The sequence below is a fragment of the Enterobacter sp. DVT3837 genome, assembly GCF_056238685.1.
The window spans coordinates 2,581,370-2,809,893 of record NZ_JBWDLA010000001.1 but is presented as its reverse complement, the minus strand read 5'-3'; the positions used below and the strand labels follow the sequence as shown (position 1 = coordinate 2,809,893).

Below are 228,524 nucleotides of genomic sequence, written 5' to 3'. Positions count from 1 at the left end.
GGTTCACCGTGCCTTTATCACCGTTAATCACCAGCGCCAGCTTGTCGCCCTTCAGCGCTTCGTAATAGCGAACAATATTGCCATTCTCCGTTTTCATGCCGCTGCGCAGGCGGTAATCGCTGCTGAGCGCATCCTGAATAGCATTCTGGTCCAGCGCCGTTGCGGCGGTAATTTTTCCTACGCCCTGCTCGGTCACTTCCGTTGATGAGCCAAACCAGTTCCACGGATACGCAGCGGACCAGTTAATGGATGAGAGCGTTGAACACCCGGTTAACGCCAGCGGGAGAGCGCATAAAAGTAAACGCAGCGATTTCATTGAAACGTCCTTACTTGTTAAATCAACGCTTGTTGGAGTGCGACATCGGCAAAAAGTGCCGTATTAATCATCCTGATGCGTAAAACAGGCGCGAAGACGCGGGTTGGTCAGCAGCCACAGCAGCGCCACAATATCGGCAACTACCAGCGCAACGCCGATACCCGTAAGCGGTTCACCGTACCACCAGAGCACCGGTTGCCAGCAGAGCAGCACGATCTGGGCAAAGATCAATAGCCAGCGAAGCGCGCGCCACAAACGAGGGAGCGTATGCCGTCGTCCGCTGCACAAAAAAGCCACTACCGCTGGTACGCCCGGCAATAAGCCAAGCCAGAACGCATCGTGATCGGGGTAAAAAAGGTTTAGCAGCGTGTCGCCCTGCCCGCGCGACGCGCCGGCCATCACAAACAGCACCCAGGTGCGGGCCTGGAGCAGCAGAACGCACCAGAATAAAAAGGGCAGCCTGACGCGGCCCTGCGCGTCATAATCTGCCGGATGGATCTCAGTACTCTTCATCTTCGATCAGACGTTTTCCTAAACTCAAGACGTCAGAATGCTCATAGCCCAGACGCTCATACATGCCCAGTACGACGTCGTTATCTTCCCGCACCATGATCTGAATTTTCGGGCAACCGCGGGCAATGAGCTTTTTCTCAAGACGATTAAGCAATGCATTGGCGATGCCACGACCACGGTACTCAGGGTGCACGCCCAGATAATAGGCCGACCCGCGATGACCGTCGTAACCGCCCATTACCGTCCCCACCACCTCGCCGTTCACTTCCGCGACCAGAAACAGACTGACATCGTGATTCACCTTCCGCTCGATATCCATTTCCGGATCGTTCCACGGACGCAGCAGATCGCAGCGTTCCCAAAGGGTGATCACCTCTTCGAAATCTTCCTGGCGAAAAACGCGTATCTCCATGGTATTAACCGCCTTTTCGGGTTTAAAAACAGTGATTATGGCGTGAACCTCTCGTTTAGCCAATAACCGGGGAAAATCTCACCAAAATTTGGCATAATGTCACTTTGTCACGTATTGAAATGAAAAGTAAAACAATTGCCAATAAGGACTGTCGTAACGCTAATCACGATACGATATAACACCAGGACTCCAATTTTTACAATTCAGGCCGCATGAGCACATTCAAACCATTAAAAGCACTCACATCGCGTCGTCAGGTTCTCAAAGCGGGGCTGGCGGCCTTAACGTTAACGGGCATCGCAAAGCAGGCTCAGGCAAAAGACGAGAGCACGCTCAAAACCAGTAACGGACACAGTAAACCGAAAACCAAAAAGCCGGGCGCGAAGCGTCTGGTGATGCTTGATCCGGGCCATGGCGGGATTGATACCGGCGCCATCGGCAAAAACGGTTCGAAAGAAAAACACGTCGTGCTCGCGATTGCAAAAAATGTGCGCGCGATTTTACGCAGTAACGGCATTGACGCACGCCTGACGCGTTCCGGTGACACCTTCATTCCTCTGTATGACCGCGTGGAGATCGCCCATCAGCACGGTGCGGATCTGTTTATGTCGATTCACGCCGACGGCTTCACCAACCCTTCTGCGGCAGGTGCCTCGGTGTTTGCGCTTTCTAACCGTGGCGCCAGTAGCGCCATGGCGAAATATCTCTCCGATCGCGAAAACCGGGCAGATGAAGTCGCCGGAAAGAAAGCCACCGATAAAGACCACCTGCTACAGCAGGTGCTGTTCGACCTGGTGCAGACCGATACGATCAAAAACAGCCTGACGCTCGGCTCGCATATTCTGAAGAAGATTAAGCCGGTGCATCGTCTGCACAGTAAAGGCACCGAGCAGGCGGCGTTCGTGGTGCTGAAATCACCGTCCATCCCGTCCGTGCTGGTGGAAACCTCCTTCATTACCAACCCGGAAGAAGAGCGACTCCTCGGTACCACGGCGTTTCGTCAGAAGATCGCCAACGCCATCGCCTCCGGCATTATTAGCTACTTCAACTGGTTTGATAACCAAAAAGCGCACTCCAGGAAACGTTGATGAAACCCGATGCTCAACTGGTCAAAACCTTCCTGCTACAGCTGCAGGATGAGATTTGCCAGAAACTGGCCGCCGCAGACGGCGGTGAATTTCAGGAAGATAACTGGCAGCGCGAGGCCGGTGGCGGCGGGCGCAGTCGGGTGCTGCGTAACGGCGGCATCTTTGAACAGGCGGGCGTCAATTTCTCCCACGTTCACGGCGACGCGATGCCCGCATCTGCGACCGCGCACCGTCCTGAACTGGCAGGCCGCAGTTTTGAAGCGATGGGCGTCTCGCTGGTGGTGCATCCACACAACCCGTTTGTGCCCACCAGCCACGCCAATGTGCGCTTTTTCATTGCGGAAAAACCAGGGGCCGATCCGGTCTGGTGGTTTGGCGGCGGTTTCGACCTCACGCCCTACTACGGCTTCGAAGAGGACGCCGTGCACTGGCACACCACCGCGCGAGACCTTTGTCTGCCGTTTGGCGAAGACGTCTACCCGAAATTTAAAAAGTGGTGCGATGAGTACTTTTATCTGAAGCACCGCGACGAGCAGCGCGGCATTGGCGGGCTGTTCTTTGACGATTTAAACACACCTGATTTTGATACCGCGTTCAGCTTTATGCGCGCCGTGGGCGAAGGCTATACCGACGCCTATCTGCCGATTGTCGAGCGCCGTAAAAATACCGACTATGGCGTGCGCGAACGCGAGTTCCAGCTCTATCGTCGCGGGCGCTACGTGGAATTCAACCTGGTGTGGGATCGCGGGACGCTGTTCGGCCTGCAGACCGGCGGGCGCACGGAGTCGATTCTGATGTCGATGCCGCCGCTGGTGCGCTGGGAGTACTGCTACGAACCAAAAGAAGGCAGCCCGGAGGCTGCCTTGCGTGAGTTTATTCAGGTTCGGGACTGGGTGTAGCCCTTATCCCCTCTCCCTTTGGGAGAGGGTTAGGGTGAGGGTAAAAATTACAGAGGCTGCGTCTGCGCCTCAACCACCGCCAGCGCCACCATATTCACGATACGACGCACGGAGGCAATCGGTGTTAACACATGCACCGGTTTCGCCACCCCCATCAGTACTGGCCCTACGGTCACACCTTCAGAACTGGAGACGCGCAGCAGGTTATAGCTGATACGCGCCGCTTCCACGTTCGGCATAATCAATATGTTCGCCGATCCTTTCAGCGGACTGTCCGGCATACGTTCGTTACGGATGCTCTCCACCAGCGCGGCATCGCCGTGCATTTCCCCGTCAATCATCAGCTCCGGTGCACGCTCGCGCACCAGCTCCAGCGTCTGACGCATTTTGCAGGCCGCCGCAGATTTGGACGAACCAAAGTTAGAGTGCGACAGCAGTGCCACCTTCGGCTCAATACCAAAGCGACGCACGGTTTCCGCCGCCATCACGGTGATTTCCGCCAGTTCATCCGGGGTTGGGTCATCGTTAACGTAGGTGTCGGCAATAAAGGTGTTGCCGCTTGGCAGCAGCAGCGCATTCATCGCCCCGGCGGTATGAACGCCATCGCGATAGCCGAAGATCTCCTGCACCACGCTGAAGTGTTCGTGGTAGTCACCAATGGTACCGCAGATCAACGCATCGGCTTCACCACGATGGACCATGATCGCGCCGATCACCGTCGTGTTGCTGATCACCGCTTTCTGCGCCTGTTCCTGGGTGATCCCGCGACGTTTCATGATCGCGTAGTATTCGCTCCAGTACTCTTTGAAACGCGGATCGGATTCGTTGTTGACGATCTCGAAGTCGACGCCCGGCTTAATCTGCAGGCCCAGTTTCTGGATACGCATCTCAATCACGCTCGGACGACCAATCAGAATCGGCTTCGCCAGACCTAAGGTGATCAGTTCCTGGGTCGCGTGCAACACGCGAGCCTCTTCCCCTTCCGCCAGTACCACGCGCTTCGCGTCGGCGCGCGCCTGAGAGAAGATCGGCTTCATGAACAGGTTGGTTTTGTAGACAAACTCGGTGAGTTTATCGACGTAGGCATCGAAATCCTGAATCGGGCGCGTCGCCACGCCAGAATCCATCGCCGCTTTAGCTACCGCTGGGGCAATTTTAACAATCAGACGCGGGTCGAACGGTTTTGGAATGATGTAATCCGGGCCAAAGCTCAGATCCTGGTCGCCATAGGCGGAGGCAACCACTTCACTTTGCTCGGCGTGCGCCAGCTCCGCGATAGCGTGAACCGCGGCAAGCTTCATCTCTTCGTTAATCGCCGTCGCGCCGACGTCCAGCGCCCCACGGAAGATGAACGGGAAGCAGAGCACGTTGTTGACCTGATTAGGGTAGTCGGAACGGCCGGTACAGATGATGGCGTCTTCACGCACCGCTTTTGCCAGAGGCGGCAAAATTTCCGGTTCCGGGTTAGCCAGGGCGAGGATCATTGGCGCGCGCGCCATCTTCTTCACCATCTCCTGGGTCAGCACTTTCGGGCCTGAACAGCCGAGGAAGATATCCGCGCCATCAATGACATCCTCCAGCGTGCGTTTACCGTCGTCTTCAACCGCATACGCCGCTTTGGTTTCCGCCATGTTTGGCTCGCGGCCTTTGTAGATAACGCCTTTGGAATCACAGACCACAATGTTGTGCTTCTGCATACCCAGCGCCACCAGCAGGTTCATACAGGCGATGGCCGCAGCTCCCGCACCGGAAACCACCATGCGCACGTCAGAGAGATTTTTCTCCACCACGCGCAAACCGTTCAGAATCGCGGCGGTACTGATAATCGCAGTGCCGTGCTGGTCATCATGGAACACGGGAATGTTCATACGCTCGCGCAGCTTCTGCTCGATATAGAAACATTCCGGCGCTTTGATGTCTTCCAGGTTGATACCGCCGAAGGTCGGCTCCAGCGCAGCCACCACGTTGATGAATTTATCGGGATCGAGTTCATCCACCTCGATATCAAACACGTCGATACCGGCGAATTTCTTGAACAGAACACCCTTCCCTTCCATCACGGGTTTACCCGCCAGCGCACCAATGTTGCCAAGACCTAATACCGCCGTGCCGTTAGAGATAACGGCAACAAGGTTGCCACGCGCGGTATATTTGTAGGCCGCCAGCGGATCTTTTTCGATTTCCAGACACGGTGCAGCAACGCCCGGCGAATAGGCCAGCGCCAGATCGCGCTGCGTTGCCAGTGGCTTCGTGGGGGAAACCTGGATTTTACCCGGGACAGGGAACTCGTGAAAATCGAGGGCACTCTGTTTTAACTGCTCATCCATCTTCTTTTTCCTTTCACGTATCGGTCAAAAGGGTGACGTAAGCGATCCTGTTGCACACCCTGGTGTGCCGCCTAGTATCGCCGCAGGCCGCCACATAAACTTTGAAGGCTGCCAAACTCTCACCATCACACATTAAAAATTGTTATCAATTTATAACAGCCATGTTACCCGTCTCAAAAGCAATGCCGCCCCCGTCTGCTATGCTTTTTTGTTAAGTCCATCATGATTTTTCCAGAAGTGTGAACTAACGCACTCATCTAACTCTTTTATTTTCAAGGAGTAATTATTTATGAATCAGTTAGACGGCATCAAACAATTCACCACCGTGGTTGCAGACAGCGGCGATATCGAGTCGATTCGCCACTATCAGCCGGAGGATGCGACCACCAACCCTTCGCTACTGCTTAAAGCCGCCGGGCTTGCGCATTTTAGTCATCTGATTGATGACGCCATTGCCTACGGTAAACAGCGCGGGAAAACCCAGGAGCAGCAGGTCACCGAAGCCAGCGACAAGCTGGCCGTTAATTTTGGTGCAGAAATTCTGAAAAGCATCCCCGGACGCGTCTCGACCGAAGTCGACGCCCGCCTCTCTTTCGATAAAGAAAAGAGTATTCACAAGGCTCGCCGTCTGGTTGAACTCTACCAGGAACAGGGGATCGATAAATCTCGCATCCTGATCAAACTGGCGTCGACGTGGGAAGGCATTCGTGCGGCGGAAGTGCTGGAAAAAGAGGGTATCCACTGCAACCTGACGCTGCTGTTCTCGTTTGCTCAGGCGCGCGCCTGCGCGGAAGCGGGGGTGTTCCTCGTCTCGCCGTTTGTCGGACGCATCTACGACTGGTATCAGGCAAAACAGCCGATGGATCCGTACGTGGTCGATGAGGATCCGGGCGTGAAATCGGTTCGTAATATCTATGATTACTTTAAACTGCACCGCTACGACACTATCGTGATGGGTGCCAGCTTCCGCCGTACCGAGCAGATCCTGGCCCTGGCAGGCTGCGACCGCCTGACCATTTCCCCTAATCTGCTCAAAGAGCTGCAGGACAAAGAAGAGACGGTGATCCGCAAGCTGGTGCCCACCTCTACCGTCTTGCCAAAACCGAAAGCCATGACCGAAGCCGAGTTCCGCTGGGAACATAATCAGGACGCCATGGCCGTAGAAAAACTGGCGGAAGGTATCCGCCTGTTCGCCGTCGATCAGCGCAAACTTGAAGACCTTCTCGCCGCCAAACTTTAACCTTGCCACGGAGTGAACTATGTCCCGTAAAGAGCTAGCCAATGCCATTCGCGCCCTCAGCATGGATGCCGTGCAGAAAGCCAATTCCGGCCACCCTGGCGCGCCTATGGGCATGGCTGATATTGCCGAAGTATTGTGGAACGACTTCCTGAAGCACAACCCCAACGACCCCACCTGGTACGATCGCGACCGTTTTATTCTCTCCAACGGCCACGCCTCAATGCTGCTCTACAGCCTGCTGCACCTCTCCGGCTACGATCTGCCGCTTGAGGAGCTGAAAAACTTCCGCCAACTGCACTCCAAAACGCCGGGGCACCCGGAGATTGGCTATACGCCAGGGGTGGAGACCACCACCGGACCGCTCGGTCAGGGGCTGGCGAATGCAGTCGGGCTGGCGATTGCCGAGCGTACGCTGGGCGCGCAGTTTAATCAGCCGGGGCATGACATCGTTGACCATTACACCTACGTGTTTATGGGTGACGGCTGCCTGATGGAGGGGATTTCCCACGAGGTCTGCTCCCTTGCGGGCACGCTGGGGCTCGGCAAGCTGATTGGCTTCTACGATCACAACGGCATCTCCATCGACGGGGAAACCAAAGGCTGGTTCACCGACGACACGGCGAAACGCTTCGAAGCCTACCATTGGCACGTGGTACATGAGATCGACGGGCACGATCCTGAGGCAGTGAAAAAAGCGATTCAGGAAGCGCAGAGCGTGAAGGACAAACCGTCGCTGATTATCTGCCGCACGGTTATCGGCTTCGGCTCGCCAAACAAAGCAGGTAAAGAGGAGGCGCACGGCGCGGCGCTGGGTGAAGAGGAAGTGGCGTTAACCCGACAAAAACTGGGCTGGAAATACCCGCCGTTTGAAATCCCAAAAGAGATCTACAAAGCATGGGATGCCCGAGAAACCGGTGAAAAGGCACAGCAGTCCTGGAACGAGAAGTTCTCCGCTTACAAAAAAGCGCACCCGGATCTGGCCGCCGAGTTTTCCCGCCGCATGAGCGGCGGTCTGCCGGAAGACTGGGACGATAAAACCCAGGCGCTGATTGAAAACCTGCAGGCTAATCCGGCGAAAATCGCCACCCGTAAGGCGTCTCAAAATACGCTCAATGCCATTGGGCCTATCCTGCCCGAACTGCTCGGTGGCTCAGCGGACCTGGCGCCCAGCAACCTGACCATCTGGTCGGGCTCAAAATCGCTGAAAGAGGACATCGCCGGGAACTACATTCACTACGGCGTGCGCGAATTCGGGATGACCGCCATTGCCAACGGTATCGCCCATCACGGCGGCTTCGTGCCCTACACCGCCACCTTCCTGATGTTTGTCGAGTATGCCCGTAACGCGGCGCGCATGGCGGCCCTCATGAAGGCGCGACAGATTATGGTCTATACCCATGACTCAATTGGTCTGGGAGAAGACGGACCAACGCACCAGGCGGTGGAACAGCTAGCGAGCCTGCGCTTAACGCCGAACTTCAGCACCTGGCGTCCGTGCGATCAGGTGGAAGCGGCGGTCGGCTGGAAGCTGGCAGTGGAACGTCATACTGGCCCGACAGCGCTAATCCTTTCACGCCAGAACCTGGCGCAAATTGAGCGTACTCCGGAGCAGGTGAAAAACATCGCCCGCGGCGGCTACATCCTGAAAGACAGCGGCGGTAAACCGGACGTGATCTTGATTGCGACCGGTTCAGAGGTGGAAATCACGGTGAAAGCCGCCGAGAAGCTGACCGCCGAAGGTCATGCGGTGCGCGTGGTTTCATTGCCATCTACGGATATCTTTGACGCCCAGGATGAAGCGTACCGGGAATCGGTTCTGCCATCAAACGTTGCGGCTCGCGTAGCGGTAGAGGCGGGTATTGCCGACTACTGGTACAAATACGTGGGACTGAAGGGGGCAATTGTCGGGATGCACGGATACGGTGAATCGGCGCCTGCCGATAAGCTGTTCCCGTATTTCGGCTTTACCGTTGAGAACGTGGTTGAGAAGGCGTTGAGCGTGATCTAGTGCGGCCTGCGTGCCCGGTGGCGCTACGCTTACCGGGCCTACATGGTCCGAAACAAAGGCCGGGTAAAGCATAACCGCCACCCGGCTTTTTCACACCACTCTTACCCCTGCCGCTATCGCCCGCTCCGGTGTTAGCAGCACGCTTTCGCTGGCATCGTCAGTCTCCGCACAGAGCAACATGCATTCAGACGTCTCGCCGCGCATTTTGGCTTTTGCCAGATTACACAGCACCACCACCACTTTCCCCATCAACTCCTCTTCCCGGTAATAGGGCACCAGGCTGGTGACGGTTTGCAGCGTTCTGTCGCCCACATGAATCTGCGCGATATAGAGTTTGTCTGCGTTAGCGTGGCGTTTAACGTCCACGATCGTCCCCACGCGGATCTCCAGCTTTGCAAAGTCATCGTAAGTTATCGTGTCCATGCTCCCTCCTTAGTAAAATTTTACTAAATATTAGCACGATATTTGTGGGAGGCAACACGCAGGATATTTAGTAAAAACTGATGCATGTCCGAACGCATCCTTTACAATGGGTTATCACGTGGGGAATAAGGACAATTATGGCAACGCTCAAAGACATCGCGACGGAGGCTGGCGTCTCGCTGGCGACGGTATCCCGGGTTTTAAACGATGACCCAACGTTGAACGTAAAAGAAGAGACCAAACACCGCATTCTGGAGATTGCTGAAAAGCTGGAATATAAGAGCACCACGTCCCGTAAAATGCAGTCTGTCGCAGTGGGTCAGCAACATATTCTGGCACTCTACAGCTATCAGCAAGAGCTGGAGATTAACGACCCTTACTACCTTGCGATTCGCCACGGCATTGAGACACAGTGTGAAAAACTGGGTGTCGAACTGAGTAACTGTTACGCCAATACAACCCTGCCTGACATTAAAAAACTCACCGGGGTACTGATTGTCGGCAAACCTTCCACAGCCATTCGCCGCACTGCGATGGCGTTGACCGACAACGTCTGTTTTATTGATTTCCATGAGCCCAGCAGTGAATTCGACTCCGTCGATATCGACCTCTCCCGTATCAGCAAACAGATCATAGACTTCTTTATTCATCAGGATGTTAAACGCATCGGTTTTATCGGCGGAGAAGATGAACCTGGTAAAGCCGATATCCGTGAAGCGGCATTTGTGGAATATGGGCGCCTGAAAGGCGTTGTGTCAGAGCAGGATATCTGGCGCGGTGGCTTTTCCAGCTCATCCGGGTATGAACTGGCGAAAAAAATGCTGGCTGAGAAGAGCTGGCCTGCCGCGCTGTTTGTGGCGTCAGACTCCATCGCCATCGGAGTACTACGTGCTATCCACGAAAAGGGGCTGGCGATCCCGGAGGATATCTCGCTCATTAGCGTGAACGATATCCCAACCGCCCGCTTCACCTTCCCGCCGCTTTCCACCGTACGCATTCATTCCGAAATGATGGGCAGTCAGGGCGTTAACCTGCTGCTGGAAAAATCCCGTGATGGCCGGGCACTCCCCCTGCAGGTTTTCGTGCCAAGCGTCCTGAAACTGCGCGGCACGACACGCTGATTTCCCCTCTTCAAACACACAGCCGGGCATGCCCGGCTTTTTTTATTTCGTGATCGAGTTAAAGCAAATCAGTTTTACTGATTTTATTTAGTAAAATTTTTACTAAAATCTTCAGCAATGATGTTTTACCCCTACAGGGAGATCACATGAATCGCTGGGAAAATATTCAACTCACGCATGAAAACCGGCTTCCGCCGCGTGCGTACTTCTTCTCTTATGACACTGTCGCCCAGGCTCTCACCTTTGCCCGCGAGGCCAGCAGCCATTTTCTGTCGCTAAGCGGCCAGTGGAACTTTCATTTTTTCCCGAACCCGCTGCTGGTACCGGAAAACTTCACCACACAGTACATGGCTGACTGGGGCCAGATTACCGTACCGGGCATGTGGCAGATGGAAGGTCACGGTCAACTGCAATACACCGATGAGGGTTTCCCCTTCCCGGTAGACGTGCCGTGGGTGCCCACCGATAACCCCACCGGGGCATATCAGCGCTGGTTCACTCTGTCAGACAACTGGCAGGGCAAACAGACAATCATCAAGTTTGACGGCGTCGAAACCTACTTCGAAGTCTACGTGAATGGCCGCTACATCGGTTTCAGTAAGGGAAGTCGACTGACTGCCGAATTTGATATCAGCGACGCGGTACATAGCGGACAAAACCTGCTGTGCGTGCGTGTGATGCAGTGGGCAGACTCCACCTACATTGAAGATCAGGACATGTGGTGGACCGCAGGGATTTTCCGCGACGTTTATCTGGTCGGTAAAACGCCGACACACGTCCGCGACGTCACGATCAAAACCACGTTTGACGAGTCATACAAGGATGCGACCCTTTTCTGTCAGCTGGAACTGGAAAACCTGGCCCCTCACGCCTCTACCGTGTCGCTGGTGTACGCCCTGTATGATGGCGAGGTCGAACTTCATCAGGGTACGACCGACAGCCTGACCGTGTCCCGCAGCACTGAAACCACCTTTAGCATTGAGGTCAAACAGCCTCAGCAGTGGTCATCAGAATCGCCCTGTCTCTATCATCTTGTGTTGACGCTAAAAGATGAGAACGGGCAAACGCTGGAGGTTATCCCACAGCGCGTTGGTTTCCGCGACATCAAAGTGCGCGACGGTCTGTTCTACGTTAACAACCACTACCTGAAACTCCACGGTGTAAACCGTCACGACAACGATCACCTGAAAGGCCGTGCGGTAGGCATGGATCGCGTTGAGCGCGATCTGATCCTGATGAAGCAGCACAATATCAACTCGGTTCGCACCGCGCACTACCCCAACGATCCGCGCTTCTATGAGTTGTGCGATATCTACGGCCTGTTCGTGATGGCGGAAACGGATGTGGAATCCCACGGTTTTGCCAACGTTGGCGACCTGAGTCGAATTACCGACGATCCGACATGGGAGCACGTCTATGTTGAGCGTATTGAGCGCCACATTCACGCGCAAAAAAACCACCCGTCCATCATCATCTGGTCGCTCGGAAACGAATCCGGCTATGGCTGCAACATTCGCGCCATGGCACGTGCCGCAAAAGCGCTGGATGACACGCGACTGCTGCACTATGAAGAAGATCGCGATGCCGAGGTAGTGGATATCATCTCCACCATGTATACCCGCGTACCGCTGATGAATTTGTTCGGTGAGTACCCGCACGCCAAACCACGGATTATCTGTGAATACGCTCATGCGATGGGCAACGGTCCCGGCGGGTTAACCGAGTACCAGAACGTGTTCGATCGTCACGACTGCATTCAGGGCCACTACGTCTGGGAATGGTGCGACCACGGTATTCAGGCGGTTGATGCCAGCGGCAATACGTATTACGCCTACGGTGGAGATTTTGGTGACTACCCGAATAACTACAACTTCTGCCTTGACGGGCTGATTTACTCCGATCAAACCCCAGGCCCGGGGTTGCGTGAGTACAAGCAGGTGATTGCCCCGGTGAAACTACGCTGGCAGGACGGCAAACTCTGCGTAGAAAACCGCTTCTGGTTCACAAACCTGGATGATTACACCCTGCACGTCGAGGTACGGGCGGAAGGTGAAACCCTGCACAGCCAGCTACTGACGATGACAGGAGTAGCCCCCAACAGCGAAAGCAGCATAAGCCTGAATTTACCTGAACTGGATGAGCGGGAAGCGTTCCTGACCGTGCGCATCAGCAAAAATAGCCGTACGCGCTACAGCGAAGCCGGGCACGGTATCGCTGTGTACCAGTTCCCGTTAAAAGCACGCACAAACCACGCCACACCGCTTATCAATACCAACGCGACGCCACTTCATCTGGAAGAGGATCGCCTGAGCTGCACCGTGACCGGACACAACTTCCGCGCGAGCTTCTCTAAAGTGACGGGAAAACTCAGCGCCTGGCAGGTAAACGGCGAAGAGAACATCACTCGTGAGCCGAAGATTAACTTCTTCAAGCCGATGATTGATAACCACAAGCAAGAGTATGAAGGGCTGTGGCAACCCAACCACCTGCAGATCATGCAGGAGCACCTGCGCGGTTTCGAGGTTGAGCAACGTGACGACGCGATCATTATCACAACCCGTACGCTGATTGCCCCGCCGGTGTTTGATTTTGGCATGCGCTGCACCTACCGCTGGCGCATCGCCGCCGATGGGCAAATCAACGTTGAACTGAGCGGTGAGCGCTACGGCGAGTATCCACACATCATTCCGTGCATCGGCTTTACGCTCGGCATCAACGGCGAATTTGACCAGGTGAGCTATTACGGACGCGGACCGGGGGAAAACTATCCGGACAGCCAACAGGCCAGCACCATCGATCTGTGGCACACCACGGTAGATGAGATGTTTGAAAACTATCCGTTCCCGCAGAACAACGGCAACCGCCAGCAGGTACGTTGGGCCACGCTTGCCAACCGTCACGGCAGCGGCCTGCTGGTGGTGCCTGAGCAACCCATCCATTTCAGCGCATGGCACTACACGGCAGAAAACATCCACGCAGCACAACACTGCAACGAACTGCGTCGCTGCGATGACATCACCCTCAACCTTGACCATCAGGTACTGGGTTTAGGCTCTAACTCCTGGGGAAGCGAAGTGCTGGACTCCTGGCGCGTCCGGTTCAGACCGTTCCGCTACGGCTTCACGCTGCTCCCGCTTGAAGGTGGGCAAACTGCCGCGCAGGCGCTGGCGAACCATCAGTTTGGCACCGGTTTCTTCTCCATGAATTCACACAGCGAGGCAGACCAATGATCGTTATCGACAGTCTGGAACAGTTCCAGAAACTTTACCGTGCGGGGCGTAAATGGCAGCGCTGTTCTGAAGCGATTAACAATATCGACAACATCCAACCCGGTGTAGCCCACTCGATCGGTGATTCGCTGGCCTACCGCGTCTCCTGCGATGCCAGTACCGACGCGCTATTTGTCGGTCATCGGCGCTATTTCGAAGTGCATTACTACCTGCAGGGCACGCAGAAAATTGAATACGCCGCGAAAGCATCCCTGCAGGCTGTGGAGTGCTATCGCGATGAAACCGACCGCGAATACCTGAAAGGTGTGGGTCACACCGCTCAGGTCCACGAGGGACAAGTTGTGATTTGTGAGAATCACGAGGCGTATCGCTTCATCAGCGACATGCCGACAAAAAAAGTCGTCCTCTATGTCACCATCGAAGACGGTTATTTCCATAACAAATAAAAATGTGAGCGGTGCCAATGAAGCACCGCTATCCTCCCTGTACCCGGAGAAACGTTATGTCTGAAACCATCAAACGCAATACCATCGGCAAATTCGGCCTGCTGTCGCTGACATTTGCCGCCGTGTTTAGTTTTAACAATGTTATCAATAACAATATTGAGCTGGGGCTCGCCTCCGCGCCCATGTTCTTTTTAGCCACCCTGTTCTATTTCATTCCGTTCTGCTTAATTATCGCTGAATTTGTCTCACTGAATAAAAACTCCGAAGCCGGGGTTTACGCCTGGGTGAAAAGTTCGCTGGGCGGACGCTGGGCATTTATTACCGCCTATACCTACTGGTTCGTGAATCTGTTCTTCTTCACCTCGCTATTACCGCGCGTCATCGCCTACGCTTCATATGCTTTTTTAGGCTATGAGTACATTCTTACGCCGTTTGCTACCACGGTACTGAGTATGGTGCTGTTCGCGTTCTCAACCTGGGTCTCCACCAACGGGGCGAAAATGCTGGGGCCGATCACCTCAGTGACCTCCACACTGATGCTGCTGCTCACTCTCTCCTATATCCTGCTGGCCGGCGCTGCGCTGGTGGGTGGCGTGCAGCCAGCCGACCCGATAACCGTTGACGCAATGATCCCGAACTTCAACTGGGCCTTCCTCGGCATCACCACCTGGATATTTATGGCTGCCGGTGGCGCGGAATCCGTTGCGGTCTATGTCAACGACGTTAAAGGTGGCTCTAAATCCTTCGTGAAGGTGATTATTCTGGCGGGGATTTTCATCGGCGTGCTGTACTCCATCTCCTCGGTGTTGATTAACGTCTTTATCAGCAGTAAAGAACTGAAATTTACCGGCGGTTCGGTTCAGGTGTTCCACGGTCTGGCGGTGTGGTTTGGGCTGCCGGAAGTCCTGATGAACCGCTTTGTCGGCCTGGTTTCCTTTACTGCGATGTTCGGTTCTCTGCTGATGTGGACCGCAACGCCGGTAAAAATCTTCTTCTCTGAGATCCCAACCGGAATTTTTGGCCCAAAAACCGTGGCGCTGAACGAAAATGGCGTACCGGCCCGTGCGGCGTGGATCCAGTATCTCATTGTGATCCCGTTGATGATTATTCCCACAATGGGTTCAAATACCGCTCAGGAGCTGATGAACACCGTCATCAATATGACCGCCGCCGCCTCCATGCTGCCGCCGCTGTTCATTATGCTGGCCTACCTGAACCTGCGTCGTAAGCTCGACCACCTGCCGCGCGATTTCAAAATGGGCTCACGCACCATGGGTATGGTGGTGGTGTCGATGCTGATTGTGATTTTTGCTATCGGCTTTGTGGCCTCAACCTTCCCCACCGGTGGCAATATTCTGACGATTATTTTCTATAACGTCGGAGGGATCGTTTTATTCCTCGGATTTGCCTGGTGGAAATACAGCAAATACGTCAAAGGATTATCAAAAGAACAACAACAAATTGAAGCCTCACCTGCCTCAAATATTCATTAACACCGAAGGCATGGATTTTCTTTCTTTGGGATGAGTGCATGAAAATTAAAGAGAAAACAATTGGGGCACTCGCTGCCCTCTCTTTCTGCTGCCCCGCATTTGCCGCAGAAGAAGCCCGACCCGCTGAACACGACGATACCAAAACACCGGAACTCACCACCTCTTCATTTCGCTTTTATGGTGAACTGGGTATCGGCGGCTATATGGATCTGGAGGGTAAGAATAAACATAAATACAGTGACGGTACCTATATTGAGGGCGGTCTGGAGATGAAGCACGGGAACTGGTTCGGCCTGATTTATGGCGAAGGCTGGACCGTTCAGGCCGATAGTCAAGGTAACGCCTGGGTACCAGACCACAGTTGGGGTGGTTTCGAAGGGGGGCTTAACCGTGTTTACGGCGGCTACAAAACCGCTAACAGCACCGAAATTATGCTGAGCCTGCGCCAGGACTCTTCTCTGGATGACCTGCAGTGGTGGGGAGATTTCACCCCGGATCTGGGCTACGTGATCCCTAACACCCGCGACATAATGTATGCCCTCAAGGTGCAGAATCTCTCCGGCGATCTGCGCTATAGCATCACCGCAACGCCTGCCGGGCATCATGATGAGAGCAAGGCCTGGCTGCATTTCGGCAAATACGATCGCTACGACGACAAGTATACCTATCCGGCGATGGTGAACGGCTATCTCCAGTATGACATCGCGAAAGATGTCACCTGGATGAACGGTCTGGAAATCACCGACGGTACCGGACAACTCTTTTTAACCGGGATGTTGTCGCCGAACCTGGCCGCACGCGCCTGGCACCACACGGGACGCGCCAGGGGTAAAGATGTACCAGGGACAGAAACGGGCTATATGGTCAGCGCCATGGTGGAAGCGCTAAAAGGCGTCTACCTTTCTACCGCCTATAGCTATGCCAAACACCGTCCGGACAATGGCGGGGACGAAACGACGTCCTTTATGCAGTTCGGTATCTGGTACGAGTACGGCGGAGGGCGCTTTGCCACCGCAGCGGACAGCCGCTTCTATATGAAAAATGCCTCAGGCGACCCAAGCGATCGGGTCTTCCTGATGCAATACTTCTACTGGTAAAAGGATCTTCCCCATGAAATTCTGTCTTACGCCGCTGGCCTGCGCGCTGGTATTGAGTTTTTCAGCCCACGCCACCACGGCAAATGACTTTAAAAACGTGATTAACCGCACCGGTGCGCCGCAGTATATGCACGATTTCGACGCTGACGACCACCAGCGTTTTAACCCCTTTTTCGATTTGGGTGCCTGGCATGGGCATCTGCTGCCTGACGGACCGCAAACCCAGGGAGGATTTCCTGGCGTAGCGCTGCTCACCGAAGAGTACATCAACTTTATGGCGACGAATTTTGATCGCCTGAGCGTGTACCAAAACGGTAAAAAAGTGGATTTCACCCTTGAGGCTTTCAGTCTTCCCGGCGCGTTGGTGCAAAAGCTGAGCGCGAAAGATGTGCAAATCGAAATGACGCTACGTTTCGCAACCGCGCGCACCTCATTGCTAGAAACGCAGATTACGAGCAAGACGCCACTGGACCTGGTATGGGATGGCGAGCTGCTGGAAAAACTTGAGGCCAAAGAGGGCAAACCGCTTTCGGATAAGACCGTAGACGGCGCGTATCCCGATTATCAGCGCAAAATGGTTCCCACCCGTGACGGCCTGAAGGTGACGTTTGGTAAAGTGCGATCCACTTGGGATCTCCTCACCTCCGGCAGTTCCGAATATCAGGTGCATAAATCAATCCCGATCGATACCACCGTCGACGGTCATCGCTTTATCAGTCGGGCACACATTTCCGGCAGCACCACGCTGTACACCACCTACTCCCATCTGTTGAATGCTGACGACGTTGCGCACGAGCAGCCGAAAATTCGCGATATTCTGGCGCGGCCCGCCTGGTTCATGAGCGCCTCGCAAACACGCTGGGAGGGATATTTACAAAAGGGACTCACCAACCCGAATGCGACACCAGAGCAAACTCGTGTCGCGGTGAAGGCCATCGAGACGCTGAACGGTAACTGGCGTTCACCGGGTGGTGCAGTACGTTTTAACACGGTGACGCCCTCCGTGACCGGACGCTGGTTCTCCGGCAACCAGACCTGGCCGTGGGACACCTGGAAACAGGCCTTTGCCATGTCGCATTTCAACCCGGATATCGCCAAAGAGAATATTCGCGCGGTGTTCTCCTGGCAGATTAAACCCGGCGATCCGGTGCGCCCTCAGGATGCCGGATTTGTGCCGGATCTTATCGCCTGGAACCTGAGCCCGGAACGCGGCGGTGACGGTGGCAACTGGAACGAACGAAACACCAAACCGAGCCTGGCGGCATGGTCGGTGATGGAGGTATACAACACCACACATGACAAGGCCTGGCTGGCAGAGATGTACCCTAAACTGGTGGCCTACCATGACTGGTGGCTGCGTAACCGTGACCATAATGGTAACGGTGTGCCGGAGTACGGTGCGACGCGTGACAAAGCCCATAACACCGCCAGCGGTGACATGCTGTTTACGGTGAAAAAAGGCGATAAGGAGGAGCCGCTTTCCGGACTGAATAACTACGCCCGGGTAATCGAAAAAGGGCATTACGACAGTCTGGAGATCCCGGCGCAGGTTGCCGCCTCGTGGGAGTCCGGACGTGATGACGCCGCCGTGTTCGGATTTATAGATAAAACGCAGCTGGATAACTATGTCGCAAAAGGCGGAAAACGCAGCGACTGGATAGTAAAGTTTGCCGAAAACCGAAGTAAAGAAGGCGATCTGCTGGGTTACTCATTACTCCAGGAGTCCGTCGACCAGGCGAGTTATATGTACAGCGATAATCACTATCTGGCACAAATGGCGAGCCTGCTGGGTAAAGAGCAGGATGCCAGCCACTACCGTCAGCTGGCGGATAAACTCGCGACCTACATCAATACCTGTATGTTCGATGCGAACAGCGGTTTTTACTATGACATTCGCATTGAGGATAAACCGCTTGAGAATGGCTGTGCGGGCAAACCTATCACCGAGCGCGGTAAAGGGCCGGAAGGCTGGTCTCCTCTGTTTAACGGTGCAGCAACCCAGGAACATGCTGATGCCGTGGTGAAGGTGATGCTGGATCCGAAAGAGTTCAACACGTATGTGCCGCTCGGGACTGCCGCACTAACCAACCCGGCATTTGGTCCGGATATCTACTGGCGTGGTCGCGTCTGGGTCGACCAGTTCTGGTTTGGACTCAAAGGGATGGAACGCTACGGCTATCGGGAACAGGCACGAACGCTGGCAGATAACTTCTTTAAACACGCGAAGGGGTTAACGTCTGATGGTCCAATTCAGGAAAACTACAACCCGCTGACCGGGGCACAGCAAGGCGCACCCAACTTCTCGTGGAGCGCGGCACATCTGTACATGCTGTATAACGACTTTTTCCGGAGAAACTAACGGGTGATCCACAACGTGGGCCAGGCGTCGGGTCGATTCCAGTTATCGCAACTCGGCTCCTCGGCATAGCGCACCAGGCGAAAACGCTGGCCGTCAAAACGCCAGCGCGTCTGGACACCACAATCTCCCAAACCACGACCCAGCGCGAGCGTTGTCAGCTCGCGCGTCTTCTCATCGAAGCTGGCATTCATCAATTCCATTTCGCTGTCGTCACTTGATGGCGTAAAGGGCAGACGCAGCCTGACGCTGCGGGCGGTGAACGGTTTTTTACGTGAGACCAGCCACGCCAGATCGACGGTATTATAAGCCCCCGCCTCGCAGCTGACGATCAGCAGCGCTTTGTCATCGGTTAACGCGGTGACGCGCACTTCCCGGCGGTTAGGATCCAGAGAGCACTGGTTGCTGTTCATCCGTCCGGTACCATAGTCCAGCAGGTCGTTCAGTTCGGCGTGGGAGAGCGGCGTCGGTGTCGGGTTGACGACCGACACCTTTTTTAAAGCTGGAGCGGGTGGAACGCTTAACGGCGGGTCGTCACCTTTCTTGATCCACGCGGTTTCGCTCCCGACGCGCTTTTGCTGCGCATCAATGAACAGCAACGCCGCTTTCAGACCGCTCAGGGAAATCACCTGCTTGCCGTCGCGCATGGTCAGGGATTTCCCTTCCTGGATGTTTTTCAAAAAGGCGGTAACGGTGGCGGCATCGTCCGTTTTCAAATGCCATGGCGTGAGCTGCCAGTGCTGTTTGTCCAGCTTAAGGGGAACGTTATCCAGCAGTAATCGGGGAGCAATATCCGGCTCTTTAACAGAGGGGGCGTCAAGACCGCCGAGATCGATGCGCAGCGTTGCATCCGTTTTCGCCCCGGCGCTTCGGGTGAGCGTCATAACCAGACCACGGTGTTCACCCGTATTGCGTGCCAGACAGAAATTCTGGTTATTGCAGGTCACCTGCCAGTCAGAAAATGCCTGCTGAGCAGGCGCAGCCCGCACCAGCGGAGCGAAGAGCACGCAGAAGAGGGAGAATAAAAAAACACTGTAGCGCATGAATGACACAATCCCGGAACGAAAACGCTTAACTGGGCAGTATCTTCGGGTTACCACCGGGGTTGCTCAATCGGATTTATCAGATATACCCGAAAAATCATCTACATCCGTTCGAAAGCAGTGTCCATCAGCCCGGTTGTTTGTAAATACTGCAATAATATCACAGCCTTGCCATCCCTGATTTCGCCTGAACGCATCATCTCCAGCGCACGAGAAAAGGGGAGCTCCAGCACTTCGATATCTTCATCTTCGACACCACCGCCCCGGTGAGTCCGCTGCGCATCGCTGTATTCCGCAATGAAGAAATGCACAATTTCCGTTACGCCGCCTGGGGACATAAACAGCTCGAAGACCTTTTTGACCTCACCCACTTCGAAGCCGGTCTCTTCTACGGCCTCTTTGCGGATACACACTTCCGGCTCGTCATCATCAAGCAGGCCGGCACAGGTTTCAATCAAACGACCATCAGGGTTGCCATTAACCCATGTTGCAACCCGGAACTGACGGATCAGCACCACGCTCTGCTTTTCACGGTTATAGAGCAAAATGGTTGCCCCATTACCGCGGTCATAGACCTCGCGTTTGTGGCGGATCACTTCACCGTTGTTACGTGTAAGATCATAGGTGATGTTACGCAGGACAAAGTAGTTTTCAGAGAGAATTTTGTCTTTGATAACGTCAATTTTCAGGGTCATACGGGCTCCACGGCGCAATGAGTCGTCCTATACTACGCCGTGGCTCCCGCTTTGTCGCCCGCCGGTTAATGATGTTTGAACGCGCCAACCCCAAGCCAGTCGAGTATTCCTTGTGCCGCATGACGCCCTTCCGCCATCGCGGTCACCACCAGATCCGCCCCACGCACCGCATCGCCACCCGCGAAGATTTTCGGGTTGGTCGTCTGGTAACGATAATGACTCTCTACCGAGGCCACAATTCGCCCCCAGTCATCCATTTCGACACCCTGCGCCTGCAGCCACGGCATCGCGTGTGGATTAAAACCAAACGCCATGATCGCTGCATCAGCAGGCATCACAAACTCACTGCCCGCCACCGGAACAGGTCGACGCCGTCCCTGCGCATCCGGTTCGCCGAGTTCGGTACGCAGCATCCGGATGCCATTGACCTTGCCGTCTGGATCACGCGTCAACTCAACCGGCTGGACGTTAAATTCAAACGCCGCGCCCTCTTCTTTGGCATTCTTCACCTCTTTCTTCGAGCCGGGCATATTGGCCTCATCCCGACGATAGGCGCAGGTGACTTTCGCCGCGCCGTGGCGTAACGCAGTACGGACGCAGTCCATCGCCGTGTCTCCTCCCCCAAGCACCACGACGTTTAACCCGTGAGTATCAATAAACGGTTCACTGGCCGTCGCCTCCAGCCCCATAACATGGCGCGTGTTGCCCACAAGGAAAGGCAATGCGTCATAGACGCCTGGCGCGTCTTCATGCGGTATCCCCGCTTTCATCGAGCGATAGGTTCCCACGCCAATAAACAGCGCATCAAAGTCGTCCTGCAACTGAGACATCGACACGTCCTGGCCTACCTCGCAGTTCAGCTCGAAGCGGATCCCCATCGCGGTAAATATCTCTCTGCGTCGCGCGAGCAGTGATTTGTCGAGCTTGAATGCCGGGATACCAAAGGTCAGCAAACCGCCAATTTCCGGATGCCTGTCATAAACCGTCACGCTGACACCATTACGCACCAGCACATCGGCGCAGGCCAGCCCGGCAGGCCCTGCCCCGATAATCGCAACCCGCTTGTCCACCGGAGTAACGCCGCTCATATCCGGTCTCCAGCCCATCGCCAGCGCCTGGTCAGAAATATAGCGCTCAATATTCCCTATGGTGACTGAACCCGCGCTATCGTGCAGCGTGCAGGCCCCTTCACATAATCGGTCCTGCGGACAGACGCGACCGGTAATTTCGGGTAAACAGTTGGTCTGATGAGAAAGCTCAACGGCACCCGCAATATCCCCCGCATTGACGCGCTCAATCCACTGCGGGATGTGGTTGTGCAGCGGACAGGTCCACTCGCAGATGCTGTGCTCTCCGCACTTCAGGCATCGAGATGCCTCACGACTGGCCTGTGCAGCCCGGAACGGCAGGTAAATTTCGTTAAAATGGTTAACGCGTTCTGCGGCAGTAAGCTTGTCAGGTTCACCGCGTGGCGGGGTCGTTTGCATCCGCTGCAGTTTGGTTTGCGAAATAACCTCTCTGACAGCCTCCGCATGCCAGGGCTGCGCCTCCAGACTGGCAGTGCGCTGTCGGCGCGATTTGGCCAGATTATCCAGCACGGCAGACGTCGCCAGCGAAAGGACATCTGCCGGGCAATTTTCAATACAGGCCGGGCCTTGCGAGCGCGTCAGGCAGAGATCGCACTTATTCGCCGATGCCTTCACGCTGCCGTTTTCAAGCGGGGTGACGATAATCTCCATCGTGCCAAACGGGCAAGCCACCACGCAGGCTTTACAACCGATGCATTTTTGTTGATTCACCTGTACGCTGTCATCGCATTTGCTGATGGCGCCGTTCGGGCAACTTTGCGCGCAAGGTGCAGCTTCACAGTGATGGCAGGTAACGGGGCTTCTCGTCTCGCCAGATTTCAGGACCGTGATACGAGGATGAAAATGGCGCTCGCTCAGGACATGCTGCTCGCCGTTGTGCGCCATCACGCAGGCCACTTCGCAGGCCCGACACCCAATGCATTGCTGGCCGTTAGCCATAATAAAACGATTCATAACCACACCTGTTTTTGGTTCAATAACCTTATTCTTTGTATGAATAGGGTATTTACGCATTACGGCGCGATCGGGCAATGTTCAAATGCCCAGGACGCCAAACTATTTCAAGTGAACCTGTGGCAGATCAATTTTATTCAGAGGGCCGTTCTGTGACCGTTAAACGACCTGTTTCCGGCAGCCTTGCCTGGGCTTTCGTTTCGATTATTGCGTTATCCATTCTGACAAGCAGCGCTGCGCTGCTGACGCTGGCCAGTAGCCAGCGAGATGCCGAAGCCATCAACATCGCAGGTTCACTGCGCATGCAGAGCTACCGCCTGGGCTATGAGATGCAGGGAAACAGCCCGTCTCTGGCGGCGCACCGCGAGAACTGGCAGAAGACATTAAGCGCCCCGGCATTAGAAAAGTTGAACCGCTGGTACGTACCGGACAACGTCAAACAGCGCTATCAGCAGCTGCACGTCGCCTGGCTGGAGATGGATACGCGCATCGCGCACGGCGACATCGCGTGGTATCAAAGCCACATTGAAGATTTTGTCGGCCGTATTGATGCCTTTGTGCTCGCCCTCCAGCACTACACCGAACATAAAATCCAGACGGTCACCCTGCTCTCTCTGGCTGGCGCGCTTGGGATCCTGCTCCTGACGCTGTTTACCCTGCGACGCATCCGTCGTCAGGTAGTGCTGCCGCTTAACAATCTTGTCGCGGCAAGCGAGCGGATTGAGCGAGGGGAATTTGAGACCCCTGCCCCGGATACCGCACTGCCGAATGAACTGGGCCAACTCTCCCGCGCCTTCAACCATATGTCAGCCGAGTTACATACTCTCTATCGTTCGCTTGAAGCCTCGGTGGCGGAAAAGACGCGACATTTGCATGAAGCCCATCAGCAGCTCGAAATGCTGTTCAAATGCTCTCAGGCGTTGAACACCGGGCAGATTGACAGCCTGTGTTTCCGGCATATCCTGCAGATCGTCCATGACTATACGCAGATGAATTATCTGGAATTACGCACCAGCGATGACTGGCGGCTGTGTGAAGGAACAGAAACGAGCGGTATTCCACTGCAAAACCTGCCGGTGCTGATGCAGGATACGCTGTATGGTGAGCTGCGCTGGCAAAGTGAGACGGACAGCGTTCCTCTCCCGCTGATGAGAAGTGTGGCGACGATGCTCGGACGCGGGCTGTACTTTAACGAGGCGCAAAAACATTACCAGCAGCTGCTGCTGATGGAAGAGCGCGCAACCATCGCCCGTGAACTCCATGATTCGCTGGCGCAGGTGCTGTCGTATCTGCGGATCCAGCTCACGCTGCTGAAACATGCGGTGCCGCAGGACAATGCCCCGGCTCAGACCATCATCACCGACTTTTCCCGCGAGCTGAACAACGCCTGGCATCAACTGCGGGAGCTGCTCACCACCTTCCGCCTGACGCTCAACCACGCAAATTTACCTGCGGCACTCCAGGAGTCTCTCGACGTTCTGCAGAGCCAGACGCAGGCAAAGCTGCATCTTGACTGTCGTCTCTCCTCGCTGGCACTTGATGCGCAAAAGCAGGTGCATCTGTTACAGATCGTGCGTGAGGCGGTGCTGAATGCGATTAAACATGCACAAGCCAGTGAAATTACCGTCAGTTGCGTGACCTCCGTGGATGGCACGCACAGCGTCAGCATTCGTGACAACGGCATCGGGATTGGCGAAGCCAGCGAACCAGCGGGACACTACGGGTTGAATATTATGCGTGAACGCGCGCAACGGCTCGGAGGAATGCTGCACTTTTCGCAGCCGCAAAACGGCGGCACGCTGGTCAGCGTGACGTTCCCGGTCCCCACGCCGTTAACAGGTAAATAACGGTAAAGGGGGAAGCGCAGGAAAAAGCGCATGATAATTTACATTATCTCCTTTATTTCTCCACGTTTGGTCTTCGTCTTGCCGCTAAAGTGATGCAGGCAATAAACAATAATGACGTGCAGCAAAACGAGGTTACTTTTTCATGGCGAATTTTTTCATCGATCGCCCCATTTTTGCCTGGGTACTGGCCATTCTGTTATGTCTGACAGGTGTCCTGGCGATTACGTCACTTCCTGTTGAGCAATATCCCGATCTGGCACCACCTAACGTACGCGTCACCGCCAACTATCCAGGAGCATCCGCACAGACGCTGGAAAATACCGTGACACAGGTTATCGAACAGAACATGACGGGTCTGGATAACCTGATGTACATGTCCTCGCAAAGCAGCGCAACAGGTCAGGCGACGGTCACACTGAGCTTCACTGCCGGCACCAATCCTGATGAAGCCGTGCAGCAGGTGCAAAACCAGCTGCAGTCGGCCATGCGTAAGCTGCCTCAGGCGGTGCAAAACCAGGGTGTGACCGTGCGTAAAACCGGTGATACCAACATTTTGACCATCGCGTTTGTCTCCACTGATGGTTCCATGGATAAGCAGGATATTGCGGACTACGTCGCCAGTAATATCCAGGACCCCATCAGCCGAATTAACGGCGTAGGCGATATCGACGCTTACGGTTCACAATACTCAATGCGCATCTGGCTCGATCCCAACAAGCTCAACAGCTACCAGATGACCGCAACCGACGTAACGAATGCCATCAAAGCCCAGAACGCGCAGATTGCCGTGGGGCAGCTAGGGGGGACGCCATCCGTCGATAAACAAGCCCTGAATGCCACCATTAATTCGCAGTCACTTCTTCAAACCCCGGAGCAGTTCCGCGACATTACCCTGCGCGTGAATCAGGATGGTTCGGAGGTACGTCTGGGTGATGTCGCCACGGTGGAAATGGGTGCAGAGAAGTACGACTACCTGAGCCGCTTTAACGGCAATCAGGCCTCTGGCCTTGGGATTAAACTGGCCTCCGGCGCCAATGAAATGGCCACAGCGAAACTGGTTTTAGATCGGCTGGATGAGCTTTCACAGTATTTCCCGCACGGGCTGGAATATAAAGTTGCCTATGAAACCACCTCCTTCGTCAAAGCCTCAATTGAAGATGTGGTGAAGACCCTGCTGGAAGCGATCGCGCTGGTGTTCCTGGTCATGTACCTGTTCCTGCAAAACTTCCGCGCAACGCTAATCCCAACCATCGCCGTCCCTGTTGTCCTGCTGGGAACCTTTGCGGTGCTTTACGCGTTTGGGTACAGCATTAACACCCTGACGATGTTTGCAATGGTGCTGGCGATTGGCCTTCTGGTGGATGATGCCATCGTGGTGGTCGAAAACGTCGAGCGAATTATGAGCGAGGAAGGCCTTTCCCCGCGTCAGGCCACGCGCAAATCCATGGGACAAATTCAGGGGGCGTTAGTCGGTATTGCGATGGTGCTGTCGGCGGTCTTTATCCCGATGGCCTTCTTTGGCGGCACCACCGGGGCGATCTACCGCCAGTTCTCGATAACCATCGTCTCGGCAATGGTGCTCTCCGTGCTGGTCGCACTGATCCTCACCCCCGCGCTCTGCGCCACAATCCTGAAGCCGCTGCACAAAGGGGAGCATCACGGCCAAAAAGGGTTCTTCGGCTGGTTTAACCGGATGTTCAACCGCAATGCCGCGCGATATGAATCTGCCGTCGGGCGAGTGCTTCACCGCAGCCTGCGCTGGATGATGATTTATGTGGTGTTGCTGGGCGGCATGGTCTGGCTGTTCCTCCATCTGCCGACCTCATTCCTGCCGATGGAAGACCGGGGTATGTTCACCACCTCGGTGCAGCTCCCGAGTGGCGCAACGCAGCAGCAGACGCTAAAAGTGGTTCAGAAAGTGGAGCAGTATTTCTTCACGAAAGAGAAGGATAACGTTGTATCGGTCTTCTCCACCGTCGGTTCCGGCCCTGGCGGAAACGGGCAGAACGTCGCCCGTATGTTTGTTCGCCTGAAAGACTGGGACGAGCGTGACACGAAAACGGGAACCTCCTTTGCCATTATTGAGCGCGCGACGAAAGCCTTTGCACATATCAAAGAAGCGCGCGTCTTTGCCAGCAGTCCACCGGCGATTAGCGGTCTGGGCAGCTCCGCCGGGTTTGATATGGAGTTGCAGGATCACGCCGGAGCGGGTCACACAGCGCTGATGGCGGCACGCGATAAGCTCTTAGAGCTGGCGGGGAAGGATGCCGGTCTGACACGCGTTCGTCACAACGGTCTTGATGACAGCCCGCAGCTCCAGGTGGATATCGACCAGCGTAAGGCGCAGGCGCTGGGCGTCTCAATCAACGACATCAACGACACCCTGCAAACGGCGTGGGGATCGAGCTATGTAAATGACTTTATGGATCGCGGCCGCGTGAAAAAAGTGTATGTCCAGTCCGCCGCGCCGTTCCGCATGTTGCCGGATGACATTAATCGCTGGTTTGTGCGAAATAATACCGGCGGCATGGTGCCGTTCTCCGCCTTTGCCACCTCGCACTGGGAGAGTGGTTCACCACGTCTGGAACGCTATAACGGCTATTCTGCGGTTGAAATCGTCGGGGAAGCCGCGCCGGGCGTCAGTACCGGTACCGCCATGGATACCATGGAAAAACTGGTGCAACAGCTACCTGCAGGTTTTGGTCTGGAGTGGACAGCCATGTCATACCAGGAGCGGCTCTCAGGGGCGCAGGCCCCCGCGCTTTACGCGCTTTCATTGCTGGTCGTTTTCCTCTGTCTTGCCGCACTGTATGAAAGCTGGTCGGTCCCGTTCTCGGTCATGCTGGTGGTTCCCCTTGGGGTCATCGGCGCGCTGCTGGCAACCTGGATGCGCGGCCTGGAGAACGATGTTTACTTCCAGGTGGGGCTACTCACCGTTATCGGTTTGTCGGCGAAAAACGCCATTCTGATCGTTGAGTTCGCTAACGAGATGAATGCTAAAGGCCACGAACTGATGGCTGCCACGCTGCACGCCTGTCGCCAACGCTTACGCCCGATCCTGATGACGTCACTGGCATTTGTTTTCGGCGTACTGCCGATGGCAACCAGCACCGGCGCAGGCTCCAGCAGCCAGCATGCGGTAGGAACAGGAGTTATGGGCGGCATGATTTCAGCCACTATCCTGGCCATTTATTTCGTTCCGCTGTTCTTTGTGCTGGTGCGTCGCCGCTTCCCGCTAAAGGAACGCCCGGAGTAAGTGATTGAAATAAAAAAAGGCGGCTTTATCGGCCGCCTTTTTATTGTGTGATTAATTCACACTATGATTATTTTACTTATTTAAGTGCTCTTGCAATTCTTACTGAATGTCATTTACGAAGCATGCCTTCGATAAAATCTTTCCAGTTCCCCAGTTCACGTTCAATCATAACAACCTCTCTTATTATTATGCGCATTCTACGAAAACGTATCATCATTGTGAAGACTATTTAACCAATTGCTGTGATTATACCCCGCCACTGTCAGAGAATTATGATAAATATGAACGGAGAACCTTAAATTTTTTGTGACGGCAAGCAATATTTAGAAATAACCATACGAGCAGGTGAGTTTTATTTTACTTACTGAGTTTATTGGCAATTTAAACCTTATGGACATCTATGCTTAAATGTTGAAAGAATATTCAGCGTACAAGTGTGAGTTGAATTAAGATGATGAGTAAATTAAGACAATTCTTGAATGTGTTATATTCTGCTTAAGGATATACCTTCGAATTTATTGAACATTTTATCACCACAGGAACAAAAGGATTCACCATGGTTGTGATGTACGGCATTAAAAACTGTGACACCATCAAAAAAGCCCGCCGCTGGCTGGACGCGAACAACGTGGAGTACCGCTTCCATGATTACCGCGCCGATGGGCTTGATGCAGAATTTCTGCATAACGCCATCAAAGAACTGGGCTGGGAAGCCCTGCTGAACACGCGCGGCACCACCTGGCGTAAACTGGATGAATCTCTGCGCGCCAGCATCAATAACGCCGACAGCGCGGCAAAACTGATGCTCGAGATGCCGGCAATTATCAAACGCCCATTGCTCTGCGCGCCCGGGCAGCCTATGCTGCTGGGTTTCAGTGAAACCCTTTATTCCGACTTTTTTCGTTGAGGTGTAGTTTATGTCATGCCCGGTCATTGAGCTGACTCAGCAGCTTATTCGCCGTCCTTCCCTTAGCCCGGACGACGCAGGTTGTCAGGCATTAATGATTGAGCGCCTGCGTGCCATCGGTTTTACCGTCGAACGCATGGATTTTGGCGATACCCAGAACTTCTGGGCGTGGCGTGGTCAGGGCGAAACTCTGGCCTTTGCCGGGCATACTGATGTCGTTCCCGCAGGTGATGCGGATCGCTGGATTAACCCGCCGTTTGAACCGACCATCCGCGATGGCATGCTGTTTGGTCGCGGTGCGGCAGACATGAAAGGCTCTCTGGCGGCGATGGTCGTGGCAGCAGAGCGTTTTGTTGCCCAGCATCCGAACCATAAAAACCGTCTCGCATTTTTAATCACCTCAGATGAAGAGGCCAGTGCCCATAACGGTACCGTGAAGGTTGTTGAAGCACTGATGGCGCGAAACGAGCGTCTCGACTACTGTCTGGTCGGAGAGCCGTCCAGTACTGAAGTGGTGGGTGATGTCGTCAAAAATGGTCGCCGTGGCTCGCTGACCTGTAACCTGACCATTCACGGGGTTCAGGGGCATGTTGCATATCCGCATCTGGCCGATAACCCGGTCCATCGCGCTGCGCCGATGCTGAACGAACTGGTGGCGATTGAGTGGGACAAAGGCAATGAGTTCTTCCCACCGACCAGTATGCAGATTGCAAATGTCAAAGCCGGGACCGGCAGCAACAACGTGATCCCGGGTGATTTCTTCGTCCAGTTTAACTTCCGCTTCAGTACTGAACTGACCGATGAGATGATCAAAGCGCGTGTTGTCGCCCTGCTTGAGAAATATAACCTGCGCTACACCGTGGACTGGTGGCTTTCCGGTCAGCCGTTCCTGACGCAGCGTGGCAAACTGGTGGATGCGGTAGTGAACGCCATCGAGCACTATAATGAAATTAAGCCACAGCTGCTGACGACGGGTGGCACCTCTGACGGACGCTTTATCGCCCGCATGGGCGCCCAGGTTGTCGAACTGGGGCCAGTGAACGCGACCATTCATAAAATCAATGAGTGTGTGAATGCCGCAGATTTGCAACTGCTGGCCCGTATGTATCAACGCATTATGGAGCAACTCGTCGCCTGACGAACGCTCTGAGAGGAATAGCGAATGGATTGGCTTTCAAAATACTGGTGGATTCTGGTGTTAGTTTTTCTGGTCGGCGTGTTGCTTAACGTGATTAAAGATCTTAAGCGCGTTGACCATAAAAAATTTCTCGCTAACAAGCCGGATCTGCCACCACACCGTGATTTTAACGACAAGTGGGACGATGACGACGACTGGCCGAAGAAGGACCAGAAGAAGTAATCAGTCTGGATCCCCTCTCCTGAGGAGAGGGGATAACCTCACATAAACTCTACAATATCATTGTCATCCGGCTTACCGCCGCTGAGCGCTTCATCAAAATAGTGCTTCGGTACGGTATAGCGCAGATGGTCGAGCGCAAACTGTATACTGCGATCGTCAATGGCATGCCCCAAATCGTCAACGATATCCAGCGTCACATCCCCACCTTCGCGAATCAACGCTTCCTGGGCGGCAACTGCATGCGAGAGCTCAATCACGCGGTCTTCACCACCGTGGATCAGGTGGATCGTCGTCTGCGTGGTGGCGATCGTCGGTAACGTCGCAAAACGACCGTTAAATGCAATGACGCGTGACACCAGACCCGGTTGTGCTTTTACGCTTTCCAGCGACATGATTGATCCCTGCGAGAAGCCAATCAACGCGGTGGCGTCAGCCCCAACGCCGCTCTGCTGTTGCCAGTAGCGCACGATATCAATAAACGCTGGCATGACGGCGTCAATACGAGCCTGACGATTCTCTTCCGTCACGCCCTGCACAGAGAACCACTGCCGACCGTTCGGGCCACATGGCTCTATGCCACCGATGCTGATAATCAAGGCATCCGGGAAAACAGGTGCAAACCAGCTGCCAATCTGGCCCATGTTGACGGCATTATCACCAACACCATGAAACAGCAGCAGTAACTGTTTAGCCGGTTTGTCAGGGCTTTGAACAACAAAATGGTCGTGTTTCATGGTGATCTCCTTAATAGATGACCTGGATTCTACGCCTCCCGGCGGGAATGACCATGCCACTTTACTGAAGAAGTCATTGAAAAAATTGCCATTGCAAAATAGCGTTTTTCAGCTGCTGACAGCGCGCTTTATCCAGACTTTCAAGCGCTTGCGATGTTTCGCTGCGGAGCTTTGCCAGCAACGCTTTTCGCCCGAGGTCATCCGCTTTCCCTGCCATCTTATCGCGCAGTGCCGGGAGAGGCGTGTCCACACTCAGCAGCAGACGCGTTAACGCAGCGACGGAGGTTGAAAATGCCCGGTGCGCAAAGGCAAACCCGGCCAGCTCAAGCCAGTCGTCATTATTAAGGGTAGCTTCCCAGCCATCGTCCACCGGGATCTTTTCACCGTTCCAGGCCGATAACACCCGCGCATCGCGCTTCAGACGCAGTTGCGCCTGCTCACACAACTGATGCCCCACCTTGCTCAGCGGCAGCAGCGCCATTGCGGTAAAACAGCCACTGCTGGCTTCACGATGGCTACCCATCCGCACCAGCACAAAACCGCATTGCTGCCAGAAATGCCAAAGCTCATCGGTATAGCCAAAACTCACCGACAGATAATCCTCACCGCTGGCGTTGCGAATCAGCGCCTGACCGATGCCCTCCCGCTGACGATAAGGGTGTACAGCAATACGAGTCACCCGTCTGCCTTTGAGCGTCGCCGCCAGTGGCGATCCGCCATGGGCTGCCAGAGACTGTGCCACCAGGTTCCCACGAGGACGCCGATACCCCGCCCAGACGGCGCGGCTAAGCTCGGGTGATAACCCGCCTTCATCCACCAGCCAGAGCGCTCCGGCGATATCAGAGTCTGTCTGGGCGACGGCAAAATGCTGCCCGGGAGCGTCCATCATGCGGCGTAAATCAAGCGGTGAGGTGCGATAGTGAGCCGCACAGAGTAGCTCGTAAACGCCTGTCGCAAGTGCCGGTTGGCGTTCCCATGCCTCCGGTTCCAGAGAGGTCAAACGCACCTCGCCTTCCGGGCGGCGACCGAGAAGCGTATCGTCAAAAAGCAGTGCGCTGGCGACGACCCGCTCAAGCGGGCAGCCCGCGGCCCAGCGAATCGGTACCGATAAGCTGAAACGCTGCAATCCGGTAAACCGGGCACAGAATTTTAATAAGAACCCTCTCCCCGTCCCCTCATAACCCTGAACCGTCGTGGTCAACAGCACGCGAGGAAACCGCAATACCAACTTTTCAAGTAGCGGGCCGGGGATCGCAGCGGCTTCATCGACAATTAACCAGTCAGCCTGCAATGAGGAGGCCAGAAGCGCATCCGGGGCCATAAAATTGAAATGCTCTCCTGCAAAACGGGCAATAACATCCGTCGCCCCCTTCGCTGGGGCGGTGACCACAGCGCTGCCCGCAATGCGATTCAGCAACATTCCCGCCAGGGCTGACTTTCCGCGCCCGCGCGCGGCGGTGACGGCCACGATGCCAGGCGACATCCCCTCAAGCACATTGAGGATCTCAGCCTGCTCGCGTTGCGGTCCCCCGCTGGCAGGCAGCCAGTCGGGTGCGTCGGGAAAAGGAGGAAGCGAAAAAGGGTGCCCCTGAAGCCACACAATCGCATCGGGATCGGCGGCAACGGTCCGGCAAAAATGGCGGACAAAATGCGGAGTAGCTATCGCTTCGGCGCTGTCGCTCCAGCGCAGGGAATCCTGATCGGGATGTTCAGCCCAGTGCGCGAGCGGCGGAACACGCAGCACCAGAAGACTTCCGGCGCTCAGCGTTCCGCTCAGGGCGGCAAAAGCGGCGACATCAAACCCGGCGCTGGCGTCAAAGACAGCATGCCGGAACTCGCGTCCCAGCAGGCTACTGATGGCTTTTGATGGCTGTTCGTCCAGCCACACCCAGTCTCCAGGTAACGTCTCTCGCAGAGCCGCAGCCTGCGATAATGTCCATTGCTCATCACCGCTCAGCACCACCAGCCGACGTTGACCAGTGCGCTCAAGCTCGCCGATCAGCTGTTCAAACGACGCCATTACATCGCTTTGCCGAAGGTATTACACTGCGCCGGATCGCCGCTGTCGAAACCGCGTTTAAACCAGCTGTAACGTTGTTGCGATGTACCGTGAGTGAAACTGTCCGGCACCACGCGCCCCTGGCTCTGTTGCTGAAGACGGTCATCGCCGATAGCCTGCGCGGCGTTCAGCGCCTCTTCAAGATCGCCGGACTCCAGAACACCCTGCTGCTGCATGCTGTGGCCCCAGACGCCGGCAAAGCAGTCCGCCTGAAGCTCCATTTTTACCGAAAGGCGGTTAACTTCAGCCTGCGAAGCATTTTGCTGAAGCTGACGCACTTTTGGCTCAATCCCCAGCAGCTTTTGCACATGATGGCCGACTTCATGCGCAATCACGTAGCCCTGGGCAAAATCACCGTCAGCGCCAAGCTTGTGTTTCATGTCATCGTAAAAAGAGAGATCGATATAAACTGTGCCATCTGCCGGGCAGTAGAACGGCCCCATCACAGATTGACCGGTACCGCATCCGGTGCGGGTTGCACCGCGGTACATCACCAGCTTCGGCTGCTGGTAGGAACGCCCCATCTTCTCGAACAACTGACCCCAGGTGTCTTCTGTTGTGGCGAGGATAACGGAGGTAAATTTGGCCGCTTCATCTTCATTTGGGCTGATGGAGCGCTGGGAATGTTGCTGCTGTTGCAACGGCTGACCGGTCATCAAACCGGTGAGATCGACCCCGTAATACCCCGCGACCAGCACCACAATCAGCAGAATGATCCCACCCTTCCCGCTGGGTAACCGGAAGCCGGGGCCGCCCATGGAAGGACCGCCACCGCCATCACTGCGTCTGTCTTCTACATTGTCACTTTCACGACGCCCTTGCCAGCGCATAACCACCTCGAACTATTCCATTAATAATAGCTATGATCGTAGGCGGTTAACGGCAAGATTACCATAGGAAACAAAGGTAAGACGCCAAAGGATGCGAACATCCTTTGGCAACTGAGGGAGTTAGTCGAGCTTAACGCCTAAACGGTGAGCAACGGCTTCGTACGCTTCAATCAGGCCACCCAGGCTCTGACGGAAACGGTCTTTGTCCATTTTATCCAGGGTTTCTTTATCCCACAGGCGGCTGCCGTCTGGTGAGAATTCGTCTCCCAGCACCACTTCACCTTTGAACAGGCCAAACTCCAGCTTGAAGTCGACGAGGATCAGGCCCGCGTCATCAAACAGTTTTTTCAGCACGTCGTTGGCTTTGTAGGTCAGCTCTTTCATACGCGCCAGGTTCTCTTTATTCACCCAGCCGAAGGTTTCGCAGTAGGAATCATTGACCATCGGATCGTGCATGGCATCGTTTTTCAGGAACAGGTCGAACAGCGGTGGATTCAGCTCGATACCTTCTTCAATGCCCAGACGCTTCACCAGGGAGCCCGCGGCACGGTTACGAACGACGCACTCAACCGGAACCATATCCAGCTTTTTCACCAGACATTCCGTATCAGACAGCAACGCTTCCATCTGAGTCGGGATACCCGCTTCGGCCAGCTTGGTCATAATGAAGTGGTTGAACTTGTTGTTCACCATGCCTTTACGATCGAACTGCTCAATGCGTGCGCCATCCCCTGCTGACGTATCATTGCGGAACTCGAGCACCAACAGATCCGGGTTTTCCGTGCTGTATACGGTCTTCGCTTTGCCACGATACAACTCAGCTTGCTTCTGCATCTTCATTACTCCTGGTGTGATGATTTGTGTTCAAAACTGGGGATATTATGCCACGCACACGTTTGCGTAGCACTAAAATAAAAAGGGCTGGATTAACCAGCCCTCATATTTATTTGCTGAATGCCGCCTGGAAGACAGCGACCAGCGCATCGTTCTGCGACTGGGTCAGCGTGTGACCTTTCGGATCGATAAACTGCAGACTACTGCGGTTATCAAGGTCGCCTACCTGAATCTTGTAGTCACCGGAGGCAAGCTGAGGATCTTTAGCGCCCAGTTCCTGCCACGCGCTGTCAGACAGCGGCTTATACGTTGCCGTGATGCTGCCGGTTGAACGCGTGCTGTCGGTCACTTTCATGCCCACTTTTTCCAGCGTCGCTGGCAGGCGCTGCCAGGTCTGGTTAAACGGTGCACGAACAACCAGCATTGGCAGACCGGTATCATCCGCACCGCTCTGAACGTCGAACGTCACGCCGTTGCGGCTCTGCGCTGCGTTGGCGGCATCAGTCGCGGTCTTATCCAGACCCGCAGCAATCACGTTCAGCATTTCGGTGCTGTAACGCTGCAGGGAGGATGCATCTGCAACCGGTTTGCCCGCCTGTTCCAGGTTCAACAGCTTAACGTTAACCGCCTGCTGATAACCTTGTGGTTTAACGGAGACTTGATAGCGACCACGGTACTGCTGATCTTCATCCAGACGGTTCCATTCGATCCAGTCGGTGGTTAACGTCTGGCTGGCGTCATCACGTTTATCAATGGTGTAGTTCTTCGACTGAATGACGCTCACCACCTGCGGCCACAGGGTGCTACCGCGCGCGCTCTCAACCATCAGAGACGCCGTATCACCCGTGAACTGAGTACGCGCCCCGTTTACCAGCGCCAGAGGCTGTGCTGGTGGACGAATATCAAGCGCTTTACCGACCAGGCCGCTGCCGTTGGTCACGGGGATATTATAATCGCCGTTCTGAATCGGCAGGATCATACCAGCCGGTGCGTGAAGTTCAGCAAGCGGGGTCGCATCCAGATAGGATTCATCACCGCTCACCTGGCGCTTGTAGCGCGAGTCTGAACTACAGGCAGCGAGCAGCATAACAAGCGAAACACTCGCAACCTTCGCCAGGCGCGACTTCTGTACTGAATAAGCCATCAAATCTCCCTAAACTTTACAGCAAACCGGCATGCTTCAGCGCTGCCTTAACGATTTCACGACCGTGGTCGGTAATCGGTGTCATTGGCAGACGCAGCGTATCGGTTGCTACAAGTCCCAACTCCTTACATGCCCATTTCACAGGGATCGGATTGGGTTCGACAAATAATTTATTGTGCAACGGCATCAGACGCTGATTAATGACACGCGCTTCATCAAAGTGACCCGCTGCTGCCAGTTTGCACATTTCAGCCATATCGCGCGCCGCAACGTTTGCCGTTACGGAGATCACGCCATGACCACCGAGCTGCATAAAGTCCAGCGCGGTCGCATCATCACCACTCAACAGGATAAAGTCGTCTGAAACCAGCTCTTTGATCTGATGAACGCGGCTTAAGTTCCCTGTCGCCTCTTTAATACCGATAATATTTTTTACTTCCGCGAGACGACCGACGGTTTCCGGCAGCATATCGCAGCCAGTACGGGACGGCACATTATACAGAATTTGTGGCAAGTCAGTATGTTCAGCGATGGCTTTGAAGTGCTGGAACAAACCTTCCTGAGTAGGACGGTTGTAGTAAGGGGTTACCGTCAGACAGCCCACAATGCCGCTGTCATTAAAACGTTTGGTCAGACTGATAGCTTCTGCGGTTGCATTAGCTCCTGTCCCCGCGATGACAGGAATACGTCCGTCAGCCAGCTCCAGGGTCAGCATGACCACATCGCCGTGCTCTTCGTGGCTCAGCGTTGCAGATTCACCGGTAGTCCCTACCGAAACGATCGCCGAGGTTCCATTGGCGACATGGTAATCAATCAGCTTCTTCATGCTTGACCGGCAGACATTACCTTTTTCATCCATCGGTGTTACAAGCGCGACAATACTTCCCGTGAACATGAGCCATCCTCTGTGCGAACAAGAGTCTCAATGGTACGTTTGGAACTGTAATAAAAGCAAGCGACCTGAGGCCCTCAGGCGGTTGTATGCATGTTTTTTTTATGCTTTCCTTAGGAAGACTTAACCATGCAAAGGAAGAACAGGTTTGACAACCTCATCACAACATTACCTGGTTATCACTGCGCTGGGTGCCGACAGGCCGGGTATCGTGAACACCATCACCCGTCACGTGAGCAGCTGCGGCTGTAATATCGAAGACAGCCGTCTGGCGATGCTGGGCGAAGAGTTCACGTTTATTATGCTGCTGTCCGGAACATGGAATGCGATTACGCTTATCGAATCTACCCTGCCACTGAAAGGTGCGGAGCTGGATTTGCTGATCGTGATGAAACGTACCACCGCGCGCCCGCGTCCGGCCATGCCGGCGACTGTATGGGTGCAGGTTGAAGTCCCTGATTCCCCCCATCTGATTGAGCGCTTTACCGCGCTGTTTGACAGCCATCAGATGAACATCGCTGAGCTCGTTTCCCGTACACAACCGGGCGACGAGAGCGCCGTTCCCACGCTCTTTATTCAAATTACCGCACACAGCCCTGCCTCACAGGATGCGTCAAATATCGAGCAAGCGTTCAAAGCCCTCTGTACAGAATTAAACGCGCAGGGCAGTATAAGCGTCGTCAATTATTCGCAGCACGAACAGGATGGAGTTGAGTAATGAATCCACTGAAAGCCGGTGATATCGCACCGAAATTTAGCTTACCGGATCAAGACGGCGAGCAAGTAAATTTGACCGACTTCCAGGGACAGCGTGTTCTGGTCTATTTCTACCCGAAAGCCATGACCCCCGGCTGCACCGTACAGGCCTGCGGCTTACGCGACAACATGGACGAGTTGAAAAAAGTCGGCGTAGAAGTGCTGGGCATCAGCACCGATAAACCAGAAAAACTGTCACGATTTGCCGAGAAAGAGCTGCTGAACTTCACGCTGCTTTCTGACGAAGACCATCAGGTGTGCGAGCAGTTCGGCGTCTGGGGCGAGAAGACATTTATGGGTAAAACCTACGACGGCATTCACCGCATCAGCTTCCTGATTGACGCTGACGGTAAAGTTGAACATGTGTTTGATGACTTCAAAACCAGCAATCACCACGATGTGGTATTGAACTGGCTGAAACAAAGTGCCTGATAAACAGCAAAACGGCAACCCAGGTTGCCGTTTTTAGTGTTTACGCCCTCTCCCGTGGGAGAGGGTCGGGGTGAGGCCATCAGGCCGCACAAAAACTACTTGTCTTCTACCGCCGGCACATCCGGCCAGGCGTGAACCACGGCCTTAATCAGTGTTGCCAGCGGAATGGCAAAGAACACGCCCCAGAATCCCCACAGCCCACCAAAAATCACCACGGATAAGATAATCACCAGCGGATGCAGGTTCACCGCCTCAGAGAACAGTACCGGCACCAGCAGATTACCGTCCAGCCCCTGAATAATCAGATACACCGCGAAGCAGCTCCAGAACTCCGTCCCGAGGCCAAACTGGAACAGCGCGACGCCCACAACCGGAATGGTCACCACAAACGCACCGATATACGGAATAAGGACTGAGAGGCCCACCAGCACCGCCAGCAGCAGCGAGTAGTTCAGGCCGAAGATCAGGAAACCAATCCACGTCGCGACCCCGACCACAATCATCTCCAGCACTTTGCCGCGAATGTAGTTGGTGATCTGCTGGTTCATCTCTTCCCAGACCTGCCCTGCCAGCCCGCGATTACGCGGCAAAATGCGCCTGACGGCGTTCAGCATCTGCTCTTTATCTTTGACCAGGAAGAACACCATTAGCGGGACGAGCACGAGGTAAACCGCCAGCGTCAGCAGCCCGACCAGGGAGGCCAGCGAGTATTTCACCACCGAATCGCCCATGGTCATGATGCGGGCGCGCATATTTTCGGCCATCGCGTCGATAATCCCGGCATCCATCAGGGCTGGATAGCGACGCGGCAGCGTGGCGGCAAAATCAGAAAGTTTATTCAACATGCCCGGCATATCGCGGATCAGGTTAATTCCCTGCTGCCAGGCAACCGGCATGACAACAAACGCCATCAGCAGCAGAATGCCGACAAACAACACCAGTACGATACTGGTCGCCCAGCGACGGGAACAGCCGATATGTTCCAGCCGTGCCGTTGGCCATTCCAACAGATACGCCAGCACAATCGCCACCAGCAGGGGGGCGAGAAGACCGCTGAAGAAGAACAGAATGCCAAATCCGGCGACCAGAATAACCAACAAAGCAATGGCTTCCGGGTCGCTGAACCGACGCCGATACCACTGCATTAACATTTCGAGCATACAACCCTTCCCTGAATCGAATGGCGGGAGTGAGAATGTGAATTGTATCTAACTGTCACAAAAAAGACTTTCGCTTTTTGTCTCTCTGTCACGAATCGCAAAAGCCTGATGAATGGGATTTTCTTCATGCTGCAACACGGCTACACTCGCAAGGCAACAGAGATGAACGATATGCCGGTTCATCGGTCAAATTAGCACAACCAACATACAGGACCGTGGTTATGTTCAGGCAGTTGAAAAAAACACTGGTTGCGACACTGATTGCCGCACTGACGGTCGGTCAGGTGTTGCCCGCTTTTGCCGACTCGTCCGATTCATTGCCGGACATGGGCACCACAGCTGGAAGCACGCTCTCCATTGGGCAAGAGATGCAAATGGGCGATTACTACGTTCGCCAGTTGCGCGGTAGCGCCCCGCTCATCAATGACCCGTTACTTGTTCAGTACATCAACGGTCTGGGGATGCGTCTGGTTGCGCATGCCGACTCGGTAAAAACGCCCTTTCACTTCTATTTAATCAATAATGACGAAATCAACGCCTTCGCCTTCTTTGGCGGCAACGTGGTGCTGCATTCGGCATTATTCCGTTACTCCGATAACGAAAGTCAGCTGGCTTCCGTTATGGCGCACGAAATTTCGCACGTCACCCAGCGCCACCTGGCGCGAGCGATGGAAGACCAGAAACGTAACGCCCCGCTGACCTGGGTTGGAGCGCTGGGTTCTATTTTGCTGGCAATGGCCAGCCCGCAGGCCGGGATGGCGGCATTAACCGGTACTCTGGCGGGAACGCGGCAGGGGATGATTAGCTTTACACAACAAAACGAACAGGAAGCGGACCGCATCGGGATTCAGGTGCTGCAACGTTCTGGCTTTGACCCTCAGGCCATGCCGAGCTTCCTGGAAAAACTGCTCGATCAGGCACGTTATTCTTCCCGTCCACCAGAAATTCTGCTCACCCACCCCTTACCGGAAAGTCGCCTGTCGGATGCGCGTAACCGTGCCAACCAGATGCGCCCGGTCGTGGTCCAGTCGTCGCAAGATTTCTACATGGCGAAAGTGAGAACGCTGGGGATGTACAATTCCGGGCGCAACCAGCTCACCAGCGATCTGCTGGACTCCCTGGCGAAAGGCAACGTGCGAGAAAAGAATGCCGCGCAGTATGGTCAGGCGTTACAAGCGATGGAAGCCAGCAAATACGACGAGGCGCGTAAAGCGCTGCAACCCCTTCTGGCCGCCGACCCGAATAATCCGTGGTATCTCGATCTCTCGACGGATATTGATCTGGGGCAGAAGAAAACCACCGATGCCATTAATCGCCTGAAAGGGGCGAAGGACGTACGTACCAACCCGGTGCTGCAGCTTAACCTGGCGAACGCTTACTTACAGGGTGGTCAACCTGCTGAAGCGGCGACCATTCTGAACCGCTATACCTTTAATAATAAAGACGACCAAAACGGCTGGGATCTGCTCGCTCAGGCGGAAGCCCAACTGGGCAACCGCGATCAGGAGCTGGCGGCGCGTGCCGAAGGCTTTGCCCTGGTGGGGCGCCTCGACCAGGCTATTTCCGCGCTCAGCAGCGCCAGCGCGCAGGTCAAACTCGGCAGCCTCCAGCAGGCCCGTTACGACGCGCGTATCGATCAGCTTCGCGGCCTGCAACAGCGCTTCAAGCCGTACGAGAAGATGTAATAAAGGAGAATTCACGTCATGACAGACGCCGTAAAAATTTACCACAATCCGCGCTGCTCCAAGAGCCGCGATACCCTGAGCCTGCTGAAGTCTAACGGTATTGACCCGGAAGTGGTGCTCTATCTCGAGACACCACCGGACGCACAGACGATCCGCCAGCTGTTGCACATGCTGGGCATGGGAAGTGCAAGAGAGCTGATGCGCCAGAAAGAAGACCTCTATAAGTCACTCAATCTGGATGACACCCGTCTCACTGAGGCCGAGCTTGTGCAGGCCATGGTTGAAAATCCTAAGCTGATCGAGCGCCCGATAGTCGTGGCAAACGGCCACGCACGCATTGGACGCCCGCCGGAAGACGTACTCGATATCCTCTAATCCCCCCGCCGCAGCGCGTTCAAAAACGCCTGCGGCGTACTGTCTCCCAGCTTTTTCTGCGCTTTACCCTGGTTATAAAATTCGCACAGCTGAATGAGCAACTCTCCGGCAGGTACATTTTTCACGCGCGGGATAATGTCCTGTAAAGGTGCTGCGACCTGTACAGCGCTGTGTTTTTGCGCATGCACTTTTACGGCGATACCTTGTCCCGGCAGCGTTATGTCAAAACCAAAAGTCTCAATAGATTGTATAAGCGCCGGACACGCTTCAAGTAACGCCTGAACCCAGCGGGTCAGGAGCTGAGGTGATACGCCTGCGTAAAGCCGGGCAAAACACCAGCCGCTCACCGGCTCACGTGCCCACAGCAGGTGTTGCTCCCCACCATCGTCCATATGCAGCGACAAAGGCAGATGATGTAACTCCAGCTGATGCGGCACGATGCCAGCTTTCAGCGCCTTTTTACCCTGCAACGGTGCCCCCTTCTGTGTTGCCGAGGCGGGCTTCAGATAACGGTTCAGGGTCGCTCTGGAAACGGGGATCCCCAGAACGTCATTCACCAGAAGCAGCAACTCATCCAGCGGTGCGCCCAGTATGTCACGCAGCGTATTGACCAGAGCCACCTGCTCTTGTCTCATCGCTTTGTGTATCACTTTTGGCGTCGTATGGTTATCTGAAACCTGTTCGCGATTGCGCCAGCGCCTGACGGTGGTCACCGAGATCCCGAGCTCAACTGCAAGCTCTCTATCGCTTTTATCAGACTGCTGGAGGTAGCGACGAATACGTGGTGTCGTCGTGGCATTGGCGTGCAGTTTAATTTCCATCGCAAAGCTCCATGAAACCAATCTCATAAGACTTATATAACATCAACGAATGCTTTGTGACCGATTTCACCTTTCGTTCGCCACGCTTCACTGATAATCCACACACATAACATAAACAACACCACTCAATCTTGTACGGAGTTCACAATGAACAATGTTCTGGGATTTCTTGAAGCAAAACTGATGCCGCTGGCGGCCAAAACGGCTCAGCAGCGTCATCTGGGTGCGATTCGCGGTGCCTACGTTTCATTCATGCCATTTATCATCGTCGGCTCTATTCTGCTGGTGATCTCGTCGTTCCCGAATCAAACCTACCAGCAGTTTATGTCTCAGGCCTTTGGTGAAAGCTGGAGTGCCATTATCGAGATCCCGTTTAATGCGGTGTTCTCGACCATGTCGCTGTTCATCAGCTTCCTGGTGGCGTTTCGCCTGGCCGAGCACTACGGTGAAGATCGCATCTCCTGCGGTATTCTGGCGCTGGTCGCCTTCCTGATCCTGACGCCCTTTATCAAAGTGGCTGAAAACGGCGGCATCACCGTGATACCCATTGAGTGGATTGGCAGTAAAGGGCTGTTTGTGGCGATGATTGGTTCGCTGCTGTGGACGGAGCTGTTCTGCTGGCTGAAGCGCAAAAATCTGGTCATCAAAATGCCAGATGGCGTACCGCCAGCGGTGCAGGAGTCGTTCGCCGCGCTGATCCCGGCGCTGCTGGTGATGATTCTGGTGCTGATTATTCGCATCGTCTTTGAAAATACCCACTACAACACCATTCACCAGTTCATTTATGAAGTCGTTGCTACACCGGTGCGTCACTACGGCACCTCTTACTTTGGCGCGCTGATGACCGTCTTCAGCATCACTATTCTGTGGTCAGTGGGCATTAACTCAGGCTCGATGATCAACGGCATTATTCGCCCGCTGTGGATGGAGAACCAGACCGACAACATCGCTGCTATCCAGGCCGGCACAACCCCGCCGCACATCATCACTGAGCAATTTTTTGACATGATCTGGATGGGCGGCGCAGGGGCAACGCTGTCGCTGGTGATTGCGATGCTCATTTTTGCCCGCAGTAAAAATATGCGCGAAGTCGCACGACTGGGCGCGGGAGCATCGGTGTTCAACATCAACGAGCCAATATTGTTTGGCCTGCCGGTGATCATGAATCCCATAATGCTCATTCCCTTCAATCTTGTCCCACTGGTGCTGGTCACCGTGCAGTATGCAGCAATGAAAATTGGCGCGGTTGCCGTCACTACCGGGGTGTTTATCCCCTGGACGCTGCCTCCCGTCATCAGCGGTTTTATCGTCACCGGACACCTCAGCGGTAGCGTCATGCAGCTTATCAACCTACTGATTGGCGCCATGCTGTATCTACCTTTCATGCGTATCGTGGACAAACAGTACCGCGCGGCGGAAATTGCCACCGTTACGCAATCCGACACCACCCTTGCAAAACAGGAGTAAAGCATGTGGGGAATTATCGCAACCTGGCGAATGGCGCTTGAAGGAGTAACAGAGTCTGCGTCGGCGCTGGCTGCGGGGAAACCGGTCGCTGCGGCGGTGGTTGATGCCGTAGCGACCGTCGAAGACTTTCCGCTTTATAAATCTGTCGGTTATGGCGGGCTGCCAACGGAGAACGGTGAAGTTGAGCTGGATGCTGCTTATATGGATGGCGACACGCTGGCCTTTGGCGCAGTCGGTAACCTGGTGGATATCGCTAACCCGGTACGCGTGGCCCACGCGCTGAGTCGCCAGCGCTATAACAGCCTGCTGGTTGGCCAGGGTGCTCGGGAATGGGCGCTAAGCCAGGGTTTTGCCAACAAAACCATGCTCACCGACCGGGCAATGCAGCATTACCGCAAACGCTGCCGGGAGACGCTGGACAAGGGCCTGAGTCCCTATGATGGCCACGATACCGTCGGCATTATCGGCCTCGATAAACAGGGTTCGATGAGCGTCGCGACCTCCACCAGCGGGCTGTTTATGAAAAAGCGGGGGCGGATTGGTGATTCACCAATAATTGGCTCCGGGTTTTACTGCGACAGTGAAACCGGTGCAGCCACCGCCACGGGCGTCGGTGAAGATCTGATGAAAGGCTGTACCAGCTATGAAATCGTTCGTCGTATGGCGCAGAGAATGTCGCCGCAGCAGGCTGCCGACTCGGTCGTCTTTGAGCTGGAGGACAGACTTATGTCGCGCTTCGGTCGTGTGGGCGATCTTTCCGTCGTTTGCATGAACAACAAGGGCGAATTTGGCGCTGCGACCAACATCAAAACGTTCTCGTTCGTGGTTGCTACCGCTCGCCAGCCTCTTACTGTGTTTCGTACCGAGCGTCTGCATGAGAAGACACATTATCAGGCCGTGGATGAGGAATGGATGCAGGCTTACGCCGCGCGGATCCGCGCGCCGATTGAGGAACAATGATGATTACATATCAGCTTATTACCACGCTTTCTGATGCGAAGCCGCAGAGCCATTTAATCGCCCGTACCACCTGTAACCTGCTGCCGAAGACAGCGCTTATCGCCGAGATGCGTGACCCGGATTGCATCACGGACACCCGCTTTGGCTGCGCGCCTTTTTCCCGAATCACCCTGCTGCCGGATGCGCTCTGGCACGATAGCCTGACCGAAGAATTACTCACGGCACTGCGCCCACTCCTGGCCTCACCCGCCAGTCCTGATGTGGTACTGGACGTCACGGATATCAACGACGTTGTACTGGCGCAAGTACTACGTTTTCTCTTTAATCAGGCACACAGGCTCAGCGACTTAAAGCTAAAGAAAACCAACGAATCAGCGGTACGTCTACAGCATATAACCGCTCTTTGTTTGCCGGAGCAGCAGGACAGACTCGAGGCTATCTTCCACCAGCAGCAGGCCATTGCCCATGGCATGGTGGCGGCACGGCGTCTGGCGGATATGCCATCCGATCGCTGCACGCCTGAGTATGTAGTGGAAGAGGCACAAAAACGGTGTGCCGACTTCCCCGCCCTGCGATGTGAAGTACTCGATGAAACACAAATCATTGAACAAGGTCTGGGGCTGCTGAACGCCGTGGGCAAAGGGGCATCCTGTCCGCCACGTCTGCTGGCCATCCACTATGACGGAGTCACTGATGGCCCGGTGCGCTGCTACGTGGGTAAAGGCATTACGTTTGATACCGGTGGCTTGTGGCTGAAAGAAGGCGCGGGCATGTATACCATGAAGTATGACATGTGCGGGGCGGCAAACGTGCTGGGGCTGATGCTGACCGTCGCAGAGCTGGCGCTGCCCGTACGCATTATGGGCGTGCTGGCGCTGGCGGAAAATGCCATCGGTCCCGATGCCATGCAGCCCGGCACGGTAGCGAGGGCCTGCAACGGCACTACGGTTGAAATCAACAACACCGATGCCGAAGGTCGGCTGGTACTGGCAGATGCGATTGCCTGGGCCAGCAAGCGGCATCCGCAGGCGCGCTATATTATTGATATGGCCACACTCACTGGCGCGGTGGTAAAAGCGCTGGGGTATGAACTGAGCGGATTGATGACGCAGGATGAGCCTCTGCGTCAGGCACTGACCCGCGCGGGTAAACAGAGCGGCGATGAAGTCTGGTCGCTACCGCTGGACACGCGGCTGAAAAAGCAGACCGACAGCGCCATCGCCGATCTCTGCAATACACCAGGCAATAACGCGGCAATCAGCGCCTCCGCGGCATGGCTGCTACATCACTTTTGCCCGCCGACCATTCCGTGGGCGCATCTGGATATCAGCGGTACGGCGCTGTGGCGTGAGAGCGGGCGAAGCGTGGCATCGGGGAGACCAGTTCCGCTGCTGGTAGAGCATTTGTTGAGGGATTGCGTCTGATTGTTTTGCCCGGTAAGGCGCAGCCGCCACCGGGCAAAAAACTCAAAGCTTGAGAATATCTTTCACAAACGGAATCGTCAGCTTGCGCTGGGCGGTAATGGAGGCGCGATCGAGCTGATCGAGCGTATCAAACAGCGTACGCATTTCACGATCCAGACGCTTGAGCAGAAAACGGCCCACGTCTTCCGGCAGCTCAAACCCACGCTGCTTTGCGCGCAGCTGTAACGCCTGGAGCTTGTCTTCATCCGACAGCGGCTGGAGCTTATAGATTTGTCCCCAGTCCAGACGAGATGCCAGATCCGGCAGCCCCAGATTGAGCTGGCGTGGCGGACGATCGCCGGTGATCAGCAGCCGGGTTTTACCCGACTCCAGAATGCGGTTGTAGAGGTTAAAAATCGCCATTTCCCACGGCTCATCCCCCGCCACGCATTCGATATTATCAATGCAGACCAGTGAGAGATGTTCCATTCCCTCCATAACTTCAGGTACAAACCAGGTACGTTTATCCAGCGGCACATAACCTACCGCATCACCACGCGCAGAAAGCTCCGCACAGGCGGCATGCAGCAGGTGGCTGCGCCCCGCGCCTTCGCGTGACCAGATATAGATGTATCCGCTGTGTTCCTGACGCAGCACGTTTTGCAGTGCAGCCAGTAAAGAGGGGTTATCACCCGGCCAGAAACTCGCGAAAGTTTCGTCGTCAGGGAGATAAAGTGGCAGAGAGAGCTGTGCCGGTCCGTTCAGAAGTACCTCAACCAGATCTTACATAAAATCGGAACGGAGTTTAACACGGAACCTGCAAGGAGAGAACCGGGCGGATCGCCCGCCCGGTTTTACGATCAATGTGACGCTTTTTCGCTTTCGTCGGCGTCCAGCACCACCTCTTCCGGGCGGATCACGGAAATCAGCTTGAAAATCAAGCTCAGGCCCACGCCAACGATGGTCGCCAGCGCCATGCCTTTCAGCTCGGCCGCACCGATGTGTACCTTGGCACCGCTCACGCCGATGATCAGGATCACGGAGGTCAGGATCAGGTTCTGCGCTTTGCTGTAATCCACTTTGGATTCAATCAGCACACGAATACCAGACGCTCCGATTACCCCATAAAGCAGCAGAGAAACACCGCCCATCACCGGTACCGGGATGATCTGGATCGCAGCCGCCAGTTTGCCCACACAAGACAGCAGGATAGCAATGATGGCCGCACCGCCGATAACCCAGGTACTGTAGACACGGGTAATGGCCATCACCCCGATGTTCTCACCGTAAGTGGTGTTTGGCGTAGAGCCGAAGAAACCGGAGATAATGGTAGAGAAGCCGTTAGCAAACATAGAACGGTGCAGACCCGGGTCGCGGATCAAATCGCGTTTCACGATATTCGCCGTCACCACCAGGTGACCCACGTGCTCAGCAATCACCACCAACGCCGCAGGCAGAATGGTGAAGATAGCAAACCATTCAAAGCGTGGTGTATAGAAAGTTGGCAGGGCAAACCAGTGCGCCTGGGCAATTGGCGTGGTATCGACAACACCCATCATAAAGGAGAGCGCATAACCCGCCAGCACCCCGATCAGGATCGGGATAATCGCCATGAAACCACGGAACAGCACGGAGCCAAACACCGTTACGCCCAGCGTCACCAGAGAAATGATAATGGTTTTGGAATCCGGTGACTGACCGTCAGCAGGCAGTAAACCAGCCATATTCGCCGCCACACCGGCCAGTTCCAGACCGATAACGGCAACGATTGCGCCCATCGCCGCAGGCGGGAACATTACATCCAGCCAGCCAGTACCGGCTTTCTTCACAATGAAGGACACCACGCAGAACAGCACGCCACACATGATAAAGCCGCCCAGCGCCACTTCGTACCCAAGCGGTAGCAGCAACAGGACCGGAGAAATAAAGGCGAAGCTCGACCCCAGATACGCCGGGATTTTGCCTTTACAGATAAAGAGGTACAACAGCGTCCCGATACCGTTGAACAGCAGTACGGTAGCCGGGTTAATGTGAAACAGGATTGGCACCAGCACGGTTGCGCCAAACATAGCGAACAGGTGCTGCAAACTAAGCGGGATAGTCTGTAAAAGCGGCGGTCTTTCACTCACCCCGATAGCACGGCGCGTCATAGTGTTTTCCTCTGAGTAGTATTGTTGGTGTTTTATTCAAAAAAAAGCCGACTATCAAAGTCGGCTTATTTATCGTTATTCGATTACTTAGTACCAAAAATCTTATCGCCGGCATCGCCAAGCCCCGGGATGATGTACCCGTGCTCATTCAGCCCCTGGTCGATAGATGCGGTATACAGTTCAACGTCCGGGTGCGCTTTTTCCAGCGCCGCGATACCTTCCGGTGCCGCAACCAGCACCAGCACTTTAATGCTGCTGCAGCCCGCTTTTTTCAGCAGGTCAATGGTGGCAATCATAGAACCGCCGGTTGCCAGCATTGGGTCAACCACCAGCGCCATACGCTCGTCGATGTTAGACACCAGCTTCTGGAAGTAAGGAACCGGCTCCAGCGTCTCTTCATTACGGTAGATACCGACGACGCTGATACGCGCGCTTGGCACGTGCTCCAGCACACCTTCCATCATGCCAAGACCGGCACGCAGAATAGGCACAACGGTAATTTTCTTACCTTTGATCTGTTCAACCTGCACCGGGCCGTTCCAGCCTTCGATGGTGACTTTTTCTGTTTCCAGATCGGAGGTTGCTTCGTAGGTCAGCAGGCTGCCCACTTCAGAAGCCAGTTCGCGAAAACGCTTCGTGCTGATGTCATGCTCACGCATCAGGCCCAACTTGTGTTTAACGAGTGGGTGTTTCACTTCCACAATCTTCATTCTCTTTCTCCTCTGAGGTGGCATCCGCAAAAAAATCGCGGGATTATACCGCTTTTTTCGGATTAGGCCATACCCATCTTGCTTGACAGCGATCAAGCAAAGATAAAAAAACCGGAGGTATATCTCCGGCTTGAGTGCGAGGTTCTGCCCGGTGGCGCTACGCTCACGCGGGCCTACGGAAAGTGTAGGTCGGGTAAGCGTTAGCGCCACCCGACAATTACAGGTTATCGCCTTTGCTCGCAATCACCTGCTTATACCAGTCGAACGACTTCTTCTTGCTGCGGTTCAGCGTGCCGTTGCCTTCGTTATCTTTGTCGACAAAGATAAAGCCGTAGCGTTTTTTCATTTCGCCGGTGCCTGCAGACACCAGGTCAATACAGCCCCACGGGGTATACCCCATCAGGTCAACGCCATCTTCAACCACCGCTTTTTTCATTTCACGGATGTGTGCGGCAAGGTAGTCAATGCGGTACTGGTCGTTCACCGTACCGTCGCTCTCCTGCACGTCAATAGCACCAAAACCGTTCTCAACGATGAACAGCGGCAACTGGTAGTGATCCCAGAACCAGTTCAGGGAGTAACGCAGCCCAACCGGGTCAATCTGCCAGCCCCAGTCGGATTTCTGCACATATGGGTTGGAGACCAGGCTCTTGCTCTCGTCGTAATCCAGCTGCGGGTTGTCAGCCGTCGCTTTGGTGGCGAAGGACATGTAATAGCTGAATCCGATGTAGTCCACACATCCCTGCTTAAGTGCGGCTTTATCTTCTTCGGTAATATCCAACGCAAAGCCACGACGCTCAAAGTAGTTGAGCAGGTGCTGCGGATACTTGCCGCGTACGTGAACGTCAGTGAACCAGTAGCGACGGTGCATGGCGTTCATCGCCATCATCATATCGTCCGGGGCACAGGTCAGAGGATAAATCGGGCACATGGCAATCATGCAGCCGATTTGCAGCGACGGGTTAATCTCACGCCCCGCTTTTACCGCCAGTGCACTGGCTACAAGCTCATAGTGCGCGGCCTGGAACATCACCGGCTCACGGTCTTCGCCCAGCTCATACTTCAACCCGGAGTTGGTAAACGGCGCAAAGTCTTCGTGGAAGTTCGCCTGGTTGTTGATCTCGTTAAAGGTCATCCAGTACTTCACTTTGTGCTGATAACGCTGGAAAACCACTTTTGAGAAACGGACAAAGAAATCGATCAGTTTACGGTTACGCCAGCCGCCGTATTCGGTGACCAGATGGAAAGGCATCTCGAAGTGAGAGAGCGTGATGACCGGCTCGATGCCGTGCTTCAGGCACTCGTCGAACAGATCGTCATAGAATTTCAGGCCAGCCTCGTTAGGTTCCAGCTCATCCCCTTTCGGGAAGATCCGCGTCCAGGCTATCGAAGTGCGGAAGCATTTGAACCCCATCTCGGCAAAGAGTTTGATGTCTTCTTTATAACGATGGTAGAAGTCGATGGCTTCATGGTTAGGGTAATTTTTCCCCTGCAACACGCCGTTGGTGATTTCACGCGGCACGCCATGCGCGCCCGCGGTCATGACATCGGCAACGCTAACGCCTTTTCCACCCTCTTTCCAGCCCCCTTCCAGCTGATGCGCCGCAACCGCACCACCCCACAGAAAACCTTCTTTAAATCCTGACATTCTCTTTCCCTCATTCTGCGTTATTTTCTGCAAAAACAATTACAGAAACCGGTTTCATCTGAATGATGTGCAAAGGTGATTCCTGTTGCAAGGAGAAAACCGAAACCGGTTTCATTTTCGTGAACAGACTCAAGTTTGGACACATTGGCAGGCCGCACAGAAAAAAAAATCGTCTCACCGAGAATAGGCTCGCAAACGTTTGCCTGGACTGTTAGAATTGCGCCGATTTTTCTTACTAGCTATGCAATCGCGTGGGGACTTGAGCCGTGACCAACAAAACTTCTCTCAGCTACAAAGATGCCGGTGTTGATATTGACGCAGGTAATGCGCTGGTTGACCGAATCAAAGGTGTGGTGAAAAAAACCCGCCGCCCGGAAGTGATGGGTGGTCTGGGTGGATTCGGCGCACTGTGCGCGCTGCCGCAAAAATATCGTGAACCTGTTCTGGTCTCGGGTACTGATGGTGTAGGTACAAAACTGCGCCTGGCGATGGATTTAAAACGTCATGACACGATCGGTATCGATCTGGTCGCGATGTGTGTGAATGACCTGGTCGTTCAGGGTGCTGAACCGCTGTTCTTCCTCGATTATTACGCGACCGGTAAACTGGACGTGGATACCGCAGCCAGCGTGATTAACGGTATTGCCGAAGGGTGTCTGCAGTCAGGCTGCGCGCTGGTCGGCGGTGAAACCGCAGAAATGCCAGGCATGTATCACGGCGAAGATTATGACGTCGCTGGTTTCTGCGTCGGCGTGGTAGAAAAATCAGAAATTATCGACGGCAGCAAAGTGGCTGATGGTGATGTCCTGATCGCACTGGCATCCAGCGGCCCGCACTCTAACGGCTACTCTCTGGTACGTAAAATCATCGAAGTCAGCGGTTGCGACCCACAGACCACTGAACTGGATGGCAAACCGCTTGCCGATCACCTGCTGGCTCCAACCCGCATTTACGTGAAAAACGTGCTGGAACTGATCGAGAACGTCGACGTTCATGCGATTGCCCACCTGACCGGCGGCGGCTTCTGGGAAAACATTCCGCGCGTTCTGCCGGACAACACCCAGGCCGTGATCGACGAATCCTCCTGGCAGTGGCCGTCCGTGTTTAACTGGCTGCAAACCGCAGGCAACGTCAGTTCTCACGAAATGTACCGCACCTTTAACTGCGGTGTAGGTATGGTGATAGCCCTGCCCGCGAGCGAAGCGGATAAAGCGGTTAAACTGCTGACAGAGAAAGGTGAAAACGCGTGGAAAATCGGTACTATTAAAGCTTCCGATTCCGAACAACGTGTGGTCATTGAATGAAAAACATCGTGGTGCTCATTTCCGGTAACGGAAGCAATTTGCAGGCAATAATTGACGCCTGCAAACAGAAGAAGATCAATGGCACCATTCGGGCAGTATTCAGCAACAAGGCCGACGCGTTCGGCCTTGAGCGTGCCCGGGAAGCGAGTATTCCCGCGCACGCGCTGGAAGCCAGCCAGTTCGCAGGGCGTGAAGCCTTTGACCGCGAGCTGGTTCAGGAAATTGATGCCTACGCGCCTGATGTCGTGGTGCTGGCGGGCTATATGCGTATCCTGAGCCCGGCTTTTGTTGAGCACTATGCTGGACGCCTGCTGAATATCCACCCTTCTTTGCTGCCGAAGTATCCTGGCTTGCACACCCATCGTCAGGTTCTGGAAAACGGCGATGAAGAGCATGGTACCTCCGTGCATTTCGTTACCGACGAACTGGATGGTGGCCCGGTGATCCTGCAGGCGAAAGTGCCGGTCTTTGACGGCGATAACGAAGAAGACGTGACCGAACGCGTACAGGTCCAGGAACATGCCATTTATCCGCTGGTGGTAAGCTGGTTTGTCGACGGGCGTCTGGAGATGCGCGATGGCGCTGCCTGGCTCGACGGCGTGAAGTTACCCCCGCAGGGTTATGCGGCCGAAGAGTAGTGTGTTATGTCGGGTGGCGCTACGCTTACCCGACCTGCAAATTGCATTACCCGATATTCCCTTCTCCAACCCTCTAAAATCCCCAACAAAAAAAATAACTGTCATACTTTTCTGGCACTGTTGGACATATCGTGGAAATGCTCGCCATAATAAGGACGAGACGGATTTACCACGTCCTGTGATTGAACTGGAGTGTGAGCTGTAATGGGTCAGGAAAAGTTATATATCGAGAAAGAGCTAAGCTGGTTAGCATTCAACGAACGTGTACTCCAGGAAGCGGCTGACAAAAGTAACCCGCTGATCGAGCGCATGCGTTTTTTGGGCATTTATTCCAACAACCTGGATGAGTTCTACAAGGTTCGTTTTGCCGAGCTAAAACGGCGAATCATCATCAGCGAAGAACAGGGCTTAAACTCTCACTCGCGGCATCTGTTGGGCAAAATCCAGTCCCGCGTGTTGAAAGCCGATCAGGAATTTGACGGCCTGTATAACGAACTGCTGCTGGAAATGGCACGCAATCAAATCTTCCTGATTAACGAACGACAGCTTTCCGTTAACCAACAAAACTGGCTGCGCCATTACTTCAAACAGTATCTGCGTCAGCACATCACCCCGATTCTGATCAACCGCGAAACCGACCTGGTGCAGTTCCTGAAAGATGACTACACCTACCTGGCGGTGGAAATTATCCGCGGTGATTCGATCCGCTACGCGCTGCTTGAGATCCCGTCCGACAAGGTGCCGCGCTTTGTGAACCTGCCGCCGGAAACCCCGCGCAGACGCAAACCGATGATCCTGCTGGATAACATCCTGCGCTACTGTCTGGACGACATCTTCAAAGGCTTCTTCGATTACGATGCGTTAAACGCCTATTCCATGAAGATGACCCGTGACGCCGAATATGACCTGGTGCACGAGATGGAAGCCAGCCTGATGGAGCTGATGTCGTCCAGCCTGAAACAGCGCCTGACGGCCGAGCCGGTGCGCTTCGTTTATCAGCGCGATATGCCGGACGCCATGGTGGAGATGCTGCGCGAGAAGCTGACCATCTCGCGCTATGACTCCATTGTACCGGGCGGTCGCTACCACAACTTCAAAGACTTTATTGGTTTCCCGAACGTCGGCAAAGCCAATCTGGTGAACAAGCCGCTGCCGCGCCTGCGCCATCTGTGGTTCGACAAATTCCGCAACGGATTCGACGCGATTCGCGAACGTGACGTCCTGCTCTACTATCCGTATCACACGTTTGAACACGTGCTGGAACTGCTGCGTCAGGCCTCCTTCGACCCGAGCGTGCTGGCAATCAAAATCAACATCTACCGCGTGGCAAAAGATTCCCGCATCATCGACGCGATGATCCATGCGGCGCATAACGCCAAGAAAGTCACGGTGGTGGTTGAGCTGCAGGCGCGCTTCGACGAAGAGGCGAACATTCACTGGGCGCGCCGTCTGACGGAAGCCGGTGTGCACGTCATCTTCTCCGCGCCGGGGCTGAAAATTCACGCCAAGCTGTTCCTGATCTCCCGTAAAGAGGGCGACGAGGTGGTGCGTTATGCCCACATCGGTACCGGGAACTTCAACGAGAAAACCGCACGAATTTATACGGACTACTCGCTGTTGACCGCTGATGCCCGCATCACTAACGAGGTACGCCGGGTATTTAACTTTATTGAAAACCCGTACCGCCCGGTGAATTTCGATTATCTGCTGGTGTCACCGCAGAACTCGCGCCGTCTGCTGTACGATATGATCGATAAAGAGATCGCTAATGCGCAGAAAGGGTTGTCATCCGGCATCACGCTGAAGCTCAACAATCTGGTCGACAAAGGGCTGGTTGACCGCCTGTACGCGGCGTCCAGTTCCGGCGTGCCGGTTAACCTGCTGATCCGCGGCATGTGCTCGCTGATCCCTGAACTGGAAGGCATCAGCGACAATATTCGCGTCATCAGCATTGTTGACCGTTACCTGGAACACGATCGCGTCTATATTTTCGATAATGCGGGTGACAAACAGGTTTACCTCTCTTCTGCAGACTGGATGACACGCAATATTGACTATCGAATTGAAGTCGCAGCACCGCTGCTGGATCCGCGACTGAAGCAGCAGATCCTCGACATCATCGAGATTCTGTTCAGCGATACGGTGAAAGCACGCTATATCGACAAAGAACTCAGTAACCGCTATGTACCGCGCGGCAACCGCCGTAAAGTGCGGTCGCAACTGGCGATTTACGACTATATCAAATCACTCGAGCAACCCGATTAACCTATGCCGATAAATGATAAGACCCCACGCCCGCAGGAATTCGCCGCGGTCGATCTTGGCTCTAACAGTTTCCACATGGTCATCGCCCGTGAGGTGGATGGCGCGCTGCAGATCATCGGTCGTCTGAAGCAGCGTGTACACCTGGCGGACGGTCTTGATGAACGCAGCATGCTTAGCGAAGAGGCAATTGAGCGCGGCCTGAACTGCCTGTCGCTGTTTGCCGAACGTCTGCAGGGCTTCTCGCCTTCCAGCGTCTGCATCGTGGGCACCCACACCCTGCGCCAGGCGCTGAACGCGCCTGAATTTCTCAAGCGGGCTGAAAAAGTGATCCCCTACCCGATTGAGATCATCTCTGGTAACGAGGAAGCGCGTCTGATTTTCATGGGGGTTGAGCACACCCAACCGGAAAAAGGGCGCAAGCTGGTGATCGACATTGGCGGCGGTTCAACTGAGCTGGTGATCGGCGAAGACTTTGAGCCGCGTCTGGTGGAAAGTCGTCGTATGGGCTGCGTCAGCTTCGCGCAGATGTATTTCCCGGGTGGCACCATCACCCGTGAAAACTTCCAGCGGGCGCGTATGGCCGCCATCCAGAAACTGGAAAACCTCGCCTGGCAGTACCGTATTCAGGGCTGGAATGTGGCGCTGGGCGCATCGGGTACCATCAAAGCGGCCCATGAAGTGCTGCTGGCGATGGGCGAGAAAGACGGGTTTATCACGCCTGAACGCCTGATATTGCTGACTGAAGAAGTGCTAAAGCATAAAAGTTTTGACGCCTTGAGCCTGCCGGGTCTTTCCGATGAGCGTAAAGCGGTGTTTGTGCCGGGTCTGGCTATCCTCTGCGGTGTGTTTGATGCGCTGGCCATCAAGGAGCTGCGTCTTTCTGACGGCGCCCTGCGTGAAGGTGTGCTGTATGAGATGGAAGGCCGTTTCCGCCATCAGGATATTCGCAGCCGCACTGCACAAAGTCTGGCAAACCAGTACAACATCGATCGTGAGCAGGCAAAGCGCGTGCTGGATACGACCGTTCAGATGTACGACCAATGGCAGGAGCAAAATCCTAAGCTGGCGCATCCGCAGCTTGCCGCCCTGCTGAAATGGGCAGCAATGCTGCATGAAGTGGGACTGAACATTAACCACAGCGGGATGCATCGCCACTCGGCGTATATTCTGCAAAACAGCGATTTGCCTGGCTTCAACCAGGAGCAGCAGACCATGATGGCCACGCTGGTGCGTTATCACCGCAAAGCCATCAAGCTCGACGATCTGCCTCGCTTCACGCTGTTCAAGAAAAAGCAGTTCCTGCCGCTCATTCAGCTGCTGCGCCTTGGCGTGCTGCTCAATAATCAGCGTCAGGCCACCACCACGCCGCCCACGCTGAAGCTGAAAACCGACGACCACCACTGGACGCTGAGCTTCCCGCACGACTGGTTTAGCCAGAACGCGCTGGTTCTTCTGGATCTGGAAAAAGAGCAGCAGTACTGGGAAGCGGTCACCGGCTGGCTACTCAAAATCGAAGAAGAGAGTGCCGACGTCGCCGCGTAACGGCTCAGGCGTCCGCACAGGACGCCTCTGCCTCCAGCAGTGATTCCAGTGCAACCGGTCTGCCAATCAGGTATCCCTGCACATAATCAATACCTAGCGCGTGAACCGCGCTACGTATCTCTTCAGTTTCGACATATTCTGCCACCACCAGCATTTTCTTCATTCGCGCCAGATGGCAGATTGACGCCACTATCTGATAATCCAGACTGTTGTTAACGATGTTCTGCACAAAACTGCCGTCGATTTTGAGAATATCAGCGTCCACGCTTTTCAGCCGGGCATAGCTCGCATAGCCGGTACCAAAATCATCAATGGCAATGCGTACCCCCATCTTCTGCAACTGACCGAGGATCTGCTGTGCCTGCTCAGCACTGCCGAACGTGCTGCACTCCGTCACCTCAAAGATCAGTTGCCACGGTTCGATGGCGTATTTCGTCAGCAAACGACTTACCTCAAGCGGGAACTGCACTCTGCAAACGGTTGAAGGGGCCAGATTAATGGCAAACCGCTGGCCGGGCAGCCTTTCGCGATGTGTTGCCAGAAAGCGTAACGTGTGGTCCAGTACCCATAAATCCACCCGCGACGACAGCCCAAACTCCTGTGCAACAGGCAGGAATTGGTCGGGGGAGATTAATACCCCATTTGCATCCTGCATCCGCAGCAAGACTTCGTGGTAGCGATCGCCACGCTGGCCGCAAACAGGCTGAACGAACAGCGTAAATGCGTTGTTATCGAGAGCCCTTTGCAAACGGCTCATCATTGCGACTTTATCCTTCAGGCTACGCTGCAAATGGACAGCACCACGCTGCTGAAGATTTTCGGGATGGTTGGAGGAGAGCGACAAGTCCGCAACCATACCCAGCTCACCCAGGACCAGATAGAGATGGTTCACTGGTGACCGCACATAACAGTAGCTCACACCCACCTGAGGCTGCAGCGGCATGCCATCCCAGACAAAGCGGAACTGTTTGATATGCTCATCCAGGGTTTCAATCCGCTGCTGGTGGGATTCCGCGTTGAGTCGAATCGCCAGATCGCACCCGGTCAGGTGGTAGACCTTCTCATTAGGCTGGAGTGTGTCATTAATCCATTGCGCCAGCTGCTGTTTGTACAAAATGCGCAGCAACACGCCGTAATTTCGCCCCAAAATTTCAAGCTCAGGAATACGCAGTAAACAAAGCGCCGACCACGGGTTTTTAGCCAGATCGTGTAATAACGAGCGCAGATTAGGCATATGTACGACAGGGTCGAGTAGCGCCAGTCTGCGGGAGCGTTGATTCACGGTTCGCTGGTGAGTCGCCAGCATCGACATGTAAATCACCACGAACGAGAAGACCAGATAGCTGGAAGAGGTGATCGCCAGTTGAATGTCATAACCCTGATGCAACGGGATATAGCGGTAAAAATAGTGAATGGACACCAGCAAGACTGGCGTCCAGATCAGCGACACCAGCTTATAGCCAAAGCGCATCGCGGCCCAGAGCATCACCGGCATCAATAACGACAGGGTGTAGTTGGTAGAAAAAATTGAGCTGTTTTCATTCATGGGGAGCAACAGCAGCGAAAGCAGTCCGCCGAGGGCAAACACCCAAATCAAAAACTCAGTGACCGTCACCTTTTTCTCTATCTGCATACGGATCTGTGAGATGAGGCTTTTGATGTAACGTGGATGGCGAATCAGGCGGATCAGCAGATAGCTCAGAGGTACCCCCGTCAGCCCGCTGACCAGCAGTGTCTGATAATTAATGAGCGTACGAATATTCAGGGGGGATAATCCCGCAAGGCTCTGGCGACTCTCGTACACACCCAGATAAACCGCAAACTGAAACAGCACCAGAAATAGCGTCGCGGGGCAGAAAACCTGCCAGAAAATGCGCTGCGCCATCAGCCGTGTGTCCCCGTACGCCGTCATATTGCGTCCGGGAGCAAACACCCGGTACCCCCCCCCAACTGAGCACTATCGGGACGATAAAATGGAGCATAGTGGCGACGGTTTCAAACATCCCACCCGACGGGTAATAGCGGATAAACAGCGACAACGCGATCCCGGGAAGCGCTTCCAGGCCAAAGAACATCATCAGCGAGAGCAAAAATGAGAGGGGTAAATAATAGAGCGCGACAATACCTTCGCCCAGTTGCGTGAACGTATTCGCGACGCTCAGCAGGGGAAGTAAAACCACAGGTAAAATAAGCGGCAATGCCCACCAGCGGTCTTCATTGTTTTTCAGGAAAGCAATAATGTTCATAGATGCCCGGTTAAACCCCTTTCTCTCCAGAGGGAAAATAAAGACAGGCATCCGACCTGACGTGCGCGCCGCCCGGCAATGTTTAGGGCGAACAGTGTGGAGGGAGGATTTTAAATATCAGGACAGGGAATCCGTTGACTTAAATCAAACTACTTTATGCAAATAATCTTTTTGACCGACTTTTTTGCAAAAACTTCCTTCATATTATCAATATGGTAAATGCATTAATTATTTTCAATAACATTAATTAATGTAACTGTTGACAGTTATTTACACATTGCAGAATTGACCCCCTCTTCCCGCTGTGCCTTAATATCCATATCGCCCAGAAGGGCATGTCCAGGAAAAACACAGTGAGTCAGGCCACGCGTATGCGCAAACGACATCGATTTAACACCCGAATGACCCGCATCATACTGTTAATCAGCTTCCTGTTTTTCTTTGGCCGCTTCGTTTACTCTTCGATTGGCGCCTGGTATCACCATCAGGATAAAACCCAGTCACAGCAATCCAGCCTGACCGTCGACACCGCTGACCGCTAGGCCGCCGGAGGGTTTTGCACTCTTTGAATAATGCCTGCAATCCCTTTGCTAAGGATCTTATCCTGCAGCCCGGCAAACTGTATCGCACTGTATCCACAGCGCCACGCTGACAAACGGGTACAAAACGCCGCCTCCGGCAAATATCTCTGATACATAAAAATGGTTTTCTTTCCCTGTCGTCATTCAGAACCGATGAGGAGAGACACCGATGATTCGTCGATACACACTTTTCCCCCTACTCGCCCTGGCATCCGTCGCATATGTCCAGGCCGCCCCTCTGGACAACCTCAGCGCCACTGACGTTAACGGTCCCGCCGCCGTTGCGCCGCTGGAACACCCACAACCGCCCGCTGGAAAACACAAGGTGACCATTATTCTGGCCGACCCAACGCATAAGCCTCTTGACCATAAAACTCTTGAATTCACCGTGCCAGCGCATGCGCCGGTCCACCATTTCTGAGGAGCCTGAAGATGAAAGCATTATCGTTACTGACAGCGGGTTTGCTGGCGATTTCGGCCAGTGCTTTGGCGGAGAGTAAAACCAGCGTGGTGCTGGTGCATGGCACGTTTGCCGACGGCAGCAGCTGGAATAAGGTGATTACTCTTTTGCAAAAACAACACACCGAGGTTATAGCCGTCCAGTTACCGCTTACATCGCTAAAAGATGACGTAGCGGCCACGCAGCGAGCCATCGCCCGTGCACACGGGAATGTGGTGCTGGTGGGCCACTCCTGGGGAGGCACCGTGATTAGCGAAGCAGGCAACGATGCGCGGGTTAAATCGCTGGTGTACGTGGCGGCGTTCGCGCCGGATTCCGGTCAGTCGACGGCGGATCTGGCAGGAAGCTATCCTGCCCCGCCGGGCAGTGCGGGCATTGCTAAAACGGCGGACGGCTATTTATACCTGCCGACAGAAGCCGTCAGGAAGGACTTCGCGCCTGACGTGAAGCCAGCCATTCAAGATACGATTGCAGCCACGCAGGGGCCAATTAAGGTCGAGGCGTTTGGTGAAAAGGTTGCCCACGCGGCGTGGCACGAGAAACCGAGCTGGTTTGTGGTCAGCAAGAATGACCGAATGATCAACCCCGCTCTTGAGCGCGCGATGGCGAAGACGATCCATGCGAAAACCGTCGAGGTGACGGCAAGCCACGTGTCGATGGTGAGCCAGCCGGAGGCTATCGCCCGGACGATTGAGCAGGCAAGGCGGATGCACTGAGAAAAATTCGCCCGGCGGCGCTACGCTTGCACGGGCCTACGATTTCGTAGGTCGGGTAAGCGCAGCGCCACCCGACAAGAAAGGCCGTCTCAGTCCCCCCTCTCTGCGGGATAATCCCGATTAATCCACGCGTGGTCCTCTTCCCAGGTGAACATCCATTTGCGCACCGGCCCGGCCATCACGTTGAGGTAGTAGCTGTCATACCCGGCCATTGTCGCCACCGGGTGATAGCCCTTCGGCACCATGACCACATCCCGGTTGTAGACCGCCATACACTCATCCAGCGTTCTGTCGTCGGTGTAAACACGCTGCATGCAGAACCCCTGTTCCGGGTTGAGACGATGGTAATAGGTCTCCTCCAGATAGGTCTCCTGCGGCGGGTTATCCGTGTCGTGCTTATGGCTCGGGTACGAGCTGGTACAGCCTTCGTTGGTCCAGACCTCCACCACCAGCAGGCTGTCGGCGGGTTTGTTTTCCGGCAGGATGTTATGCACGTAGCGCTGGTTGTGGCCCTTACCACGCGCTTCGCCGTCGATATCCTGCGGGGCTATCAGCCGCGTCGGGTACGTCCCTTTGCCGGGCGCGGCGCAGACCGCCAGCTCGACTTTCGTTAGCGCCTTCACCTGCACCGTCTCCTGTGAGGTGACGTACACCGCCCATGGCTTGATGCGCTCGAACGGGCTCATCCGCTCGCCGATGTCAGTAAACTGTGCAGAAGGCGTGCTGATGGAAGCGCGCCCGGCCACCAATACCAGACAGCGCTCTTCACTGACGGCGGGCAGCGTCAACTGCTGCCCTTCCTGAAGTTCATAGGCCTCAAAGCCAACATATCCCCAACCGGCGCTTTCCGGCGTGACGGACTGAGTCCGCCCCTCAACGTTCGGCTGTTGCCAGCGCGATAACAGACGTGACATGGCACCTCCTCAGATGAGCCCGGCGTCGCGCGCCAGGCGGCTCAGGTTGTTATACCCCAGGCGGGCGTAGGTCAGCGGATGGGCAATCGCCGGGTCCTGCTCGGCCTCCACCACCAGCCAGCCGTGATAATCCTGCTCTTTCAACAGTTGCATGATCGGCGGGTAGTTCACGCAGCCGTCGCCCGGCACGGTAAACACGCCGCTCAGCACCGCATCGAGGAAGCTGGTTTTGCGGTTTTTGACGTCCGCCAGCACGTCGGCACGCACGTCTTTGCAGTGAACATGATTGATGCGCGATGCCCAACGCTGCGCCACCGCCAGCGGATCGGCCCCGGCAAAGGTCAGGTGGCCGGTATCCAACAGTAACCCCACCGCATCGCCAGTGTGGATCATCAGGTTGTCCACGTCTTCAGCGGACTCAATCACCGTGCCCATATGATGATGGTAGGCAATCTGCACTCCCTGCTGCTGCGTATAGCGGGCAAATTCGGTGAGCTTCTCGCCATACTCTTTCCAGCGCTCCTGCGGGAAACGCGGGCGCAGATGCACCGGGGTCTGCTGCTCACCGTGAATGCATCCACTCACTTCTGCAAAGACCAGCACCTTCGCCCCCAGCTCGCGCAGCAGCGTCAGGTGCGACTGCACGGCGGCAATCTCGTCCTCGACGCTGCGCTCCAGCAGGCGGCCGGAATACCAGCCGGAGACCAGCTGCAGGTCGTGACGCTGCAGGATGGGGCCGAGCAGGCGCGCTTCACGTGGGAATTTATTGCCCAGTTCGAACCCCGCGAATCCGGCCTCTTTCCCTTCGCTCAGGCAGGTTTCCAGAGATGTCTCTGCGCCCAGTGAAGGCAGATCGTCGTTCGTCCACGTCAGCGGGTTGATGCCCAGTTGTACACTCATTGTCGTCTCCATTATGCGTGTCCGCGCTCGCGCCACCAGGCGATAAGCTGCAGGTAGTTGTCCCGGATGCGCGCCACCAGCTGCGCATCGTCAATATCGTGTTTCAGCCATGCGCGGGAGGCATCGCCAAACAGCGTGCGCCCCACGGCGAAGCCTTTCACCAGCGCCTGCCCCGCAGCGGCTTTGAAGTCGGCACGCAGCTGTTCTGCCGGAGCGTCCAGACCGAGGATAACCACGCCGCGACAGTGCGGGTCCCGGCGCGCGATAATCTCGCTCAGCGCCGTCCAGCCGTCGGCGGAGAGCGGCGGTAGTTTCCACCAGTCGGGGTAAATACCGAGGTTGTAGAAACGGGAGATGGCGCGCAGGTAGAGCTCGTCGCTGCGCGGCATGCTGGCGGGCAATATCACCTCCAGCAGCAGCTCATGCCCGGACTGACAGCAGGCGTGGTACACCTCAGCGATTTTCTGCTCCTGCTCCAGACGCAGGCCGTGGGCGTCTTCCGGATGGAAAAAGACCAGGCACTTCACCACGTGCTCCTGCGGCCAGCTGATAAGCTGGGTACCAATGTTGCCGTGCTCCATCTCCAGCGGACGCGAGCCCGGCAGTTCAATGGGACGACCAATCCACCACCCTTCCCCGGTGATGGCGTTCAGCGCATCCTGACCAAACGTGCCATCGCACAGCAGACCGGCTTTCCCCTCCAGTCCGGCAGAGCTTGCCGCCTCGCGGCTGGCCTGCAGGATCAGCTGCTTCAGGGCCGGAATACGTTTGAGCGACGCGCCGCACTGCAGCGCCATATCCTCAAGCTGGCTGCGGTGATCGAACGCCATCACGCACAGCTCCGGCCATTCGCGACGACGGGTGGTCACCCGGTGCAGATGGTTTAGACGCGGGTCGAGATCCGGGCGTGGAACGAGCGCGGCGCGGGAGAGGTAATCATCCAGCTCGATTTTGCTCGGCATCGCCGGCGCACAGCCGTGCCGCGAGACCACCAGCGCCCCACAGGCGTTGGCGTAGCGGCACGCCTGCTCCCAGCCCTCGTCGTTCAGATAACCGCGCAGCAGGCCGGACATAAACGCATCCCCCGCGCCGAGGACGTTCAGCACCTCCACGCGCACGCCGGTCACCGTCAGGCCGTCGTCCAGCCGAGGGGGAATGGCATCGGTATACACCGAGCATCCCAGCGCGCCGCGCTTGCACACCAGTGTCGCCTTGCTGACGTGGCGCACCTGCGCCAGCGCCTGCAACGTATCGGTGCTGCCCCCGGCAATATGAAACTCCTCTTCGGTGCCGACAATGACGTCGAAGAGGTGCAGCACTTCCTGCAGTTCGTGGGTGACCTGATCGGCGGCGATAAAACGCGTTTCGCCGTCGCCTAAGGAGGTTAGCCCCCACAGCACCGGACGGTAGTCGATGTCCAGCACCGTGCGCACGCCGTGACGGCGGGCGTAATTCAGCGCCGTCAGCACCGCCTCGCGGGTCTGCGGGTGAGAAAGGTGAGTCCCGGTGATGGCAAGACACCGTGCGGAGGCAATGTAGCTTTCGTCCACATCGCTGGCGGTAATCGCCATATCCGCGCAGTTATCGCGATAAAAAATCAGAGGAAAGGTGTCCCGGTCTTTAATGCCGAGCAGCACCAGCGCCGTGAGGCGGTCTTTATCGGTGATCAGATGGCTGGTATCGCAACCCACCTGGTTTAACTCTTCCCGCAGGAAGCGTCCCATATGCTCATCGCCGACGCGCGCCAGCATTGACGAGCGTAGGCCCTGACGCGCGGTGCCGTACGCCACGTTGCCGGACGAGCCGCCGAGATATTTGGCGAAGCTCGACACATCCTCCAGACGGGCACCAATCTGCTGGCTGTAGAGGTCTACCGCCACGCGGCCCATGCATATCACATCAAACTGCTTTTCCACGTTGAACCCTCTTCAGACAATGTCATTTACGTTCAGCCAGCGGCCCTGCTGGTGTGAGAGTGCGATGGCGTCCAGCACGCGCGATACCTTCCAGCCCTCTTCGAAGTCCGGCCACATCGGTGCGTCGGCGGCGATGCCGTCTACCAGGTCACGCACTTCCACCGTTTTTTGATCGTTAAAGCCAATACCGTGGCCTGCGCCCATGCAAAACGCGCCGTAGTCCGGGTGTGCCGGGCCGACCAGCAGCGTGCGGAACCCCTGACGGTTCACCGGATCGTCATGCAGATAGAGCTTCAGCTCCGCCATCCGCTCCTGAGTGAAACTGATGGCGCCTTTCGTCCCGGTGATCACATACGACAGCCCCATCTTGCGGCCGCAGGCGACGCGAGAAGTTTCAATGACGCCCTGCGCCCCGCCCGCGAAGCGCACCATCGCGTGGGCCTGATCTTCATTTTCCACGGCGACCATTTCCGACGATCCGGCCTTCGCCGGACGCGCCGGCACTACGATTTTCAGATCACCACAGACCTGCTCAATCTCCCCCACCAGGTACTGGGCCATATTGACGATATGCGCCGCCAGGTCACCCAGCGCGCCCAGTCCGGCGGTTTCTTTAAAACAGTGCCAGTGAATGGGGGAAAGCGGGTCGGCCATGTAGTCCTCGTTGTGGGTGCCGTAGAAGTGGATCACCTCTCCAATTTCGCCGCGCGCAATAATCTCTTTCGCCAGCTGCGCCGTCGGGTTTTTCATGTAGTTGAACCCCACCAGCGTTTTCACCCCTGCCCGCTTCGCGGCGTCGACCATCTCGCGCGCGTCGTGGGCATTCAGCGCCAGCGGCTTCTCCGAGTAAACATGCTTGCCGTGACGGATCGCCTCCAGCGCCATCTCTTTATGCAGATGGTTGGGGGAGCAAATATCCACCACATCAATGGCCGGGTCGGCCACCAGCGCCCGCCAGTCACCGGTTGAGCGATTGAAGCCAAACGCCTGCGCGCGCTCTGCCGCCAGCGTCGGGTTCACCTCCGCCACCATCTCACGCACCAGTTTGCCGCGCAGGTTGAACACCGTCGGGGCCTGGGCAAAGGCAATGGCATGCGCCTTGCCGATATACCCGGTGCCAATCAATCCAATACGAACCTCTTTCATCGTGATCCTCACAGTGCGCCGCGACGGCTCTTGGCATAAGTGTCGAATGCCACCGCCAGAACGATAATTAATCCGGTGATAATTTGCTGGTAGTAGGCCGAGACGTTCATCAGTACCAGGCCGTTAATCAGAATGCCCATGATGATGGAGCCGATAATCGTGCCACCGATGCGTCCGTAGCCGCCCATCAACGACGTGCCGCCAATGACTACTGAAGCAATAACGCGCAGCTCAAAGGAGATCCCGGCCACCGCCTCTGCGCTCCCCAGACGGGCGCTCAGGATGAAGCCCGCCAGCCCAGCCAGACAGCCAATCAGCACATAGACGCTGACCAGCACGCGCTTCACGTTCACCCCAGCCAGACGTGCCGCCTCCGGGTTGCCACCAATGGCGTAGACAAAGCGCCCCCAGCGGGTTTTATGCAGCGCCAGATAACCGCCGATGGCGACGATGGCGAAGATCCAGATCGGAATGGAGATGCCGAGCAACTCCCCGCGCCCCCACCAGCGATAGCCCTGATCGAAACCGGCTATCGGTGCGCCGTCATTAATCACCAGCGTCAGACCGCGCCAGATGGTCATCCCGCCGAGGGTGACGATGAACGGCGGCAGGCGCAGGCGGGTGACGCCCAGACCGTGCAGGAAACCAATCGCCGTGCCCATGGCCAGACAGATCCCCAGCCCAATCAGCCAGCTCATGCCGCCCCAGGCGTTCGGGTCAACGGTGGTGAAGTTATCGCCCTTGATTACGTAGGCCGCGGTCATGGCGCACACCGCCAGAATGGAGCCCACGGAGAGGTCAATCCCGGCAGTCAGGATGACAAAGGTCATCCCCACGGCCATGATCCCGTAGATGGAGACTTCGGTCAGGATGTTGAAAATATTGCGTTCAGAGAAAAAGTTGCTGTTCTGCGACTGGAAGAAGATCAGCAGCAGGATCATGAAAATCAGCACCCCGAAGCGCTCGAAGAAGGCAATGGGATCGATGCGTCCGGCGCGTTTGACCGGGGCCTGCGTTTTAGAAATCATCTGCGTCATGAGAAACTCCGTTATGCCGCGTTCAGGGCGTTGTGGTTGATGGCCATCATCGTCATCAGCCGTTCTTCGTTAGCGTCGTCACCGTGGATCTCGCCAGTCACTCGGCCTTCACTGAGCGTGATGATCCGGTCAGACACCGCCATCACTTCAGGCAGATCGGAGGAGATCACAATCACCGCCACGCCCTTTTTCGCCATATCAAACAGCACCTGGTGCACTTCCGATTTGGTCCCGACGTCGATGCCACGCGTCGGCTCATCGACAATCAGCACCCGCGGGTTGAGCGCCATGCAGCGCGCGAGGATCACTTTCTGCTGGTTGCCGCCAGAGAGCTTGCGCACCTCCTGCGCGCTGTTGACCATTTTGATCTGCAGAGCCTGGCGGTAGGACTCAATCAGGTCGTCCTCTTTGCGGGTATTCACGAACCAGCGCCACTGCAGCAACGAGGAGAGGCAGGAGAGCGACAGGTTGTCGCGAATCGACAGCCCCAGCACCGCCCCCTCTTTCTTACGGTCTTCCGGTACCAGCGCCACCCCCTGATCGAGGGCATAAAGCGGGTCGCGCGGCTGGTACGGCACGCCGTCCAGCTCAAAGCTGCCTGAAGTAAAGGCGTCAGCGCCAAACAGGCAGCGCGCCACCTCGGTACGGCCAGCCCCCACCAGCCCGGCAATCCCTAAGACTTCCCCGGCGTGGACGTGGAAACTGATGTCATGCAGAGCGATACCGTGTGGATCCAGCGGCGGTTTTTCCCGGCTTAACCCTTTCACCGACAAACGGACAGGTTTGTCTTGATGATGGGTTTCGCTGGCAGGGCGGCGGTTAAAGGCCACGTCACGCCCTACCATCAGGCGGATCAACTGCTCTACGTTGGTCTCCGCTACCGCGCCGGTGCCGGTGAAACGGCCATCCTGGAAAACGGTGAAACGATCGCAAAGCTGGAAAACTTCATGCAGGCGGTGAGTGACATAAATAATGCTCACGCCACGGTTTTTAAGCTCCCGCACCACGCGGTGCAGGCTTTCCACCTCGCTGTCACTCAGCGCGGCGGAGGGTTCATCCATGATGATCAGCCTGGCATTGAGGGTCAGCGCCCGGGCGATCTCCACCATCTGCTGCTGGGCCACGCTCAGACGGGCGACGGGCGTGGTCGGTGCGACGTTCAGTTGCAGATAATCGAGAATCACCTGCGCTTCCTGATTGACCGCTTTTTCGTCGACGATCAGGTTACGTTTGCGCGGTTCGCGTCCGAGAAACATGTTTTCCGCGACGGTCATATTGGGCAGCAGGTTGAATTCCTGATAGATGGTAATAATGCCCTTGTTCTGCCGTTCTACCGGGGAGTCGTCTACCGGCAGCGCTTCACCGTTGAACCAGATCTCCCCGCGCGTCTGCGGCTGTGCGCCCGCGAGTGCCTTCAACAGCGTGGATTTCCCGGCGCCGTTCTCACCCAGCAAAGCGTGAATTTCACCCGTGCCGACGGTGAGCTGGGCGCTGCTCAGCGCCCATACGCCGGAAAAGCTTTTTGCCAGGTCGGTTACTTTCAGTAAGGGTTGCGACATCAGCCTGCTCCTTATTTATGGGGAGCCGCCCGTACGGCGGCTCCGGACAAATCAGTTACCGGCCTCAGCAATACGCTCAGCCTGCTGCAGGTTCTCTTTGGTGATCAGCGTCGGCGGATAGTCCGCCCCGGTGATGGCTTTTTTCTCACGTACGTTAGCCACCAGCTGGCTCATCGCCGTGGTCACCGCAAAGCCCGGGCGCTGATCCGCCGTTACCGCCAGCCAGCCGTCGCGCACGCGGGCCAGCGCTTCCGGTACCGCATCAAAGCCGGTCACCAGAATTTCGCCCGGCTTCACACCCTGGCTCTGCAGCGCTTCAATCGCCCCCAGCGCCATATCATCGTTGGCGGAGAGGATCACCTGCGGACGTTTCGGCAGCGACGGCAGAACGCTTTCGACAATGCGCATCCCTTCCGAACGCATCCAGTTGCCGGTCTGATCGGCGACGATCTTGTACTTATCCCCACCCGCCTTCAGGCTGTCGCGGATCCCTTTGGTGCGTTCAATGTTGGAGGAGGAGCCCGGCTGGCCGGTCAACAGAATGATGTCTGCGCCGTTGGGGAATTTAGTTTTGACGAAGTCGCCAATCGCCTGGCCGCCCTTGTAGTTGTTGGCACCAAAGTGCGGCACTTTTTTCTGGCTATCGACGGAGCGATCAAGCGTCACAACCGGCAGCTTCGCATCCTGAATTTCATCTACCGCACTGGAGACCGCGTTCACATCGTTCGGGGAGACGATAAAGCCCTGCGCACCACGGGTGATGGCGTTTTCCAGGTCAGCCACCTGCTTCGGTGAGCTGCCCTGACCGTCCAGTACCTGAAGTTTCACGCCCATCTCTTTTGCGGCTTTCACCGCCGTGCGCTGCATGTGAACTTCAAACGGCATGGCCAGGTTTGGTGTACTGAAAACAAGTTGCTCGTTTTCGGCGAGGGCGGCCCCGGATGTCATGGCGATGAGGGCGGCTAAGATCAGTTTTTTCATTATTATGTCTCTCTGTGTAGGGTTGTTGTGTTTAGAGGACGATCTCGCGCTGGCAACGCAGTGATTCCAGCGCTTTATCCGCGAGGTACAGCGCACGTTCACCATCATCGCCGCTGCAATCAGGTACCGCTTCGCCGCGCAGAACCGCAACAAAGTGTTCCCATTCCGCGGCGTAAGCGGATTTGTAGCGTTGCAGGAAGAAGTGTTCCGGCAGCGCGCTGGTGCAACCCTGTTTGCCGTAGTGCTGCACCTGGTTTTCAAGGATATTGCCCGCGCACAGCAGCCCTTCGGAGCCGTGCAGTTCCAGGCGCTGGTCGTAGCCGTATGAAGAGCGGCGACTGTTGACGATGGTCGCCATCGCGCCGGAGGCGTACTTCAGAACGATAAACGCGGTGTCGATATCTCCCGCTTCGCCAATCGCCGGATCCACCAGATTGCTGCCCTGGGCATACACCGACACCGGCTCTTCACCCATGATGAAGCGCGCCATGTCAAAGTCGTGAATGGTCATATCGCGGAACATACCGCCGGAAACACGCACGTACTCCGCAGGCGGTGGAGACGGATCGCGGGAGATGATCAGCAGCGATTCCGGTTTGCCGATACGCCCGGCCTGAGCGTCGGTTTTCACGCGACGGAACTGCGGGTCAAAGCGGCGGTTAAAACCGATAAACAGCGGCACGTCATACTCTTTGACCACCTTCAGGCAGTCGCGTACGCGGGCAAGATCAAGGTGTACCGGTTTTTCACAGAAGATGGCTTTGCCGTGACGGGCGGCCATTTCAATCAGATCAGCGTGGGTGTCGGTCGCGGAGGCGATCAGTACGGCATGAACGTTCGGGTCGGTCATCGCCTCATCCAGGCTCTGCTGACGCGCCTGATATTGCGTGGCGAGACGCGTGGCGAATTCCTGATTCGGGTCAACCACGGACCAGAGCGTGGTCGCACTGTGGCTGGCGATGTTAGCTGCATGTACCTGGCCAATTCGGCCAGCGCCCAGTAAAGCAATGTTAAACATAACGGCTCCCGGTGTTGGTGAATGCTGTGAACTAACGACACTATAAATAAAACATTTATTTCATTTTTATAAATAGTGAAAATTATGTTTTTGAGTGCGGGTTAACACTTTTGAGATGTATGAGATAAATTTTGTTATCAATCTCACAACATGAAGGAAGGTATGTCCCTCCATTACAAAGGAGCGAGGGAGTGAAAACCGCACCGTACCGTCCCCTCTCCCTGTGGGAGAGGGTCAGGGTGAGGGGAAAAAGAAAAATGAAATGAAAATTTCGTTACGGCAGGAAAATTCAATACTGACGGGCTTTTTTCACCTGAGCCTGTGTTTGCTCGGCGGCCTGGCGCACCGCTGGCGACTCCGCCACCTGCGCGTCGCCGGTTCGCCACCATGACGCGTAATCATGGGTCATTGTTTTCGGCAGCACTTTGATGTCGAGGAGCGTCGGCCCCGGGTGGGCGCGCGAGGCTTCCAGCGCCGTCAGCAGGCTTTGCTCGTCATGAACTCGCCATGCACGACAGCCGTAGCTTTCCGCGTTTTGCGCAAAATCGACCTTCACCAGTGGCCCGTCAAGCCGACCCGTTTTCGGGTTGCGGTAGCGGTTTTCCGTGCCAAAGCTGCCCATTCCGTGCCCCATCTGCAGGTTGTTAATGCAGCCGAAGCTCGCGTTATCAAACAGCAGAATGGTGACCTTAATGCCCTCCTGTACGGCGGTTTGCAGCTCTGAATGCAGCATCATGTACGAACCATCACCCACCATGGCGTACACCGGCTGCTGAGGTTTTGCCAGCTTCGCGCCGATGGCCGCTGCGACCTCGTACCCCATACAGGAGTAGCCGTACTCCAGGTGATAGCTGTCCGGCGTTTTGACCTGCCAGAGGCGCTGTAAATCTCCCGGCAGAGAACCGGCCGCGCCCACCACGATGGCGTTATCTTCAACATGCTGGTTGATCAGCCCAAGCACCCGAGTCTGGGTCAGGCGGGTATTGAGCGTTTCACCGTATTCCATGAGCTGCGCATCCAGGTGCCCTGCCACTTCAGGCGCGTCGTCCGGACGCCACTGGCGATCCCACAGGCGACGGCATTCGTCGCGCCAGGCGGACTTCGCCTCAGCGATCGCCTCTCCCCAGCCGCTGCGGTAATCTTTCAGCGCGTGGGTCAATGCCGTCAGCCCGGTTTGGGCATCGGCAATCAGCGCGGTGGCATCCAGCTTCAGGGCGTCAAACTCGGCCACGTTCAGCAGCAGGAACTCGACGTCCGGATGGGAAAAGAGCGCCTTGGAGCCGGTGGTAAAATCGGTCAGGCGCGTGCCGATACCAATCACCAGGTCAGCCTGCGGCGCAAGCTGGTTGGCGGCCATTCCGCCCGTCACACCGACGCCCCCCAGATTAAGCGGGTGGTCACTTACCAGCGCCCCCTTTCCGGCCTGGGTTTCGGCAAACGGCAGTTGCAGCGTTTCAACAAATTCCCGTAACGCCTCATGCGCACCGGAGTAACGCACGCCGCCGCCGCATACCACCAGCGGACGGCGCTTGCGGGCAATCAATGCCTGAGCCTGCGCCAGCCGCTGCGGGTCAGGTGGACGGCGTTCAATATGATGCACACGACGCGCAAAGAAACTCAGGGGGTAATCCCAGGCTTCCCCCTGCACATCCTGAGGTAAGCAAATGGTCACCGCCCCTGTATTTGCGGGGTCAGTAAGCGTTCGCATCGCGCTTAACATCGCGCTCATGAGCTGTTCAGGACGGTTGATGCGGTCCCAGTAGCGGGAGACCGGGCGGAAACAGTCGTTGGTACTGATGCTGAGATCGTGATACTGCTCGATCTGCTGCAACACCGGGTCAGGCTGGCGACTGGCGTAGATATCGCCCGGCAACAGCAGGAGCGGAATACGGTTCGCCGTGGCCGTCGCGGCCGCCGTCACCATATTGGCAGCACCAGGCCCAACGGATGAGGTGACGGCAAAAATACGCTGGCGGCGATGCTGTTTGGCGAATCCCGTCGCCATATGGGCAATCCCCTGCTCGTTACAGCCCTGCATCACCTGCAGATGGCCGGGATCCTGCTCCAGCGCCTGGCCGATACCGAGCACGTTACCGTGCCCAAAGATCGTTGCCACGCCCTCCACAAAGGGCGTTTCGTTACCATCAACGCTAACGTATTGTTGATTAAGGAATCTGACCAGCGCCTGGGCCATGGTCATACGTTCGGTTTGCATAAAACCCCCTGTCAGCCCAGCGTCGGCATGGAGAACGCAGCGCCTGTCTCCTGCTGCATTTCCGGCCAGCGTGCAGTGATGGTTTTCATTCGGGTGTAGAAACGCACGCCATCGTTCCCGTGAACATTGAGCGCACCAAAGATGGAACGCTTCCAGCCGCCGAAGCTGTGGAATGCCATTGGCACCGGGATCGGCACGTTGACCCCCACCATGCCCGCCTGCACCTCTTCACAGAAGCGGCGCGCGCAGCCACCGTCACGGGTGAAAATAGCCGAGCCATTACCATATTCGTGGCGGTTAATCAGATCCACCGCGCTGGCGTAATCTGCTACGCGCACCACAGAAAGCACCGGGCCGAAAATTTCTTCTTTATAGATGGTCATCTCCGGGGTGACGTTATCGAACAGCGTCGGCCCAACGAAATAGCCCTGTTCGTGACCTTTCACGCTGAAGCCACGCCCGTCCACGCGCAGGTTCGCCCCCTGCGCTTCGCCACTGTCAATGTAGCCCAGCACCTTGCTGCGGTGCGCGGCGGAGATCAGCGGCCCCATCTCGTTTTCTGGCTTCTGGTCCAGCCCCGGCCCGACGCGCAGCGCGGCGATCTGTTTTTCCAGCCGGGCGCAGAGATCATCGGCGGTTTTATCGCCCACGGCCAGCACCACGGAAAGCGCCATACAGCGCTCCCCTGCCGCCCCAAAAGCCGCGCCCATGATGGCGTTCGTCGCCATATCCATGTCGGCATCCGGCATTAAAATGCAGTGGTTTTTCGCGCCGCCGAGCGCCTGACAACGCTTACCGTGGGCGGACGCGGTCTGGTAAATGTATTCGGCAATCGGCGTTGAGCCAACAAAGCTCACAGCCTGCACGCGTGGGTCGGTCAGGAGCACATCAACGGACTCTTTATCGCCCTGCACCACGTTGAAGACGCCGTCCGGCAGGCCGGCCTCTTTCAGCAGCTGCGCCAGCGCGAGCGCGAGTGAAGGGTCTTTTTCCGATGGTTTCAGCACGAAGGTGTTGCCTGTCGCCAGCGCAATCGGGAACATCCACATGGGTACCATCGCCGGGAAGTTAAACGGCGTGATCCCGGCGCAGACCCCGAGCGGCTGCATCAGCGAGTGGCTGTCGACGCCCGTGCCGACGTTCGCAGAGTGTTCACCTTTTTGCAGATGCGGGATGCCGCAGGCGAATTCCACCACTTCCAGGCCACGGGTCAGTTCGCCAACTGCGTCTGAGAAGACCTTACCGTGTTCTTCACTGATGATACGGGCCAGACGCTCCATATTCTCTTCAAGCAACGCTTTGAAGCGGAACATCACACGTGCGCGCTTAAGTGGAGCAAAACGCGCCCACGCGGGAAACGCTTGCTGTGCTGCGGCAATCGCCTGTTCGGTTTCCTGTGCCGTGCTCATCACCACCTGGCGGATTTGTTCACCAGTGGCCGGGTTGAAGATCGCCTGAACGCGCTGGCCTGAACCGGTGACACATTCGCCGTGAATAAAATTCGCTACCGTCTCCATCCTTAACCTCTCGCTGTTGATACGTGACTGTTACCTGAACGTTGTGTACTGAACACTATATATGAAACAAATATTCCATTTTAAGTTGAAATAAAATAAATGATGATTATTGTGATCAAGGATGGATTTTTATGTTAACAGCCAACATCACTGACTCAGCCTGAGCTATTAAGGGATTTCGGGCGAGGAAATGACTGAAGCTTCTGTTTCATTTTTGCTGCCAGATGGATGGCCGACATTTAAAAGACGCGGTTTTGCGTTTAGAATCATATGACTGTATTTGGGGGATAACATGACGACAGCAACCAGCCTGAACGAACTGCAGCAGCAAATCCGCGATCGCTACGATAGCCTGAGCAAGAGGCTGCAGCAGGTTTCCCGCTATGTGCTTGATAACACCAACAGCGTGGCCTTTGATACAGTTGCTGTCATTGCCGAGCGCGCCGACGTACCGCCGTCGACGCTCATCCGCTTCGCCAATGCCTTTGACTTCACCGGTTTCAACGAGATGAAACAGCTGTTTCGCATGAACCTGGTGGAGGAGACAGCCAGCTATAGCGACCGCGCCCGGCTGTTTCGCGAAATGGAGAGCGAGGCCGTGCCGGAAACGCCGCTTGATATTTTGCAGGAATTCGCTCGATCGAATGCGCAGGCGTTACAGCAACTGGCCGCCCGCGCCGAACCGGAAATGCTGGAGCGCGCCGTGCAGTTGTTGGCCGATGCCGACACCATCTACATCGCCGGTTTACGCCGTTCCTTCAGCGTCGCGGCCTATCTGACCTATGCCCTGAGCCACCTGGAGTGCCGCCCGATTCTGCTCGACGGGATGGGTGGCATGCTGCGCGAGCAAATCAGCCGCATTAAGGCGCGAGACATCGTGGTGTCGATCAGCTTCTCGCCGTACGCGGAAGAGACGGTGATGGTCAGCGAAACCGCCGCCAGCGTCGGCGCACGTCAGATTGTGATTACGGATAGCCAGATCAGCCCGCTGGCGACGTTCAGCGATCTCTGTTTTGTGGTGAAAGAGGCACAGGTGGATGCGTTCCGCTCCCAGTCAGCAACGCTGTGCCTGGTGCAGTCGCTGGTGGTGGCGCTGGCGTACAGGTTGGGAAGTGGGGACAAATAGTCTGCATTGCCCTTTTGCCGGCCGGGAACGGCACAGCCGCCCCCCGGCATTTTGGTCAGTTCTTTATTTCAGTACACTCCGGGTAGTCTACGGATGAGAGAGCACTCAGGCGTTGCCCCGTAATCTGCAAAACGCGCAGTAGAAGCATAATGCCGCGACGGGTATCTGGATCGTTCAGCACTGAGAACACCTGCCGAAGCGAAACATCCCCTTCCCGGTTAATTTGCTCTCCCCATGCCATGCGTAGCGCAGTTCCGCCTTCCCAGCCGACAGTCACAACATCTTCAAAAACGCCGGCCAGTTTTTCGACCATCGCGTTATCAGTCATTTCAAGCAGGTCCGCCACCAGGGCGAGCAAATCAACAAGATTATTCAGGCGATTGCCGGCCATAAGCGGAGCAAGATTTTTCAGCAATTGTTCCTGTTCGCTCATCAGAACATCCCCCTCACGACACCCCAATACAGTCCACGGTTAAAACCGTTTCGCAGCATGCCACCGAGTTTTGTCGCAGGCACAGGCGTCACATCATTGCGATAGTCATATACCAGCGGCATCCCCGCCCAGAGCCCCATCTGCGCGACGGCCTGAACCCGGCCATCGTAATGATTACCGCTTCCGGGTGGTCTGCCATACAGTTCCGCCACAATATTGTCGACAATGATCGGGGCCTGGTTATGGCACGACCCGCCAGCTTTACTGATAGGGAGATCGACGGTATCGCCGATCACATAAACGCCTTCTAACCCGTAGACGCCCAGCGTTTGGTGATCCGTCGGCAACCAGCCTTCTCCATTCTGAATCTCACTGAGCCCCGTATTACGCACCGCCTCTACCGCCCTGATGGGAGGCGTGGCCATCAGGATGTCGAAGTTCTGCGAATCGCCCTCGGCGGAATGCGCGATTTTGCTGTCAGGATCGACATGACTTAAGGTAAAACCGCGCTGGTGCTTTATGCCTTTGGCAGCAAAAATATCCCCCAGTGCCTCCCCAACCGGACGTTGCAGGAACAGACAGTTTCGCAGTAATTGCGCTACGGTCGGATAGGTATAAACAATCTCAACCTGATTACGTACGCCACGCTGACGCAGATAGTCGTCAACCATCAGCGTGGTCTCGATGGGGGCGATCCCACACTGGTGGGGCACATTCGGGGTTTCCGGGAAAGAGACGGTGATAAAGATTCGTCCCTTTTTAATGGTGGCAAGTTTATGGGCTAATTGTCTGGCCGCCGCGTATTGGTAAAAATGATCGCCCACTTCAGCAAGGCCAGGGATTTTTTGAGGGAAAGGTGTGCAGCCAGTAGCAATAACCAGCAGGTTCCAGTCGTAGTGTTTCTTACTGGCGCTGTATAAGCGGCGTTGTTTAAAATCGAAAGATTCTATTTTATCGGTAATAAATTGAATTTCCGGACTCAATAATTGCCGCTCAGGCCGGGCCAGCTCATGGTGATGAAAGAGGTTAAACGCGACGTACATAAACGCGGGTTTGTAGTAGTGCACCGGTGATTCGGATATCAGCATCAGTTCTACCTGACCGGCGGCAATTTCTCGTCGTAATTTCCTGGCCAGCAGGTTGGCGACAATCGTCCCTCCCGTGCCGCCACCGACAATCATTATGCGGTTTTTCATTCCGTTATTCGCTCATGGTAGTGAATGGGAATTCACGTAACCAGACCGCTTCACTGTTACGCTCAGCTAAAGCGTAGTAACAGAGCAATATTCCGCAATACAATCTTTAATGAAATATTTAATTTCGGCAATCATGTCATCATTTAAAATATACGCTGCAAAATATAATTTATATCCCTATAACGTAGCCTCTGCATGAGATCTCTTTTGCATCATTATTATTCACCAAAGAGCAGCTTTGTGTACTTTTTAGAGACCGCCCCGGAGCGCTGACCGTTGGTGCCATAATAACGATCTTCACGACACAGCCGTTCCTTCACATCGCAGAAAATGCCGTTAGCAAAGGTGAATTCGGTCAGATCGACATCGCTCGATGTGAACACCTCGTTTGCAGCAGCCTTCTTGCCGAGATACTTCTCGGTCAACTCACGGGAAATTCCCTTGTCATTGGCGCATACATATCGGTCGCAGAGCACGCCTGACACTGGCGAATGGAGTTTGGCCGGGGTCCTGGCCTGAGCGGACATGGCGGACACAGCCAGCAGCACGGCCATAGAGCATGAGAGTATTGTCTTGTTCAAGATGATAACCTCCGTTGGTTAATGAGTGTCGGATTTGTACTGGGCACGATGGAACCATCATGAGGGGCGAAAAAAACCTGGATGGTTCTGAGTTTCAACAGGAAATGCCCCGTTTTTAGCTGTAAGTATCCCAACAAAAAGAACCATCAACTTTAGAGAGCCTCTGGCACTCCAGCTTACGCTCCTGGAGCAGGGCGGACGAACTTGCTGAGCTGAAGGTCCGCAGTGAGCAAAGTGCTGACATTGGCTGCCTCAACAGCATGACTAGTATTGAGGTGTATTAATCAACGTCAGCTACCCTCTTTTTTCGTCCGATTTTTTTCAAGAGGAATCTCATCCTTAGGTAAGGACTTATTCTTCAATTTTTCAAAGGGGTATCGCATAAGGCTTCTTAGCATTCTTCCCCAATAACAAAGAAAACTTGGAATTGTCACGCATCTAGCAATGTTATTCGTCCAAAAGCTCATGGGAGCAGTCAGGAGGTCAGCACTATGCCCTTGTTTTGTCCTGATTGAGTTAATTCTGTTTACAAATAATTGCTGATTGAAGCCCATCAGTTGGGTGTGATCGACAAGCTTTTGCTCAACTTCGGCTCCTAGGATCAGCGAACCTGATTTTGGGTTGTCAAAATAAAAACATTTATAATGCTGCGTAATATCTACCCAGTCGGGACTGGAGCTCACGTAATTAAATATATCGGACGGAAGTACGCTTTTAGGATTTTTATTTCCATGAGTTAATTGCATACCAGAGTTTTCGTAAGCTTTGGCAGCAAGCTCTGAACAAAATGAGTGATGCGGGCTGGTATATATAGTATTTAGTAAACTATAGCGCTGTAGATGATGATGTCTCAATTTTTTTTCAAGGTGCTCAGAGTTTATTTCACTGAGAGAGGAGATGTGCCGAAAAACAACGAAATCTTTATTTTCGTTGAGGTACTAAACTAAAGGGCGAAGATGAATTCCGAGTTTTGGCATTGCATGAATCAAGCTGTAATTATAGAGGGCAATAGCTACATGATGATGCTTTGCGCTGCGTCTTGTAAGGACTGACTGCACGACAATATTTGCGCTTTTTTTGGGACGGGAGAATAATATAATGTCGCCAGTGCACGATGGAGTTTGCATATTTTGGGGACTCTAAATAGCTGAGCGGAATAGTAGATCACTTTAATGAAACTCATCCCGGATTGTGCGTTCTGACCAATCACAAACCACCAACCAGAATGAGCTATGTCAATCATAACATCCATTTCGTGTGAAGAACGACCCCTGTTACAGAAAGCAATCCATAAAACGTGCAATAAAATTATGCTCGTAGACTCACAGCCCTGCTAATGTTGCACTGTGGCGAGCGCGCCAGTGGCACTCCCAGAACAGTCTGCTGCGCCCGTTCATCCGTATAACGCAGGATTAACTGGGATTGGAGCGTTATTCAAACTTACAGCTCATCGTTTCCTTATCCCCACCATACACAAATATACTGGTTCTTGCGGTTCGATTGTATGATTGACAACACTAAGCGGACAAGCTGACTGAGCTGAAGGTCCGCTATGAGCGAGGAGCGGAAGTTCTCAGCTGTTTTTGCCGCTGATGAGAGTTTGGTGTATTAGTCAAATAGAGTCAGATCACCCAGATCTATTTATAACTGAAGTGGCATAAAAAAAACGGCTCCCTGCTATGGAAGCCGTTATAGTGTAGTGCCGCAATTAAGGATCGGTTAACAGATCCTTAACTGTTCGGCATCGATCCCAAAGAGCGAACTGTTCTTCGAAATTGCTCATTGTCACATGCACCTCACAGATATTTCTGCAGGATGGCCTGCTTACGGGCCGGTGAGCTGTCGATCACCGCTTGTGCGTCGGCAATCTGCTTTTCCAGTTCGTCGAATTTGGCAACAAATTTCATCTGCTCCGCAAGTGGTGGCACCGGGACCTTGATATTGCGCATCACCGTAGCGTTAATATTGGCCTGATTGATGGACCTGGAAGCCTTTCCTTTCGCTTCTGTCTGAAAGGCCGATGAATTCATCATCTTTTCCAGAAATTTCGGCAACACCTTGCTGGTGTCGGGGGCCACACGCACTAGGTAGGAGGCAAAACAATAGTCACCATCCAGGTCAAACAACCCGGTTTTGCCAACGTGCTCGATGCTGTTGGTGCGATTAAAAAGCAAGTCACCTTTGTTGAGCTTGTACTTGGCAAACTCCTCAACGCTGATGTCGGCGTACTTCATGCTGCCGTTGTCCACCATACGGCCACGGATGATCTCGTTCATACGGAAGATCTTGTAACCAACCCCACCTTCGTTCATGGCCTCATTTAGACCGTACTGAACACTGGTGGCGAGCTTGTCGATTTCTGAAAATGGTGCACCAGACTCATAAATCTCAGAAATTGCATCATCGATCTTGCTGTGTAGTGATTCTAGCAACTCATGTGCGGCACCCTCAGATTTGTCCACTTCTCCACACTCCGAGACAATTTGCTGCTGAACGTTTAGCGGCGGAAGCGGAATTTCGAACTCAGCAATCATTTTGCTATTGATTTCTTTGTATTTCGAACCAGCAGGAACAAGATCAATCAGTACAGGGCGCAAATAAACCAAAACTTGGTAAAGGTATTCATAATTCAACTTTGTTGGGTCACAGACAAAATTCTTGTAACCCTGATTAGTGGTGGTTGGCACTTTGTTGATGCAAACCTCACCAATCGTAGCACGACTTGAGAACATGACCGTATTTACGGGCAACATCGTGGTGTGTTTCAGGCCCGCTCTTGTTATTTTTCTCTTGGTGTCGAAGAGATACTTCTTTTTAGTATCGACGAGAGTTGCCCAACAAATATCGCCGTTCTCCCAAAAAGATGGCTCCGAAGTGCTTGGAGTGCCACCATTTAAGATTTGTGCGACATTAGCTAATTTTGTATTTGGCCATTTACTGCTGACTGTTGTTTTAGTGCGATTTGGGGTGATGGACAATTGCTTATCGAAGGTCACTCGCGAGAAGTCAATCATGTCAGTCAGTGCAGCACTTACAGCAAACGATGCCAATTCCTCTGGTAATGATAGTTGCCCATTGAAGTTAGCGGAAACTAGGGAATTGAGCTTTGCCGTGTTGTCCCGATTGGTTTCGTCATATAACGGCGTTAGATGTCGCCCATGGGAATCCTTGATGAGTTTAATGCCTTCATCCCCCTTGGAAGAACTCCATTCGTAGCCGAGGAATTGCTTGATTTCTTTGGTTCCTGTCGGGCTGCGAATTATCAGCACTGGATTAGGCTGATCGCAGGCCATCACAAAGTGGTAGAGCTTGTCTTTCTCAATGGTCTGGACAAATGCCAGATAGCGCTTGTTAATTTCGGCTTCTTTATCTTGAGGGCTCAATACCTTGAACCATTTGGTTTTATATAGATTGGTAACCTCAGTGCTGCCGTTGAATTTTTCGAGGTAAACTGATTCAAGATTATCGGCCCAAACACCATCGGGATCTCCTTTGAGTAAGGTCTTGTAATCATTCAGCGGCACGTTGATGTGCGCGGCATATCGGGCGATCAGGTGCTCATCCTTGTAGATGACTTGTTTGCGCTTACTGGCGTCGCAGCCTTTGAACCACTCTTCCACGCGCTCGCGGTAGTGTGCAGCGGTGTCGGGCGTGGTTTTCTTGCGGCGCAGGAACAGAGTGACGGTGTTAGTACCGGTCTTGCCAAAGGTGCCGCTGCCAAATTCGGCAATCGCCACGATGTCAAAATACTGGATCAGAATTTCGCGGGTGCGAATGTAAGCGCTGCCGCCGTTGGACAAGATGCTGGACGGTAGGATAATTGCTGCCACACCATCGGCGCGTAGCAACTGCTTGGCGCGCTCGATGAAGAAGGTTTCGATGCTGTTGGAAGTTTCTAGATCGTTGATAGTCTCGGTGAGGGTGTAGGCCTCGCGATCCTCCTCGGGCAGCGTTTCCAGAAAGCCGCGCACGCTGTAGGGCGGGTTGAATCGCCACGGGTTTAACAGACACCTCAGAGTCATTTAAGATGGCTTAAAGAGAGGTGCCCATGAGCGGTAAGCGTTATCCCGAAGAGTTTAAAATTGAAGCAGTCAAACAGGTTGTTGATCGTGGTTATTCTGTTTCCAGCGTGGCAACACGTCTCGATATCACCACCCACAGCCTTTACGCCTGGATAAAGAAGTACGGTCCGGATTCCTCCACTCATAAAGAACAGTCAGATGCTCAGACCGAGATCCGCCGTCTCCAGAAAGAGCTGAAGCGGGTTACTGACGAACGGGACATATTAAAAAACTGTCCATGGGTGAAACCCCGTCCTGAGTCTCAGAAACTCCCCGGAAAAGTTGGCAGGCTAATTTAGCGAAGGAAGCAGCCGTCGGCCTTTTGGTGGTATGACCCCGTAAAAAAACATGGTTCAGGGACTGTGGCGGATCCGGCAGTGGTGACTTTGATCCCGTTCAGGAAGGTGATTTCTCCGTCGTCCCCTCCTTCGTTCATCGAAAAATGAGCAAGGAGATTTCCATGAAAAAATCCTCCCGAATGTCTGTTATCCATCCTCATGCTGCGGGCGTTGATATTGGCGCTGAATTCCACGTAGTCGCCGTTCCACCGGATGCTGACGCCGAGCCGGTCAGAACTTTTCAAAGTTTCACTGGCGACCTTCATCGGATGTCCGACTGGCTCAAAACCTGTCACATTACGACCATTGCCATGGAGTCCACTGGCGTTTACTGGTTGCCTGCTTTTGAGATCCTTGAGGCTGCGGGTTTCAATGTGATCCTTGTTAATGCCAGAGACGCAAAAAATGTTCCCGGTCGCAAGACTGATGTCAATGACGCACAGTGGCTGCAGAAGCTGCATTCATTTGGCCTTCTTCGGGCCAGTTTCAGACCTGAACACGACATTTCCGTACTCAGGTCTTATTTGAGACAACGGGAACGCCTGACTGAATACCGGGCTGCTCATATCCAACATATGCAGAAGGCGTTGATGCAGATGAATGTTCAATTGCATCATGCCGTATCGGATATTACTGGCGTTACCGGTCTTTCAATCGTCAGAGCTATTGTCAGTGGTGAGCGCGATCCTTCAGTATTGATCCAGTATCGTGATGTCAGATGTAAAAAGACGCCAGAGGTTCTTCAACAGGCACTGACAGGGAACTGGCAGCCTGAACATCTTTTTGCACTTGAACAGTCGGTGGCATTTTTCGATTTTTACCAGGAAAAAATCCGTGAGTGTGATGATCAAATCGAAACTTCATTATTGCAGCTCAGCACCGGAACTGAAGAGCCTGAAGGAGTATTGCCCTCCGCCAGACATCGTACAAAACAGCCCAATCAGCTTTCCTTTGATGTCAGGCCATTACTCTGGAAAATTACCGGAGCAGACCTGACACAGATACATGGGTTCGGACCTTATCTGGCACTAAAATTCGTTGCCGAATGCGGTACTGACATGAATCGCTGGCCGGATGCGAGCCATTTTACCTCGTGGCTGTGTTTGTCCCCGGGGAATAAGATCTCCGGTGGAAAAGTACTGTCCTCGAAAACACGGCGTTCATCCAGTCGAATTGCTGCTGCACTAAGACTGGCAGCCACAACAATTGGCCGGAGCGATACAGCGCTGGGTGCTTTTTATCGTCGATTATCATCCCGTATCGGGAAAGCAAAAGCAGTCACTGCAACGGCAAGAAAACTGGCAATACTGTTCTACAATGCCCTTAAATACGGTCAGAAATATGTCGATCCTGGCGCGGATTATTATGAAGAGCGCTACCGTAATCGCGTACTCGACGGGCTTAAACGAAGGGCAAAATCACTGGGTTACTCTCTCCAGCAAGATCCCGAGTTATGCGTGTGAACCGGGAGTTTCTCAGGAAAGCCGCGGCGTACTTCGCAAAACTGTCCGACTGAGGTACGCCTTTATCCGTGACAACGCCCGTTGCTGGCCTGTTCGCCTGCTCTGTCGGGTGCTGGATGTTCATCCCAGTGGCTTTTACGCATGGCTTCAGCAGCCGCATTCACAACGCCATCGGGCAGACCTGAGACTGACAGGACAGATTAAACAGTTCTGGCTGGAATCGGGATGCGTCTATGGTTATCGCAAGATCCATCTGGATCTGCGGGACAGCGGGCAACAGTGCGGAGTCAACAGAGTCTGGCGACTGATGAAACGTGTCGGGATAAAGGCTCAGGTCGGATACCAGAGCCCGCGGGCACGTAAAGGCGAGGCCAGTATCGTGTCGCCCAACAGGCTCCAGCGACAGTTCAATCCGGATGCTCCGGATGAGCGTTGGGTAACCGACATAACCTATATCAGGACCCACGAAGGCTGGCTGTATCTTGCTGTGGTTGTTGATCTGTTCTCACGCAAAATTATCGGCTGGTCCATGCAATCCCGGATGACAAAGGACATTGTCCTGAACGCACTGCTGATGGCTGTATGGCGGCGTAATCCCCAAAAACAGGTGCTGGTTCATTCGGATCAGGGCAGTCAGTACACAAGCCATGAGTGGCAGTCGTTCCTGAAATCACACGGCCTGGAGGGCAGCATGAGCCGTCGCGGTAACTGCCATGATAATGCGGTCGCAGAAAGCTTTTTCCAGTTGTTGAAACGCGAACGGATAAAGAAAAAGATCTACGGAACGCGGGAAGAAGCCCGCAGTGATATTTTTGATTACATCGAAATGTTTTATAACAGTAAGCGTCGGCATGGTTCTAGCGATCAGATGTCACCGACAGAATATGAAAACCAGTATTATCAACGGCTCGGAAGTGTCTAGATTATCCGTGGCGATTCAGGTTGGCGACTAGTAGATCAAACGTCCCATCCTTGATCTCTGGGAAGGCCTCGTGCTGATTGATTAGCGCATCGCCATAGCAGATATTGATTTCCTGCTGGCCGTACATAAAGGCCGACACCTTGGCCACCTTGGACAGACGGTATTCTTTCTCAATGCCGTACAGAGCCTTGTGATAAGTCGCCAGATCGGCACCGGGCTTATGGGCTTCAACCAAGGGCTTGATCTGCAAAGCCAGTTCGGTCAGGAAGTGGCCTGCGCCGCAAGCATAGTCGATGGCCTTGGGTGGTGTGGCGCTATGCTGAATGAGTGAGGCCAGTGGCAGGCTCATCATGATGAAGCGGCAGATGGGCATGGGCGTGAAGAACTGCCCCTCACTCTGCTTGACACCCTGATCGAGGAAACCCTCGAACATGTCACCCAGAAATTGGTTGTGGCCATGCGGATCAGTCAAACGAATGTCCTGCCACATCTGCAGGATTTTCAGCAACACGTCGGCGTTCTGATAGAACAGCTTTTCGTTGTGAACGTCGATTAGTGAGAAATCGTTGTTGGTGAAAAACTTCTGCTGAATGAATAGATTCCAGACCGCACGCTGAGTAGCATCCGGATTCTGTTTGTTAAAGCGCAGCGCATTGTTGACATCACCTTGGTTGATGTAGGTGATGTCTTCACCGAGAAATTTGCCCATGCCTGCCTGATACAACTGCTGCAGGCGATCCATCAGGTCGAAGTGGGTATCGTAGGCGACGCCCTTCCAGTAAAATTTCAGGTCGGACGGATTTTCAATTTCATCCACCAGTTTGCAAAGAAACAGATTGACCAGTTTGTCGAAGGCATTTTCGCGACCCGATACATTGTGCTGACGCAAAATAGTGGCGAACTCGTGGTATTTTTTTTGCTGGTCGCTGGCAGAGATGGCATGCAAATCGGCTAGTGAATATTTATCTTTGCCAATGTGATAGGGCTGAATATTTTCTTCAAAAATGCCCTTGGTTGTGTAATCGAGCTTGTAGGTGTCACGCCAGACGGTGTGACGCTCTTTCACATCGGTGACTGACTTGAAACTTTTGAAAAGCGGGTTGTCGACCAGATATTTTTCGTTGTCACGGTGCGCAATAATATGGCTGGTGTAGGTTAGAGCGTCAGCATCGAGATCAGACGTGTACAGGCAAAGAAATTGCGTTTCGCTGATTTGTTGTGCATAGCTGAATAGCTGATCTCCATGTTGCAGGGTCCTGCTCCAGGCTCGTTTGAATTCGAAGCCAGCCGTTTTACATTCGATGATCAGTAAAGGACGACCATCGTTATCCTTGATCAGAATATCAGCACGACCGCCACTGGAACCACGACCTAGCTTCCACCTAGGCTCCAGCTCGATGTGCTCAGGTTTGTAGCCTTTTTTCAACAGGCGATGCACACATTCGAACACAACGAAATTTTCGTTAGCTTCGAAGTTGCACGTCTGCCGTTCATTGATGATCAAGCCAGCAGCCTCTGGATAAATGATTTCCTTCTTTGTGAAATTCACTTCCAACGCAGCAGTACCAAATGTCTTGCGATAAATCGCCCCCTTTTTTTCAAAACTGAGGACGTGTAATAGGTCGGCCAAATTGTCTTGGGTTAGCATCTCATTCATTCCTGCTCTATTTTATTGACCACACCGTCATTCTTTGGACGAGGATGGGCCAGTTCCCGTAATCTCGTTTGCGCCACCAGCGCGTACCCAGCTATCCACTTCTGACACCTTGAATTTCCATAGCCTCCCAACACGGTGGGCGGGTAGTTGTTTTCGGTCGATCCAGCGGTAGATCGAATCACGTGTCACGCCCAGATGCTCTGCAATCAGGTCCACGGACACCCAAGGTTCAGCAATCATAATGAATCTCCGGCAGAAATATGCTGAGTAGGACAAAGTCGGTTGAAATCGTAAAGGGCGTAATCTACCAGCTTGACTACTGTCAGGCGAGCACCTACCACAGAGTTTGCTAAAAAAGTGATTTTACCCAGCCTTAGTGGGCTGCGATTAAATGAGCTCCCTCAACCAGAGGTACCAGAGGCCACGGACACGCAAAGATAGGGCCACTATACTAATATTGTCCTGAACGCACTTCTGGTGGCTGTATGGCAGTGTAATGTAGTGGTCGACAAAATTTGATCACGCCATGAGAGCTATTAGTATCACCAGAAGTCCGCTCCTGGCACTAACCTGACAATACCAGAGCGAGAAGAGACAGGTCAGCAGTAATGCCAACAACCATGGGCCACATGGTTATTTTCTTTGCAACGTTTATCTTTGGCTGGAGTTGGCGCGGTATGGTATCAGGTCTAATCCGTAGCATCCCGATAAATCATCCACCTCAAAATACCACGTTCAAACCATGCACGGTCTTGCCAGCCATGGCCCAAAAAAAGCCCGCAATCCGCGGGCTTAGAGATATTTTATAGTCTGTTAGTGCCAGACGTTTAAGGTTGGGAAATCATTCCCACTCAATTATTTACGGCATGCATAACCAATTGACTGATAACAACTTTCAGCAACCTGATTTTCACCGTACCGTTTTATATACCGTCACCGGAAGTCAGTACCATGAAAAATGCCATGTCACCGGGTCAGTGAATCGTACTGCTTTTCACAGACTCGTCCGGCTTCGGCGGCCCGGTCAGCGTACTCTGCCAGCTGTCGGTTTCGCTCGAGAGATTTGCTGAGCACGTCGGCAAGCAAAACTCCGGTGTCTGCGGCTGACGCCCCAGAGCCGACAGTGGCGTTATACTGCCTGAGCTGCTCACGGATGGCAACGAGCTGTTGCTGCAACCGGCCAGCGCGAGCGGCAGCATCAAGAGCATCATTGCGCGCCTGGTCGATCCTCTGCTGCGCTTCACGTTCATTGGTCGCTTTCTCCTGTTCGTCATGCTGACGAGCTTTCTCATCTTCGGTTTTGCGGTCTGCCTGAGCCTGCGCGTATCCGGCGTCGTACTGGCGGCTGCCGTGCACATTCCAGGCAACCACTCCGCCGATGACCAGAGCAGCAAGCATCAACACGATAAGCAACTGTTTCCAGTACGCTTTCACGAATGCCCAGATCATACCGCCAGCACCTTACTGGCTGTGATGTACCGCGCGCGTCGGTCGTCGATACCGTTCTGGCCGCCATTGATGATCTGCGTGACGCGCACAAGGTCGCCGGTGTACTTCATGCAGCCTTTGGTAGCGAAGAACCACGCCGCGCTGCGGGCCGCGTATTCGTCCTGCGCCAGCAGATCCGGCTGGCTAACCAGCTCAATTTTGAGCCCGTTGCCGCAGTCGCGGTAATTGCTCAGGCCAGTGATCTGGATAAGCCCGCGCCCGCGGTAAAACCAGCCGTCCGTCGGCCCGTTATTCCCCATGCGTTTGCTGTACACCAGATTGGCGATCGCACGCCGGCGCTCCAGCGGTAACGATGATTCACCAGCACGGCGGCCAAGCGTATTGGCCTGGCCCTGAGTGAGTCGCCCGCTCCGGACGAAACCTGCCAGCCCTGCCACGCTGTAGTTGAAATTCTCCTGCAGCCGGGTAAATCCGGTTGACTCATGACCAACCTGCGCGATGAACATCGCCTGGTGCAGCGGTTGCTCAATGCCAAACTCTTTCATAGCAGCGGTGATATGCAGATACCAGCGCGTGGCCAGCACGTCACTGATACCAGCGGCACGCTGGAGTTGTTTAATGTCCATGCTGGGACCTCGTTATCTTGAAAATTTGTACCACGTTCCCTTTTGTCTTGATGAGCGCAGCCAGGAACACGGCTTTGATGATTACTTCTGACCAGTCGGCGCTGACGTAGTACCCGTAGAATGTCCGGATAGGTACGCTGGCAGCAACGACGATCAGCAGGTATGCGAGCCATCCACCCCACCAGCGATGGCGTGACCCGTCACGGCGGAACAGCAGGACTCGGATAGCAATGCCGCCGCAGATAGCGGCGTTCAGGATGAGAAGCAGATCAGGACTGGTCATCGTCTTTTCTCCCCGGGATCAGGTCGCGCGGATTTTCAGAACGGTGATACAGCCAGATGCCGATTCGGACGGCGACGATTGCCGACACGAATGCCCCGGCAGAATACACAATGCCCTTCTCGAAAGAGTCCTGCGTAATCGTCGGTATCAGGCTGGCAAAGCCAATCAGAATGGAAGCTGTCGCTTTATAGAAGAGAACACCGCAGAGGAAGCTGAGAAGAGCCAGAAGAAGCCGACGCTTAATCGGATACTCAACTGCCGAGGTAACAAAAATTACCGCACCAGCCAGCGCTCCTAAAGCCACCTCAGGAGGAACCCCGGCGACAACAGAAGCCAACGCACCAAGGCTAAGCCCCTGATTGAGCGACTCCGTTGTCAGCGTGGTTGCCATAGTGACCACCGTTTATTGTGCATAAAGAACCCCCTTAGTTGGTGAGTTCATCATACACAATAAACCATATATGGATAGATATTACCTTAGGAAAATGCCTGGATTATACAAAGGTAAACAATGTTGATTGTTGTTGAATAGTCGTTCCTACTGGGCATTCTATTGCAACATTAAATTGCTGACCTTTCTGAAGGTATACATAGACGGTTCCCGAGCAAACATAAATTGATCCAGTTTGTGAGGAGCTAAATTTTGAATGAGGAGAGCCATTCGCAACTAATGTTGAAGTAAATGACGCGGTCGCAGTTACTTTGAAAGAAATACAATGAATACCAGTTGATTGTGCAACTGAAATTCCAGTAGTTGCATCCAGAATAGCAGCCCCAGAACTACTACCAATCTGATTAAACTTCACAACGGATGGGTTTGAAGGGTTTAAATAATCAGTAGAAACAAAGCCGTATGTTGAATTTGTTCCAGGAAGGTTAGCTTTGAATGCACCAGCGCCTTGCGTACAGTTAGTGAATACAATGAATCCGGATGTTCCATCAGTACTTGATACAAGGTAGTTCCGAGCTCCATAGAAAGAGCAACCGATAAACTGATTTATTGATGACAACCCGTCAGCTTGTATGTTTGCCATAATTTGACAACCAGAGAAAATCACGCCTTTGCATCCTGCAAATTGAATCATCCCAGAGTATGGGTCTGATCCAGCATCGTCGAATATATTACATCCAGACAACATAAACCCCTGCTGCAAGCCATCAATGAGGATGTTTTTGCCAGAGTTATGGTTGAAAGAGCATCCGCTAGCATTGCCGTGCCCTCCATTGTCAGAAGATTTAAGATAAAGGCCATAAAGAGAGTTTGTTGAAAATGAACTCGCTGAAATGTAAATATTACCAGCCTCAATATGACAACCTGCAAAGTTGTTTTTATAACCAAAGCAAGATGTCACACTGATATATTCAGATGGGAAATAACCAACAAATTTAATCCCAGTGTAACAATAACTTACATTGCACTCAGTAATTGTTGAATATGAAACAACTTCACCAGAACTTGAAGCAGAAGAAGATGCAACAACAATCCCGCAGTCACCAAACCCACGAATATCAAGGTTAGATATCTTAAACCTTGAGCATTTGTTTATGCCAATTCCAAAATTATCAGCCTGAACAACTGAAGGAGGACTTGAAGGGTATGATAGAGATGTGTAAATCCTCCCATTAAACACACTGAAATTATTAATATTTTCAGCATAAAAACATGATCCACTACCATTCTTTAAAATGGTACAGCCTGAAAGATCAATGTGTACATTTGACTTAAGTTGTACAAACCCATTTATTCTATATATGCACCCTGATTTTAATTTAATCTCCCCACCGCTTATTCCTGCCTTATTAACAGCGAGTTGAAAGGCGGCAGTATCGTCACTCACCCCATCACCAACAGCCCCAAAATCAGTAACATTTAGCACATCCCTCATTTTGTCCTGAAAGGTTCTATATACTGCTCCAGCTCCTGATTGTATAAACCATCCATAGCCACCAACCACGCCAGCTATTGCCTTGTCAACGTAATCACGCATCGTTCTTTTGTTTACAGCGTCCTGGTCAAGGACAGGGTCTTTCACGTTTCTAATATAGTTATTTAGCGCATCGTACCAGTTAGCGATACTTGACGGCTTGCGCAGAGCCAGGTGGAACATGCTGCCAACCTGCTGTATCAGCATCGTCAGCTTATCAAACGCATCTTCATGAACTTCAGCAAAGAACTTACCCTGATTGCGTAGATCAGTTTCCTGTGTCGGCTCAAGCTCACGGGCAATTGAGATTTGCCAACCGTTCGCCAGCGGTGTTGTGAGTATCACGCTGCCGCCGTTAAAGCTACCTGCGTTTGTAACGGTGTAATCAGTGTCCAGCACCAGCACTGTGATGTTTTCGCTTAGATCGATAACTGAAACAGTAAGGTCTGTTTTCTTGAAAATGCGGAAGGTGTACGGGAATGATGTCGTAACGCCGTTCCCGGTGTAATCGTTATGGTCAACTACGGTTGATACCGTCATGGCCTGTCTCCAGTAAAGCAGCGCCCGGCGCGCGTGCATCATCTGGACAGTTTATTACCTTACAACCCTTATATGAATTGAATGAATAACAATCAGGAAAGTTATTACCTTTTGGGTAAATAGCAAATCGTGCTGGATAGTCTCCAGGACTTTTGCTACTGTACATTCATACAGTAATTGCATGGAGAATATGAGATGCAACGTCAGTATCATCACCCGCTGGAAAAAGGATTTGCCGAACGCATACACACGCCGGGAGGCGTCCGCTCCCTTGTTGAAGAATCTCACCTGATGACGTTGCTGCGACAACTTAATGAGGACGGATTTAACGTTGATGGCCCGATGGCAGAGCTGACTGCCCTGGTGAACTACGTCACCAGCTCGCAGATGTCCATGAAGGATCTGCAGATGCATCTCGATTACTGTGTGGAAAAACTGAAGCAGGAAACGACATAAAGAAAAGGCCGCATGAGCGGCCCTTATTCTACGTAAAACTCTGGATCCCACAAACCTGCATCACGCGGCATCGATTCCAGCTTTTTAAGCCTTAGAACCCTGTCGCATTCGACAACTAATTTTTGCTTCTGCTCGTCAATCTCAACTGTCTTGTGCGCTGGTTCATCCCAGTAATCCAGAAGGAAGGCATGGCGCTCAGATGTGACCAGATAAATCACATACACATCACTGGTTGGGATCTTTTTATGCTTATTTGTGGTCTTGTCTTTCTTCCCAGACGCCCAGTTTTTCCAACATTGTTCCGTACCACTCTCACCAAACTTGTCAGTATAATTACCGATGTTTAAGTGAACGTGGCGTATGTGGTATTCCAGCATCTCTTTCGGTGGATCTCGAAACAGAGTGTCCTTTCCGAAATCCTTATGATGACCGTAGCGCCAGTGATCAATAAACGCGTTTTTGATAGGTATTAGCTCAGGGTCCTTCCCAAAAATTCCAGGGTGAACCAACCCCTGGAATTTATTCGGCATCGTCGTAGAGCTCCTGAGCCATATCATCAGCAGTACGAGCGAACATCCGTCGAGAAATTGCTTGAGATTGTTCAACGGACATCTTTGGCACTTCGCGCATTACAACCTCCTGAGAGGTTGTAGGATTTAAAGATGATTTATAATATCGCGTTATCATCTCCACTAATTGCTGCCTAGCCTTGGAGCGCCTAGCTTCAAATAGCCCTGACTTGTAAGAATGTTGTATTCTATATCTCTTACAAGATTCGCGATGTATTTTATCCGCCAAGACACTTTCGAAAGAAGTTCCTTGTAATCTTAACAATTCCTCATGCGCACCACGCCCGCTGAGAATCATCACAGGAAACTTTGGCTCAACCTCTTCATCATGAATCATGATGGCATTAGCAGTTGCCATGGCAGCAGCATAAGCGGCGGCTTCAATCACCATCTCTTGCTCTTTATCTTTATCTGCCCTTTTCTGGGCCAGGCGTCTATGCCTCATCGCTGTCACTCTCTTCGTGTTCATGGGCACCCCCAACTACCTTTAGGGTAAACATTCTACCGAAAGTATACGCGCACTGGCAAAAAAATAGGCAGGTATTTTCTGAAACGAAAATAAACAAACCATATAAGGATTAAAAACCTCTCAGTAACACATAAAAATTACCGAAATGGTAATAAAAAAGGCCGCTATTGCGGCCTAGTTTATTAGATGTAGCGTACTGTAACCCCCCAGCCATCTGACTGAGTTAGTTTTGGTTCAGCTTTCGCTGCTAAATACCCCATCCATCCCTTTCTCGGATCGCCTAACGTTTTTGCCATTTCGTCCGAGTACTGTGATGGAACCCAGATAACAAGATCTCCTTTTTCTAAGGCGCCTGAATCTGCTTGTGCTGCCATAAAAATAGCCGGAACGATAAACCCACCGTCATCGGATGAAACCTTCACTGCATATATGGCGTTACCATCACCATCTGGTTCCTGATCCGTAATAACAAGTGCCAGAAGCCCTTGTCTTTCTGCAATATCAGTTGTGCAATACTTACACGCGTATTCAAATGCTGATTCGTTATCTTTGAAGCAAAGGTCTTTAATATTGTTATTCACGTTCTGATCCTCAAGAATGGGCCGACTGCTCGGCCCTTCCGTTGCTAAAAATCATTCACCTGCTTAAGAATATACTGCGCGTTGGTAGTAATGTCGCTTATGCAGCGCCTTACCCCGGTCACATAGCAGAAAATCGTCGTCAACTCTGCCGCCGCACCGGAGACATCATGCCCATCATCTTCCATTTGGCGAAGCAGATTCATCAGCAGGGAATGCTCCGTCAGGCCAAGGACACCTTCAGGTGAATGGATATGCTCACGGTAGCCAGGCTTCAAAGAAGCCTCGTATCGCTTCGTATTGTTTTTTACGACTCCACGGATCGCTGCCACTACCTCGGCGCTCAATTTTTCTTCAGCCAGAAGTACATCTCTTGCGGATATCAACTCTCCTTCAAGAGGAATTCTTGCAACCAGAGAAACCGCTTCGTTGAACTGCCCAGCTTCGATATCTTTATAGGAAACACCAAAGTGAGATTTTAACGCAGACCACATTGTGATAATGGCCTTAGCCTGCTTGTCCTTAGGGAGGGCCTGGCCGCGAGACATAACCATTTCTTTAATGGCATACTGCTGATCAGCGGTGATTTTACCCAGTTGAGTCTTCACAGATTTGCGCGGGTTAACCACCTGGCCCTTTGTCCAGTATTCATAGAGCACATCGTCACATTCATCCTGGTACTGGATCACGCGATCGCGGATTTCAGGCTTGACCTTGTTTGGGCTGATGGTGTTGAGCCAGGCTGCCAGTTTGCGGAGGGCGAGGCAGATCATTGATTGCGCACCACCCACGGAAGGTATAACCATTTCGGTGATACCTTTCTTGAAGCGCTCACTTAGCTTGCGATGCTGGGTTTGCCATGCCAATCCCATGCCTTCAACAATAGGCTTCATTGGTACATACGGCTCGCCGTTGTGGTTGACGACGTAGAGGCTTGCACCATGGAAAGGCACATTGATTGTACGATCTGCAATTGCTAAACTTGTCATGTCAATATTTCCTATGCTGGTTTGTTGATACTGAAGCCTGACGGTCTGGCCACCGTTGGGCTTCGCTGTTTTTACTGCGCATGATCCATCTTCTCTCTGAACTTCAAAGCCCACACAAGAGCCTGAACTAAAGCTGAGTTTTCAGACAACCCCTCTTCTTTTGCGATTTTCTTAAACGCTTCTTTTACCTGCTGTGGGTAACGAAGTGTCAGTTTTGCGTCGTTCTTATGCATTTCTATATTTCCTCTTTGGTTGATAGCATCACTTTGATGTCATAACATCATTATGATGCCATTGTTGGTGATGTCAATATGATGCTACTGTATTTTTATTAAAATTTGTGGCGCATGAAAATGACAGAAAAAGATAACCATGCTTTTATAGAGCGATTCACTGTACGTTTCCCTGATGGTATGCGTGACGCCGTCGCTGAGCGAGCCAAAAGCAACGGGCGATCCATGAACTCAGAGATCGTGCAGATAATTGAGGACGCGCTTTCTGGTGCCCCGGCTGTCGCCATTGGCAGCCATAAAGAACTGGTTGAGCGTTACCGGGAGCTGGCGAAATCACTACCTGATGATGGCAACAGTGAGGAGTGGCAGAAGGAATTTGATAAACTTACTATCGCGATCGTGGATGCGATGACACCGCTGGTGCTATTAAGATCAGAGCTTGTGAAATTGCGCGAGAAAATCAAATGAAACCAATAACTGCCGGTGAGGTGCGACCCAACTTACCAACAAATCCACAGCCAGATGGAGACCACAAGCCATTTAGCATTGTTGACGCATTAGCTCCAATACCAAATTTTCCTGAAGTTAAAGGGTATAACCCATACAAAATAAATGGTGAAATTTCAGGCTATGAATCGTTTGCTATGAAGTTTGTAGACTCCATGTCGCCACAAGAAACGTTTGCTATAAAACAGCAAATTGATGCGCAAAAACAGATTTTTGGCGTTGAAAGCTATAGTGAGTTTAAGTTTGTAATGTCGGCTTGGGTGTTGAGCATAATCATCGGTGTTTTATTGATTTCCTTCCTGTTTAGAAAATTTCTCAAATAAGCAAATGCCTGAACGACATCCCCACCCACGCCCAGTACATCAGCACGAACGCGGCGAAGTTCTGAGGCCGCTGGCACAAGGAAGTGCCTTTGTTTAAAGGGCGATGCAGCTATAAAATAATTCTGTACAGTTTGCAGGCAGGTCAACAATAGCGTAATATTACCCCAAAGGTAAAGAGGAGGCTCTTATGAGAGAATCAACTGTAGTTATGTTTTCTCGGCCTTTCGACGTTAATGTATGCCATGACCATCAGGAAAATGTGTGGGTGGCTGAATGTGATGCTCTCGGTCTTGTTACTGAAGCAGCGACATACGAAGAACTGACCGAGCGAGTCTGGGAAGTAGCGCCAGAGCTGTACGAATTGAACGGCTTCGGTGGTAATCCTTCGCGTATAAGTCTGTCTTTTAATCAGGAACAGTCCTACTCTGACAGGATCGCACTCTGATAAATGGGAACAGGACTATATCCAAAGCTAACGGAATTGCTTATCGCAGCTGGTTGTTACTTTGACCGGCAGGGGAAAGGAAGCCATGAGATATGGTTCAGCCCCATAAGCCAAAAGAAGTTCAGCGTACCGTTTACCATCGTGTCTCCACATACTGCAAACGGGATCTTGAAACAGGCAGGATTGCCAAAGAACTTTTAACGAAGCCCGCCTAAGCGGGCTTTTTTGTGTGTGCTTATTGGCCCTTGTGACATGTCACGCTATTTCATTCCCGGATCAACCTGATTTATCAGCGGGGCAATCCAGAACAGGTTGTTCCCCGGCAACAGCGTCCGCACGTTATGCAGAACCCGGTCACCAGCGTCACCATTCAACACCCCGGCGGTCACATCAGTAATTGTGTCGAGCAGGCCAAATGTAGGACCCAGGGCAGAGCCAATAAAGCCACGGCTTGCATATCTCGACTGCGTGCCCGTGCCGAGTAGCGCCCCAAGGCCAACCATACCCCCGGTAGCCTTCTCAGCCATATTGTTGTATTCCATCAGAGGACCGAGGATACCTGATCGGTCAATCCCCTCAATAGCAAGTTTCTGCGGCGACCAGTCTACCTCTTTGCCATTTGCAGACTGTTTAAGCGCGTACGTCAGTGCGCCCAAAGCAATCTGGAATGCGGTGCCGTAATAAAACTGACCGGTTCCCTCCTGTAGTCCGCCCAACGTGGCACGATTATAGGAAGCGGTCGCGAACGATTTAAACTGGAATATGGTTTTACCCAGCGGCGTACTGGCCCACAGCGGTGTATCGCCAATCCCCGGGGTGATAACGGTATTGTTAACGTCTTTGAGCACCGCAGACTGGAAAACGCCTGCAACGTGCTGATCGTCCCATTTTTCAAAATTGCCGATATGCCAGCCGTTGATCACCTCACCATGCTTTTCGAACTCACTGCGGATACGCGCGGCCATATTGTCGTTAATGCCGAGCTTAGCCAGGCGGCGGCCGGTGAATGCGCCGGAAAGAATACCGTCGGACGTGATCATACCGTTTACCGATTTGTTCATATCATCGAAGTGACCCATCAGCGTGAGCTTGCCGAACGCATCGGTAACACGCTCCATACCCGCTTCCACTGCCGTTGTCCGGGCGGAACTGTCCACAAGGTCACCCATCGTGCGTGCGCGTGTGTGGAGGATGGTTTCCAGCCCGACGGCCATTTTTAACTGTTCGGCCCGGCTGGCCTTGAATGCCGGTGACCGGGTGATCAGCGAAGAGTAACCGCGCATGGTATTGCCAAACCCGTTAACCATCACACCGCGCGCAAGATCAGGAATAGCGGAAACGGTCATACCGCCCAGCTTGGTAACAAAGTTAGCGCTGCGTAGAAACGCACCAGCGCGCACGAAAAATGATGATGGATCGTCAGGCATGCCATAGGTGCCCACCAGGCGGTCTCGTAGCGCTGTGATATCCCGGATATCGTTATCGCGGGCTTTCGCCAGTTTTGCCTGGTCTTTGGGATTCTGGCGCATCAGCGCATCGTATTCGTCCTGAATATCCTTGAGCTGCTTTTCCAGGGATTTGTTACCGAATGCGCGGGTCAGCTCAACCTCTGCCGATGCCTCGCGAATGTGTCGCTGTAACACATAGTTGGCGTCACTCTCCAGATAATCTTTCATCAGGCGATCTGGAACACTGAGCGTACGCGCCCGGGTGCTTCCTGCCGATTTCACCATAAAGACGTTTGCGAAATCCTGGGGAATTTTTGCGCCGACAATTTTATTAATCGTGGCATCGGCCGTAATTTCCGCCTCTTCGCGGGACATGGTTTTTTCACCACGCGACCACCAGTCAACCAGCATGTCGCGGAATTTATCACGCTCGTTGACAATCTTGCCGACTTTGTACACGCGAGGGAAATAACTCTCCTGGCCGATGGCTTTCAGTTCCTCGTCAGGTGGCAACAGGCCAAGCTTTTGCTGTGCCACTTTCACCCGATTAACAACGGTGCGCATTGCCTGCGCCGCTTCCTGCACCACCGGATTAGCATGCACATCACCGCTGCGCATGGCGTTACCTACCTCCTCACGGAACTGTGAAAAACTCAGGTCGCCCCCGGCGGCTTTATACTGGCTGTAGGCCTGTTTGTTCGTCACCACGACGGCCGCCTCTTCACGACGCCACCCGCGAACACGGGTTTCCGCCGCAATTGGTGTCTCAATGCCGCGGGCATTGCCCTGAAGTGTGTAATTATTCTCTGCCAGCTCAAGAGCCGTACGGCGGGATGTCTTTGACGGTGACTCCATCAGGCGGGTGAATGGTGTCAGATAGCTACCCGCCTTACGCGCCAGTTTACCAACCGGGCCGCCAGCTGCCGGAGTGAGATCTTCGAGCGTGGCTTCGTTGATTCGCGCCGCGCCGACGCTACCACCTTCTGGAAGCGAGGCAGCAGCCGTGTCCGTCGCTGACGTGATACTCATATTATCAAGCGCGTCAGCCACTTCACGCGTGGCCGCTGTGCGAACAGAGGGTGTCAGCGCTGCCCCCGCCGCCGCAAATACCCCGCTCATCAACGCACCGGCTGCGACGTGGGAAGCGCTCTCCCCCCACGTGCGGGTGATCTGTTGGTTGTTCAGCGTAACCTCGCTCGCTGCTGTTGCAGCTGCACCGATAGCAGCCTGTGACGCGATACGGGCCACTGTACCGCCCTGAGCACCGGGAATAAACATCGAAGCGACTGTAACCGGGTCGACAACCCCGGCGGCAATACTGGCCAGGACACCCTCCCCGCCCGCCTCTGAAAGTACCCGACGGTCCTCGTTTTCGTCGTCAATCTGCTGTTTAAGCCATGCAGTTTCTTCCGGTGAACGGGAATCAGCAAAAGCAGATCCCCATTGTTCGTACCCGTGCAGCTCGGTTTTATCAGCATAAGGGTTATACCCGTCTACCGACTCAAACTGCTTGGCCGGGCGGAACATCTCGGCCAGAAGGTTATTCTGGCGGAAGGCGGCGCCCCATACCGATGGCTCTGGTTGCCGCGGATCCGGGTTGGTTCCTTCAGGCAAAGGCACATCAAACCCAGTAGGCTGAGGTAAAATTGAACCGCCAGGCGTGTAACCATTTGAGTACTTTTCTGGCAAAGAGAAAACAGGCATTATTCATTACTCCATGAGAAATAGTTTTTGAAGCGATTAACACGATCATCGTGGAACCTGCGATATTGCTCATCAATCGCGCGGTGCTTATCCTTAAAACCACGAATTTCCTGACCACGTAGAATTTCCTCTTGGTCTTTCTGTTCTCTCTCTATTTGAGACTTTTTATACGGTTCCCAGTCCTCAAGTGATGGCGTCCACCTGCTAACCTGACCAAATTTATCGTATAGCGGCTGGACAGTCTCAATGCCATCTTTATCTTTCATCCTGATCATTATCGCGTAGCCTAACCCCTGTGGCGTCAGAACATCAGGGGTAATTTCCAGATCGCCGCCAATACGCGACCCCGGCATTTTACTTGTAACAGGTGCTGCGTTTCCGGAGGTGATCCCGAGTTGTGTCGGGCTTGTTGTGATATCTCCCTTACGGTCGCCATACATCAATTGCTCTTTATCTGCCTTCCACTGTGCAGCTTGCCAGCCTGACGGACCGTAGTTATAGAGTGCCTCTGGCGCGTATTTCATAAGTTTGGCTTCACCGTTAACCTCGCTGATACTCCAGGTGCGGGCAATCTGCTGATTGGTCATTTTCTTCGCTGCGTCAGCATTGCCGCCGGTGGTGCGATAGTTAATGTCGTACAGCGCCTGATAATCATTTCTGAATCTTGCAGCATCTGGAGTTGAGTCATCTGCCGATGGCCCGCCAAAGCTATACCAGGGAGACATATTGCTTACGGCTGAATCCATCGCCTTAGCCCGGTCTTTTTTGTACTCCTTAGTGCTCTGGGTTGATGCCAGCTGCGCTTTGAGGGCATCGGTCTGGTTGTATGTCAGGTTATGAGCCTGTTCTATAGCTGATTCAGGTGCCATTCCAGAATCAGTTAGCTGCTTAACGGTGAGATAAAATCCCTGCATATCCTTGGGCATATCGCCAACAGACGCGGGATCTGCGTCATAAAGACGATTAAATAACTCAGCTCCCTGACGGACAACCTCAGGACTGCGCGAGCGGGAAATAGCCGATAACTGGGTGGTTACCTGCGAAGGAATAATCCCGGTCTGAGCCACCTGCTGCACGATCCCGTCGTGAGTAGTGGCATCGTTAATCCGGAAATTTTGCGCCGTTGGTGTCGCGTCGGAGGCTTTTTGCATGGATTTATTGGTAGGATCGAGTTTCTCACCCAAAGACATCGCTTCGTTAAAACGACGGGCATCACGCTGCGCCTGTATCACTTCATTACTTTTCTGCACCAGCGTGCCGAGCTTGCCATACGCATCGAGTTTGAGCGCATATTCAGGGTCATTTACCTCTGGTTTCTTTTTGAGTAATTCCTGCTGCTGCTGTTCTGGAGAAAGGTACTGAATTGCCTGGAAAGTTTTTGCATTGTCCATAGCGATATCGAGCTTCGATACCATTTTTTTTCCTTGCTCACCGTAGCCAAACATAATCGCCGGGATAGAAGGAACGGCATCAGGGACTTCGCCATTATTGAGTTGAGCCATTGTATTGTTGAGCAGCGGTTCGAGCTCATTAAGTACCAGTTTTCTCTGCTTCTCAATCTGAGCGTTTGCAAGATTATCAATTTGATTAACGGTAACGGGATCCATACCGGTTTTATTTTTACGGTATCGTGAAATCCAACCCTGCGTTTCAGATGGTAGTTTTTTTATGAAATCGGCTTGGGATATCTCTCCTTTTCTTGGATCACCGATCTTCTCAATAAGTTTGTCAACATTGCCCTGCCCCCAGTTATATGCTGCTCCAGCCAGTAATTCAGAGCCATACTTGTTTGACAGTTCCTGCGCGTAATCCGAGGCCAGCATGGTGTGTTGCTGCTCGTCTGCCGGGTTGTACTTCAGCCCACGCCGTGCGGCCAGTTCTTTGCCTGTTTCAGGCATTAACTGGAAACGGCCCTGAGCACCAGCTGAAGAAGTGACAATTGACCCGTCTGAATTAAGATGCTTACCACCTGACTCGACGATACCTACAGATCGCATATCCAGACCACCAGTATCATCTGCTGAAAACTCACCGTTCATCCACCCAAGCGGGTTATCAACTGCATAGTTTTTAGCTCTCATCTCAGTGGCGGCAAGGTTATCTTTTTCAATGGCAGCCAGAATCTGCTCCTGCGACCAACCCCTTGAGGCACCGAATCTCGCTGTTGCTACTGTGCGAATATTCTTTGCGAGAATAGCTTCCTGGGGATTATTCCACGCATCAGCCTCTTTCTGGATTTGCAACTGTCTGGTGGCATCGTATTGATTTCCTTCAAACTCGCTGACCTGCCCCTGCTCATAGCGGCCAACGTTTCCCTGAAACTGGATGCGCTGCTGCTGCGCCTGCTGCATGAACATCTGGCGCGATGCGTCATCAGGTAGCGACGAGGCTAGGGATTGGATCTGCTCATCATATTGCTGCGTAAACTCCTGCCCCTTACCGATGGCATTCTGACCCTTCAGGCTGTAAAGCTGGGTCTTTAAATCCTCTTCGGCCTGACTGAGCTTTAAGCTAGCCTCCTGTGAAAGAGCCACATTCGCCCGCTGTTTAGCTTCTGCAACTGCGCCAATATATTTTTCACCTACCTCAGACAAAGCACCAAAAGCATCCAGATTTTGCGGAGCTGAAAATCCACCGGTCTGCACACCTGTGCTTTGAACCTGTCGGCCTTGAACTGTCGGAACAATTGGCATCAGTAGCCCCCTAATTTGAACTGTGAGCTGCTATTAATAAAACCCTTGTTGGATAACATCGGGGTAGTTCCACCACCAGATGAAAGTGATGTTTTGAATGGACTCCAGGTGCCGCCGGCCATCTGATAAGCGCCATACGCCTGCAACGGAGTTGTAAGCAACGTGGTAGCGGCCCCCATATTCCCCTGCTTACGCGCTGATATCGCCTGGGCTTCATAATTGGCAGCCTGTACCTGATAGCCGTAAGCCTCGCGCTGGGCGTTGTTAACGGTCGTCAGAGCATCCAGCGTGCCGAACTGCGCAGTGTCACCGAAGATGTCGAGAGCGTTACCAGTTGAGAGATCCGCCCCGGTGGCCCCCATGGTTGCCGCCTGTGTCCCGGCAGCCTGACGATTACGTCGGCGAACTTCTTCGGCCTGGGCATTGCCACGGTTAATCGAGTCCTGCGCCTGAGCTTCTGCCACATCCGCATTTTGCTCAGCAACAGCGGCAGAATATTTGCCTGTCTCATACTGGTTGTAAGCTGACAATGCGCCTGCCGCGAGTGTCGCACCGGCTAAGATTGTGGTGGGTTCACACATTATTTTCTCTCCATGTGGAAACGGTGGAACGGGAGATGCTGGATGCCATACGGCTTAGGCTCTTCAATAGTGAAACCAAGCCAGTGCAGCCATGCGCGCGCGGCGTGGTTGCGTGCATCAACATAATTTTCAAGATACGGATAAACGGTCAGCATTGCATTGACCACTTTTCCGCACCGGCGCAGGAAAGTGCGCTGATATTTCTCCAGCGCATCAGTACCTACCAGCCAGGGGATGCCACTGCCACCGATCATCGACGCCGGAGCCACACCGAAGATGGTCACCACCTCGCCGTTAATCAGTCCTGCGCAGCAGAATGTTGACGTGCGCAGACCTGTTTCCAGCACCCGGCGCTGACTCCAGCCGTTTGTAGCCATAAATTCATCAACGTCAGCCTGTCTGACATGCGGCAGCATGGCTTCGATATGCTCTGCGGTGGCCGGTACGATTTGAGCATTAAGCATCAGAGTCCCCCTACGGAAAGGCGTGGTATTACAGCCAGAACTGAAAGCGGCAGAGGGTCGGTCTGTCTTACCTTAACGCGCCCGTTCTTACCCCAGTCGCTGTCGAGTTTCACTTCCACTTTTCCTGTCGCATCATCAACAGGATCGTCGTAAAACTCGAACTCACGTTGTGGATATTCGTACCACTTTCCACCAGGCGTGGTTGCCAAGATACCGCGACTGGCGTTGACCACCAGAGTGACAGACGGGATAAGCTGTTTTTTATCCAGCAGCGTTTCCTGCCCGTTGATGTTGATGTCCAGCGTTTCGAATTCAGCAGTGATAGGCAGTCCGATATGCACCACAGCGCCAGGCGATTCCAGCGTGACAGCGCCACCAGTTACGATTTTTTGCGGCTCTACGTTGGCATCGGAGAGAATGTTTACTGTCTGGCCTTCGAGATGTGACAACCCGCTGAAAGTCTGGCGAGCCATTTGCCAGTTTGTCGTGGCCTCGCTGCGCAGGACTGCAGGAACGTTACGGTTAAAGCGTACTACCACCGCCGTGCTGCTGGTTACCGAAACAATATCGCCGCGTAACTCTTTCGCCACCAATGCGCCAGTGTCAGGATCCGTTTCTGAGTACGGGAACTGGATCTGAGCGCCGATGTCCGTGTTGACGAAATAAGCTCCGCCAGTAATAGATACCGGGTAGTCGACCTGGTAGCTCCAGTCTCCAGCTCCGCCGCTGATGGTCATTGTACGTGTTGAGGTATTTCGTCCGTCATAACTCAGTCCACAATCAACAAAGAACGCATCTTCATCACTTGTAAACAGGCGGCTGGACAGGCGCTCGATATAACGTTTCGTCTGGCCGTTGATGGTACGGTTTACCACGTAATAAACCGCGTCTTCGCTGCCTTCGCTGATTGAGCAGGTGCTTTCATACTTCCCGGCGCTGGACTGCGGCGCCCAAGCGAACACTTGCTGATCGCGAAGATATGTCAGCACCAGCAACTTGCCGTCGTCGCGGATACAGAATGCGCTGCTGTACGGCACGATGCAGAATGACCAGTCGACAATGCTGCGTTTCTGGAAAAGGTGGTTTGCCAGTATGGTCAGGTCTGTGCCCTGGTATCCGTCGACGTCGAAGGAATAAGCCAGATCGCGGACTACGCTCCCTTTCTCCTGGATGAATAGTGCGATGTTTGCCACTGCGATCGGCGGCACGTTGCTGGAACCGTTATTTCCCTGTGAGCTGAAAGAGAACGCCGACGGAGTAAGTACCTTATTCTGGTCTCCGGATATCGTATATTCCCCGCCAGACGTCAACGCGACAAGATTGCCAACGTCGATAAGATGGCGGATCTCATTCACCTGGCGACCAGCATAGGTGTAGATAATGCGATCGTCATCCTGAATAGGGTTGTTCTTGCCGAAGTCTTTATAATCGCCTGTACGGCTTGCCCAGATAGTTTGCGGGTATGCGGTAGACGCGGCGAAATACAGACGCTGCTGATAATAGACGACAGTGCTCGGGTAGCCGCTGACGTTGTTCCATGCGTAGCGCGCCCACTTATAGCTTCCATTCGCCGATCCAACGACCTGAGAAGGGATATAGCTGATCACCGTGGCCGTGGCCGTAGTCCCAGATGCCGCAGTGATGCGCACAATCCCGAAACCACTGTGCAGGTATTCCCACTGAATACCTGTATCGCTATCCCCGGTGCCACCCCATCCATCCCATGACATACCTTCGGTGTGAGACGGTCGCAGAGTACCAGTCTTACCGGCGGTGTTGGCCCGGTAGTAGTTGCTGTCAGCGCGGCGCACGTCGTTGATAGCCGTGGTTTTGCTGGTCTCCCAGACAGGAACGGAATCAACCGCAGGCTGTTCGAGGTAAAACAGTTTTCCGACCTGCTCAGCACCAAAGATGGCAGAGCTCGCCGTCAGCGTAATCGTGCCGGTGCTGGCGCTGGCGTAAACCTTCACTGACTCGTCAACGTTGATATCTTCGAATGGGCCGTTTTTGGTGGTGACGTCGACTATCTGCCAGTTATCATGTGCGTAGCGGCGTAGCTCCTTCGGAGGGTAGGTAGGGTGAACCAGCGTAAGCACGTCGGCGCTCTGTGTGAATTTGATGCGGAACAGGTCGGCTTCAGCATACGGCATAGACAGTTCGTAAATCACATTGCTGCTGTTGAGCACATACGCACCGTCTTTGATAACGCGCATGTAGCCGTCGCCGAATTCCAGCGCATAGGTCTGAACGGTCGAGAACTGGAACGGGATAAGGCGGCATTTTTTGTTCGAATATTTTGCTTCGCCGACGAAGCGCGTTCCCGGGCGATTCTCAACCCCGCCATACTGACGCACGATAAAGTTATCGCACTTGCGCAGCGCCACCTGATACTTTGACATATCAATACGGCCGTACAGAGACGGGCCAATCTCACCGCCGGCAAAGCTCGGCTGGATCCAACTGAAAGCCATTATGACATCCTCGCTTCAGTGAATGGGTCTACTGGCGGCTGAGGCTCCTGTGATTCGTTCTGGCTGTGCGAACCAGCGCTCAGGATGACCTTTTGGTACATGTTCAGTGCGTTGTTACCGAGATCTGCGCTGCCGGTGAGCGGCATATTAATGGCCGCTGCCAGACGCCAGGACAGCGCCTCCATGAAGATGGGATCGAACATGTTAACGTCAGTGACGCGAGCAATGTACTTCAGCCACGCCTGAGGCTGGTCTGTGTAAATCAACTTCCCAGTACCGTCACCGTTGGAGCCGACCTCATAGTTGATGCGCATGGCAGCCGTCGGGTTACGAACACCGGGCACCATAATTTCGGTGATGCGCACGCAGTCAGTCGGGTACTGGTATGCGTATTGCCAGTCAGGAGGCGGATTATTGGTATCGGCCAGCGCCAGGCGTTTGGTGGCGAAGTTCCAGTCGAAGTCAGCCAGCGCAGCATCGCGGCACGCATCGAAATGCAGGGAGCACTGATCGGCTTCTTTGCTGGCCTCGTTCAGGCTGTTAATGCTGCGGCTGTTGCCGATATTGCTAAGCGCGCGGTTGCAGATCTCGATAACGGAGGCCATTAATCATCCTCCCCACCATAGAGAGTTTGTGCTGCTGTCTTTGGCGGCTCGCTGGAATCAGGCGCCATTGCCATATCGGTGATCTGCAACTCTGCCCGTCGGCACACTCCGTCTTCGTCCTGACGCTCAGAGGTTGATTTAACGAGTGCTTTAGCGGTGATCATCACCATGCCACCAACTGGTGGAGTGGTAATACCGAGTCTGTTCAGCGTGTCATTGTCCAGGCTAATGCACAGGCCCCAAGGATAATCATCGCGAGTCTGGGTTTTCCCGTCCTCATCCTGATAGGTATCGGTGCCGGTTTTGAGGTTTACCAGTTCCATAATGGACTCCTGCAAGAAGGGGGCCGAAGCCCCCTGTTTGATTAGCGAGGCTCAGACGCCCAGTTTCTGCCGTTCTTCAGCAATACGCTCTTTGATCGTTTCAACATTCATGTTGCCAGGCTTTTTGTTGAAAAGTTCTTCGTACTGCTGACGTAACGAGGCTTCATCTTCACTGAAGGTATTGGCATCGTTGCCGCCATTCTCTTCCTTGTCCTCATCTTCAACTTGAGGTTCAGGCTGAGAATCAACAGTCAAGATGCCGCGCTTCTGGTCTGCCTTTTTCTTTGCTGCCTTCGCTGCTGCGTTGATAGGCTCCAGCGCCGATCCTGGCTCACCGTCATATTCAATCTCTGAGCCTTCCGGCCAGAGGTTGTTATGAATATGGGATAAGCGCAGGACGCGGTATTTTGCTTTTTCCATCGCTTCCACCTTAGCCAGTCACTTTGGAACGGATTGGGTAGTATGGAGTGTTGTTGTCAACATCCAGGTTAATACCCGAGGTGAACGCGCCAGCAGTCAGCGGCCCGGTACCGACCACGTAGTTGACGCGCAGATAGCGCTGAACGCCTGCCGGAACCTTGGCAGAGAACAGACGTTTGCCAGCAGTAAGCGCCGCCAGTGCCAGAGTGCCGCTGTCGTAGATAGTGGTCCAGGTGGAGTTATCCGGGCTGGTCTGCAACTGGACGTTCAGGGTAGCGGCACCAGCTGCTGTTGCAGTGGTATTCACGTTTGCCCAGAACTCCAGTGGGTAGCCAACACCAATATCGCGGCGGGTGCCGTCGATAGGGCCAAGGTCGATAACGTCAGTTGAAGCGCCGCCAGCAGTAACCGCCTGCGCTTCGGAGAACATCAACAGTTTGTCGAGGATCATTTTCTTTCTCCATTCATGGGCCGGTAAAGGCCCATCAGTTAATGACAGGCGTTAAACAACGCGCGCTTCTGTTTCCAGAATCGCATCGGTTTCACGGATTGGGATGCCACGGAACGTGGTCCAGAATTCGCCTTCGGTCTCTTTTACGGACAAAGCCAGAGAAGCTTTATCCAGAGACTGAAGGTCGAGAGCCTGGGCAACGGTACGGTTCATGTAGAACACCGCACGACCCATCTTCAGGTTAGGAACGCGGTGAAGCGCTTTAACCATCAATGTGACGATGTTTGCGGCAGAACCCGGCACAGAAAGATCGCTCACGTCAATGTTGGCGATGCGCACAACGTAGCGCCAGTCACGTAGAGCCAGTCCGTTATCCCATTTATAATGGGTGCGATAACCCTGGTATTTGCCGCCATTGGCATCGATCAGGGTCTGCTCGCCAAGGTTCTGAGTCTGCAAACCAGCTTTCTGCCCTTTAGGGAAGATGCCATGAACGGTGTTTTCACCCCATACCACCAGCCAGATAGAGGTGTTATCAGTTCCGGTACCGCCAGCGTCGATAATGTTCTGGCCGTTACCTGCAGACTTGCTGGAGTAACGTGATGACAGGCCCATGAACTGCTGCGGATTCACACTGGTGTCGCCGTAGAACAGGGTCTGAGCCATCTGCTGGTTCATGCCTTCGAGGAATGCACGATCTTCAGACAGGCGGAATTCAGCAGTGTTGCCGCTCAAATCAGCCAGTGACTTATCAACTTCGGCATAAGCTTCCAGCATGCCGACAGTGTCAGTAACCTGTACGGTAGTGGACTTGGCAGGCTGCACGCCATAGTTCAGCAAGCGCCAGGTAGGCTGCGGCAAACCAGAGCGCACGGTAGTGCGGTGACCGGTTGGCAGGTTACCCTCAACGAACATCATGTCCGTCAGGATTTCGTTGGTCTGGGAAAGGAGTTCGACAATCTTGTCTACCTTCCCGTTTGGATCAGTGCGCTTAGCCCAGTCAGCCAGCGTCAGCGCATTTACGCCTTTAACAGCCATGGTTATATCCTCTCTTATTAGCCATAAAGCACTTCGGCCGCACTACGCTGGCCTTGATTACTGCCATCGACCATGCCGTCTTCAGACATGGCTTTACCGATTTTCACGAACGTCTTAACCAGGTCTGGGTGGTTACCCAGCCCGGTCGTGTTCAGGTATTCTTTGAGTTCAGGAGTGCCGAACAGGTCCAGAGCACGCTGCGCGGCACTGAGATTTGCCGTCAGTTTGTCGCCGCCAATCTCTTTGTCAGCCTTCACATCGGCTGCCCACTGTTCTGTCTGCGCCTGCCAGGCTTCTGCCTGGCGCTGCTGCACACCGGCAAGGATTTTCGGATATGCGTCCACCAGCTTCTGCGCCTGCTCATTGGTCAGGTTCAGATCGCGGGCAACCGGCTCGAAGTCCTTCAGCGCTTCGGTATCCAGCTCAACGCCTTCGCCAGCGGTAAATTCGTATTTCTCCGGCGCGCCTTCCTGCTTCTGCTCTTTTTCAGCCTTTTCGGCTTTGGCTTTATCAGCAGCAAGTTCCTCCTCAGTTTTCTGAGTTTCTGAACCTTTGTCAGAATCAGTACCCGTCGCGTTATCCTGCGTCTGGCTTTGCTCCTGAGTTTGCTGCTGCGTTTCGCCAGCACCTTGAGTTGTTTCAGTGGTACCAGTTGAGGCTGTATCTGCCTGACCACCTTCAGTGGATTGCTCATTGCAAAGACGGCGATGCAGCAAACGTTCAAATAAATTCATGGTTACTCCTGTTCACTGGCCTCTGCGGCCATCTTCAGATACTGATCGGGGCAGTGCGTCATGACGCGCTGAAACAGAACCAGCGCCAGGTTGCGCTGCCCTTCGTTGAATGCTGTGATGCTCGGGTCTACGTTGAAGCAGGCACCGAACACCTGACCTTTCTCCAGCAATGACCAGACGACCCTGCGCCCCTGTTCGCTGCCCATAACAAACTGGATGTCGTCGATATCGCGCTGAGCAAGGATCTGCTGTTTGGCTTCCAGCTCCGCTTTGCGTTCTTCATCGTCGATGTACGTCATTGCTGCGCCGCTCCTGCTGCGTTAGTGAGAGCAGTAAGCGCGCTTGGGTCAGTGGTCTGCGTCTCGCTTAGTGTCTTGGCACCCTGCACCGCTGCCATACCCATCTGCATGGCCTGCGCCTGCTGAGCCTGTTTGGCGCGCTCTTCGCGAATCTGCTGCACCTGCTCCTGCGGAACAATGACGGTTGGCGATGTGCCTGCCATCTCTGCGAACGCGTCGATAGCCTGATCCGCGTCGAGCTTGTCGAGCGCATCTGTTTTACCGACTGATGCCAGTTGCGCGATGAAGCCAACTGTCTGCGACAGGCTGGTGAGCCCGATAGATTTCTGCGCCTGCGCCATCACGGAGATGTACTCAATGCGCAGCGGCATGCCCTGCATAACTTCAGGAGGCGGCGGGAGCATGTTCTTGCGCGCCATGATGGAGAACACGCGATCGATAAGCGGGTTGAGCGCTTCGTCGTTCAGGCGCTCCAGCACCGGTCCGAGCATCAGCAGCTTCTCTTCCTTCATCTCGATAACTGCTTCCACCGGCATAGAGCGGGTGTTGATGTTCTGTAGCATCATGAAGAGGTCGACAAAGTAGGCGCTGTTGATGGTCTGGCGGGTGTCCTGAATGTCAGCCAGCAGGTCGGCGGTATTCGGGTTGACCAGGTAAGCAGGCTTGAAACCGTCCTGACCGCTCAGCACGTCGAGATAGGTAACGTCACCAGGCAGCAGAGAAACGCGCTGATTCTTAAGCGACGTCGGGGCCACCATCGGCGGGTTAGTGGCTTTGTCGATCAGCTGAGCTTTGCGTTTCTGCTCAACCTGAAGGGCTTTAACCTGGCCGAGCGCCAGCATGCCAGGACATGAGGACGCGTAAACGTCCTCGCCGTTCACTTCCCAGCGCGGCGCCAGGATCGGGAATTCATCGAAGCCGGATTCACGCAGCAGCTTGTCGGCGTCGCCGCCGGTCTCGAAATAGACGGAGCGGAAAGGCTTGTTCTTGCTGTCCATCTTCCCGCTGTCGCGGTTGATGTTTGGCGTGATGCAGTGGTTAACCTCGATCCACGTTTCATACGTGCCGTTATCCCACATGCTCCTGACTGACGTGCTCACGTTGTCCAGTCCGAATTCCTGCACCAGCTGGCGCACGGTCATGGAAAACTGGCGGAATGAGGTATCGACGCTGCCGCGCGGGCTGTTTGCCAGGTAATAGCTGCCAATCGGGAAAGGCATTGTGCGGATCACGTCCTGGTCATCTTCGAGCACGGCCATGGCGGCGGTACCGAAAGTACCCAGGCTGGCGTACATGACAGGCAGTGACTGGTACAGATTCGACTTGTTGAACACTTCGTTCATGCGGCGCTGCACGACTTCCAGCCAGATCTTAACCGGGCCGTAATCCATCATGTCAGGGTCAGGCGTTGCCAGCTTGAACCACGGACGGGCCGGGCTGGTGATGCCGGACATCATGCCACTGGACAGAATGCGCTGAGCCATTGAGCCGGTCGGGTCAACAATTTTGGTGTTGCGGCGATCGTCACGGTTAACGTCAGACGTCAGGAAGCGGGAACCGCGCGGATTGATAAAGTCGCTCAGGTCTCGCCAGTGCGGCTCGAACGATGTGCGCTCACTCTTCAGCTGTGCGAGCTGCTTCAGCAGCCGCTCTTTTTCGGTTTCCGCCATCTCTGCGCGCTCCGTTACTGACCGAGCAGCGTTTTACCGCTGGTGTTGGCTGCGGAGGTGTCGCCCTGGGCGCCGGTCAGCATTGTCGATTTGGTGCCTGCTGCTGCGCGGCGGCGGCGCTCTTCGTCATCGCGGGCACTGACCACAGCGGCGTCCTGCTCCTGAGGTGCGGCCTGAACTTCTGGTGCCGCTGGCACTGATGGCTTGCTGCCGATACACATAGCGATAACCTCACACACGATTAAATTATTACCAATTTAACCATATACGGATTATTTTACGTAGTGCATTGACATATTCAGATGTTATTATTACCCTTCAGGTAACAAGTTGAGGAATCAATCTGATTGCGGAGGTGGTTATGTAACCGCTTATGCAGTAGCCCGGAGTACCGCAGCAGCATGTTGGGCTTAAAAGTAAAGGCGGTGGATAAGCGGAGCATCATCTCCGCACACAACATGAAAGCGCACTTCGATATCGGTTCTGTGAGGTCTTGTCGCTAAATCAAAACTGGTGAGTGCGCTTCCAGGTGTGAGCAGTACGGTATATGGCACATGTGCCGCAGCGGTCCGATGGCTCCCTTGCTGTTTACGGCCAAGCGGGTAGCCGGAATGTGCAAGTCAGTGTTTTCGGTATGCACGACATGACGACTCACCAGCGTGGCGATCAGGTGTGACACCTCGGAAGAGACGAGGATGCAACGATGAGAGCATTGGGGTGACCGGTTAATCCCGTGACGCTAACCGATACAGGCGCAGTGCTCTCAATGTTGTGGCATGGGCATAAAGCCGAAAATAAGTTCCACATTGGTGCAGCTTGATCACCTGCCGCTGGCTCAGCGAAACAGAGCACACAACAGGTAAGAGCATTGGACATTTCAGGGCTGTTCCACCCTCTGATGTCGAGCCAAGCCAGTGCTCTTCCAGTTGTGGTTAGCTCAGGAATTGGTTAGAGCTCCATCCATGCTTGCCATTGCTGCATGGGCGGGTAATGGGTTCCGAAAGGATCGCCGCGCCGGTTCGAATCCGGCACCACAACCAAATCACGCCTTAGGACCGTGATACCAGTAGTGCCAGTTACGATAGCTGTGTGTTGCCTTGGCGGTGGCAGTTGCTCCCACTTCTGACCACCGCCCTTTTTACAGCAGAACGCCATTCCGATGACGTTGCGCTGTAAACCCGTAACTGCCAAGGAAGGCACTCCGTTGATCATTCGCCCGGTTCGTCCGGGCATTTTTTTAAGGTGAGGTTATGAAAAAAATATTGATGCTACTGGCGGTAATGTTGCTTGCCGCTTGCGATGTGAATGACGCCGACGTTGTCTCTCAGAACCTGAGTAAAGACTCTGATAATTTTCAGGTGAATCGCCGCTTTGTTTTCTACAACGGAATAACAGGTGATTACGTACTGACCATTGAAGGGCTTTGCACCAAAGATAATACCAGCACGGCTACGACTTTGGGCGTGATCTGCCAAGTTGGCCCTAATCAGTACAAGAAACACATGCTCGGCCTGTCTGACAATGTTACCTGGTTCATGGAGCAAACCGAGCCTGCGAAGGTCAGCAAATACTTCTACAAAGTTACATTCAAGCCGTCGGTAATCGTTCCAGATATAGACATTCGATAACGCCGTGACATGTCACAATCAGCCCGCTAATGCGCGGGCTTTGTGTATACTGCATGAGTAAAAGATGGAGAGGACATGATGTTAACGTTCAGAGGCAAGAAACCTGAAGAAATTGATTTCGATGATGTCAGAGACATATCCAGAATAGATATTAAAACCCTTCCTTTCGAATCACAGGATCAAATGCAGTCAGTGGTGCTTACCGCATCAGAGATAATGCGATTGGAAGAAGTCAACCAAGCTGAAGCGGTGGAGCGCGTAAAACAGGTGATGGAAAGAATTAACTTTGAAATCACCGAGAAGATACTCGAAACACCATTCTACCATGCCCGCTAATGCGGGCTTTGTTATTTCCACGGGTCGTAATCTGTAACCGCCTTACCCTGCTGACTCTCCTGCCCAGGTATACGCAGGCGCTTCGTGACCGGGAAAGCAAACGTCAGCAGCAGCGCGTCACCCTTGCCCGGCGAGCGGCCCAAGCGCTCTTTGATATCTTCCTTCGGCTCAATGACGATCTTGCCGTCAACCCTCACCTTGTACTCTGCCGCCGACAGGTCATCCGCAGTCTCCTGATCGTCCAGCGCACCGCCGAGCTTCAACCACGTCTTGGCGCTGTTGAACATCTCGCCGCGCTTGTTGAGCATCTGCGGGTCGGTAGAGCCGCCGCCGAACGGGATTAACTGCCACGTCCGGCCCCAGCCGTCACCGATGGACTTAAGACCGGTGCCGTAACCGAAGTCGATAAACACCGCGTCGGCCTGGTACTGGTCCTCAAAGTCGGCGATGCGCTTCGCCATTATCAGATCGTCGGTGGTCTTGTTGCCGGTCCAGAGGACTTTGCTGTGCAGCCCCTGGCGAAGATAAATAACCGCGTCATCCACGCCGGAATATGCCGGGTCGACACCGATAATCACCGGAGCGTGCGCCACCTGCTCAGCGGTCACCACTCGCTTCATCGCCTCGTCGGTGAGGCCGGTAGGGATAAACTGCAGTTCTGACGCGTCAGGGAAGATCCCCCGCACACGGACCTTCACGAAATCGCTGTCCTCGCCGTAGTCATCCACCCATTTCTGGAGTTGCTGTTTGTTCGTGCCTTCCACGGTGCGTGAATCAATCTGCGCGCACTTCCAGCGGTGCTTGTACTTGCGGAAGCATTCGCGGAAACGCCCGGTGTTTCGTGTCGGGTTCCCGAACGCCACCCAGATGATTTCTGTATCTTCGTCCGTCAGCGCCCCCTCGGCAACCTCCCACACCAGATCGGCAATGTTGGAGGCTTCGTCGAATACCACGATGATCCGCTTACGCTCGTTGTGCAGCCCGGCGAACGCCTCTGTGTTGTGCTCAGACCACGGTATAGCGTCAGCGCGCCAGCGTTTATCGTGGCCCGGATCGTTGCTGTACATCGCCGTGGCGGTGCAGGTGAACCACTCTTTCGTTATGGCCAGGTTCGACCATTTGATGATTTCCGGCCAGGTCTTGGTGCGCAGCTGGTTGTCGGTGTTGGCGGTCACCACCACCTTACAGTCCTCGCAGGTGGACATGCCCCAGTTGATCAGCATAGAGATGAAAGCGGATTTGCCGATACCGTGGCCGGATGCGCGGGCCAGCATCAGCGGCTGGTGACGCGTCGCGGGGTTCTGGAGGTGATCGCGTATCTCGCGGAATGCGTCAGCCTGCCAATTTCTCGGCCCAGTGGCGTGTGCCAGTTCTGTTCCTTCCTCGCCCCACGGAAACGCATACAGCGCATAGCCCAGCGGGTCATACGTGAACGAGGCGATATCCTCGACGAGCTGCTCTTCTGGCGACATGGCTGCTGCTGTCATTCTTCACCACCAGCCTGTTTCTTAACGCGGTCACGGGCCTTCGCCATGCGATCGGCAATGGTGACGGTGCCGGAAACCTCCAGGCGCTCTTTGAACGCGTTGACGTCGACGTGCTTACCGATAAGCTCGAGGTTCTTCACCTTGTCCGGCCATTTGATTTTTTTGAGGATGGTCTCTATCGAATCCTCGTTCATGTTCATGATGGTTGAGGTCAGGTCGAATCCGCTGAGCGTGGTACGCCAGATTTTCGGCCACTCGCGGATAGGTTTCAGGCTGCCGTCGTCGTTCAGGATATCCAGGACATCCATCTGGTCAATTTCCACCAGGCGCATGAGGACGTAATCAGCGCTGACGCGCATGCGCTTGTTGCGTTCCTCCATCAGTTCAGCGATTCGTTTCTGGACGCGCTCATCTCGCATATTCTGGCTGGCAAACTTAGCTGCTGTATTGGGAGAGTACCCGGCGTTAATCGCTGCCTGAGTCTGATTCTCCGGGCATTTGATGTATTCCTGGCAATAGGCTTCCTTCAGAACGCTGAGAGGCTCAAATTGCGTCGATTTGCGCTTATGCGGTTTTGGTGTCGCGGCCATCATTACCACCTGAGTAATTTTATTACCATGCAGGTAATACTATCACGCCCGCGCAGATGTTACATGACTGGTATCGGGTCTGGCCGCTGATTGTCCACACGGTTCAGGAAGTGGGTCACCACGCCGTGAACCGTAGTGTCGTCCAGCGCCTCACCTTCTAGCGCTTCACCTTCCGGAGTGATCAGCGCCTTGCCCTGCACAACGGCGAACTCCGTGCGGCCGCAATACGATATCAGCACGGTGTCACCCTGATGTGGTTTATGGGAAACGTTGATTATTGCGTATCCCGCTGACGTCTCAATGGTGCGGCAGTTTCCGTCATAACCGCACAGGCTGGTGATAGTGAGAGCTGCTTCTGCGTAGTCTTTTGCCGGAGATGGAAAGCCCATAATGGAACCTCACATAAAAATACTGTACATTTAAACAGTATATTCATGTGAGGATTTAGTCAACTACCGCTATGGAAACAAAGGTGTTGGTAACGTGGATTTATTGGTGCATAATCCCAACTGCATTACTGAGTAGCATTCAGTGCTCTCGCACTGAGTTCCGTTGGCTATCAGAATCCTTAGTTTCCTAGGCCAAGATCTGATAGCCACCCTCTCTCTCCCTGCCGTGACCTGTCACACTGTAAGTTTAGTTTCATGCCAGCCCAGTCTTTCCCAGCAGGATTCCTCTTCCTTCAGACAGCAGTCTGCAACCGGCAATTTGTCACCGCACATGCCGCACCGGTTGGCGCTGATGGCTTTGATACGGCCACGCACACGCGCATCATCCTGGCGGATAAGCAGAGCAATGTACTCGCTCAGCTCGTATGGGTCGAGGCCCGGGCGACGCTCGGCACAATTCCGCGCCAGCATCTCCATTTCCTGCTCGTCGAGCACCAACTCCAGCTTGCGCTCACCGGCCTCCGCCTGGCGGGCGCGCTGCGCTGCTTTGCGTTCTGCTGCTGTCTTAGCCATTGCCATTCTCCCTGTTCGCGTCAGCATGACCCGCCAGATACTTGAGCAGCATGCGGTACGCTGCAAGCTGATACTCCTCGTTAATGGTTAACCCTAATGCGTATTCAGCATTGCCTCGCGACTCGAGGCGCTTAATCTTTTCGGCCAGTGATTCCTGGGTTACCGTGACCATTTCAGCACCTCCCCGTTTCCTATTTCGATTACTGCTGTTTGGTCTTTGCCGTCAGCAAGGTCAATTCCGATAAATGCCGCTGCGTGAGTCGGCACCACCACCGGCATCGGCACGCGGATAACCAGCTTTTTGAGCCTGTCGATTTCCCCGGCCAGCTCCAGCAGGCGGGAGCGACAATCTTCGGCCTCCTCGCGCCACCAGGCCACGTCCGCTTTAAGGCGGCGCATGCGCCGCTGTTTGAGTTTGCTCACCATGGCAGCCACCCAATACCCTGAAGTGCGCCGATGACCAGCAGCACGAACATTACTGCGTCGAATGGGTTAGGCATCGATATTCACCTTAATCGCGAAGACCTTGACTGGGTCTGGCCCGAAGTGCGGACGTGTTATCACCTTCACTTCGTAGCCAGCATACGGAACGTCGATACGCTTGCTGGCGTCGTCTCGCTTTGGATAACCTCTGGTGATAATCAGGCGGTCATAATTCCTTGCCAGAATTCGCTTGCTCCAGAATGATGTTACCAGGCGATACTCTTCTGTTTTCTCGCCTGCCTTCATCTGGTCGAAGTATTCACCGTTAACAGCCAGCTGCAGGTTAGCCATGATTCAACACCCCCTTAACTGCGCCCCAGGAAAGCTCAAGCAGAGATGCCCAGGCTACGTAAAGGTGAACCCCAGCGGCCACGCCAAAGCCAATTATCATTGCGCATTTAAAAGCTTCGGATTTACTCATGGCTTCACCTCCTGCAGTTTTCCGCAAAAACGGCATTGATAACCTGATTTACTGCCGTAAGAATGCCACCCATAAACAAATTCGTGCTTACACTCCTGCTGCGGTGCTGATGTGAGCATGGCTTCTGTTTCAGCGATTAGATTTCGTGGTAACTGACTGCCTGCGTTTTGCATTCCGCGCCCAAATACCAGCCAGCGCTGCAGCATATCTGCCCAGCCATCCTGAATCACCGGAGAGTTGCCATCGGCACCCTGAAGCATGGCGGCGCGGCAGGCGTCCTCTACGCGCTTAACGGCATCAAAGCAGTAGTTGTATCTATTGCAATCAACCAGGGTTTGTTTCAGTGATTCTATTGTGCTGGCGACGCCCTCCGGCACAGATACCGGCGCTGGCGGGGTGTTGTAGAGCGGTGTGATTCTGGCGCTGAATCCTGCGCGCTCATGAAGCGAAATTATCTCATTCATCTTCGCTTGGCTTTCGAAAGTCGTTTCGAAATCACTACCTGTCTGCCCATCCAGTTTAAAGACCACTCTCCACTCTACGGGCTCCGCTTCGAGCGATGCCAGCGCGATACGCGCCAGCTCAAGTTCTTCTTCAAGATCTGCGCGTGAATCAGCGAAGGCGGTTTGTGTTACTGCAAACTCCAGGCTTATAACTTTTTCTCGCGCACGTTCGCACAATTGCTCTCTGGTAATTGTGCTCATGATGCCTCTCCTTTACCGGCTGCGGCGGGTGCATCGATACCAGCAGCAGACAATGCAATTCGGAACGCCTCCTTCAAATCTGCAATCTGCTTCTCTTTGGCTTCCAGCTCATCCAGCAGCGCCTGATAATCGGAGTGATAAACGAACTCACCATCAGGCCACTTCTGCATGTATCCACTAACCAGGTCATATCTGCTCACCTGGCAAGCCTGTTTGTCGATGTTGCTCATTGGGCGGCCTCCGGGTTATCTGCGAGTACTAAGCGCCCATCACAAAGCGCCTTGATGATTTCCTGATACTCCCACCCGAAGTACATGCTCTCGACGTAGACCCGCAGAGGAGGGTAATCATGCTGCTTACGGCGAATGAAAGCCTCCGCTGCTTCACGGGTAAAGTGAGCGTTGATGTTCTGCCACTCTTTACGAGTTCCGCAGACAGTGTGGCCGTCAAGGTCAGCCAGCACTTCCCACTGAGCGTCTTCGTCTAGATCGGTAAATTCTGTATCGCACTGGTCAATGCAGAACGCGTTTAACTCTTCCTGCTGCTGCTCATCCAGATCGTCCCAATATTCTTGCGGGCTATCCCATTCGCAGTCTTCGACATGGACTATCTTCGATTCTCCGAACTCCTCCGCCAGGCCATAAATGGTTGCCTGCTTCTGAACCATGAATATTGGATCGGCGGTGGCGTGGCGGTTTACACCCTCACCGCGATGGTGATACTTCAAACGCTCAATGAAATCTGCGAATGTTTCTGGTGTTAATTTCGAGCCGTCTGCGATCGAGTTGCTCATGACTGCACTCCTTTGCGAAGCTCTGATGCGAAGTCACCGCAGATAGTTGCTGCCATATCAAGACCGACAAGTTCGTCCTGATAGCAATTAGGGATGGAGTTGCTAATTTTCAGGCAAGCATCATCAACTGCGGAGGCCCGCACTTCAGCCAGGAAAGCGTCTGTCGCCGGGGTTTCTGCTTCACGCATTAACTCCACAGCCAGGCCATAAAAATCATCTTTGACGCAATCTGCATACGCGATTCCATCAACAGTGTTCAGATGCCCGTGGTTATAGCCTGCTGCGTAAACCTCTTCAGCCTGCTCAATAAGCCCCGTATTCTCCGCAGCCAGCGCCGCGCATCTGGCTTCAAGTGCGGCGTAGTCTTCGTAATCGACCATATCGCCTTCAGCGCTCTCTACCACGTCGCAATGGCACGAATGCTCATCACAGGCCACCCACTCATAACGTTTCACGCTCATATCTTTACCCCCGCTTACCCGTATAAGTTATTGATTACGTTGATATCAAAAAGGATCGTCGATTCAGAAAACTTCGACATTCCATCCGCCACCGGCTTTCTTCGGCTTCACAGTCACGCCGATGATGCGGAACGGATACTGATCTGCTGCGACTTTGGTTTTCACCCTGGCGTCGTCGGTCCAGAAACCTTTCACCTCGTGAAGCTCCACCTCACCGCTGGTTAGCATCACTGCGAAGTCAGGCGTGTAGAACGTGTTGTCAGCCAGCCTCAGCTTGATTCCTTCAAACCGGTACCAGGCCACTTCACCGGCATGCTTACGCAACTCCAGATGCTGGCAGTAAGCAGATTCCGTTTTGTTCATCTGGCCTGTCTTGAGTCGACCAAGAGCTTGTAACTGCTTTCTCATGATTTACCCCTTAGGTAATTTAAATCCACATTAGAGTTAAAATCAATAGATATGCGCATATTTTGTTACCTGCAAGGTAATTATACAGGCATAAAAAAATGCGCTGCCGCGCTGGTGCTACCTGATGAGTCCTGCCGCTTTCCCTCGCCGGTATTCCTCCATCAGCCACTGGGCCGGTGTTAGTACTCCCAGGGTGGCGGCATTCGGCATGCATCCGAAACTTTTCCCGGGCGGGTGGTAAGCATTCCCCCCTGTGTCCGCTGGCGTTTGTATCGGCTCCGGTTTAGCCTGGATGCTCAGTACCGGATCAGGAATCTGGTGACCGGCCGCCACTTTCGCAGCCCATTCCTCCAGCAGCTTGCGCGCATGCTTCTCGACTTCAATCTCGCTCAGCTGGCGCTGATACATCGCACGGCGGGTATCGCACACAATCCAGTACATGACCGGGTGGCGCCACGGGAACCGTTCCGGTCCACCAGGCTGGAAGCTTTTCTCTTTGGCGTAACGGTGAAATTCTCCCATCACGTCCTCGATGCTCACGCCCAGCACCATCTTGCTGTCCTTGCACCACTTGATGAACTGTCCGGGCGACGGCCAGAACGGTGATTCACTGGCGCGGGCATGGCGCATACCTGCTGATACCTGCTCGCGGGTACGGATCCCACCTTCGGCAAATGCGGCGATCCACTGGCGCTTCGCGTCGGTTTCCTGCTGCACGGTCTTCAGGTTGGTCTGCTCTGCCGCCGGGAAGAGTTGCTTAAGCTGTTTGAACAGAGCATCGACGAGGCGCTCCGCGCTCATGTTTACAACGTTGTCCTGCTGATCGTGGTGATTATCCGGTCCCATCATGCGAGCCAGAGCGCCGGCGTCACGATTCTGAATTGCTGCGAATACGTTACTCATAAGAAATCCTTCCAGCCTTCAGGGCTGTTCCAGTGTGGTACGTCATCGTCAGAGCTGTCACCGCGCTTTCCTGCCGCTCTTTTTTTCCTGTTCATCAGCAGCCGGGCAAACTTCTGCTCCCACTGCACGTGCTGCATAACATTGCCTTCCGCCATCCAGTAGGTGATGAATTCGATCAGGTCTGATTTCTTGTAGCCGTCAGCTGGTAGTGCATGACCCCACATTCTGGCGCGCATGACAAAGTCATCTGACGGCTGCCAGTTTTCATGCATGGTGAATTTACCGATCGGTTCTCCGATACCTGGAACGACAACAGGATGGATTTGAATTCCTTCGCGCGCAGAGAGAGGGGTTTTATTTATATCTTCCTCTTCCTCTTCCTCTGGTAACTCTTTTTGTAACGCTGTGCGCGTTACATTTTGCGTTTCACGTTTCCGGTGTTCTGCGACTCTTCTGTTTGTAAGTGCCCGTTTTTTCGATGATTCACCGTTGTGACGCTCAAAGTTAGGAAGCACCAGCTTTTCGTCTACATATGCGAGCCAACCTACGGTGATCAGTGCATCGGCGAAACCTGTAATAAAAGCGAGCCTGTCCAGTACTCCCTTTGTAACGCTTCCAGCGTTACCGTCTATTGTCTGCTGATCGGCCCAGGCCCAGATGCGGACCAGCTTCCCGAGAACGGCGTCAGGGTCGATGTTCAGTAGCTCAGCTATCTGAAATATTTCAGGCTTATCAGGGGTGATCACCTCGACCTTAATCCAGCTGCTAGCCATCAGATCACCTCCGGCACGTTGCCTTTCGCAGCTTCATCCATAATCCGTTTAATCTCCGCCTGGCGCCTGCGGTTTGACTCCATGGTGCATTCAACACAATGGCCGTTATACACCCAGCGCTCGCTGTCATGGCCTCGTTTACACTGCTTCCCGGTGTAATAACGCTTCAGCCCAGCCTTTGCAGCTGACATACGAGTAATAATCTCCACACTTCACCTCGGATTCTGGTTATGGTTACGATGATTTTGTGCGATGCCCGAAAAAAGATCAACCATATTCGGATCATTATTACCTGAGAGGACTGAATAGATATGAAAAGACCGCCAGAAAGCGGCCTGATGGGGTTTAGAGGGATGTTTTATTCGTAGAAGAAGATGGCCAGCTCGGGCTTTGTTCTGACCCATCCGCGTTGTTTGCATGCCTTAAATAGTCCATTCATCAATGCCTTACCTGGCATTTTCCGGCGACCTGTAAGATGCGTCTGGATGTAGTTGCTGGTCGTTCCGGCCTCGTCAGCAAAGGCATTTCGCTCATCAGGAGTGAGTTGCAACCAGTGTTTTTTGAAGTCGAATTTTTCGTTCTCGCTCATAGCTATTGCCTGATATTAATTTCAGATAACAAATATTCACCCAGAAGGTAATAAAAATCAAGGTTTGTTACCTGTGAGGTGCATTTACCTGTGAGGTAAATTCGCTTTTAATTGGCACACTAACTAATTCATATATGAGGCGATTCACCAGAGCATGAAAAGTATTCAGGATATCCGCAGGCAGAATATTAACGATATCATCGACCGTGACTTTAACGGGGTGCAGACTCGTCTGGCGGAAAAACTGGGAACTCAGGCAAACCTGGTGAACCGCTGGGCCCGCGGGCAGAAGGTTGTCGGCGACACGGTGGCGCGCAAGATTGAGAAGGCAGCGAACAAGCCGTCGAACTGGCTTGACGTCGATCACTCATTATCTGCTGTTGCCATCCCACAGGAGGAGATCACACCTTCCGATATCGGCCAGCTGGCGGCGCATAACCTCGAAGCGTGGATGCAGAACAACCGCGACCTGTCCTCTCAGGGTAAGCTGTCTAAAGCGTCCGGAGTTGCCCAGGCGACAATCAACCGCATGCTGAACAATGAGGTTAGCGTTTCTATCTCCACCCTGGAGTCCATCGCCAGCGCGTTCGGTCGCCGCGGCTATGAGTTGCTCATCCATCCCCGCGACCCGGCGACCATCCATTACGACCGGGCCCGCTACGCATTGTTACCTGAGAGCGAGAAAAGCAAGATTGAGAGCTACGTCGATTTTGTGATTGTTCAGAACGGTAAAACGCAAGAGTAAAACCTTACATTTCAGATAGTAAGCCGCAATTGTGCGGCTTTTTTATTGCCCAGAAGATTACCCAATGGGTAATTTTTTATAATCATACCTATTGACTTCAAACCACATAAGGATAATTATTACCTCAACGGTAACACTGAGGTAACGAATTATGCAGTGGAAAATCATCAACGGTTGGTACTGCGTTACGGCGTGCGGGCTGATGAGCACCAAGTGCCGCACTCTGCATGAGGCCATCAACTGGGCGTTTGTCACCAAGATGGCAGTAAAAACTGAAATGGATATGGGGGTGAGCAAGTGAAAAAAGATATCGAAATTACCGCTTCTGGCATTGAAGTTGGGTCTGTCGGACGTAGTGATGAAATTTGGGTTTCTCTTTCAGACGTTGACGTTGGTTCATTGCTTGAGACCGCCGGGCAAGAAAACGTGTTTGAACACATCCAACTGAGTGATTACGTCGACTGGGCTGAAGCAAAAGATAAAGTTTCTGAAATTCTGGAGCGCCTTTCACCTGATGAAGTTATCAGTTGGCTGCGCGACAACGGGCATCTGGAGGACGAGGTATGAACATCCAGCAGATCGATAATCTGAAAAAAATCATGACCAGCATCGACAGCGACTACCAGCTGAGCCAGTTGCACTACGATCGCCAGGCAGAGCTGATCGACGCTATCAAATACCACCAGCTGCAGAAACCGTTCTACGAGCTGGAGCGCAAAGGCGTGCGCACCGAGATCCTGGAAGAGCTGATGATGAGCCCGGAGTTTGAAGAAACTCTCGCTGCATTCCAGGCCGCACTGACCAGCATCATCGCGAAGTGGGATCTGGCTGACCAGTTGGACACGGCGAGGAACGCGGCATGAACCCTGGCATTTACTTCGACATCAGCAATGAGGACTACCACGCAGGCGACGGCGTGAGTAAGTCGCAGCTGGATATGGTGGCGCTTAGCCCGGCACTGCTGCAGTGGCAGAAGTCAGCTCCGGTCGACACCGAAAAGCTGAAAGCGCTGGACATGGGAACCGCTCTGCACTGCCTGCTGCTGGAACCGGAAGAGTTCGACAAGCGCTTCATCGTGGCGCCGCAGTTCAACCGCCGCACGACTGCAGGAAAGGAGGATGAAGCTGCGTTCCTGAATGATGTTGCGGGAATGGGCATGACGGTTATGGATGCCGAACAGGGCCGGAAGCTGCAATTGATGCGCGACAGCGCGATGGCTCACCCAGCGGCGCGCTGGCTTCTGGAAGCGGAAGGCTTCTGCGAAGCATCGCACTACTGGAAGGATCCGGAGACTGGCGAACTGTGCCGCACTCGCCCGGACAAGCGCCTGAAGCATCACCCGGTGTTGCTGGACGTGAAGAAGGTTGCAGATATGGAGCGGTTCTCCCGCCACATCGAGGAATTCCGGTACCACGTTCAGGACGCCATGTACCGCGAAGGCGCGCAGCAGACCACCGGAGAGCCACACGGATTTTTCTTCCTGGCAGTGAGCGAAACCATCGACTGCGGCCGCTACCCGGTGCGCGTGTTTGAACTGGATGCCCAAGACGTAGATACCGGGCACGCACTGTTCCGCCGGGATCTGAATACCTACCACCAGTGCCGGGAGTCTGGCGAATGGGGTGGATTTGAAATTATTAAACGCCCCGAGTGGGCACGCAAACAGGATATGTACGTATGAGTAACGACATCGCAATCACATCGCAGCCTGGCGCAACCGTTGGCACAGCTGCGGCAATCTTCAGCCCTGAGGGAATGGACCGCTTGGTGCGTTTCGCAACCCTAATGGCTGACAGTAAAGCCACCGTTCCGGCGCACCTGGCAGGAAAGCCTGCTGACTGTCTGGCAGTGACCATGCAGGCTGCGCAGTGGGGGATGAACCCGTTCGCTGTGGCGCAAAAAACTCACGTCGTCAACGGCACCCTGGGCTACGAAGCGCAGCTGGTGAACGCAGTTGTGTCTTCATCAAATCTTCTGGCAACCCGCCTGAATTATCGCTGGGATGGTGACTGGTCGACAGTTAACGGCAAAAACGATAAGTCGCCGAACCTAACCGTAACAGTGTGGGCGACACTCAAAGGGGAATCAGAGCCGCGCGAGCTAACGATTAGCATGGCGCAGGCCGGTGTGCGTAACTCACCTCTCTGGGAGCAGGATCCTCGCCAGCAGCTCGCTTACCTTTGCGTGAAGCGCTGGGCGCGTCTGCATGCCCCTGACGTCCTGCTTGGCGTGTACACCCCTGACGAATTGCAGGAGACGGCACCGCGCGTTGAGCGCGATATCACTCCAGCACCAGCCACCGCATCAGGTATGAACAAGCTGATCAACTCTAAACCTGAGCAGCACCAGGAAGAGAAACCAAAGAGCAGCGATGACAGAGATCCAGAAGAAATTCTGTGCGCATTCACTGGCGCAGCGATGAACTACAACACGCTGAAGGATCTGGATAAAGCATACAAATACGTTGCCAGCAAGCTCGCTAACGATGATGACCGCCTGGCTAAAGCCACTGACGTGTACACCATCCGACGCGATGAGCTGAACGAAGTCCCTATGTAATCACCACCGTGGCGCCGTGGCGCCACACCTGCAACCAAGAGAGGTATTTATGAAAGGTGCATTTGGTAAGAAGGAACTCCTGGCGGTGGTGCCACTGTCATGGAGCACGATTGACCGCCTGGAACAGGCTGGCGAATTCCCGTCACGTTTCTGGATCACCGACCGCCGCTGCGCGTGGGACCAGAGCGAAGTTGAAGCCTGGCTCGATAAACGTAAGGCTGCAAGTCCGGCGACGTTCACCGGAAAAAAGCCGCCAGTTGACCGCCGCGTGTATCGCCCGGTGAGTGCAGCAGCATGAAGGCGCTCGGAAGGCATATCGACAGATGGTCAGAGGTTTATCTGTGTCTGGCCATAGTGGCCTACCTGATGTGGGTAGCGTCGGTAATCAGTTGAGAGGTCTGGAACAAATGAAAAAAACAAAACTTGAGCGCTATCACGAAGACTACGTCTCGCAGCGCCGTGTTGAAAGAGTGGTGGCAGTAACGCCGGAAGCAATGGAGATCGAAAGCCGGGCTATTGACCGCGAGCGCCGCGGTCATTACCGCATCGCGGCCCGCCTGTGGCTCCAGTGTCTGGATGCTGCGGTGGGTGAAGTGGAGCGCGCCCGCATCGCGGTGCGCCGCCAGCAGTGCATCACAAAAGGGAATCGCACCCCGCATATTGATTACAGCGGAATCGGATGTCGCGGGGTGGTGTATGACTAATCCGCACGACGGGATCACCGTGGGCAGTGTCACGCTGCCCTATTCCATCATCCGCGGCGGATGGGTAGCACCAAGCGGCGACGTTATCAGAAACCCATTAAAGGCTCAGCGCCTGGCTGAGCTGATGAACAGCAAGAAGGTGGCGGCATGACCGGAAAATACACTCTCATCTACGCAGATCCGCCCTGGGTATACCGTGACAAAGCAGCCGACGGCGAGCGCGGCGCAGGGTTCAAATACCCGGTCATGAACGTACTGGATATCTGCCGACTTCCAGTGTGGGATCTGGCTGCCGAAGATTGCCTGCTGGCGATGTGGTGGGTACCGACACAGCCGGTTGAAGCGCTGAAGGTTATCGAAGCGTGGGGCTTCCGCCTGATGACGATGAAGGGCTTCACATGGCACAAGACGAACAAGCACAAGGGCAACAGCGCGATCGGCATGGGACACATGACCCGGGCAAACAGTGAAGACTGCCTGTTTGCGGTACGCGGGAAACTGCCGCAGCGCATGGATGCTTCTATCTGCCAGCACGTCACGGCGCCACGCCTGGAGAACTCTCGCAAACCGGACTTGATCAGGGAGAAACTGGTGCAACTGCTTGGCGATGTGCCACGCATTGAGCTTTTCGCTCGCCAGTCATCACATGGTTTCGACGTATGGGGCAACCAGTGCGAAGGCCCGGCGGTGCAGTTGAACCCTGGCTACGCGCTGGATATCTCCGGGATGACGCGGGCATTTGCTAATGCTCCGTTGTCACCAACAGATAACCAGGGCCGGGAGCGTGCTGCATGAAGCTGATTGATATTTTGGTGCGGGAATTACCGAAGCATGGCGGCTGGCCTGAAGGTGCGGTTGAGTGCTGCCGTCACAAGTTAGGAAATAGCATAGACTTCTATGACGAAACTGGTAATTGGGATGATGATTGCTACCTAAAGTACGGGAAAGACTTCGCCAAAGATTGCATATACGAGCCGAAGGCTGAGACGGATTTTCTTCAGTTAATATCTCGCTCGGAATACGAAGCCGCACTTGCAGCCAGCAAGCCAGAATGGGATGGCGAGGGATTGCCTCCACCAGGAGTTGAGTTTGAGTATCTGAGAGGTAGCTTCGGCGCAGATAAAGGCCGATGGGTCAAGTGCACAATGAAATATGCAGGAGAAAAATACTGCATCGTTCATCTTGATGGTGAAGGGGAAAGCTGGCTTAAGCATGAAGGAACGCAAATCCGCCCTATCCGCTCAGAAGCAGTTAAGAAGCGCGATGCCGCGATAAGTGCTATAGATGCAGTTTGCTTATTGGTAAGGGATGCCAGCAAGACAGCCGCGGCAATTTACGACGCTATATCTTCAGGTGACATCCCAGGCGTTAAGATTGAATAGCCGTGCCTGGCAACTACTGACCTTCCATCCACCTCTCAAACTTCGACGGGGAGAACGGCACCAGATCGGTGTGCTCCCCGTTAATCCAGGCATCAACCATATCTGCCCACTGCTGCAACATATAGGCGCGCTGCCGGGCATACTCCGCTTTGTTGTACACCGCGCGCACTCCCTTCTGTTCATGCGCCTGTGCCTTCTCTATCCAGTCAGACGGGTAATCCGCTTCGTGCAGCAGTGTGCTGGCCGTTCGACGCAGGTCATGCACCGTGAAGTCTTGAATTTTCTCTCCGTCTTTGTTTATGGCCTCCACGGTCCTGTTTATCAGCGAGTTCAGCGCGGCGTTCGATAATGGCTTGCGGAAGTTGTAGCGCCCGGGCACCAGGTATTCACTGCCACCAGCGCACATCTGCAGGCCGACCAGCAGATCCTGCGCCTGCTTCGGCAGGTAAATCACATGCGCGCGCCCGGCCTTCATCCTGTCAGCGGGGATGGTCCACGTCCATTTATTGAAATCGATCTCTGACCATGTCGCTGAGATAAATTCGTTTTTTCGTACCAGCGTCAGTAGTACCAGTTTGAGAGCCATCTTCATGGTTCCCATAGCGCCAACGTCATCCAGCGCGCGGAAGAATATGCCGATCTCCTCAGGTGAAAGCGTGCGCTCACGCGGCTTAAACATGGCGATGGATGATGGCTTAATGTCGGCAGCCGGATTGAACAGACCGTGCCCGCGGTCGTTGGCGTACCGGTATACGCTGCTGATTATCTCCCTGACCTGAATCGCCGTCGCCCGGCCGCCACGCTCGACGATACGATCGCACAGGTCGCGCACCACTCTGGTGGTTATCTCAGTCATCATCTTGTTGCCGAGCGCCGGTAGGATATCCCGCTCAATCACAGCCTGCTTCATGGCGCGGGTGCTGTCGGCCAGGGTGGCGTGTTTCATATAGGCGTCGGTATATACCGCGAATGTTTCGGCACCGGCGATCTGCCTGATACCGTCACGTTTCGCCGCAGCAGGCGACTGGCCTGCCTTAAGCAGCTTTTTGGCGGCAATGAGTTCCTCGCGCGCTTCGGCCAGGCTGATACCGTCACGACCGTACTGGCCGATCACCAGTGTTTCCCGGCGGCCGTTAATGCGGTAGTCGTAGCGGAACGAGACAGATCCTGACGTGAGAACGGCGACATACAGCCCGTCACGGTCTGTAACCTTGTACAGTTTCTCCTGCGGCTTCAGGTTTTTTAGTTTGGTATCGGTAAGCACAATTCACCCGTCATGCATCCATGTTATTGTCGGTAAGAGAGTATACCTTTCGGGTAATACCGTCACCTGTACCGTCGAAAAATGTGGTGTAGAGTGAATAGATATGAGTAGATATAAACAAAAACCCTCTGCGATAACAGAGGGTTAGAGATGAAACTGAATAGATATGATGTGCTATGAACTAGCTGTACATCATTCCCACTCAATCGTAGCCGGTGGCTTACCGCTGATGTCATATACCACGCGGGAAATACCGTTAACTTCGTTGATGATGCGGTTAGACACGCGGCCTAAGAAGTCATACGGCAGGTGCGCCCAGTGCGCGGTCATAAAGTCGATGGTTTCGACCGCACGCAGGGAAACCACCCAGTCGTATTTACGGCCATCGCCCATCACGCCAACGGAGCGAACCGGCAGGAACACGGTGAACGCCTGGCTTACTTTGTTGTACAGGTCAGCTTTGTGCAGCTCTTCGATGAAGATAGCGTCCGCACGACGCAGCAGGTCGCAGTACTCTTTCTTCACTTCGCCCAGCACGCGCACGCCCAGACCTGGCCCCGGGAACGGGTGACGGTACAGCATGTCGTACGGCAGACCCAGCTCCAGACCGATCTTACGCACTTCGTCTTTGAACAGCTCGCGCAGCGGTTCAACCAGACCCATCTTCATCTCTTTCGGCAGGCCGCCCACGTTGTGGTGAGATTTGATAACGTGTGCTTTACCGGTTGCGGAGGCCGCAGACTCGATCACGTCCGGGTAGATGGTGCCCTGCGCCAGCCACTTCACGTCGTCCAGCTTCAGCGCTTCTTCGTCGAACACTTCCACGAACACGCGGCCGATGATTTTACGTTTCGCTTCAGGATCGTTCTCACCTTTCAGCGCGTCCAGGAAGCGCTGCTCGCCTTCCACGTGAACGATGTTCAGACCGAAGTGGTCACCAAACATGTCCATAACCTGCTGGGCTTCGTTCAGACGCAGCAGACCGTTGTCGACGAAGACACAGGTCAGGTTTTTGCCGATGGCGCGGTGCAGCAGCATCGCGGTCACGGAGGAGTCCACGCCGCCGGAGAGGCCGAGGATCACTTTGTCATCGCCAACCTGCTGGCGGATACGCTCAACGGCGTCGTCGATAATTTTTGCCGGGGTCCACAGGGCTTCACACTGGCAGATGTCACGCACGAAGCGCTCCAGCATGCGCATACCCTGACGGGTGTGGGTCACTTCCGGGTGGAACTGCACGCCGTAGAAGCGTTTTTCTTCGTTTGCCATGATAGCGAACGGGCAGCTCTCGGTGCTGGCAACGGTCACGAAGTCAGACGGGATGGCGGTGACTTTATCGCCGTGGCTCATCCACACGTCCAGCAGCGGTTTGCCGTCTGCGGTCAGGGAGTCTTCGATACCGCGCACCAGCGCGCTGTCGGTGACGACTTCTACCTGCGCGTAGCCAAACTCACGCTCGTTAGAACCTTCGACGTGGCCGCCAAGCTGCATTGCCATGGTCTGCATACCGTAGCAAACGCCGAATACCGGCACGCCAGCTTCGAACACGTACTGCGGTGCGCGCGGGCTGTTCTCTTCGGTAGTACTTTCCGGGCCGCCAGAAAGGATGATGCCGCTTGGATTGAATTCGCGAATCTGTGCTTCCGTGACATCCCACGCCCACAGTTCACAGTAAACGCCCAGTTCACGTACGCGACGCGCCACCAGCTGAGTGTACTGAGAACCAAAGTCCAGGATGAGAATGCGATGTTTATGAATGTTTTCCGTCATTGACGCTAATTCCGAGGCAAGTGAAACAAAAACAGAGCGCCCGGCAGGAGCCGGGCGCGGAAACTTATCAGGAGCCCAGACGGTAGTTCGGGGACTCTTTGGTGATCGTCACGTCGTGAACGTGGCTCTCCTGGATACCCGCACCGCTGATGCGTACGAATTCCGCTTTAGTACGCAGCAGGTCAATGGTACCACAGCCGGTCAGACCCATACAGGAGCGCAGGCCGCCCATCTGCTGGTGAATGATCTCTTTCAGACGGCCTTTATAAGCAACGCGACCTTCGATACCTTCCGGTACCAGTTTGTCAGCGGCGTTATCGGTCTGGAAGTAACGGTCAGAGGAACCTTTGGACATCGCGCCCAGAGAGCCCATACCGCGGTAAGATTTGTAAGAACGGCCCTGGTAGAGTTCGATTTCACCCGGGGATTCTTCGGTACCAGCCAGCATAGAGCCTACCATCACCGCAGCAGCACCTGCGGCGATCGCTTTAGCGATGTCACCAGAGAAGCGGATACCGCCGTCAGCGATAACCGGAATACCGGTGCCTTCCAGCGCTTCAACCGCATCAGACACTGCAGTGATCTGTGGAACGCCCACGCCGGTGACGATACGGGTAGTACAGATGGAGCCAGGACCGATACCCACTTTCACCGCGCTGCAACCAGCGTCAGCCAGTGCGCGAGCACCTGCGCCCGTTGCCACGTTACCGCCGATGATCTGCAGATCAGGGTATTTAGCACGGGTATCACGAATACGTTGCAGAACGCCTTCAGAGTGGCCGTGAGAGGAGTCAATCAGCAGCACGTCAACGCCCGCAGCAACCAGCGCATCAACACGCTCTTCGTTACCGGCACCCGCGCCAACTGCAGCACCTACGCGCAGACGGCCATGCTCGTCTTTACAGGCGTTAGGTTTACGTTCTGCTTTCTGGAAATCTTTAACGGTGATCATGCCTCGCAGGTGGAAGTTCGCATCCACAACCAGCGCTTTCTCAACGCGTTTTTCGTGCATTTTAGCGAACACGACGTCACGGGCTTCGCCCTCACGAACGGTTACCAGACGCTCTTTCGGTGTCATATAAACACTGACAGGCTGGTTCAGGTCGGTCACGAAACGCACGTCACGACCGGTAATGATACCGACCAGTTCGTTGGCTTCAGTCACAACCGGGTAACCGGCAAAGCCGTTACGTTCGGTCAGGGCTTTCACTTCGTGCAGGGTAGTGGTTGGCAGAACGGTCTGTGGGTCAGACACGATACCGGATTCATGTTTCTTCACGCGGCGAACTTCTTCTGCCTGACGCTCGATAGACATGTTTTTGTGAATAAAGCCGATGCCACCTTCCTGTGCCAGGGCGATAGCCAGGCGCGCTTCAGTCACGGTGTCCATTGCCGCAGAGAGCATAGGAATGTTCAGGCGAATGGTTTTCGTCAACTGCGTGCTGAGATCGGCAGTATTCGGCAGAACAGTGGAGTGAGCGGGAACAAGGAGGACGTCGTCAAACGTCAGTGCTTCTTTAGCGATACGTAGCATGGGCAATATCTCTGACCTGGGTGGTTAAATATTGCCGTGGCATTATACAGAGCGTAACCGATTGCATCCACACTTTTTTATAAAAAAACCTTGCACTCCCCTCTCAGCAGGTTACTATCGACTGAATAACTTGCTGATTTAGAATTTGATCCCGCTCACATGTTATCCTCTCAAACCCCTTCAATTTTTACTGTTAGCCGCCTTAATCAAACGGTTCGTTTACTGCTTGAGCAGGAAATGGGGCAAGTGTGGATCAGCGGTGAGATTTCAAACTTCACGCAGCCGTCCTCCGGTCACTGGTACTTTACGCTAAAAGACGATACCGCCCAGGTGCGCTGCGCGATGTTCCGCAACAGCAACCGTCGCGTGACGTTCCGTCCTCAGCACGGCCAGCAGGTTCTGGTGCGTGCCAATATCACGTTGTATGAGCCGCGCGGCGACTATCAGATTATCGTCGAGAGCATGCAGCCTGCGGGCGAAGGTTTGCTACAGCAGAAGTATGAACAGCTAAAAGCAAAACTCTCGGAAGAGGGGCTGTTCGACCAGCAGTTCAAAAAGCCGCTCCCCTCTCCTGCCCACTGCGTTGGGGTTATCACTTCAAAAACCGGTGCGGCCCTGCACGATATTTTGCACGTGCTTAAGCGTCGTGACCCTTCCCTGCCCGTGATCATCTACCCAACCGCCGTACAGGGTGACGATGCACCGGGCCAGATTGTCCGCGCCATTGAACTGGCGAATGCGCGTCAGGAGTGCGACATGCTGATAGTCGGACGTGGCGGCGGCTCGCTGGAAGACCTGTGGAGCTTTAACGACGAACGTGTGGCACGGGCGATTTTCGCAAGCCATATCCCTGTCGTGAGCGCCGTCGGGCACGAAACGGACGTCACCATCGCGGATTTTGTTGCGGATTTACGCGCCCCTACGCCGTCCGCAGCAGCGGAAGTGGTGAGTCGCAACCAGCTGGAACTGCTGCGTCAGCTTCAGAACGGCCAGCAGCGTCTGGAAATGGCGATGGACTACTTCCTCGCAAACCGTACCCGTCGTTTTACCCAGCTTCATCATCGACTGCAGCAACAGCACCCACAACTGCGACTGGCGCGTCAGCAGACCGTCCTGGAGCGCCTGCGTCAGCGTATGAATTTCGCGCTGGATAACCAGCTCAAGCGCGCGGTGTCGCGTCAGCAGCGCGTCACGCAGCGCCTGAACCAGCAGAACCCGCAGCCGAAAATTTATCGCGCGCAAACGCGGATCCAGCAGCTCGAATATCGTCTGGCAGAGAATATCCGTACGCGGCTGAGCTCAACCCGCGAACGCTTTGGCAATGCGGTGACCCATCTTGAAGCGGTTAGCCCTCTCTCCACGCTGGCGCGCGGCTATAGCGTGACGACGGCGACAGACGGTAAAGTGCTGAAGCAAACTAAACAGGTGAATACCGGTGATGTGCTGACGACACGTCTTTCAGACGGTTGGGTAGAAAGCGAAGTGAAATCAATTAAACCGGTGAAAAAAACGCGCCAGCGTAAAACCGGATAATTCTTCGCCGGTTACTTACTATACTGCTGCTATTCCCTTTTTTAATAAGGAGAGCAGCATGTCCCATCGTCATAGCGTTATTCCCCCTTATATTCTTCGTCGTATTATCGAAAGCGGTTCAGAGCCGCAACAGCGCTGCGCCCGCCAGACCTTAACCCATGTCCAGACGCTGATGGCTCACATGCCGGGAAAACCTGCCGCGCCGCACGTGAATAAAGCCGGACAGCTGGAGCGCGATATTTACGACGCGAAGCAGACCCAGGAACTGCCGGGTTCGCAGGTGCGTTACGAAGGCCAGTCTTCAAACGGTGATGTGGCGGTGGATGAAGCATACGATTATTTGGGTATTACCCATGATTTCTTCTGGAAAGAATATCAGCGTGACTCACTCGATAATAAAGGGCTTATTTTGACCGGTACCGTGCATTACGGTCGGGAATATCAGAACGCCTTCTGGAACGGTCAGCAGATGGTATTCGGCGACGGTGACGGGGAAATCTTTAACCGCTTTACCATCGCCATCGACGTGGTGGCACATGAGTTGAGCCACGGTGTGACTGAAACCGAAGCCGGGCTTATCTATTTTGAACAGTCTGGCGCGCTGAACGAGTCGCTGTCAGACGTGTTTGGAACCCTGGTCAAACAGTATCATCTGAAGCAAACCGCCGACAAAGCAGACTGGCTCATTGGTGAAGGGCTGCTTGCAAAAGGAATCAACGGTAAAGGGCTGCGCTCGATGTCTGAACCCGGTACTGCCTACGACGATCCGCTGCTCGGCAACGATCCGCAGCCCGCGCACATGAAAAATTTCATTAAAACGCGCGAGGATAACGGCGGCGTCCACCTGAATTCCGGCATTCCCAACCGGGCATTTTATCTGGCCGCGACGGCGATCGGCGGCTACGCCTGGGAAAAAGCGGGTTATGCCTGGTACGACACAGTTTGCGATCGCAATCTGGCGCAGGATGCGGATTTTGAGGCCTTCGCAAAACTGACGATAGCGCACGGAGAGAAACGCTCCGGTGGCGACGTTGGAGCGGCCATTAAGCAAGCCTGGGAACAGGTGGGAGTGCTGTAAATGCAGGTTCCGGAACTGACGGATGACGCCGTAGTTGAGCTGGCCCGTGAAGGCGGCGTCGCTTTTATTCCTAAGCTGAGCGGCCAGCGTACCATCGCGCTTTCTTCGCTCAATGAGGCTCAGCGCCAGCGCGTGGTGAGCATCCTGGAGCAGGCCTTTCCGCGCGGTCAGCCGCCGGGACAAGCCTCGTCACCCGGCAGCGGTGACCAGCGCTATTTCCGCATCCAGATTATCTGGACCGGGCAAAATCAGGCTCACTACGCCGATATCATCGTGCTGGTACCAGAGCAGGAGGCGCCCGAGTCACTGATCGAGCTGTGGCAGAAAGGCGAAGGCTGCGTGTGCGATTAGCCTTCGGCCTGAATGAACTCCACGCGTTTTTTAGAGATAAGACCGTGGCCGTTCTGGCAGAAATAGTCCACCGCGCCGCAGGCTTTTAATACCTGGAGTGGCTGATGGCATTCCGGGCAACGTGCTTCAAGCACAATGTCTTTATTACAGCTGTCGCAATGTGCCACCCCGTTCAGGGGCTCAAGCGGTGTCTGGCAATCCGGGCAGGTAATCGTCATGGTGACTCCTTTAGCGCATTCATGTCTGTGATAATTTTACCACGTTGCGTTCAGTGCGGGCCACGCAACTGTTGCTGCAAGGTCAGCAGCAGCGTCACTTCCTCGATCCTGCGGCGCGTGGTGCGACTCACCTCTTGCGGAGCCCGTTCATACAGACTCCTGACGCCCAGAATATGATCTGCAAGACAGTGTTCGTAGATTGTGCCGGGAATTTTCCAGCATTGACGGGTCTCGCCATTTATCAGCTCCAGCACATCTTCTGTGCCGTGCCGGTCGTAGCTGATGGTGCCCCCGTCCCTCAAGCAGAGCCGTAAACCTTTTTGCCCGCCAGCGGGTCCCGCGTATTTGTTAAGCCAGATATCCACCGGCACGCCGCTGATGCAGCCCTGAAGATGCGCCTCGCCTTCCGCCGTGGTCAGGTCGCCTTTTGCGATTTCGCGACCCAGGCGGTCTTTAGCCGTGACGACCTGCAACGTCATATCGTCATGGCCTCCCAGATAACGCACCGTTTCGCGCAGCATCGCCAGCACGTGCGTACCGATATCCAGAATCACGCCATCAGGATGGCAAAGCGTACGGGTATCCGGCTCGCCCGTGGCAAAGTTAAGCGCGATGGGTTCTCCAGCTGCGTTATAGCCACTCGGCTCCTGCAAAAAACCGTCGATTTTGACGATATCAGAGACATTACCCACCAGCGACCGCTTCACCGTTTCAAGGCGCGCCATCCAGTGGTCGAGCGCCAGCACGCGAGATGCCACACCGGGTTTTGCCAGCAGCGTATTGAGCTTTTCTATTTGGGGAAGCGTGGCGACTACCGGTTTTTCAACCACAATGCGTGGAACGGGCGAGGCAATCGCCTGCTCCAGCACCTCAAGATGATGCAGCGATGCAGTGGTGATAAACAGGGTATCCAGCGGTATAGCAAGAAGCTCCGCAAGGGAAGTGCAGCGCGTAACGCCTTCAGGGTGCTTTGCGGGAAGAACATCAAACCCGAAACAACGAACCGAGTGACCAAAAAGGTGTCGCAATGCGGGCATATACGCGGTTTCCACTACCGCGCCAAGACCAACAAATCCTAACTGCATAATTTCACCTCAGGGAATACAGTGCCGGGGCGTAACGTCTGCCCCGGCACACTGAGGTTTATCAGGCGTTAGCAGCCGGTTTAGTCTGCGCATTTTCCAGCATACGACGCACTGGAACAATGAGGACGATCAGTACCGCGGCACAAATCAGCAGCGCGACGGAACAGCGAGCAAAGAGATCCGGCAGCATATCCAGCTGGTCGGCCTTCACGTGACCGCCAATCAGGCCCGCAGCCAGGTTCCCCAGCGCACTGGCGCAGAACCACAAGCCCATCATCTGACCGCGCATTCTCTCTGGCGCCAGCAATGTCATGGTCGCCAGGCCAATCGGGCTCAGGCACAGTTCGCCGAGCGTCAGCATCAGGATACTGCCCACCAGCCAGAACGGCGACACGCCCGCGCCACCATTACTCAGCACGTTTTCTGCCGCCAGCATCATCAGGCCAAAACCTGCCGCAGCACACAGAATACCGATAACAAACTTGGTGATACTGCTCGGACGAATGTTCATGCTCGCAAGCTTCGGCCATGCCCAGCTAAATACCGGTGCCAGCAGGATGATGAACAGGGCATTAATTGACTGGAACCACACCGCCGGGATTTCGAAATCACCGATCATGCGGTTAGTGTAGTCGTTGGCGAACAGGTTGAACGAGGTTGGCTTCTGCTCAAACGCAGACCAGAAGAAGGCCGCAGAGATCAGCAGAATAAAACAGACCAGCAGTCTGGCGCGCTCTTTACGGTTCAGGCCTGCAAAAACAAACAGATAAATAAAGTAGAGGGCCACGGACGCCGCAATCACGTAAACCAGTACGCTGGCTACCGCGACCGGGTTAATCACAATCACGCCTTGTGCGATCAGCGTGACGATCGTCGCCACACCTGCGGCCAGCGCCAGGAGCCACACGCCCACGCCGTTACGCTTCACAACCGGGCTGTTCCAGGTGGAGTCCAGACCGACTTCGCTGTCATAGCGTTTCATCGCCGGAACGGCAAACACGCGGAAGATAATCAGCGCGACCAGCATCCCGATACCGCCAATACCAAAGCCCCAGTGCCAGCCGTGGGTTTTGATCAGCCAGCCGGAAATCAGTGGCGCGATGAACGAGCCCATGTTGATGCCCATGTAGAACAGCGAGAATCCGCCGTCACGACGCGCGTCACCTTTTTTGTACAGAGTACCGACCATCACCGAGATACAGGTTTTGAACAGACCAGAGCCGAGCACGATGAACATCAGGCCGATAAAGAACAGGTTATCGCCCATGATGGCCGACAGCGCGATCGACAGGTGACCGAGCGCAATCAGAATCGAACCGTACCAGACGGCTCTCTGCTGGCCGAGCCAGTTATCGGCCAGCCAGCCACCCGGCAGTGCGGCCAGATACATGGTCCCGGCAAAGATACCGACAATCGCCGAGGCGTTTTCGCGCGCCAGCCCCATCCCGCCGTCATATACGGTGGCGGCCATAAACAGGATCAGTAACGGGCGAATGCCGTAAAACGAGAAACGCTCCCACATCTCGGTGAAGAACAGAGAACCGAGCGGATACGGATGGCCGAAGAACGTTCGGCTTTCTTTTTGATTAACAGAGGATTGCATAATTCTCCCGAAAGGTATGTCGTCGTGCTTGTAAACACCAGCAAGTACGCCGGTCAGTTACGTATCTGACCGATTTTTTACATGTGGCGAAAAGTTAGTTAACCATTTGATAACCAGGCGCTAGTTTTGTCTAGTACCGGACCCCGGACTTTAAGATGAAAATTCGACTATTGTCTACTTTCTTAGATTTAAACTTGGTTAAAAGTGAATAGTGATTGACTTCACACAGAGAAAACCGACGGTATGATTGAGCGAAAAAAAAGCCCGCGATAAACGCGGGCTTTGGTGAGATCGGCAATGATTATTTGCTTTTCTTAATGTGTTTAATCAAACGCTTACGCTTACGCATCTGGTTTGGCGTCAGGGTGTTGCGCTTGTTGGCGAACGGGTTTTCCCCTTCCTTAAACTGGATACGGATAGGCGTACCCATCACGTCAAGCGATTTACGGAAGTAGTTCATCAGATAGCGCTTGTAGGAGTCCGGCAGGTCTTTCACCTGGTTGCCGTGAATCACCACGATTGGCGGGTTATAACCACCGGCGTGGGCATATTTCAGCTTCACGCGACGACCGCGCACCAGCGGCGGCTGATGGTCTTCTGCAGCCATGTTCATGATGCGGGTCAGCATGGCGGTACTCTGACGACGGGTGGAGCTGTCATACGCTTCACGCACCGATTCGAACAGGTTGCCCACGCCGCTGCCGTGCAGCGCGGAGATGAAGTGCACGCGAGCAAAGTCGATGAAGCCCAGACGGAAGTCGAGAGTCTCTTTCACCTGCTCTCTCACTTCATTGCTCAGGCCATCCCATTTGTTGACCACGATAACCAGTGAGCGCCCACTATTGAGGATAAAGCCGAGCAGAGAGAGATCCTGATCGGAGATACCTTCGCGAGCATCAATAACCAGCAGCACCACGTTGGCATCTTCAATCGCCTGCAGGGTTTTGATAACGGAGAATTTTTCCACCACATCGGTGATTTTTCCACGCTTACGTACGCCTGCGGTGTCGATGAGGACATACTCACGCTCATCGCGCTGCATAGGGATGTAGATACTGTCACGGGTGGTGCCCGGCATGTCGTAAACGACCACGCGTTCTTCACCCAGGATACGGTTAGTAAGCGTAGACTTACCTACGTTTGGACGACCCACGATAGCCAGCTTGATCGGCAGATCCTGCGGGTTGAAGTCGTCTTCAGGCTCTTCTTCTTCGCCCTCTTCTCCGTCTTCAAACTGCGCCCAGTATTCGGCGTCTTCGTCCACCTCTTCTGGCGGGTTAACTTCGTCGACCCACGGCAGCAGAACGGTTTCCAGCAGGCTGGTTACGCCACGGCCATGCGATGCCGCGATAGGGTAGATTTCACCCAGGCCCAGAGACCAGAAATCCGCGATTGCCTGATCGGCATCGATGCCGTCAGTTTTGTTCGCCACCAGGAAGGTCGGCTTTTCGCGTGAACGCAGGTGTTTGGCGATCGCGGAGTCCGCTGGCATCAGGCCAGCACGGGCATCCACCATGAACAGCACCACATCGGCCTCTTCAATTGCCAGCAGCGACTGCTCTGCCATGCGGGTTTCAACACCATCTTCAGTGCCGTCAATACCACCGGTATCAATACAGATGAACTCACGTCCTTCTACTTCTGCACGACCGTACTTACGGTCACGCGTCAGCCCCGGGAAATCCGCAACCAGCGCATCACGGGTGCGTGTTAAACGGTTAAAAAGAGTGGATTTTCCAACGTTAGGGCGCCCGACAAGCGCGACCACAGGTACCATGTTTGAAGCCTCATAAAATTCAAAATAACGTCGCTTTCGCGGCGTTTTTAAAAATGTCAAAACGGCTCCTGAATGAACAGGAGCCGTTTAGTATACTACAACCGCCGGGTAATTAACGCGTGATCGCGTACAGCGTGCCGTCTTTTGCCTGAATCAGCAGTTTACCATCGGCCACAACCGGATCGGTCAGGAAACCAGAGCTGTCGACTTTTTGCTGTGCAACAAAGCGACCATTTTCTGGATCAATCCAGTGCATATACCCTTCGCTGTCACCAACCACCAGGCTACCGTTGTACAGCGCTGGCGCGGTCAGCAGACGGTGCAGCAGATCGCTTTGCGTCCACAGCGTCACGCCACCTTCGGTGCTCAGCGCTAGCAGACGGTCGTTCTGGTCAACCATATAGATGCGGTTACCCTCAACGATGAAATCATTCACCGAGCCCAGCTCACGTTTCCACATGATCTGGCCGCTGCGCAGATCCAGCGCAGTCAGGTTACCGTTATAGGCCAGCGCGTAAACCACACCGTTAACGATAACCGGCGTTGTGTCGACGTCGCTCAGACGGTCAATTTCCGTTGAGCCCGTAGCCTGAGAGATACGCTGCTGCCAGATCATCTGGCCTTGCTGCATCAGCACTGCGCTCACGCGACCGTTGTCACCGCCGACAATGGCAGCACCAAACGCGGTAGCCGGTGCGGATTCGCCGCGCAGAGAAAGCGCTGGCATATCCAGGTTAACGGTCCATTTCACCAGTCCGTCCGCTTCGTTCAGCGCCTGCAGCTGACCGTTGCTGGTATGAATCAGCACCAGGCCGTCACTCACCACCGGACGAGACAGGGATTCACCCGCCACGGTCGTTTGCCAGGCAATGGAGCCGTCGCTGCTGTTCAGGGCATAAACCTGTGCTTTTTCGCTGCCCACGTAGACATGACCACCGGCAACCGTCAGGCCACCAGACAGCAGTGCAGGTTTACGGGAGAACCAGCCGTCTTTTTCCGCCAGGTTAATCGACCACACTTCTTTTCCGTCATCAGCGTTCACCGCTTTCACGGTACCTTTGCGGTCAGCCGCATAGATGACGCTGTCGGCAAAGGCCGGATGAAGGTTGGAATAGAAATCACCAATCCCATCACCCACGGAGGTGCTCCACGCAGTGGATGGGGTAAACTGGTTTTCAACCGTCGGCAGTGGGGACATTTTCACAACGTCTTCTTCGCCACTGAACAGTGAACAACCACTCAATAACGTAACAGAAAGCAGTCCTGGCAGAAGTAATTTACGCAATTGCATCGGGTCCCTCTCAGACGGACAAATTATTTATTTTCATCTGCATCATTTCGCTCAGCGCAGGTGATGCCTGACTATCCACGCCAGCTTGCCACGCTTTACGCGCGCCCGCTTTGTCACCTTTGCTCAGCAGTGCTTCACCGCGCAGATCGGCAACGATGGCAGCAAAGCCCTCACCTTTGATGGTATCGAGCGTTTTCAGCGCGTCGTCAGCTTTTTTCTGCTGAACCTGGATACGTGCCAGACGAAGGTTGATAACCGCTTTCAGGTTTTCATCGCTGGCGGCCGCAAGGCCCTGAGACAGCTGAGCAGCCGCTTTATCCAGTTCGTTCTTATCAACGTACTGCTGTGCTACTTCCAGTGCAGCCAGTGCACCGTAGGTGTTTTTGTTATCAGCCGCAAACTTTTCGGCTGCCGTCAGCGTTTGTGGCTGATCGGCTCGAATTGCGCTCACGGTATTTTCATAGGACAGGGACGCGCCACGCGCGGAATCCGCCTGATGATTGTTCCAGTAACGCCAGCCTATCAGCGCACCGACACCTAAAATTACCCCAACAACCAGCGCTTTGCCGTTTTCAGCAAAGAAGCGTTTAATCGCGTCGACCTGATCGTGTTCGTTCTCGTAAATTTCCACGCAGTCCTTCTCCTTAGCCTAATAGAGTGCGCAAGTGCGCCGCAACGCCGTCCTGCGTTACCGTTGTCTGCTCACCAGAGCGCAGGTCTTTCACTACTACTTCGCCGTTAGCCACTTCGGACTCGCCCAGCACCAGTGCAATACTTGCGCCCCACTTATCGGCACGAGCAAACTGTTTTTTAAAGTTGCCGCCGCCGTGGTTGGTCATCAGCTTAACCTCCGGCAGTGCATCGCGCACGCGTTCAGCAAGCTGCATCGCCGCAGACTGCGTATCCGCACCTGAGGCCACCAGGTATATATCGACAACGGAATCTGCTTTAAATTCCGGATTAACTGCCTGAACCAGCAAAACAAGTCGTTCAAGACCCATCGCGAAGCCAACCGCAGTGGCTGCACGGCCACCTAACTGCTCTACCAGACCGTCATAACGACCGCCCGCACACACGGTGCCCTGCGAACCGAGGCTTGAGGTAACCCACTCGAATACAGTGCGGTTGTAGTAGTCCAGACCGCGCACCAGGCGCTGGTTAACGGTGTAAGCGATACCTGCCGCTTCAAGCAGCTTGCACAGGCCCGCGAAGTGTTCGCGAGACTCTTCATCCAGGTAGTCACCCAGCGCAGGCGCATCGTTCAGCAGCGCCTGAACATCTGCGTTTTTGGAATCCAGAACGCGCAGCGGATTGCTGTACATACGACGTTTGCAGTCTTCGTCCAGCTTATCTTTATGCTGTTCCAGGAACGCCACCAGCGCGTCACGGTAGTTTGCGCGTGCTTCCAGAGAGCCGATTGAGTTCAGCTCCAGCGAAACGTGCTCAGAAATCCCCAGCGCGCGCCACCAGCGAGCGGTCAGCATAATCAGCTCAGCGTCAATATCCGGCCCCTGCAGGCCAAAGACTTCCACACCCAGCTGGTTGAACTGGCGATAACGCCCTTTCTGAGGACGTTCGTGGCGGAACATCGGGCCGATATACCACAGGCGTTGCTCCTGATTGTACAGAAGACCATGTTCGATGCCGGCGCGTACGCAGCCCGCCGTCCCTTCCGGACGCAAGGTCAGGCTGTCGCCGTTACGGTCCTCAAAGGTGTACATCTCTTTTTCAACCACGTCGGTGACTTCGCCGATCGCGCGTTTGAATAACGGGGTCTGCTCTACAATCGGCAAACGGATTTCGCTGTAACCGTAGCTGCCGAGCACCTGCTTCAGTGTGCCTTCAATGCGCTGCCAGATGGCGGTTTCGCCAGGCAGATAATCGTTCATGCCGCGGATGGCTTGAATGTTTTTTGCCACGTTTATTCTCTTTCTATATACAAAAAAAACCCAAAGAATGGGTTCAATCATACATGGGAAGCTCGCGGCTTCCCATCACGTTATTTTTCAACCTGCTGAACGCTGATACGCTGTGTCTCGTCCATCATGGCCGCTTTGGCACGGATGCGGGCTTCAAGCTGGTCGATCATGTCGCTATTATCCAGACGATCTTTACGAACGCCATCTTCATAGAGACCACTTTTCTTGTTACCGCCGGTCACGCCCAGGGTTGACACCAGCGCTTCACCCGGACCGTTCACCACACAGCCGATGATGGAGACGTCCATCGGTGTGATGATGTCTTCCAGACGCTGCTCCAGAGCATTCACCGTTCCGATCACATCAAACTCCTGACGTGAACAGGTTGGGCAGGCAATGAAGTTGATCCCACGTGCGCGAATACGCAGCGACTTCAGGATATCGAAACCGACCTTGATCTCTTCGACCGGATCGGCCGCCAGAGAGACGCGCAAGGTGTCACCGATCCCTTCGGAGAGCAGCAGCCCCAGACCGATCGCGGATTTTACCGAACCGCTGCGCAGACCGCCTGCTTCGGTGATCCCGAGGTGCAGAGGCTGGTCGATCTGTTTTGCCAGCAGGCGGTAAGACTCCACCGCAAGGAATACATCGGACGCTTTTACACTGACTTTGAACTGATCGAAGTTAAGACGATCGAGATGATCGACGTGACGCATCGCGGATTCGAGCAACGCCTGTGGCGTAGGCTCACCGTACTTTTCCTGCAGATCTTTTTCCAGGGAACCGGCATTGACGCCGATACGGATAGGAATATTTTTATCGCGGGCGCAGTCCACTACCATTCGGATACGCTCTTCGTTACCGATATTGCCCGGGTTAATACGCAGGCAATCGACGCCGTATTCGGCCACTTTCAGGGCAATGCGGTAGTCGAAGTGGATATCAGCCACCAGCGGAACGCTGACCTGCTGTTTGATCAGTTTGAACGCCTCAGCGGCATCCATGGTCGGGACGGAGACGCGAACAATGTCCGCGCCTACACGTTCTAATGCTTTGATTTGATTGACCGTCGCTTCCACATCGGTGGTGCGCGTGTTGGTCATCGACTGAACGGCGATAGGTGCCCCATCGCCGATTGGCACATTCCCAACGTAAATCCGTTTCGATTTTCTACGTTGAATCGGAGCCTGGTTATGCATGAAAAATCTCCCGCGTTGCCCGTCTGTTACTGTGCTGCTGATTGTTCGGCATTAACGGTAAGACGTGCAACCTGGTTAGTTCTGATAAAGCGGCTCAGGTCGACAGGTTTTCCTTGATACTGGATCTGTACCGCTGCCGGAGCGCCGATTTTAAGTTTATAAGGAGCCTGGCCGGTTAGGTTTAACGTGCCATCTTTACGCTGCAGGCCGCTGAACAGTTTTTTACCTGTTGCGTCAGTCACTTCCAGCCAGCAGTCGGCGTTAAAGTTCATCACCAGCGCATTCGGATCAGCGGCTGCCGTGGCAGTGCCTGCCGGGTTGGTTGGCAGAGAGGCTGCGGTATTGTCCGTAGGCTGACTGGCCGCTGGCGCGTTCGCCGCCGTATCAACATTAGCCTGAGAAGGGGAAACCACCGCGTTTTGATCCTGAGTCAGAGGCGCAGCGGTGTTCGCCGTTGCTACCGGGGTCTGCGCTGTACCGGTCGCCGACGCGTCTGGCGCTGCGGTCTGTGGCTCGCTGGAGGAAGCTGCGCCGTCGGTATTCAGCGGCACGCTCTGGCCGTTCTCACTTCCGGCCTGGTTCAGTTCGGCGGAGGATTGATCGGCCATGGTGGTGATCTCTTCCTGCTGCGCCTTGTGGTTTTGCCACCACCATGCGCCGGTCAGACCGATCACCACAAACAAGACCAGCCAGGTAAAGCTCATCAGCCAGCCATCACGTTTTTTACGACGTTTCCCCAGGGAGAAAGTCTGCATCGGCGCAACTTTCGCTGCACGTACCGGTGCCTGCTTCTCCATCATCGGCAGTAATTCGTTTTCGGGGATGTGCACCAGTTTTGCGTAAGAGCGGATATAACCGCGCAAGAACGTTGAAGCCAGATCGGCAGGTGCCTTATCTTCTTCAATATCGCGAACCGTGGAAACCTTCAGGCACAAGCGTTCTGCAACGGCTTGCTGGCTGAGTCCGAGTTGTTCACGGGCGTTGCGAAGACGAACGCCAGTGGAGAGTGCTTCATGTTGGTCGTGAGTGGCTTCAGTATTCATTCGCTACAACTACTGGTACGTGAAAAATAAGGGTTCAGGCGCCGGTGAGTCACAATGCCACCCGCACCGCGAAACTTCTGGTCAGTTAACCGTGAACAGACAGTATAAGACTGTCTGCCCGGAGATGACAGTACAGCCCTGCCCGTACGGCTAAACTGTTGTTACGTCGTTACATACTGCCCGAAAGTCGAATGAAACGCACCGTAATTATTACTCAGTCATCACGAATCTGACTGATTATTCAGTAAGATTATGCTTCACGGCGCAGATAATGCGCCGTGAGTGCATAATAATCAAACAGCTTTGACCGCAATTGTCTCACCCTGCATGCGTTTACGCAGGGTGCGTTTGGTACGGTCAATGACATCACCTGCCAGCTGTCCGCATGCGGCATCAATGTCATCACCACGGGTTTTACGCACGATGGTGGTGAAACCATACTCCATCAGCACTTTGGAGAAGCGATCGATACGGCTGTTCGAGCTACGTCCATAAGGTGCGCCCGGGAACGGGTTCCATGGAATCAGGTTGATTTTGCATGGCGTATCTTTCAGCAGTTCAGCCAGCTGATGTGCATGTTCGGTACCGTCGTTAACATGGTCAAGCATCACGTACTCGATAGTGACACGGCCCTGGTTCGCGTTAGATTTCTCCAGGTAACGACGCACGGCAGCGAGGAAGGTTTCGATATTGTACTTTTTGTTGATCGGCACAATTTCGTCACGGATTTCATCGTTTGGTGCGTGCAGGGAGATTGCCAGCGCAACGTCAATCATATCGCCGAGCTTGTCCAGAGCAGGCACAACACCGGAGGTCGACAACGTCACGCGACGTTTAGACAGACCGAAACCGAAGTCATCCAGCATGATTTCCATCGCCGGAACGACGTTGGTCAAGTTCAGCAGTGGCTCACCCATGCCCATCATCACCACGTTGGTAATGGGACGCGTACCTGTCACTTTTGCTGCGCCCACAATTTTTGCGGCACGCCAGACCTGGCCGATAATTTCAGAGACACGCAGGTTACGGTTAAAACCTTGCTGCGCGGTAGAGCAGAATTTGCACTCCAGCGCACAGCCTACCTGAGAGGAGACACACAGCGTGGCGCGGTCTTCTTCCGGGATGTAGACGGTTTCAACGCGTTGATCGCCTACGGCAATCGCCCATTTGATGGTGCCGTCAGAAGAACGCTGCTCTTCCACCACTTCTGGCGCACGGATCTCTGCAACTTCTTTGAGCTTATTACGCAGGACCTTGTTGATGTCAGTCATGTCATCAAAATTGTCGCTGCAGTAATGGTACATCCATTTCATCACCTGATCGGCACGAAACGGCTTCTCACCCATCTCTTTAAAGAACTCGCGCATCTGCTGACGGTTCAGATCCAGCAGGTTGATTTTTCCATTTTTATTTGGAACCGCAGGCGTGGCGACTTCGGAGGTATTCACTAATTCAGACATAATATTTTCCGGCCTCGTTGTTACACGTTATGGCCCATGGAGGGTTGAATAGAAACGCCCCGGAAAGCAGTCTGCTCGTCCGGGGCGTTGCATTGTACAAACTCTGACGCAGGGATGCCACGTCTGGACGCGGCATTTACGAAAATAATGTGTAAACGAAACCGTTAAATTAACGGGTACGTGGACACACTTCGCCTTCTGCGAAGAAGAAAGCGATTTCGCGGGCAGCAGATTCAACAGAGTCAGAACCGTGAGTACCGTTCTCGGTGAAGCTGTCAGCGTAGTCAGCGCGCAGGGTACCTGCCAGCGCGTTATCCGGGTTGGTTGCACCCAGCAGGTCACGGTGACGCTGTACTGCGTTTTCGCCTTCCAGTACGGATACAACGATCGGACCAGAGGTCATGAACTCAACCAGGCCGTCAAAGAATGGGCGACCTTCGTGCTCAGCGTAGAAACCGCGAGCCTGTTCAACGGTCAGGTGCAGCATTTTAGTGCCAACAATCTTAAAACCTGCTGATTCAAAGCGAGCGAAGATGCTGCCAATAACGTTTTTTGCCACCGCGTTTGGTTTGATGATGGAAAAAGTACGTTCAATAGCCATGATAACCTCTGTCAATGTTCTGTTGTTTTGCATACCTGAGTATGGTGTGGCGCGGATTATAATGAGCAATGGCGCCATTGCCTATGGATTCAGGTAACATTTTTTTAAAATAAGACGAGTTTTAGCAACAGCTCACATCTGATAGCTGTTTTCTGATCACTGCAGCGTAAAATTCACCGTCGCGACCTGCCCGCTCTCATCCATAACGAGTAACTGATAATCACCCGATTTATCAAGCTGTAATGTGTAAACTCTTCCTTTCACACTCAGCGGTTCACCGTTCAAAAACCACCAGCGCTCGCCGCTATTGCCGGTCACCTGAAGGGGAAGCGAAACGCGGGGCTCACCAGGTAGACGTTTGATAACGGCCCCCTCGCGCAAGCCGGTCAACATGAGCGGAGCAGGTGCATCCTGTGACAACGGCGGACACGTTGCCGAAGAGGGAGGAACCCGGACCGCGCGACGTTCGGTTGCAGGCAGCCACGGCTCCAGCGGCAGCGGCCAGACATCAAGGACTTTTTCAGTTGCGTCCGGGCAGTCTGCCGCAACGCGTTTGCCGGTTTTATCCAGCCATACCGGGAAACGAATTCCGCGTATGCCTTCCTGTTCCGGTAAAAGCAGCGTGGGTGGTTCACTCCCCTCAAGTAACCACGTCGCAAGACGACGTCGGCAGTTTTCACTGCCTTCCGGCAGCGACTGGCCGCCCGGCCAGCAGATCACGCCCCGCCCTACACTTTCCGGACGCGGATCGCGCGGCAGACGGGCTTCGTCTACCGTTGAGCGCGACTGAATCAGGTTATTCACCTGATTTAACAGCGGCACGGCGCTGGCAAAACCAAACTGCCCCGCCACCGGCGTGCCGTCTGGTCGTCCGGTCCAGATGCCAATCACGTAACGGGCATTCAGGCCAATGGCCCAGGCATCGCGGTAGCCGTAGCTGGTCCCTGTTTTCCACGCCAGCGGCGCGATTTGCGGTAGCGCGTTATCCGGTAGCGGCTGCGCCTCATTCGCCAGAATACGACGAATAATCCACGCCGAGCCTTGTGACAATAACGGACGTTCAACCAGCGGATCGCCTGGCTGTAAACGCAATCGTCCCGCTTTACCGTGTCGGGCAAAGGCGCTGTAGGCTGCCGTGATGTCCGCCAGTCGTGCGCCTGCACCTCCCAGTATCAGAGAAAGGTTTGGCTGAGCGCCCGCAGGCAGTATAAGCGGCAAGCCTGCATTGCTCAGCATCCCGGCAAACCGTTTTGGCCCATACGCTTCAAGCACCTGTACCGCAGGCAGGTTGAGGGAGCGCACCAGCGCTTCACTCATACTGACCGGTCCGTGGAACCCACTGTCAAAATTCCCCGGGCGATAATCACCGGTTTTTCTTGGAACGTCCTGAAGCAACGACGTGGGATGGATCAGGCCATCGTCCAGCGCCATACCGTAGATAAAGGGCTTCAATACCGATCCCGGGGATCGGATCGCATTGACCATATCCACATGGCTGAAACGACTGTCATCGTTGATATCCACCGATCCCACCCAGCCGCGCACTTTCATATCGGTATGATCGACCACGATCATCGCCAGCGAGCTGCGTGCAGGCAGGCGGGATTTCCAGTTCATCGCCAGCTCTTCCAGCTGCCGTTGCAGTCCGGCATCCAGCGTGGTGACAATTTTCGTGTCACGACTTTTACCGAGCATCATCCGTGCAAAGAGCGGCGCCAGCTGCGGCATCTGTCGTGGTGCCAGCCATACCGCTTCTTCACGGGATTCTTTGACCTGTTTTGCAGACCAGACGCCTTGCGTCGCCATCCGGTCGAGCACTTTATTGCGCGCCGCTTCGGCCCGTTCAGGCCAGCGGTCCGGGCGTAAACGACTCGGAGCCTGAGGAAGCACCGCCAGCAGCGCCGCATCGGAATAGCTGAGCTGCGACGGCGGTTTGCCGAGATAGGTCCAGCTTGCGGCTCCCACCCCCTGCAACGTGCCGCCAAACGGGGCGCGGTTGAGATAGAGCGTGAGGATCTCGCGTTTGGAAAGATGCCATTCCAGCTGCATCGCCCGCCAGAGTTGACGAATTTTGCCGCCAAAGGTACGCGGATGTGGATCCAGCAGGCGCGCCACCTGCATGGTGAGCGTGCTGCCGCCAGAGACAACCTTTCCGGAAGAGAGATCCTGCCAGGCCGCACGAAGAACAGAGAAAGGGTTCACGCCAGGATGATCCCAGAACCAGCGATCTTCATACTGGATCAGGGCCTCAAGATAACGGGGAGAGACCTCTTCAATCGTCACCGGGTAGCGCCAGATCCCGTCGCTATCGGCAAAACGCCAGAGCGGCGTCCCCTTTTCATCCACCACGACCCGCGCAGGGTTGACCTCTTTCAGAGGCAACGGCCACAGGCGGTCAGCAACGAAGATCAGCCCCCATAAAACGAGAAGCGCTCCCGCCAGCCAAAGCCAGCGGGAGCGTATCAAAGGTGCCATCAGCATATTACGGAACAACAATCAGCGGGCCACTGGCCGCACCCGTTGCCCGCCACTGCGGAACATACATGGATTCAACCATCGGAACCGGCACCTGGTAGGTTCCCGGCGTGACCGCACGGGCCAGGTAGACCAGCGTCACCGGCTGTCCTTCATTGACAGGAACTGCCGCCACGAAGCGATCGTCACGGAACTCCATATGCTGAATATCCGCCTGCTGCATCTGACTGAGCAAGTTCTGCACTTCGCTACCGCTATCCTGCAGGCTGGCGCTACTGCTCGCCAGGTTCTGGTTTTCCAGTTCCAGCCCAGCCGGGAGCAGATCGACAACCAGCGCGTCAGGCACGTTCTGACTGGCCTTGACTTCGAGCCACACCAGCACCAGCTCCCCGCTCCTCAGCTCAGAAAGAGACTTCGTGCTGCCGTCGGTTGCCAGAATATGGCGTTCAACCTGCAATACGTTAGAGGCTGGCTGAGGCGCGTATTCCGGATAACCCGTACTGTCCAGGCGCACCCACAGCGGTGTCGTACCGGTATTGGTCACCTGCAGTGCGCCAAGCTGATCGCCATTCACATTTTGGATCAGCGATTTATCCCCACCTGAAGCGGTATCAGACAACGAGGTTTTCGCCTGCCATGCCCCTGACAAGGTTTGCAGCGAACGACCGGCCAGGAACAGCGCATTACTCTCCTGAGTGGACAACCAGCGCTGGCTGAAGGCTTGTTCAGACAAGGCATTCAACAGCGTATTTTGCGAATCCGGCAGCAGCTTGTACTCCTCCAGGAGGGAGAGCATCAGTGCGTTATCACGCAGGACGCTACCGTAATCGGCCATCCAGGTTTTACTGTCGTTACGCGGTGTTTTGAGTGCCAGCTCCAGCGCCTGCTGGCTGCGCGGAGCATCACCCATCAGTTTAAGTGCCATACCCAGTTGCATCAGCGGTAGCCCGGAAGCCGCTTGCCCGTGGCGCTCCCAGATCTCACGCAGCGCACCCAGTGGCGCTTTTTGCTGACGCGCCAGCACCAGTGCAGCGTAAGCCTGTACGGCGAACTTGCTGGCCTGAGTATCGTCGCTATAGCGAATGGACATCATGCCCGGATCCTGCAGATAACGCAGCAGGCGGCTATTGGCGTTATTCACCGCATCGACAGGTACGCTGTAACCCTGCTCGCCCGCGCGCACCAGGAAGTCAGTAACGTAGGCGGTCAGCCAGTACTCTTCCGGGCCATTTTTGTCCCAAAGAGCGAAACCGCCATCCTCACGCTGCATCTGCAGCAGACGGGAGATACCGATATCAATGGCCGCGCGGCGTTTGTCGTCCGTATCACCTTTGATGCCAAGCGCGGTGAGTTGCGCCGCATTGGTGTAGAGCGACGGGAACAGACCGCTGGCAGTTTGTTCCAGACAGCCATACGGATAAGCCTGCAGCTCGCGAATATAACGCGCCAGATTGAGCGGCGGTTTGCCGCTCAGTAACAGTTGCCCCTGCAGGGTCGCAGGAGAGAAACCATTGATATGCTGCGCAGGTGCCGTCCAGGACTCACCAGGGTTCAGCATAGCCCCCGTATTCACCGTCTGGGCCGGGAACGCCGGACGCACGCCGATTTTCCAGCTCTTCTGCTGCGGTGCGAAAGTCTCGCCCGGAAGCTGCAGGCCGGTAACCTGCGCGGTCACTTCACCGTCGCCATAACCGTCCAGTGCACGTACGGGAATAAACAGCGTACTGCGTGCGCCAGGAGATAACTGAACCGGCTGCGGCTGTGCGCCTTCAAGCGACAGTTTACCGGTCGCGGTCAGGGCGATGTTCAGCGTCTGCGGCTTGTCAGTCAGGTTGGTGAGATCCAGCGTCAGCCGCGAGGTGTCTCCACTTGCCAGGAAGCGTGGGGTATTCAGCTCGGTAATGACCGGCGCGGCGACAATGACTTTGCTTTCGCTGCTGCCGAAATCATCTTCCGTCCAGGCCTGCGCCATCAGGCGCAGCTCACCGTTGAAATCGCCAATCGGCAGCGTAACGGTACCTTCCCCGTTGGCATCAAGCGTAACCGGCTGAGCCTGCTGGGCGATAATGGTGACGTGGTTCACCGGCGGTTTGCCACCACGCTTGAGTTCATCTCCGTCACCACCAAAACGCAGTGCGGCCATACGGCCCTGACCTTCAATGACCTGGCCGTAGATATCGTAGATATCTGCGCCATAACGCTTCTGACCGAAGAAGGCTTGCCACGGATCCGGCGTGACGTAATCGGTAATGTTCAGCACCCCGCTGTCCACCGCCGAAAGCAACACGTTCACTTTCTGCGGAGCCGCGCCCTCTTTCACGCTGGCTTTCACCTTCACAGAGAGCGTCTGGTTCGGACGCATCTTCTGCGGGTTGTCCAGGGCAATGTTCAGACGGCGATTTTCGTCGCCCATCGGCAGGTGCAGCAGACCCACCGCACGTTTTGGCGTAGCGGATTTGGATTTGTCCCCAGGGCGTACCACCAGCGTGCTGAGATAGAGATCGTGGCGTTTCCAGGCCTTATCCACCGGAATAGAGAGATCAAGCCCGTTTGCCGGTAAGTCGATCTCTTTCCACCACAGCGGACCTTCGCTGGATTCGATCATCGCATAGCCTTTGCCTGCCGCCGGCGCAGCAATATGCAGTTGAATCGTATCCCCTGGCTGATAAGACGGTTTATCCAGTTTCAACGTCACGCGGTCAGGACGCGCAGCCCCTGTGCCGTCGCTGTTATCCTGCCAGCTATACCCTGCCCAGAAGCGCACGCTGCTAACCATCTCGTCAGGTGCTTTAACTTCAAGACGATAAGAGCCCCACTCCACCGGGAAGGTAACTTTGCCGGTTTCATCCGCCTTGAGGCTAAGCTCCTGCTCGCCTTCGATCAGATCTTTTTGATCAAACTGTGACTGCCAGCCTTCGCTTTCTGACCAGTTCCAGTAGTAGTCCCGGCGCTCGCGGATCAGGCGAACCTGTAACCCGGAAACAGCCTTTTTCGCCCCGCTGGCATCGGCATAGACAATGTCAAAGCTGGCGTTGCCATTTTCATCAACAATTGGCTGGTTGACTGTCGTATCGGTACGGTAGTCATAAACGGCTTTGCTGGCGAACTGGGGGCGGATACCTGGCAGCTCAGCCGCGGGCCAGATAGCCTGCTCAGCACGACGCGTTACCGGACGACCACCCGACTCCAGCAGGCTGGCCTGCAGAATCAATTGCAGAGGAGAGTGCACCTCTTTCCACTGGCTTTCGGTGGAAACCTGCCCACGCCCCTTATCATCGAGAGTCAACTGAACTTCATCCAGACTGCGGCTCAGGTTCTCCTCGGTGATATCACCAAACTGGAAGCCCGGCAGCGCAGCAACGGCCTCACGCAGTGGACGCAGGAAAAGCTGGCCCTGCAGGGAATTACCGTTGGCCGGCGCACCGTACAGGTAATATCCCACCACGTTAAAGTCGACGTTGTCCTGCGGTGAAACCGGCGTTTTTTGTCCAGTCAGATTCAGCGCCATACGCTCTGGCATAAAATCTTCGACGTGGAAATCCCACAGACGCTGCAGGTTATCCCCCGTGTTGGCGCGGACATGCCACATGCCGGTCTGCGCCCCGCTGTCCAGCGGATAGTTAAAGCGATAGAGGCCGTTCTCTGGCTGGACGACAATCGTGCGCGCTACCTGCCCATCCGGACGCAGCACGTCAAGTTTCACGGGCTGATCGGGTAGTGGTTTACCGTCACTGTCACGAAGCAAACCGTTAAGGATCACCGTTTCGCCAGGGCGGTAGAGATCGCGCGGGCCAAACATAAAGAACTGCTTGCTGTAGCCCGGCGCACCTGCAATATCAAACTCAGCCAGATCGAGGGCCGGTAGCTTAAGGTCAAGCAGCGTAGTTTGCCCGTCTTTACTGGCAAGGATCAGCGCGGCCTCTTTGTCGGTCTCAAGCTTTGCATGACCATCGCCATCGCTGTTCGCTTCGGCAAGCGTCTGCCCTTTATCGTTCAACAGGGTGACGGTCACACCGGACTGCGCCGCACCGTTTTCCAGGCTCTGGGTGAAGATATCCAGACGATTATGATAACGGTGAGCGGACAGCCCAATGTCGCTTAAGGTAAAGAGAGTCGCAGCGTTGCTGTAGTTATAGTGCCCCGCCTGGTTCATCACCGCGATATAGACCCCAGACTGCTGAAGCGGCTTAATATCCTTCAGGGGCAACAGCAATTTTTCACGCGTGTTGCGCGCCGGGTTGAGGTCAAAACGTCCGGTGTATACCAGATCCGCCATCTTCAGCAAATTGTCAGATTCCCAGTTTGTCAGCGAATTACGGTATTCCCACTGACTGACAAACGAGGCCAAAGATTCCGGCTTCACACGGTAGAAATTCACGTCCACATTGTTGACGTTGAGCGCCATCACCGGCAGACCTTCCACCACCTTGCCCGGCAGCAGTGAGCCCCGGCTGGCGAAACCGACCGTCGGTTCAACATCCCGGGTGGTCAGCGCTTTTTCATAATCAATTCCGAATGTCGCTTTGTTCAGCGCCTGCAGGCCACGTTCAACGGTAACGACCAGATTGCGATTGGGCTCCAGATGGCGCAGACGCAGCTCTTTCAGGTTCGGCGCAAGTTCCCACGCCCCGTCAACCTTGCCACTTTTCTTATCCACAACATGCACGGTTTTCGCGAAATCCTGATCGGGATTCAGTGGAACAGAGAAGGTCAGCACCAGTGTTGATGCGCCATCGAGCTGCACTTCAGAGGCATCCAGCAAGGTTAGCGCTTTACCCTGACTCTGTGCCGCAAGTTTGGCCAGCTTTTCAGCATCGGGCTTTTCCGCCGCTTTTGGTGTTGTGGCTGTGGATGCTGCGGGAGCCGCAGCCTGAGATTTATCGTCGCTGTTATCACAGCCGACAAGCGTAAACGTGGTAAGCAGCGCGAGAGAGAGCGCGGCTAAGCGAAACGGTTTCATCCTTTGTCCCTGGCCCATGGAGCCTGTTGGTCGTCGTCCGGATAAGTATTATCCGCAAGTTTCACTAATTCAAAAAGTCCAATTTGAGAATCCGTAAAATTAAGGGGTGGCTCGCGACTTGAACGCAGTTTGCTTGTCGACGTCAGAAAAAACACCGACAATTCTTTTTTACGGAAAAGAATGGAGGCACCCCATGACTACCTCATATTTTGTCGCCGCCGACTGGCTCATTGAGCACAGCGACGACCCGGAAGTCCAGATTATCGATGCGCGAATGGCCCCAGCCGGGCAGGAACATCTCCGCGATATGGTCGCGGAATACCGCGCAGGCCACCTGCCTGGTGCGGTATATTTTGATATTGAAGCCCTCTCCGATCACACTACTCCCCTGCCACACATGCTGCCACGTGCGGAAGCCTTTTCTGTGGCGATGCGCGAGCTGGGCATCAACCAGGACAAGCATCTGGTTGTCTACGATGAGGGCAACCTCTTCTCCGCGCCGCGCGCGTGGTGGATGCTGAAAAACTTCGGCGTCGAAAAGGTCTCGATTCTGGCAGGTGGTCTGGCTGGCTGGAAGCGCGATGAACTGCCGCTGCAACAGAGTGAAGTCACGCTGGCGGAAGGCGATTTCGATACGACGTTTGCCCCACACGTGGTGAAACGCCTGACCGACGTACTGGTGGTTAGCCATGAAAAAACGGCACAAATCGTCGATGCCCGCCCAGCTCCGCGTTTCAATGCCGAAGCGGATGAGCCGCGTCCAGGTCTGAAGCGCGGTCACATCCCGGGCGCACTGAATGTACCGTGGGGCGATCTGGTATTTGAAGGCGAACTGAAAACCACAGACGAACTTCGCGCTATTTTTGAGAGTCAGGGTGTGGATTTACACCGTCCGATTATTGCCAGCTGCGGCTCCGGCGTAACGGCTTGCGTGGTGATCCTGGCGCTCGCCACGCTCGGTGTAAACGACGTGACGCTCTATGACGGCGCCTGGAGCGAATGGGGAGCCCGAGACGATCTGCCGGTTGAACCCACCAGATAAACTCACGGGGTGAATATTCACCCCGAAAAGTTTATATGATCCGCGTGGTTTTGAGATCGCGCAGGAAACCGCCCCAGCGACGCTCATAGAACGGGGTGATATGCTCAGTAATAAAGTGACTGATGCCCTTCTCTCCGTTCTTCACCTGACAAATATCAATCGGCTCATCACCCGGCAGCGTATCGGTGGCCACGCTGCCCGCCGCCTGAATGATCTCGTCGATATCACCATCAGCTTCAATACCGATCAGCAACACCGGCTGTTCGTCTGCATGCTCTTTAATTGAACAGAGGAACGCGCGTCTTACCGGTTTCAGGGTTTTGAACAACGTGGTCAGCGAATCGATCATCTGCGCAGGCGGTTCCGCCACTTCAGACAACAGCAGCGTTTCGCCCCCTTCCAGCACCTCTTGCGTGCTGAGCGGGTTACCCTCTTCGCCAATCAGATGGCTGATTTCACGCGGGGTGAACTCTTTTCCGGTCGGCAGCTTCGCGTTGAGGAACAGCGTCTGGCCGAGCGTCATTTCAAACAGGGTACGTACCGGCATCACCACGAACGCCTGTTCGTCTTCAACGGCTTGCTGCAACGCTTCCAGCGAGGTGAAAAACGGGATCACCGAAGTGCCGTCGTCTTTCTCCCAGTGCAGCAGATCCAGCGCGCTGTCTTCTACGACCTGCTCACCTTCCGCGGCGGTACCCGGCACCCAGACGGTGGATTCCAGCAGCGTGCGGAAAAATGCCGGACGATGGGCAGGCTCGGTTGCCGCCTGCTCCAGCAGGGTTTCTAATTCGTTTTTGGTTTCGGACATAACAATTACTCAGCCGTCAGCAGGTTCGCCACGGTACGCACACCCAGACCCGTTGCGCCCGCCGACCACTGCTCAACCGCCGCTTTACGGTACGTTGCAGAGCAGTCGATGTGCAGCCAACCTTCCTGGTAGTTCTCAACAAAGTGAGACAGGAAACCGGCTGCGGTGCTCGCACCCGCCGGGTACGCCGCGCTTGCGGTGTTGTTCAGTTCAGCAAAGTTGGACGGCAACTGGTTACGGTGGAACTCGGCCAGCGGCAGACGCCAGAACGGCTCGTTCTCAGCGGCAGCACTTGTCAGCAGGCGCGCGGCCAGTTTGTCGTCGAAGCTGAACAGCGCATGGTAGTCGTTACCCAGCGCGGTTTTCGCTGCGCCGGTCAGGGTCGCCATGTCGATGATCAGTTCTGGTTTTTGGGCAGAGGCGTCGATCAGGCCATCGGCCAGCACCAGACGGCCTTCGGCGTCGGTGTTCATCACTTCAACGTTTTTGCCGTTGCGGTAGCGAATAATATCGCCCAGCTTGAAGGCATTGCCGCTCACCATGTTGTCAGCACAGCACAGGTAGAGCTTCACACGCTTGTTCAGACCACGGGTGATAGCAAACGCCAGCGCGCCGGTAATGGTGGCCGCGCCGCCCATATCGGACTTCATGGAATCCATGAACGCGCTCTGTTTCAGGCTGTAGCCGCCGCTATCGAAAGTGATGCCTTTCCCGACCAGGCAAGCAAAGACTGGCGCTTCTTTATCGCCGGTTGGGTTGTAATCCAGAGCCAGCAGCACAGGAGGACGCTCAGAACCACGTCCTACAGTATGGATGCCCATGTAGTTCTGCTCGCGCAGATCTTCACCTTTGGTGATGCGGTAAGACATTTTGTCGCCCGCCACACCACACAGCAGGTCAACAGCACGTTGTGCCAGCTGTTCCGGGCCCAGCTCTTCTGCCGGGGCATTGATGGTGTCGCGCACCCAGTCGATAATGGTCAGACGGCTTTCCAGCTCTTTCTGCCCCGCGGCATCAAGGTTCGCCCACTCAATTTTACGGATGCCTTTCGGCCCTTTGTAGCCCGCCCAGAACGCCCAGCTGCGGTCGGTGTCCCAGCCTTCGCCGTCGAGGGTGACATGCTTAATGCCCAGACCATCCACTTTGCGCGCCGCGCGCTGGATCAGGCCCAAATCATCTTTGCCCGTCAGGTGCAGGGTAATACCGTCGTTGTTAATGCTGTACGTGGCTTTTTCTCCCCAGCGTGCGTCTGCAGGCTGTGTGGAGAGCGTAATCTTCATCGCTTCGGTCATTTTATTTATCCTTATTAGCAAACGGGCCGCCTGAAGGCAGCCCGTAAGGTGATTTATTCTGCTTCATCTAACCAGACTAACAGAATCGCCTCCAGAATTTTTTCATTGGATGCGTTTGGATCGTCGTCAAAATCCTCTAAATCGCAGATCCACTGGTGCATGTCGGTGAATCGTACGGTCTTCGGATCGAGATCCGGGTTCGCGTCGTAGAGCGCTTCGCCGATTTCACGGCTGTCTGTCCACTTCAGTCCCATATTAATGCTCGCGTGCGTGGTTGATGGTGTAGCGTGGGAATTCCACGACCAGATCTTCATCGGTCACCAGCGCCTGGCAGCTTAAGCGGCTGTCTGGCTCCAGACCCCATGCTTTATCCAGCATGTCGTCTTCGTCTTCGGTGCTCTCGGCGAGAGAGTCGAAACCTTCACGCACGACGCAGTGGCAGGTAGTACAGGCACAGGATTTTTCACAGGCGTGTTCCACTTCGATACCGTTACGCAGGGCAACATCGAGAATAGTTTCACCGGTATTCGCTTCCAGAACAGCACCATCCGGACAGAGGTCCGCATGAGGCAAAATAACAATCTTTGGCATATTAAACCTCGTCCACGGACTGGCCTTTCAGCGCGACGCGGACAGATTTGTCCATGCGGCGAGCAGCAAAGTCCTGTGTTTGTTTATCAACGTTTTTAATGGCTTCTTCTATTGCATCAGCGTCATCGCCTTGCGCTACGGCACTTAAGTGTGCGGCAGCGTCGTCAATGACCTGGCGCTCAGCGGCGCTTAACAGCGCGGCATCGGCAGCGAGCGCGCCGTTCAGGCTTTCCAGCACGCGTGCGGCTTCAACTTTTTGTTCAGCCAGCATACGCGCCTTCACATCCTGCTCGGCGTAACTCATTGAATCCTGAATCATGGAGGCGATTTCGCCATCGGTCAGGCCGTAGGACGGCTTCACCTGGATGGACGATTCCACACCGGTGGATTTTTCCATCGCCGTGACGCTCAGCAGGCCATCCGCATCCACCTGGAAGGTGACGCGAATATGCGCCCCGCCCGCAGGTAGCGCCGGGATACCACGCAGCGCAAAGCGTGCCAGAGAGCGGCAGTCCTGCACCAGCTCGCGTTCGCCCTGCATCACGTGGATGGACATCGCGGTCTGGCCGTCCTTGAAGGTGGTGAACTCCTGCGCGCGCGCCACCGGAATGGTGGTGTTACGCGGGATCACTTTCTCCACAAGGCCGCCCATGGTTTCTAAACCCAGCGACAGTGGAATGACGTCCAGCAGCAGCATTTCGCTGTCCGGCTTGTTGCCAACCAGAATATCAGCCTGGATAGCGGCGCCCACGGCAACCACTTTGTCCGGGTCGATGGAGGTCAGCGGCGTGCGGCCAAAGAACTCGCCCACGCGCTCACGCACCAGCGGCACACGGGTTGAACCACCCACCATGACCACTTCCAGCACCTCTTCAGCCTCAACGCCCGCATCTTTCAGTGCACGGCGACAGGCCAGCAGGGTACGTTTCACCAGCGGGGCAATCAGATCGCTGAACTGGTCGCGGGAGATGTCACCCTGCCAGCCTGCGACATTCACGGTGACAGACTGTGCATCACTCAGCGCAATTTTTGCCTCGATGGCCGCATCCAGCAGTTCACGCTGTACGCGAGCATCGCTGCGATCGCTGATGCCTGCCTGCTCGCGAATAAAATCGGCCAGCAGATGGTCGAAGTCATCGCCGCCCAGTGCGGAATCCCCGCCGGTTGCCAGCACTTCGAACACGCCACGGCTTAAGCGCAGGATCGAGATATCAAAGGTACCGCCACCGAGATCGTAAACCGCAATCACCCCTTCCTGACCGGAGTCGAGGCCGTAGGCAATTGCCGCTGCCGTCGGTTCGTTCAGCAGGCGCAGCACATGCAGGCCCGCCAGACGCGCGGCGTCTTTGGTGCCCTGACGCTGAGCATCGTCAAAGTAGGCCGGTACGGTGATCACTACGCCGTCTAAATCGCCGCCGAGCGTCGCCGTCGCGCGCGCCGCCAGCGCTTTCAGGATATCAGCAGAAACACGGATCGGGTTCAGCAGACCGGCCGCAGTCGCGATCATCGGCAGGCCGTTTTCACTGGCCTGGAGCTGATACGGCAGATGCGGGTAACGGGTCTGAATATCGGCCAGCGAGCGGCCCATCATGCGCTTTACAGAGCTGATAGTATTGGCCGGATCGCGCGCGGCATTGGCGCGGGCGTCATAGCCAACCACGTGACCCTGCTGCTGGTAGTGGACCACGGAAGGCAGCAGATGGCGGCCCTGCTCGTCAGCCAGCGTTTCCGCCTGGCCGCTACGCACGGTCGCCACGAGAGAATTGGTGGTGCCCAGATCGATACCCACCGCCAGACGACGCTGGTGCGGTGCGGCACTTAAGCCAGGCTCACTAATTTGTAATAAGGCCATAATTGCTTCCGAAATTAAAAATCGAGCAGCTTTTCTTCGAGTTGTTCAGCACTGCTTCGCAGTTTATCGAGAAAACGGAGTTTGCGCACAGTATCTGCCGCCACGTCCCAGGTCTCGTTGTTCAGTTGCTCCACCATCTGCTGATGGCGGGTATCGAACATGCCCTTCACGCGCTTAATGAAGCTTTCCAGACGCGCTTCGTCTTTGGCCTGTTCAATCTCATCCAGCTCTTCACGCAGCTCCAGCTGTTCCATCAAAAACGCCGTGTCGCGCACGGTATGCTGTTCGCTCGCCAGATCGAAACCGTGGAGCGAGAGCAGATACTCTGCACGCGTTAGCGGATGGCGCAGCGTCTGCCAGGCCTGGTTGATGGTCGCGGATTGCGATACCGCAGCCAATTGCTCTGACTGAGTACCACTGGCAAATTTGTCCGGATGGTACTGACGCTGCAAATCCTGAAAACGGATCGTCAACGCCTGGAGATCAATCGGATATTGAGCGGGTAGTCCGAAGAGAGTGAAGTAATCCATAACAATCTCAGGGGTAGCCTGTTAGAACAAACCCCACGCGTAGCGAGTAACGCCACGGTGGGGTTTCGGATGACGCGCGGTTAAACGTGGAAGCTTTCGCCGCAACCACACTCGTCTTTGACGTTCGGGTTCGTGAATTTGAACCCTTCGTTCAGGCCTTCTTTTACAAAGTCCAGCTGAGTGCCGTTGAGGAATTGCAGGCTTTTGCCATCGACCACCACCTTCACGCCCTTGTCTTCAAACACGGTGTCATCGGACGCCGGTTCATCAACAAACTCCAGTACGTAAGCCATACCAGAACAGCCGGAGGTACGTACGCCCAGTCGCAGGCCAAAGCCTTTACCACGGTTCGCCAGAAAAGAGCTTACTCGCGCGGCAGCGCTGTCGCTAAGGGTAATCGACATACTCAAACCTCAATTATTTTGCTTCACGTTTGCTTTTGTAATCCGCAATGGCGGCTTTGATCGCGTCTTCTGCCAGGATAGAACAGTGAATTTTCACTGGTGGCAGTTCGAGTTCTTCAGCAATATCCGTGTTCTTAATTGCCTGTGCTTCGTCCAGAGACTTACCCTTCACCCATTCGGTGACCAGGGAGCTGGAGGCAATAGCAGAACCGCAGCCGTAGGTCTTGAAGCGCGCGTCTTCAATGATACCTTCATTGTTGACTTTAATCTGCAACTTCATCACGTCGCCACATGCTGGCGCGCCAACCATACCGCTACCAACGCTTTCGTCGCTGTTGTCAAAAGAGCCAACGTTGCGCGGGTTCTCGTAATGATCAATAACTTTTTCGCTGTATGCCATGATTGAATTCTCCTTATGTACCGATTAGTGATGTGACCATTCAATGCTGTTCAGATCCACGCCCTGCTTGAACATTTCCCACAGTGGAGAAAGGTCGCGCAAACGGCCGATGGAGTTGCGAACCAGCTTGATGGTGTAGTCAATCTCTTCTTCGGTAGTGAAACGACCTAAAGAGAAACGGATAGAGCTGTGTGCCAGCTCGTCAGTCATACCCAGCGCGCGCAGCACGTAGGATGGCTCCAGGCTTGCAGACGTACAGGCAGAGCCGGAAGAAACGGCCAGGTCTTTCAGCGCCATGATCAGCGATTCGCCTTCAACATAGTTGAAGCTGACGTTGAGAATGTTAGGTGCGCCCTGCTCGAGATCGCCGTTCAGATACACTTCTTCCATATCTTTCACGCCGTCCCACAGACGGTTACGCAGCGTGCGCAGGCGCGCCATCTCGGTTTCCATCTCTTCTTTTGCAATGCGGTATGCTTCGCCCATGCCCACGATCTGGTGAACAGGCAGCGTACCAGAACGCATGCCGCGCTCGTGACCACCACCGTGCATCTGTGCTTCGATGCGGATACGTGGCTTACGACGAACGTACAGTGCGCCGATACCTTTCGGGCCATAGATTTTGTGACCGGAGAAGGACATCAGGTCAACTTTCAGCTGGCTCAGGTCGATAGGTAGTTTACCCACGCTCTGGGTCGCATCAACGTGATAGATGATGCCGCGCGCACGGCACATTTCGCCGATGGTCGCGATATCCTGCACTACGCCGATTTCGTTGTTTACGTGCATGATGGAGACCAGAATGGTGTCATCACGCATGGCCGCTTCGAGCTCTTTCAGGTCGATGATACCGTTGCTCTGTGGCGCCAGGTAAGTGACTTCGTACCCTTCACGCTCCAGCTGGCGGCAGGTATCCAGCACGGCTTTGTGTTCGGTTTTGCTGGTGATGATGTGCTTGCCTTTTTTCTGATAAAAGTTGGCTGCACCTTTGATCGCCAGGTTGTCGGATTCGGTCGCACCGGAGGTGAAAACAATCTCACGCGGGTCGGCACCCACCAGGTCAGCAATCTGATTACGGGCGATATCCACCGCCTCTTCAGCATGCCAGCCAAAACGGTGTGAACGGGAAGCTGGGTTACCAAAGTTTCCGTCCAGGGTCAGACACTGCATCATTTTCTCGGCAACACGCGGGTCCACCGGCGTGGTTGCGGAGTAATCGAGATAAATCGGTAATTTCATTGCTCTTTAAACTCCGTACATCGCTTCAATGCAAGGAATCAGGCAACCGGCTGGATGTACGACCGAGTACACGGGGCGAGTCCTCGCCCCGGCCTGATTCTGAAATACTTATCTTTTTATTACGCGCGTAACTTAACGTCGATAGCGTCCTGCGCGCGGGTGCTGCGTTGTGAATCATGGCTGTGCTGACGACCAGAGACATCCAGAACTTCCTGGTTATTCACCAGTTCACCGAGGGTGATGTTGTTCAGGAAGCCGGTCAGACGATCGCTCAGATCGCGCCACAGCGCGTGGGTCAGGCACTTATCGCCGCCCTGGCAGCCGCCTTTACCCTGGCAACGGGTCGCGTCAACGGATTCGTCAACTGCGCTAATCACTTCACCAACTGCAATACTGCCCGCGTCTTTACCCAGAAGATAACCGCCGCCTGGGCCACGAACGCTGGAAACCAGTCCATTTTTACGCAGTCTGGAGAACAGCTGTTCCAGATAAGAGAGGGAGATCCCTTGTCGTTCAGAAATATCAGCCAACGGAACCGGGCCCGCTTCGGAGTTGAGCGCAACGTCCAGCATCGCGGTCACGGCATAACGCCCTTTAGATGTCAGTCTCATGTCTTACTTAACCTCAAACTCGCCCCTGCCCGGGGTTTTTTATAGTAAAATGGGGTATTGCATAGCAGGGCCAAGTCTGACATTCCTGACTAAAATGGTCAACTATTTACTTGACTGTTTTAGTCAGGTATTTAACCTTCTGTGCCGTTTTTTGTGGGGTGCGGTCTGATGCCCGCCCCCCAGCCCTCTCCCACGGGGAGAGGGGGAAACCGACACTACTCTTTATTCTTTTGCTCAATCGACGCCAGAATTCCGCGCAGGATGTTCAGCTCCTGGCTTTCCGGACGCGCGCGGGTGAACAGACGGCGCAGTTTGTTCATCACCTGGCCTGGATGGCCCTCGCGGATAAAGCCGGTTGAGAGCAGCGTCTGCTCCAGATGACCGTAGAAGCGCTCAAGATCGTCCACCAGCGGATAGGCGGCCTCTTCCTGAGGCTCAGTACGCTCATTTTCCTGCGTTGCCAGCCAGGCCATACGCACTTCGTAGGCGATAACCTGTACCGCCATTGCCAGGTTCAGCGAGCTGTACTCCGGGTTCGCGGCAATCGCGACATGGTAATGGCATTTTTGCAGTTCGTCGTTGGTCAGGCCAACGCGCTCGCGACCAAAGACCAGCGCAACGGGTGCCTGTTCAGCTTCTGCCACACTTTTCAGACCGCATTCGCGCGGATCGAGCATTGGCCACGGCAGCGTACGCGAACGCGCGCTGGTACCGACAACGAGGCTGCAGCCAGCCAGCGCTTCGTCAAGGGTATCGACGATCTGGGCATTGCCGATGACGTCGCTGGCACCGGCCGCCAGGGCAATAGCCTGCGAGTCAGGTTTCACCAGCGGGTTAACCAGCCACAGGTTCGTTAAGCCCATAGTTTTCATAGCGCGAGCAACAGAGCCCATATTGCCGGTATGCGATGTTTCAACCAGCACAATTCGAATGTTTTGCAGCATAGTTTTTAATGTCTGAATTCAGCGTCTGAAGAATATTCCGGCATATTATCATAAACGGGAGACAGATTCCGATCTCGCTGCTATACTCTGCGCCGATTTTCCTGTTCTTTAACATCCAGTGAGAGAGACCGATGCATCCGATGCTGACCATCGCCGTGCGCGCAGCGCGCAAGGCGGGTAATGTAATTGCCAAACACTTCGAAACGCCAGACTCCGTAGAAACCAGCCAGAAAGGCAGCAATGATTTCGTGACTAACGTCGATAAAGCCGCAGAAGCGATTATTATCGAAACGATCCGCAAATCTTACCCGCAGCACACCATCATCACCGAAGAAAGCGGTGAACATGAAGGTACCGATCAGGATGTTCAATGGGTTATCGATCCACTGGATGGCACCACCAACTTCGTCAAACGCCTGCCACACTTCTCTGTGTCTATCGCAGTACGCATTAAAGGCCGTACTGAAGTCGCCGTTGTGTACGATCCAATGCGTAACGAACTATTCACCGCGACCCGCGGTCAGGGCGCACAGCTGAACGGCTATCGTCTGCGCTGCAGCAATGCACGCGATCTGGACGGCACCATTCTGGCGACCGGCTTCCCGTTCAAAGCCAAACAGCACGCAACCACCTATATGAACATCCTGGGCAAACTGTTCACCGAATGCGCGGACTTCCGTCGCACCGGTTCTGCTGCGCTGGATCTGGCTTATGTTGCGACCGGCCGTGTTGACGGTTACTTCGAACTGGCACTGAAGCCGTGGGACTTTGCTGCGGGCGAGCTGATCGCGCGTGAAGCAGGCGCTCTGGTGTGTGATTTCACCGGCGGCCATAACTACATGTCTACCGGCAACATCGTTGCGGGTAACCCACGCGTTGTTAAAGCCATGCTGGCAAACATGCGTGATGAGCTGAGTGACGCGCTGAAGCGTTAATGCCGAAAATTCCCTCTCCCTGTGGGAGAGGGAATAACAACTAAAAAGGCCGCAATCCCCTTCCCACCGGCACCGCGCTCATCCACATCGTCACCGCAGCCACCAGCAAAATCACCCCACCTGCCAGCGCGAGCGTTGTCCAGCCGACTTGTCGCCATAGCACCGGCGCATTATTACCACTGAGTTTTACCGCCAGTTGACGGAAACTGTGAACCAGCAGAGCCAGCGACGAAATGGTCAAAGAGGTTCCCGCTGCCATCGCCAGCGCGGACAGCATACCCCAGCCAAACACGCCAATCACTTTACTGAACAGCAGCACCATGATCGCCCCCGAACACGGACGCATGCCCATAGAGAGGACGATCATCAGACGCGCTCGCCAGTCATCCCCACTCTGCAACTGCGCCTGTGTCGGCAGGTGTTGATGCCCACAGCCGCAGTGAGCATCGTGAATATGATGGGGAGTAAAGGCTTTGAATTTCGGCTTTTGCAGTAACACGCGCAATTTTTTCAGCGCACGCCAGCAAAGAATCAGCCCCAGCACGCCCACCAGCGCGTAGCTGCCCTTCTCCAGCCAGAAGCTGCTCATGTGCAGCTGGCGCGCCGGAAGCTGTAACAGCGAAAGTACCACCACGACCAGCACAATCGCCACGCCGCCCTGAAGCAGCGAGGAGGCCAGCGTCAGGCCGATGCTCGATTTCAGCTTTGACGGATGAGTGGCGAGCCAGGTGGTGATGACGATTTTGCCATGCCCTGGCCCCAGAGCATGTAATACGCCATAGACAAAACTGAACGCCAGCAGGGAGCCGCCCGCTTTGGTCGGATTCTCCGCCACCGCCTTCAGCAGTCCGCTCATCTGCTGGTTGACTTCACGCTGCCAGATAATGCTTTTCATCATGACCTGTGGCCAGGCCTGCCATAGCCACAGCGCGCCGCAAACCGCTAACAGCAAAAAGAGCGCCAGCGGCCAGAGATGCAGCCAGCGGCGCGGCTTCCGAACCTGTGAAGAGATCACTGACATTGCAATGTCACCTCCTGCGCGAACTGTTTACCCAACTCCATGTCTTCAGGCGGCGCATCTTCTTTATCGAGAGAAACCGCAAAGTTAAGCGTTTCTTCGCTGGGCTTTGGGGTATGAACGGAAATCTTGCAGGTTTTTTGTAATGATGCCGGAAGCTGCACATCGCTATCCCCGGCATAACTCATGTCGACATAGTAGGTCGGGTCAAAGGTCGAAAACGTGTATTTTTGCCCTGCCAGCGGCTGCGGATGTGCCAGCGGAAGCACAAACGTCAGCACCGCCTGATGCCCCTCGCGCGTCATACCGTACTCCGTGGGACGGTTCAGAAATTTGACCTTTTGCCCGTTGTGCCAGAATTCGGTGAAATAGTGCTGACCCAGCACGTTGGCCATCACTTCCGCCGCCAGCTTTTTCCAGATCTCATCGCCGGGTTTGGCATTTCCTGCGTCATACAGCAGGTCAGCGGAGGTGATTTCATCCATCGTCCAGCGCATTTTCAGTCCACTTAGCTGAGCGTCATCGGTGACCAGTTCGGTTTTCAGGTCGATAAAGCTGTGAGGGTGTGCGCTGGCGGTGAAGGTGATAACCGCAAAAAATAGCGCCATCGCGCATTGTTTAACTGTTTGCATCAATTCCTCACGTCAAAAATTCTGTGATGTTCTCCAGCAATCCTGAATGAAAGGGCTGCCGGCGCGCTTTTCAGCGTCCATCATTTAGCTATTCTTATCAAACATTCACACTGGATACCCGACAGATGATGACGACGCTTGAAATTCCATCTGTGCTTTCCAGTTCGCAGCGCCGCTGCCAGGTGCTTTTGATGCTTTACCTGCCCGATGCTGTCGTCACCGCACAGAGCATAATCGCTGCTAATGGCGTGGACGACGCTATGGCACGGCAAGATATAGCCGAGACGCGCGATGAAATCCAGCGCTATCACCGGCTTGATATCGTCACGCACCATGACGGCAGCTACCGGATTGAAGGTACAGCCCTGAATAAGCGTTTATGCCTGCTGCACTGGCTGCGCAGGGCTCTGCGGCTGTGTCCACAGTTTGTTTCGCACCAGTTTACCCCTGCATTAAAAACCGCACTTAAACAGCATGGCATTGCCCGCCCGCTTTATGACGATGCTAACCTGCGGGCGCTGATCAACTTCTGCTCGCGGAAGCTACAGCGCCAGTTTGAATGCCGCGATGTCCAGTTTTTACAGCTCTATTTGCAATATTGCCTAATCCAGCACCAGTTGGGGAACACGCCGCAGTTTTCCCACGTTCAGCGCAGCTGGACCCAGTCGAGAGGGGAGTATTTTACGGCGCAGGAGATCGTGCGTCACTGGAAACGAAGGGTCCCACAAGGCGCTCACGGGGATGAACAACTGTTTCTGGCACTGTTGTTTATGATGCTCCGCACGCCCGATCCCGCACTTGATAAACACCAGCAGGATCAGCGTTTACGTCGTGCCATTGTGCGCATGATTGCCCGTTTTCGTTCTCAAACCGGGATGAATTTCAGCGATGAGCAAGGTCTGACCGATCAGCTGTATATCCATCTTGCTCAGGCGCTGGACCGCTCGCTGTTTGAGATCGGCATCGACAACAGCCTGCCAGAGGAGATCCATCGTCTCTATCCCCGACTTTTACGCACCACCAAAGAGGCGCTGTTTGAGCTGGAGGCAGAATTTGGACTACGTTTTTCCGATGAGGAGATGAGCCTGGTCGCGGTGATTTTCGGCGCCTGGCTGATGCAGGAGACCGATCTACACGAAAAACAGGTCATTCTGCTGACGGGGGAAGATAAAGCCTGCGAAGATCTGATTGAGGAGCAACTTCGTGAGTTGACGCTGCTGCCGCTCAATATTCGCTATCTGGCGTTGCAGACTTTCCAGAAAGAGGGGGCACCGCGCGAAGCCGCGCTGGTTATCACCCCCTATCCTACTGCTCTACCGTTATTCTCGCCGCCGTTGATCCATGCCGTTGAAGCACTGAACACACAGCAGCAAGAACATATTCGCGCCATGCTGGAATCATAGTCAGGCGCGAGCGGTCACTTTAGGACGAACGATTATCGCGGGTAAAGCAACCAGCGCCATCACCCAGAAGACGCCATGCCCCAGATGCTGGTAGAGGAAACCGGCGAAGACCGTCATGATCGCAATACTGCCGCCCATCGCAACCGCAGAATAAACCGCCTGCAGACGAATCACGTCCCCTCCCTCACGCGCCGAGATATAGCGCATCGCCGCCAGATGGCACACGGTGAAGGTACCGCAGTGGAGAATTTGCGCCACAATCAGCCACGGCAGTTCCGTCGTCCAGCCCATAATGCCCCACCGCAGCACACCGCACAGGGCGGAAAGCAGCAGCAGGTCGCGCGCGCCAAAACGACGGAATAGCTTTTTGCTCAGGGCGAAAATAACGACTTCGGCCACTACCCCCAGCGACCATAGATAGCCAACGGCTGATGCAGAATATCCCGCCCCCTGCCAGTAGATGGCACTGAAACCATAGTACGCCGCATGCGCCCCCTGGAGCAGACACACGCACGCCAGAAAACGCCAGCTTTGTGCAACCAGGCTCCGCCAGGCAGGCCAGCCTGCGCTCTCCTGATGGCGGCTCTCCCCTTGCGGCATTACCGACGGTCGCAGCAGCATGCCCAGCAACATCGAGGCAATTCCGATACTCAACAGTGCCAGGATCGCGCGGTAATCATAGAGACTGACCAGTTTACCCACCAACGCAGAGCCAATCACAAAGGCAATTGAGCCCCACAGCCGCACGCGGCCATAGTCCATGGTGATCTGCTTTTGCCAGGTGTTCGCCAGGGCATCCGTCAGCGGTACCAGCGGTGAAAAGAACAGGTTGAAGCCGACCATCACGACCATCAGCCAGGCAAACTGGTGGCTGACCCAGAAGCAGGCGACAAAGACCAGCGTCAACAGAGCAAGAATGCGCAGCGCCTTGATCAGTAAGGAGGGATCGCTAACGCGCGGGGCAATCAGCAGGCTGCCGAGGAAACGCGCCACCAGCCCGGCTCCTAGCAGGACACCAATGGTCTCGGGGGTCAGGCCAATGCCTTTGAGCCAGACGCTCCAGAAAGGCAGAAAAATACCGTAGCTAAAGAAATAGGTGAAATAACTGAGCGCCAGCCAGCGCGTGGAATGCAAGACCATGAATCCCTCCCGAAATCGAGGCCATAGTCTGGCGAGAATATAAAAATTAAGCAAGTCGATAGCCTGCTATAAATTAACGAAAAATTAACATAATGTGCAGTCATCTGGTTTATGGCAGGGAATGAAAATGTGTATTACGTTTAAATTACTCCACTTGCAGAGGTTTTCTGCCATGAACTCACTTCGTTATTTCGATTTCGGTCAGTCGCGTCACCTGTTGCTGTTGATTGGCCGCATCGCACTTGTTGTACTGTTTATTATTTTTGGCTATCCGAAACTCACAGGGTTTAGCGGCACCGTGCAATATATGACCTCGCTGGGTACGCCGATGCCCATGCTGGCGGCCATTATTGCGGTGGTAATGGAAGTGCCCGCCGCTATTCTGATCGTACTGGGTTTTTTCACCCGTCCTCTCGCCGTCCTGTTTGTGTTTTACACTCTGGGAACCGCGGTAATAGGCCATCACTACTGGGATATGACCGGTGATGCGGTCGTACCGAATATGATTAACTTCTACAAGAATGTCAGTATTGCTGGTGCCTTTATTCTGCTGGCGATAGTCGGGCCTGGCGCGATTTCCCTTGACCGGCGTTGAGCCATAAAAAAAGGCCGCAAGCGCGGCCTTTTTTATTTCTGCAAAGCAGAGGAATTATGCGTATACCGGGAAGCGTGCGCAGATATCCAGAACTTTACCTTTAACGCGCTCGATAACCGCTTCGTCATTGATATTGTCCAGAACGTCACACATCCAGCCAGCCAGCTCTTTCACTTCCGCTTCTTTAAAGCCACGGCGAGTCACTGCTGGTGAACCAATACGGATACCGGAGGTCACAAACGGGCTCTTCGGATCGTTTGGTACGCTGTTTTTGTTCACGGTGATGTTTGCGCGGCCCAGGGCAGCGTCAGCTTCTTTACCGGTCAGGTTTTTATCAACCAGATCCAGCAGGAACAGGTGGTTTTCAGTACCACCGGAGACCACTTTGTAGCCACGGTTCAGGAACACTTCCACCATCGCTTTGGCGTTTTTGGCAACCTGCTGCTGGTAAACCTTGAACTCTGGCTCCATCGCTTCTTTCAGCGCCACCGCTTTTGCCGCGATAACGTGCATCAGAGGGCCGCCCTGCGCGCTTGGGAACACAGCAGAGTTCAGTTTTTTGTACAGCTCTTCATCACCGCCTTTCGCCAGGATCAGGCCACCGCGAGGACCCGCCAGGGTTTTGTGGGTGGTGGTGGTCACAACGTGAGCGTGTGGTACCGGGTTCGGGTAAACGCCTGCGGCAATCAGACCCGCAACGTGCGCCATGTCTACGAACAGGTAAGCACCGATGCTGTCTGCGATTTCACGCATTTTTGCCCAGTCAACGATACCGGAGTAAGCAGAGAAACCGCCGATGATCATTTTCGGTTTATGGGTCTGCGCCTGCTTCGCCATGTCTTCGTAGTCAATCTTACCGGACTCATCAATACCGTAAGGAATGATGTTGTACAGTTTGCCGGAGAAGTTAACCGGGGAGCCGTGAGTCAGGTGGCCGCCCTGCGCCAGGTTCATACCCAGAACGGTATCACCCGGTTGCAGCAGCGCGGTGTAGACCGCGAAGTTAGCCTGAGAGCCAGAGTGCGGCTGCACGTTAGCGTAGTCAGCACCAAAAAGCTCTTTCGCACGGTCGATAGCCAGTTGCTCAACGATATCAACGTACTCACAACCGCCGTAGTAACGCTTACCCGGATAACCTTCAGCATATTTGTTGGTCAGCTGAGAGCCCTGCGCCTGCATTACGCGCGGGCTGGTGTAGTTTTCGGAGGCGATCAGTTCGATGTGCTCTTCCTGACGTACTTTTTCCTGCTCCATAGCCTGCCACAGTTCGGCATCATAATCGGCAATGTTCATTTCACGCTTTAACATCCGCATCTCCTGACTCAGCTAACAAGTAAATTTTGGCCTGAAAAGGCAGTCCTGTTGGACGACGGGCAACAGTATAACTGAATAGTTCTGTGATAACAGGTCTTGACAAACGATTTTACGCAAACGTTTTCCTTCACGCCACGCAAGGGTTTGAGGAATAAAGCTCTCGACATTTTCAACCGATTTCTTTTCAGGTTTGTGATGCATATTTTTCATGTTGCAAAGAACCATTTACAACGAAGGGGTATTTTTATAAGATGCATTTAAAATACATCATTAAAATGACATCAGAAGGACGCGCTCATGCTCGACGCTCAAACCATCGCTACTGTAAAAGCCACTATTCCCCTGCTGGTAGAAACCGGTCCTAAACTCACTGCCCATTTCTACGATCGTATGTTCACGCACAACCCGGAGCTCAAAGAGATTTTCAACATGAGCAACCAGCGTAATGGCGATCAGCGCGAAGCCCTGTTCAATGCTATCGCGGCCTACGCCAGTAATATTGAAAACCTGGCAGCGCTGCTGCCTGCGGTGGAAAAAATCGCGCAGAAACATACCAGCTTCCAGATCAAACCGGAGCAGTACAACATCGTTGGCGGCCATCTGTTAGCGACCCTGGACGAAATGTTCAGTCCGGGTCAGGAGGTACTGGACGCGTGGGGTAAAGCCTACGGCGTGCTGGCAAACGTATTCATCAATCGTGAAGCGCAAATCTACAGCGAAAACGCCAGTAAGAACGGTGGCTGGGAAGGTACGCGTGCGTTTCGTATCGTTGAGAAAACGCCGCGCAGCCAGCTTATTACCAGCTTTGAATTTGAACCGGTTGACGGTCAGCCGGTAGCTGATTATCAGCCAGGACAGTATCTGGGCGTCTGGCTGAAGCCTGAAGGTTTCCCGCATCAGGAGATCCGCCAGTACTCCCTGACCCGCAAACCTGACGGTAAACGTTACCGTATCGCAGTGAAGCGTGAAGAAGGCGGTCAGGTTTCAAACTGGCTGCACAACGAAGCCAGCGTGGGTGACGTGGTACATCTGGCCGCACCTGCTGGTGATTTCTTTATGGCCGTTGAAACGCATACCCCTGTTACGCTGATCTCTGCGGGTGTCGGCCAAACGCCAATGCTGGCGATGCTCGATACGCTGGCGAAAGCAACCCACACCGCACAGGTAAACTGGTTCCACGCCGCCGAGAACGGTGATGTGCATGCCTTTTCGGATGAAGTAAAAACGCTGGGGGCGACCCTGCCACGCTTTACCGCGCATACCTGGTATCGCCAGCCTAATGAAGATGACCGTCAGAATGCACGATTCGACAGCGAGGGCTTGATGGATTTGAGTAAACACGAGAGCCTGTTCAGCAATCCAGAGATGCAATTCTGGCTCTGCGGCCCAGTCGCTTTTATGCAGTTTGCCGCCAGACAGTTAGTTACGCTGGGGATCAAATCTGAAAACATTCATTACGAGTGTTTCGGGCCTCATAAAGTGCTGTAAACCGACCAATTCCTCTCAGGATGCTGTATTTAGCGGCATCCTTTTTTTCTTTCATCTTCAACATTGAGTCTTGTGGCTTATCAATAATGAGTTTGTCATTCATGTTATGATTTTTCTTTTCCCTTTTCCGCCTGGGGATGCTTTTTTATGCAACAACCTGTTGTACGCGTTGGCGAGTGGCGAGTTACGCCGTCCATAAATCAAATTAGTCGACAAGGTCGCCAACTCACGCTTGAACCACGCTTAATTGATCTTTTGGTGTATTTCGCCAGTCATCCTGATGAAGTCCTGAGCCGGGATGAGATCATTGATAACATCTGGATGCGCAATATTGTCTCCAGTCATGTGGTTACCCAGAGCATTTCAGAACTCCGCAAATGGCTGAAAGACGGTGATGAGCAGAGTCCAGAATACATCACCACAGTGCCAAAGAGGGGCTACAAGCTCACCGCGCCGGTGGTCTGGATGACTGAAGAAAGCGCCGACAGTGGGCCATCCACGCTTATAGCCTCACCAGAAACGACGCCTGCCGGACAGATCAATACGCTTCCTGAACCGGAAACAGCGTCCGCTCCCTCATTCAGACAGGCACGGAAAAAAGTCGATCGACGAAATCGTGTCGCCTCCTTCTGGACCTGGCTACTGTTTCTGTTGTCACTTGGTGCGTTGATTGCGCTGGTTATCATGTCGCTTATCAATTCTCACCCACCGGTGACCAAAACGCGCCTGCTACTCAATCCACGCGATATAGATGTACGTTTTGAGCGCGGTATCTCTTGCAATAAGTGGTCTTCTCAACAGTCCTACGCCATCGGCCTGGGGGTAATGGTGCCAACTTACTGATTTAGTGTACGATGGTGTTTTTGAGGTGCTCCCGTGGCTTCCATCTCCATCAGTTGTCCCTCCTGCTCAGCTACTGAAGGCGTGGTGCGTAACGGTAAAAGTACTGCCGGACATCAGCGCTATCTCTGCTCTCACTGCCGTAAAACATGGCAACTGCAGTTCACTTACACCGCTTCTCAACCCGGTACGCACCAGAAAATCATTGATATGGCCATGAATGGTGTTGGATGCCGGGCAACCGCCCGCATTATGGGCGTTGGCCTCAACACGATTTTACGTCACTTAAAAAACTCAGGCCGCAGTCGGTAACCTCGCGCATACAGCCGGGCAGTGACGTCATCGTCTGCGCGGAAATGGACGAACAGTGGGGCTACGTCGGTGCTAAATCACGTCAGCGCTGGCTGTTTTACGCGTATGACAGGATACGGAGGACGGTTGTGGCGCACGTCTTCGGTGAACGCACTCTGGCCACACTGGAGCGTCTTCTGAGCCTGCTGTCGGCCTTTGAGGTCGTGGTATGGATGACGGATGGCTGGCCGCTGTATGAATCCCGCCTGAAGGGAAAGCTGCACGTAATCAGCAAGCGTTACACTCAGCGAATTGAGCGGCATAACCTGAATCTGAGACAACATCTGGCAAGGCTGGGACGGAAGTCACTGTCGTTCTCAAAATCGGTGGAGCTGCATGACAAGGTCATCGGGCATTATCTGAACATAAAACACTATCAGTAAGTTGGAGTCATTACCCAATGGATTAAGCAAAGGTGATATTGACAATGCATACAGGAACATTAACAAAAGCATTGAACTCGAAATGTCCTGGCTAAATTATGTGTTACTGGGAAAGATCTATGAGATGAAGGGTGATAATCGTCTGGCGGCTGATGCTTATATTACAGCATTTAACTTAAGGCCGGGTGAAAACACTCTCTACTGGATTGAGAATGGCGTTTTCCAGACTTCCATTAAAAAAGCGGCCCCTTATTTAAAAACGTTTCTTGCACAAGAGTAGAAAGCGCCCTCTGAATGCGTTAATGAATTTATTCAGTAAGTAGTAAAAATGTTGCCAGGAGGTGTTAATTGTTACCTCCAGGCAACAATCCCTGCCGTAATAAAAATATCATCAATCCCCTGTTAGATATCATTATTTATCTTTTCCTGATATAAAATTTTTATCCTGATATGTTAACGAAAAAATCTCAGGGTATCATTTTTTTGAAGTTGTCTTTTATTTCACTTTATCTTTAGGACTTCTCCTGTTCGCATCCGTAACCTTGCGGTCAGTCGGTCGGATCATTTTGAGCCTTAAACAACGGTCCGCACCTCCAAAATAAAATTCAGGAGAAACGAACATGAGTTCAGCCAAAAAGATAGGCCTATTTGCCTGCACCGGTGTCGTCGCCGGTAATATGATGGGAAGCGGTATTGCTTTATTACCCGCAAACCTTGCCAGCATCGGTGGCATTGCAATTTGGGGATGGGTGATTTCCATTATTGGGGCAATGTCTCTGGCATATGTCTACGCCCGCCTGGCCACCAAAAACCCTCAACAAGGTGGCCCAATTGCTTATGCCGGGGAATTATCTCCCGCTTTCGGTTTCCAGACCGGTGTGCTTTATTACCACGCAAACTGGATTGGTAATCTGGCAATTGGTATTACCGCTGTCTCTTATCTTTCCACCTTCTTCCCGGCATTAAATAATCCTGTTCCGGCAGGTATTGCCTGTATTGCAATTGTCTGGCTGTTTACCTTTGTGAATATGCTTGGTGGGACCTGGGTGAGCCGCCTGACGACTATCGGTCTGGTACTGGTGCTGATCCCGGTCGTAGTGACTGCGATTGCGGGATGGCACTGGTTTGATGCTGCCATCTATCAGGCAAACTGGAACACCTCTACCACTACCGACCCTCATGCGGTGATCAAAAGTATCCTGCTCTGCCTGTGGGCATTCGTTGGGGTTGAATCCGCTGCGGTAAGCACCGGGATGGTGAAAAACCCTAAACGCACAGTGCCTCTGGCAACCATGTTGGGCACCGCTCTGGCCGGTATTGTCTATATCGCGGCAACACAGGTGATTTCTGGTATGTATCCGGCCTCTGAAATGGCCGCTTCTGGCGCACCATTCGCTATCAGTGCCTCAACCATCATGGGTAACTGGGCTGCACCGATAGTATCTGCCTTCACCGCCTTCGCCTGCCTGACCTCACTGGGCTCCTGGATGATGCTGGTAGGCCAGGCCGGGGTTCGCGCCGCTAACGATGGTAACTTCCCGAAAATTTACGGCGAAGTTGATAGCAATGGTATCCCGAAAAAAGGCCTGCTGCTGGCAGCGCTGAAAATGACCGTACTGATGGTTCTCATCACCGTGATGAACTCAAGCGGCGGTAAAGCCTCAGACCTGTTCGGCGAACTGACGGGTATCGCAGTACTACTGACCATGCTGCCGTATTTCTACTCCTGCGTTGACCTGATTCGCTTCGAAGGCGTTAACGTTCGCAACCTGGCAAGCCTGGTCTGCTCCATTCTTGGCTGCGCGTTCTGCTTCATCGCACTGATGGGGGCCAACTCCTTCGAACTGTCTGGCACCTTTATCGTCAGCCTCGTCATTCTGATGTTCTATGGCCGCAAGATGTACCAGCGCCAACATAACAACGACGCCGACAGCACCACCGCCGACGCACTTTAATCCCCCTTTCTTATAGCCCTTCCTGACACCTGTCACACCGTGACGGGAGGGGTTTTCTACACCTGGAGATAAGACTATGAATGTTATCGCTATCATGAATCACATGGGCGTTTACTTTAAAGAAGAACCTATCCGTGAGCTCCACCGCGCACTTGAGCGTCTGGATTTCCGTATTGTTTACCCAAATGACCGCGAAGACTTACTGAAACTCATTGAGAACAATGCGCGTCTGTGCGGCGTTATTTTCGACTGGGATAAATACAATCTCGAGCTGTGTGAAGATATCAGCAAAATGAACGAATACATGCCGCTGTATGCATTCGCTAATTCATACTCCACGCTCGACGTCAGCCTCAACGATCTGCGTATGAAAGTACGTTTCTTTGAGTATGCTCTCGGTGCCGCTGACGATATCGCCGCCAAAATCAAACAGAACACAGATGAATATATCGACACGATTTTGCCGCCGCTGACCAAAGCGCTGTTCAAATATGTTCGCGAAGGGAAATATACGTTCTGTACACCTGGCCATATGGGCGGCACCGCGTTCCAGAAAAGCCCGGTAGGGAGTCTTTTCTACGACTTCTTTGGCCCTAATACCATGAAATCTGACATCTCGATTTCCGTATCCGAACTCGGTTCACTGCTTGACCATAGCGGCCCGCACAAAGAGGCAGAAGAGTATATCGCTCGTGTATTCAATGCTGAGCGCAGCTACATGGTGACCAACGGTACATCCACAGCGAACAAAATTGTCGGCATGTACTCAGCACCTGCAGGCAGCACTGTACTGATCGATCGAAACTGTCATAAATCGCTGACGCATCTGATGATGATGAGCGATATTACGCCGATCTATTTCCGACCAACCCGTAACGCATACGGTATTCTCGGCGGGATCCCGCAGAGCGAACTTCAGCATGCAACCATTGCCAAACGCGTAAAAGAGACGCCAAACGCGACCTGGCCAGTGCACGCCGTTATAACCAATTCCACCTACGATGGTCTGCTCTACAACACCGACTACATCAAGAAAACGCTGGATGTAAAATCCATCCACTTTGACTCGGCCTGGGTACCTTATACCAATTTCTCCCCTATTTACGCGGGTAAAAGTGGGATGAGCGGCGGTCGTGCGGAAGGTAAAGTGATTTATGAAACTCAGTCCACGCACAAACTGCTGGCGGCGTTTTCTCAGGCTTCGATGATTCATGTAAAAGGCGACGTAAACGAAGAGACCTTCAACGAAGCTTACATGATGCACACGACAACCTCTCCGCACTATGGGATTGTGGCATCCACTGAAACCGCTGCGGCGATGATGAAAGGTAATGCCGGTAAGCGTCTGATCGACGGTTCTATTCAGCGCGCAGTGAAATTCCGCAAAGAGATTAAACGTCTGAAAGGCGAATCTGAAGGCTGGTTCTTCGATGTGTGGCAGCCGGAACACATTGATGAGCCTGAATGCTGGCCTCTGCGTTCCGATAGTGCATGGCACGGTTTCAAGAACATTGATAACGAGCATATGTATCTCGACCCGATTAAAGTCACCATTTTGACACCGGGGATGAAGAAAGATGGCACCATGGACGACTTCGGTATTCCTGCCAGTATCATCGCGAAATACCTTGATGAACAAGGCATCGTGGTTGAGAAAACGGGTCCGTATAACCTGCTGTTCCTGTTCAGCATCGGTATTGATAAAACGAAAGCCCTGAGTCTGCTCCGCGCACTCACCGATTTCAAACGCGCTTTCGATCTCAATCTGCGCGTGAAAAACATGCTGCCATCGCTCTATCGTGAGAATCCTGAGTTCTACGAAAGCATGCGCATTCAGGAGCTTGCACAGAACATTCATAAACTCGTTGAGCATCATAATCTGCCGGATCTGATGTTCCGTGCATTTGAAGTGCTGCCAAAAATGGTGATAACGCCGTATGCCGCGTTCCAGAAAGAGCTGCATGGTGAGACGGAAGAGGTCTATCTCAGTGAGATGGTGGGCCGCGTCAACGCCAATATGATCCTGCCATATCCTCCAGGAGTACCGCTGGTTATGCCTGGTGAGATGATCACTGAAGAGAGCCGTCCAGTGCTGGAATTCCTGCAAATGCTGTGCGAAATAGGTGCTCACTATCCAGGCTTTGAAACCGACATCCATGGTGCATATCGCCAGGCGGATGGTCGTTATACCGTTAAGGTACTGAAAAACGATAAATAAAGACTAAAGGGAAGTGGCTTGCCACTTCCCTTTTTCACGCCGCAAGGAGATAACATGAAAACACCCTCACAACCGCGCGCGATTTATTACATCGTGGCGATTCAAATCTGGGAATATTTCAGCTTTTACGGCATGCGTGCTCTGCTTATCCTCTACCTTACCCATCAGCTTGGTTTCGACGATAGCCACGCCATCACACTCTTTAGCGCTTACGCATCTTTGGTCTACGTCACCCCTATTCTCGGCGGCTGGCTGGCTGACCGCCTGCTTGGCAACCGCACGGCCATTATTACCGGTGCATTGCTGATGACGTTCGGCCATGTGGTGTTAGGTATCGAATCTGACTCAACCCGCAGTCTGTACGTTGCACTGGCGATAATCATATGTGGTTATGGTCTGTTTAAATCCAATATCAGTTGTCTGTTGGGAGAACTTTATGCCCACGACGATCCACGTCGTGATGGCGGATTTTCGCTGTTATATGCCGCAGGGAACATTGGCTCCATTGCTGCGCCGATTGCCTGTGGACTGGCGGCGCAATGGTACGGCTGGCATATTGGCTTTGCACTGGCCGGGATCGGCATGTTTGCAGGTTTGCTGATTTTCCTCAGCGGGCATCACCACTTCCACCATACGCGCGGCGTCAATAAACAGGCATTACGCAGCAAAAAGTATCTCCTTCCGGTCTGGGGCTGGCTGCTGATAATGCTGTGCATCGCGCCCCTCTTTTTTACCCTGTTACTGGAGAATAATGGCTCTGGTTATCTACTGGTCGCCGTGTGCGCGTTTGCTGTGATAATGGTGGCGCGCATTATGATGAGATTTCCTGAGCATCGCCGCGCACTGTGGCAAATCGCGATACTGATGATGACAGGGACGCTGTTCTGGGTGCTGGCACAGCAGGGTGGCAGTACTATCAGCCTGTTTATCGACCGCTTTGTTAACCGACAGTTGCTTAATATCGAGGTGCCAACTGCACTGTTTCAGTCAGTTAATGCCATTGCAGTAATGGCAGCAGGTATTGCCCTTTCCTGGCTAGCGCGTCCGGAAGGGAAAATACGCTCAGCGCTACGCTTATGGCTGAAGTTCGCATTAGGTCTGTTGTTAATGAGCGTTGGTTTTATGTTACTGGCGCTGAATGCACGTCATGGCGGGTTAAACGGACAGGTCTCAATGGGGATGATGATCGCCGGTCTGGCGCTAATGGGTTTCGCCGAACTGTTTATCGACCCGGTAGCGATGGCGCAAATCACCCGTCTGAATCTACCGGGCATCACAGGTCTGTTAACGGGGATTTATATGCTGGCAACAGGCGCAGTCGCCAACTGGCTGGCAGGACGCGTGGCGCAACAAACCACAGAGCCACAGAGCCACAGATTAACGATACGGCGGTTGCTGCCTATGCCCACTTTTTCTCTCAGATGAGCGGGTGGACGCTAGGCTGCGTGGTACTGATCGTTACATTCGTTGGTTTGAGAAGATGTTTTACCCCTTCTCCACTCACGTTGCCGGAAACAGAGCACGATTAAAAGCCCCTTCGCCGCCAGGGAATGGCAGCGAAGGAATACCATCAAATCGCCGCGTCGTCTTCTTCGCCGGTACGGATACGGATCACGCGCGCCACGTCAAAGACGAAGATTTTGCCGTCGCCGATTTTGCCCGTCTGCGCCGTGCGAATGATGGTATCCACACAGGTATCCACGATGTCGTCGCTCACCACGATTTCAATTTTCACTTTCGGCAGAAAGTCCACCATGTACTCTGCGCCACGGTAAAGCTCGGTGTGGCCCTTTTGACGACCAAAACCTTTCACTTCCGTCACGGTCATCCCGGTGATGCCAACTTCCGCCAGCGCTTCACGTACATCATCCAGTTTGAAAGGTTTAATAATCGCATCGATCTTTTTCATGGTGGGTCCTTAAACTCTTGCCTGTAAGCTGCTTCGTAATCGGTTGCTCACAGTATCATATTCAAGCGAATTTTGCGGTACTACTCTTTAAAATCGTTCGCTTCCAGCTCGTGCCGAGACAGTAACTTGTAGAATTCGGTGCGGTTACGCCCCGCCATTCGCGCCGCGTGGGTCACGTTGCCTTTGGTAATTTGCAGCAGCTTACGCAAATAGTTCAGCTCGAACTGATTCCGCGCTTCGGCAAACGTCGGCAATGCCGTGTTTTCCCCTTCCAGTGCCTGCTCCACCAGCGCGTCGCTGATAACCGGTGATGAGGTCAGCGCGACGCACTGCTCAATTACGTTCACCAGTTGACGCACGTTGCCCGGCCAGCTTGCGGCCATCAACCGTTTCATCGCATCGGTGGAAAACGCACGAACGAACGGTTTATGGCGATCGGCCGCCTGGCGTAAAAGATGGTTCGCCAGCAGGGGAATGTCTTCCGCACGTTCGGCCAGCGCTGGGATCTTCAGGTTCACCACGTTCAAACGGTAGTAGAGATCTTCGCGAAACTCGTTGCGGGCCATCACCTTCGGTAAATCACGGTGTGTCGCCGAAATAATACGCACATTAATATCAATATCGCGGTTGCTGCCCAGCGGGCGAACTTTTCGTTCCTGCAACACACGCAGTAATTTAACCTGCAGCGGCGCAGGCATGTCGCCAATCTCATCCAGGAAAAGCGTGCCGCCTTCCGCTGCCTGGAATAACCCTTCCCGGCTGCTTACCGCGCCAGTGAAAGCGCCGCGGGCATGCCCAAACAGTTCAGATTCGAGCAGCTGTTCCGGGAGTGCGCCGCAGTTAATCGCAATAAAAGCGTTTTTGCTGCGCGGGCTGGCATTATGAATCGCCTGCGCGAGGATCTCTTTCCCGGTACCGCTCTGGCCGTTAATGAGCACGCTGACGTCAGATTGCGCCACCATACGGGCCTGTTCGAGCAGACGCAGCATAATAGGGCTGCGGGTGACGATAGACTCCCGCCACGCTTCATCATTCGACGGGGCGGCATGTTCCAGCGCGCTGTCGATAGCCTTGTAAAGCGCATCTTTGTCCACCGGCTTGGTCAGGAAGCTGAACACCCCCTGCTGGGTCGCGGCAACCGCATCCGGAATCGACCCGTGCGCCGTGAGAATAATGACAGGCATGCCCGGCTGCTGCTTCTGGATCTCCGCGAACAGCTGCAGGCCGTCCATTTCGTCCATCCGCAGGTCGCTTATCACCAGATCAATCTTCTCGCGGCTGAGAATTCTCAGCCCCTCCTGCCCGCTCTCAGCGGTTACCACGCTGTAGCCTTCACTCACCAGACGCATGCCCAGCAGCTTTAACAGCCCGGGATCGTCATCCACCAGTAAGAGATGGGCAGGTTTACGGCTGGTCATGGCTTCACATCCTCTTGTTTCGGCGTATCGCTGTCCGGTGCAGCAGATGAACTCCCCGGCTGATATTTACGCGACGAAAGCTGTCTTTCGATATCGGTCAGGTTTTCCAGCTTACGCGTCGTGGTATCCAGTTGCGTACGCAAATGTTGCTGCTGTTGACGCAGCGTATCAAGTTCGCTGTCGGTGGACTGTTGCAATTTACTGTAGCGGGAGCGCTCTTCAGACAGTTGAAGTTGTAATGTCTGCCCATCACGCCAGAGCTGGTATACCGGGCGAACCTGGACCGGAAGGTTGACCACAAACGTGTCCAGCCGGGTCACGTTGGCGCGGCGTTCAACGGGGGTAATTTTCGCATCTGCCAGTAAAATCCCGCGCTTGAAAGCGTCCTGCCAGGTGTCGTCATCCAGCATCGCTGCTTTAGAACGAGCGTCTACCGGTGCCAGACGCTGGGCGCAATCTATTCCGCGTAGCCAGAACAACGGGTTGCTTTCAACGTCATGACCTGACAGGTTCCAGATGTCCTCACAGCGGGTTGAAAGAAAGTCTGCCAGTTGGTTATCTGGCCATTTATCTTCTTGTTTATCGCTAATTGCACTTTGCGGCGCATGGGAAACACATCCTGCCAGAAATAAACAAGGCAAGCTCAGGCGAAGCGTGTTGCGGGAAAACACCGCGCGTACGGCGCGGAAAAAGACGTGTGACATACTCACCAGACATAGATTCATGTTATTGATTTTTCCGGCTCAGGGGCAATTCGATACGGAAGCAAACATCCGAACGTTCGTCCGTGACAATGTTTAGCTCACCCTGCATGCGTCGTATGCAGTCTCGGGCGATGCTCAAGCCCAGACCACTTCCTTTAACCGCACCTTTACGCTGATGACTCCCCTGGAAAAAGGGCTCAAATATCATGGCTTTTTCGTCATCGGGGATCGGGGTGCCGGTGTTAGCGACGTCAATAAACACCCGTGAACCATTCGTATAACTTCGGATATAAATGTTACCGGATTCAGTACCATAGTGCACCGCATTGGAGTAAAGATTATCCAGAACGCTCATTAACAGCATGGGTTCAGCCAGACACGCTGGCGCATTCAGTTCTACACCGGTATGCATCATTTTAGCTCTTGCTGGCAAGCTATGAGCGGAGATCACCATATCCACCAGCGGCTCAATCTCGACGTTTTCCAGTACAACCGCGCCATCAGCCAGCTTGCGGTTGTAATCCAGCAGTTGCTCAATCAGCTTTTGCAGATTGCGGCTGCTGGCATCAAGGATCTCGACAATCTCTTTCTGTTCGGTGGTCAGCGGCCCAGCCACTTCGTCCGCCAGCAGTTCCGTGCCCTCACGCATGCTGGCCAGCGGCGTTTTAAGCTCATGGGAAATATGGCGCAGAAACTGATGACGCTGAGATTCGAGCCATGCCAGACGTTCAGACAGCCACATAATACGCTGGCCAACGGACCGCAACTCACGCGGACCTTTAAAGGCAACCGTATCACCGAGCGATTTTCCCTCTCCCAGACGGTTAATCATACGCTGAATGCCCTTCACCGGGCCGATGATCATGCGGGTAAAGAGCAGAACCAGCCCGAGACTCACCAGGAACAGCACCAGCGCCTGCCAGCCGAAGAACTGTCCACGTTCGGCAATCTCCTGCTGAAGCTGCTGGCCGCGCGAGAAAATCACGGTACGCGTTGACTGAACCATCTCGGTGTTGGCGCTGGCAAAGGCCTCCAGGCGCGCGGCGGCAGTCGTATCCGGACCGCTATTTTTACACTGTAGCTGAGCAAGGTCGTTCAGATCCTGACGTAACGCTTTATACAGGTTGTCATCCGGCAACACCCCTGCGTGGGCATCCAGCATCTCGCTATAGCGTTTACGCTGATTCTGATACACCTTTTCCAGCGTGCGATCGTCAAGCACACAGTACTGGCGATAGCTACGCTCCATCTCCAGCGCAGCATTGGTCATCGCTTCACTGCGCCTGGCGTCGATGAGCGTCGTGCGGTTAGTCAACGCCGCCTGAGCACTCAAGGCATTGAGACTTTGCCACGCCTGCCAGGCAAGGATCAGTAATGGCAGCAGGATCAGCAGGAAGGCCATCATGACAAGCTGTCGCAGGGAGCGGGGAAAAACGGGCCAGCGTTTCAACGCATTACTCTCTTAGTGGGGGTTTACGCAGAGCGTAACTGAGTCTGCCCTTCAGATACAACAAAGCCGGGTAAAAACCCGGCTTTGTTGTGGAATGAGGCGGTGCCTAACTCGACGTTTCGCCCTGGCCTGATAAAGCATCGCTATGATCAGTAGTTGGACGGCAGGCACCTTTTTGTGCGTCATTCGAAGTTTATGTAGCACGTCCCGAAGGGGCTGACATAAGAGGGTGAATGAGCCACTGGTTAGTATTATGCAACAGCCGTGCCAGAATGCAAAACTAAAAATTAACGCATTGATATATATAGCCTTTACTCATTTAACCTGTTAATTATCGGTTGAATGATTTCCAGGCTAAGTGTCGCTATTAAGCAACACCTTAACGGGAAACTGTCGTGTCATATACAAATCAATAAGTTAAATGTCTCCATTTGGAGACACCCCTTTTACTGCGTTGTCGCGGTTTTGCGACAGATATAAAAAAGCCCGGTGGCGTTTCCGCTCACCGGGCCTGCATTCATTTTATTGCTTAACCCAACTGTTTACGCGCGTTGCGGAAAATACGCATCCACGGGCTGTCCTCGCCCCAGTTTTCCGGGTGCCAGGAGTTGCTCACGGTACGGAATACACGCTCCGGGTGCGGCATCATGATGGTTGCGCGACCGCTTTCGCTGGTAACAGCAGTAATCCCGTTTGCCGAACCGTTCGGGTTAGCCGGATAGGTTTCGGTGACCTTGCCGAAGTTATCAACAAAGCGCAGCGCCACCAGACCTTTGCTCTCCAGCTGAGCCAGATGCGCGGCGTCACGCACTTCAACCTGACCTTCGCCGTGAGACACCGCGATTGGCATCTGCGAACCGACCATGCCCTGCAGCAGCAGAGAAGGACTCTGAGTCACTTCCACCAGGCTAAAACGCGCTTCGAAGCGGTCAGACTGGTTACGCACAAAGCGCGGCCAGGCTTCGCTGCCCGGGATCAGCTCACGCAGGTTGGACATCATCTGGCAGCCGTTACACACGCCCAGCGCCAGGGTTTGCGGACGGTGGAAGAAGGTTTCGAATTCGTCACGCACGCGATTGTTGAACAGAATGGACTTCGCCCAACCTTCACCCGCGCCCAGCACGTCACCGTAGGAGAAGCCACCGCACGCCACCAGCGCCTGGAAATCTTCCAGACCGGTGCGGCCTGCCAGCAGGTCGCTCATGTGAACGTCGATGGCATCAAAGCCCGCGCGGTGGAAGGCTGCGGCCATCTCAACGTGGGAGTTGACGCCCTGCTCACGCAGCACGGCCACTTTCGGACGCGCGCCAGTCGCAATGTACGGCGCAGCAACATCTTCGTTGATGTCGAAGGAGAGTTTCACGTTCAGGCCTGGATCGTTGTCATTTGCCTTCGCGTTATGCTCCTGATCGGCACATTCCGGGTTGTCGCGCAGACGCTGCATCTGCCAGGTGGTTTCTGCCCACCACATACGCAGCGTGGTGCGGCTCTCGCTGAACACGGCGTGGCCGTCAGCTTCAATGACGAAGCGGTCGCCCTGAACGGCTTTACCCAGATAGTGCACACAATCTGCCAGACCGTGCTTCGCAAGGATGGCTTCAACCGCGTCGCGATCTGCCGCACGAACCTGAATCACGGCGCCCAGCTCTTCGTTAAACAGCGCCGCCAGACGGTCTTCGCCCAGAGAGGCAATATTCGCTTCCACGCCACAGTGGCCGGTGAAGGCCATTTCTGCCAGCGTCACCAGCAGGCCGCCGTCAGAACGGTCGTGGTAGGCCAGCAGCTTACGCTGCGCAACCAGCGCCTGGATGGCATCGTAGAAGCCTTTTAACTGCGCCACATCGCGCACGTCTGCCGGCTTATCGCCCAGTTGACGGTAAACCTGCGCCAGCGCGGTCGCACCCAGCGCGTTGTTGCCTTTACCCAGGTCAATCAGCAACAGGGCGTTGTCTTCGGTCACGAGCTGCGGCGTAACGGTATGACGAACGTCTTCCACGCGAGCAAAGGCGGAGATAATCAGCGACAGCGGAGAGGTGATCTCGCGCTGCTCGTTGCCTTCCTGCCAGCGGGTCTTCATCGACATAGAGTCTTTACCCACCGGAATGGTCAGACCCAGCGCAGGGCACAGCTCTTCACCCACCGCTTTTACCGCTTCATACAAGCCTGCGTCTTCACCCGGGTGACCAGCAGCGGCCATCCAGTTCGCAGAAAGTTTGATACGTTTGATATCGCCAATCTGGGTTGCAGCGATGTTAGTCAGCGCTTCACCAACGGCGAGACGAGCAGATGCCGCGAAGTCCAGCAGCGCCACCGGGGTACGTTCACCCAGCGCCATTGCTTCGCCGTAGTAGCTGTCGAGACTCGCGGTGGTCACGGCGCAGTTAGCGACCGGGATCTGCCACGGGCCGACCATCTGATCGCGCGATACCATACCGGTCACGGTACGGTCGCCGATGGTCACGAGGAAGGTTTTCTCTGCCACGGCCGGCAGGTGCAGCACGCGGTTGACCGCTTCCGCAACGGTAATGCCCTGACGATCCAGCGCTTTTCCTGCCGCTTTACGGGTTTCAACGTCGCGGGTCATCTTCGGCGTTTTACCGAGCAGAACGTCCAGCGGCAGATCGATCGGCTGGTTGTCAAAGTGGGTGTCGCTTAAGGAGAGATGCTTCTCTTCGGTCGCTTCACCAATAACGGCATACGGCGCACGCTCGCGGCGGCACAGCTCGTCAAACAGCGGTAATTGATCCGCTGCAACGGCCAGAACATAACGTTCCTGAGATTCGTTACACCAGATTTCCAGCGGGCTCATACCCGGCTCATCGCTCAGGATGTCGCGCAGGTTGAAACGACCACCGCGACCGCCGTCGCTCACCAACTCCGGCATGGCGTTAGACAAACCGCCCGCGCCCACATCGTGAATAAACAGAATTGGGTTAGCTTCGCCCAGCTGCCAGCAGCGGTCGATCACTTCCTGGCAACGACGCTCCATTTCCGGGTTGTCGCGCTGCACGGAAGCAAAGTCAAGATCCGCATCAGACTGACCAGAGGTCATAGAAGAAGCCGCCCCACCGCCCAGGCCGATGTTCATTGCCGGGCCACCGAGGACGATCAGCTTCGCGCCCACGACGATCTCGCCTTTCTGCACGTGATCGGCGCGAATGTTGCCGATCCCGCCCGCCAGCATGATCGGTTTGTGGTAGCCGCGCAGCTCTTCGCCGTTGTGGCTGTCCACTTTCTCTTCATAGGTACGGAAGTAACCGTTCAGCGCCGGACGACCAAATTCGTTGTTAAACGCCGCGCCGCCCAGCGGGCCTTCGGTCATGATATCCAGCGCGGTTACAATGCGCTCTGGCTTGCCGAAATCTTCTTCCCACGGCTGTTCAAAACCCGGGATGCGCAGGTTGGAAACGGAGAAACCGACCAGACCAGCTTTTGGTTTAGCCCCGCGACCGGTCGCACCTTCATCACGGATTTCACCGCCGGAACCGGTCGCCGCCCCCGGCCACGGGGAGATCGCCGTCGGGTGGTTATGGGTTTCGACCTTCATCAGGATATGCGCGGGCTCCTGATGGAAGTCATAGCGCCCTGCTTCGCGATCGGCGAAGAAGCGGCCCACCTCGGAACCTTCCATTACCGCAGCGTTGTCTTTGTAGGCAGACAGCACGTGGTCAGGGGTTTTTTCCATGGTGTTTTTAATCATTTTGAACAGCGACTTCGGCTGCTGTTCGCCGTCGATAACCCAGTCGGCGTTGAAAATCTTGTGACGACAGTGTTCAGAGTTGGCCTGCGCGAACATATAGAGTTCGATGTCATTCGGATTGCGGTTCAGCTTAACAAACGCATCCTGCAGATAATCAATTTCGTCTTCTGCCAGTGCCAGGCCAAGACGCAGGTTCGCGTCAATCAGTGCCTGGCGCCCCTGCCCCAGCAAATCCACGCTCTGTACCGGCGCAGGCTGATGGTGGGAGAATAGCTTCTGCGCGTCATCGAGAGAGGCAAAAACACTCTCCATCATGCGGTCATGAAGCTCAGCTGCAACCGCCTGCCACTGTTCTTCGCTCAGAGTGGAAGCTTCCACATAGTACGCCACGCCGCGTTCCAGACGGTTAATCTGGCTCAGGCCACAGTTGTGGGCGATGTCGGTGGCTTTGGAAGACCAGGGGGAGATGGTGCCCGGACGCGGTGTCGCAAGGATCAGTTTGCCGGTTGGCGTATGGCTGCTCAGACTTGGGCCATACTTGAGCAGGCGTTCCAGCTGTACGCGCTCCTCTGCATTCAGGGGGGCATTCAGGTCAGCAAAATGGACATACTCAGCGTAAATATTGCTTACCGGAAGGTCGGCCGCCTGAAAACGTGCCAGCAGTTTGTTAATACGGAAGGCAGACAGTGCAGGCGAACCACGCAGAATTTCCATCATAAGTCTCTCGTCTTCGAAGCGCCGGGGCGCTTACAGTGTGCGCAAGGGGGGAAAACGGGCGTCATTATAGAGAATCCTGAGCGCCGACGAAACCGTTTGCGTCGAAATAAAATATACGCAGATGTTTAACAATAGATGTGACCTGTCTCTCTAATGGGTTGCCAAGTGGCGCAAGTTTACGCAAAATGCCGCTCATTCAATGGCAAACCTTATTATTAACATGGCTACAGCAGACTGAGGCAACCGGCGTCGCAGAGAATTAACTAATTGAAAAAATTAAAGATTAATTATCTGCTCATCGGCATTGTGACGTTGCTGCTGGCAGTGGCCCTCTGGCCTTCTATCCCCTGGTTCGGCAAAGCCGAAAACCGTATCGCCGCCATAAAGGAGCGGGGGGAATTGCGCGTCAGTACCCTAAACTCTCCGCTGATCTACAGCGACATCAACGGCAAAGTTATTGGTCTGGATTACGAACTGGCCCAACAGTTCGCCGATTATCTTGGCGTAAAGCTTAAAATTACCGTCCGCCAGAATATCAACCAGTTGTTTGATGACCTCGATAACGACGATGCCGATATGCTCGCGGCCGGGCTGGTGTATAACAGCGAGCGCAGCAAGAACTATCAGCCAGGCCCGACCTACTACTCCGTTTCGCAGCAACTGGTCTACCGTGTCGGAAGCGTTCGCCCGCGCACGCTTGCTACCATTAACGATCAACAACTGACGATTGCCCCCGGCCATGTGGTGATTGACGATCTGCGTGAGCTCAAGGAGAAGAAATACCCGGACCTGAGCTGGACAGTCGATCCCAAACTCGGCACTACGGAACTGCTGGAACAGGTTAAAAATCAGAAACTGCCCTATACCATCGCTGATTCGGTTGCGATCAGTCTTTTCCAGCGCGTTCACCCTGAGATCGCCGTAGCGCTGGACGTGACAGATGAACAACCCGTTACCTGGTTTACCCAGCTCGACGACGATCAGACCGTCTCTGCGGCGATGCTCGATTTCTTCAATACCATCAATGAAGACGGTACCCTGGCGCGTCTGGAGGAGAAGTATCTCGGCCACGGTGACGACTTTGACTATGTCGACACCCGCAGCTTCCTGCGCGCGATAGACGGTGTCCTGCCAGACCTGCAGCCGTTGTTCGAAAAATACGCCCAGGAAATTGACTGGAAACTGCTGGCGGCTATCTCCTATCAGGAATCTCACTGGGATACCCAGGCCACGTCGCCCACGGGCGTACGCGGTTTAATGATGCTAACCAAAAATACCGCCCTGAGCCTGGGTGTGAATGACCGTACCGATGCCGAACAGAGCATCAGCGGTGGTGCACGCTACCTGCAGGATATGATGGCCAAGGTACCGGAAACAGTGCCGGAAGAAGAGCGGATCTGGTTCGCGCTGGCCGCCTACAACATGGGTTATGCGCATATGCTTGATGCGCGAGCGCTGACGGCGAAAACGAAAGGTAACCCGGACAGCTGGTCAGACGTTAAACAGCGGTTGCCACTGCTGAGCCAGAAACCCTGGTACAACAAGCTGACATATGGCTACGCACGCGGACATGAGGCTTACGCCTACGTGGAAAATATCCGTAAATATCAGATAAGCCTGGTAGGATACCTGCTGGAAAAAGAGAAAGAAGCGGCAGAGGCAAAACAACTGGCTCAAAGTTACCCGGTTGTGGCACCGGATGAACTTAATCGTCCGACAACTTCAATTCTGCCTTTTGTTGCTTTTTCTGCTGCCGGCGCATTCGAAAGAAATCACTTAGTAGCCCCGAACACTCTGGTGCAAGCACCCCGCCGATAGTCTTGACCTGATGGTTCATCCCCGGGTGTCCCAGAACATCCATCAGTGAGCCGGCAGCGCCGGTTTTTTCATCCCGCGCGCCAAAGACAAGCGTGCCAATACGGCTGTGTACCATCGCACCAGAACACATCACACAGGGTTCAAGCGTCACGTACAGCGTGGTGTCGAGCAGGCGATAGTTTTGCAACACCAGCCCACCTTGTCGAAGCGCCATGATTTCGGCGTGAGCAGTGGGATCGTGACGGCCAATCGGGCGATTCCAGCCTTCTCCAATCACCTGGTTGTTGTAAACCAGCACGGCACCCACGGGGACCTCGCCCTCTTCCCAGGCACGTTGAGCCAGCGTTAGCGCGTGGCGCATCCAGTATTCATGATTGTGTTCAGGATTGGACAAGGGTTGATACTCCGGTCTAAAAGCGGGCGGCATTATACACACCCTCCAGAGAGAAGACTATTCGAGTTGCTGAAGTTCCCCTGACGGCGTGACGCGCCAGCGATGCTGACAAAAATAGAGCAGCGGATTGTCCTGTTTACTGTCACTGTAGCCGCTGTAAAGACGCAGCGGTGTACCGATGCGTTTCTCCAGTTGCACCACTTTTTCATGTCCCAGGCAACGCAGGGTGAGCACCCAACCGCCATAACCGCGAGCAATCTGTGTGGCGATAAGATTCACCCTGGGGAGCCATGGGGTATCAAAATAGACCTGCTCAACCAGCGTCTGCGGTGAACCGGTAATCAGCCAGATATCGGCATCGTTCGCATCGAGATAGCTGGTGAGACGCGCCTGAACGACAGGAAACGCGGCGACATGACCGCGAAACCAGTGTGCAAAATCCTGTTCGAGCTGTTTGAGTCGCGATTCACTGTGGCCAAACGTGCATCCCCACAGCAGCAGACTCATCGGCCATCGCGCTGCCCGGCCTTTCACCAGCAGCGCGATGCCAATCACGGGTAAGAGCGGTAATACGAGCAGTGCATTCAGAGGCTGACGCCGCAACAGGTAGCGCATAAACGTACCAAACATATCCTGCTGATGCAGCGTTCCATCCAGGTCGAAAAAGACAACGCGACGCTCGTAATTTGCCAAACCTTACTCCTCTGGATCGTTGAATCCTAACAGCCAGGTAAACAGGAACCCGGCTATCACCGCTACTAAATAGCCTAACAGATAGAGCATCACTTTTCCGGTCACGATGGTCAACGCCAGCGGTAAACCGGACAGTCCAAAAGTGATAACAGTGGCGACTTTCCAGTAGCTGATGAGTGCTCCACCTACCGCACCACCCAGACAGGCAGCGAGGAACGGTTTACCCAGCGGCAGCGTGACGCCAAAAATCAGCGGTTCACCAATGCCAAGCAAACCGACAGGAAGTGCGCCTTTAATCACTTTTTTCAGGCGCATATTGCGGGTTTTCATCAGCACAGCGATGGCCGCACCAACCTGTCCCACGCCTGCCATAGAGAGGATAGGCAGAAGCGCGTTGTAACCGTGCGTCTGCACCAGCTCGACATGGATCGGTACCAGACCCTGATGCAGACCGGTCAGCACTAATGGCAGGAAAGTGCCAGACAGCACCGCCCCGACTAACAGGCCGCCGCGATCGATAGCCAAAGACGCGCCATGGGCAATCGCTTCTGAGATCCAGCCGCCCAGGGGTTGCAGTGCAACAATCGCCACACTGCCGGTGATAAGTGTCGTCAGCAGTGGATTGAGGATAAGCTCAATTGATCCGGGCAAAAGAGCACGCAATTTTTTCTCGATCCAGCACATCAGGATCACCACCAGCAGTACAGCAATCACCCCGCAGCGTCCCGGCTGAAGCGCCTCGCCAAACAGGGTTATCTGTGCCAGTTGTGGGCTGGATAAAATCCCTGCCATCACCCCGCCCATGGCCAGCGAGCCACCAAATACTTTAGCCGTGTTCACCCCGACCAGAATGTTCATGATGGCAAACACTGCGCTGCCGAAAATCCCGAGAATACCCAGCAGATTCGGATACTGAGTGGCAAAATCCCCAACAATATCCGGGCGCTTGAGGATGTTAATGATCCCGGTGATCAAACCAGAAGCAATGAACGCTGGGATCAACGGAATAAAGACGTTTGCCAGCTGGCGCAGCGCATCGCTCATTGGGGCTTTGTATTTGGCCTTTGCCTGCGCTTTGGTGCGTTCAGCATCCTCAATCGACACGCTTGCTCTGCTGCCCATCAGTGCGCGCATGGCATCGACCACCTGTGCCGCTTTCCCCGGCCCGACGATCAACTGGTGCTGTTGCCCCTGTTTCACGTAGCCGCTGACGCCGGAAAGCTGCTTCAGACGCGGCACATCAAGCTGATCATCGTTATGCACTTCGACCCGCACGCGCGTCATGCAGTTTTCCAGACGCTGAATATTCTCTTCCCCACCAATTCCTTGCAGGATATTGCTGGCGAGCGCTGCTGTTTTATCCATACACGCCTCTGTTAGTTTTCTAATGCCGCCCGTAAGAAACCGTTATGCGCATCGAGTTTGGCTCTCGCGGCCTCAGCGTCCAGCCCACTTAAGATCATCAGAATGGCCAGTTTAACATCGTGATCGGTCTGTTTGAGCACCGCTTCTGCCTCTTCACGCCCTGCGCCCGTCGCCTCCATCACCATGCGGCAGGCTCTGTCCACTAACTTGATGTTGGTCGCCTGCATATCCACCATCAGGTTCTGGTAAACCTTGCCGAACTTCACCATTGCACCGGTGGAGATCATATTGAGCACCAGCTTTTGCGCGGTCCCGGATTTCAGGCGCGTGGAGCCGGTCAGCGCTTCCGGCCCGACCACCGGAGAGATAGCTATAGCGGCCACCTGTGCAATCGGTGAGCCTGGATTACAGGAGATGGCGACCGTTGTGCAGCCGGTCTGGTTAGCGTATTCCAGCCCGCCAATGACGTACGGCGTGCGTCCGGATGCCGCCAGCCCGACCACCAGATCCTTCGCTGTCAGATTCAGCGCCTTCAGGTCTTCCTCACCCAGCTGTTTGTTATCTTCCGCCCCTTCAACGGCTTTCAGCAGCGCACCTGGACCACCGGCAATCAACCCGACCACCAGACCGTGTGGAACACCAAACGTTGGTGGGCATTCTGACGCATCCAGCACGCCAAGACGCCCGCTGGTTCCGGCCCCCATATAAATAATACGACCACCCGCCTTCAGTGCTTCCGCCGCGGCATCGACAGCTTTCGCCACCTCAGGTAATGTCTCTTTCACTGCCTGCGCCACCAGCGTATCCTGTTGATTAAAACGGTTAACCAGCTCAAGGGTGGAAAGTGCATCCAGATCCATGGTTTGCGGGTTACGCGTTTCTGAAACAAGTGAGCCAAGATTCATGTTTTGTACCTCAGGAATTTTTAATTCATAATAATCACACTATAATGGAATATAAAATTCATTCAGGCGAGCAAAATTCGTATTTGCGCAGATAATCACATTTTCGCCAGGAGAACCTATGAACTGTTTAATTCGTATTCGCCAGCGGTATGCAGGCTTTGCTCAAAGCGACAAAAAGCTGGCGGATTATCTGCTTTCTCAGCCCGATCGCGCCCGCCATCTCAGCTCGCAGCAGCTGGCGAGTGAAGCCGGTGTGAGTCAATCAAGCGTGGTGAAATTTGCCCAGAAGATTGGCTTTAAGGGCTTTCCCGCCCTCAAACTGGCGATTAGCGAAGCGCTGGTGAGTAACCCCAATCCGCAGTCGATGCCCGTACATAACCAGATCCGTGGTGATGACCCGATGCGTCTGGTTGGGGAAAAGCTGATTAAAGAGAATGTCGCGGCCATGCATGCGACGCTTGATGTGAACACGGAAGAGAAACTGCTGGAGAGCGTGGCGATGCTACGTGCAGCACGGCGTATCATTTTGACCGGAATTGGCGCATCCGGCCTGGTGGCACGTAATTTTGGCTGGAAGCTAACCAAAATCGGTTATAACGCCATTGTCGAGCAGGATATGCACGCCTTGCTGGCGACTGTACAGGCGATGGATCCTGACGATCTGCTGCTGGCAATCTCCTATTCCGGTGAGCGTCGTGAAATCAATATGGCGACCGACGAAGCCCTGCGTGTCGGCGGTAAAATTCTGGCAATCACCGGTTTTACCCCGAATGCCCTGCAACAGCGGGCAACGCGCTGTTTATATACCATTGCCGAAGAGCAGGCTACGCGCAGTGCGGCTATCTCGTCCACCAGTGCGCAAATGATGCTGACCGATCTGCTGTTTATGGCGCTGGTGCAGCAGGATCTGGAACACGCACCCGAGCGCATTCGCCACAGCGAAGAACTGGTAAAGAAACTGGTTTGACGCGTATAATGCCCGCCCAGTTTGTGTTGTTTCTGAGAATTTCCTGATGGCGCTGTTAATTACCAAAAAATGCATCAATTGCGATATGTGCGAACCCGAATGCCCGAACCAGGCGATTTCGATGGGCGACAGCATTTATGAAATTAACAGCGACCGCTGCACCGAATGCATCGGTCACTATGAGACGCCGACCTGTCAGAAAGTGTGCCCGATCCCCAATACTATCCTGAAAGATCCGGCACACGTCGAGAGCGAAGAGCAGCTATGGGATAAGTTTGTCCTGATGCATCATGCGGACAAACTTTAACTTTCGATGATCACCGTTGCGCTTGCATAGTGGCGTTCATCCGCGATCGTCACGTGCATGTGGTTCACGCCCAGCTTCTCAGCCAGCTTTTGCGCCTCGCCCCATAAACGCAGGCGCGGTTTACCCAGTTCGTCGTTAAACACTTCAAACTGGTTAAATGCCAGACCATTTCGAATACCCGTACCAAAGGCTTTGGCGGCCGCTTCTTTCACAGCAAAACGCTTGGCCAGAAAACGCACCGGCTGCTGATGCGCTTCCCAGATGGCCCATTCGTTATCGCTTAGCACACGCCTTGCCAGGCGATCGCCGCTACGGGCGATCACCGCTTCAATGCGGGCTATTTCAACGATATCCGTGCCTAAGCCCAGAATGGCCATTACTTGCGCGCTTCCAGCATCAGACGTTTCATCTCTGATACCGCCTCTTTCAGGCCACTCATCACTGCACGGCCAATAATCGCATGGCCGATATTCAGCTCATGCATTTCCGGCAGGGCGGCGATGGCCTTAACGTTGTGGTAGGTGAGGCCATGTCCAGCATTGACCTTCAGGCCCAGGCTTGCGGCATACGTAGCTGCTTTAGCGATACGCTCCAGCTCTTTGGCCTGCTCAGCATCGCTTTCAGCATCAGCATAACAACCGGTATGAATTTCGATATACGGTGCGCCCGCGTCGGCCGCCGCTTTGATCTGGGCGAAATCGGCGTCGATAAACAGAGAAACCAGGATGCCGGCATCGGCCAGACGTTTGCAGGCATCGCGCATTTTGTCGAGCTGCCCTGCAACATCCAGACCGCCTTCGGTCGTCACTTCCTGACGCTTTTCCGGTACCAGGCAGCAGAAATGGGGTTTAGTCTCGCAGGCAATCGCCAGCATCTCTTCCGTGACGGCCATCTCCAGATTCATACGGGTATCTAGCGTCTGACGCAGAATACGTACGTCGCGATCGGTGATATGGCGACGGTCTTCACGCAAATGAACGGTAATGCCGTCGGCGCCAGCCTGTTCGGCGATAAATGCCGCCTGAACCGGGTCAGGATAAGCCGTGCCGCGCGCATTACGCAGCGTGGCGATATGATCAATGTTGACGCCTAACAGTAATTCAGCCATGACAATCCTCGGTTTTCTTTTGGTTCTGTCTCTAACGTTTCGGCATAAACTGCCTGAATAATTCGCGGCTCTTTAAGGGCTTGCCGCCAAGATACGGCTTGAGGGCAATGCGGGTAAAGCGTTTTGCAGCGCGCAGTGTGTCCTGATCGGGAAACTCGCGCTCATACAGCGCCCGGAGATGACGACCGGTAAATGTGCTGTTATCGATTACGATGCTGGCAATAAAACCTTTTTCTTCCCGATAACGATAGGTCATCGTGTCCTCGACCTCGTCTCCGCTCCCCGCACAATGCAGAAAATCGACGCCATATCCCAGATGTCCCAGCAGCGCCAGTTCGAAACGACGCAGCGCAGGTTCGGGGGTACCGGTGGTACCCGCCAGCGCCTGAATACAGTGCAGATAATCGAAGAAAAGTTCAGAGAAGCGAGTCTCATGTTCAAGAACGCGCGAGATGAGTTCGTTGATATACAAACCGCTGTACAGCGTGATACCAGAAAGAGGAAGTGCCAGAGAGACGGCTTCGGCACTGCGCAGGGTTTTGACCTCCCCTCGCCCACCAAAACGAACCAGCAAGGGAGTGAAAGGCTGTAAGGCACCTTTCAGGTTAGAACGTTTGGAACGTGCGCCTTTCGCAACAAGGCGCACGCGGCCCGACTCTTCCGTGAAGACGTCCAGCATGAGGCTGGTTTCGCTCCAGGGACGACTATGCAGGACAAAGGCACGCTGCCATCCATCCATCATACTCGTCGTCTTGAGTTATTGGTCTTCGCCGTAACCGAGGCTGCGCAGAGCACGCTCATCATCGGCCCAGCCAGATTTCACTTTCACCCACAGTTCCAGGTGAACCGGGGCTTCGAACATCTCCTGCATGTCTTTGCGGGCTTCAATGCCGATGGTTTTGATCTTGGTACCTTTGTTGCCAATCACCATCTTCTTCTGCCCTTCACGCTCAACGAGGATCAGGCCATTGATATCGTAGCCGCCGCGTTCGTTGCTCTGGAAACGTTCGATTTCTACTGTCACGGAGTATGGCAGCTCAGCACCGAGGAAACGCATCAGCTTTTCACGGATGATTTCAGAGGCCATAAAGCGCTGGGAGCGATCGGTAACGTACTCTTCCGGGAAGTGATGGATCGCTTCCGGCAGATGCTTACGCACGATGCCCGCGATGGTATCCACATTCAGACCGGTCTCGGCAGACAACGGTACGATATCGAGGAAATTCATCTGACTACCGAGCCACTGCAGATGCGGCAGCAGGTCAGCCTTCTCTTGTACGTTGTCCACTTTGTTGACCGCGAGGATGACCGGTGTTTTACCGTCACGCAGTTTATTCAGCACCATTTCGTCGTCCGGCGTCCAGCGGGTGCCTTCAACAACGAAAATGACCAGCTCAACGTCGCCAATCGAGCTGCTCGCCGCCTTGTTCATCAGGCGGTTAATGGCGCGCTTCTCTTCCATGTGCAGGCCCGGAGTATCGACATAAATCGCCTGATACGCGCCTTCTGTATGGATACCCACGATGCGATGACGCGTGGTCTGCGCCTTACGTGAGGTAATAGAAATCTTCTGCCCGAGCAGATTATTCAGCAGCGTAGATTTGCCGACGTTCGGACGTCCGACGATGGCAATAAATCCGCAATAGGTTTTTTCTTCGCTCATTCCAGCTCCAGCATTTTCAACGCCTGTTCGGCGGCAGCCTGTTCAGCCTTACGACGGCTAGAACCTGTGCCCACCACCGGTTCACTCAGGCCACTGACCTGGCAATGGATGGTAAATTCCTGATCGTGCGCTTCGCCACGCACCTGCACCACCAGATAGGATGGCAGCGGGAGATGGCGACCCTGCAAATATTCCTGCAAGCGCGTTTTCGGATCTTTTTGTTTATCGCCCGGACTGATTTCGTCCAGACGGGTCTGATACCAGTTCAGGATCAGCTTTTCTACGGTCTGGATATCGCTGTCCAGGAACACGCCACCGATTAATGCTTCGACCGTATCGGCAAGAATAGATTCACGACGGAAGCCGCCGCTTTTCAGTTCACCCGGCCCAAGACGCAGACATTCGCCCAGTTCAAATTCGCGCGCGATTTCCGCAAGGGTATTGCCCCGAACCAGCGTGGCACGCATGCGGCTCATATCACCTTCATCCACACGCGGGAAACGATGATAAAGCGCATTCGCAATCACGAAACTTAAAATAGAGTCACCTAAAAATTCGAGGCGCTCATTATGTTTGCTGCTGGCACTGCGATGGGTTAATGCCTGTTGCAACAACTCCTGATGATGAAAAGTGTAGCCCAGCTTCCGTTGAAGCCGATTAATTACGATGGGGTTCATGCGATACCAATAAATGAATGCGTCAAAAATGCAGCACACGAAACCGACCTGAGAAAACCAACGCGGTTTCGTGTGCCGTGGCACCCTTGCAGGGCCAACCTTAAACTTCGGGGGAATATTCTATACACAACGACAGGGGATGTCGTTAGTTCGAAGAGATTTATCGCTGAAATAATTCACGCAGCCGCTAATTAAAGCGGCTACGCGTTCATTTAATGAGAATTAATGGATTCCGCCAATACGATTCAGGCGCACGCCGGTCGGCCATTCACCTTCCTGCTTCTCAAAACTCATCCAGATTGCGGTCGCTTTACCCACCAGATTCGCTTCAGGTACAAAGCCCCAGTAACGGCTGTCCGCAGAATTATCGCGGTTATCACCCATCATGAAGTAGTGTCCCGGAGGCACAATCCAGCTTGCCAGCTGCTGACCCGGTTGTTTGTAATACATACCCAGCTGATCCTGCGCAATCGGCACGGTCAGGATACGGTGCGTAACATCACCCAGCGTCTCTTTACGCTCAACCAGACGAATACCGTTCTCTTTGGTTTCACCTTTCGGTACCTGGAAGAACCCACTGGTCACCTCGCCGCCGTTACGACGGGCAAAGGTCTGGACAAAATCACTTGGCTCAACGTTTGAGTAGGTGATTGGCAGCGCGTTCTCACACGCCGTACCGGAACTGCAGCCCGGCTGAACGGTAACTTCCTTCGCAACCGGATCGTAAGTGACCTTATCACCCGGCAGACCCACCGCACGCTTAATGTAGTCCAGGCGCGGATCTTCCGGATATTTGAACACCACGATGTCGCCACGTTTCGGATGACCCGTTTCAATCAGCGTTTTCTGGTAGATAGGATCTTTGATGCCGTAGGCAAACTTCTCGACCAGAATAAAATCACCAATCAGCAGCGTTGGCATCATTGAACCTGACGGGATCTGGAACGGTTCGTAAATAAACGAACGTACCACCAGCACAATCGCCAGCACCGGGAATACCGAGGCTCCTGTTTCCAGCCAGCCCGGTTTCGGGCCGACTTTCTTCAGCGTTTTCGCATCCAGCTGATCGCCTGTGGCTGCCTGAGCGGCAGCCTGACGTTCACGGCGTTTTGGGGCGAAGATAAACTTATCCAGACACCACAACAGACCGGTCACCAGGGTAGCAATGACCAGGATCAGGGCAAACATGTTCGCCATGCCAACTCCTTAGGGTTATTTGCTGTCTTTACCAACATGAAGGATGGCAAGGAATGCTTCCTGCGGCAGCTCGACGTTACCGACCTGCTTCATACGCTTCTTACCTTCTTTCTGTTTCTGCAGCAGCTTTTTCTTACGGCTGACGTCACCGCCATAGCATTTAGCCAGAACGTTTTTACGCAGCTGTTTTACGGTGGAACGCGCGATAATGTGGTTGCCGATGGCAGCCTGAATCGCGATATCAAACTGCTGACGCGGGATCAGGTCTTTCATCTTCTCAACCAGCTCACGGCCACGATATGGCGCGTTGTCGTTGTGGGTGATCAGCGCCAGCGCGTCCACGCGCTCACCGTTGATCAGCACGTCCACACGGACCATGTTGGAGGCCTGGAAGCGTTTGAAGTTGTAATCCAGTGACGCATAGCCACGAGAGGTTGACTTCAGACGGTCGAAGAAGTCGAGTACCACTTCCGCCATTGGGATTTCATAGGTCAGCGCCACCTGGTTACCGTGGTAAACCATGTTGGTCTGCACACCACGCTTCTCGATACACAGCGTAATGACGTTACCCAGGAACTCCTGCGGCAGCAGCATGTGACACTCAGCGATTGGCTCGCGCAGCTCGTGAATGTTGTTCAGCGGCGGAAGCTTGGACGGGCTGTCGACGTAGATAACCTCTTTCGAGGTGGTTTCAACTTCATAGACTACGGTCGGTGCAGTGGTGATCAGATCCAGATCGTATTCACGCTCCAGACGCTCCTGAATGATCTCCATGTGCAGCAGGCCGAGGAAGCCACAGCGGAAGCCGAAGCCCAGCGCCGTAGAGCTCTCTGGCTCGTAGAACAGTGAGGCATCGTTCAGGCTAAGCTTACCGAGTGCATCGCGGAAGTTTTCGTAGTCGTCAGAGCTAACCGGGAACAGACCCGCGTAAACCTGCGGTTTCACCTTTTTAAAACCTGGCAGCGCTTTATCTGCCGGGTTACGAGCACCCGTCAGGGTATCGCCTACTGGCGCGCCAAGGATGTCTTTGATTGCGCAGACCAACCAACCTACCTCGCCGCACTTCAGCTCGGTACGGTCAACCTGTTTTGGCGTGAAGATGCCCAGACGATCCGCATTGTAGACTTGCCCGGTACTCATTACCTTGATTTTGTCGCCTTTACGCATGGTGCCGTTTTTAATACGCACCAGGGAGACAACGCCAAGGTAGTTATCAAACCAGGAGTCGATGATCAGCGCCTGCAGCGGGCCATCCGGGTCACCTTCCGGAGCCGGAATATCACGAACCAGACGTTCCAGAACATCGGTCACGCCCACGCCCGTTTTAGCGGAGCAGCGTACCGCATCGGTCGCGTCGATGCCGACAATATCTTCAATCTCTTCCGCTACGCGCTCAGGATCGGCGGCTGGCAGGTCGATCTTATTCAGAACCGGCACAACTTCGAGATCCATTTCCATCGCGGTGTAGCAGTTTGCCAGGGTCTGGGCTTCTACGCCCTGCCCGGCATCCACCACCAGCAGCGCGCCTTCACAGGCTGCCAGCGAGCGTGATACTTCATAGGAGAAGTCAACGTGGCCTGGGGTGTCGATAAAGTTTAACTGATAGGTTTCACCATCAGCCGCTTTGTAATCCAGCGTGACGCTCTGCGCTTTAATGGTGATACCGCGTTCGCGTTCCAGGTCCATGGAGTCCAGAACCTGGGCTTCCATTTCACGATCAGACAGGCCACCGCAAATCTGGATAATACGGTCAGACAGCGTCGACTTACCGTGGTCAATGTGAGCAATGATCGAAAAGTTACGTATGTTCTTCATATAGTTAAATAATTATGCCTTACGAATTCCTGGAGGCCGCTGTTCTTAGCCTGACGTTTTTCAGTGCGAAAACGCAGCATTCTACACTACATCCTCGCTACCTGGAAATGCACTTAGAGACAGGTATAGCGTGAAGAAAGGACGTTTTCTGTTTTAGGACGTAAATAATGATAAAGCCCGATGGATCACCGGGCCTCAGAAGAGAGCGTTTCAACACGAAGCTGGTCTGGCGCCAGCCCAACGCTGAGAATGACAGGTTGCCACTCTTCGCGGGCAGCGAGCTTCGGAGAGAAACCTTTGGCCAACCAGAATCCTCCCACGCCACCTAATGCGGCACCGCACATGGCGGCTGCATCGGTGCCAAACAGCATCTGGAATATGCCGCCCATCACAAACAACCCTACCAGCGGGGAGAGATAAACCAGCATAGCCGAACTGAGCAGGCTACCTTCCGCAATACCCAGCTCGACCTTCTGTCCCGCCATCAACGGCTGTTCGCTTGGCACAGAAATCGTGTGCGACGTTTGTGGCCCGAGCTTATTTAGCACGCGACTGCCGCAGCCGGCTCTGGACGCGCAGCTATTACATGATGCTTTGACATCGCAGCTCACCAGCGCAATGCCGTTCTGCCACGATACAACCGTAGCCCACTCTTTAATCATTGTGCGGCCCTGAATTTTATGCTGTCAGAAATGCGTTTTGCCGTCTGCGGAGGTAACTCACCCACAATCGTGATCTCTGCGTTATCGCGTACCGTGGTGCTGACCGTACGACGTCCGGTACGAAGCATTTGTTCAGAACTGTTTGCCGTTGCGCGGTTGATATTCACCGAGAAGCTGAATAATCCATCGGAATAAAGACGCGATTCAACGGGAGTCTCAATGGTTGGCAACTGACGACGGCTGCTTGAAACTTCGCTAAACCCTTGTGGGATCCAGGAAGGTACCCAGTTGAAATTAACGGAGTCACCCGCCGGAACAGAAAGCAGTGGCGGCAGACTGGCTTTAGCCAGATTCTGCATGCTGTTTCCAACCTGATTGTTCACATTGAAGGAGATAACGCGGAACTGTTCCAGCGTTTCACCGTCACGGTCAAGCAGGTCTACACGCATCGGAAGTTTAGTTTCTGCGTCAATCCAGACGATATAGCTGTAGCGTGTTCCGTCCCGGGCAACAACGCGGATCACCTCACACAACCTGTCCGCAATGCGCGTACGCCCTACCGAAATAAAATCGTAGTAAGGGGCGAGCCGCTTGAAGTCGGTGTAAATAAGTGACGGCAGAGAATCAACGATATAGTCGCCATTCAGCGTGAATGGCTCCAGACCTGGTTCGAAATAACTGATTTCGTTACCACGCTGAACAACTTCCCGACGCGGGCCATCCATCTGTAAAAGCTGGGCGAGCGGCTGGTTATCAAGACGGGCATGGCGATAGCGTAACGACTCGACACCCTGCTTATTGATGCTGATAAATGCCAACTCATAATTGAGTGACTGGCTAGCCTGATTCATTTGCTGCAACAACGCCCCGGATGAAACATCAGCCGAGGCGTTGGCAGAGAAGAACAAGCTACCCGCCATCAGAGACATGGCGAACCAAAGTTGCTTCATTACTGCGATTGCGTTCCTAAAGTTTGGTTTCCGGGCACCTGCACAGCAGCTTGCTGTGTTTGTGCCTGCTCAAACTGAAGCTGTTCAGAGTGCAGACGACGCTGCAACTCATAATCCTGCAACATCGCATTAATGCGACGGCGCTGCTCCTGAACCTGCTGTTGCTGACCGCCGCTGGCGGAGGCATCAGCCGGTACACCCAGGCTTACCGGGCTGGCTTTGCCCATCATCGGCAGTGTGTTAAACACTGGCGCTTCTGGCTGCTGATTAGTTTCAGACTGAGTATTATAGTGCTGGACGCCAACGATAACTGCAAGCGATACGCATGCAGCCACCCCCATTTGGGTGAGCTGGCTAGCCCACGGACGCACCTTTTGCCAGAACGGCATTTTCTGCCACTGGTGAGGTGCTGGTTGAGCTTCAGGAATCAGCGGAGTGGTCTGATGAACAGGCTCATTCTCAATGGCCGCCATCACGCGGGCTGAGATATCGAAATGGAGAACCTCGCCGGTGTCACCACGAAGAGTGTCACGGATGAGATGGTAACTCTCCCAGGTCTCTTGCATTTCGGGAGAATGAGACAGCTCGTTGAGCAGCTCACTATCCAGCGTTTCACCATCCATTAAAGCGGAAAGTTTTTCTTTCTGCATGCCTAATACCTTTTCCAGTATCCCGCTATCGTCAACGCCTGATAAGCGGTTGAACTTTATTATCAATAGCTTCTCGCGCACGGAAAATTCGTGAACGTACCGTACCGACCGGACAATCCATGATAGCGGCTATCTCTTCATAGCTCAGACCATCCAGCTCCCGTAACGTAATTGCCATGCGTAAATCTTCCGGGAGCGACTCGATCGTGCGAAAAACGATTTGTCTCAGTTCTTCTGACAACATTAAGTTCTCAGGGTTCGAAATTTCTTTCAATGCGCCGCCACTTTCGAAGTTTTCGGCGTCGATTGCGTCCACATCACTTGAAGGTGGACGACGTCCCTGAGCGACCAGATAATTCTTTGCCGTATTGACCGCAATACGGTACAGCCAGGTATAAAAAGCACTATCTCCCCGGAAAGAATCCAGCGCGCGATAGGCCTTGATAAAAGACTCTTGTACCACATCAGGTACATCACCTGACGGTACATAACGGGAAACCAGGCTCGCCACTTTATGCTGGTAGCGCACCACCAGTAAGTTAAAGGCTTTCTGATCTCCCTTCTGGACCCGTTCAACCAGGACCTGGTCCGTTAACTGCTCGCTCATCCGAGGTAATGTCTCCCCAAACCTAAATTCCACGCGTTATCGAAACGCCACTCTAAAATACCGCACTTTGAGCAAGCACCGAATTAGAGTGTCTGATCTTCAATAAGTTCCGTAACGCCTTTGTTTTTGTTCATCGCGCCGCAGACTGTTCATTTTCTCTCATTATAAGTCTGTTCACGATACGCACCACTTTCTGACAAGAAACATCTTTTTCCCGCCAGAAGAGTAACGCAACCCTGGCTTTATTTCACCACAAAATCTGACACTAACGATCTGCTTCGCAAAATAATTTCATTCATTTACCTCCTGTTTACGCCACCTTACGAGTTTAGTCATTGCAACAGACTTTAAAAAAAACGTGCGATATCTCGCATTCAGGTGCTATTCTGACCAAACACTGTTTAGTAAATTAAACAAAAATCATGAACACAACACCTGAACTTCATTGTGATGTACTGATCATCGGCAGCGGTGCTGCCGGTCTCTCTCTGGCGCTGCGTCTGGCCGAGCATCAGAACGTTATTGTTCTGAGTAAAGGGCCGATAAGTGAAGGTTCCACATTTTATGCCCAGGGCGGTATTGCCGCTGTGTTTGACGAAACAGACAGCATTGCATCACATGTTGAAGATACGTTGATTGCCGGTGCCGGGATCGTGGATACGCACGCCGCAGAGTTTGTCGCCAGTAATGCCCGTCATTGCGTTCAATGGCTCATCGACCAGGGGGTATTATTTGATACCCAGGTTCAGCCCAATGGCGAAGAGAGCTATCACCTTACTCGTGAAGGCGGTCATAGTCACCGTCGCATCCTTCACGCCGCGGATGCCACGGGTAAAGAAGTTGAAACTACGCTGGTCAGTAAGGCTCTTAGTCATCCTAATATTCGGGTCCTTGAGCGGAGTAATGCCGTTGACCTGATTATTTCCGACAAAATTGGCCTGCCCGGCACGCGTCGCGTTGTGGGTGCCTGGGTCTGGAATCGTAATAAAGAGAAGGTTGAAACTTGTCAGGCGAAGGCTGTCGTACTGGCTACAGGTGGCGCCTCCAAGGTATATCAGTACACCACCAACCCGGACATAGCCTCCGGAGACGGTATTGCCATGGCCTGGCGCGCCGGTTGCCGCGTGGCGAACCTCGAATTTAACCAGTTTCATCCGACCGCATTGTTCCACCCTCAGGCACGCAACTTCCTGCTCACGGAAGCGCTGCGCGGAGAAGGTGCTTACCTGAAACGCCCTGACGGTTCACGCTTTATGCCGGACTTTGATGCCAGAGGTGAACTCGCGCCACGTGACATCGTTGCCCGCGCCATCGACCATGAAATGAAACGTCTTGGCGTGGACTGCATGTATCTCGATATCAGCCATAAGCCCGCAGAGTTCATTCGCCAGCACTTCCCGATGATTTACGAAAAGCTGCTGAATCTGGGCATTGATTTAACCCGCGATCCGGTGCCCATTGTACCTGCCGCCCACTATACCTGTGGTGGCGTAATGGTTGACGACCATGGACGTACGGATGTAGATGGCCTGTATGCTATCGGAGAGGTCAGCTATACCGGACTTCACGGCGCGAACCGTATGGCCTCTAACTCACTGCTTGAATGCCTGGTGTACGGCTGGTCTGCAGCGGAAGACATCACGAAACGCATGCCGTACGCCCGCGAGACAGAGCACCTGCCTGCCTGGGATGAAAGCCGTGTGGATAACCCGGATGAGTTGGTGGTGATCCAACATAACTGGCATGAGCTACGACTGTTTATGTGGGACTACGTGGGGATTGTACGCACGACCAAACGACTTGAGCGCGCGTTGCGCCGCATCACCATGCTCCAACAGGAAATTGATGAGTATTATGCCAATTTCCGCGTATCGAATAATTTGCTGGAGCTGCGCAATCTGGTTCAGGTCGCTGAACTGATTGTACGCTGCGCGATGATGCGTAAAGAGAGCCGCGGGCTGCACTATACCCTGGATTACCCGGATCAGCTTGCTGAATCCGGCCCGTCGATACTCTCACCGCAGGTTCACATAAACAGATAAAATGCCTGGGTCAGAGCGGTGTAATCTTCGGAATAACGCTGGTCTGGCCCACGGATCACCATTCTGTCATTAAAGCATTCACCTTCTTTTGGTGATAGCGCCAGCAGTACGCGGTGCGGCAGCCGTCCTTCCGTATCCGAAATATCGGTACGCAAACGTAGCGTCCAGCCAATCTCCTGGGCGATGCCGATGAATGTATTGCCCGTACTCTCAGGTAGGACGACACAGAAAAAACCCTCTTCGGAGATGAGCTCTGCCGCACTGGTGAGTAGCGCTTTATGGTTGAGGGAGCCGGTGTAACGCGCCTGTTCGCGCTCCGGTGAACCGCACTCAACGCCGGGCTCATAGTAGGGAGGGTTACTGACGATGAGATCGTAACGTGCGGTTTGTTCAGGCGCCCAAGCCAGCACATCTGCGCATTCCACTTTCATCCGTTCTGCCCAGGGAGATTCGGCCGCATTTTCACGCGCCTGCTCTGCGGCCTGCGCATCCAGTTCAACCGCATCAATCGTGACATGCTCTTCTGTACGTTGCGCCAGCATCAACGCCACCAGCCCGCTGCCGGTACCGATATCAAGAATACGCTTAACACCTGCGACAGGTGCCCAGGCTCCCAGTAAAATACCGTCTGTGCCGACTTTCATAGCACAGCGATCGTGAGCGACAAAAAATTGTTTAAATGTAAAACCATCGCGGCGCAGCTGCGCTTTGAGTTGAGACATGTCAGGGCAACCTTCTAAGTGAAACTGGAGTAGCATAGGGGAAAGCGAAGTGACCGAAAAGCGATATCCATACAAACAGATGAAGATTACAGCCGTAACGTCTATAATCAGCGCCCCACACAGAGGTAGAACATGACTGTAACGACTTTTTCCGAACTTGAACTCGATGAAAGCCTGCTCAATGCACTTGAGAGCAAAGGCTTTACACGCCCGACCGCCATTCAGGCAGCGGCCATTCCGCCTGCGCTTGAGGGCCGCGATGTGCTCGGTTCTGCGCCAACCGGCACGGGGAAGACAGCAGCCTATTTGCTGCCTGTGTTGCAGCATCTGCTCGATTTTCCACGTAAAAAATCAGGCCCGCCGCGTATTTTAATCCTGACGCCTACGCGCGAGCTGGCCATGCAGGTGGCCGATCACGCGCGTGAACTCGCGGCAAATACTCATCTGGATATCGCCACCATCACCGGCGGCGTTGCGTATATGAACCACGCCGAAGTGTTCAGCGAAAACCAGGACATCGTCGTTGCGACGACGGGCCGCCTGCTGCAGTACATTAAAGAAGAGAACTTCGACTGCCGCGCGGTTGAAACGCTGATCCTCGACGAAGCCGACCGTATGCTGGACATGGGCTTCGCACAGGATATTGAGCATATTGCGGGTGAAACGCGCTGGCGTAACCAGACGATGCTGTTCTCTGCCACCCTCGAAGGGGAAGCGATTAAAGACTTCGCAGAGCGTCTGCTGGAAGATCCGGTGGAAGTGTCAGCGACGCCGTCCACCCGTGAGCGTAAGAAGATCCACCAGTGGTACTACCGCGCGGACAACCTTGAGCACAAGGTCGAATTGCTCAAACACCTGCTGAAGCAGGAAGATGCGCTGCGCACAATCGTGTTTGTGCGTAAGCGCGAGCGCGTGCACGAGCTGGCAGAAATGCTGCGTAACGCCGGGATCAACAACTGCTATCTTGAAGGCGAGATGGCACAGATCAAACGTACCGAAGGCATTAAGCGCCTGACCGATGGCCGCGTTAACGTGCTGGTTGCCACAGACGTTGCCGCTCGCGGGATCGACATCCCTGACGTCAGCCACGTCATTAACTTCGATATGCCACGCAGCGGCGATACCTATCTGCACCGTATTGGCCGTACCGGCCGCGCGGGCCGCAAAGGGATTGCTATCTCACTGGTCGAAGCGCATGACTACCTGCTGCTGCAGAAAATTGGCCGCTATGTTGACGAGCCGCTGAAAGCGCGCGTTATTGATGGCCTGCGCCCGACCACACGTGCGCCGAGTGAAAAAATGACGGGTAAACCGTCCAAGAAAGCGCTCGCGAAACGTGCTGAGAGAAAAGAGAAAGAAAAAGAGAAGCCACGCGTGAAGCAGCGTCACCGCGATACCAAAAACATTGGTAAGCGCCGTAAGCCAAGCGCTGCCGCGCAGGAAACGAAGACTGAAGAGTAATAAAAAGCCGGGGAAAATCCCCGGCTTTTTTTATTCTGCCCCCACGGCTGAAACTATTACAGGCTTTCAGTAAAGGTACGAGCGATAACGTCGCGCTGTTGTTCTGGGGTCAGAGAGTTAAAGCGTACTGCATAGCCAGACACGCGAATGGTCAGCTGTGGGTATTTTTCAGGGTGCTCAACCGCATCCATCAGCGTTTCGCGACGCAGCACGTTAACGTTCAGGTGCTGACCACCTTCCACACGTACTTCCGGTTTCACTTCCATTGGGATTTCACGGTATTCAATTTCGCCCAGCTTGCTGACTGGAACAATTTCATCTTCAGCAAAACCGGCTTTCGCGACGACACAACGTGCTTCGTTTTTCTCGCTGTCCAGCAGCCAGAAAGAGTTGAGCAGATCGTCATTTGCAGCTTTAGTAATCTGGATACCTGTAATCATGTGTTGCCTCCCTTAGGCTACATTAACTGATGTCGGCCTCTTCAGGCCAATTGGTAAAACCAATGTTTCTTGTGTGTATATATATCATTCGCACCTTGGTGATTTATTGATTTAAATCAACAAAAACACCAACCATACAAAGAGTGTGGTTTGAATTTATTGTTTTAGATCAATTTCATTGCCTTACCAATTCAATTTCACCTGCATACTTTCAAAATAAATTGAGGGACTTACGGTCAATTTCTGCCTGTGATTTTGCGCCCATGTATTTAACAGGTAAGCTAGACGCAGATTGAGATTCGCAGGAGAGCGAGATGACGACACCTTTAACCTGGCACGACGTGCTGGCCGAAGAAAAACAGCAGCCCTATTTTATTAATACTCTCAGCACCGTCGCGACGGAGCGGCAGTCTGGCCAGACGATTTATCCGCCACAGAAAGATGTTTTCAACGCCTTTCGCTATACCGAATTGAGCGATGTCAAAGTCGTTATCCTCGGACAGGATCCTTACCATGGCCCAGGGCAGGCGCACGGGCTGGCGTTCTCTGTACGCCCGGGCGTGGCTATCCCCCCTTCTCTGCTGAACATGTATAAAGAGCTTGAGGGAACGCTGCCTGGGTTTACCCGCCCTACTCACGGTTACCTGGAAAGCTGGGCGCACCAGGGCGTGCTGTTATTGAATACGGTGCTTACCGTACGGGCGGGTCAGGCGCACTCACACGCAAGCCTGGGCTGGGAAACGTTTACTGACAAAGTCATCAGCCTGATCAACGAGCATCGTGAAGGCGTGGTATTTTTACTTTGGGGTTCTCACGCACAGAAGAAAGGGGCGATTATCGATCGTCAGCGTCATCACGTGTTGAAAGCGCCGCACCCGTCACCGTTGTCTGCACATCGCGGCTTCTTTGGCAGTAATCATTTTGTTCTGGCGAACGAATGGCTGGAAAAACGTGGCGAAACGCCAATTGACTGGATGCCTGTGTTACCGGCAGAAAGCGAGTAGTATTTAATGTGCCGGGTCTAACCCGGCACATTAAGAGGCTTATGCCTTATTCTGACGCCACCACTCGGCCAGCAGTACGCCAGTCGCAACGGATACGTTCAGACTTTCCACATTACCTGTTCCGTCGATAGAGACGCTCAGATCTGCACTGGAGAGCGCCGCGTCAGACAGACCATCGCGCTCCTGACCCAGCACCAGCACCATTTTACGCGGCAGCGTCGCTTTAAACAGCGGCGTACCAGCATGGCTCGAAGTCGTCACGATGGAATAGCCCGCTTTACGGAACTGCTCAATAGCATCCAGAACGCTATCACCGGTGATCGGCTGAACGTGCTCAGCACCACCTTCTGCAGTACGGATCGCCGCACCTGATTCCAGCAGTGCAGCATCCTGCAACAGCACGCCTTTCACGCCGAAGTGAGCGCAGCTACGCATCATCGCACCCAGGTTATGCGGGTTTCCCACATCTTCCAGCGCCAGAACACAGTCATCGGCCTCTGCCTGGCTGACCCATTGCTGAACGGTGGTGCCATTACGTTTTTTGATCAGGAAGCAAACACCACCGTGGTGTTCGGTACCGGACGCTTTGGTCAGCTCGGCATCATCTACCACGTGATAAGCTTTACGGTTCGCGGCCATCCAGCGCAGCGCTTCTTTAAAGCGTGGAGTCACGCTCTGGATAAACCAGGCGCGGACGATGCACTCAGGACGGCTCTGGAACAGAGCCTGGCAGGCATTCTCGCCATACACGCGAGTCTCTTCCGCACGCTGACGGCGCAGCACTTCCGGGTCGATAAAGCTTTTACCGCTGATACCACCGTGATCGGCTTTTTCCGGCGTCTCATCGCCAGGGGCGCGGGAAACGGTGCGCCACGGGGAGGCGTTATCACGTGAGAAGTCATCGCGTGGACGGTCATCGCGTTTGCGATCGTCACGCTTACGGTCATCACGTTTGCGGTCATCACCGCGGTTATTTCTGTCATCGCGGGCGGGGCGACGGCCACCGTCTGCACGAGAAGACGCCGGACGCCCGCCACCTTTTCCGGTACGCGGATTTTGGGTGCGTTTATCAGAGTCATCATCACTGCGGACATACATCACTTTGACCTTGCCGCTTTTGTTTTTCATTTCGTCGTTCATGCTTTTCTCCACCAGCGCTGCGCGAAGCGCGCAGATTACCCGATGTGCCAGCGCATAGCCATAATTTCGTACAAAAGCCTGTGACTATTGTTCTCATTGAATAAAACGCATTGTTGTTTCAAACAGGCTCATTGATAATATGTAACATATTAGAAACATTATCGGCGTTTGCCGCTGTCCCACGGCTCTATCAGAGGTTAGTTATGAATACCGTATGTGCCAACTGTCAGGCTCTCAATCGCATTCCGGACGATCGGATTGAAGATGGTGCGAAATGCGGGCGTTGTGGTCATGAATTGTTTGATGGCGATGTCATTAACGCAACGGGTGCTACGCTGGACAAACTCCTCAAGGATGATCTTCCCGTAGTGGTCGACTTCTGGGCGCCATGGTGCGGCCCATGCCGTAGCTTCGCGCCGATCTTCGAAGATGTGGCAGAAGAGCGCAACGGGAAAATGCGGTTCGTTAAGGTCAATACCGAAGCGGAACCCGAACTGAGCGCACGTTTTCGTATTCGCAGCATCCCGACCATTATGATTTTCAAAAAGGGTGAAGTGATCGATATGCTCAACGGTGCGGTTCCAAAAGCGCCTTTTGAAAGCTGGTTAAACGAGTCGCTGTAACATTCATGGGGCACATCTTGTGCCCCGTTCCCGCCTCTGCGAAAATAGGGTTTTTCCTGCATTTCGCCCATGACTGATAACGCTGTCCTTCAATTACGTGCCGAACGCCTTGCTCGCTCAACGCGTCCCTTTCTTGCCCGTGGCAATCGAATCCGTCGTTGCCAGCGATGCCTGCTGCCACTAAAGGTTTGCCTGTGCGAGACGCTGGCCCCGAGTACAGCGGAGAGTCGTTTTTGTCTGGTGATGTTCGATACCGAGCCGATGAAACCCAGTAATACGGGTCGCCTGATTGCCGACATTCTGCCTGATACCACTGCGTTTCAGTGGTCGCGCACGGAGCCACCACAGGCCCTGCTCGACGCAGTGACAAACCCGGACTATCAGCCCATGGTCGTTTTCCCGGCCTCTTATGCAGGGGCCGATCGTCAGGTGCTTTCGGCTCCCCCATCCGGTAAACCGCCCCTGTTTATTATGCTGGATGGCACCTGGACCGAAGCACGAAAAATGTTTCGTAAAAGTCCTTATCTTGACGCTCTGCCGGTGATTTCTGTCGACCTTTCCCGGGTCTCCGCCTACCGTCTGCGTGAAGCGCATGCCGACGGGCAATACTGCACTGCCGAAGTGGCCATTGCGCTTCTGGATTTAGCAGGCGATACCGTAGCGGCAGGCGCCCTGGGCAACCATTTCTCCCGCTTTCGCGAGCGCTATCTGGCGGGAAAAACCGTTCATAAGGGCAGTGTCACAGCAACAGAGACAGAAAGCGTTTAAAATCATCAGGTCGCTTGCATTCACAGGAGGCCTGCATGAGCCAGCGAGGGTTAGAAGCGCTATTACGTCCTAAATCCATTGCCGTTATCGGCGCCTCAATGAAACCGGATCGTGCAGGCTATCTGATGATGCGTAACCTGCTGGCCGGAGGGTTTAATGGCCCTGTTATGCCCGTTACGCCTGCCTACAAGGCCGTTCAGGGGGTACTTGCCTGGCCAGATGTACAGAGCCTGCCTTTCGTACCCGATCTTGCCGTACTGTGTACCAATGCGAAACGAAATCCGGAACTGCTGGAATCACTCGGTAAAAAAGGGTGTAAAACCTGCATTATTCTCTCGTCTCCACCTGAACAACAGCCCGAGCTGCTGGCATGCGCCAGTCGTTATCAAATGCGCATCCTTGGGCCGAACAGTCTTGGCCTGCTCGCCCCCTGGCAGGGGCTGAATGCCAGTTTCTCTCCTGCACCAATCCGTAAAGGCAAACTCGCGTTTATTTCGCAATCGGCGGCGGTATCGAACACCATCCTCGACTGGGCTCAGCAGCGTGAAATGGGATTCTCCTACTTCATTGCCCTGGGTGACAGCCTGGATATTGACGTTGATGAGCTCCTTGATTTTCTGGCTCGCGACAGTAAAACCAGCGCAATCCTGCTTTACCTCGAGCACCTCAGCGATGCCCGTCGTTTTGTATCGGCTTCACGAAGCGCCTCGCGCAATAAACCGATCCTGGTGATCAAAAGTGGGCGTAGCCCTGCAGCCCAGCGACTTCTGCAGTCGCATTCCGGTATGGATCCTGCCTGGGACGCCGCCATTCAGCGTGCCGGTTTGCTGCGGGTACAGGATACACACGAGCTTTTTTCCGCCGTCGAGACGCTAAGCCATATGCGCCCATTGCGCGGTGAGAAGTTAATGATTGTCAGTAACGGCGCCGCCCCTGCCGCACTCGCGCTGGATGAACTGTGGCGGCGCTTCGGTAAGCTGGCAACGCTGGGTGAAGAGACGCTGCAACGTCTGAGAGAAGCTCTCCCGACAAGTGTGACGCCAGACAACCCGCTTGACTTACGCGATGACGCCAGCAGCGATCGCTATATCAAGGCCATCTCGATTTTGCTGGATAGCCAGGATTTCGACGCGCTGATGATTATCCACTCCCCCAGCGCGGCCGCTCCAGGTAGTGAAAGTGCGCGGGCACTCATTGATACCGTGCGCAATCATCCACGTGGAAAATATGTCACTTTGCTGACCAACTGGTGCGGTGAGTTTTCTTCGCAGGAGGCGCGACGCTTGTTCAGTGAAGCCGGGCTGCCAACCTACCGTACTCCGGAAGGCACTATCACTGCATTTATGCATATGGTCGAGTATCGCCGTAACCAGAAACAGTTACGCGAAACCCCAGCGTTACCCGGTAATCTGACGGCTAACACCGTCGACGTTCACCGTCTTTTACAACAGGCTATCGAAGAAGGTGCGACAACGCTTGATACGCATGAAGTTCAGCCCATTCTCGGCAGTTACGGAATGCAAACCCTGCCCACCTGGATTGCCAGCGACAGCGCTGAGGCTGTGCATATTGCCGAACAAATTGGCTACCCGGTTGCCCTTAAGTTGCGTTCACCGGATATCCCACATAAGTCTGATATTCAGGGGGTGATGTTATACCTGCGTACGGCAACGGAGGTTCAGCAAGCAGCAGATGCCATTTTTGATCGGGTCAAAATGGCCTGGCCGCAGGCAAGGATCCACGGGTTGCTGGTGCAAAGCATGGCTAACCGCGCAGGTGCTCAGGAGCTACGGGTGGTGGTTGAACATGATCCCGTGTTTGGCCCGCTCATTATGTTGGGAGAAGGCGGCGTTGAGTGGCGGCCTGAAGAACAAGCCGTTGTAGCGTTACCGCCGCTGAACATGAATCTGGCGCGTTATTTGATCATCCAGGCGATTAAAAGCAAAAAGATCCGCGGCCGGAGCGCGCTGCGTCCACTTGATATTGCCGGGCTAAGTCAGTTCCTGGTGCAGGTATCTAACCTGATTGTGGATTGTGCCGAGATCCAGCGGCTGGATATCCACCCACTTCTCGCCTCCGGTAATGAATTTACCGCGCTGGACGTGACGCTGGATATCGCGCCCTTTGAAGGCGACAGAGAGAGCCGTCTGGCGATCCGTCCTTACCCGCTGCAACTGGAAGAGTGGGTAGAGATGAAGAATGGGGAACGCGCCTTATTCCGCCCTATTCTGCCGGAAGATGAACCTCAGCTGCGGGCCTTTATCTCTCAGGTCACGAAAGAGGATCTTTACTATCGCTATTTTAGTGAAATCAACGAATTTACCCACGATGATTTAGCCAATATGACCCAGATCGACTACGATCGAGAAATGGCTTTTGTCGCCGTTCGTCGTTCCGATAAAGGTGATGAGATCCTTGGCGTGACGCGTGCTATTTCTGACCCGGATAATGTTGATGCGGAGTTTGCCGTGCTGGTACGCTCCGATCTAAAAGGCCTGGGTCTGGGGAGACGACTGCTGGAAAAACTCATCAGTTATACGCGAGATCACGGATTGTTACGCCTGAATGGCATTACTATGCCTAACAATCGCGGTATGGTGACCCTGGCGCGAAAACTTGGATTTGATGTTGATATTCAACTGGACGAAGGTATTGTTGCCTTGTCCCTCAACCTGACATCAGCAGATAAACACGAGTAAGCTACTGGAAATGTTACCCACTTTGGACGGGACTGGTGGTATCATTGTCCGCTTATGTTGTTTGCATGGTACAGACAACCCTTCAATGAACAGAGAAGAAACGCACTGTGATGTTGTCAAAATTTAAGCGTAATAAACATCAACAACACCTTGCTCAACTACCGAAGATTTCTCAGTCAGTTGATGATGTAGAGTTCTTTTACGCTCCCGCTCATTTTCGGGAGACGCTTCTTGAAAAGATTGCCAGCGCCACGCGACGCATTTGCATTGTGGCACTGTATCTGGAACAAGACGAAGGCGGGCGCGGGATCCTGAACGCGCTCTATGAAGCCAAACGTCAACGTCCTGAACTCGATGTTCGCGTGCTGGTTGACTGGCATCGCGCTCAGCGCGGTCGTATTGGCGCTGCCGCTTCAAACACCAATGCTGACTGGTATTGCCGCATGGCGCAGGAGAATCCTGGCGTCGATGTTCCTGTTTATGGCGTGCCTGTTAATACTCGTGAAGCGCTCGGCGTCCTTCATTTCAAGGGTTTCATCATTGATGACAGCGTACTTTACAGTGGTGCTAGTCTGAATGATGTTTACCTCCATCAGCTCGATAAGTATCGCTACGACCGCTACCATCTGATTCGTAATCCTCAGATGGCCGATATCATGTTTAATTGGGTTGATAAAAATCTGGTTCATGGCCGTGGTGTAAATCGCCTTGACGATCCAGAGCGCCCTAAAAGCCCGGAAATCAAAAATGATGTTCGTGCATTCCGCCAGGAACTGCGCGATGCGGTCTATCATTTCCAGGGCGATGCAAACAACGAAGAGTTATCCGTTACCCCGCTGGTAGGTCTCGGCAAATCAAGCCTGCTAAATAAAACGATCTTTCATCTGATGCCGTGTGCAGAGCAGAAACTCACCATCTGTACACCGTACTTCAACCTTCCTGCCGTGCTGGTGCGTAACATCATTCAGCTGCTGCGCGATGGTAAAAAAGTGGAAATCATCGTTGGGGATAAAACGGCTAACGACTTCTTTATTCCTGAAGATCAGCCGTTCAAAATTATCGGTGCGCTACCTTACCTCTATGAGATTAACCTGCGCCGTTTCCTGAGTCGTTTACAGTATTACGTAAACACTGACCAGTTGGTTGTGCGTCTGTGGAAAGATGAAGACAACACTTACCATCTCAAAGGTATGTGGGTCGACGATGAGTGGATGCTACTGACCGGTAACAACCTGAACCCGCGCGCGTGGCGACTGGATCTGGAAAACGCTATCCTGATCCATGACCCACAGCATGAGTTAGCCGCAAAACGTGAGCGTGAGCTGGAGCTGATTCGCACACATACCACTGTGGTTAATCATTACCGCGAACTGCAGAGCATTGCCGATTATCCGGTGAAGGTCCGCAAACTTATCCGCCGTTTACGTCGTATCCGTATCGACCGACTTATCAGCCGTATTCTGTAATGCCACAGCCCTGTCTTCGACGGGGCTTTTTTATGGAGTTCTTGATGCGCATCCCTCTCCTGCTAACTACTCTCGCCCTCACCGGCTGTAGCCATATGGCAAACGATAGCTGGTCCGGTCAGGATAAAGCCCAACATTTTCTCGCTTCCGCGATGTTGTCCGCAGCCGGTAATGAATATGCTCAGCATCAGGGATACAGCCGGGATCGTAGCGCGGCGATAGGGTTGATGTTCTCTGTCGGTCTTGGGGCATCTAAAGAATTGTGGGATAGCCGCCCCGCAGGGAGCGGCTGGAGCTGGAAAGATTTTGCCTGGGATGTCGCCGGCGCAACGACTGGCTATGCTGTGTGGCAAATGGCGCACTATTAAAGCCGGATGCCTTTCCCTTTGCGATGAAGCATCAGGGATACGATAAATGCCAGCGCCCCCATTGCAGTGACGTACCAGAAGAATGTCGTTTCACTTCCCCATGATTTAAGAGACAACGCAACATACTCCGCCGATCCGCCAAACAACGCATTGGCTACCGCATAAGAGAGCCCGACTCCTAAAGCACGTACCTGCGCCGGGAACATTTCGGCTTTCAGTATTCCACTGATCGAGGTATAGAAACTGACAATCACCATCGCCAGCATAACCAGCGCAAATGCTGCATACGGCGAAGTCACATGCTGAAGAGCAGTCAGAATAGGTACGGTACATAACGCCGACAGCCCGCCAAAAATCAGCATCGACGTCCGTCGGCCAATTTTATCCGAGAACGCACCGATAATGGGTTGTATGAGCATAAAGACAAACAGCGCCACGGTCATGACGACACTGGCGACGTTTGCGTGCATTCCGGTAGTGTTCACCAGGTACTTTTGCATATAGGTGGTGAACGTGTAGAAACTGAGAGAGCCACCCGCAGTGAAGCCCAGCACCATCAGAAAAGCTTTACGGTTATGCCATAACCCTTTGAAGGTTCCCGCCTCCTTCAGCGTTCTGACCTCTTTCTGAGAGGTTTCATCCAACTGACGGCGTAGCCAAAGTGCGACGATCGCCAGTACTGCGCCCATTGCGAAAGGAACTCGCCATCCCCAGGCGTGAAGTTGTTCGTCCGTCAGAATCTGCTGCAGGATAACCACCACAAGAATGGCCAGCAACTGACCGCCAATAAGCGTGACATACTGGAAGGAGGCGTAAAAACCTTTACGACCTTCCAGAGCAATCTCACTCATGTAGGTCGCACTGGTACCGTATTCCCCCCCCACCGATAGCCCCTGAAATAAGCGGGCCAGTAAAAGTAGGGCGGGAGCCCAGGTACCAATGGATTCATATCCCGGCAGGCAGGCGATCACCAGAGAGCCAAAGCACATCATACAAACCGAGATCAGCATAGAAGCCTTACGCCCGCGGCGATCCGCAATACGGCCGAACAACCAGCCCCCGATCGGTCGCATCAGGAATCCTGCAGCAAATACCCCTGCTGTTTGTAGAAGTTGCGTCGTGGTGTTGCCGGAGGGAAAGAAAATATGTGCGAAGTAGAGTGAACAGAATGAGTAGACGTAAAAGTCGAACCATTCAACCAGATTCCCTGAAGAGGCGCTGACGATTGCCCATACCCTTCTTCGGGTATCACTGTTAGCCAGCGTCCCGTTTGATGTAATGCTTTCTGTCATTGTGATTATGCTCCTGCCATAAACTGCGGCGTATTGAGTCAGTAAACTCAATTACCTCGTAAATAAAATGTTATAATTTTGTTATAGATAACATTGAGACAACGATCACACATTCCGTTAGCAGGGTAAGGGATTAAGAGAAAGGCCAAGCTGGGAAAAGACAAAGCAAAAAACCCCGTACCTTGCGGTACGGGGTTCTTCCTGATTGATGCCTGGCAGTTCCCTACTCTCACATGGGGAGACCCCACACTACCATCGGCGCTACGGCGTTTCACTTCTGAGTTCGGCATGGGGTCAGGTGGGACCACCGCGCTAAAGCCGCCAGGCAAATTCTGTTAATCTGTATCAAAGCTGAAAATCTTCTGTCTCTCTTCGCCGAAACAGCTTCGGCGTTGTAAGGTTAAGCCTCACGGTTCATTAGTATCGGTTAGCTCAACGCATCGCTGCGCTTACACACCCGACCTATCAACGTCGTAGTCTTCAACGTTCCTTCAGGACCCTTAAAGGGTCAGGGAGAACTCATCTCGGGGCAAGTTTCGTGCTTAGATGCTTTCAGCACTTATCTCTTCCGCATTTAGCTACCGGGCAGTGCCATTGGCATGACAACCCGAACACCAGTGATGCGTCCACTCCGGTCCTCTCGTACTAGGAGCAGCCCCCCTCAATTCTCCAGCGCCCACGGCAGATAGGGACCGAACTGTCTCACGACGTTCTAAACCCAGCTCGCGTACCACTTTAAATGGCGAACAGCCATACCCTTGGGACCTACTTCAGCCCCAGGATGTGATGAGCCGACATCGAGGTGCCAAACACCGCCGTCGATATGAACTCTTGGGCGGTATCAGCCTGTTATCCCCGGAGTACCTTTTATCCGTTGAGCGATGGCCCTTCCATTCAGAACCACCGGATCACTATGACCTGCTTTCGCACCTGCTCGAGCCGTCACTCTCGCAGTCAAGCTAGCTTATGCCATTGCACTAACCTCCTGATGTCCGACCAGGATTAGCTAACCTTCGTGCTCCTCCGTTACTCTTTGGGAGGAGACCGCCCCAGTCAAACTACCCACCAGACACTGTCCGCAACCCGGATTACGGGTCTACGTTAGAACACCAGCCATTAAAGGGTGGTATTTCAAGGGCGGCTCCACGCAGACTGGCGTCCACGCTTCAAAGCCTCCCACCTATCCTACACATCAAGGACCAGTGTTCAGTGTCAAGCTATAGTAAAGGTTCACGGGGTCTTTCCGTCTTGCCGCGGGTACACTGCATCTTCACAGCGAGTTCAATTTCACTGAGTCTCGGGTGGAGACAGCCTGGCCATCATTACGCCATTCGTGCAGGTCGGAACTTACCCGACAAGGAATTTCGCTACCTTAGGACCGTTATAGTTACGGCCGCCGTTTACCGGGGCTTCGATCAAGAGCTTCGCGTTGCCGCTAACCCCATCAATTAACCTTCCGGCACCGGGCAGGCGTCACACCGTATACGTCCACTTTCGTGTTTGCACAGTGCTGTGTTTTTAATAAACAGTTGCAGCCAGCTGGTATCTTCGACTGATTTCAGCTCCACCCGCAGGGGCTTCACCTACATATCAGCGTGCCTTCTCCCGAAGTTACGGCACCATTTTGCCTAGTTCCTTCACCCGAGTTCTCTCAAGCGCCTTGGTATTCTCTACCTGACCACCTGTGTCGGTTTGGGGTACGATTTGATGTTACCTGATGCTTAGAGGCTTTTCCTGGAAGCAGGGCATTTGTTACTTCAGCACCGTAGTGCCTCGTCATCACACCTCAGCGTTAATAAGGTACCGGATTTACCTGGAACCTCCGCCTACATGCTTAAACCGGGACAACCGTCGCCCGGCTAACATAGCCTTCTCCGTCCCCCCTTCGCAGTAACACCAAGTACAGGAATATTAACCTGTTTCCCATCGACTACGCCTTTCGGCCTCGCCTTAGGGGTCGACTCACCCTGCCCCGATTAACGTTGGACAGGAACCCTTGGTCTTCCGGCGTGCGGGCTTTTCACCCGCATTATCGTTACTTATGTCAGCATTCGCACTTCTGATACCTCCAGCACCCCTCACAGGACACCTTCAACGGCTTACAGAACGCTCCCCTACCCAACAACACATAGTGTCGCTGCCGCAGCTTCGGTGCATGGTTTAGCCCCGTTACATCTTCCGCGCAGGCCGACTCGACCAGTGAGCTATTACGCTTTCTTTAAATGATGGCTGCTTCTAAGCCAACATCCTGGCTGTCTGTGCCTTCCCACATCGTTTCCCACTTAACCATGACTTTGGGACCTTAGCTGGCGGTCTGGGTTGTTTCCCTCTTCACGACGGACGTTAGCACCCGCCGTGTGTCTCCCGTGATAACATTCTTCGGTATTCGTAGTTTGCATCGGGTTGGTAAGCCGGGATGGCCCCCTAGCCGAAACAGTGCTCTACCCCCGAAGATGAGTTCACGAGGCGCTACCTAAATAGCTTTCGGGGAGAACCAGCTATCTCCCGGTTTGATTGGCCTTTCACCCCCAGCCACAAGTCATCCGCTAATTTTTCAACATTAGTCGGTTCGGTCCTCCAGTTAGTGTTACCCAACCTTCAACCTGCCCATGGCTAGATCACCGGGTTTCGGGTCTATACCCTGCAACTTAACGCCCAGTTAAGACTCGGTTTCCCTTCGGCTCCCCTATACGGTTAACCTTGCTACAGAATATAAGTCGCTGACCCATTATACAAAAGGTACGCAGTCACACCACGAAGGTGCTCCCACTGCTTGTACGTACACGGTTTCAGGTTCTTTTTCACTCCCCTCGCCGGGGTTCTTTTCGCCTTTCCCTCACGGTACTGGTTCACTATCGGTCAGTCAGGAGTATTTAGCCTTGGAGGATGGTCCCCCCATATTCAGACAGGATACCACGTGTCCCGCCCTACTCTTCGAGTTCACAACCTGTGCATTTTCGTGTACGGGACTATCACCCTGTACCGTCGGACTTTCCAGACCGTTCCACTAACACACAAGCTGATTCAGACTCTGGGCTGCTCCCCGTTCGCTCGCCGCTACTGGGGGAATCTCGGTTGATTTCTTTTCCTCGGGGTACTTAGATGTTTCAGTTCCCCCGGTTCGCCTCGTTAACCTATGTATTCAGTTAACGATAGTGTGACGAATCACACTGGGTTTCCCCATTCGGACATCGCCGGGTCAAAGGTTCATATCACCTCGCCGGCGCTTTTCGCAGATTAGCACGTCCTTCATCGCCTCTGACTGCCAGGGCATCCACCGTGTACGCTTAGTCGCTTAACCTCACAACCCGAAGATGTTTCTTTCGATTCACCATCGACTTGCGAAAATTTGAGAGACTCGAACACACATAACATGTGTGTCGTTTCAATTTTCAGCTTGATCCAGATTTTTAAAGAGCAAATATCTCAAACATGACTCGCAAGTCAGTTTTGAGATATGACGGCAGGTGACTTTCACTCACGAACCAGCAAGTGGCGTCCCCTAGGGGATTCGAACCCCTGTTACCGCCGTGAAAGGGCGGTGTCCTGGGCCTCTAGACGAAGGGGACGTATAAGTCTCAATCGCAAGACGCCTTGCTATTTACTTTTCATCAGACAATCTGTGTGAGCACTGCAAAGGCAGGTTCTTTAAGGTAAGGAGGTGATCCAACCGCAGGTTCCCCTACGGTTACCTTGTTACGACTTCACCCCAGTCATGAATCACAAAGTGGTAAGCGCCCTCCCGAAGGTTAAGCTACCTACTTCTTTTGCAACCCACTCCCATGGTGTGACGGGCGGTGTGTACAAGGCCCGGGAACGTATTCACCGTAGCATTCTGATCTACGATTACTAGCGATTCCGACTTCATGGAGTCGAGTTGCAGACTCCAATCCGGACTACGACGCACTTTATGAGGTCCGCTTGCTCTCGCGAGGTCGCTTCTCTTTGTATGCGCCATTGTAGCACGTGTGTAGCCCTACTCGTAAGGGCCATGATGACTTGACGTCATCCCCACCTTCCTCCAGTTTATCACTGGCAGTCTCCTTTGAGTTCCCGGCCGGACCGCTGGCAACAAAGGATAAGGGTTGCGCTCGTTGCGGGACTTAACCCAACATTTCACAACACGAGCTGACGACAGCCATGCAGCACCTGTCTCAGAGTTCCCGAAGGCACCAATCCATCTCTGGAAAGTTCTCTGGATGTCAAGAGTAGGTAAGGTTCTTCGCGTTGCATCGAATTAAACCACATGCTCCACCGCTTGTGCGGGCCCCCGTCAATTCATTTGAGTTTTAACCTTGCGGCCGTACTCCCCAGGCGGTCGACTTAACGCGTTAGCTCCGGAAGCCACGCCTCAAGGGCACAACCTCCAAGTCGACATCGTTTACGGCGTGGACTACCAGGGTATCTAATCCTGTTTGCTCCCCACGCTTTCGCACCTGAGCGTCAGTCTTTGTCCAGGGGGCCGCCTTCGCCACCGGTATTCCTCCAGATCTCTACGCATTTCACCGCTACACCTGGAATTCTACCCCCCTCTACAAGACTCTAGCCTGCCAGTTTCGAATGCAGTTCCCAGGTTGAGCCCGGGGATTTCACATCCGACTTGACAGACCGCCTGCGTGCGCTTTACGCCCAGTAATTCCGATTAACGCTTGCACCCTCCGTATTACCGCGGCTGCTGGCACGGAGTTAGCCGGTGCTTCTTCTGCGGGTAACGTCAATTGCTGAGGTTATTAACCTCAGCACCTTCCTCCCCGCTGAAAGTACTTTACAACCCGAAGGCCTTCTTCATACACGCGGCATGGCTGCATCAGGCTTGCGCCCATTGTGCAATATTCCCCACTGCTGCCTCCCGTAGGAGTCTGGACCGTGTCTCAGTTCCAGTGTGGCTGGTCATCCTCTCAGACCAGCTAGGGATCGTCGCCTAGGTGAGCCGTTACCCCACCTACTAGCTAATCCCATCTGGGCACATCTGATGGCAAGAGGCCCGAAGGTCCCCCTCTTTGGTCTTGCGACATTATGCGGTATTAGCTACCGTTTCCAGTAGTTATCCCCCTCCATCAGGCAGTTTCCCAGACATTACTCACCCGTCCGCCGCTCGTCACCCGAGAGCAAGCTCTCTGTGCTACCGCTCGACTTGCATGTGTTAGGCCTGCCGCCAGCGTTCAATCTGAGCCATGATCAAACTCTTCAATTTAAAAGTTTGATGCTCAATGAATTAAACTTCGTAATGAATTACGTGTTCACTCGTTGAGACTTGGTATTCATTTTTCGTCCGAGGACGTTAAGAATCCATGTCACTTTGAGTGCCCACACAGATTGTCTGATAAATTGTTAAAGAGCAGTGCCGCTTCGTTTTCGCTGCGGCGCGGGGTGTGCATATTACGCTTTCCCGCTACAGAGTCAAGCGTTTATTTTGCTTTTCTCTGCTGACCCGGCGGCGTGTGTGCCGTTGTTCCGTGTCAGTGGAGGCGCATTATAGGGAGTTATTTCGAAGCCGCAAGGATAAAGTGAAAATTATTTTCCAACCGCTCACTTTCCAGGCGAATTACATTCCAGACCTCAATTTTCGCCTGGTTTTTAAACAAAAACGAGCCGCAAGCGGCTCGTTTTTTGGTTTTGTGACTTACTGCACTGCCACAATGCGATCGTCGTTGGCTTCCAGACGGATAACTTTGCCTGGAATTAACTCTCCGGAGAGGATCTGCTGCGCCAGCGGATTTTCGATCTGCTGTTGGATAGCACGTTTTAATGGACGCGCACCGTACACCGGATCGTAACCATTCTCGCTCAGCAGCTTCAGAGCCTCGTCGGAGATGTGAATTTCATATCCACGCTCTTCCAGACGTTTGTACAAACGCTGCAACTGGATCTGCGCAATCGACGCAATGTGTTTCTCACCCAGAGGATGGAATACCACCACTTCATCAATACGGTTGATGAACTCAGGACGGAAGTTATGGCTCACGACACCGAGCACCAGATCCTTCATATGGCTATAGTCCAGCTCACCGAAACGTTCCTGAATCAAATCGGAACCCAGGTTCGAGGTCATGATGACCACCGTATTACGGAAGTCGACTGTTCTCCCCTGCCCATCGGTCAGACGACCATCATCCAGCACCTGAAGCAGAATGTTGAAAACATCTGGATGCGCTTTCTCTACCTCGTCCAGCAGAATGACGGAATAAGGACGACGGCGCACCGCTTCTGTCAGATAACCACCTTCTTCATAACCCACGTATCCCGGAGGTGCACCGACCAGACGCGAAACAGAGTGCTTCTCCATAAACTCGGACATGTCGATACGCACCATCGCATCATCGCTGTCGAACATAAAGTTAGCCAGCGCTTTACACAGCTCGGTTTTACCGACACCGGTTGGCCCCAGGAACAGGAACGAGCCAATTGGGCGATTCGGATCGGACAGCCCTGCACGGCTACGACGAATAGCGTTGGAAACCGCTTCAACCGCCTCGTTCTGACCAATCACCCGGTTATGTAAATCCTGCTCCATACGCAGCAGTTTTTCACGCTCACCTTCCAGCATGCGTGCCACTGGGATACCGGTCCAGCGCGCCAGCACTTCGGCAATTTCCGCATCCGTCACTTTATTACGCAACAGACGCATCGTTTTGCCTTCGGACTGCGTAGCAATCTCAAGCTGTTTTTCCAGCTCAGGAATTTTGCCATACTGCAGCTCTGACATCCGCGCCAAATCGCCCACACGGCGGGCCTGCTCAATGGCAATTTTTGCCTGTTCGAGTTCCGCCTTTATGGTCTGAGTGCCGGAAAGGGATGCTTTCTCGGCTTTCCACTCTTCTTCCAGCTCAGAATACTGGCGTTCTTTATCGTCCAGTTCTTCATTGAGCATATCCAGGCGTTTCTTACTGGCTTCATCAGACTCTTTCTTCAGCGCCTGCTGTTCCAGCTTGAGCTGGATGATACGGCGGTCGAGCCTGTCGAGCTCTTCCGGTTTCGAGTCAATCTGCATACGAATGCTCGAAGCCGCTTCATCGATCAGGTCGATTGCTTTATCCGGCAACTGACGATCGGCAATATAACGATGCGAAAGCGTCGCCGCCGCAACGATGGCCGGGTCAGTGATCTGCACATGGTGGTGCAGCTCATAACGCTCTTTCAGACCACGCAAAATCGCGATGGTATCTTCAACGCTTGGCTCAGCCACAAACACTTTCTGGAAACGACGTTCAAGTGCAGCATCTTTTTCAATGTACTGACGATACTCATCAAGCGTAGTGGCACCAACGCAGTGAAGTTCACCGCGCGCCAGCGCAGGTTTCAGCATGTTCCCGGCATCCATCGCGCCGTCCGCTTTACCCGCACCGACCATAGTGTGCAGTTCGTCGATAAACAGGATGACATTGCCTTCCTGCTTCGCCAGATCGTTAAGCACGCCTTTGAGGCGCTCTTCAAACTCGCCGCGGTATTTCGCACCGGCCACCAGCGCACCCATATCCAGCGCCAGTACGCGACGGCCTTTTAGCCCCTCCGGCACTTCACCGTTGACGATACGCTGCGCCAGCCCTTCAACAATGGCGGTTTTACCGACACCCGGTTCACCAATCAGCACCGGGTTGTTCTTGGTACGACGCTGCAATACCTGGATAGTACGGCGGATCTCTTCGTCACGGCCGATAACCGGGTCAAGTTTGCCCTGTTCAGCACGTTCGGTCAGATCGACCGTAAATTTATTCAAAGCCTGACGTTGGTCTTCGGCTCCCTGATCGTTCACGCTTTCACCTCCGCGCATTTTCTCAATCGCCTGAGTCACATTGGCGGTGGTCGCACCGGCAGATTTCAGCAGGTCGGTCAAGGTACCGCGTGATTCAAGCGCCGCCAGAACAAACAACTCTGACGAAATAAAGTTGTCCCCACGTTTTTGCGCCAGCTTGTCGCAAAGGTTCAGCACACGCACCAGATCCTGCGACGGTTGAACGTCGCCGCCGGTACCTTCTACCTGCGGTAAGCGGCTCAGCGCCTGATCGATGGCTGTGCGTAACTGGCCAGCATTAATGCCAGCGGACGTTAATAAAGGACGTACCGATCCCCCTTCCTGATTCAGCAAGGCGCTCATTAAATGAAGAGGTTCGATAAATTGGTTGTCGTGCCCCAGTGCAAGGGACTGGGCATCGGCGAGAGCAAGCTGGAATTTATTAGTAAGACGATCCAGACGCATAACTCCTCCCATAACAGGTCAAATTTGCTACTGGAGATTAAATGAGGTCATCCCTCAATTATTCAAGGTTAATGACCTGAATTATGTGAAAAGAAAACGGCACGTGCCGGATCGTCTTGATTCTTTAGGTTATATCAGCCAAATAAAACTTGCCATACGACCCGTCGTCTTGTCGCGGCGATAAGAGAAAAAATCACCCTTTTCGGTGAAGGTACAGCGATTGCCACCGAAGATCTGCGTCACACCGACATTATTCAGGCGCTGGCGAGCAAGCTGGTAAATATCAGCCAGATATTTATCCCCCGAAGGCAGGAAGGCGTCCACTGCTTGCGGATCTTTATCCATAAATGCTTCACGGACCTCAGGCCCTACCTCAAAAGCGCGAGGGCCAATGGCCGGGCCAAGCCAGGCCATGATATTGGCTGGTTCATCTTTAAAGCAGGAGACGGTCTCCTCCAGCACGCCTTCACACAGGCCGCGCCATCCCGCATGTGCTGCTGCGACCTCAGTACCTGCACGGTTACAGAACAGCACAGGCAGACAATCAGCAGTCATTACGGCACAAACCGTTCCCGGAATATTACTATAAGAGGCATCAGCGCGTTTTGAAGCGTAGGGTTCTCCCGTCAGCTTCAGCACCGTTTTTCCATGAACCTGTTCCAGCCAAACCGGTTTTGACGGCAAGTTCCCCGCAGCAAACAGACGCTTGCGGTTTTCTTCAACGTGCTCCAGGTTGTCGCCACAGTGTGCACCGAGGTTCAGTGACTCCCACGCCCCCTGGCTCACACCGCCAATACGGGTTGAACTGCAGGCGGCCACACCTGCAGGCAATGGCCATTCCGGGACAATCAGTTTGGTCATAACCAGTCCACTTGATCCTTATGTTCTTCGAAATCGGCACGCATGGCGTCAATAAGTTCCACCATATCCTGCGGGATAGGTGCATGCCACTCCATCTGAATACCAGTGATAGGATGGTAAAGACGCAGCATGGTCGCGTGTAGCGCCTGACGATCGAATTTACGCAGTACGCTGATGAACTCATCCGATGCGCCTTTTGGCGGACGTGGACGGCCACCGTATACCTGATCCCCCACCAGCGGATGGGTAATGTGCGCCATATGCACACGGATCTGGTGAGTACGCCCGGTTTCCAGACGCAGACGCAGACGCGTATGAATACGGAAGTGCTCCATGATGCGATAGTGCGTCACCGCGGGTTTACCCATCGGATGCACCGACATATGAGTACGTTTGGTTGGGTGACGGCTGATTGGCTCTTCCACTGTTCCACCAGAAGTCATATGCCCAATGGCTACCGCTTCATACTCTCGAGTGATTTCGCGCAGCTGCAGCGATTCCACCAGACGGGTCTGAGCTGGAACGGTCTTCGCCACCACCATCAAACCGGTGGTGTCTTTATCCAGACGGTGAACGATTCCCGCGCGCGGGACATCTGCGATCGGCGGATAATAATGGAGAAGTGCGTTAAGTACTGTACCGTCAGGATTCCCCGCCCCCGGATGAACAACCAGGTCGCGCGGCTTGTTGATCACCAGAATGTCATCATCTTCATAGACGATGTCCAGTGGGATATCCTGCGGCTCGAAGCGGATTTCCTCTTCGATTTCAGCATTGATGGCGACAGCTTCCCCACCTAACACTTTCTCTTTTGGTTTGTCCCAGATCTTGCCGTTTACCAGCACGCGCTGGTCAAGGATCCATTCTTTTATGCGTGAACGCGAATAATCAGGGAACAATTCGGCCAAAGCCTGATCTAAGCGTTGACCGAGCTGATTTTCGGAGACTGTTGCGGTGAGTTCTACTCGTTGTGCCATAAACTGCTTCTTCGTTTAACGTTGGGTTTTACGGCTTTGCCGTTTAATATAGTGTGCTATTGTAGCTGGTCTTAATCGGGAGCAGGAACAGAGTTTCTCCCGGACAAACATTTGAGGAAAGTCAAAACGTCATGACGCGCATGAAATATCTGGTGGCAGCGGCCACGTTGAGCCTGGCTTTGGTGGGCTGCTCCGGTTCAAATGAACAGGTCCCTGACAATCCGCCGAATGAAATCTATGCGACTGCACAACAAAAGTTGCAGGACGGTAACTGGAAACAGGCGATAACGCAACTGGAAGCGTTGGATAATCGCTATCCATTTGGTCCGTATTCGCAGCAGGTACAGTTAGATCTCATCTACGCATACTACAAAAATGCCGATCTGCCGCTGGCTCAGGCAACCATCGATCGTTTCATGCGTCTGAACCCGACTCATCCTAACATCGACTATGTGATGTACATGCGCGGCCTCACCAACATGGCACTGGACGACAGTGCGCTGCAGGGCTTCTTCGGCGTGGATCGTTCCGACCGCGACCCACAGCACGCACGTGATGCCTTCAATGACTTCTCCAAACTGGTGCGCGGCTATCCGAACAGTCAGTACGTGACTGACGCGACCAAACGTCTGGTGTTCCTGAAAGATCGTCTGGCGAAATATGAATACTCCGTGGCGGAATACTATACCCGCCGTGGCGCATGGGTTGCCGTGGTTAACCGCGTAGAAGGTATGTTGCGTGATTATCCGGATACTCAGGCAACGCGTGATGGTCTGAAGCTGATGGAAAATGCTTACCGTCAGATGCAGATGACCGCTCAGGCTGAAAAAGTAGCGAAAATCATCGCCGCAAACAGCAGCAACACCTGATATTGCCTCAATGTAAAACGGCAGCCCGAAGGCTGCCGTTTTTTTATTCATTCTGGATATAAGCTGAAGCGGTTTAGCCTCAACACATCCTATCAACTATGACCGCAATTTTTACCTTCCACAAGGTAAATCTCACCTCTTCCTGCCCTGCCTCACAAAAAAGATTCCCTGACAAAAACCGACAAAATAACGTGATCTAAATCACACATTTTGACATTAGGTCGGGTATGCTGGAATCACCAAGACGGAAAGACAAGAGGTAAAATTTATGACAATGAACATTACCAGTAAACAAATGGAAATTACTCCGGCAATTCGCCAGCACGTCGCAGACCGTCTCGCCAAACTGGATAAATGGCAAACTCATTTGATTAACCCACATATCATCCTGTCCAAGGAGCCGCAGGGTTTCATCGCTGACGCAACTATCAATACTCCAAACGGCCATCTGGTCGCCAGCGCAAAACATGAAGATATGTACACCGCAATTAACGATTTGATCAACAAGCTGGAACGGCAGCTCAATAAAGTGCAACACAAAGGTGAAGCCCGTCGCGCCACAACATCGGTGAAAGACGCCAGCTTCGCGGAAGAAGTTGAAGAAGAGTAATCCTTTAAATTGAGTGTACCGCCAACGCGCCTTCGGGCGCGTTTTTTATTGACAGGGTGAAAACAGTACGGGTACTTTAACGGTATCAAGCACAGGATGATTTCATGAAACTAACGCCGTTTTTCTTCGCATTCTTTTTTACCTTCCCCTGAATGGGAGGCGTTTCGTCGTGTGATAAAGAATGCGAAGACGAACAACAAGGCCTCCCACCCCGGGAGGCTTTTTTTATTGATAACGATAAAACGAGACAGGCAACACTATGACACCGGAAAACCCATTACTGGATCTACGCGTTAAAATCAGCGCGCTGGATGAGAAATTACTGGCGCTGCTGGCAGAACGCCGTTTGCTCGCCGTCGAAGTGGGTAAAGCTAAACTGGATTCCCACCGCCCGGTACGTGATATCGACCGCGAGCGTGACCTGCTGGAGCGCCTGATTCAGCTCGGCAAAGCGCATCACCTGGATGCGCATTACATCACCCGCCTGTTCCAGCTCATCATCGAAGATTCCGTTCTGACCCAGCAAGCGCTGTTGCAGCAGCATCTGAACAAAACCAATCCGCACTCTGCCCGTATCGCGTTTCTGGGTCCGAAAGGTTCGTATTCACACCTGGCGGCACGTCAGTATGCAGCCCGCCATTTCGAAGAGTTTATTGAAAGCGGATGCGCGAAGTTTGCCGATATTTTCAATCAGGTTGAAACCGGCCAGGCTGATTACGCCGTGGTCCCGATTGAAAATACCAGCTCCGGTGCCATCAATGATGTCTACGACCTGCTGCAACACACCAGTCTGTCGCTGGTTGGTGAGCTGACCATTCCAATTGACCATTGTGTCCTGGTCTCTGGCTCCACTAACCTGAGCAAAATCGAAACGGTGTACAGCCATCCGCAGCCGTTCCAGCAATGTAGCCAGTTCCTGAACCGCTATCCGAACTGGAAAATTGAGTACACTGAAAGCACCTCCGCGGCGATGGAAAAAGTGGCGCAGGCAAATTCCCCGACCGTTGCCGCACTGGGTAGCGAGGCCGGTG

Annotated in this window: 213 protein-coding genes, 1 tRNA gene, 3 rRNA genes, 8 pseudogenes and 1 other annotated feature (2 of these 226 running past the window's edge); of the genes and pseudogenes, 82 read left to right on the top strand and 143 right to left on the bottom strand. The window is 54.0% G+C overall.

What is annotated here, in order from left to right; translation table 11 throughout:
* The 3 genes from AC0XWG_RS13900 to AC0XWG_RS13890 form a co-directional block, all read right to left on the bottom strand.
* Window positions 1-316: the 5' portion of an RpoE-regulated lipoprotein gene (locus tag AC0XWG_RS13900; RefSeq protein ID WP_108090857.1), read on the bottom strand. The gene continues 260 nt to the left of window position 1, outside the view; 316 of the gene's 576 nt are visible here — the first part of the coding sequence; its start codon is at window positions 314-316; the stop codon falls past the left edge of the window.
* Between the two features lie 63 nt (window positions 317-379).
* Complete coding sequence (locus AC0XWG_RS13895) at window positions 380-829, bottom strand: DUF2919 domain-containing protein (protein WP_028016158.1); 450 nt, start codon at window positions 827-829, stop codon at window positions 380-382.
* Window positions 816-1,241, bottom strand: a complete 426-nt coding sequence (locus AC0XWG_RS13890) for a GNAT family acetyltransferase (protein WP_023308738.1) — start codon at window positions 1,239-1,241, stop codon at window positions 816-818. Before AC0XWG_RS13890 ends, AC0XWG_RS13895 begins: the two co-directional genes overlap by 14 nt.
* A gap of 212 nt (window positions 1,242-1,453) precedes the next feature.
* Here AC0XWG_RS13890 and amiA point away from each other — a divergent pair, with 212 nt between their 5' ends.
* On the top strand, window positions 1,454-2,329 hold the full coding sequence (gene amiA / locus AC0XWG_RS13885) for an N-acetylmuramoyl-L-alanine amidase AmiA (protein ID WP_023308739.1): 876 nt from the start codon (window positions 1,454-1,456) through the stop codon (window positions 2,327-2,329).
* A complete protein-coding gene (gene hemF, locus AC0XWG_RS13880) occupies window positions 2,329-3,228 on the top strand; it encodes an oxygen-dependent coproporphyrinogen oxidase (protein WP_028016157.1) in 900 nt (299 codons plus the stop codon). The genes amiA and hemF overlap by 1 nt, the downstream gene beginning before the upstream one ends.
* Before the next feature lie 47 nt (window positions 3,229-3,275).
* Here hemF and maeB read toward each other — a convergent pair whose 3' ends face one another.
* Entirely contained in the window at window positions 3,276-5,555 is a 2,280-nt protein-coding gene (gene maeB, locus AC0XWG_RS13875) for an NADP-dependent oxaloacetate-decarboxylating malate dehydrogenase (RefSeq protein WP_129324033.1), read from the bottom strand.
* A 289-nt stretch (window positions 5,556-5,844) separates the two neighbouring features.
* Between maeB and tal the strand changes: the two genes are divergently transcribed.
* Window positions 5,845-6,795, top strand: a complete 951-nt coding sequence (tal, locus tag AC0XWG_RS13870) for a transaldolase (protein ID WP_475680721.1) — start codon at window positions 5,845-5,847, stop codon at window positions 6,793-6,795.
* 19 nt (window positions 6,796-6,814) lie between these two features.
* Window positions 6,815-8,803 (top strand): transketolase, encoded by a 1,989-nt coding sequence (tkt, locus tag AC0XWG_RS13865; RefSeq protein ID WP_129324031.1) that lies wholly within the window; start codon window positions 6,815-6,817, stop codon window positions 8,801-8,803.
* Window positions 8,804-8,893: 90 nt separating this feature from the next.
* Here the strand turns inward: tkt and AC0XWG_RS13860 are convergent, their stop codons facing one another.
* A complete protein-coding gene (locus AC0XWG_RS13860) occupies window positions 8,894-9,226 on the bottom strand; it encodes a tRNA-binding protein (protein ID WP_049007822.1) in 333 nt (110 codons plus the stop codon).
* Between the two features lie 137 nt (window positions 9,227-9,363).
* Here AC0XWG_RS13860 and ebgR point away from each other — a divergent pair, with 137 nt between their 5' ends.
* From ebgR to ygjK, 6 genes are all read left to right on the top strand, one after another.
* Window positions 9,364-10,347 carry a transcriptional regulator EbgR gene (gene ebgR / locus AC0XWG_RS13855; protein ID WP_475680720.1) on the top strand — a complete coding sequence of 328 codons (984 nt, stop codon included), beginning with the start codon at window positions 9,364-9,366 and terminating at the stop codon, window positions 10,345-10,347.
* A gap of 146 nt (window positions 10,348-10,493) precedes the next feature.
* Entirely contained in the window at window positions 10,494-13,577 is a 3,084-nt protein-coding gene (ebgA, locus tag AC0XWG_RS13850; RefSeq protein WP_475680719.1) for a beta-galactosidase subunit alpha, read from the top strand.
* Window positions 13,574-14,023 (top strand): beta-galactosidase subunit beta, encoded by a 450-nt coding sequence (locus AC0XWG_RS13845; RefSeq protein ID WP_108090864.1) that lies wholly within the window; start codon window positions 13,574-13,576, stop codon window positions 14,021-14,023. The genes ebgA and AC0XWG_RS13845 overlap by 4 nt, the downstream gene beginning before the upstream one ends.
* Window positions 14,024-14,079: 56 nt before the next feature.
* Window positions 14,080-15,516 carry an amino acid permease gene (locus tag AC0XWG_RS13840; protein WP_028016149.1) on the top strand — a complete coding sequence of 479 codons (1,437 nt, stop codon included), beginning with the start codon at window positions 14,080-14,082 and terminating at the stop codon, window positions 15,514-15,516.
* Window positions 15,517-15,554: 38 nt separating this feature from the next.
* On the top strand, window positions 15,555-16,613 hold the full coding sequence (gene ygjJ, locus AC0XWG_RS13835) for a protein YgjJ (RefSeq protein WP_028016148.1): 1,059 nt from the start codon (window positions 15,555-15,557) through the stop codon (window positions 16,611-16,613).
* A gap of 13 nt (window positions 16,614-16,626) precedes the next feature.
* Window positions 16,627-18,972: an alpha-glucosidase gene (gene ygjK, locus AC0XWG_RS13830; RefSeq protein WP_475680718.1), complete on the top strand. Its 2,346-nt coding sequence runs from the start codon at window positions 16,627-16,629 to the stop codon at window positions 18,970-18,972.
* Here the strand turns inward: ygjK and AC0XWG_RS13825 are convergent.
* The 3 genes from AC0XWG_RS13825 to aegA all read right to left on the bottom strand — a co-directional run bounded on the left by AC0XWG_RS13825 (window position 18,969) and on the right by aegA (window position 22,749).
* A complete protein-coding gene (locus AC0XWG_RS13825; protein ID WP_028016146.1) occupies window positions 18,969-20,012 on the bottom strand; it encodes a DUF1176 domain-containing protein in 1,044 nt (347 codons plus the stop codon). The two genes, ygjK and AC0XWG_RS13825, sit on opposite strands and share 4 nt — an antisense overlap.
* 101 nt (window positions 20,013-20,113) lie before the next feature.
* On the bottom strand, window positions 20,114-20,707 hold the full coding sequence (gene nudK, locus AC0XWG_RS13820) for a GDP-mannose pyrophosphatase NudK (protein WP_028016145.1): 594 nt from the start codon (window positions 20,705-20,707) through the stop codon (window positions 20,114-20,116).
* 65 nt (window positions 20,708-20,772) lie between these two features.
* Complete coding sequence (gene aegA, locus AC0XWG_RS13815) at window positions 20,773-22,749, bottom strand: formate-dependent uric acid utilization protein AegA (protein ID WP_475680717.1); 1,977 nt, start codon at window positions 22,747-22,749, stop codon at window positions 20,773-20,775.
* Between the two features lie 152 nt (window positions 22,750-22,901).
* On the opposite strand from aegA, the gene narQ reads away from it, so the two are divergent.
* Window positions 22,902-24,596, top strand: a complete 1,695-nt coding sequence (gene narQ, locus AC0XWG_RS13810) for a nitrate/nitrite two-component system sensor histidine kinase NarQ (RefSeq protein WP_134707686.1) — start codon at window positions 22,902-22,904, stop codon at window positions 24,594-24,596.
* 142 nt (window positions 24,597-24,738) lie between these two features.
* Entirely contained in the window at window positions 24,739-27,852 is a 3,114-nt protein-coding gene (acrD, locus tag AC0XWG_RS13805; RefSeq protein WP_049007814.1) for a multidrug efflux RND transporter permease AcrD, read from the top strand.
* A gap of 109 nt (window positions 27,853-27,961) precedes the next feature.
* Here acrD and ypfM read toward each other — a convergent pair whose 3' ends face one another.
* A complete protein-coding gene (ypfM, locus tag AC0XWG_RS13800) occupies window positions 27,962-28,021 on the bottom strand; it encodes a protein YpfM (RefSeq protein WP_015572204.1) in 60 nt (19 codons plus the stop codon).
* A 387-nt stretch (window positions 28,022-28,408) separates the two neighbouring features.
* On the opposite strand from ypfM, the gene AC0XWG_RS13795 reads away from it, so the two are divergent.
* Genes AC0XWG_RS13795 through AC0XWG_RS13785 form a run of 3 tightly spaced genes read left to right on the top strand, consistent with a single transcriptional unit; the run spans window position 28,409 to window position 30,119 of the window.
* Complete coding sequence (locus AC0XWG_RS13795) at window positions 28,409-28,759, top strand: ArsC family reductase (RefSeq protein ID WP_049007813.1); 351 nt, start codon at window positions 28,409-28,411, stop codon at window positions 28,757-28,759.
* Window positions 28,760-28,769: 10 nt separating this feature from the next.
* Window positions 28,770-29,897 carry a succinyl-diaminopimelate desuccinylase gene (gene dapE / locus AC0XWG_RS13790; RefSeq protein ID WP_028016140.1) on the top strand — a complete coding sequence of 376 codons (1,128 nt, stop codon included), beginning with the start codon at window positions 28,770-28,772 and terminating at the stop codon, window positions 29,895-29,897.
* A gap of 24 nt (window positions 29,898-29,921) precedes the next feature.
* On the top strand, window positions 29,922-30,119 hold the full coding sequence (locus AC0XWG_RS13785; RefSeq protein WP_014171111.1) for a YpfN family protein: 198 nt from the start codon (window positions 29,922-29,924) through the stop codon (window positions 30,117-30,119).
* Window positions 30,120-30,157: 38 nt separating this feature from the next.
* Here the strand turns inward: AC0XWG_RS13785 and ypfH are convergent, their stop codons facing one another.
* The 6 genes from ypfH to dapA all read right to left on the bottom strand — a co-directional run bounded on the left by ypfH (window position 30,158) and on the right by dapA (window position 36,615).
* Window positions 30,158-30,853 (bottom strand): esterase, encoded by a 696-nt coding sequence (ypfH, locus tag AC0XWG_RS13780; protein WP_028016139.1) that lies wholly within the window; start codon window positions 30,851-30,853, stop codon window positions 30,158-30,160.
* A gap of 73 nt (window positions 30,854-30,926) precedes the next feature.
* A complete protein-coding gene (locus AC0XWG_RS13775) occupies window positions 30,927-32,873 on the bottom strand; it encodes a tRNA(Met) cytidine acetyltransferase TmcA (RefSeq protein WP_475680716.1) in 1,947 nt (648 codons plus the stop codon).
* A complete protein-coding gene (gene ypfJ / locus AC0XWG_RS13770) occupies window positions 32,873-33,742 on the bottom strand; it encodes a KPN_02809 family neutral zinc metallopeptidase (RefSeq protein ID WP_475680715.1) in 870 nt (289 codons plus the stop codon). The genes AC0XWG_RS13775 and ypfJ overlap by 1 nt, the downstream gene beginning before the upstream one ends.
* A 120-nt stretch (window positions 33,743-33,862) precedes the next feature.
* Window positions 33,863-34,576 (bottom strand): phosphoribosylaminoimidazolesuccinocarboxamide synthase, encoded by a 714-nt coding sequence (gene purC, locus AC0XWG_RS13765; RefSeq protein ID WP_014071282.1) that lies wholly within the window; start codon window positions 34,574-34,576, stop codon window positions 33,863-33,865.
* Between the two features lie 109 nt (window positions 34,577-34,685).
* Window positions 34,686-35,720, bottom strand: a complete 1,035-nt coding sequence (gene bamC, locus AC0XWG_RS13760) for an outer membrane protein assembly factor BamC (protein WP_028016136.1) — start codon at window positions 35,718-35,720, stop codon at window positions 34,686-34,688.
* A 16-nt stretch (window positions 35,721-35,736) separates the two neighbouring features.
* Window positions 35,737-36,615, bottom strand: a complete 879-nt coding sequence (gene dapA, locus AC0XWG_RS13755; protein WP_049007810.1) for a 4-hydroxy-tetrahydrodipicolinate synthase — start codon at window positions 36,613-36,615, stop codon at window positions 35,737-35,739.
* Window positions 36,616-36,760: 145 nt separating this feature from the next.
* Between dapA and AC0XWG_RS13750 the strand changes: the two genes are divergently transcribed.
* Together AC0XWG_RS13750 and bcp are read left to right on the top strand one after the other, a co-directional pair.
* The gene (locus AC0XWG_RS13750; protein ID WP_028016134.1) at window positions 36,761-37,330 is read left to right on the top strand and encodes a glycine cleavage system transcriptional repressor; all 570 of its coding nucleotides are present in this window, start codon (window positions 36,761-36,763) and stop codon (window positions 37,328-37,330) included.
* Window positions 37,330-37,800: a thioredoxin-dependent thiol peroxidase gene (bcp, locus tag AC0XWG_RS13745; protein WP_014171119.1), complete on the top strand. Its 471-nt coding sequence runs from the start codon at window positions 37,330-37,332 to the stop codon at window positions 37,798-37,800. The genes AC0XWG_RS13750 and bcp overlap by 1 nt, the downstream gene beginning before the upstream one ends.
* A 95-nt stretch (window positions 37,801-37,895) precedes the next feature.
* Here the strand turns inward: bcp and AC0XWG_RS13740 are convergent, their stop codons facing one another.
* Window positions 37,896-38,960 carry an AI-2E family transporter gene (locus AC0XWG_RS13740; protein ID WP_028016133.1) on the bottom strand — a complete coding sequence of 355 codons (1,065 nt, stop codon included), beginning with the start codon at window positions 38,958-38,960 and terminating at the stop codon, window positions 37,896-37,898.
* 221 nt (window positions 38,961-39,181) lie between these two features.
* Here AC0XWG_RS13740 and bepA point away from each other — a divergent pair, with 221 nt between their 5' ends.
* A complete protein-coding gene (bepA, locus tag AC0XWG_RS13735) occupies window positions 39,182-40,645 on the top strand; it encodes a beta-barrel assembly-enhancing protease (RefSeq protein WP_028016132.1) in 1,464 nt (487 codons plus the stop codon).
* Window positions 40,646-40,663: 18 nt separating this feature from the next.
* Complete coding sequence (gene arsC / locus AC0XWG_RS13730) at window positions 40,664-41,020, top strand: arsenate reductase (glutaredoxin) (RefSeq protein ID WP_108090874.1); 357 nt, start codon at window positions 40,664-40,666, stop codon at window positions 41,018-41,020.
* Here arsC and AC0XWG_RS13725 read toward each other — a convergent pair.
* On the bottom strand, window positions 41,017-41,841 hold the full coding sequence (locus AC0XWG_RS13725) for an XRE family transcriptional regulator (protein WP_128348022.1): 825 nt from the start codon (window positions 41,839-41,841) through the stop codon (window positions 41,017-41,019). The two genes, arsC and AC0XWG_RS13725, sit on opposite strands and share 4 nt — an antisense overlap.
* Window positions 41,842-41,988: 147 nt before the next feature.
* Here AC0XWG_RS13725 and celB point away from each other — a divergent pair, with 147 nt between their 5' ends.
* From celB to AC0XWG_RS13710, 3 genes are read left to right on the top strand one after another with little or no spacing between them, the layout of a single operon-like run.
* The gene (gene celB / locus AC0XWG_RS13720; RefSeq protein ID WP_128348023.1) at window positions 41,989-43,308 is read left to right on the top strand and encodes a PTS cellobiose transporter subunit IIC; all 1,320 of its coding nucleotides are present in this window, start codon (window positions 41,989-41,991) and stop codon (window positions 43,306-43,308) included.
* Window positions 43,309-43,311: 3 nt separating this feature from the next.
* A complete protein-coding gene (locus AC0XWG_RS13715; protein WP_475680714.1) occupies window positions 43,312-44,268 on the top strand; it encodes a glycosylasparaginase in 957 nt (318 codons plus the stop codon).
* The gene (locus AC0XWG_RS13710) at window positions 44,268-45,692 is read left to right on the top strand and encodes a leucyl aminopeptidase family protein (protein ID WP_128348024.1); all 1,425 of its coding nucleotides are present in this window, start codon (window positions 44,268-44,270) and stop codon (window positions 45,690-45,692) included. Before AC0XWG_RS13715 ends, AC0XWG_RS13710 begins: the two co-directional genes overlap by 1 nt.
* A 42-nt stretch (window positions 45,693-45,734) precedes the next feature.
* Here the strand turns inward: AC0XWG_RS13710 and AC0XWG_RS13705 are convergent, their stop codons facing one another.
* The 4 genes from AC0XWG_RS13705 to AC0XWG_RS13690 all read right to left on the bottom strand — a co-directional run bounded on the left by AC0XWG_RS13705 (window position 45,735) and on the right by AC0XWG_RS13690 (window position 50,179).
* A complete protein-coding gene (locus AC0XWG_RS13705; protein ID WP_218064865.1) occupies window positions 45,735-46,436 on the bottom strand; it encodes a DnaA inactivator Hda in 702 nt (233 codons plus the stop codon).
* Between the two features lie 95 nt (window positions 46,437-46,531).
* Window positions 46,532-47,821 carry a uracil permease gene (gene uraA, locus AC0XWG_RS13700; protein ID WP_049007806.1) on the bottom strand — a complete coding sequence of 430 codons (1,290 nt, stop codon included), beginning with the start codon at window positions 47,819-47,821 and terminating at the stop codon, window positions 46,532-46,534.
* Between the two features lie 83 nt (window positions 47,822-47,904).
* Window positions 47,905-48,531, bottom strand: coding sequence for a uracil phosphoribosyltransferase (gene upp, locus AC0XWG_RS13695; protein ID WP_008501641.1), 627 nt, complete (start codon window positions 48,529-48,531; stop codon window positions 47,905-47,907).
* Window positions 48,532-48,748: 217 nt separating this feature from the next.
* Window positions 48,749-50,179, bottom strand: a complete 1,431-nt coding sequence (locus tag AC0XWG_RS13690; RefSeq protein WP_475680713.1) for a 6-phospho-beta-glucosidase — start codon at window positions 50,177-50,179, stop codon at window positions 48,749-48,751.
* A 266-nt stretch (window positions 50,180-50,445) separates the two neighbouring features.
* Here AC0XWG_RS13690 and purM point away from each other — a divergent pair, with 266 nt between their 5' ends.
* The 4 genes from purM (at window position 50,446) to ppx (ending at window position 55,928) form a co-directional block, all read left to right on the top strand.
* On the top strand, window positions 50,446-51,483 hold the full coding sequence (purM, locus tag AC0XWG_RS13685; RefSeq protein ID WP_028016123.1) for a phosphoribosylformylglycinamidine cyclo-ligase: 1,038 nt from the start codon (window positions 50,446-50,448) through the stop codon (window positions 51,481-51,483).
* A complete protein-coding gene (gene purN / locus AC0XWG_RS13680) occupies window positions 51,480-52,121 on the top strand; it encodes a phosphoribosylglycinamide formyltransferase (RefSeq protein ID WP_049007804.1) in 642 nt (213 codons plus the stop codon). Before purM ends, purN begins: the two co-directional genes overlap by 4 nt.
* 204 nt (window positions 52,122-52,325) lie before the next feature.
* Entirely contained in the window at window positions 52,326-54,386 is a 2,061-nt protein-coding gene (gene ppk1, locus AC0XWG_RS13675; protein WP_028016121.1) for a polyphosphate kinase 1, read from the top strand.
* Window positions 54,387-54,389: 3 nt separating this feature from the next.
* On the top strand, window positions 54,390-55,928 hold the full coding sequence (gene ppx, locus AC0XWG_RS13670; RefSeq protein WP_475680712.1) for an exopolyphosphatase: 1,539 nt from the start codon (window positions 54,390-54,392) through the stop codon (window positions 55,926-55,928).
* A 4-nt stretch (window positions 55,929-55,932) separates the two neighbouring features.
* Here ppx and AC0XWG_RS13665 read toward each other — a convergent pair.
* Window positions 55,933-58,174: pseudogene (locus AC0XWG_RS13665) on the bottom strand (EAL domain-containing protein).
* A gap of 353 nt (window positions 58,175-58,527) precedes the next feature.
* Here AC0XWG_RS13665 and AC0XWG_RS13660 point away from each other — a divergent pair.
* The 3 genes from AC0XWG_RS13660 (at window position 58,528) to AC0XWG_RS13650 (ending at window position 59,931) form a co-directional block, all read left to right on the top strand.
* Window positions 58,528-58,716 (top strand): YfgG family protein, encoded by a 189-nt coding sequence (locus AC0XWG_RS13660; RefSeq protein WP_028016118.1) that lies wholly within the window; start codon window positions 58,528-58,530, stop codon window positions 58,714-58,716.
* Between the two features lie 208 nt (window positions 58,717-58,924).
* Entirely contained in the window at window positions 58,925-59,176 is a 252-nt protein-coding gene (locus tag AC0XWG_RS13655) for a DUF6130 family protein (protein ID WP_108090882.1), read from the top strand.
* Between the two features lie 11 nt (window positions 59,177-59,187).
* On the top strand, window positions 59,188-59,931 hold the full coding sequence (locus AC0XWG_RS13650) for an alpha/beta fold hydrolase (RefSeq protein WP_475680711.1): 744 nt from the start codon (window positions 59,188-59,190) through the stop codon (window positions 59,929-59,931).
* A gap of 89 nt (window positions 59,932-60,020) precedes the next feature.
* Here the strand turns inward: AC0XWG_RS13650 and iolB are convergent, their stop codons facing one another.
* The 10 genes from iolB to AC0XWG_RS13600 all read right to left on the bottom strand — a co-directional run bounded on the left by iolB (window position 60,021) and on the right by AC0XWG_RS13600 (window position 73,134).
* Window positions 60,021-60,845 (bottom strand): 5-deoxy-glucuronate isomerase, encoded by an 825-nt coding sequence (gene iolB / locus AC0XWG_RS13645; protein WP_475680710.1) that lies wholly within the window; start codon window positions 60,843-60,845, stop codon window positions 60,021-60,023.
* A 9-nt stretch (window positions 60,846-60,854) separates the two neighbouring features.
* Window positions 60,855-61,745, bottom strand: coding sequence for a myo-inosose-2 dehydratase (gene iolE / locus AC0XWG_RS13640; RefSeq protein ID WP_475680709.1), 891 nt, complete (start codon window positions 61,743-61,745; stop codon window positions 60,855-60,857).
* 11 nt (window positions 61,746-61,756) lie between these two features.
* Window positions 61,757-63,661 (bottom strand): bifunctional 5-dehydro-2-deoxygluconokinase/5-dehydro-2-deoxyphosphogluconate aldolase, encoded by a 1,905-nt coding sequence (locus AC0XWG_RS13635; RefSeq protein ID WP_475680708.1) that lies wholly within the window; start codon window positions 63,659-63,661, stop codon window positions 61,757-61,759.
* A 12-nt stretch (window positions 63,662-63,673) separates the two neighbouring features.
* Window positions 63,674-64,807, bottom strand: a complete 1,134-nt coding sequence (locus AC0XWG_RS13630) for a Gfo/Idh/MocA family protein (RefSeq protein ID WP_475680707.1) — start codon at window positions 64,805-64,807, stop codon at window positions 63,674-63,676.
* Between the two features lie 8 nt (window positions 64,808-64,815).
* Complete coding sequence (locus tag AC0XWG_RS13625) at window positions 64,816-65,844, bottom strand: ABC transporter permease (protein WP_049005552.1); 1,029 nt, start codon at window positions 65,842-65,844, stop codon at window positions 64,816-64,818.
* A gap of 11 nt (window positions 65,845-65,855) precedes the next feature.
* Window positions 65,856-67,403 carry a sugar ABC transporter ATP-binding protein gene (locus AC0XWG_RS13620; protein WP_108090887.1) on the bottom strand — a complete coding sequence of 516 codons (1,548 nt, stop codon included), beginning with the start codon at window positions 67,401-67,403 and terminating at the stop codon, window positions 65,856-65,858.
* A 51-nt stretch (window positions 67,404-67,454) separates the two neighbouring features.
* Window positions 67,455-68,384, bottom strand: coding sequence for a sugar ABC transporter substrate-binding protein (locus AC0XWG_RS13615; protein WP_028016111.1), 930 nt, complete (start codon window positions 68,382-68,384; stop codon window positions 67,455-67,457).
* Between the two features lie 31 nt (window positions 68,385-68,415).
* Window positions 68,416-69,402 (bottom strand): inositol 2-dehydrogenase, encoded by a 987-nt coding sequence (gene iolG, locus AC0XWG_RS13610; protein WP_028016110.1) that lies wholly within the window; start codon window positions 69,400-69,402, stop codon window positions 68,416-68,418.
* Between the two features lie 289 nt (window positions 69,403-69,691).
* Window positions 69,692-71,617 (bottom strand): 3D-(3,5/4)-trihydroxycyclohexane-1,2-dione acylhydrolase (decyclizing), encoded by a 1,926-nt coding sequence (iolD, locus tag AC0XWG_RS13605; RefSeq protein ID WP_475680706.1) that lies wholly within the window; start codon window positions 71,615-71,617, stop codon window positions 69,692-69,694.
* A gap of 11 nt (window positions 71,618-71,628) precedes the next feature.
* Window positions 71,629-73,134: a CoA-acylating methylmalonate-semialdehyde dehydrogenase gene (locus AC0XWG_RS13600; RefSeq protein ID WP_028016108.1), complete on the bottom strand. Its 1,506-nt coding sequence runs from the start codon at window positions 73,132-73,134 to the stop codon at window positions 71,629-71,631.
* Window positions 73,135-73,426: 292 nt separating this feature from the next.
* Between AC0XWG_RS13600 and AC0XWG_RS13595 the strand changes: the two genes are divergently transcribed.
* Window positions 73,427-74,260 (top strand): MurR/RpiR family transcriptional regulator, encoded by an 834-nt coding sequence (locus AC0XWG_RS13595; RefSeq protein ID WP_028016107.1) that lies wholly within the window; start codon window positions 73,427-73,429, stop codon window positions 74,258-74,260.
* Window positions 74,261-74,315: 55 nt separating this feature from the next.
* Here the strand turns inward: AC0XWG_RS13595 and AC0XWG_RS13590 are convergent, their stop codons facing one another.
* From AC0XWG_RS13590 to AC0XWG_RS13575, 4 genes are all read right to left on the bottom strand, one after another.
* A complete protein-coding gene (locus tag AC0XWG_RS13590; protein ID WP_475680705.1) occupies window positions 74,316-74,693 on the bottom strand; it encodes a helical membrane plugin domain-containing protein in 378 nt (125 codons plus the stop codon).
* Complete coding sequence (locus AC0XWG_RS13585) at window positions 74,693-75,889, bottom strand: NAD(P)/FAD-dependent oxidoreductase (RefSeq protein WP_475680704.1); 1,197 nt, start codon at window positions 75,887-75,889, stop codon at window positions 74,693-74,695. The genes AC0XWG_RS13590 and AC0XWG_RS13585 overlap by 1 nt, the downstream gene beginning before the upstream one ends.
* A 218-nt stretch (window positions 75,890-76,107) precedes the next feature.
* Window positions 76,108-76,470: a YcgJ family protein gene (locus AC0XWG_RS13580; RefSeq protein WP_475680703.1), complete on the bottom strand. Its 363-nt coding sequence runs from the start codon at window positions 76,468-76,470 to the stop codon at window positions 76,108-76,110.
* A 290-nt stretch (window positions 76,471-76,760) separates the two neighbouring features.
* Window positions 76,761-77,216, bottom strand: coding sequence for a hypothetical protein (locus AC0XWG_RS13575; protein ID WP_475680702.1), 456 nt, complete (start codon window positions 77,214-77,216; stop codon window positions 76,761-76,763).
* 486 nt (window positions 77,217-77,702) lie between these two features.
* Between AC0XWG_RS13575 and AC0XWG_RS13570 the strand changes: the two are divergent.
* Window positions 77,703-77,872 (top strand): annotated as a pseudogene (locus tag AC0XWG_RS13570) (IS630 family transposase); the annotation flags it as partial.
* Window positions 77,873-78,266: 394 nt separating this feature from the next.
* Here AC0XWG_RS13570 and AC0XWG_RS13565 read toward each other — a convergent pair.
* Window positions 78,267-80,492, bottom strand: a complete 2,226-nt coding sequence (locus AC0XWG_RS13565) for a restriction endonuclease subunit S (protein WP_475680701.1) — start codon at window positions 80,490-80,492, stop codon at window positions 78,267-78,269.
* 26 nt (window positions 80,493-80,518) lie between these two features.
* Here AC0XWG_RS13565 and AC0XWG_RS13560 point away from each other — a divergent pair.
* The 3 genes and pseudogenes from AC0XWG_RS13560 to AC0XWG_RS13550 all read left to right on the top strand — a co-directional run.
* Window positions 80,519-80,761 (top strand): annotated as a pseudogene (locus AC0XWG_RS13560) (transposase); the annotation flags it as partial.
* 230 nt (window positions 80,762-80,991) lie between these two features.
* Entirely contained in the window at window positions 80,992-82,332 is a 1,341-nt protein-coding gene (locus tag AC0XWG_RS13555; RefSeq protein WP_008786676.1) for an IS110 family RNA-guided transposase, read from the top strand.
* A pseudogene (locus tag AC0XWG_RS13550) lies at window positions 82,331-83,254 on the top strand (IS3 family transposase); the annotation flags it as partial. The gene AC0XWG_RS13555 and the pseudogene AC0XWG_RS13550, both read left to right, overlap by 2 nt.
* A gap of 1 nt (window position 83,255) precedes the next feature.
* Here the strand turns inward: AC0XWG_RS13550 and AC0XWG_RS13545 are convergent.
* The 7 genes from AC0XWG_RS13545 to AC0XWG_RS13515 form a co-directional block, all read right to left on the bottom strand.
* Complete coding sequence (locus AC0XWG_RS13545) at window positions 83,256-84,902, bottom strand: N-6 DNA methylase (RefSeq protein WP_475680700.1); 1,647 nt, start codon at window positions 84,900-84,902, stop codon at window positions 83,256-83,258.
* 36 nt (window positions 84,903-84,938) lie between these two features.
* Window positions 84,939-85,151 (bottom strand): helix-turn-helix domain-containing protein, encoded by a 213-nt coding sequence (locus AC0XWG_RS13540; RefSeq protein WP_475680699.1) that lies wholly within the window; start codon window positions 85,149-85,151, stop codon window positions 84,939-84,941.
* Window positions 85,152-85,877: 726 nt separating this feature from the next.
* Window positions 85,878-86,360: a DUF2514 domain-containing protein gene (locus AC0XWG_RS13535; RefSeq protein ID WP_475680698.1), complete on the bottom strand. Its 483-nt coding sequence runs from the start codon at window positions 86,358-86,360 to the stop codon at window positions 85,878-85,880.
* Entirely contained in the window at window positions 86,357-86,986 is a 630-nt protein-coding gene (locus tag AC0XWG_RS13530; protein ID WP_475680697.1) for a glycoside hydrolase family 19 protein, read from the bottom strand. The genes AC0XWG_RS13535 and AC0XWG_RS13530 overlap by 4 nt, the downstream gene beginning before the upstream one ends.
* The gene (locus AC0XWG_RS13525) at window positions 86,976-87,269 is read right to left on the bottom strand and encodes a phage holin family protein (RefSeq protein ID WP_000203486.1); all 294 of its coding nucleotides are present in this window, start codon (window positions 87,267-87,269) and stop codon (window positions 86,976-86,978) included. Before AC0XWG_RS13525 ends, AC0XWG_RS13530 begins: the two co-directional genes overlap by 11 nt.
* Window positions 87,256-87,660, bottom strand: a complete 405-nt coding sequence (locus tag AC0XWG_RS13520) for a putative holin (protein ID WP_159109613.1) — start codon at window positions 87,658-87,660, stop codon at window positions 87,256-87,258. The genes AC0XWG_RS13525 and AC0XWG_RS13520 overlap by 14 nt, the downstream gene beginning before the upstream one ends.
* A gap of 103 nt (window positions 87,661-87,763) precedes the next feature.
* Window positions 87,764-89,734 carry a right-handed parallel beta-helix repeat-containing protein gene (locus tag AC0XWG_RS13515; RefSeq protein ID WP_475680696.1) on the bottom strand — a complete coding sequence of 657 codons (1,971 nt, stop codon included), beginning with the start codon at window positions 89,732-89,734 and terminating at the stop codon, window positions 87,764-87,766.
* Between the two features lie 195 nt (window positions 89,735-89,929).
* Here AC0XWG_RS13515 and AC0XWG_RS13510 point away from each other — a divergent pair, with 195 nt between their 5' ends.
* Window positions 89,930-90,190, top strand: a complete 261-nt coding sequence (locus AC0XWG_RS13510; RefSeq protein WP_066019107.1) for a hypothetical protein — start codon at window positions 89,930-89,932, stop codon at window positions 90,188-90,190.
* Between the two features lie 23 nt (window positions 90,191-90,213).
* Here the strand turns inward: AC0XWG_RS13510 and AC0XWG_RS13505 are convergent, their stop codons facing one another.
* The 5 genes from AC0XWG_RS13505 to AC0XWG_RS13485 form a co-directional block, all read right to left on the bottom strand.
* Window positions 90,214-90,720 (bottom strand): hypothetical protein, encoded by a 507-nt coding sequence (locus AC0XWG_RS13505; RefSeq protein WP_475680695.1) that lies wholly within the window; start codon window positions 90,718-90,720, stop codon window positions 90,214-90,216.
* Window positions 90,710-91,228 (bottom strand): hypothetical protein, encoded by a 519-nt coding sequence (locus AC0XWG_RS13500; RefSeq protein ID WP_475680694.1) that lies wholly within the window; start codon window positions 91,226-91,228, stop codon window positions 90,710-90,712. The genes AC0XWG_RS13505 and AC0XWG_RS13500 overlap by 11 nt, the downstream gene beginning before the upstream one ends.
* 182 nt (window positions 91,229-91,410) lie before the next feature.
* Window positions 91,411-91,809 (bottom strand): hypothetical protein, encoded by a 399-nt coding sequence (locus AC0XWG_RS13495; protein WP_475680693.1) that lies wholly within the window; start codon window positions 91,807-91,809, stop codon window positions 91,411-91,413.
* 44 nt (window positions 91,810-91,853) lie between these two features.
* Window positions 91,854-92,795, bottom strand: coding sequence for a phage antirepressor N-terminal domain-containing protein (locus AC0XWG_RS13490; RefSeq protein ID WP_475680692.1), 942 nt, complete (start codon window positions 92,793-92,795; stop codon window positions 91,854-91,856).
* Between the two features lie 71 nt (window positions 92,796-92,866).
* On the bottom strand, window positions 92,867-93,028 hold the full coding sequence (locus tag AC0XWG_RS13485; protein WP_000549416.1) for an Arc family DNA-binding protein: 162 nt from the start codon (window positions 93,026-93,028) through the stop codon (window positions 92,867-92,869).
* 120 nt (window positions 93,029-93,148) lie between these two features.
* On the opposite strand from AC0XWG_RS13485, the gene AC0XWG_RS13480 reads away from it, so the two are divergent.
* The 4 genes from AC0XWG_RS13480 (at window position 93,149) to AC0XWG_RS13465 (ending at window position 94,504) form a co-directional block, all read left to right on the top strand.
* A complete protein-coding gene (locus tag AC0XWG_RS13480) occupies window positions 93,149-93,496 on the top strand; it encodes an Arc family DNA-binding protein (RefSeq protein WP_475680691.1) in 348 nt (115 codons plus the stop codon).
* Window positions 93,493-93,858, top strand: a complete 366-nt coding sequence (locus tag AC0XWG_RS13475; RefSeq protein WP_475680690.1) for a hypothetical protein — start codon at window positions 93,493-93,495, stop codon at window positions 93,856-93,858. Before AC0XWG_RS13480 ends, AC0XWG_RS13475 begins: the two co-directional genes overlap by 4 nt.
* A gap of 187 nt (window positions 93,859-94,045) precedes the next feature.
* Window positions 94,046-94,303: a DUF1902 domain-containing protein gene (locus tag AC0XWG_RS13470; protein ID WP_274452793.1), complete on the top strand. Its 258-nt coding sequence runs from the start codon at window positions 94,046-94,048 to the stop codon at window positions 94,301-94,303.
* Between the two features lie 3 nt (window positions 94,304-94,306).
* A complete protein-coding gene (locus tag AC0XWG_RS13465; protein WP_274452792.1) occupies window positions 94,307-94,504 on the top strand; it encodes a type II toxin-antitoxin system HicA family toxin in 198 nt (65 codons plus the stop codon).
* A gap of 59 nt (window positions 94,505-94,563) precedes the next feature.
* Here the strand turns inward: AC0XWG_RS13465 and AC0XWG_RS13460 are convergent, their stop codons facing one another.
* Genes AC0XWG_RS13460 through AC0XWG_RS13395 form a run of 14 tightly spaced genes read right to left on the bottom strand, consistent with a single transcriptional unit; the run spans window position 94,564 to window position 109,425 of the window.
* The gene (locus AC0XWG_RS13460; RefSeq protein WP_475680689.1) at window positions 94,564-97,455 is read right to left on the bottom strand and encodes a hypothetical protein; all 2,892 of its coding nucleotides are present in this window, start codon (window positions 97,453-97,455) and stop codon (window positions 94,564-94,566) included.
* On the bottom strand, window positions 97,455-100,148 hold the full coding sequence (locus AC0XWG_RS13455) for a transglycosylase SLT domain-containing protein (RefSeq protein WP_475680688.1): 2,694 nt from the start codon (window positions 100,146-100,148) through the stop codon (window positions 97,455-97,457). The genes AC0XWG_RS13460 and AC0XWG_RS13455 overlap by 1 nt, the downstream gene beginning before the upstream one ends.
* Complete coding sequence (locus tag AC0XWG_RS13450) at window positions 100,148-100,729, bottom strand: virion core protein, T7 gp14 family (protein ID WP_475680687.1); 582 nt, start codon at window positions 100,727-100,729, stop codon at window positions 100,148-100,150. Before AC0XWG_RS13450 ends, AC0XWG_RS13455 begins: the two co-directional genes overlap by 1 nt.
* Window positions 100,729-101,193 carry a hypothetical protein gene (locus AC0XWG_RS13445; RefSeq protein WP_475680686.1) on the bottom strand — a complete coding sequence of 155 codons (465 nt, stop codon included), beginning with the start codon at window positions 101,191-101,193 and terminating at the stop codon, window positions 100,729-100,731. Before AC0XWG_RS13445 ends, AC0XWG_RS13450 begins: the two co-directional genes overlap by 1 nt.
* Entirely contained in the window at window positions 101,193-103,664 is a 2,472-nt protein-coding gene (locus tag AC0XWG_RS13440; protein ID WP_475680685.1) for a phage tail protein, read from the bottom strand. Before AC0XWG_RS13440 ends, AC0XWG_RS13445 begins: the two co-directional genes overlap by 1 nt.
* Complete coding sequence (locus AC0XWG_RS13435) at window positions 103,664-104,269, bottom strand: phage connector family protein (RefSeq protein ID WP_475680684.1); 606 nt, start codon at window positions 104,267-104,269, stop codon at window positions 103,664-103,666. Before AC0XWG_RS13435 ends, AC0XWG_RS13440 begins: the two co-directional genes overlap by 1 nt.
* Window positions 104,269-104,592 (bottom strand): capsid staple protein, encoded by a 324-nt coding sequence (gene gp10, locus AC0XWG_RS13430; RefSeq protein WP_066019115.1) that lies wholly within the window; start codon window positions 104,590-104,592, stop codon window positions 104,269-104,271. Before gp10 ends, AC0XWG_RS13435 begins: the two co-directional genes overlap by 1 nt.
* 51 nt (window positions 104,593-104,643) lie before the next feature.
* Entirely contained in the window at window positions 104,644-105,012 is a 369-nt protein-coding gene (locus tag AC0XWG_RS13425; RefSeq protein ID WP_475680683.1) for a hypothetical protein, read from the bottom strand.
* Between the two features lie 10 nt (window positions 105,013-105,022).
* The gene (locus AC0XWG_RS13420) at window positions 105,023-105,463 is read right to left on the bottom strand and encodes a Bbp16 family capsid cement protein (RefSeq protein ID WP_475680682.1); all 441 of its coding nucleotides are present in this window, start codon (window positions 105,461-105,463) and stop codon (window positions 105,023-105,025) included.
* A 51-nt stretch (window positions 105,464-105,514) separates the two neighbouring features.
* Window positions 105,515-106,501 (bottom strand): major capsid protein, encoded by a 987-nt coding sequence (locus AC0XWG_RS13415; RefSeq protein ID WP_475680681.1) that lies wholly within the window; start codon window positions 106,499-106,501, stop codon window positions 105,515-105,517.
* Between the two features lie 17 nt (window positions 106,502-106,518).
* Window positions 106,519-107,235, bottom strand: a complete 717-nt coding sequence (locus AC0XWG_RS13410; RefSeq protein ID WP_475680680.1) for a peptidase — start codon at window positions 107,233-107,235, stop codon at window positions 106,519-106,521.
* Window positions 107,236-107,237: 2 nt separating this feature from the next.
* On the bottom strand, window positions 107,238-107,534 hold the full coding sequence (locus AC0XWG_RS13405; RefSeq protein ID WP_262794463.1) for a Bbp19 family protein: 297 nt from the start codon (window positions 107,532-107,534) through the stop codon (window positions 107,238-107,240).
* Window positions 107,531-109,204: a portal protein gene (locus tag AC0XWG_RS13400; protein WP_475680679.1), complete on the bottom strand. Its 1,674-nt coding sequence runs from the start codon at window positions 109,202-109,204 to the stop codon at window positions 107,531-107,533. The genes AC0XWG_RS13405 and AC0XWG_RS13400 overlap by 4 nt, the downstream gene beginning before the upstream one ends.
* A 14-nt stretch (window positions 109,205-109,218) precedes the next feature.
* Window positions 109,219-109,425: a hypothetical protein gene (locus tag AC0XWG_RS13395; RefSeq protein WP_048982097.1), complete on the bottom strand. Its 207-nt coding sequence runs from the start codon at window positions 109,423-109,425 to the stop codon at window positions 109,219-109,221.
* Between the two features lie 705 nt (window positions 109,426-110,130).
* Between AC0XWG_RS13395 and AC0XWG_RS13390 the strand changes: the two are divergent.
* From AC0XWG_RS13390 to AC0XWG_RS13380, 3 genes and pseudogenes are all read left to right on the top strand, one after another.
* A pseudogene (locus tag AC0XWG_RS13390) lies at window positions 110,131-110,242 on the top strand.
* Window positions 110,243-110,454: 212 nt separating this feature from the next.
* Complete coding sequence (locus tag AC0XWG_RS13385) at window positions 110,455-110,832, top strand: beta-sandwich lipoprotein (protein WP_180244373.1); 378 nt, start codon at window positions 110,455-110,457, stop codon at window positions 110,830-110,832.
* 75 nt (window positions 110,833-110,907) lie between these two features.
* Entirely contained in the window at window positions 110,908-111,168 is a 261-nt protein-coding gene (locus AC0XWG_RS13380) for a hypothetical protein (protein WP_475680678.1), read from the top strand.
* A gap of 11 nt (window positions 111,169-111,179) precedes the next feature.
* On the opposite strand, the gene AC0XWG_RS13375 is transcribed toward AC0XWG_RS13380, so the two are convergent.
* From AC0XWG_RS13375 to AC0XWG_RS13295, 17 genes are all read right to left on the bottom strand, one after another.
* Window positions 111,180-112,655, bottom strand: coding sequence for a terminase (locus tag AC0XWG_RS13375; protein WP_475680677.1), 1,476 nt, complete (start codon window positions 112,653-112,655; stop codon window positions 111,180-111,182).
* Window positions 112,652-113,248, bottom strand: coding sequence for a terminase small subunit (locus AC0XWG_RS13370; protein WP_475680676.1), 597 nt, complete (start codon window positions 113,246-113,248; stop codon window positions 112,652-112,654). Before AC0XWG_RS13370 ends, AC0XWG_RS13375 begins: the two co-directional genes overlap by 4 nt.
* A gap of 56 nt (window positions 113,249-113,304) precedes the next feature.
* On the bottom strand, window positions 113,305-113,634 hold the full coding sequence (locus tag AC0XWG_RS13365; protein WP_475680675.1) for a hypothetical protein: 330 nt from the start codon (window positions 113,632-113,634) through the stop codon (window positions 113,305-113,307).
* A 234-nt stretch (window positions 113,635-113,868) separates the two neighbouring features.
* Complete coding sequence (locus AC0XWG_RS13360; protein ID WP_475680674.1) at window positions 113,869-114,207, bottom strand: hypothetical protein; 339 nt, start codon at window positions 114,205-114,207, stop codon at window positions 113,869-113,871.
* Window positions 114,200-114,379, bottom strand: a complete 180-nt coding sequence (locus AC0XWG_RS13355) for a hypothetical protein (protein WP_475680673.1) — start codon at window positions 114,377-114,379, stop codon at window positions 114,200-114,202. The genes AC0XWG_RS13360 and AC0XWG_RS13355 overlap by 8 nt, the downstream gene beginning before the upstream one ends.
* Window positions 114,367-114,633 carry a hypothetical protein gene (locus AC0XWG_RS13350; protein WP_475680780.1) on the bottom strand — a complete coding sequence of 89 codons (267 nt, stop codon included), beginning with the start codon at window positions 114,631-114,633 and terminating at the stop codon, window positions 114,367-114,369. The genes AC0XWG_RS13355 and AC0XWG_RS13350 overlap by 13 nt, the downstream gene beginning before the upstream one ends.
* Window positions 114,634-114,699: 66 nt before the next feature.
* The gene (locus tag AC0XWG_RS13345) at window positions 114,700-114,981 is read right to left on the bottom strand and encodes an ASCH domain-containing protein (RefSeq protein WP_475680672.1); all 282 of its coding nucleotides are present in this window, start codon (window positions 114,979-114,981) and stop codon (window positions 114,700-114,702) included.
* The gene (locus AC0XWG_RS13340) at window positions 114,974-115,111 is read right to left on the bottom strand and encodes a hypothetical protein (protein WP_475680671.1); all 138 of its coding nucleotides are present in this window, start codon (window positions 115,109-115,111) and stop codon (window positions 114,974-114,976) included. The genes AC0XWG_RS13345 and AC0XWG_RS13340 overlap by 8 nt, the downstream gene beginning before the upstream one ends.
* Window positions 115,108-115,815: a hypothetical protein gene (locus AC0XWG_RS13335; RefSeq protein ID WP_475680670.1), complete on the bottom strand. Its 708-nt coding sequence runs from the start codon at window positions 115,813-115,815 to the stop codon at window positions 115,108-115,110. The genes AC0XWG_RS13340 and AC0XWG_RS13335 overlap by 4 nt, the downstream gene beginning before the upstream one ends.
* On the bottom strand, window positions 115,812-116,045 hold the full coding sequence (locus tag AC0XWG_RS13330; protein WP_262794488.1) for an HEM-1/HEM-2 family protein: 234 nt from the start codon (window positions 116,043-116,045) through the stop codon (window positions 115,812-115,814). The genes AC0XWG_RS13335 and AC0XWG_RS13330 overlap by 4 nt, the downstream gene beginning before the upstream one ends.
* The gene (locus tag AC0XWG_RS13325) at window positions 116,042-116,608 is read right to left on the bottom strand and encodes a hypothetical protein (protein ID WP_262794490.1); all 567 of its coding nucleotides are present in this window, start codon (window positions 116,606-116,608) and stop codon (window positions 116,042-116,044) included. The genes AC0XWG_RS13330 and AC0XWG_RS13325 overlap by 4 nt, the downstream gene beginning before the upstream one ends.
* Complete coding sequence (locus AC0XWG_RS13320) at window positions 116,605-117,069, bottom strand: hypothetical protein (RefSeq protein WP_475680669.1); 465 nt, start codon at window positions 117,067-117,069, stop codon at window positions 116,605-116,607. Before AC0XWG_RS13320 ends, AC0XWG_RS13325 begins: the two co-directional genes overlap by 4 nt.
* A 63-nt stretch (window positions 117,070-117,132) precedes the next feature.
* Window positions 117,133-117,477, bottom strand: coding sequence for a DUF1064 domain-containing protein (locus AC0XWG_RS13315; protein WP_475680668.1), 345 nt, complete (start codon window positions 117,475-117,477; stop codon window positions 117,133-117,135).
* 117 nt (window positions 117,478-117,594) lie between these two features.
* Window positions 117,595-118,380 (bottom strand): replication protein P, encoded by a 786-nt coding sequence (locus AC0XWG_RS13310; RefSeq protein WP_475680667.1) that lies wholly within the window; start codon window positions 118,378-118,380, stop codon window positions 117,595-117,597.
* On the bottom strand, window positions 118,377-119,153 hold the full coding sequence (locus AC0XWG_RS13305) for a DnaT-like ssDNA-binding domain-containing protein (protein ID WP_347497460.1): 777 nt from the start codon (window positions 119,151-119,153) through the stop codon (window positions 118,377-118,379). The genes AC0XWG_RS13310 and AC0XWG_RS13305 overlap by 4 nt, the downstream gene beginning before the upstream one ends.
* Window positions 119,153-119,362: a hypothetical protein gene (locus tag AC0XWG_RS13300; RefSeq protein ID WP_032634929.1), complete on the bottom strand. Its 210-nt coding sequence runs from the start codon at window positions 119,360-119,362 to the stop codon at window positions 119,153-119,155. The genes AC0XWG_RS13305 and AC0XWG_RS13300 overlap by 1 nt, the downstream gene beginning before the upstream one ends.
* 149 nt (window positions 119,363-119,511) lie before the next feature.
* Window positions 119,512-119,742, bottom strand: a complete 231-nt coding sequence (locus AC0XWG_RS13295; protein ID WP_475680666.1) for a hypothetical protein — start codon at window positions 119,740-119,742, stop codon at window positions 119,512-119,514.
* 154 nt (window positions 119,743-119,896) lie between these two features.
* On the opposite strand from AC0XWG_RS13295, the gene AC0XWG_RS13290 reads away from it, so the two are divergent.
* From AC0XWG_RS13290 to AC0XWG_RS13240, 11 genes are all read left to right on the top strand, one after another.
* Complete coding sequence (locus AC0XWG_RS13290) at window positions 119,897-120,487, top strand: helix-turn-helix domain-containing protein (protein WP_047362939.1); 591 nt, start codon at window positions 119,897-119,899, stop codon at window positions 120,485-120,487.
* A 151-nt stretch (window positions 120,488-120,638) separates the two neighbouring features.
* Complete coding sequence (locus AC0XWG_RS13285) at window positions 120,639-120,788, top strand: hypothetical protein (protein ID WP_162843058.1); 150 nt, start codon at window positions 120,639-120,641, stop codon at window positions 120,786-120,788.
* A complete protein-coding gene (locus AC0XWG_RS13280; RefSeq protein WP_475680665.1) occupies window positions 120,785-121,054 on the top strand; it encodes a hypothetical protein in 270 nt (89 codons plus the stop codon). Before AC0XWG_RS13285 ends, AC0XWG_RS13280 begins: the two co-directional genes overlap by 4 nt.
* Complete coding sequence (locus AC0XWG_RS13275; protein ID WP_475680664.1) at window positions 121,051-121,350, top strand: hypothetical protein; 300 nt, start codon at window positions 121,051-121,053, stop codon at window positions 121,348-121,350. The genes AC0XWG_RS13280 and AC0XWG_RS13275 overlap by 4 nt, the downstream gene beginning before the upstream one ends.
* Window positions 121,347-122,168, top strand: coding sequence for a PD-(D/E)XK nuclease-like domain-containing protein (locus AC0XWG_RS13270; RefSeq protein ID WP_475680663.1), 822 nt, complete (start codon window positions 121,347-121,349; stop codon window positions 122,166-122,168). The genes AC0XWG_RS13275 and AC0XWG_RS13270 overlap by 4 nt, the downstream gene beginning before the upstream one ends.
* A complete protein-coding gene (locus AC0XWG_RS13265; protein ID WP_475680662.1) occupies window positions 122,165-123,046 on the top strand; it encodes a RecT family recombinase in 882 nt (293 codons plus the stop codon). Before AC0XWG_RS13270 ends, AC0XWG_RS13265 begins: the two co-directional genes overlap by 4 nt.
* Before the next feature lie 49 nt (window positions 123,047-123,095).
* A complete protein-coding gene (locus AC0XWG_RS13260; protein ID WP_032634922.1) occupies window positions 123,096-123,344 on the top strand; it encodes a helix-turn-helix transcriptional regulator in 249 nt (82 codons plus the stop codon).
* Window positions 123,345-123,453: 109 nt separating this feature from the next.
* Complete coding sequence (locus AC0XWG_RS13255; RefSeq protein ID WP_475680661.1) at window positions 123,454-123,750, top strand: PerC family transcriptional regulator; 297 nt, start codon at window positions 123,454-123,456, stop codon at window positions 123,748-123,750.
* Window positions 123,743-123,901 (top strand): DUF1317 family protein, encoded by a 159-nt coding sequence (locus AC0XWG_RS13250; RefSeq protein ID WP_475680660.1) that lies wholly within the window; start codon window positions 123,743-123,745, stop codon window positions 123,899-123,901. The genes AC0XWG_RS13255 and AC0XWG_RS13250 overlap by 8 nt, the downstream gene beginning before the upstream one ends.
* Window positions 123,898-124,545, top strand: a complete 648-nt coding sequence (locus tag AC0XWG_RS13245) for an MT-A70 family methyltransferase (RefSeq protein WP_475680659.1) — start codon at window positions 123,898-123,900, stop codon at window positions 124,543-124,545. The genes AC0XWG_RS13250 and AC0XWG_RS13245 overlap by 4 nt, the downstream gene beginning before the upstream one ends.
* A complete protein-coding gene (locus AC0XWG_RS13240) occupies window positions 124,542-125,132 on the top strand; it encodes a hypothetical protein (protein ID WP_475680658.1) in 591 nt (196 codons plus the stop codon). Before AC0XWG_RS13245 ends, AC0XWG_RS13240 begins: the two co-directional genes overlap by 4 nt.
* 13 nt (window positions 125,133-125,145) lie before the next feature.
* Here AC0XWG_RS13240 and AC0XWG_RS13235 read toward each other — a convergent pair whose 3' ends face one another.
* The 3 genes from AC0XWG_RS13235 to guaB all read right to left on the bottom strand — a co-directional run bounded on the left by AC0XWG_RS13235 (window position 125,146) and on the right by guaB (window position 129,700).
* The gene (locus AC0XWG_RS13235) at window positions 125,146-126,396 is read right to left on the bottom strand and encodes a tyrosine-type recombinase/integrase (RefSeq protein WP_475680657.1); all 1,251 of its coding nucleotides are present in this window, start codon (window positions 126,394-126,396) and stop codon (window positions 125,146-125,148) included.
* Window positions 126,397-126,588: 192 nt separating this feature from the next.
* Window positions 126,589-128,166: a glutamine-hydrolyzing GMP synthase gene (gene guaA / locus AC0XWG_RS13230; RefSeq protein WP_024908661.1), complete on the bottom strand. Its 1,578-nt coding sequence runs from the start codon at window positions 128,164-128,166 to the stop codon at window positions 126,589-126,591.
* A gap of 67 nt (window positions 128,167-128,233) precedes the next feature.
* Window positions 128,234-129,700: an IMP dehydrogenase gene (guaB, locus tag AC0XWG_RS13225; protein ID WP_028016101.1), complete on the bottom strand. Its 1,467-nt coding sequence runs from the start codon at window positions 129,698-129,700 to the stop codon at window positions 128,234-128,236.
* Between the two features lie 159 nt (window positions 129,701-129,859).
* Between guaB and xseA the strand changes: the two genes are divergently transcribed.
* The 3 genes from xseA to AC0XWG_RS13210 are packed head-to-tail and all read left to right on the top strand — an operon-like array spanning window position 129,860 to window position 132,662.
* Window positions 129,860-131,233, top strand: coding sequence for an exodeoxyribonuclease VII large subunit (gene xseA, locus AC0XWG_RS13220; RefSeq protein WP_475680656.1), 1,374 nt, complete (start codon window positions 129,860-129,862; stop codon window positions 131,231-131,233).
* A 58-nt stretch (window positions 131,234-131,291) separates the two neighbouring features.
* Window positions 131,292-132,311, top strand: a complete 1,020-nt coding sequence (locus AC0XWG_RS13215; protein WP_475680655.1) for a M4 family metallopeptidase — start codon at window positions 131,292-131,294, stop codon at window positions 132,309-132,311.
* Window positions 132,312-132,662, top strand: coding sequence for a protealysin inhibitor emfourin (locus tag AC0XWG_RS13210; RefSeq protein WP_028016098.1), 351 nt, complete (start codon window positions 132,312-132,314; stop codon window positions 132,660-132,662).
* On the opposite strand, the gene AC0XWG_RS13205 is transcribed toward AC0XWG_RS13210, so the two are convergent.
* The 13 genes from AC0XWG_RS13205 to AC0XWG_RS13145 form a co-directional block, all read right to left on the bottom strand.
* Window positions 132,659-132,880 (bottom strand): zinc ribbon domain-containing protein, encoded by a 222-nt coding sequence (locus AC0XWG_RS13205; protein WP_475680654.1) that lies wholly within the window; start codon window positions 132,878-132,880, stop codon window positions 132,659-132,661. The genes AC0XWG_RS13210 and AC0XWG_RS13205 overlap by 4 nt on opposite strands.
* 50 nt (window positions 132,881-132,930) lie before the next feature.
* On the bottom strand, window positions 132,931-133,965 hold the full coding sequence (locus tag AC0XWG_RS13200; protein WP_475680653.1) for a Gfo/Idh/MocA family oxidoreductase: 1,035 nt from the start codon (window positions 133,963-133,965) through the stop codon (window positions 132,931-132,933).
* A gap of 61 nt (window positions 133,966-134,026) precedes the next feature.
* On the bottom strand, window positions 134,027-135,568 hold the full coding sequence (locus tag AC0XWG_RS13195) for a peptide MFS transporter (RefSeq protein ID WP_028016095.1): 1,542 nt from the start codon (window positions 135,566-135,568) through the stop codon (window positions 134,027-134,029).
* A gap of 301 nt (window positions 135,569-135,869) precedes the next feature.
* Entirely contained in the window at window positions 135,870-137,345 is a 1,476-nt protein-coding gene (gene der, locus AC0XWG_RS13190) for a ribosome biogenesis GTPase Der (protein WP_024908655.1), read from the bottom strand.
* Window positions 137,346-137,457: 112 nt separating this feature from the next.
* A complete protein-coding gene (bamB, locus tag AC0XWG_RS13185) occupies window positions 137,458-138,636 on the bottom strand; it encodes an outer membrane protein assembly factor BamB (RefSeq protein ID WP_028016094.1) in 1,179 nt (392 codons plus the stop codon).
* Between the two features lie 10 nt (window positions 138,637-138,646).
* A complete protein-coding gene (locus AC0XWG_RS13180) occupies window positions 138,647-139,267 on the bottom strand; it encodes a YfgM family protein (RefSeq protein ID WP_028016093.1) in 621 nt (206 codons plus the stop codon).
* A gap of 13 nt (window positions 139,268-139,280) precedes the next feature.
* On the bottom strand, window positions 139,281-140,555 hold the full coding sequence (gene hisS / locus AC0XWG_RS13175; RefSeq protein ID WP_475680652.1) for a histidine--tRNA ligase: 1,275 nt from the start codon (window positions 140,553-140,555) through the stop codon (window positions 139,281-139,283).
* An 80-nt stretch (window positions 140,556-140,635) separates the two neighbouring features.
* Window positions 140,636-141,754 (bottom strand): flavodoxin-dependent (E)-4-hydroxy-3-methylbut-2-enyl-diphosphate synthase, encoded by a 1,119-nt coding sequence (gene ispG, locus AC0XWG_RS13170; RefSeq protein WP_023308814.1) that lies wholly within the window; start codon window positions 141,752-141,754, stop codon window positions 140,636-140,638.
* 26 nt (window positions 141,755-141,780) lie between these two features.
* Window positions 141,781-142,797 carry a cytoskeleton protein RodZ gene (gene rodZ, locus AC0XWG_RS13165; RefSeq protein ID WP_128348044.1) on the bottom strand — a complete coding sequence of 339 codons (1,017 nt, stop codon included), beginning with the start codon at window positions 142,795-142,797 and terminating at the stop codon, window positions 141,781-141,783.
* Window positions 142,798-143,090: 293 nt separating this feature from the next.
* The gene (gene rlmN / locus AC0XWG_RS13160; RefSeq protein ID WP_014832896.1) at window positions 143,091-144,257 is read right to left on the bottom strand and encodes a dual-specificity RNA methyltransferase RlmN; all 1,167 of its coding nucleotides are present in this window, start codon (window positions 144,255-144,257) and stop codon (window positions 143,091-143,093) included.
* Between the two features lie 169 nt (window positions 144,258-144,426).
* A complete protein-coding gene (ndk, locus tag AC0XWG_RS13155) occupies window positions 144,427-144,858 on the bottom strand; it encodes a nucleoside-diphosphate kinase (RefSeq protein ID WP_003860625.1) in 432 nt (143 codons plus the stop codon).
* Between the two features lie 156 nt (window positions 144,859-145,014).
* On the bottom strand, window positions 145,015-147,339 hold the full coding sequence (gene pbpC / locus AC0XWG_RS13150; RefSeq protein ID WP_475680651.1) for a peptidoglycan glycosyltransferase PbpC: 2,325 nt from the start codon (window positions 147,337-147,339) through the stop codon (window positions 145,015-145,017).
* 1 nt (window position 147,340) lies between these two features.
* Window positions 147,341-152,293, bottom strand: a complete 4,953-nt coding sequence (locus tag AC0XWG_RS13145; protein ID WP_475680650.1) for an alpha-2-macroglobulin family protein — start codon at window positions 152,291-152,293, stop codon at window positions 147,341-147,343.
* A 193-nt stretch (window positions 152,294-152,486) separates the two neighbouring features.
* On the opposite strand from AC0XWG_RS13145, the gene sseA reads away from it, so the two are divergent.
* Complete coding sequence (gene sseA, locus AC0XWG_RS13140; protein WP_475680649.1) at window positions 152,487-153,335, top strand: 3-mercaptopyruvate sulfurtransferase; 849 nt, start codon at window positions 152,487-152,489, stop codon at window positions 153,333-153,335.
* Between the two features lie 31 nt (window positions 153,336-153,366).
* Here sseA and sseB read toward each other — a convergent pair whose 3' ends face one another.
* From sseB to trmJ, 11 genes are all read right to left on the bottom strand, one after another.
* The gene (gene sseB / locus AC0XWG_RS13135; RefSeq protein ID WP_028016087.1) at window positions 153,367-154,143 is read right to left on the bottom strand and encodes an enhanced serine sensitivity protein SseB; all 777 of its coding nucleotides are present in this window, start codon (window positions 154,141-154,143) and stop codon (window positions 153,367-153,369) included.
* Between the two features lie 5 nt (window positions 154,144-154,148).
* Entirely contained in the window at window positions 154,149-155,435 is a 1,287-nt protein-coding gene (gene pepB / locus AC0XWG_RS13130; protein ID WP_475680648.1) for an aminopeptidase PepB, read from the bottom strand.
* A 53-nt stretch (window positions 155,436-155,488) separates the two neighbouring features.
* A complete protein-coding gene (gene iscX, locus AC0XWG_RS13125) occupies window positions 155,489-155,689 on the bottom strand; it encodes a Fe-S cluster assembly protein IscX (RefSeq protein ID WP_003860650.1) in 201 nt (66 codons plus the stop codon).
* Window position 155,690: 1 nt separating this feature from the next.
* Window positions 155,691-156,026 (bottom strand): ISC system 2Fe-2S type ferredoxin, encoded by a 336-nt coding sequence (fdx, locus tag AC0XWG_RS13120; RefSeq protein WP_217187352.1) that lies wholly within the window; start codon window positions 156,024-156,026, stop codon window positions 155,691-155,693.
* Between the two features lies 1 nt (window position 156,027).
* A complete protein-coding gene (gene hscA, locus AC0XWG_RS13115) occupies window positions 156,028-157,878 on the bottom strand; it encodes a Fe-S protein assembly chaperone HscA (RefSeq protein ID WP_129323988.1) in 1,851 nt (616 codons plus the stop codon).
* A gap of 14 nt (window positions 157,879-157,892) precedes the next feature.
* Entirely contained in the window at window positions 157,893-158,408 is a 516-nt protein-coding gene (gene hscB, locus AC0XWG_RS13110; protein ID WP_028016084.1) for a co-chaperone HscB, read from the bottom strand.
* An 80-nt stretch (window positions 158,409-158,488) separates the two neighbouring features.
* Window positions 158,489-158,812: an iron-sulfur cluster assembly protein IscA gene (gene iscA / locus AC0XWG_RS13105; RefSeq protein WP_003860659.1), complete on the bottom strand. Its 324-nt coding sequence runs from the start codon at window positions 158,810-158,812 to the stop codon at window positions 158,489-158,491.
* Window positions 158,813-158,825: 13 nt separating this feature from the next.
* On the bottom strand, window positions 158,826-159,212 hold the full coding sequence (gene iscU, locus AC0XWG_RS13100) for a Fe-S cluster assembly scaffold IscU (protein ID WP_003860661.1): 387 nt from the start codon (window positions 159,210-159,212) through the stop codon (window positions 158,826-158,828).
* A gap of 24 nt (window positions 159,213-159,236) precedes the next feature.
* Window positions 159,237-160,451, bottom strand: a complete 1,215-nt coding sequence (iscS, locus tag AC0XWG_RS13095) for a cysteine desulfurase (RefSeq protein ID WP_008502157.1) — start codon at window positions 160,449-160,451, stop codon at window positions 159,237-159,239.
* A 119-nt stretch (window positions 160,452-160,570) separates the two neighbouring features.
* Entirely contained in the window at window positions 160,571-161,062 is a 492-nt protein-coding gene (iscR, locus tag AC0XWG_RS13090; RefSeq protein WP_008502158.1) for a Fe-S cluster assembly transcriptional regulator IscR, read from the bottom strand.
* Between the two features lie 215 nt (window positions 161,063-161,277).
* Window positions 161,278-162,006 carry a tRNA (cytosine(32)/uridine(32)-2'-O)-methyltransferase TrmJ gene (gene trmJ, locus AC0XWG_RS13085; RefSeq protein ID WP_475680647.1) on the bottom strand — a complete coding sequence of 243 codons (729 nt, stop codon included), beginning with the start codon at window positions 162,004-162,006 and terminating at the stop codon, window positions 161,278-161,280.
* 131 nt (window positions 162,007-162,137) lie between these two features.
* On the opposite strand from trmJ, the gene suhB reads away from it, so the two are divergent.
* Window positions 162,138-162,941, top strand: coding sequence for an inositol-1-monophosphatase (gene suhB / locus AC0XWG_RS13080; RefSeq protein ID WP_475680646.1), 804 nt, complete (start codon window positions 162,138-162,140; stop codon window positions 162,939-162,941).
* 40 nt (window positions 162,942-162,981) lie between these two features.
* Here the strand turns inward: suhB and AC0XWG_RS13075 are convergent, their stop codons facing one another.
* A complete protein-coding gene (locus tag AC0XWG_RS13075; protein WP_128348051.1) occupies window positions 162,982-163,962 on the bottom strand; it encodes a nickel/cobalt transporter in 981 nt (326 codons plus the stop codon).
* On the bottom strand, window positions 163,953-164,591 hold the full coding sequence (locus AC0XWG_RS13070; protein WP_128348052.1) for a DUF1007 family protein: 639 nt from the start codon (window positions 164,589-164,591) through the stop codon (window positions 163,953-163,955). The genes AC0XWG_RS13075 and AC0XWG_RS13070 overlap by 10 nt, the downstream gene beginning before the upstream one ends.
* A 125-nt stretch (window positions 164,592-164,716) precedes the next feature.
* Between AC0XWG_RS13070 and csiE the strand changes: the two genes are divergently transcribed.
* Window positions 164,717-165,994, top strand: coding sequence for a stationary phase inducible protein CsiE (gene csiE / locus AC0XWG_RS13065; protein ID WP_049005526.1), 1,278 nt, complete (start codon window positions 164,717-164,719; stop codon window positions 165,992-165,994).
* Here the strand turns inward: csiE and AC0XWG_RS13060 are convergent, their stop codons facing one another.
* Window positions 165,995-167,134 carry a 3-phenylpropionate MFS transporter gene (locus AC0XWG_RS13060; protein ID WP_049005525.1) on the bottom strand — a complete coding sequence of 380 codons (1,140 nt, stop codon included), beginning with the start codon at window positions 167,132-167,134 and terminating at the stop codon, window positions 165,995-165,997.
* Between the two features lie 172 nt (window positions 167,135-167,306).
* Here AC0XWG_RS13060 and AC0XWG_RS13055 point away from each other — a divergent pair, with 172 nt between their 5' ends.
* On the top strand, window positions 167,307-167,729 hold the full coding sequence (locus AC0XWG_RS13055) for a DoxX family protein (RefSeq protein ID WP_028016078.1): 423 nt from the start codon (window positions 167,307-167,309) through the stop codon (window positions 167,727-167,729).
* Between the two features lie 54 nt (window positions 167,730-167,783).
* Here the strand turns inward: AC0XWG_RS13055 and glyA are convergent, their stop codons facing one another.
* Complete coding sequence (gene glyA, locus AC0XWG_RS13050; protein ID WP_028016077.1) at window positions 167,784-169,037, bottom strand: serine hydroxymethyltransferase; 1,254 nt, start codon at window positions 169,035-169,037, stop codon at window positions 167,784-167,786.
* Between the two features lie 303 nt (window positions 169,038-169,340).
* On the opposite strand from glyA, the gene hmpA reads away from it, so the two are divergent.
* The 7 genes and pseudogenes from hmpA to dtpD all read left to right on the top strand — a co-directional run bounded on the left by hmpA (window position 169,341) and on the right by dtpD (window position 177,807).
* Entirely contained in the window at window positions 169,341-170,531 is a 1,191-nt protein-coding gene (hmpA, locus tag AC0XWG_RS13045; RefSeq protein WP_108090917.1) for an NO-inducible flavohemoprotein, read from the top strand.
* A gap of 147 nt (window positions 170,532-170,678) precedes the next feature.
* Window positions 170,679-171,362, top strand: a pseudogene (locus AC0XWG_RS13040) (winged helix-turn-helix domain-containing protein); the annotation flags it as partial.
* Window positions 171,363-171,407: 45 nt separating this feature from the next.
* A protein-coding gene (locus AC0XWG_RS13035) for an IS1 family transposase (protein ID WP_223216367.1) occupies window positions 171,408-172,105 on the top strand; the annotation gives its coding sequence in 2 pieces (ribosomal slippage) (window positions 171,408-171,657 and window positions 171,657-172,105; 699 coding nt in all).
* A gap of 22 nt (window positions 172,106-172,127) precedes the next feature.
* Window positions 172,128-172,385, top strand: a pseudogene (locus AC0XWG_RS13030) (lysine decarboxylation/transport transcriptional activator CadC); the annotation flags it as partial.
* Between the two features lie 340 nt (window positions 172,386-172,725).
* Window positions 172,726-174,060, top strand: coding sequence for a cadaverine/lysine antiporter (cadB, locus tag AC0XWG_RS13025; RefSeq protein ID WP_129323982.1), 1,335 nt, complete (start codon window positions 172,726-172,728; stop codon window positions 174,058-174,060).
* Between the two features lie 76 nt (window positions 174,061-174,136).
* Window positions 174,137-176,278: a lysine decarboxylase CadA gene (gene cadA / locus AC0XWG_RS13020; protein WP_028016073.1), complete on the top strand. Its 2,142-nt coding sequence runs from the start codon at window positions 174,137-174,139 to the stop codon at window positions 176,276-176,278.
* Between the two features lie 54 nt (window positions 176,279-176,332).
* Window positions 176,333-177,807 (top strand): annotated as a pseudogene (gene dtpD / locus AC0XWG_RS13015) (dipeptide permease DtpD).
* Window positions 177,808-177,848: 41 nt separating this feature from the next.
* Here dtpD and glnB read toward each other — a convergent pair.
* The 5 genes from glnB to purL form a co-directional block, all read right to left on the bottom strand.
* A complete protein-coding gene (gene glnB / locus AC0XWG_RS13010) occupies window positions 177,849-178,187 on the bottom strand; it encodes a nitrogen regulatory protein P-II (RefSeq protein ID WP_003860685.1) in 339 nt (112 codons plus the stop codon).
* A gap of 80 nt (window positions 178,188-178,267) precedes the next feature.
* On the bottom strand, window positions 178,268-179,605 hold the full coding sequence (gene glrR / locus AC0XWG_RS13005; RefSeq protein ID WP_028016071.1) for a two-component system response regulator GlrR: 1,338 nt from the start codon (window positions 179,603-179,605) through the stop codon (window positions 178,268-178,270).
* A complete protein-coding gene (gene qseG, locus AC0XWG_RS13000) occupies window positions 179,602-180,330 on the bottom strand; it encodes a two-component system QseEF-associated lipoprotein QseG (protein ID WP_049005972.1) in 729 nt (242 codons plus the stop codon). Before qseG ends, glrR begins: the two co-directional genes overlap by 4 nt.
* A gap of 1 nt (window position 180,331) precedes the next feature.
* The gene (qseE, locus tag AC0XWG_RS12995; protein ID WP_028016069.1) at window positions 180,332-181,759 is read right to left on the bottom strand and encodes a two component system sensor histidine kinase QseE/GlrK; all 1,428 of its coding nucleotides are present in this window, start codon (window positions 181,757-181,759) and stop codon (window positions 180,332-180,334) included.
* A gap of 529 nt (window positions 181,760-182,288) precedes the next feature.
* Window positions 182,289-186,176 (bottom strand): phosphoribosylformylglycinamidine synthase, encoded by a 3,888-nt coding sequence (gene purL / locus AC0XWG_RS12990; protein ID WP_475680645.1) that lies wholly within the window; start codon window positions 186,174-186,176, stop codon window positions 182,289-182,291.
* Window positions 186,177-186,443: 267 nt separating this feature from the next.
* Here purL and mltF point away from each other — a divergent pair, with 267 nt between their 5' ends.
* On the top strand, window positions 186,444-187,994 hold the full coding sequence (gene mltF / locus AC0XWG_RS12985; protein ID WP_108090922.1) for a membrane-bound lytic murein transglycosylase MltF: 1,551 nt from the start codon (window positions 186,444-186,446) through the stop codon (window positions 187,992-187,994).
* Here the strand turns inward: mltF and tadA are convergent.
* From tadA to murQ, 4 genes are read right to left on the bottom strand one after another with little or no spacing between them, the layout of a single operon-like run.
* Complete coding sequence (gene tadA / locus AC0XWG_RS12980; RefSeq protein ID WP_108090923.1) at window positions 187,882-188,421, bottom strand: tRNA adenosine(34) deaminase TadA; 540 nt, start codon at window positions 188,419-188,421, stop codon at window positions 187,882-187,884. The two genes, mltF and tadA, sit on opposite strands and share 113 nt — an antisense overlap.
* A 24-nt stretch (window positions 188,422-188,445) precedes the next feature.
* Entirely contained in the window at window positions 188,446-189,081 is a 636-nt protein-coding gene (gene yfhb, locus AC0XWG_RS12975; protein ID WP_208594771.1) for a phosphatidylglycerophosphatase C, read from the bottom strand.
* Window positions 189,082-189,084: 3 nt separating this feature from the next.
* Window positions 189,085-190,446, bottom strand: coding sequence for a PTS transporter subunit EIIC (locus tag AC0XWG_RS12970; protein ID WP_475680644.1), 1,362 nt, complete (start codon window positions 190,444-190,446; stop codon window positions 189,085-189,087).
* Window positions 190,447-190,457: 11 nt separating this feature from the next.
* Entirely contained in the window at window positions 190,458-191,351 is an 894-nt protein-coding gene (gene murQ, locus AC0XWG_RS12965; protein WP_475680643.1) for an N-acetylmuramic acid 6-phosphate etherase, read from the bottom strand.
* 118 nt (window positions 191,352-191,469) lie between these two features.
* On the opposite strand from murQ, the gene AC0XWG_RS12960 reads away from it, so the two are divergent.
* Both AC0XWG_RS12960 and AC0XWG_RS12955 read left to right on the top strand, forming a co-directional pair.
* Entirely contained in the window at window positions 191,470-192,318 is an 849-nt protein-coding gene (locus AC0XWG_RS12960) for a MurR/RpiR family transcriptional regulator (protein WP_028016063.1), read from the top strand.
* A 46-nt stretch (window positions 192,319-192,364) separates the two neighbouring features.
* Complete coding sequence (locus tag AC0XWG_RS12955; RefSeq protein WP_008502177.1) at window positions 192,365-192,625, top strand: YfhL family 4Fe-4S dicluster ferredoxin; 261 nt, start codon at window positions 192,365-192,367, stop codon at window positions 192,623-192,625.
* On the opposite strand, the gene acpS is transcribed toward AC0XWG_RS12955, so the two are convergent.
* The 12 genes from acpS to rseD form a co-directional block, all read right to left on the bottom strand.
* Window positions 192,622-193,002 carry a holo-ACP synthase gene (acpS, locus tag AC0XWG_RS12950; RefSeq protein ID WP_028014094.1) on the bottom strand — a complete coding sequence of 127 codons (381 nt, stop codon included), beginning with the start codon at window positions 193,000-193,002 and terminating at the stop codon, window positions 192,622-192,624. The two genes, AC0XWG_RS12955 and acpS, sit on opposite strands and share 4 nt — an antisense overlap.
* On the bottom strand, window positions 193,002-193,733 hold the full coding sequence (gene pdxJ, locus AC0XWG_RS12945; RefSeq protein ID WP_028016062.1) for a pyridoxine 5'-phosphate synthase: 732 nt from the start codon (window positions 193,731-193,733) through the stop codon (window positions 193,002-193,004). The genes acpS and pdxJ overlap by 1 nt, the downstream gene beginning before the upstream one ends.
* Before the next feature lie 31 nt (window positions 193,734-193,764).
* Window positions 193,765-194,472 carry a DNA repair protein RecO gene (recO, locus tag AC0XWG_RS12940; RefSeq protein WP_108090941.1) on the bottom strand — a complete coding sequence of 236 codons (708 nt, stop codon included), beginning with the start codon at window positions 194,470-194,472 and terminating at the stop codon, window positions 193,765-193,767.
* Window positions 194,473-194,490: 18 nt separating this feature from the next.
* Entirely contained in the window at window positions 194,491-195,396 is a 906-nt protein-coding gene (gene era / locus AC0XWG_RS12935; protein WP_028016060.1) for a GTPase Era, read from the bottom strand.
* A complete protein-coding gene (rnc, locus tag AC0XWG_RS12930) occupies window positions 195,393-196,073 on the bottom strand; it encodes a ribonuclease III (protein ID WP_003860711.1) in 681 nt (226 codons plus the stop codon). Before rnc ends, era begins: the two co-directional genes overlap by 4 nt.
* Before the next feature lie 222 nt (window positions 196,074-196,295).
* Window positions 196,296-197,270, bottom strand: a complete 975-nt coding sequence (lepB, locus tag AC0XWG_RS12925; RefSeq protein WP_475680642.1) for a signal peptidase I — start codon at window positions 197,268-197,270, stop codon at window positions 196,296-196,298.
* Window positions 197,271-197,285: 15 nt separating this feature from the next.
* Complete coding sequence (lepA, locus tag AC0XWG_RS12920; protein ID WP_028016058.1) at window positions 197,286-199,085, bottom strand: translation elongation factor 4; 1,800 nt, start codon at window positions 199,083-199,085, stop codon at window positions 197,286-197,288.
* Window positions 199,086-199,270: 185 nt separating this feature from the next.
* Window positions 199,271-199,747 (bottom strand): SoxR-reducing system protein RseC, encoded by a 477-nt coding sequence (gene rseC, locus AC0XWG_RS12915; RefSeq protein WP_028016057.1) that lies wholly within the window; start codon window positions 199,745-199,747, stop codon window positions 199,271-199,273.
* A complete protein-coding gene (gene rseB, locus AC0XWG_RS12910; RefSeq protein ID WP_049005955.1) occupies window positions 199,744-200,697 on the bottom strand; it encodes a sigma-E factor regulatory protein RseB in 954 nt (317 codons plus the stop codon). Before rseB ends, rseC begins: the two co-directional genes overlap by 4 nt.
* A complete protein-coding gene (gene rseA, locus AC0XWG_RS12905) occupies window positions 200,697-201,347 on the bottom strand; it encodes an anti-sigma-E factor RseA (protein WP_014832926.1) in 651 nt (216 codons plus the stop codon). Before rseA ends, rseB begins: the two co-directional genes overlap by 1 nt.
* A 31-nt stretch (window positions 201,348-201,378) precedes the next feature.
* Window positions 201,379-201,954, bottom strand: coding sequence for an RNA polymerase sigma factor RpoE (gene rpoE / locus AC0XWG_RS12900; protein WP_006176728.1), 576 nt, complete (start codon window positions 201,952-201,954; stop codon window positions 201,379-201,381).
* Window positions 201,951-202,013 carry a rpoE leader peptide RseD gene (rseD, locus tag AC0XWG_RS12895; protein WP_229255512.1) on the bottom strand — a complete coding sequence of 21 codons (63 nt, stop codon included), beginning with the start codon at window positions 202,011-202,013 and terminating at the stop codon, window positions 201,951-201,953. Before rseD ends, rpoE begins: the two co-directional genes overlap by 4 nt.
* A 363-nt stretch (window positions 202,014-202,376) precedes the next feature.
* Between rseD and nadB the strand changes: the two genes are divergently transcribed.
* Window positions 202,377-203,996, top strand: coding sequence for an L-aspartate oxidase (nadB, locus tag AC0XWG_RS12890; RefSeq protein ID WP_028016055.1), 1,620 nt, complete (start codon window positions 202,377-202,379; stop codon window positions 203,994-203,996).
* Here the strand turns inward: nadB and trmN are convergent.
* Window positions 203,981-204,718 carry a tRNA(1)(Val) (adenine(37)-N(6))-methyltransferase TrmN gene (trmN, locus tag AC0XWG_RS12885; RefSeq protein WP_032666641.1) on the bottom strand — a complete coding sequence of 246 codons (738 nt, stop codon included), beginning with the start codon at window positions 204,716-204,718 and terminating at the stop codon, window positions 203,981-203,983. The two genes, nadB and trmN, sit on opposite strands and share 16 nt — an antisense overlap.
* 132 nt (window positions 204,719-204,850) lie before the next feature.
* On the opposite strand from trmN, the gene srmB reads away from it, so the two are divergent.
* Window positions 204,851-206,179 carry an ATP-dependent RNA helicase SrmB gene (srmB, locus tag AC0XWG_RS12880; protein WP_028016053.1) on the top strand — a complete coding sequence of 443 codons (1,329 nt, stop codon included), beginning with the start codon at window positions 204,851-204,853 and terminating at the stop codon, window positions 206,177-206,179.
* A 56-nt stretch (window positions 206,180-206,235) separates the two neighbouring features.
* On the opposite strand, the gene grcA is transcribed toward srmB, so the two are convergent.
* Window positions 206,236-206,619, bottom strand: coding sequence for an autonomous glycyl radical cofactor GrcA (gene grcA / locus AC0XWG_RS12875; RefSeq protein ID WP_008502190.1), 384 nt, complete (start codon window positions 206,617-206,619; stop codon window positions 206,236-206,238).
* A 314-nt stretch (window positions 206,620-206,933) separates the two neighbouring features.
* On the opposite strand from grcA, the gene ung reads away from it, so the two are divergent.
* On the top strand, window positions 206,934-207,623 hold the full coding sequence (ung, locus tag AC0XWG_RS12870; protein WP_475680641.1) for a uracil-DNA glycosylase: 690 nt from the start codon (window positions 206,934-206,936) through the stop codon (window positions 207,621-207,623).
* A 39-nt stretch (window positions 207,624-207,662) separates the two neighbouring features.
* Here ung and AC0XWG_RS12865 read toward each other — a convergent pair whose 3' ends face one another.
* Complete coding sequence (locus AC0XWG_RS12865; RefSeq protein WP_108090934.1) at window positions 207,663-208,763, bottom strand: tRNA/rRNA methyltransferase; 1,101 nt, start codon at window positions 208,761-208,763, stop codon at window positions 207,663-207,665.
* Between the two features lie 203 nt (window positions 208,764-208,966).
* Here AC0XWG_RS12865 and trxC point away from each other — a divergent pair, with 203 nt between their 5' ends.
* The 5 genes from trxC (at window position 208,967) to AC0XWG_RS12840 (ending at window position 214,687) form a co-directional block, all read left to right on the top strand.
* Window positions 208,967-209,386, top strand: coding sequence for a thioredoxin TrxC (gene trxC / locus AC0XWG_RS12860; RefSeq protein ID WP_028016050.1), 420 nt, complete (start codon window positions 208,967-208,969; stop codon window positions 209,384-209,386).
* 69 nt (window positions 209,387-209,455) lie between these two features.
* Window positions 209,456-210,154 (top strand): tRNA-uridine aminocarboxypropyltransferase, encoded by a 699-nt coding sequence (gene tapT / locus AC0XWG_RS12855; RefSeq protein ID WP_475680640.1) that lies wholly within the window; start codon window positions 209,456-209,458, stop codon window positions 210,152-210,154.
* A 35-nt stretch (window positions 210,155-210,189) separates the two neighbouring features.
* Entirely contained in the window at window positions 210,190-212,853 is a 2,664-nt protein-coding gene (locus tag AC0XWG_RS12850; RefSeq protein WP_475680639.1) for a bifunctional acetate--CoA ligase family protein/GNAT family N-acetyltransferase, read from the top strand.
* Between the two features lie 110 nt (window positions 212,854-212,963).
* Window positions 212,964-214,319, top strand: a complete 1,356-nt coding sequence (gene pssA / locus AC0XWG_RS12845; RefSeq protein ID WP_028016047.1) for a CDP-diacylglycerol--serine O-phosphatidyltransferase — start codon at window positions 212,964-212,966, stop codon at window positions 214,317-214,319.
* Window positions 214,320-214,363: 44 nt separating this feature from the next.
* Window positions 214,364-214,687: a YfiM family lipoprotein gene (locus tag AC0XWG_RS12840; protein ID WP_049005940.1), complete on the top strand. Its 324-nt coding sequence runs from the start codon at window positions 214,364-214,366 to the stop codon at window positions 214,685-214,687.
* Here AC0XWG_RS12840 and AC0XWG_RS12835 read toward each other — a convergent pair.
* From AC0XWG_RS12835 to rluD, 8 genes are all read right to left on the bottom strand, one after another.
* Entirely contained in the window at window positions 214,684-215,979 is a 1,296-nt protein-coding gene (locus tag AC0XWG_RS12835) for an MFS family transporter (protein WP_475680638.1), read from the bottom strand. The genes AC0XWG_RS12840 and AC0XWG_RS12835 overlap by 4 nt on opposite strands.
* Window positions 215,980-216,189: 210 nt before the next feature.
* Window positions 216,190-216,305 (bottom strand): 5S ribosomal RNA (rrf, locus tag AC0XWG_RS12830).
* 70 nt (window positions 216,306-216,375) lie between these two features.
* Window positions 216,376-219,280, bottom strand: a 23S ribosomal RNA gene (locus AC0XWG_RS12825).
* A 192-nt stretch (window positions 219,281-219,472) separates the two neighbouring features.
* A tRNA-Glu gene (locus tag AC0XWG_RS12820) sits at window positions 219,473-219,548 on the bottom strand.
* Between the two features lie 85 nt (window positions 219,549-219,633).
* Window positions 219,634-221,173 (bottom strand): 16S ribosomal RNA (locus AC0XWG_RS12815).
* The 16S, 23S and 5S rRNA genes sit together here with 1 tRNA gene alongside, the layout of an rRNA operon.
* A 429-nt stretch (window positions 221,174-221,602) precedes the next feature.
* Window positions 221,603-224,176, bottom strand: coding sequence for an ATP-dependent chaperone ClpB (clpB, locus tag AC0XWG_RS12810; protein ID WP_454543910.1), 2,574 nt, complete (start codon window positions 224,174-224,176; stop codon window positions 221,603-221,605).
* 129 nt (window positions 224,177-224,305) lie between these two features.
* Window positions 224,306-225,037 (bottom strand): purine nucleoside phosphorylase YfiH, encoded by a 732-nt coding sequence (gene yfiH / locus AC0XWG_RS12805; protein WP_049007923.1) that lies wholly within the window; start codon window positions 225,035-225,037, stop codon window positions 224,306-224,308.
* Window positions 225,034-226,014, bottom strand: a complete 981-nt coding sequence (gene rluD / locus AC0XWG_RS12800) for a 23S rRNA pseudouridine(1911/1915/1917) synthase RluD (protein WP_028016723.1) — start codon at window positions 226,012-226,014, stop codon at window positions 225,034-225,036. The genes yfiH and rluD overlap by 4 nt, the downstream gene beginning before the upstream one ends.
* 131 nt (window positions 226,015-226,145) lie before the next feature.
* Between rluD and bamD the strand changes: the two genes are divergently transcribed.
* From bamD to pheA, 4 genes are all read left to right on the top strand, one after another.
* Complete coding sequence (gene bamD / locus AC0XWG_RS12795; protein ID WP_023308867.1) at window positions 226,146-226,883, top strand: outer membrane protein assembly factor BamD; 738 nt, start codon at window positions 226,146-226,148, stop codon at window positions 226,881-226,883.
* Window positions 226,884-227,151: 268 nt separating this feature from the next.
* The gene (raiA, locus tag AC0XWG_RS12790; protein WP_008502470.1) at window positions 227,152-227,493 is read left to right on the top strand and encodes a ribosome-associated translation inhibitor RaiA; all 342 of its coding nucleotides are present in this window, start codon (window positions 227,152-227,154) and stop codon (window positions 227,491-227,493) included.
* Window positions 227,494-227,596: 103 nt separating this feature from the next.
* Window positions 227,597-227,722, top strand: a sequence feature (Phe leader region).
* The gene (gene pheL, locus AC0XWG_RS12785; protein WP_100249759.1) at window positions 227,598-227,645 is read left to right on the top strand and encodes a pheA operon leader peptide PheL; all 48 of its coding nucleotides are present in this window, start codon (window positions 227,598-227,600) and stop codon (window positions 227,643-227,645) included. Its footprint overlaps the feature before it by 48 nt.
* Before the next feature lie 30 nt (window positions 227,723-227,752).
* Window positions 227,753-228,524: the 5' portion of a bifunctional chorismate mutase/prephenate dehydratase gene (gene pheA / locus AC0XWG_RS12780; protein WP_475680637.1), read on the top strand. The gene runs 389 nt beyond the window's last position; the window shows 772 of its 1,161 coding nt (coding positions 1-772); its start codon is at window positions 227,753-227,755; its stop codon lies beyond the right edge, outside the window.

What these genes read in the sequence shown, in the direction of transcription:
- AC0XWG_RS13895 (WP_028016158.1), bottom strand. Translation starts at nt 829, where the DNA reads ATGAAGAGTACTGAGATCCATCCGGCAGATTATGACGCGCAGGGCCGC.
- AC0XWG_RS13890 (WP_023308738.1), bottom strand. Translation starts at nt 1,241, where the DNA reads ATGGAGATACGCGTTTTTCGCCAGGAAGATTTCGAAGAGGTGATCACC.
- amiA (WP_023308739.1), top strand. Translation starts at nt 1,454, where the DNA reads ATGAGCACATTCAAACCATTAAAAGCACTCACATCGCGTCGTCAGGTT.
- hemF (WP_028016157.1), top strand. Translation starts at nt 2,329, where the DNA reads ATGAAACCCGATGCTCAACTGGTCAAAACCTTCCTGCTACAGCTGCAG.
- maeB (WP_129324033.1), bottom strand. Translation starts at nt 5,555, where the DNA reads ATGGATGAGCAGTTAAAACAGAGTGCCCTCGATTTTCACGAGTTCCCT.
- tal (WP_475680721.1), top strand. Translation starts at nt 5,845, where the DNA reads ATGAATCAGTTAGACGGCATCAAACAATTCACCACCGTGGTTGCAGAC.
- tkt (WP_129324031.1), top strand. Translation starts at nt 6,815, where the DNA reads ATGTCCCGTAAAGAGCTAGCCAATGCCATTCGCGCCCTCAGCATGGAT.
- AC0XWG_RS13860 (WP_049007822.1), bottom strand. Translation starts at nt 9,226, where the DNA reads ATGGACACGATAACTTACGATGACTTTGCAAAGCTGGAGATCCGCGTG.
- ebgR (WP_475680720.1), top strand. Translation starts at nt 9,364, where the DNA reads ATGGCAACGCTCAAAGACATCGCGACGGAGGCTGGCGTCTCGCTGGCG.
- ebgA (WP_475680719.1), top strand. Translation starts at nt 10,494, where the DNA reads ATGAATCGCTGGGAAAATATTCAACTCACGCATGAAAACCGGCTTCCG.
- AC0XWG_RS13845 (WP_108090864.1), top strand. Translation starts at nt 13,574, where the DNA reads ATGATCGTTATCGACAGTCTGGAACAGTTCCAGAAACTTTACCGTGCG.
- AC0XWG_RS13840 (WP_028016149.1), top strand. Translation starts at nt 14,080, where the DNA reads ATGTCTGAAACCATCAAACGCAATACCATCGGCAAATTCGGCCTGCTG.
- ygjJ (WP_028016148.1), top strand. Translation starts at nt 15,555, where the DNA reads ATGAAAATTAAAGAGAAAACAATTGGGGCACTCGCTGCCCTCTCTTTC.
- ygjK (WP_475680718.1), top strand. Translation starts at nt 16,627, where the DNA reads ATGAAATTCTGTCTTACGCCGCTGGCCTGCGCGCTGGTATTGAGTTTT.
- AC0XWG_RS13825 (WP_028016146.1), bottom strand. Translation starts at nt 20,012, where the DNA reads ATGCGCTACAGTGTTTTTTTATTCTCCCTCTTCTGCGTGCTCTTCGCT.
- nudK (WP_028016145.1), bottom strand. Translation starts at nt 20,707, where the DNA reads ATGACCCTGAAAATTGACGTTATCAAAGACAAAATTCTCTCTGAAAAC.
- aegA (WP_475680717.1), bottom strand. Translation starts at nt 22,749, where the DNA reads ATGAATCGTTTTATTATGGCTAACGGCCAGCAATGCATTGGGTGTCGG.
- acrD (WP_049007814.1), top strand. Translation starts at nt 24,739, where the DNA reads ATGGCGAATTTTTTCATCGATCGCCCCATTTTTGCCTGGGTACTGGCC.
- AC0XWG_RS13795 (WP_049007813.1), top strand. Translation starts at nt 28,409, where the DNA reads ATGGTTGTGATGTACGGCATTAAAAACTGTGACACCATCAAAAAAGCC.
- dapE (WP_028016140.1), top strand. Translation starts at nt 28,770, where the DNA reads ATGTCATGCCCGGTCATTGAGCTGACTCAGCAGCTTATTCGCCGTCCT.
- AC0XWG_RS13785 (WP_014171111.1), top strand. Translation starts at nt 29,922, where the DNA reads ATGGATTGGCTTTCAAAATACTGGTGGATTCTGGTGTTAGTTTTTCTG.
- ypfH (WP_028016139.1), bottom strand. Translation starts at nt 30,853, where the DNA reads ATGAAACACGACCATTTTGTTGTTCAAAGCCCTGACAAACCGGCTAAA.
- AC0XWG_RS13775 (WP_475680716.1), bottom strand. Translation starts at nt 32,873, where the DNA reads ATGGCGTCGTTTGAACAGCTGATCGGCGAGCTTGAGCGCACTGGTCAA.
- ypfJ (WP_475680715.1), bottom strand. Translation starts at nt 33,742, where the DNA reads ATGCGCTGGCAAGGGCGTCGTGAAAGTGACAATGTAGAAGACAGACGC.
- purC (WP_014071282.1), bottom strand. Translation starts at nt 34,576, where the DNA reads ATGCAGAAGCAAGCTGAGTTGTATCGTGGCAAAGCGAAGACCGTATAC.
- bamC (WP_028016136.1), bottom strand. Translation starts at nt 35,720, where the DNA reads ATGGCTTATTCAGTACAGAAGTCGCGCCTGGCGAAGGTTGCGAGTGTT.
- dapA (WP_049007810.1), bottom strand. Translation starts at nt 36,615, where the DNA reads ATGTTCACGGGAAGTATTGTCGCGCTTGTAACACCGATGGATGAAAAA.
- bcp (WP_014171119.1), top strand. Translation starts at nt 37,330, where the DNA reads ATGAATCCACTGAAAGCCGGTGATATCGCACCGAAATTTAGCTTACCG.
- AC0XWG_RS13740 (WP_028016133.1), bottom strand. Translation starts at nt 38,960, where the DNA reads ATGCTCGAAATGTTAATGCAGTGGTATCGGCGTCGGTTCAGCGACCCG.
- bepA (WP_028016132.1), top strand. Translation starts at nt 39,182, where the DNA reads ATGTTCAGGCAGTTGAAAAAAACACTGGTTGCGACACTGATTGCCGCA.
- arsC (WP_108090874.1), top strand. Translation starts at nt 40,664, where the DNA reads ATGACAGACGCCGTAAAAATTTACCACAATCCGCGCTGCTCCAAGAGC.
- AC0XWG_RS13725 (WP_128348022.1), bottom strand. Translation starts at nt 41,841, where the DNA reads ATGGAAATTAAACTGCACGCCAATGCCACGACGACACCACGTATTCGT.
- celB (WP_128348023.1), top strand. Translation starts at nt 41,989, where the DNA reads ATGAACAATGTTCTGGGATTTCTTGAAGCAAAACTGATGCCGCTGGCG.
- AC0XWG_RS13715 (WP_475680714.1), top strand. Translation starts at nt 43,312, where the DNA reads ATGTGGGGAATTATCGCAACCTGGCGAATGGCGCTTGAAGGAGTAACA.
- AC0XWG_RS13710 (WP_128348024.1), top strand. Translation starts at nt 44,268, where the DNA reads ATGATTACATATCAGCTTATTACCACGCTTTCTGATGCGAAGCCGCAG.
- uraA (WP_049007806.1), bottom strand. Translation starts at nt 47,821, where the DNA reads ATGACGCGCCGTGCTATCGGGGTGAGTGAAAGACCGCCGCTTTTACAG.
- upp (WP_008501641.1), bottom strand. Translation starts at nt 48,531, where the DNA reads ATGAAGATTGTGGAAGTGAAACACCCACTCGTTAAACACAAGTTGGGC.
- AC0XWG_RS13690 (WP_475680713.1), bottom strand. Translation starts at nt 50,179, where the DNA reads ATGTCAGGATTTAAAGAAGGTTTTCTGTGGGGTGGTGCGGTTGCGGCG.
- purN (WP_049007804.1), top strand. Translation starts at nt 51,480, where the DNA reads ATGAAAAACATCGTGGTGCTCATTTCCGGTAACGGAAGCAATTTGCAG.
- ppk1 (WP_028016121.1), top strand. Translation starts at nt 52,326, where the DNA reads ATGGGTCAGGAAAAGTTATATATCGAGAAAGAGCTAAGCTGGTTAGCA.
- ppx (WP_475680712.1), top strand. Translation starts at nt 54,390, where the DNA reads ATGCCGATAAATGATAAGACCCCACGCCCGCAGGAATTCGCCGCGGTC.
- AC0XWG_RS13655 (WP_108090882.1), top strand. Translation starts at nt 58,925, where the DNA reads ATGATTCGTCGATACACACTTTTCCCCCTACTCGCCCTGGCATCCGTC.
- AC0XWG_RS13650 (WP_475680711.1), top strand. Translation starts at nt 59,188, where the DNA reads ATGAAAGCATTATCGTTACTGACAGCGGGTTTGCTGGCGATTTCGGCC.
- iolB (WP_475680710.1), bottom strand. Translation starts at nt 60,845, where the DNA reads ATGTCACGTCTGTTATCGCGCTGGCAACAGCCGAACGTTGAGGGGCGG.
- iolE (WP_475680709.1), bottom strand. Translation starts at nt 61,745, where the DNA reads ATGAGTGTACAACTGGGCATCAACCCGCTGACGTGGACGAACGACGAT.
- AC0XWG_RS13630 (WP_475680707.1), bottom strand. Translation starts at nt 64,807, where the DNA reads ATGAAAGAGGTTCGTATTGGATTGATTGGCACCGGGTATATCGGCAAG.
- AC0XWG_RS13625 (WP_049005552.1), bottom strand. Translation starts at nt 65,844, where the DNA reads ATGACGCAGATGATTTCTAAAACGCAGGCCCCGGTCAAACGCGCCGGA.
- AC0XWG_RS13620 (WP_108090887.1), bottom strand. Translation starts at nt 67,403, where the DNA reads ATGTCGCAACCCTTACTGAAAGTAACCGACCTGGCAAAAAGCTTTTCC.
- AC0XWG_RS13615 (WP_028016111.1), bottom strand. Translation starts at nt 68,384, where the DNA reads ATGAAAAAACTGATCTTAGCCGCCCTCATCGCCATGACATCCGGGGCC.
- iolG (WP_028016110.1), bottom strand. Translation starts at nt 69,402, where the DNA reads ATGTTTAACATTGCTTTACTGGGCGCTGGCCGAATTGGCCAGGTACAT.
- iolD (WP_475680706.1), bottom strand. Translation starts at nt 71,617, where the DNA reads ATGCAAACCGAACGTATGACCATGGCCCAGGCGCTGGTCAGATTCCTT.
- AC0XWG_RS13600 (WP_028016108.1), bottom strand. Translation starts at nt 73,134, where the DNA reads ATGGAGACGGTAGCGAATTTTATTCACGGCGAATGTGTCACCGGTTCA.
- AC0XWG_RS13595 (WP_028016107.1), top strand. Translation starts at nt 73,427, where the DNA reads ATGACGACAGCAACCAGCCTGAACGAACTGCAGCAGCAAATCCGCGAT.
- AC0XWG_RS13590 (WP_475680705.1), bottom strand. Translation starts at nt 74,693, where the DNA reads ATGAGCGAACAGGAACAATTGCTGAAAAATCTTGCTCCGCTTATGGCC.
- AC0XWG_RS13585 (WP_475680704.1), bottom strand. Translation starts at nt 75,889, where the DNA reads ATGAAAAACCGCATAATGATTGTCGGTGGCGGCACGGGAGGGACGATT.
- AC0XWG_RS13575 (WP_475680702.1), bottom strand. Translation starts at nt 77,216, where the DNA reads ATGCAATTAACTCATGGAAATAAAAATCCTAAAAGCGTACTTCCGTCC.
- AC0XWG_RS13565 (WP_475680701.1), bottom strand. Translation starts at nt 80,492, where the DNA reads ATGACTCTGAGGTGTCTGTTAAACCCGTGGCGATTCAACCCGCCCTAC.
- AC0XWG_RS13555 (WP_008786676.1), top strand. Translation starts at nt 80,992, where the DNA reads ATGAAAAAATCCTCCCGAATGTCTGTTATCCATCCTCATGCTGCGGGC.
- AC0XWG_RS13545 (WP_475680700.1), bottom strand. Translation starts at nt 84,902, where the DNA reads ATGCTAACCCAAGACAATTTGGCCGACCTATTACACGTCCTCAGTTTT.
- AC0XWG_RS13540 (WP_475680699.1), bottom strand. Translation starts at nt 85,151, where the DNA reads ATGATTGCTGAACCTTGGGTGTCCGTGGACCTGATTGCAGAGCATCTG.
- AC0XWG_RS13535 (WP_475680698.1), bottom strand. Translation starts at nt 86,360, where the DNA reads ATGATCTGGGCATTCGTGAAAGCGTACTGGAAACAGTTGCTTATCGTG.
- AC0XWG_RS13530 (WP_475680697.1), bottom strand. Translation starts at nt 86,986, where the DNA reads ATGGACATTAAACAACTCCAGCGTGCCGCTGGTATCAGTGACGTGCTG.
- AC0XWG_RS13525 (WP_000203486.1), bottom strand. Translation starts at nt 87,269, where the DNA reads ATGACCAGTCCTGATCTGCTTCTCATCCTGAACGCCGCTATCTGCGGC.
- AC0XWG_RS13520 (WP_159109613.1), bottom strand. Translation starts at nt 87,660, where the DNA reads ATGGCAACCACGCTGACAACGGAGTCGCTCAATCAGGGGCTTAGCCTT.
- AC0XWG_RS13515 (WP_475680696.1), bottom strand. Translation starts at nt 89,734, where the DNA reads ATGACGGTATCAACCGTAGTTGACCATAACGATTACACCGGGAACGGC.
- AC0XWG_RS13510 (WP_066019107.1), top strand. Translation starts at nt 89,930, where the DNA reads ATGCAACGTCAGTATCATCACCCGCTGGAAAAAGGATTTGCCGAACGC.
- AC0XWG_RS13505 (WP_475680695.1), bottom strand. Translation starts at nt 90,720, where the DNA reads ATGCCGAATAAATTCCAGGGGTTGGTTCACCCTGGAATTTTTGGGAAG.
- AC0XWG_RS13500 (WP_475680694.1), bottom strand. Translation starts at nt 91,228, where the DNA reads ATGAACACGAAGAGAGTGACAGCGATGAGGCATAGACGCCTGGCCCAG.
- AC0XWG_RS13490 (WP_475680692.1), bottom strand. Translation starts at nt 92,795, where the DNA reads ATGACAAGTTTAGCAATTGCAGATCGTACAATCAATGTGCCTTTCCAT.
- AC0XWG_RS13485 (WP_000549416.1), bottom strand. Translation starts at nt 93,028, where the DNA reads ATGCATAAGAACGACGCAAAACTGACACTTCGTTACCCACAGCAGGTA.
- AC0XWG_RS13480 (WP_475680691.1), top strand. Translation starts at nt 93,149, where the DNA reads ATGACAGAAAAAGATAACCATGCTTTTATAGAGCGATTCACTGTACGT.
- AC0XWG_RS13475 (WP_475680690.1), top strand. Translation starts at nt 93,493, where the DNA reads ATGAAACCAATAACTGCCGGTGAGGTGCGACCCAACTTACCAACAAAT.
- AC0XWG_RS13470 (WP_274452793.1), top strand. Translation starts at nt 94,046, where the DNA reads ATGAGAGAATCAACTGTAGTTATGTTTTCTCGGCCTTTCGACGTTAAT.
- AC0XWG_RS13465 (WP_274452792.1), top strand. Translation starts at nt 94,307, where the DNA reads ATGGGAACAGGACTATATCCAAAGCTAACGGAATTGCTTATCGCAGCT.
- AC0XWG_RS13460 (WP_475680689.1), bottom strand. Translation starts at nt 97,455, where the DNA reads ATGCCTGTTTTCTCTTTGCCAGAAAAGTACTCAAATGGTTACACGCCT.
- AC0XWG_RS13455 (WP_475680688.1), bottom strand. Translation starts at nt 100,148, where the DNA reads ATGCCAATTGTTCCGACAGTTCAAGGCCGACAGGTTCAAAGCACAGGT.
- AC0XWG_RS13450 (WP_475680687.1), bottom strand. Translation starts at nt 100,729, where the DNA reads ATGTGTGAACCCACCACAATCTTAGCCGGTGCGACACTCGCGGCAGGC.
- AC0XWG_RS13445 (WP_475680686.1), bottom strand. Translation starts at nt 101,193, where the DNA reads ATGCTTAATGCTCAAATCGTACCGGCCACCGCAGAGCATATCGAAGCC.
- AC0XWG_RS13440 (WP_475680685.1), bottom strand. Translation starts at nt 103,664, where the DNA reads ATGGCTTTCAGTTGGATCCAGCCGAGCTTTGCCGGCGGTGAGATTGGC.
- AC0XWG_RS13435 (WP_475680684.1), bottom strand. Translation starts at nt 104,269, where the DNA reads ATGGCCTCCGTTATCGAGATCTGCAACCGCGCGCTTAGCAATATCGGC.
- gp10 (WP_066019115.1), bottom strand. Translation starts at nt 104,592, where the DNA reads ATGGAACTGGTAAACCTCAAAACCGGCACCGATACCTATCAGGATGAG.
- AC0XWG_RS13425 (WP_475680683.1), bottom strand. Translation starts at nt 105,012, where the DNA reads ATGGAAAAAGCAAAATACCGCGTCCTGCGCTTATCCCATATTCATAAC.
- AC0XWG_RS13420 (WP_475680682.1), bottom strand. Translation starts at nt 105,463, where the DNA reads ATGATCCTCGACAAACTGTTGATGTTCTCCGAAGCGCAGGCGGTTACT.
- AC0XWG_RS13415 (WP_475680681.1), bottom strand. Translation starts at nt 106,501, where the DNA reads ATGGCTGTTAAAGGCGTAAATGCGCTGACGCTGGCTGACTGGGCTAAG.
- AC0XWG_RS13410 (WP_475680680.1), bottom strand. Translation starts at nt 107,235, where the DNA reads ATGAATTTATTTGAACGTTTGCTGCATCGCCGTCTTTGCAATGAGCAA.
- AC0XWG_RS13405 (WP_262794463.1), bottom strand. Translation starts at nt 107,534, where the DNA reads ATGACGTACATCGACGATGAAGAACGCAAAGCGGAGCTGGAAGCCAAA.
- AC0XWG_RS13400 (WP_475680679.1), bottom strand. Translation starts at nt 109,204, where the DNA reads ATGGCGGAAACCGAAAAAGAGCGGCTGCTGAAGCAGCTCGCACAGCTG.
- AC0XWG_RS13395 (WP_048982097.1), bottom strand. Translation starts at nt 109,425, where the DNA reads ATGTGTATCGGCAGCAAGCCATCAGTGCCAGCGGCACCAGAAGTTCAG.
- AC0XWG_RS13385 (WP_180244373.1), top strand. Translation starts at nt 110,455, where the DNA reads ATGAAAAAAATATTGATGCTACTGGCGGTAATGTTGCTTGCCGCTTGC.
- AC0XWG_RS13380 (WP_475680678.1), top strand. Translation starts at nt 110,908, where the DNA reads ATGATGTTAACGTTCAGAGGCAAGAAACCTGAAGAAATTGATTTCGAT.
- AC0XWG_RS13375 (WP_475680677.1), bottom strand. Translation starts at nt 112,655, where the DNA reads ATGACAGCAGCAGCCATGTCGCCAGAAGAGCAGCTCGTCGAGGATATC.
- AC0XWG_RS13370 (WP_475680676.1), bottom strand. Translation starts at nt 113,248, where the DNA reads ATGATGGCCGCGACACCAAAACCGCATAAGCGCAAATCGACGCAATTT.
- AC0XWG_RS13365 (WP_475680675.1), bottom strand. Translation starts at nt 113,634, where the DNA reads ATGGGCTTTCCATCTCCGGCAAAAGACTACGCAGAAGCAGCTCTCACT.
- AC0XWG_RS13360 (WP_475680674.1), bottom strand. Translation starts at nt 114,207, where the DNA reads ATGGCTAAGACAGCAGCAGAACGCAAAGCAGCGCAGCGCGCCCGCCAG.
- AC0XWG_RS13355 (WP_475680673.1), bottom strand. Translation starts at nt 114,379, where the DNA reads ATGGTCACGGTAACCCAGGAATCACTGGCCGAAAAGATTAAGCGCCTC.
- AC0XWG_RS13350 (WP_475680780.1), bottom strand. Translation starts at nt 114,633, where the DNA reads ATGGTGAGCAAACTCAAACAGCGGCGCATGCGCCGCCTTAAAGCGGAC.
- AC0XWG_RS13345 (WP_475680672.1), bottom strand. Translation starts at nt 114,981, where the DNA reads ATGGCTAACCTGCAGCTGGCTGTTAACGGTGAATACTTCGACCAGATG.
- AC0XWG_RS13340 (WP_475680671.1), bottom strand. Translation starts at nt 115,111, where the DNA reads ATGAGTAAATCCGAAGCTTTTAAATGCGCAATGATAATTGGCTTTGGC.
- AC0XWG_RS13335 (WP_475680670.1), bottom strand. Translation starts at nt 115,815, where the DNA reads ATGAGCACAATTACCAGAGAGCAATTGTGCGAACGTGCGCGAGAAAAA.
- AC0XWG_RS13330 (WP_262794488.1), bottom strand. Translation starts at nt 116,045, where the DNA reads ATGAGCAACATCGACAAACAGGCTTGCCAGGTGAGCAGATATGACCTG.
- AC0XWG_RS13325 (WP_262794490.1), bottom strand. Translation starts at nt 116,608, where the DNA reads ATGAGCAACTCGATCGCAGACGGCTCGAAATTAACACCAGAAACATTC.
- AC0XWG_RS13320 (WP_475680669.1), bottom strand. Translation starts at nt 117,069, where the DNA reads ATGAGCGTGAAACGTTATGAGTGGGTGGCCTGTGATGAGCATTCGTGC.
- AC0XWG_RS13315 (WP_475680668.1), bottom strand. Translation starts at nt 117,477, where the DNA reads ATGAGAAAGCAGTTACAAGCTCTTGGTCGACTCAAGACAGGCCAGATG.
- AC0XWG_RS13310 (WP_475680667.1), bottom strand. Translation starts at nt 118,380, where the DNA reads ATGAGTAACGTATTCGCAGCAATTCAGAATCGTGACGCCGGCGCTCTG.
- AC0XWG_RS13305 (WP_347497460.1), bottom strand. Translation starts at nt 119,153, where the DNA reads ATGGCTAGCAGCTGGATTAAGGTCGAGGTGATCACCCCTGATAAGCCT.
- AC0XWG_RS13295 (WP_475680666.1), bottom strand. Translation starts at nt 119,742, where the DNA reads ATGAGCGAGAACGAAAAATTCGACTTCAAAAAACACTGGTTGCAACTC.
- AC0XWG_RS13290 (WP_047362939.1), top strand. Translation starts at nt 119,897, where the DNA reads ATGAAAAGTATTCAGGATATCCGCAGGCAGAATATTAACGATATCATC.
- AC0XWG_RS13285 (WP_162843058.1), top strand. Translation starts at nt 120,639, where the DNA reads ATGCAGTGGAAAATCATCAACGGTTGGTACTGCGTTACGGCGTGCGGG.
- AC0XWG_RS13275 (WP_475680664.1), top strand. Translation starts at nt 121,051, where the DNA reads ATGAACATCCAGCAGATCGATAATCTGAAAAAAATCATGACCAGCATC.
- AC0XWG_RS13270 (WP_475680663.1), top strand. Translation starts at nt 121,347, where the DNA reads ATGAACCCTGGCATTTACTTCGACATCAGCAATGAGGACTACCACGCA.
- AC0XWG_RS13265 (WP_475680662.1), top strand. Translation starts at nt 122,165, where the DNA reads ATGAGTAACGACATCGCAATCACATCGCAGCCTGGCGCAACCGTTGGC.
- AC0XWG_RS13260 (WP_032634922.1), top strand. Translation starts at nt 123,096, where the DNA reads ATGAAAGGTGCATTTGGTAAGAAGGAACTCCTGGCGGTGGTGCCACTG.
- AC0XWG_RS13255 (WP_475680661.1), top strand. Translation starts at nt 123,454, where the DNA reads ATGAAAAAAACAAAACTTGAGCGCTATCACGAAGACTACGTCTCGCAG.
- AC0XWG_RS13250 (WP_475680660.1), top strand. Translation starts at nt 123,743, where the DNA reads ATGACTAATCCGCACGACGGGATCACCGTGGGCAGTGTCACGCTGCCC.
- AC0XWG_RS13245 (WP_475680659.1), top strand. Translation starts at nt 123,898, where the DNA reads ATGACCGGAAAATACACTCTCATCTACGCAGATCCGCCCTGGGTATAC.
- AC0XWG_RS13240 (WP_475680658.1), top strand. Translation starts at nt 124,542, where the DNA reads ATGAAGCTGATTGATATTTTGGTGCGGGAATTACCGAAGCATGGCGGC.
- guaA (WP_024908661.1), bottom strand. Translation starts at nt 128,166, where the DNA reads ATGACGGAAAACATTCATAAACATCGCATTCTCATCCTGGACTTTGGT.
- guaB (WP_028016101.1), bottom strand. Translation starts at nt 129,700, where the DNA reads ATGCTACGTATCGCTAAAGAAGCACTGACGTTTGACGACGTCCTCCTT.
- xseA (WP_475680656.1), top strand. Translation starts at nt 129,860, where the DNA reads ATGTTATCCTCTCAAACCCCTTCAATTTTTACTGTTAGCCGCCTTAAT.
- AC0XWG_RS13215 (WP_475680655.1), top strand. Translation starts at nt 131,292, where the DNA reads ATGTCCCATCGTCATAGCGTTATTCCCCCTTATATTCTTCGTCGTATT.
- AC0XWG_RS13210 (WP_028016098.1), top strand. Translation starts at nt 132,312, where the DNA reads ATGCAGGTTCCGGAACTGACGGATGACGCCGTAGTTGAGCTGGCCCGT.
- AC0XWG_RS13205 (WP_475680654.1), bottom strand. Translation starts at nt 132,880, where the DNA reads ATGACGATTACCTGCCCGGATTGCCAGACACCGCTTGAGCCCCTGAAC.
- AC0XWG_RS13200 (WP_475680653.1), bottom strand. Translation starts at nt 133,965, where the DNA reads ATGCAGTTAGGATTTGTTGGTCTTGGCGCGGTAGTGGAAACCGCGTAT.
- AC0XWG_RS13195 (WP_028016095.1), bottom strand. Translation starts at nt 135,568, where the DNA reads ATGCAATCCTCTGTTAATCAAAAAGAAAGCCGAACGTTCTTCGGCCAT.
- der (WP_024908655.1), bottom strand. Translation starts at nt 137,345, where the DNA reads ATGGTACCTGTGGTCGCGCTTGTCGGGCGCCCTAACGTTGGAAAATCC.
- bamB (WP_028016094.1), bottom strand. Translation starts at nt 138,636, where the DNA reads ATGCAATTGCGTAAATTACTTCTGCCAGGACTGCTTTCTGTTACGTTA.
- ispG (WP_023308814.1), bottom strand. Translation starts at nt 141,754, where the DNA reads ATGCATAACCAGGCTCCGATTCAACGTAGAAAATCGAAACGGATTTAC.
- rodZ (WP_128348044.1), bottom strand. Translation starts at nt 142,797, where the DNA reads ATGAATACTGAAGCCACTCACGACCAACATGAAGCACTCTCCACTGGC.
- rlmN (WP_014832896.1), bottom strand. Translation starts at nt 144,257, where the DNA reads ATGTCTGAATTAGTGAATACCTCCGAAGTCGCCACGCCTGCGGTTCCA.
- ndk (WP_003860625.1), bottom strand. Translation starts at nt 144,858, where the DNA reads ATGGCTATTGAACGTACTTTTTCCATCATCAAACCAAACGCGGTGGCA.
- pbpC (WP_475680651.1), bottom strand. Translation starts at nt 147,339, where the DNA reads ATGCTGATGGCACCTTTGATACGCTCCCGCTGGCTTTGGCTGGCGGGA.
- AC0XWG_RS13145 (WP_475680650.1), bottom strand. Translation starts at nt 152,293, where the DNA reads ATGAAACCGTTTCGCTTAGCCGCGCTCTCTCTCGCGCTGCTTACCACG.
- sseA (WP_475680649.1), top strand. Translation starts at nt 152,487, where the DNA reads ATGACTACCTCATATTTTGTCGCCGCCGACTGGCTCATTGAGCACAGC.
- sseB (WP_028016087.1), bottom strand. Translation starts at nt 154,143, where the DNA reads ATGTCCGAAACCAAAAACGAATTAGAAACCCTGCTGGAGCAGGCGGCA.
- pepB (WP_475680648.1), bottom strand. Translation starts at nt 155,435, where the DNA reads ATGACCGAAGCGATGAAGATTACGCTCTCCACACAGCCTGCAGACGCA.
- iscX (WP_003860650.1), bottom strand. Translation starts at nt 155,689, where the DNA reads ATGGGACTGAAGTGGACAGACAGCCGTGAAATCGGCGAAGCGCTCTAC.
- fdx (WP_217187352.1), bottom strand. Translation starts at nt 156,026, where the DNA reads ATGCCAAAGATTGTTATTTTGCCTCATGCGGACCTCTGTCCGGATGGT.
- hscA (WP_129323988.1), bottom strand. Translation starts at nt 157,878, where the DNA reads ATGGCCTTATTACAAATTAGTGAGCCTGGCTTAAGTGCCGCACCGCAC.
- hscB (WP_028016084.1), bottom strand. Translation starts at nt 158,408, where the DNA reads ATGGATTACTTCACTCTCTTCGGACTACCCGCTCAATATCCGATTGAT.
- iscA (WP_003860659.1), bottom strand. Translation starts at nt 158,812, where the DNA reads ATGTCGATTACCCTTAGCGACAGCGCTGCCGCGCGAGTAAGCTCTTTT.
- iscU (WP_003860661.1), bottom strand. Translation starts at nt 159,212, where the DNA reads ATGGCATACAGCGAAAAAGTTATTGATCATTACGAGAACCCGCGCAAC.
- iscS (WP_008502157.1), bottom strand. Translation starts at nt 160,451, where the DNA reads ATGAAATTACCGATTTATCTCGATTACTCCGCAACCACGCCGGTGGAC.
- iscR (WP_008502158.1), bottom strand. Translation starts at nt 161,062, where the DNA reads ATGAGACTGACATCTAAAGGGCGTTATGCCGTGACCGCGATGCTGGAC.
- trmJ (WP_475680647.1), bottom strand. Translation starts at nt 162,006, where the DNA reads ATGCTGCAAAACATTCGAATTGTGCTGGTTGAAACATCGCATACCGGC.
- suhB (WP_475680646.1), top strand. Translation starts at nt 162,138, where the DNA reads ATGCATCCGATGCTGACCATCGCCGTGCGCGCAGCGCGCAAGGCGGGT.
- AC0XWG_RS13075 (WP_128348051.1), bottom strand. Translation starts at nt 163,962, where the DNA reads ATGTCAGTGATCTCTTCACAGGTTCGGAAGCCGCGCCGCTGGCTGCAT.
- AC0XWG_RS13070 (WP_128348052.1), bottom strand. Translation starts at nt 164,591, where the DNA reads ATGCAAACAGTTAAACAATGCGCGATGGCGCTATTTTTTGCGGTTATC.
- csiE (WP_049005526.1), top strand. Translation starts at nt 164,717, where the DNA reads ATGATGACGACGCTTGAAATTCCATCTGTGCTTTCCAGTTCGCAGCGC.
- AC0XWG_RS13060 (WP_049005525.1), bottom strand. Translation starts at nt 167,134, where the DNA reads ATGGTCTTGCATTCCACGCGCTGGCTGGCGCTCAGTTATTTCACCTAT.
- AC0XWG_RS13055 (WP_028016078.1), top strand. Translation starts at nt 167,307, where the DNA reads ATGAACTCACTTCGTTATTTCGATTTCGGTCAGTCGCGTCACCTGTTG.
- glyA (WP_028016077.1), bottom strand. Translation starts at nt 169,037, where the DNA reads ATGTTAAAGCGTGAAATGAACATTGCCGATTATGATGCCGAACTGTGG.
- hmpA (WP_108090917.1), top strand. Translation starts at nt 169,341, where the DNA reads ATGCTCGACGCTCAAACCATCGCTACTGTAAAAGCCACTATTCCCCTG.
- cadB (WP_129323982.1), top strand. Translation starts at nt 172,726, where the DNA reads ATGAGTTCAGCCAAAAAGATAGGCCTATTTGCCTGCACCGGTGTCGTC.
- cadA (WP_028016073.1), top strand. Translation starts at nt 174,137, where the DNA reads ATGAATGTTATCGCTATCATGAATCACATGGGCGTTTACTTTAAAGAA.
- glnB (WP_003860685.1), bottom strand. Translation starts at nt 178,187, where the DNA reads ATGAAAAAGATCGATGCGATTATTAAACCTTTCAAACTGGATGATGTA.
- glrR (WP_028016071.1), bottom strand. Translation starts at nt 179,605, where the DNA reads ATGACCAGCCGTAAACCTGCCCATCTCTTACTGGTGGATGACGATCCC.
- qseG (WP_049005972.1), bottom strand. Translation starts at nt 180,330, where the DNA reads ATGAATCTATGTCTGGTGAGTATGTCACACGTCTTTTTCCGCGCCGTA.
- purL (WP_475680645.1), bottom strand. Translation starts at nt 186,176, where the DNA reads ATGATGGAAATTCTGCGTGGTTCGCCTGCACTGTCTGCCTTCCGTATT.
- tadA (WP_108090923.1), bottom strand. Translation starts at nt 188,421, where the DNA reads ATGCCGCCCGCTTTTAGACCGGAGTATCAACCCTTGTCCAATCCTGAA.
- AC0XWG_RS12970 (WP_475680644.1), bottom strand. Translation starts at nt 190,446, where the DNA reads ATGGATAAAACAGCAGCGCTCGCCAGCAATATCCTGCAAGGAATTGGT.
- murQ (WP_475680643.1), bottom strand. Translation starts at nt 191,351, where the DNA reads ATGAATCTTGGCTCACTTGTTTCAGAAACGCGTAACCCGCAAACCATG.
- AC0XWG_RS12960 (WP_028016063.1), top strand. Translation starts at nt 191,470, where the DNA reads ATGAACTGTTTAATTCGTATTCGCCAGCGGTATGCAGGCTTTGCTCAA.
- AC0XWG_RS12955 (WP_008502177.1), top strand. Translation starts at nt 192,365, where the DNA reads ATGGCGCTGTTAATTACCAAAAAATGCATCAATTGCGATATGTGCGAA.
- acpS (WP_028014094.1), bottom strand. Translation starts at nt 193,002, where the DNA reads ATGGCCATTCTGGGCTTAGGCACGGATATCGTTGAAATAGCCCGCATT.
- pdxJ (WP_028016062.1), bottom strand. Translation starts at nt 193,733, where the DNA reads ATGGCTGAATTACTGTTAGGCGTCAACATTGATCATATCGCCACGCTG.
- recO (WP_108090941.1), bottom strand. Translation starts at nt 194,472, where the DNA reads ATGGATGGATGGCAGCGTGCCTTTGTCCTGCATAGTCGTCCCTGGAGC.
- era (WP_028016060.1), bottom strand. Translation starts at nt 195,396, where the DNA reads ATGAGCGAAGAAAAAACCTATTGCGGATTTATTGCCATCGTCGGACGT.
- rnc (WP_003860711.1), bottom strand. Translation starts at nt 196,073, where the DNA reads ATGAACCCCATCGTAATTAATCGGCTTCAACGGAAGCTGGGCTACACT.
- lepB (WP_475680642.1), bottom strand. Translation starts at nt 197,270, where the DNA reads ATGGCGAACATGTTTGCCCTGATCCTGGTCATTGCTACCCTGGTGACC.
- lepA (WP_028016058.1), bottom strand. Translation starts at nt 199,085, where the DNA reads ATGAAGAACATACGTAACTTTTCGATCATTGCTCACATTGACCACGGT.
- rseC (WP_028016057.1), bottom strand. Translation starts at nt 199,747, where the DNA reads ATGATTAAAGAGTGGGCTACGGTTGTATCGTGGCAGAACGGCATTGCG.
- rseB (WP_049005955.1), bottom strand. Translation starts at nt 200,697, where the DNA reads ATGAAGCAACTTTGGTTCGCCATGTCTCTGATGGCGGGTAGCTTGTTC.
- rseA (WP_014832926.1), bottom strand. Translation starts at nt 201,347, where the DNA reads ATGCAGAAAGAAAAACTTTCCGCTTTAATGGATGGTGAAACGCTGGAT.
- rpoE (WP_006176728.1), bottom strand. Translation starts at nt 201,954, where the DNA reads ATGAGCGAGCAGTTAACGGACCAGGTCCTGGTTGAACGGGTCCAGAAG.
- nadB (WP_028016055.1), top strand. Translation starts at nt 202,377, where the DNA reads ATGAACACAACACCTGAACTTCATTGTGATGTACTGATCATCGGCAGC.
- trmN (WP_032666641.1), bottom strand. Translation starts at nt 204,718, where the DNA reads ATGTCTCAACTCAAAGCGCAGCTGCGCCGCGATGGTTTTACATTTAAA.
- srmB (WP_028016053.1), top strand. Translation starts at nt 204,851, where the DNA reads ATGACTGTAACGACTTTTTCCGAACTTGAACTCGATGAAAGCCTGCTC.
- grcA (WP_008502190.1), bottom strand. Translation starts at nt 206,619, where the DNA reads ATGATTACAGGTATCCAGATTACTAAAGCTGCAAATGACGATCTGCTC.
- ung (WP_475680641.1), top strand. Translation starts at nt 206,934, where the DNA reads ATGACGACACCTTTAACCTGGCACGACGTGCTGGCCGAAGAAAAACAG.
- AC0XWG_RS12865 (WP_108090934.1), bottom strand. Translation starts at nt 208,763, where the DNA reads ATGAACGACGAAATGAAAAACAAAAGCGGCAAGGTCAAAGTGATGTAT.
- trxC (WP_028016050.1), top strand. Translation starts at nt 208,967, where the DNA reads ATGAATACCGTATGTGCCAACTGTCAGGCTCTCAATCGCATTCCGGAC.
- tapT (WP_475680640.1), top strand. Translation starts at nt 209,456, where the DNA reads ATGACTGATAACGCTGTCCTTCAATTACGTGCCGAACGCCTTGCTCGC.
- AC0XWG_RS12850 (WP_475680639.1), top strand. Translation starts at nt 210,190, where the DNA reads ATGAGCCAGCGAGGGTTAGAAGCGCTATTACGTCCTAAATCCATTGCC.
- pssA (WP_028016047.1), top strand. Translation starts at nt 212,964, where the DNA reads ATGTTGTCAAAATTTAAGCGTAATAAACATCAACAACACCTTGCTCAA.
- AC0XWG_RS12840 (WP_049005940.1), top strand. Translation starts at nt 214,364, where the DNA reads ATGCGCATCCCTCTCCTGCTAACTACTCTCGCCCTCACCGGCTGTAGC.
- AC0XWG_RS12835 (WP_475680638.1), bottom strand. Translation starts at nt 215,979, where the DNA reads ATGACAGAAAGCATTACATCAAACGGGACGCTGGCTAACAGTGATACC.
- clpB (WP_454543910.1), bottom strand. Translation starts at nt 224,176, where the DNA reads ATGCGTCTGGATCGTCTTACTAATAAATTCCAGCTTGCTCTCGCCGAT.
- yfiH (WP_049007923.1), bottom strand. Translation starts at nt 225,037, where the DNA reads ATGACCAAACTGATTGTCCCGGAATGGCCATTGCCTGCAGGTGTGGCC.
- rluD (WP_028016723.1), bottom strand. Translation starts at nt 226,014, where the DNA reads ATGGCACAACGAGTAGAACTCACCGCAACAGTCTCCGAAAATCAGCTC.
- bamD (WP_023308867.1), top strand. Translation starts at nt 226,146, where the DNA reads ATGACGCGCATGAAATATCTGGTGGCAGCGGCCACGTTGAGCCTGGCT.
- raiA (WP_008502470.1), top strand. Translation starts at nt 227,152, where the DNA reads ATGACAATGAACATTACCAGTAAACAAATGGAAATTACTCCGGCAATT.